This is a genomic window from Bradyrhizobium sp. 482_C4_N1_8, from assembly GCF_052075965.1.
GTDB classification, from domain to species: Bacteria; Pseudomonadota; Alphaproteobacteria; order Rhizobiales; family Xanthobacteraceae; genus Bradyrhizobium; species Bradyrhizobium barranii.
On record NZ_CP197231.1, the window covers coordinates 2710238 to 2934646 of the forward strand.

Annotated in this window: 221 protein-coding genes and 4 pseudogenes (1 of these 225 running past the window's edge); 145 read left to right on the forward strand and 80 right to left on the reverse strand. The window is 62.5% G+C overall.

Features of this window, described 5'->3' with window-relative positions:
* Positions 1-2367: the 3' portion of a TonB-dependent receptor gene (locus AB7Z56_RS12580; protein WP_354098258.1), read on the forward strand. The gene continues 96 nt to the left of window position 1, outside the view; only the last 2367 of its 2463 coding nucleotides appear in the window; its start codon lies beyond the left edge, outside the window; the stop codon is at positions 2365-2367.
* A gap of 48 nt (positions 2368-2415) precedes the next feature.
* On the opposite strand, the gene AB7Z56_RS12585 is transcribed toward AB7Z56_RS12580, so the two are convergent.
* Positions 2416-3003, reverse strand: coding sequence for a DUF4440 domain-containing protein (locus AB7Z56_RS12585; protein ID WP_245344288.1), 588 nt, complete (start codon positions 3001-3003; stop codon positions 2416-2418).
* Positions 3004-3082: 79 nt separating this feature from the next.
* Here AB7Z56_RS12585 and AB7Z56_RS12590 point away from each other — a divergent pair, with 79 nt between their 5' ends.
* Positions 3083-4045, forward strand: a complete 963-nt coding sequence (locus AB7Z56_RS12590; protein WP_085405688.1) for a LysR family transcriptional regulator — start codon at positions 3083-3085, stop codon at positions 4043-4045.
* 9 nt (positions 4046-4054) lie between these two features.
* On the opposite strand, the gene AB7Z56_RS12595 is transcribed toward AB7Z56_RS12590, so the two are convergent.
* Positions 4055-4618 (reverse strand): DinB family protein, encoded by a 564-nt coding sequence (locus tag AB7Z56_RS12595; protein WP_085405690.1) that lies wholly within the window; start codon positions 4616-4618, stop codon positions 4055-4057.
* Between the two features lie 358 nt (positions 4619-4976).
* Between AB7Z56_RS12595 and AB7Z56_RS12600 the strand changes: the two genes are divergently transcribed.
* The 5 genes from AB7Z56_RS12600 to AB7Z56_RS12620 all read left to right on the forward strand — a co-directional run bounded on the left by AB7Z56_RS12600 (position 4977) and on the right by AB7Z56_RS12620 (position 9493).
* Positions 4977-5384 carry a hypothetical protein gene (locus tag AB7Z56_RS12600; protein ID WP_085405692.1) on the forward strand — a complete coding sequence of 136 codons (408 nt, stop codon included), beginning with the start codon at positions 4977-4979 and terminating at the stop codon, positions 5382-5384.
* 149 nt (positions 5385-5533) lie between these two features.
* Positions 5534-5746 (forward strand): hypothetical protein, encoded by a 213-nt coding sequence (locus tag AB7Z56_RS12605; RefSeq protein WP_135215167.1) that lies wholly within the window; start codon positions 5534-5536, stop codon positions 5744-5746.
* A gap of 113 nt (positions 5747-5859) precedes the next feature.
* On the forward strand, positions 5860-7323 hold the full coding sequence (locus tag AB7Z56_RS12610) for a GH1 family beta-glucosidase (RefSeq protein WP_085405695.1): 1464 nt from the start codon (positions 5860-5862) through the stop codon (positions 7321-7323).
* Between the two features lie 278 nt (positions 7324-7601).
* Positions 7602-8834, forward strand: a complete 1233-nt coding sequence (locus AB7Z56_RS12615; protein WP_085405697.1) for an acetyl-CoA C-acetyltransferase — start codon at positions 7602-7604, stop codon at positions 8832-8834.
* Between the two features lie 356 nt (positions 8835-9190).
* Positions 9191-9493, forward strand: a complete 303-nt coding sequence (locus AB7Z56_RS12620) for an HU family DNA-binding protein (protein ID WP_014493658.1) — start codon at positions 9191-9193, stop codon at positions 9491-9493.
* A gap of 72 nt (positions 9494-9565) precedes the next feature.
* Here the strand turns inward: AB7Z56_RS12620 and AB7Z56_RS12625 are convergent, their stop codons facing one another.
* From AB7Z56_RS12625 to AB7Z56_RS12640, 4 genes are all read right to left on the reverse strand, one after another.
* Complete coding sequence (locus AB7Z56_RS12625; RefSeq protein WP_187387991.1) at positions 9566-9721, reverse strand: hypothetical protein; 156 nt, start codon at positions 9719-9721, stop codon at positions 9566-9568.
* Between the two features lie 5 nt (positions 9722-9726).
* Complete coding sequence (gene lon / locus AB7Z56_RS12630) at positions 9727-12120, reverse strand: endopeptidase La (protein ID WP_441256263.1); 2394 nt, start codon at positions 12118-12120, stop codon at positions 9727-9729.
* An 8-nt stretch (positions 12121-12128) separates the two neighbouring features.
* A complete protein-coding gene (locus AB7Z56_RS12635; RefSeq protein WP_014493661.1) occupies positions 12129-12512 on the reverse strand; it encodes an Hsp20/alpha crystallin family protein in 384 nt (127 codons plus the stop codon).
* 187 nt (positions 12513-12699) lie between these two features.
* Positions 12700-13269 (reverse strand): YciE/YciF ferroxidase family protein, encoded by a 570-nt coding sequence (locus AB7Z56_RS12640; RefSeq protein ID WP_063982009.1) that lies wholly within the window; start codon positions 13267-13269, stop codon positions 12700-12702.
* A 145-nt stretch (positions 13270-13414) separates the two neighbouring features.
* Here AB7Z56_RS12640 and AB7Z56_RS12645 point away from each other — a divergent pair, with 145 nt between their 5' ends.
* From AB7Z56_RS12645 to AB7Z56_RS12660, 4 genes are all read left to right on the forward strand, one after another.
* Positions 13415-14041 (forward strand): MarC family protein, encoded by a 627-nt coding sequence (locus tag AB7Z56_RS12645; RefSeq protein WP_085405701.1) that lies wholly within the window; start codon positions 13415-13417, stop codon positions 14039-14041.
* Positions 14042-14211: 170 nt separating this feature from the next.
* Positions 14212-14865, forward strand: coding sequence for an L-fuculose-phosphate aldolase (locus AB7Z56_RS12650; RefSeq protein ID WP_354123860.1), 654 nt, complete (start codon positions 14212-14214; stop codon positions 14863-14865).
* A gap of 13 nt (positions 14866-14878) precedes the next feature.
* Positions 14879-16666 (forward strand): chloride channel protein, encoded by a 1788-nt coding sequence (locus AB7Z56_RS12655; RefSeq protein ID WP_354123861.1) that lies wholly within the window; start codon positions 14879-14881, stop codon positions 16664-16666.
* A gap of 186 nt (positions 16667-16852) precedes the next feature.
* The gene (locus AB7Z56_RS12660) at positions 16853-17707 is read left to right on the forward strand and encodes a hypothetical protein (protein ID WP_354123862.1); all 855 of its coding nucleotides are present in this window, start codon (positions 16853-16855) and stop codon (positions 17705-17707) included.
* Positions 17708-18152: 445 nt separating this feature from the next.
* Here AB7Z56_RS12660 and AB7Z56_RS12665 read toward each other — a convergent pair whose 3' ends face one another.
* On the reverse strand, positions 18153-18410 hold the full coding sequence (locus AB7Z56_RS12665) for a DUF2798 domain-containing protein (protein ID WP_354123863.1): 258 nt from the start codon (positions 18408-18410) through the stop codon (positions 18153-18155).
* 50 nt (positions 18411-18460) lie between these two features.
* Between AB7Z56_RS12665 and AB7Z56_RS12670 the strand changes: the two genes are divergently transcribed.
* From AB7Z56_RS12670 to AB7Z56_RS12685, 4 genes are all read left to right on the forward strand, one after another.
* On the forward strand, positions 18461-18673 hold the full coding sequence (locus AB7Z56_RS12670; RefSeq protein WP_354123864.1) for a hypothetical protein: 213 nt from the start codon (positions 18461-18463) through the stop codon (positions 18671-18673).
* Positions 18674-18700: 27 nt separating this feature from the next.
* Positions 18701-19096, forward strand: a complete 396-nt coding sequence (locus AB7Z56_RS12675; protein ID WP_354123865.1) for a hypothetical protein — start codon at positions 18701-18703, stop codon at positions 19094-19096.
* 272 nt (positions 19097-19368) lie between these two features.
* A complete protein-coding gene (locus tag AB7Z56_RS12680; RefSeq protein WP_354123866.1) occupies positions 19369-21294 on the forward strand; it encodes an AI-2E family transporter in 1926 nt (641 codons plus the stop codon).
* 435 nt (positions 21295-21729) lie between these two features.
* Positions 21730-22230: a hypothetical protein gene (locus AB7Z56_RS12685; RefSeq protein WP_071911727.1), complete on the forward strand. Its 501-nt coding sequence runs from the start codon at positions 21730-21732 to the stop codon at positions 22228-22230.
* A 546-nt stretch (positions 22231-22776) separates the two neighbouring features.
* Here the strand turns inward: AB7Z56_RS12685 and AB7Z56_RS12690 are convergent.
* The gene (locus AB7Z56_RS12690; protein ID WP_071911729.1) at positions 22777-22992 is read right to left on the reverse strand and encodes a hypothetical protein; all 216 of its coding nucleotides are present in this window, start codon (positions 22990-22992) and stop codon (positions 22777-22779) included.
* A gap of 253 nt (positions 22993-23245) precedes the next feature.
* Between AB7Z56_RS12690 and AB7Z56_RS12695 the strand changes: the two genes are divergently transcribed.
* The 4 genes from AB7Z56_RS12695 (at position 23246) to uraD (ending at position 25865) form a co-directional block, all read left to right on the forward strand.
* Positions 23246-23533: a hypothetical protein gene (locus AB7Z56_RS12695; protein WP_354123868.1), complete on the forward strand. Its 288-nt coding sequence runs from the start codon at positions 23246-23248 to the stop codon at positions 23531-23533.
* An 89-nt stretch (positions 23534-23622) separates the two neighbouring features.
* The gene (locus AB7Z56_RS12700; protein ID WP_014493672.1) at positions 23623-24036 is read left to right on the forward strand and encodes a DUF3830 family protein; all 414 of its coding nucleotides are present in this window, start codon (positions 23623-23625) and stop codon (positions 24034-24036) included.
* On the forward strand, positions 24037-24972 hold the full coding sequence (puuE, locus tag AB7Z56_RS12705; protein WP_354123869.1) for an allantoinase PuuE: 936 nt from the start codon (positions 24037-24039) through the stop codon (positions 24970-24972).
* 5 nt (positions 24973-24977) lie between these two features.
* Positions 24978-25865: a 2-oxo-4-hydroxy-4-carboxy-5-ureidoimidazoline decarboxylase gene (gene uraD, locus AB7Z56_RS12710; protein ID WP_354123870.1), complete on the forward strand. Its 888-nt coding sequence runs from the start codon at positions 24978-24980 to the stop codon at positions 25863-25865.
* On the opposite strand, the gene AB7Z56_RS12715 is transcribed toward uraD, so the two are convergent.
* Positions 25862-28588: a molybdopterin-dependent oxidoreductase gene (locus AB7Z56_RS12715; RefSeq protein WP_354123871.1), complete on the reverse strand. Its 2727-nt coding sequence runs from the start codon at positions 28586-28588 to the stop codon at positions 25862-25864. The two genes, uraD and AB7Z56_RS12715, sit on opposite strands and share 4 nt — an antisense overlap.
* Positions 28585-29412 (reverse strand): FAD binding domain-containing protein, encoded by an 828-nt coding sequence (locus tag AB7Z56_RS12720; protein ID WP_135215157.1) that lies wholly within the window; start codon positions 29410-29412, stop codon positions 28585-28587. Before AB7Z56_RS12720 ends, AB7Z56_RS12715 begins: the two co-directional genes overlap by 4 nt.
* Positions 29413-29563: 151 nt before the next feature.
* Here AB7Z56_RS12720 and AB7Z56_RS12725 point away from each other — a divergent pair, with 151 nt between their 5' ends.
* Positions 29564-30913, forward strand: a complete 1350-nt coding sequence (locus tag AB7Z56_RS12725) for an 8-oxoguanine deaminase (protein WP_135215156.1) — start codon at positions 29564-29566, stop codon at positions 30911-30913.
* 108 nt (positions 30914-31021) lie between these two features.
* Here the strand turns inward: AB7Z56_RS12725 and AB7Z56_RS12730 are convergent, their stop codons facing one another.
* The 4 genes from AB7Z56_RS12730 to AB7Z56_RS12745 form a co-directional block, all read right to left on the reverse strand.
* Complete coding sequence (locus AB7Z56_RS12730; protein ID WP_166343135.1) at positions 31022-32098, reverse strand: BMP family ABC transporter substrate-binding protein; 1077 nt, start codon at positions 32096-32098, stop codon at positions 31022-31024.
* 78 nt (positions 32099-32176) lie between these two features.
* Complete coding sequence (locus tag AB7Z56_RS12735; protein WP_441256264.1) at positions 32177-33094, reverse strand: ABC transporter permease; 918 nt, start codon at positions 33092-33094, stop codon at positions 32177-32179.
* A complete protein-coding gene (locus AB7Z56_RS12740) occupies positions 33081-34172 on the reverse strand; it encodes an ABC transporter permease (protein WP_063982023.1) in 1092 nt (363 codons plus the stop codon). Before AB7Z56_RS12740 ends, AB7Z56_RS12735 begins: the two co-directional genes overlap by 14 nt.
* Complete coding sequence (locus AB7Z56_RS12745) at positions 34156-35727, reverse strand: ABC transporter ATP-binding protein (protein ID WP_441256265.1); 1572 nt, start codon at positions 35725-35727, stop codon at positions 34156-34158. Before AB7Z56_RS12745 ends, AB7Z56_RS12740 begins: the two co-directional genes overlap by 17 nt.
* A 574-nt stretch (positions 35728-36301) precedes the next feature.
* On the opposite strand from AB7Z56_RS12745, the gene AB7Z56_RS12750 reads away from it, so the two are divergent.
* Complete coding sequence (locus tag AB7Z56_RS12750; RefSeq protein ID WP_354218936.1) at positions 36302-37411, forward strand: hypothetical protein; 1110 nt, start codon at positions 36302-36304, stop codon at positions 37409-37411.
* A gap of 178 nt (positions 37412-37589) precedes the next feature.
* On the opposite strand, the gene AB7Z56_RS12755 is transcribed toward AB7Z56_RS12750, so the two are convergent.
* The 6 genes from AB7Z56_RS12755 to AB7Z56_RS12780 are packed head-to-tail and all read right to left on the reverse strand — an operon-like array spanning position 37590 to position 43462.
* Complete coding sequence (locus AB7Z56_RS12755; RefSeq protein WP_441256266.1) at positions 37590-38075, reverse strand: nucleoside deaminase; 486 nt, start codon at positions 38073-38075, stop codon at positions 37590-37592.
* Positions 38076-38088: 13 nt separating this feature from the next.
* Positions 38089-39621 carry an ABC transporter ATP-binding protein gene (locus AB7Z56_RS12760; RefSeq protein WP_441256267.1) on the reverse strand — a complete coding sequence of 511 codons (1533 nt, stop codon included), beginning with the start codon at positions 39619-39621 and terminating at the stop codon, positions 38089-38091.
* Positions 39618-40301: a biuret amidohydrolase gene (gene biuH, locus AB7Z56_RS12765; RefSeq protein ID WP_063982027.1), complete on the reverse strand. Its 684-nt coding sequence runs from the start codon at positions 40299-40301 to the stop codon at positions 39618-39620. The genes AB7Z56_RS12760 and biuH overlap by 4 nt, the downstream gene beginning before the upstream one ends.
* Before the next feature lie 11 nt (positions 40302-40312).
* The gene (locus tag AB7Z56_RS12770; protein WP_038957599.1) at positions 40313-41239 is read right to left on the reverse strand and encodes an ABC transporter permease; all 927 of its coding nucleotides are present in this window, start codon (positions 41237-41239) and stop codon (positions 40313-40315) included.
* 1 nt (position 41240) lies between these two features.
* Positions 41241-42353: an ABC transporter permease gene (locus tag AB7Z56_RS12775; protein ID WP_063982028.1), complete on the reverse strand. Its 1113-nt coding sequence runs from the start codon at positions 42351-42353 to the stop codon at positions 41241-41243.
* Positions 42350-43462 carry a BMP family ABC transporter substrate-binding protein gene (locus tag AB7Z56_RS12780; protein ID WP_063982029.1) on the reverse strand — a complete coding sequence of 371 codons (1113 nt, stop codon included), beginning with the start codon at positions 43460-43462 and terminating at the stop codon, positions 42350-42352. The genes AB7Z56_RS12775 and AB7Z56_RS12780 overlap by 4 nt, the downstream gene beginning before the upstream one ends.
* Before the next feature lie 399 nt (positions 43463-43861).
* Here AB7Z56_RS12780 and AB7Z56_RS12785 point away from each other — a divergent pair, with 399 nt between their 5' ends.
* Together AB7Z56_RS12785 and AB7Z56_RS12790 are read left to right on the forward strand one after the other, a co-directional pair.
* Complete coding sequence (locus AB7Z56_RS12785) at positions 43862-45136, forward strand: allantoate amidohydrolase (RefSeq protein WP_063982030.1); 1275 nt, start codon at positions 43862-43864, stop codon at positions 45134-45136.
* Between the two features lie 101 nt (positions 45137-45237).
* On the forward strand, positions 45238-46611 hold the full coding sequence (locus AB7Z56_RS12790; RefSeq protein ID WP_063982031.1) for a hypothetical protein: 1374 nt from the start codon (positions 45238-45240) through the stop codon (positions 46609-46611).
* Between the two features lie 8 nt (positions 46612-46619).
* Here AB7Z56_RS12790 and AB7Z56_RS12795 read toward each other — a convergent pair whose 3' ends face one another.
* A complete protein-coding gene (locus AB7Z56_RS12795; protein ID WP_063982032.1) occupies positions 46620-47939 on the reverse strand; it encodes a dicarboxylate/amino acid:cation symporter in 1320 nt (439 codons plus the stop codon).
* Between the two features lie 181 nt (positions 47940-48120).
* Between AB7Z56_RS12795 and map the strand changes: the two genes are divergently transcribed.
* A complete protein-coding gene (gene map / locus AB7Z56_RS12800) occupies positions 48121-48873 on the forward strand; it encodes a type I methionyl aminopeptidase (RefSeq protein ID WP_063982033.1) in 753 nt (250 codons plus the stop codon).
* Positions 48874-48961: 88 nt separating this feature from the next.
* Here the strand turns inward: map and AB7Z56_RS12805 are convergent, their stop codons facing one another.
* The gene (locus AB7Z56_RS12805) at positions 48962-49183 is read right to left on the reverse strand and encodes a hypothetical protein (RefSeq protein WP_063982034.1); all 222 of its coding nucleotides are present in this window, start codon (positions 49181-49183) and stop codon (positions 48962-48964) included.
* 365 nt (positions 49184-49548) lie between these two features.
* Here AB7Z56_RS12805 and AB7Z56_RS12810 point away from each other — a divergent pair, with 365 nt between their 5' ends.
* The gene (locus AB7Z56_RS12810; protein ID WP_028152900.1) at positions 49549-49731 is read left to right on the forward strand and encodes a hypothetical protein; all 183 of its coding nucleotides are present in this window, start codon (positions 49549-49551) and stop codon (positions 49729-49731) included.
* A gap of 25 nt (positions 49732-49756) precedes the next feature.
* On the opposite strand, the gene AB7Z56_RS12815 is transcribed toward AB7Z56_RS12810, so the two are convergent.
* The 3 genes from AB7Z56_RS12815 to AB7Z56_RS12825 form a co-directional block, all read right to left on the reverse strand.
* Positions 49757-51136: a vWA domain-containing protein gene (locus tag AB7Z56_RS12815; protein ID WP_063986213.1), complete on the reverse strand. Its 1380-nt coding sequence runs from the start codon at positions 51134-51136 to the stop codon at positions 49757-49759.
* 5 nt (positions 51137-51141) lie between these two features.
* On the reverse strand, positions 51142-52089 hold the full coding sequence (locus AB7Z56_RS12820; RefSeq protein WP_063982035.1) for an AAA family ATPase: 948 nt from the start codon (positions 52087-52089) through the stop codon (positions 51142-51144).
* A gap of 146 nt (positions 52090-52235) precedes the next feature.
* Positions 52236-52433: a hypothetical protein gene (locus tag AB7Z56_RS12825; RefSeq protein WP_028152902.1), complete on the reverse strand. Its 198-nt coding sequence runs from the start codon at positions 52431-52433 to the stop codon at positions 52236-52238.
* Between the two features lie 227 nt (positions 52434-52660).
* Here AB7Z56_RS12825 and AB7Z56_RS12830 point away from each other — a divergent pair, with 227 nt between their 5' ends.
* Entirely contained in the window at positions 52661-53635 is a 975-nt protein-coding gene (locus AB7Z56_RS12830) for a quinone oxidoreductase family protein (RefSeq protein ID WP_063982036.1), read from the forward strand.
* A 44-nt stretch (positions 53636-53679) separates the two neighbouring features.
* On the opposite strand, the gene AB7Z56_RS12835 is transcribed toward AB7Z56_RS12830, so the two are convergent.
* Together AB7Z56_RS12835 and AB7Z56_RS12840 are read right to left on the reverse strand one after the other, a co-directional pair.
* On the reverse strand, positions 53680-53955 hold the full coding sequence (locus tag AB7Z56_RS12835) for a hypothetical protein (protein ID WP_063982037.1): 276 nt from the start codon (positions 53953-53955) through the stop codon (positions 53680-53682).
* 99 nt (positions 53956-54054) lie between these two features.
* Positions 54055-54663 (reverse strand): S24 family peptidase, encoded by a 609-nt coding sequence (locus AB7Z56_RS12840; RefSeq protein WP_028152904.1) that lies wholly within the window; start codon positions 54661-54663, stop codon positions 54055-54057.
* A 166-nt stretch (positions 54664-54829) separates the two neighbouring features.
* Here AB7Z56_RS12840 and AB7Z56_RS12845 point away from each other — a divergent pair, with 166 nt between their 5' ends.
* The gene (locus AB7Z56_RS12845) at positions 54830-55360 is read left to right on the forward strand and encodes a GcrA family cell cycle regulator (RefSeq protein WP_084795042.1); all 531 of its coding nucleotides are present in this window, start codon (positions 54830-54832) and stop codon (positions 55358-55360) included.
* Between the two features lie 38 nt (positions 55361-55398).
* Positions 55399-55971, forward strand: a complete 573-nt coding sequence (locus AB7Z56_RS12850; protein ID WP_063982039.1) for a hypothetical protein — start codon at positions 55399-55401, stop codon at positions 55969-55971.
* Between the two features lie 50 nt (positions 55972-56021).
* Here the strand turns inward: AB7Z56_RS12850 and AB7Z56_RS12855 are convergent, their stop codons facing one another.
* The gene (locus AB7Z56_RS12855; RefSeq protein ID WP_063982040.1) at positions 56022-56378 is read right to left on the reverse strand and encodes a hypothetical protein; all 357 of its coding nucleotides are present in this window, start codon (positions 56376-56378) and stop codon (positions 56022-56024) included.
* Between the two features lie 679 nt (positions 56379-57057).
* On the opposite strand from AB7Z56_RS12855, the gene AB7Z56_RS12860 reads away from it, so the two are divergent.
* Positions 57058-57243, forward strand: a complete 186-nt coding sequence (locus tag AB7Z56_RS12860; RefSeq protein WP_063982041.1) for a hypothetical protein — start codon at positions 57058-57060, stop codon at positions 57241-57243.
* Between the two features lie 134 nt (positions 57244-57377).
* Entirely contained in the window at positions 57378-57719 is a 342-nt protein-coding gene (locus tag AB7Z56_RS12865; RefSeq protein WP_014493705.1) for a phasin, read from the forward strand.
* A gap of 50 nt (positions 57720-57769) precedes the next feature.
* On the opposite strand, the gene AB7Z56_RS12870 is transcribed toward AB7Z56_RS12865, so the two are convergent.
* The 3 genes from AB7Z56_RS12870 to AB7Z56_RS12880 all read right to left on the reverse strand — a co-directional run bounded on the left by AB7Z56_RS12870 (position 57770) and on the right by AB7Z56_RS12880 (position 60800).
* Complete coding sequence (locus tag AB7Z56_RS12870) at positions 57770-57946, reverse strand: hypothetical protein (protein ID WP_187387992.1); 177 nt, start codon at positions 57944-57946, stop codon at positions 57770-57772.
* Positions 57947-58024: 78 nt separating this feature from the next.
* Positions 58025-58855 (reverse strand): alpha/beta hydrolase, encoded by an 831-nt coding sequence (locus tag AB7Z56_RS12875; RefSeq protein WP_063982042.1) that lies wholly within the window; start codon positions 58853-58855, stop codon positions 58025-58027.
* A gap of 148 nt (positions 58856-59003) precedes the next feature.
* Positions 59004-60800 (reverse strand): ShlB/FhaC/HecB family hemolysin secretion/activation protein, encoded by a 1797-nt coding sequence (locus tag AB7Z56_RS12880; protein ID WP_231142709.1) that lies wholly within the window; start codon positions 60798-60800, stop codon positions 59004-59006.
* Positions 60801-60931: 131 nt separating this feature from the next.
* Between AB7Z56_RS12880 and AB7Z56_RS12885 the strand changes: the two genes are divergently transcribed.
* Positions 60932-62179: a FecR family protein gene (locus AB7Z56_RS12885; RefSeq protein WP_063982044.1), complete on the forward strand. Its 1248-nt coding sequence runs from the start codon at positions 60932-60934 to the stop codon at positions 62177-62179.
* A 61-nt stretch (positions 62180-62240) separates the two neighbouring features.
* Complete coding sequence (locus tag AB7Z56_RS12890) at positions 62241-64985, forward strand: EAL domain-containing protein (RefSeq protein WP_063982045.1); 2745 nt, start codon at positions 62241-62243, stop codon at positions 64983-64985.
* Here the strand turns inward: AB7Z56_RS12890 and AB7Z56_RS12895 are convergent.
* Complete coding sequence (locus AB7Z56_RS12895) at positions 64972-65265, reverse strand: hypothetical protein (protein ID WP_063982046.1); 294 nt, start codon at positions 65263-65265, stop codon at positions 64972-64974. The genes AB7Z56_RS12890 and AB7Z56_RS12895 overlap by 14 nt on opposite strands.
* Positions 65266-65542: 277 nt before the next feature.
* Between AB7Z56_RS12895 and rocF the strand changes: the two genes are divergently transcribed.
* The 4 genes from rocF (at position 65543) to AB7Z56_RS12915 (ending at position 68879) form a co-directional block, all read left to right on the forward strand.
* Positions 65543-66520 (forward strand): arginase, encoded by a 978-nt coding sequence (rocF, locus tag AB7Z56_RS12900; RefSeq protein ID WP_063982047.1) that lies wholly within the window; start codon positions 65543-65545, stop codon positions 66518-66520.
* A gap of 160 nt (positions 66521-66680) precedes the next feature.
* Positions 66681-67952 (forward strand): sulfite dehydrogenase, encoded by a 1272-nt coding sequence (gene soxC / locus AB7Z56_RS12905; RefSeq protein WP_063982048.1) that lies wholly within the window; start codon positions 66681-66683, stop codon positions 67950-67952.
* Positions 67939-68481, forward strand: a complete 543-nt coding sequence (locus AB7Z56_RS12910; protein WP_063982049.1) for a c-type cytochrome — start codon at positions 67939-67941, stop codon at positions 68479-68481. The genes soxC and AB7Z56_RS12910 overlap by 14 nt, the downstream gene beginning before the upstream one ends.
* A gap of 113 nt (positions 68482-68594) precedes the next feature.
* The gene (locus AB7Z56_RS12915; RefSeq protein WP_063982050.1) at positions 68595-68879 is read left to right on the forward strand and encodes a hypothetical protein; all 285 of its coding nucleotides are present in this window, start codon (positions 68595-68597) and stop codon (positions 68877-68879) included.
* Between the two features lie 116 nt (positions 68880-68995).
* On the opposite strand, the gene AB7Z56_RS12920 is transcribed toward AB7Z56_RS12915, so the two are convergent.
* Positions 68996-70363: an NRAMP family divalent metal transporter gene (locus tag AB7Z56_RS12920; RefSeq protein ID WP_231142703.1), complete on the reverse strand. Its 1368-nt coding sequence runs from the start codon at positions 70361-70363 to the stop codon at positions 68996-68998.
* A 694-nt stretch (positions 70364-71057) separates the two neighbouring features.
* Between AB7Z56_RS12920 and AB7Z56_RS12925 the strand changes: the two genes are divergently transcribed.
* Complete coding sequence (locus AB7Z56_RS12925; protein ID WP_064502491.1) at positions 71058-71231, forward strand: DUF3606 domain-containing protein; 174 nt, start codon at positions 71058-71060, stop codon at positions 71229-71231.
* 34 nt (positions 71232-71265) lie between these two features.
* On the opposite strand, the gene AB7Z56_RS12930 is transcribed toward AB7Z56_RS12925, so the two are convergent.
* Complete coding sequence (locus AB7Z56_RS12930; RefSeq protein WP_014493715.1) at positions 71266-71451, reverse strand: hypothetical protein; 186 nt, start codon at positions 71449-71451, stop codon at positions 71266-71268.
* 972 nt (positions 71452-72423) lie between these two features.
* Here AB7Z56_RS12930 and AB7Z56_RS12935 point away from each other — a divergent pair.
* Both AB7Z56_RS12935 and AB7Z56_RS12940 read left to right on the forward strand, forming a co-directional pair.
* On the forward strand, positions 72424-72738 hold the full coding sequence (locus AB7Z56_RS12935; RefSeq protein WP_231142700.1) for a hypothetical protein: 315 nt from the start codon (positions 72424-72426) through the stop codon (positions 72736-72738).
* A 673-nt stretch (positions 72739-73411) separates the two neighbouring features.
* Positions 73412-73660: a hypothetical protein gene (locus tag AB7Z56_RS12940; RefSeq protein ID WP_014493719.1), complete on the forward strand. Its 249-nt coding sequence runs from the start codon at positions 73412-73414 to the stop codon at positions 73658-73660.
* A 38-nt stretch (positions 73661-73698) separates the two neighbouring features.
* Here AB7Z56_RS12940 and AB7Z56_RS12945 read toward each other — a convergent pair whose 3' ends face one another.
* The 3 genes from AB7Z56_RS12945 to AB7Z56_RS12955 form a co-directional block, all read right to left on the reverse strand.
* The gene (locus AB7Z56_RS12945; protein WP_028153017.1) at positions 73699-73896 is read right to left on the reverse strand and encodes a hypothetical protein; all 198 of its coding nucleotides are present in this window, start codon (positions 73894-73896) and stop codon (positions 73699-73701) included.
* Positions 73893-74093 (reverse strand): hypothetical protein, encoded by a 201-nt coding sequence (locus AB7Z56_RS12950; RefSeq protein ID WP_063982055.1) that lies wholly within the window; start codon positions 74091-74093, stop codon positions 73893-73895. The genes AB7Z56_RS12945 and AB7Z56_RS12950 overlap by 4 nt, the downstream gene beginning before the upstream one ends.
* A gap of 213 nt (positions 74094-74306) precedes the next feature.
* Positions 74307-74993, reverse strand: coding sequence for an SOS response-associated peptidase (locus AB7Z56_RS12955; protein ID WP_354077023.1), 687 nt, complete (start codon positions 74991-74993; stop codon positions 74307-74309).
* A 389-nt stretch (positions 74994-75382) separates the two neighbouring features.
* Between AB7Z56_RS12955 and AB7Z56_RS12960 the strand changes: the two genes are divergently transcribed.
* From AB7Z56_RS12960 to AB7Z56_RS12975, 4 genes are all read left to right on the forward strand, one after another.
* Positions 75383-75790 (forward strand): hypothetical protein, encoded by a 408-nt coding sequence (locus AB7Z56_RS12960; protein WP_085405751.1) that lies wholly within the window; start codon positions 75383-75385, stop codon positions 75788-75790.
* Between the two features lie 491 nt (positions 75791-76281).
* Entirely contained in the window at positions 76282-76800 is a 519-nt protein-coding gene (locus AB7Z56_RS12965; protein WP_063982057.1) for a Cache 3/Cache 2 fusion domain-containing protein, read from the forward strand.
* Positions 76801-77128: 328 nt separating this feature from the next.
* Entirely contained in the window at positions 77129-77482 is a 354-nt protein-coding gene (locus tag AB7Z56_RS12970; protein WP_063982058.1) for a hypothetical protein, read from the forward strand.
* Positions 77483-78038: 556 nt separating this feature from the next.
* A complete protein-coding gene (locus AB7Z56_RS12975) occupies positions 78039-78278 on the forward strand; it encodes a hypothetical protein (RefSeq protein WP_187387993.1) in 240 nt (79 codons plus the stop codon).
* Positions 78279-78283: 5 nt separating this feature from the next.
* Here AB7Z56_RS12975 and AB7Z56_RS12980 read toward each other — a convergent pair.
* A pseudogene (locus AB7Z56_RS12980) lies at positions 78284-78397 on the reverse strand (hypothetical protein); the annotation flags it as partial.
* Between the two features lie 385 nt (positions 78398-78782).
* Between AB7Z56_RS12980 and AB7Z56_RS12985 the strand changes: the two are divergent.
* The 9 genes from AB7Z56_RS12985 to AB7Z56_RS13025 all read left to right on the forward strand — a co-directional run bounded on the left by AB7Z56_RS12985 (position 78783) and on the right by AB7Z56_RS13025 (position 90063).
* Positions 78783-80933 carry an acyltransferase family protein gene (locus AB7Z56_RS12985; RefSeq protein WP_084795043.1) on the forward strand — a complete coding sequence of 717 codons (2151 nt, stop codon included), beginning with the start codon at positions 78783-78785 and terminating at the stop codon, positions 80931-80933.
* Positions 80934-81293: 360 nt separating this feature from the next.
* Positions 81294-81746, forward strand: coding sequence for an IS66-like element accessory protein TnpA (tnpA, locus tag AB7Z56_RS12990; protein ID WP_144030647.1), 453 nt, complete (start codon positions 81294-81296; stop codon positions 81744-81746).
* Entirely contained in the window at positions 81743-82099 is a 357-nt protein-coding gene (gene tnpB / locus AB7Z56_RS12995; RefSeq protein ID WP_007606730.1) for an IS66 family insertion sequence element accessory protein TnpB, read from the forward strand. Before tnpA (AB7Z56_RS12990) ends, tnpB (AB7Z56_RS12995) begins: the two co-directional genes overlap by 4 nt.
* Before the next feature lie 69 nt (positions 82100-82168).
* On the forward strand, positions 82169-83698 hold the full coding sequence (gene tnpC, locus AB7Z56_RS13000; RefSeq protein ID WP_283018506.1) for an IS66 family transposase: 1530 nt from the start codon (positions 82169-82171) through the stop codon (positions 83696-83698).
* A 109-nt stretch (positions 83699-83807) separates the two neighbouring features.
* A complete protein-coding gene (locus AB7Z56_RS13005; RefSeq protein ID WP_063982062.1) occupies positions 83808-84197 on the forward strand; it encodes a tyrosine-type recombinase/integrase in 390 nt (129 codons plus the stop codon).
* Between the two features lie 355 nt (positions 84198-84552).
* Positions 84553-86415 carry an acyltransferase family protein gene (locus AB7Z56_RS13010; protein ID WP_441256268.1) on the forward strand — a complete coding sequence of 621 codons (1863 nt, stop codon included), beginning with the start codon at positions 84553-84555 and terminating at the stop codon, positions 86413-86415.
* 319 nt (positions 86416-86734) lie between these two features.
* Positions 86735-86926, forward strand: coding sequence for a hypothetical protein (locus AB7Z56_RS13015; RefSeq protein ID WP_063982064.1), 192 nt, complete (start codon positions 86735-86737; stop codon positions 86924-86926).
* Between the two features lie 58 nt (positions 86927-86984).
* On the forward strand, positions 86985-87251 hold the full coding sequence (locus AB7Z56_RS13020) for a hypothetical protein (protein WP_354102597.1): 267 nt from the start codon (positions 86985-86987) through the stop codon (positions 87249-87251).
* Between the two features lie 1453 nt (positions 87252-88704).
* A complete protein-coding gene (locus AB7Z56_RS13025; protein ID WP_354100732.1) occupies positions 88705-90063 on the forward strand; it encodes a hypothetical protein in 1359 nt (452 codons plus the stop codon).
* Positions 90064-90496: 433 nt separating this feature from the next.
* Here the strand turns inward: AB7Z56_RS13025 and AB7Z56_RS13030 are convergent, their stop codons facing one another.
* Entirely contained in the window at positions 90497-91099 is a 603-nt protein-coding gene (locus AB7Z56_RS13030) for a helix-turn-helix domain-containing transcriptional regulator (protein WP_063982066.1), read from the reverse strand.
* A 111-nt stretch (positions 91100-91210) separates the two neighbouring features.
* Between AB7Z56_RS13030 and AB7Z56_RS13035 the strand changes: the two genes are divergently transcribed.
* Positions 91211-91993 (forward strand): outer membrane protein, encoded by a 783-nt coding sequence (locus AB7Z56_RS13035; protein ID WP_063982067.1) that lies wholly within the window; start codon positions 91211-91213, stop codon positions 91991-91993.
* 399 nt (positions 91994-92392) lie between these two features.
* On the opposite strand, the gene AB7Z56_RS13040 is transcribed toward AB7Z56_RS13035, so the two are convergent.
* From AB7Z56_RS13040 to AB7Z56_RS13065, 6 genes and pseudogenes are all read right to left on the reverse strand, one after another.
* Complete coding sequence (locus AB7Z56_RS13040; RefSeq protein ID WP_354142353.1) at positions 92393-92542, reverse strand: transposase domain-containing protein; 150 nt, start codon at positions 92540-92542, stop codon at positions 92393-92395.
* Positions 92534-93780, reverse strand: a pseudogene (tnpC, locus tag AB7Z56_RS13045) (IS66 family transposase); the annotation flags it as partial. The pseudogene tnpC (AB7Z56_RS13045) and the gene AB7Z56_RS13040, both read right to left, overlap by 9 nt.
* A gap of 212 nt (positions 93781-93992) precedes the next feature.
* Positions 93993-94349, reverse strand: a complete 357-nt coding sequence (gene tnpB / locus AB7Z56_RS13050) for an IS66 family insertion sequence element accessory protein TnpB (protein WP_063980520.1) — start codon at positions 94347-94349, stop codon at positions 93993-93995.
* On the reverse strand, positions 94346-94777 hold the full coding sequence (gene tnpA / locus AB7Z56_RS13055; protein ID WP_231145760.1) for an IS66-like element accessory protein TnpA: 432 nt from the start codon (positions 94775-94777) through the stop codon (positions 94346-94348). Before tnpA (AB7Z56_RS13055) ends, tnpB (AB7Z56_RS13050) begins: the two co-directional genes overlap by 4 nt.
* 141 nt (positions 94778-94918) lie before the next feature.
* Positions 94919-96448 (reverse strand): FAD-dependent monooxygenase, encoded by a 1530-nt coding sequence (locus AB7Z56_RS13060; protein WP_063982069.1) that lies wholly within the window; start codon positions 96446-96448, stop codon positions 94919-94921.
* A gap of 229 nt (positions 96449-96677) precedes the next feature.
* Positions 96678-97022, reverse strand: a complete 345-nt coding sequence (locus AB7Z56_RS13065) for a response regulator (RefSeq protein WP_063982070.1) — start codon at positions 97020-97022, stop codon at positions 96678-96680.
* A gap of 533 nt (positions 97023-97555) precedes the next feature.
* Here AB7Z56_RS13065 and AB7Z56_RS13070 point away from each other — a divergent pair.
* The 4 genes from AB7Z56_RS13070 to AB7Z56_RS13085 all read left to right on the forward strand — a co-directional run bounded on the left by AB7Z56_RS13070 (position 97556) and on the right by AB7Z56_RS13085 (position 101830).
* Positions 97556-97897 (forward strand): hypothetical protein, encoded by a 342-nt coding sequence (locus AB7Z56_RS13070; RefSeq protein WP_063986218.1) that lies wholly within the window; start codon positions 97556-97558, stop codon positions 97895-97897.
* A gap of 673 nt (positions 97898-98570) precedes the next feature.
* The gene (locus tag AB7Z56_RS13075) at positions 98571-99845 is read left to right on the forward strand and encodes a CaiB/BaiF CoA transferase family protein (protein ID WP_063982071.1); all 1275 of its coding nucleotides are present in this window, start codon (positions 98571-98573) and stop codon (positions 99843-99845) included.
* Positions 99846-100027: 182 nt separating this feature from the next.
* Positions 100028-101257 (forward strand): acyl-CoA dehydrogenase family protein, encoded by a 1230-nt coding sequence (locus AB7Z56_RS13080; RefSeq protein ID WP_354132206.1) that lies wholly within the window; start codon positions 100028-100030, stop codon positions 101255-101257.
* A gap of 9 nt (positions 101258-101266) precedes the next feature.
* Positions 101267-101830 (forward strand): flavin reductase family protein, encoded by a 564-nt coding sequence (locus tag AB7Z56_RS13085; RefSeq protein WP_014493742.1) that lies wholly within the window; start codon positions 101267-101269, stop codon positions 101828-101830.
* Between the two features lie 24 nt (positions 101831-101854).
* On the opposite strand, the gene AB7Z56_RS13090 is transcribed toward AB7Z56_RS13085, so the two are convergent.
* Positions 101855-102763: an NAD(P)-dependent oxidoreductase gene (locus AB7Z56_RS13090; RefSeq protein ID WP_354132207.1), complete on the reverse strand. Its 909-nt coding sequence runs from the start codon at positions 102761-102763 to the stop codon at positions 101855-101857.
* A gap of 166 nt (positions 102764-102929) precedes the next feature.
* Between AB7Z56_RS13090 and AB7Z56_RS13095 the strand changes: the two genes are divergently transcribed.
* The 6 genes from AB7Z56_RS13095 (at position 102930) to AB7Z56_RS13120 (ending at position 109287) form a co-directional block, all read left to right on the forward strand.
* Positions 102930-103913: an ABC transporter substrate-binding protein gene (locus AB7Z56_RS13095; protein WP_038958560.1), complete on the forward strand. Its 984-nt coding sequence runs from the start codon at positions 102930-102932 to the stop codon at positions 103911-103913.
* Between the two features lie 76 nt (positions 103914-103989).
* Positions 103990-105684, forward strand: a complete 1695-nt coding sequence (gene ilvD / locus AB7Z56_RS13100; protein WP_166100142.1) for a dihydroxy-acid dehydratase — start codon at positions 103990-103992, stop codon at positions 105682-105684.
* Positions 105685-105808: 124 nt separating this feature from the next.
* Complete coding sequence (locus AB7Z56_RS13105; protein ID WP_063982076.1) at positions 105809-106654, forward strand: ABC transporter ATP-binding protein; 846 nt, start codon at positions 105809-105811, stop codon at positions 106652-106654.
* The gene (locus AB7Z56_RS13110) at positions 106651-107436 is read left to right on the forward strand and encodes an ABC transporter permease (RefSeq protein ID WP_071911826.1); all 786 of its coding nucleotides are present in this window, start codon (positions 106651-106653) and stop codon (positions 107434-107436) included. Before AB7Z56_RS13105 ends, AB7Z56_RS13110 begins: the two co-directional genes overlap by 4 nt.
* Complete coding sequence (locus AB7Z56_RS13115) at positions 107433-108200, forward strand: ABC transporter permease (RefSeq protein ID WP_063982078.1); 768 nt, start codon at positions 107433-107435, stop codon at positions 108198-108200. Before AB7Z56_RS13110 ends, AB7Z56_RS13115 begins: the two co-directional genes overlap by 4 nt.
* A gap of 40 nt (positions 108201-108240) precedes the next feature.
* Entirely contained in the window at positions 108241-109287 is a 1047-nt protein-coding gene (locus AB7Z56_RS13120) for a peptidase M29 (protein WP_166100127.1), read from the forward strand.
* On the opposite strand, the gene AB7Z56_RS13125 is transcribed toward AB7Z56_RS13120, so the two are convergent.
* From AB7Z56_RS13125 to AB7Z56_RS13145, 5 genes are read right to left on the reverse strand one after another with little or no spacing between them, the layout of a single operon-like run.
* Entirely contained in the window at positions 109284-110276 is a 993-nt protein-coding gene (locus AB7Z56_RS13125; protein ID WP_071911830.1) for a 3-hydroxybutyryl-CoA dehydrogenase, read from the reverse strand. The genes AB7Z56_RS13120 and AB7Z56_RS13125 overlap by 4 nt on opposite strands.
* Before the next feature lie 3 nt (positions 110277-110279).
* On the reverse strand, positions 110280-111368 hold the full coding sequence (locus AB7Z56_RS13130) for an NAD/NADP-dependent octopine/nopaline dehydrogenase family protein (protein ID WP_354130628.1): 1089 nt from the start codon (positions 111366-111368) through the stop codon (positions 110280-110282).
* On the reverse strand, positions 111365-112891 hold the full coding sequence (locus AB7Z56_RS13135; protein ID WP_354132208.1) for a class I adenylate-forming enzyme family protein: 1527 nt from the start codon (positions 112889-112891) through the stop codon (positions 111365-111367). The genes AB7Z56_RS13130 and AB7Z56_RS13135 overlap by 4 nt, the downstream gene beginning before the upstream one ends.
* Positions 112892-112893: 2 nt before the next feature.
* The gene (locus AB7Z56_RS13140) at positions 112894-114183 is read right to left on the reverse strand and encodes an acyl-CoA dehydrogenase family protein (protein ID WP_354130626.1); all 1290 of its coding nucleotides are present in this window, start codon (positions 114181-114183) and stop codon (positions 112894-112896) included.
* A gap of 12 nt (positions 114184-114195) precedes the next feature.
* Positions 114196-115011: an alpha/beta fold hydrolase gene (locus AB7Z56_RS13145; protein WP_441256269.1), complete on the reverse strand. Its 816-nt coding sequence runs from the start codon at positions 115009-115011 to the stop codon at positions 114196-114198.
* A gap of 192 nt (positions 115012-115203) precedes the next feature.
* Here AB7Z56_RS13145 and AB7Z56_RS13150 point away from each other — a divergent pair, with 192 nt between their 5' ends.
* The 3 genes from AB7Z56_RS13150 (at position 115204) to AB7Z56_RS13160 (ending at position 118324) form a co-directional block, all read left to right on the forward strand.
* A complete protein-coding gene (locus AB7Z56_RS13150; RefSeq protein ID WP_354130624.1) occupies positions 115204-115965 on the forward strand; it encodes an SDR family NAD(P)-dependent oxidoreductase in 762 nt (253 codons plus the stop codon).
* Between the two features lie 31 nt (positions 115966-115996).
* Positions 115997-116833, forward strand: coding sequence for an enoyl-CoA hydratase family protein (locus AB7Z56_RS13155; protein ID WP_028156623.1), 837 nt, complete (start codon positions 115997-115999; stop codon positions 116831-116833).
* Between the two features lie 240 nt (positions 116834-117073).
* Positions 117074-118324, forward strand: coding sequence for a flavin-dependent oxidoreductase (locus AB7Z56_RS13160; protein WP_028156622.1), 1251 nt, complete (start codon positions 117074-117076; stop codon positions 118322-118324).
* 9 nt (positions 118325-118333) lie between these two features.
* On the opposite strand, the gene AB7Z56_RS13165 is transcribed toward AB7Z56_RS13160, so the two are convergent.
* Positions 118334-118789 (reverse strand): cupin domain-containing protein, encoded by a 456-nt coding sequence (locus AB7Z56_RS13165; protein WP_007601580.1) that lies wholly within the window; start codon positions 118787-118789, stop codon positions 118334-118336.
* Between the two features lie 27 nt (positions 118790-118816).
* Positions 118817-119992: an ABC transporter substrate-binding protein gene (locus AB7Z56_RS13170; RefSeq protein ID WP_354100405.1), complete on the reverse strand. Its 1176-nt coding sequence runs from the start codon at positions 119990-119992 to the stop codon at positions 118817-118819.
* Positions 119993-120250: 258 nt separating this feature from the next.
* Here AB7Z56_RS13170 and AB7Z56_RS13175 point away from each other — a divergent pair, with 258 nt between their 5' ends.
* The 3 genes from AB7Z56_RS13175 (at position 120251) to AB7Z56_RS13185 (ending at position 123083) form a co-directional block, all read left to right on the forward strand.
* Positions 120251-120760, forward strand: coding sequence for a MarR family winged helix-turn-helix transcriptional regulator (locus tag AB7Z56_RS13175; protein WP_231142628.1), 510 nt, complete (start codon positions 120251-120253; stop codon positions 120758-120760).
* Between the two features lie 151 nt (positions 120761-120911).
* Positions 120912-122603 carry a benzoate-CoA ligase family protein gene (locus tag AB7Z56_RS13180; protein WP_354130623.1) on the forward strand — a complete coding sequence of 564 codons (1692 nt, stop codon included), beginning with the start codon at positions 120912-120914 and terminating at the stop codon, positions 122601-122603.
* 21 nt (positions 122604-122624) lie between these two features.
* Positions 122625-123083: a RidA family protein gene (locus tag AB7Z56_RS13185; protein WP_441256270.1), complete on the forward strand. Its 459-nt coding sequence runs from the start codon at positions 122625-122627 to the stop codon at positions 123081-123083.
* An 18-nt stretch (positions 123084-123101) separates the two neighbouring features.
* Here the strand turns inward: AB7Z56_RS13185 and AB7Z56_RS13190 are convergent, their stop codons facing one another.
* From AB7Z56_RS13190 to AB7Z56_RS13200, 3 genes are all read right to left on the reverse strand, one after another.
* Positions 123102-123830, reverse strand: a complete 729-nt coding sequence (locus AB7Z56_RS13190; protein ID WP_354130621.1) for a CBS domain-containing protein — start codon at positions 123828-123830, stop codon at positions 123102-123104.
* Positions 123831-123922: 92 nt separating this feature from the next.
* Positions 123923-124897: a CHAD domain-containing protein gene (locus AB7Z56_RS13195; protein WP_071911849.1), complete on the reverse strand. Its 975-nt coding sequence runs from the start codon at positions 124895-124897 to the stop codon at positions 123923-123925.
* Positions 124898-124922: 25 nt separating this feature from the next.
* Positions 124923-126446 (reverse strand): bifunctional aminoglycoside phosphotransferase/ATP-binding protein, encoded by a 1524-nt coding sequence (locus AB7Z56_RS13200; protein ID WP_354130620.1) that lies wholly within the window; start codon positions 126444-126446, stop codon positions 124923-124925.
* Between the two features lie 183 nt (positions 126447-126629).
* Between AB7Z56_RS13200 and AB7Z56_RS13205 the strand changes: the two genes are divergently transcribed.
* Complete coding sequence (locus AB7Z56_RS13205) at positions 126630-127469, forward strand: universal stress protein (protein ID WP_354130619.1); 840 nt, start codon at positions 126630-126632, stop codon at positions 127467-127469.
* A 69-nt stretch (positions 127470-127538) separates the two neighbouring features.
* Entirely contained in the window at positions 127539-130232 is a 2694-nt protein-coding gene (locus AB7Z56_RS13210) for a bifunctional acetate--CoA ligase family protein/GNAT family N-acetyltransferase (protein ID WP_354130618.1), read from the forward strand.
* A gap of 9 nt (positions 130233-130241) precedes the next feature.
* On the opposite strand, the gene AB7Z56_RS13215 is transcribed toward AB7Z56_RS13210, so the two are convergent.
* Positions 130242-130724: a phage holin family protein gene (locus AB7Z56_RS13215; RefSeq protein ID WP_354130617.1), complete on the reverse strand. Its 483-nt coding sequence runs from the start codon at positions 130722-130724 to the stop codon at positions 130242-130244.
* Complete coding sequence (locus AB7Z56_RS13220) at positions 130725-131000, reverse strand: hypothetical protein (protein ID WP_208087837.1); 276 nt, start codon at positions 130998-131000, stop codon at positions 130725-130727.
* 176 nt (positions 131001-131176) lie between these two features.
* On the opposite strand from AB7Z56_RS13220, the gene AB7Z56_RS13225 reads away from it, so the two are divergent.
* From AB7Z56_RS13225 to AB7Z56_RS13250, 6 genes are all read left to right on the forward strand, one after another.
* The gene (locus tag AB7Z56_RS13225; RefSeq protein WP_354130616.1) at positions 131177-132313 is read left to right on the forward strand and encodes an ABC transporter permease; all 1137 of its coding nucleotides are present in this window, start codon (positions 131177-131179) and stop codon (positions 132311-132313) included.
* A 2-nt stretch (positions 132314-132315) separates the two neighbouring features.
* Complete coding sequence (locus AB7Z56_RS13230; protein WP_354130615.1) at positions 132316-133083, forward strand: ABC transporter ATP-binding protein; 768 nt, start codon at positions 132316-132318, stop codon at positions 133081-133083.
* Between the two features lie 3 nt (positions 133084-133086).
* Positions 133087-134190, forward strand: a complete 1104-nt coding sequence (locus AB7Z56_RS13235; RefSeq protein WP_354130614.1) for an ABC-type transport auxiliary lipoprotein family protein — start codon at positions 133087-133089, stop codon at positions 134188-134190.
* 127 nt (positions 134191-134317) lie between these two features.
* A complete protein-coding gene (locus tag AB7Z56_RS13240; RefSeq protein ID WP_441256271.1) occupies positions 134318-135031 on the forward strand; it encodes a helix-turn-helix domain-containing protein in 714 nt (237 codons plus the stop codon).
* A gap of 83 nt (positions 135032-135114) precedes the next feature.
* A complete protein-coding gene (locus tag AB7Z56_RS13245) occupies positions 135115-135240 on the forward strand; it encodes a hypothetical protein (protein ID WP_256461316.1) in 126 nt (41 codons plus the stop codon).
* A 282-nt stretch (positions 135241-135522) separates the two neighbouring features.
* Entirely contained in the window at positions 135523-136251 is a 729-nt protein-coding gene (locus tag AB7Z56_RS13250) for a Crp/Fnr family transcriptional regulator (RefSeq protein WP_259256673.1), read from the forward strand.
* A gap of 4 nt (positions 136252-136255) precedes the next feature.
* Here AB7Z56_RS13250 and AB7Z56_RS13255 read toward each other — a convergent pair whose 3' ends face one another.
* Positions 136256-137038 carry a cyclase family protein gene (locus AB7Z56_RS13255; RefSeq protein WP_259256674.1) on the reverse strand — a complete coding sequence of 261 codons (783 nt, stop codon included), beginning with the start codon at positions 137036-137038 and terminating at the stop codon, positions 136256-136258.
* A 428-nt stretch (positions 137039-137466) separates the two neighbouring features.
* On the opposite strand from AB7Z56_RS13255, the gene AB7Z56_RS13260 reads away from it, so the two are divergent.
* The 5 genes from AB7Z56_RS13260 (at position 137467) to AB7Z56_RS13280 (ending at position 141342) form a co-directional block, all read left to right on the forward strand.
* A complete protein-coding gene (locus AB7Z56_RS13260; protein ID WP_155795055.1) occupies positions 137467-137625 on the forward strand; it encodes a hypothetical protein in 159 nt (52 codons plus the stop codon).
* A gap of 22 nt (positions 137626-137647) precedes the next feature.
* Complete coding sequence (locus AB7Z56_RS13265) at positions 137648-138619, forward strand: TRAP transporter substrate-binding protein (protein ID WP_071911867.1); 972 nt, start codon at positions 137648-137650, stop codon at positions 138617-138619.
* 62 nt (positions 138620-138681) lie between these two features.
* Positions 138682-139230 (forward strand): TRAP transporter small permease, encoded by a 549-nt coding sequence (locus tag AB7Z56_RS13270; protein WP_354130613.1) that lies wholly within the window; start codon positions 138682-138684, stop codon positions 139228-139230.
* Entirely contained in the window at positions 139221-140513 is a 1293-nt protein-coding gene (locus AB7Z56_RS13275; RefSeq protein WP_028149682.1) for a TRAP transporter large permease, read from the forward strand. Before AB7Z56_RS13270 ends, AB7Z56_RS13275 begins: the two co-directional genes overlap by 10 nt.
* A gap of 22 nt (positions 140514-140535) precedes the next feature.
* A complete protein-coding gene (locus AB7Z56_RS13280; protein ID WP_247303232.1) occupies positions 140536-141342 on the forward strand; it encodes an SDR family NAD(P)-dependent oxidoreductase in 807 nt (268 codons plus the stop codon).
* Positions 141343-141357: 15 nt separating this feature from the next.
* Here the strand turns inward: AB7Z56_RS13280 and AB7Z56_RS13285 are convergent, their stop codons facing one another.
* Genes AB7Z56_RS13285 through AB7Z56_RS13300 form a run of 4 tightly spaced genes read right to left on the reverse strand, consistent with a single transcriptional unit; the run spans position 141358 to position 145639 of the window.
* A complete protein-coding gene (locus tag AB7Z56_RS13285; protein ID WP_354132212.1) occupies positions 141358-142056 on the reverse strand; it encodes a molybdate ABC transporter substrate-binding protein in 699 nt (232 codons plus the stop codon).
* The gene (locus AB7Z56_RS13290) at positions 142053-144185 is read right to left on the reverse strand and encodes a xanthine dehydrogenase family protein molybdopterin-binding subunit (RefSeq protein ID WP_354132213.1); all 2133 of its coding nucleotides are present in this window, start codon (positions 144183-144185) and stop codon (positions 142053-142055) included. The genes AB7Z56_RS13285 and AB7Z56_RS13290 overlap by 4 nt, the downstream gene beginning before the upstream one ends.
* Positions 144182-144652: a (2Fe-2S)-binding protein gene (locus tag AB7Z56_RS13295; protein ID WP_354132214.1), complete on the reverse strand. Its 471-nt coding sequence runs from the start codon at positions 144650-144652 to the stop codon at positions 144182-144184. The genes AB7Z56_RS13290 and AB7Z56_RS13295 overlap by 4 nt, the downstream gene beginning before the upstream one ends.
* A 15-nt stretch (positions 144653-144667) precedes the next feature.
* Positions 144668-145639 (reverse strand): Bug family tripartite tricarboxylate transporter substrate binding protein, encoded by a 972-nt coding sequence (locus tag AB7Z56_RS13300; protein WP_354142137.1) that lies wholly within the window; start codon positions 145637-145639, stop codon positions 144668-144670.
* A 232-nt stretch (positions 145640-145871) separates the two neighbouring features.
* Here AB7Z56_RS13300 and AB7Z56_RS13305 point away from each other — a divergent pair, with 232 nt between their 5' ends.
* Together AB7Z56_RS13305 and AB7Z56_RS13310 are read left to right on the forward strand one after the other, a co-directional pair.
* Positions 145872-147962: a molybdopterin oxidoreductase family protein gene (locus AB7Z56_RS13305; protein ID WP_354142138.1), complete on the forward strand. Its 2091-nt coding sequence runs from the start codon at positions 145872-145874 to the stop codon at positions 147960-147962.
* Positions 147963-148091: 129 nt separating this feature from the next.
* Positions 148092-148874: an enoyl-CoA hydratase/isomerase family protein gene (locus AB7Z56_RS13310; protein ID WP_354142139.1), complete on the forward strand. Its 783-nt coding sequence runs from the start codon at positions 148092-148094 to the stop codon at positions 148872-148874.
* A 53-nt stretch (positions 148875-148927) separates the two neighbouring features.
* Here AB7Z56_RS13310 and AB7Z56_RS13315 read toward each other — a convergent pair whose 3' ends face one another.
* Positions 148928-150151 carry a hypothetical protein gene (locus AB7Z56_RS13315; RefSeq protein WP_441256272.1) on the reverse strand — a complete coding sequence of 408 codons (1224 nt, stop codon included), beginning with the start codon at positions 150149-150151 and terminating at the stop codon, positions 148928-148930.
* A gap of 1244 nt (positions 150152-151395) precedes the next feature.
* Between AB7Z56_RS13315 and AB7Z56_RS13320 the strand changes: the two genes are divergently transcribed.
* The 9 genes from AB7Z56_RS13320 (at position 151396) to AB7Z56_RS13360 (ending at position 159956) form a co-directional block, all read left to right on the forward strand.
* Positions 151396-151578, forward strand: a complete 183-nt coding sequence (locus AB7Z56_RS13320) for a hypothetical protein (protein WP_354142141.1) — start codon at positions 151396-151398, stop codon at positions 151576-151578.
* A 141-nt stretch (positions 151579-151719) separates the two neighbouring features.
* Positions 151720-152763: an IS110 family transposase gene (locus AB7Z56_RS13325; protein ID WP_007594558.1), complete on the forward strand. Its 1044-nt coding sequence runs from the start codon at positions 151720-151722 to the stop codon at positions 152761-152763.
* 779 nt (positions 152764-153542) lie between these two features.
* Complete coding sequence (locus AB7Z56_RS13330) at positions 153543-154493, forward strand: ArdC family protein (protein WP_441256826.1); 951 nt, start codon at positions 153543-153545, stop codon at positions 154491-154493.
* Between the two features lie 126 nt (positions 154494-154619).
* The gene (locus AB7Z56_RS13335) at positions 154620-155411 is read left to right on the forward strand and encodes a ParB/Srx family N-terminal domain-containing protein (protein WP_441256273.1); all 792 of its coding nucleotides are present in this window, start codon (positions 154620-154622) and stop codon (positions 155409-155411) included.
* Position 155412: 1 nt separating this feature from the next.
* On the forward strand, positions 155413-156489 hold the full coding sequence (locus AB7Z56_RS13340; protein ID WP_441256274.1) for a DUF7146 domain-containing protein: 1077 nt from the start codon (positions 155413-155415) through the stop codon (positions 156487-156489).
* Positions 156490-156787: 298 nt separating this feature from the next.
* The gene (locus AB7Z56_RS13345) at positions 156788-157726 is read left to right on the forward strand and encodes a DUF2493 domain-containing protein (protein WP_441256275.1); all 939 of its coding nucleotides are present in this window, start codon (positions 156788-156790) and stop codon (positions 157724-157726) included.
* Positions 157727-157935: 209 nt separating this feature from the next.
* Positions 157936-158388 (forward strand): ester cyclase, encoded by a 453-nt coding sequence (locus AB7Z56_RS13350; protein WP_441256276.1) that lies wholly within the window; start codon positions 157936-157938, stop codon positions 158386-158388.
* 243 nt (positions 158389-158631) lie between these two features.
* The gene (locus AB7Z56_RS13355; protein WP_441256277.1) at positions 158632-158910 is read left to right on the forward strand and encodes a hypothetical protein; all 279 of its coding nucleotides are present in this window, start codon (positions 158632-158634) and stop codon (positions 158908-158910) included.
* A gap of 722 nt (positions 158911-159632) precedes the next feature.
* Positions 159633-159956: a DUF736 domain-containing protein gene (locus AB7Z56_RS13360; protein ID WP_354130602.1), complete on the forward strand. Its 324-nt coding sequence runs from the start codon at positions 159633-159635 to the stop codon at positions 159954-159956.
* A 293-nt stretch (positions 159957-160249) separates the two neighbouring features.
* On the opposite strand, the gene AB7Z56_RS13365 is transcribed toward AB7Z56_RS13360, so the two are convergent.
* Positions 160250-160495, reverse strand: coding sequence for a helix-turn-helix domain-containing protein (locus tag AB7Z56_RS13365; protein ID WP_441256278.1), 246 nt, complete (start codon positions 160493-160495; stop codon positions 160250-160252).
* Between the two features lie 168 nt (positions 160496-160663).
* On the opposite strand from AB7Z56_RS13365, the gene AB7Z56_RS13370 reads away from it, so the two are divergent.
* From AB7Z56_RS13370 to AB7Z56_RS13390, 5 genes and pseudogenes are all read left to right on the forward strand, one after another.
* Positions 160664-160930 carry a DUF2285 domain-containing protein gene (locus AB7Z56_RS13370; RefSeq protein WP_441256279.1) on the forward strand — a complete coding sequence of 89 codons (267 nt, stop codon included), beginning with the start codon at positions 160664-160666 and terminating at the stop codon, positions 160928-160930.
* A 171-nt stretch (positions 160931-161101) separates the two neighbouring features.
* Positions 161102-161296: a transcriptional regulator domain-containing protein gene (locus AB7Z56_RS13375; RefSeq protein WP_441256280.1), complete on the forward strand. Its 195-nt coding sequence runs from the start codon at positions 161102-161104 to the stop codon at positions 161294-161296.
* Positions 161297-161435: 139 nt separating this feature from the next.
* Positions 161436-161876 carry a DUF2285 domain-containing protein gene (locus AB7Z56_RS13380; protein WP_441256281.1) on the forward strand — a complete coding sequence of 147 codons (441 nt, stop codon included), beginning with the start codon at positions 161436-161438 and terminating at the stop codon, positions 161874-161876.
* A gap of 133 nt (positions 161877-162009) precedes the next feature.
* The gene (locus AB7Z56_RS13385) at positions 162010-162291 is read left to right on the forward strand and encodes a helix-turn-helix transcriptional regulator (RefSeq protein ID WP_018272755.1); all 282 of its coding nucleotides are present in this window, start codon (positions 162010-162012) and stop codon (positions 162289-162291) included.
* Between the two features lie 22 nt (positions 162292-162313).
* Positions 162314-163194 (forward strand): annotated as a pseudogene (locus AB7Z56_RS13390) (replication initiator protein A).
* Between the two features lie 587 nt (positions 163195-163781).
* On the opposite strand, the gene AB7Z56_RS13395 reads toward AB7Z56_RS13390, so the two are convergent.
* Positions 163782-164831, reverse strand: coding sequence for an IS110 family transposase (locus tag AB7Z56_RS13395; protein WP_441256282.1), 1050 nt, complete (start codon positions 164829-164831; stop codon positions 163782-163784).
* 281 nt (positions 164832-165112) lie between these two features.
* Here AB7Z56_RS13395 and AB7Z56_RS13400 point away from each other — a divergent pair, with 281 nt between their 5' ends.
* From AB7Z56_RS13400 to AB7Z56_RS13490, 19 genes are all read left to right on the forward strand, one after another.
* Positions 165113-165577, forward strand: a complete 465-nt coding sequence (locus tag AB7Z56_RS13400) for a DUF2840 domain-containing protein (protein WP_441256283.1) — start codon at positions 165113-165115, stop codon at positions 165575-165577.
* Complete coding sequence (locus AB7Z56_RS13405; RefSeq protein WP_441256284.1) at positions 165574-166086, forward strand: S26 family signal peptidase; 513 nt, start codon at positions 165574-165576, stop codon at positions 166084-166086. Before AB7Z56_RS13400 ends, AB7Z56_RS13405 begins: the two co-directional genes overlap by 4 nt.
* Positions 166083-166982 (forward strand): lytic transglycosylase domain-containing protein, encoded by a 900-nt coding sequence (locus tag AB7Z56_RS13410; protein WP_441256285.1) that lies wholly within the window; start codon positions 166083-166085, stop codon positions 166980-166982. The genes AB7Z56_RS13405 and AB7Z56_RS13410 overlap by 4 nt, the downstream gene beginning before the upstream one ends.
* Positions 166983-167181: 199 nt before the next feature.
* Positions 167182-168246: an IS110 family transposase gene (locus AB7Z56_RS13415; protein WP_441256286.1), complete on the forward strand. Its 1065-nt coding sequence runs from the start codon at positions 167182-167184 to the stop codon at positions 168244-168246.
* Positions 168247-168794: 548 nt separating this feature from the next.
* Positions 168795-170558, forward strand: coding sequence for a relaxase/mobilization nuclease domain-containing protein (locus tag AB7Z56_RS13420; RefSeq protein ID WP_441256287.1), 1764 nt, complete (start codon positions 168795-168797; stop codon positions 170556-170558).
* Positions 170559-170595: 37 nt separating this feature from the next.
* Entirely contained in the window at positions 170596-172584 is a 1989-nt protein-coding gene (locus AB7Z56_RS13425) for a conjugal transfer protein TraG (RefSeq protein WP_441256288.1), read from the forward strand.
* 6 nt (positions 172585-172590) lie between these two features.
* Positions 172591-173019 carry a CopG family transcriptional regulator gene (locus AB7Z56_RS13430; protein ID WP_441256289.1) on the forward strand — a complete coding sequence of 143 codons (429 nt, stop codon included), beginning with the start codon at positions 172591-172593 and terminating at the stop codon, positions 173017-173019.
* 131 nt (positions 173020-173150) lie between these two features.
* Complete coding sequence (locus AB7Z56_RS13435; protein ID WP_441256290.1) at positions 173151-174485, forward strand: MFS transporter; 1335 nt, start codon at positions 173151-173153, stop codon at positions 174483-174485.
* A gap of 219 nt (positions 174486-174704) precedes the next feature.
* Positions 174705-175619 (forward strand): P-type conjugative transfer ATPase TrbB, encoded by a 915-nt coding sequence (trbB, locus tag AB7Z56_RS13440; protein ID WP_441256291.1) that lies wholly within the window; start codon positions 174705-174707, stop codon positions 175617-175619.
* Position 175620: 1 nt separating this feature from the next.
* Positions 175621-175947 (forward strand): TrbC/VirB2 family protein, encoded by a 327-nt coding sequence (locus AB7Z56_RS13445; RefSeq protein ID WP_441256292.1) that lies wholly within the window; start codon positions 175621-175623, stop codon positions 175945-175947.
* Entirely contained in the window at positions 175947-176210 is a 264-nt protein-coding gene (locus tag AB7Z56_RS13450) for a VirB3 family type IV secretion system protein (protein ID WP_079587685.1), read from the forward strand. The genes AB7Z56_RS13445 and AB7Z56_RS13450 overlap by 1 nt, the downstream gene beginning before the upstream one ends.
* Before the next feature lie 10 nt (positions 176211-176220).
* Complete coding sequence (gene trbE / locus AB7Z56_RS13455) at positions 176221-178662, forward strand: conjugal transfer protein TrbE (protein ID WP_441256293.1); 2442 nt, start codon at positions 176221-176223, stop codon at positions 178660-178662.
* Complete coding sequence (gene trbJ / locus AB7Z56_RS13460) at positions 178659-179387, forward strand: P-type conjugative transfer protein TrbJ (RefSeq protein WP_441256294.1); 729 nt, start codon at positions 178659-178661, stop codon at positions 179385-179387. Before trbE ends, trbJ begins: the two co-directional genes overlap by 4 nt.
* Positions 179387-179758, forward strand: a complete 372-nt coding sequence (gene trbK-alt / locus AB7Z56_RS13465) for a putative entry exclusion protein TrbK-alt (RefSeq protein WP_441256295.1) — start codon at positions 179387-179389, stop codon at positions 179756-179758. The genes trbJ and trbK-alt overlap by 1 nt, the downstream gene beginning before the upstream one ends.
* Entirely contained in the window at positions 179755-180984 is a 1230-nt protein-coding gene (gene trbL / locus AB7Z56_RS13470; protein ID WP_441256296.1) for a P-type conjugative transfer protein TrbL, read from the forward strand. The genes trbK-alt and trbL overlap by 4 nt, the downstream gene beginning before the upstream one ends.
* A 99-nt stretch (positions 180985-181083) precedes the next feature.
* Positions 181084-181767 carry a conjugal transfer protein TrbF gene (gene trbF, locus AB7Z56_RS13475; protein WP_441256297.1) on the forward strand — a complete coding sequence of 228 codons (684 nt, stop codon included), beginning with the start codon at positions 181084-181086 and terminating at the stop codon, positions 181765-181767.
* Positions 181764-182789, forward strand: a complete 1026-nt coding sequence (gene trbG / locus AB7Z56_RS13480) for a P-type conjugative transfer protein TrbG (protein WP_441256298.1) — start codon at positions 181764-181766, stop codon at positions 182787-182789. Before trbF ends, trbG begins: the two co-directional genes overlap by 4 nt.
* A complete protein-coding gene (locus AB7Z56_RS13485) occupies positions 182786-184000 on the forward strand; it encodes a TrbI/VirB10 family protein (RefSeq protein ID WP_441256299.1) in 1215 nt (404 codons plus the stop codon). Before trbG ends, AB7Z56_RS13485 begins: the two co-directional genes overlap by 4 nt.
* Positions 184001-184004: 4 nt before the next feature.
* Positions 184005-184250 (forward strand): DUF2274 domain-containing protein, encoded by a 246-nt coding sequence (locus AB7Z56_RS13490; protein ID WP_441256300.1) that lies wholly within the window; start codon positions 184005-184007, stop codon positions 184248-184250.
* Here the strand turns inward: AB7Z56_RS13490 and AB7Z56_RS13495 are convergent.
* From AB7Z56_RS13495 to AB7Z56_RS13510, 4 genes are all read right to left on the reverse strand, one after another.
* A complete protein-coding gene (locus tag AB7Z56_RS13495) occupies positions 184217-185176 on the reverse strand; it encodes a LysR family transcriptional regulator (RefSeq protein ID WP_441256301.1) in 960 nt (319 codons plus the stop codon). The genes AB7Z56_RS13490 and AB7Z56_RS13495 overlap by 34 nt on opposite strands.
* Before the next feature lie 83 nt (positions 185177-185259).
* Entirely contained in the window at positions 185260-185892 is a 633-nt protein-coding gene (locus tag AB7Z56_RS13500; RefSeq protein ID WP_441256302.1) for an acyl-homoserine-lactone synthase, read from the reverse strand.
* 85 nt (positions 185893-185977) lie between these two features.
* Entirely contained in the window at positions 185978-186706 is a 729-nt protein-coding gene (locus tag AB7Z56_RS13505; RefSeq protein WP_441256303.1) for a LuxR family transcriptional regulator, read from the reverse strand.
* 292 nt (positions 186707-186998) lie between these two features.
* Positions 186999-187598: a TetR/AcrR family transcriptional regulator gene (locus tag AB7Z56_RS13510; protein ID WP_441256304.1), complete on the reverse strand. Its 600-nt coding sequence runs from the start codon at positions 187596-187598 to the stop codon at positions 186999-187001.
* 327 nt (positions 187599-187925) lie between these two features.
* Here AB7Z56_RS13510 and AB7Z56_RS13515 point away from each other — a divergent pair, with 327 nt between their 5' ends.
* The 9 genes from AB7Z56_RS13515 to AB7Z56_RS13555 all read left to right on the forward strand — a co-directional run bounded on the left by AB7Z56_RS13515 (position 187926) and on the right by AB7Z56_RS13555 (position 197274).
* Positions 187926-189128 (forward strand): LLM class flavin-dependent oxidoreductase, encoded by a 1203-nt coding sequence (locus tag AB7Z56_RS13515; RefSeq protein WP_441256305.1) that lies wholly within the window; start codon positions 187926-187928, stop codon positions 189126-189128.
* Between the two features lie 28 nt (positions 189129-189156).
* Positions 189157-189951, forward strand: a complete 795-nt coding sequence (locus AB7Z56_RS13520) for an enoyl-CoA hydratase/isomerase family protein (RefSeq protein ID WP_441256306.1) — start codon at positions 189157-189159, stop codon at positions 189949-189951.
* 155 nt (positions 189952-190106) lie between these two features.
* Entirely contained in the window at positions 190107-190943 is an 837-nt protein-coding gene (locus AB7Z56_RS13525; protein WP_441256307.1) for an enoyl-CoA hydratase/isomerase family protein, read from the forward strand.
* 25 nt (positions 190944-190968) lie between these two features.
* A complete protein-coding gene (locus tag AB7Z56_RS13530; protein ID WP_441256308.1) occupies positions 190969-192867 on the forward strand; it encodes an AMP-dependent synthetase/ligase in 1899 nt (632 codons plus the stop codon).
* A 14-nt stretch (positions 192868-192881) separates the two neighbouring features.
* Positions 192882-193655, forward strand: a complete 774-nt coding sequence (locus AB7Z56_RS13535; RefSeq protein ID WP_441256309.1) for a creatininase family protein — start codon at positions 192882-192884, stop codon at positions 193653-193655.
* A 4-nt stretch (positions 193656-193659) separates the two neighbouring features.
* Entirely contained in the window at positions 193660-194157 is a 498-nt protein-coding gene (locus AB7Z56_RS13540; RefSeq protein WP_441256310.1) for a flavin reductase family protein, read from the forward strand.
* A gap of 136 nt (positions 194158-194293) precedes the next feature.
* Positions 194294-195520: an ABC transporter substrate-binding protein gene (locus tag AB7Z56_RS13545; protein WP_441256311.1), complete on the forward strand. Its 1227-nt coding sequence runs from the start codon at positions 194294-194296 to the stop codon at positions 195518-195520.
* Positions 195521-195994: 474 nt separating this feature from the next.
* Positions 195995-196573, forward strand: coding sequence for an NADPH-dependent FMN reductase (locus tag AB7Z56_RS13550; RefSeq protein WP_441256312.1), 579 nt, complete (start codon positions 195995-195997; stop codon positions 196571-196573).
* Between the two features lie 284 nt (positions 196574-196857).
* Positions 196858-197274 (forward strand): hypothetical protein, encoded by a 417-nt coding sequence (locus tag AB7Z56_RS13555; protein WP_441256313.1) that lies wholly within the window; start codon positions 196858-196860, stop codon positions 197272-197274.
* Between the two features lie 114 nt (positions 197275-197388).
* Here the strand turns inward: AB7Z56_RS13555 and AB7Z56_RS13560 are convergent, their stop codons facing one another.
* Positions 197389-197595, reverse strand: coding sequence for a helix-turn-helix domain-containing protein (locus AB7Z56_RS13560; protein ID WP_441256827.1), 207 nt, complete (start codon positions 197593-197595; stop codon positions 197389-197391).
* Between the two features lie 673 nt (positions 197596-198268).
* On the opposite strand from AB7Z56_RS13560, the gene AB7Z56_RS13565 reads away from it, so the two are divergent.
* Positions 198269-198532, forward strand: coding sequence for a hypothetical protein (locus AB7Z56_RS13565; protein WP_441256314.1), 264 nt, complete (start codon positions 198269-198271; stop codon positions 198530-198532).
* 109 nt (positions 198533-198641) lie between these two features.
* Here AB7Z56_RS13565 and AB7Z56_RS13570 read toward each other — a convergent pair.
* Positions 198642-199381, reverse strand: a protein-coding gene (locus AB7Z56_RS13570; protein WP_441256315.1) for an IS5 family transposase whose coding sequence is annotated in 2 segments (ribosomal slippage) — positions 198642-198754 and positions 198754-199381 — 741 coding nt in all. Because the reading frame shifts where the segments join, the coding sequence is not laid out codon by codon here.
* 78 nt (positions 199382-199459) lie between these two features.
* The gene (locus AB7Z56_RS13575) at positions 199460-200626 is read right to left on the reverse strand and encodes an FAD-dependent oxidoreductase (RefSeq protein ID WP_441256316.1); all 1167 of its coding nucleotides are present in this window, start codon (positions 200624-200626) and stop codon (positions 199460-199462) included.
* Between the two features lie 73 nt (positions 200627-200699).
* On the opposite strand from AB7Z56_RS13575, the gene AB7Z56_RS13580 reads away from it, so the two are divergent.
* A complete protein-coding gene (locus AB7Z56_RS13580; RefSeq protein ID WP_441256317.1) occupies positions 200700-201188 on the forward strand; it encodes a MarR family winged helix-turn-helix transcriptional regulator in 489 nt (162 codons plus the stop codon).
* A gap of 50 nt (positions 201189-201238) precedes the next feature.
* Here the strand turns inward: AB7Z56_RS13580 and AB7Z56_RS13585 are convergent, their stop codons facing one another.
* The 4 genes from AB7Z56_RS13585 to AB7Z56_RS13600 are packed head-to-tail and all read right to left on the reverse strand — an operon-like array spanning position 201239 to position 203849.
* The gene (locus tag AB7Z56_RS13585) at positions 201239-201559 is read right to left on the reverse strand and encodes an integrase core domain-containing protein (protein ID WP_144030515.1); all 321 of its coding nucleotides are present in this window, start codon (positions 201557-201559) and stop codon (positions 201239-201241) included.
* A 13-nt stretch (positions 201560-201572) separates the two neighbouring features.
* On the reverse strand, positions 201573-202946 hold the full coding sequence (locus tag AB7Z56_RS13590) for an IS30 family transposase (protein WP_210168703.1): 1374 nt from the start codon (positions 202944-202946) through the stop codon (positions 201573-201575).
* Positions 202861-203550 carry an IS3 family transposase gene (locus AB7Z56_RS13595; protein ID WP_231145767.1) on the reverse strand — a complete coding sequence of 230 codons (690 nt, stop codon included), beginning with the start codon at positions 203548-203550 and terminating at the stop codon, positions 202861-202863. Before AB7Z56_RS13595 ends, AB7Z56_RS13590 begins: the two co-directional genes overlap by 86 nt.
* Positions 203499-203849, reverse strand: a complete 351-nt coding sequence (locus tag AB7Z56_RS13600) for a transposase (RefSeq protein ID WP_063981905.1) — start codon at positions 203847-203849, stop codon at positions 203499-203501. The genes AB7Z56_RS13595 and AB7Z56_RS13600 overlap by 52 nt, the downstream gene beginning before the upstream one ends.
* A gap of 312 nt (positions 203850-204161) precedes the next feature.
* Between AB7Z56_RS13600 and AB7Z56_RS13605 the strand changes: the two genes are divergently transcribed.
* The 5 genes from AB7Z56_RS13605 to AB7Z56_RS13625 all read left to right on the forward strand — a co-directional run bounded on the left by AB7Z56_RS13605 (position 204162) and on the right by AB7Z56_RS13625 (position 209497).
* The gene (locus AB7Z56_RS13605; RefSeq protein WP_441256318.1) at positions 204162-204857 is read left to right on the forward strand and encodes a GntR family transcriptional regulator; all 696 of its coding nucleotides are present in this window, start codon (positions 204162-204164) and stop codon (positions 204855-204857) included.
* 82 nt (positions 204858-204939) lie between these two features.
* Entirely contained in the window at positions 204940-205926 is a 987-nt protein-coding gene (gene trxB, locus AB7Z56_RS13610; protein ID WP_441256319.1) for a thioredoxin-disulfide reductase, read from the forward strand.
* Between the two features lie 116 nt (positions 205927-206042).
* The gene (locus tag AB7Z56_RS13615; protein WP_441256320.1) at positions 206043-207254 is read left to right on the forward strand and encodes a cation:dicarboxylate symporter family transporter; all 1212 of its coding nucleotides are present in this window, start codon (positions 206043-206045) and stop codon (positions 207252-207254) included.
* Between the two features lie 246 nt (positions 207255-207500).
* Positions 207501-208946, forward strand: a complete 1446-nt coding sequence (locus tag AB7Z56_RS13620; protein WP_441256321.1) for a thioredoxin family protein — start codon at positions 207501-207503, stop codon at positions 208944-208946.
* On the forward strand, positions 208943-209497 hold the full coding sequence (locus tag AB7Z56_RS13625) for a UGSC family (seleno)protein (RefSeq protein ID WP_441256322.1): 555 nt from the start codon (positions 208943-208945) through the stop codon (positions 209495-209497). The genes AB7Z56_RS13620 and AB7Z56_RS13625 overlap by 4 nt, the downstream gene beginning before the upstream one ends.
* Positions 209498-209960: 463 nt before the next feature.
* Here AB7Z56_RS13625 and AB7Z56_RS13630 read toward each other — a convergent pair whose 3' ends face one another.
* Complete coding sequence (locus tag AB7Z56_RS13630; protein WP_441256323.1) at positions 209961-210584, reverse strand: Lrp/AsnC family transcriptional regulator; 624 nt, start codon at positions 210582-210584, stop codon at positions 209961-209963.
* Between the two features lie 527 nt (positions 210585-211111).
* On the opposite strand from AB7Z56_RS13630, the gene AB7Z56_RS13635 reads away from it, so the two are divergent.
* From AB7Z56_RS13635 to AB7Z56_RS13690, 12 genes are all read left to right on the forward strand, one after another.
* Positions 211112-211462 (forward strand): VOC family protein, encoded by a 351-nt coding sequence (locus AB7Z56_RS13635; protein WP_441256324.1) that lies wholly within the window; start codon positions 211112-211114, stop codon positions 211460-211462.
* Between the two features lie 75 nt (positions 211463-211537).
* Positions 211538-212044, forward strand: a complete 507-nt coding sequence (locus tag AB7Z56_RS13640) for a flavin reductase family protein (protein ID WP_441256325.1) — start codon at positions 211538-211540, stop codon at positions 212042-212044.
* Between the two features lie 9 nt (positions 212045-212053).
* Entirely contained in the window at positions 212054-212923 is an 870-nt protein-coding gene (locus AB7Z56_RS13645) for a branched-chain amino acid ABC transporter permease (protein WP_441256326.1), read from the forward strand.
* Positions 212907-213938, forward strand: a complete 1032-nt coding sequence (locus tag AB7Z56_RS13650) for a branched-chain amino acid ABC transporter permease (protein WP_441256327.1) — start codon at positions 212907-212909, stop codon at positions 213936-213938. The genes AB7Z56_RS13645 and AB7Z56_RS13650 overlap by 17 nt, the downstream gene beginning before the upstream one ends.
* Positions 213935-214660, forward strand: coding sequence for an ABC transporter ATP-binding protein (locus AB7Z56_RS13655; protein ID WP_441256328.1), 726 nt, complete (start codon positions 213935-213937; stop codon positions 214658-214660). The genes AB7Z56_RS13650 and AB7Z56_RS13655 overlap by 4 nt, the downstream gene beginning before the upstream one ends.
* Positions 214653-215372 (forward strand): ABC transporter ATP-binding protein, encoded by a 720-nt coding sequence (locus tag AB7Z56_RS13660; protein WP_441256329.1) that lies wholly within the window; start codon positions 214653-214655, stop codon positions 215370-215372. The genes AB7Z56_RS13655 and AB7Z56_RS13660 overlap by 8 nt, the downstream gene beginning before the upstream one ends.
* Positions 215373-215389: 17 nt before the next feature.
* Positions 215390-216157 carry an enoyl-CoA hydratase/isomerase family protein gene (locus tag AB7Z56_RS13665; protein WP_441256330.1) on the forward strand — a complete coding sequence of 256 codons (768 nt, stop codon included), beginning with the start codon at positions 215390-215392 and terminating at the stop codon, positions 216155-216157.
* A complete protein-coding gene (locus tag AB7Z56_RS13670) occupies positions 216158-216925 on the forward strand; it encodes a creatininase family protein (RefSeq protein ID WP_441256331.1) in 768 nt (255 codons plus the stop codon).
* A gap of 192 nt (positions 216926-217117) precedes the next feature.
* On the forward strand, positions 217118-218248 hold the full coding sequence (locus AB7Z56_RS13675; protein ID WP_441256332.1) for an LLM class flavin-dependent oxidoreductase: 1131 nt from the start codon (positions 217118-217120) through the stop codon (positions 218246-218248).
* Between the two features lie 27 nt (positions 218249-218275).
* Positions 218276-219055 carry an enoyl-CoA hydratase/isomerase family protein gene (locus AB7Z56_RS13680; RefSeq protein WP_441256333.1) on the forward strand — a complete coding sequence of 260 codons (780 nt, stop codon included), beginning with the start codon at positions 218276-218278 and terminating at the stop codon, positions 219053-219055.
* A gap of 1 nt (position 219056) precedes the next feature.
* Complete coding sequence (locus AB7Z56_RS13685; protein ID WP_441256334.1) at positions 219057-220928, forward strand: AMP-dependent synthetase/ligase; 1872 nt, start codon at positions 219057-219059, stop codon at positions 220926-220928.
* Positions 220929-221028: 100 nt separating this feature from the next.
* Positions 221029-222261: an ABC transporter substrate-binding protein gene (locus AB7Z56_RS13690; protein ID WP_354142143.1), complete on the forward strand. Its 1233-nt coding sequence runs from the start codon at positions 221029-221031 to the stop codon at positions 222259-222261.
* Positions 222262-222311: 50 nt separating this feature from the next.
* Here AB7Z56_RS13690 and AB7Z56_RS13695 read toward each other — a convergent pair whose 3' ends face one another.
* Both AB7Z56_RS13695 and AB7Z56_RS13700 read right to left on the reverse strand, forming a co-directional pair.
* Complete coding sequence (locus AB7Z56_RS13695; protein WP_354142144.1) at positions 222312-223175, reverse strand: AraC family transcriptional regulator; 864 nt, start codon at positions 223173-223175, stop codon at positions 222312-222314.
* Between the two features lie 456 nt (positions 223176-223631).
* Positions 223632-223760, reverse strand: a pseudogene (locus tag AB7Z56_RS13700) (transposase); the annotation flags it as partial.
* Between the last annotated feature and the right edge of the window lie 649 nt (positions 223761-224409).

Below are 224409 nucleotides of genomic sequence, written 5' to 3' on the forward strand. Positions count from 1 at the left end.
GCGCAGGATGAGGAAACCAACGTCCAGAATCTGCCGGCGGTCGAGATCACGGCACCACCGCCGTCGGCCGTGAGGCGCAGTGCGCCAACGCGGCCGGTCGCACGGGTAGGGGCGCCGGCGTCCGCCGCTCCGAAGACACGCCTTTACGTCTACCCGACCTCACCGGGCACCGGCCGAGGTCTCGATGTCGACAAGGTGCCGTCCGCGATCAATGCGGTTGATGCCAGCCAGATCAGGCGTACCGCCTCGCCGGATATCGCCATTGCCCTGCAGCAGTACGTGCCTGGTCTCAGCATCAATGAAGTGACCGGCAATCCATTCCAGCCCGATGTGCAGTTTCGCGGCTTCGTCGCTTCACCTCTGGCCGGCACGCCGCAGGGCCTCGCCGTCTACCAGAACGGCGTACGCATCAACGAGGCGTTTTCCGACACTGTTAATTGGGATCTGATCCCGACGGCCGCGATCCGATCGGCGCTGGTCGTGACTAACAATCCGGCATACGGCCTCAATGCCCTCGGCGGTGCCATCGATCTGCAGATGAAGAACGGCTTCAACTATCAAGGGGCCGAGATCGATATCATGGGCGGCTCATTCGGCCGCATCCAGGGCTCCGCACAATGGGGCAAGCAGGTCGACAATAATTGGTCGGTCTACGGAGCGCTCGAAGGCGTTCACGACAATGGTTTCCGCAATTTCTCGCAATCGGATGTCCGGCGCTTCTATGGCGACGTCGGGTATCGTTTCGAAGGCAACGAGTTTCACCTCAATGGCGGCGTCGCCAACAATTCCCTGGCGGGACCCAGCACTGTTCCGGCCGAATTGCTCCAGCAATATTGGGGGGCGACCTACACAACGCCGCAAACCATCTCCAACAAGGTCGGCTATCTCAACCTGACCGGCAAGGTGGAGGCGACGCCGACCTGGACCTTTGAGGGCACGGCGCATCTGCGGAGCTTCAAACAGAGCACCGTGGACGGAAACCCGACCGACGCCCAGGCATGTGCCGATCCAACGCTCCTGTGCTTTGGCAATGATACGGTCCCGGCTTTTGGCCTGAATGGCGTTCAGCTCGCCAATACCTTTGCGCCAGACGCCATCCTCAGCGAGATCGATCGCACCAGCACGAAATCGACCACCTTTGGCGTATCCGGTCAGGCAACCAACACCGACCAGCTGTTCGGTCATGAGAACCGCTTCGTAGTTGGCGCGAGCTATGATGTCAGCAGCACGCGCTTCACCGGCAGCGCTGAATTAGGAACCATAGGCACGAACTATGTCGTCACGGGCAGCGGCATATTCCTGGGTCCCTCCGGTGACCCGACATCGGTTGGTCCCGTGTCGCTTCGCACCGTCAACCAATATCACGGGCTCTATGCGCTTGACACGTTCAACGTGGACGATCGCTTTGCGGTGACGGCAGGCGGGCGATTCAATGCGGCCCGTGTCACGCTGATGGACCAGCTCGGCACCGCACTCAATGGCGATCATACCTATGATCGGTTCAATCCGATCATCGGCGGCACCTACAAGATCACCTCTGAAGTGACTGCCTATGCGGGCTATTCCGAAGCCAACCGGGTACCCACGCCACTCGAGCTCGGCTGCGCCGATCCGGCGAGGCCATGCATCATCGGGCAGTTCCTGATCGCTGACCCCTCACTGCAGCAAGTCGTATCCAAGACCTTCGAAGCGGGCTTCCGCGGCACCAAGGAATTGAACATCGGCTCGCTCGGCTGGAAAATCGGTGCCTACCGTGCCACCAACTACGACGACATCCTCGCCACCCCAATTCCGGGCCTGACTGGCTTCGGCTTTTTCCAGAACGTCGGCCGGACGCGCAGGCAGGGTATCGAAGCCGAGGTGAGCCTGAAGTCGAATGTGCTTCAGTTCCAGGCGAGCTATGCGTTCCTGGACGCGCGCTTCCTCGACGCGCTGACGCTTGGCTCAGAGAGCCCGTTCGCCGACGCCGGCAACATCCAGGTCTTGCCGGGCAATCACATTCCGCGCCTCCCTAGCCACCTTATTAAGGCAAGCATCGAATATGCGGTTACCGATGTCTGGAAGGTCGGGGGTGACGCGCTCTTTGTCTCAAGCCAGTATTTCGTCGGCGACGAGTCCAACCAGTTTCCGAAGCTGCCGTCCTACGCCGTGTTCAATCTCCACACCTCTTACCAGATCACAAAGAACCTGCAGATTTACGGTCGCGTCGCCAACATCTTCGACAACCGCTACTCGACCCTTGGCACCTTCTTCGATAGGGAGGCCTTGCCCAACTTCACCAATGGCGGTGCGGAATTCACCGACCCGCGCTCGCTGAGCCCGGCAAGGCCCCGTGCGTTCTATGCGGGCATGCGGATGACGTTCTGAGTTCGACACGCAAGGCCGGCCGCCTCCGGAGGGCGAAAGACATCGCCTTTACTCCGCCCAGCCTCGGGCGAGGATCGCCGCTTGCTGCAAGGAAATGCGCCGGACCAGCGGATCTGCATGGCGGTGTACCAGCTGCCAATCCGTGCTGTCCTTGCGATAGATCTCCGTGACGCGCAGCGACCAGTCCTGGGCAGGCAGGCCGCCGACCTCCGCGCGCTGGCGTTCGATCATGACGAGCGCAACGAGCCCGTTCGAGGCATAGGTCTGCAAGACCTCCAGTCCGGTTTCCCCGCTCCTGAAATATTGCGCCAGGTCAGCCAGCCGTTTTGGGCTGTTGTCGAATCCGAAGCTGGCAGGGCCACCGAAGGGCTGCATCAGCGTGAAATCCGGGGCAATCCGGACCAGCTGCGACCAGCGGCCCATGTCGCCACGCATGAAAGCGGCATTCTTCTCGCCGGCGAGCTTGATGAGACCGGCTGTCGCGTCGTCCCCGGCGGCTGCATTGGCTGGAAGCTGACCGGAAGCAGGAATTGCCGCCGCTGCCATCATCATCGAGCGCCTCGACATCCTGTGCGGCGAGTCCCGGTTGTCCGGCGAGCCATGGCCCTTGCTCACCCCTTTCGCCTTTCTGATCATTTCGAAGCTCCTGATTGCACGATCTACGCATTCCATGAGGCCTTGATCTCGATGAATCCAGCGATATGATTTCAGCAATATGCTGAACCAAATTGATCTATCCAGGGTCGAACTAAATCTCCTTGTGCTCTTCCGCGTGGTCCTGGAAGAACGCCATGTCGCGCGCGCGGCCGCGCGACTGAACCTGACGCCGTCCGCTGTCAGCCACGCGCTTGGCCGGCTGCGCCTTGTTTTGAACGACCCGCTGTTCCTGCGAACGCCGAAGGGCGTCGTTCCAACGGAGCGGGCCCTGGAGCTTGACCACCCGATCGCCGAAATCATCGCGCGCGTCGAACAACTGGTTGGCTCGGCTAGACCATTCGACCCTGCAAAAAGCCATCGCCGCTTTACGATCGGCGCACCCGATGCTGTTCTCGCCTCGACAACGGGGCAGCTACTCGGTTCGATCGCGAGCAGGGCGCCCCACATCGACATCGGATTGATCCATGTGATGCCCGCGCCCCGCGGCGGCGCGATCGGCGAACCCTGGCACGAGTGCCTCGAGATGCTCGAAAGACGAGAGCTGGACATCGCGATGCTGCCGCTGCCGGCGGTATCGCCGCGTTTCGAGGCGCGCAGGCTCTACGACGAGGAATTCGTGCTGGCCATGCGCAAGGGACACGCCTTCGCCAGAGCTCCGACACCCGCGGCTTTCTCGCAATCGCAGCATCTGCTGGTGTCTCTCAGCGGTGAGCCACGCGGCTTCGTCGATGAGATGTTGGCAAAGCGCGGTCTCAAGCGCCGCATTGCCTTGACTGTCCCGAACTTTATGATGGCGCTGGTCCAGCTTGCAGGGTCCGAACTGATCGCTGCATTGCCGCGGCGTCTGATGCAGCAGCACGCCGGGCATTTCGGATTGATGTTCGTCGAGCTGCCTTTCGCCCGTAAGCCGGATACGATCTGCGCCATCGCGACCAAGGCTGCGATGAAGGACGCCGGCGTTGCATGGCTGATGGAAGTTGTCTTCGCCTCGGTCGGAGCAGGTCGGAACCGCAATCGGTAGCGCGCGCGCTCAGTTGGGTGGCCCCCAAACGGTTTCGTCCGTCCAGCCCAGATCGGCAAACTCGGATGCCCTCAACGGCGCTTCGGCAGTTGAAAAGAACTCGTCGAGCTGCGGCGGCTTGACGCGCGTTCCCGATAACATCGTATGCGCCTGCCCACGGTGGTGAATTTGATGCTGAATGAGATGCATCAGCAGCCGGTCGCGTCGCTCTATCTGGACACTGGGATCTCGATTGATCCGCACGTCTTCGTTCAACGAGGCGGGTGTCAGGGCATCGCAGACGCCGATGAAGCGGCGGTCCATCGATGCTTGAGCTTCCGAGAGCCCTGCAAGAGCTGGAAATGGGATCGGATCCTCCCAGGCCTTCGGCCCAAGCCATCCGCCCTCGAGTGCATCGACGTAAAAGAGGTCAACGACATAAATATGGTTCAACGTCCGCTGTAGGCTCGGGAAGAAGCCCGTCCGCTCGACCTCAAATTCGCCTTGGCTCAGCTCGGCGCACGCGCGGAGCAACCGGTGGTTCGCCCAGGCATTATTGTAGGCGAAGGCGCGATAGCTTTGAACGATCGACATTGCAAACCCCGTACACCGACCTGCTTGGCGCCGCGTTCCTTTACCGATCAGAAACCATAGCAAATGATCTGAAAATTGTAACGAAACGACTTGGCTGTTTCCGGGTAGGTTTGCCGGAGGGCCCGTCCGATGACAGAGCACCAGTTGCGAGAGCGGGAATTCCAGATCGCGCGTTACAGGCTTCTGGAGCGCGAAGTCACCGATCCGCTTGCCGCGTGCCTGCTTCACAGCATCATCGAGGATCTGGAAGCCGAGTTGCGAAGGGACAGACCGGATTCGCACGGGCCGCGCGATTAACCGTTTCTTAGCGCTGATCATGCGGATTATTCGCGAGGGAATGTCAAGGGAGACTGCTCCCATGCTGAAGGACGGCACCTACGCGGCGTGGTACAAGACGCCACTGGACCAGGGTACCGGGATCGTCCATGTCGCAGACGGACAAATCTGGGGCTGCGACAGCCTGATGACCTATCACGGCTCCTGCAAGGTCGATGGAGATCGCTTCACCGCCACCGTGTCGACGAAGCGTCACACCGACGGACGTGCAACGGTCTTCGGCATCGACGACGAGCTCACGCTGGACATCGAGGGAAACTGCCCCGGCAAGGTCGCGACCTACACGGCGAAGGCAGCGCAGATGCCGGGAATGATCCTCCAGGGTACGCTCATTCTCACGGAACAGCAGCCGCCCGCGCGTGAGCGAACCGAGCAGGTAGCCGCGTTCAATCCCGACAAGCTTCCGAAATTGCCCAAGCGCTCGCGCTGATCGAGCGAGCCGGGTCGCTCGGCGTGCTCGGTTCAATACAGCATCATGTCGGACAAGGCTTCGCGTTGCCAGCTTGCCAGGCTGGCGCGACGGCCGCAGCAGGACTCGCAATCACTCGGGACCGCGTTTGTGAACGGACGTATGCGTTCTTGCCATCGATGGTGGAGCGTCGGATCGTTCTATCGATGGTTTCGGACGATCGCTCCTGCATTCGCAGCGCGAAGCTGAAGATCATACCGCCCAACGGCAAGGACCGCGACTTCGTGGTGGATGGTCTGGGCTCGCGAGCCGTGATCAATTCGCTGTTGGCGTGCTTCGACGCGGCTCAGGGCGTGAAGGGCAAAAAGCAGGGCAGGGGGTAAATCCGGGCGTTCTTCTGCATTTTTGCATCCGAAAGTCCCGGAACTCCCGCTTTTCAAGCAGCTTCCGACACGCCATTGTGCCGCCGCAACAATCGTCTCAAGGGGCAGTATCAATGTCGGACAAGGTCTCGCGTCGCCAGTTTGCCAAGCTGGCGGGATTGTCCGCAGCCGGAATCGCAAATCCGCTGGAGGCCGCCGAGGTTAAGCCGGCGCCGGCGCCGCGGGGCGTGGACGGCTTTCCGGCGGGCTTTGTCTGGGGCACGGCGACCTCGTCCTATCAGGTCGAGGGTGCGGTCGACGTCGACGGGCGGGGGGCTTCGATCTGGGACAAGTTCGTGCGCATCCCCGGCAAGATCGAGGACGGCACCACTGGCGATCGCGCCGTTGAGCATTATCACCGCTACAAGGAAGACATCGCGCTCATCAAGGAGCTCGGCTGCAAAGCCTACCGCTTCTCGGTGGCATGGCCGCGGGTGTTTCCGGACGGCGACGGCAAGCCGAACCCGAAGGGGCTCGACTTCTACAATCGTCTCGTCGACGAGCTCCTCAAGAACGGCATAGAGCCGTGGCTGACGCTTTATCACTGGGACCTGCCGCAATCGCTCCAGGATCGCTTCGGCGGCTGGCGCTCGACCGAGACGTGCAAGATCTTTGGCGACTATGCGGGCTATGTCGCCGAGCGCCTGACCGATCGCGTCAAGAACGTGTTCACGCTGAACGAGAGCGGACGTTTCGTCCAGTTCGGCTATGGCCTCGGCATCGACGCGCCCGGCGTGACGCTGCCGCAAGCGGAGGTCAACCAGGTCAGGCATAACAGCGCGCTCGCGCACGGGCTCGGGGTGCAGGCGGTGCGGGCGCACGGCCGCCGCGGCACCAGGGTCGGGCCGGCCGAGAATATCGACGTCTGCGTTCCCGCAATCGACACGCCCGAGCATGTCCGTGCGGCCGAGATCGCGCTGCGCGAGATGAACGCCGGCTATCTCAACGTCATCATGACGGGCCGGTATACCGACGCCTTCCTGAAATACGCGGGCGCCGATGCGCCGAAATACACCGACGCCGAGCTGAAGATCATCTCCTCGCCGGTCGACTTCCTCGGCCTCAACATCTACGCGCCACAGAACTATGTGGTGCCCTCCGACCATGGCGCGGGCTTCATGCCGCTGCCGATCCCGAAATCGTTCCCGCATATGAACTCGAACTGGCTCCGCGTCGCGCCGGAGACGATCTACTGGGTGCCGAAGCTGGCCGCAAAGATCTGGAAGACGGATGCGATCTACATCAGCGAGAACGGCACCTCCGGCGACGACGTGGTGACGCCCGACGGCAAGATCTACGACACCGACCGCATCATGTACCTGCGCAACTATCTCGCGCAGCTCCAGCGCGCCACCGCCGAGGGCGTGCCGGTGCGCGGCTACTTCCTCTGGAGCCTGCTGGACAACTTTGAATGGGTGTTCGGGCTCAACAAGCGTTTCGGGCTCTATCACGTCAATTTCGACACGCAGGTGCGCACGCCAAAGCTCAGCGCGACCTTCTACCGCAACGTGATCGCGAAGAACGCGGCGGGGGCATAGCTTTCTCTCCCTCTCCCGGATTTTCCGCCGCGCGTAAAATCCGACCTCTTCCCGCAGGCGGGGCGAGGTGACGCAAGATCGCGCGGCCACGGCCGTTTAGCCTGACAGGCCAATCGCTTCACCGGTATCACCGCGCCCCATGCGGAACCCGCGCTTCTACTGTGCATGGGGTTGTTTTTCAGTTTTTTGCAAGGAGGCCGCGCGGCACCGCACGTTGACTCCACTCTTCCCCTTATTCAGAAACGACATCAACACCCATAAACAAGAGGACAACGCCAATGGCTGACGCGCTGATCATCGATGCCTGCCGGACCCCGCGGGGCGTCGGCAAGGCCGGCAAGGGAGCACTCTCGGGCATTCATCCGCAGCAGCTCGGCGCGACCGTGCTGCGCGCGCTCGCCGATCGCACCGGCATCGACACCGCCGACGTCGACGACATCGTCTGGGGCTGCAGCGCGCAGGTCGCGACCCAAAGCGGCGACCTCGGCCGCATGTCGGCGCTCGATGCCGGCTACGACGTGCGCGCCAGCGCGGTGACGCTGGACCGCTTCTGCGGAAGCGGCATCACCAGCGTCAACATGGCGGCGGCCTCGATCATGTCGGGCACCGAAGACCTCGTCATCGCCGGCGGCTGCGAGATGATGTCGATGGAAGGACGCCGCGGCGGCGGTCCGATGATGATGGACTCCGGCAATCTGCGCCTGCGTGCGCGGCATCCGCAGTCGCATCAGGGCGTCTGCGCCGACGCGATCGCGACGCTGGAAGGCATCACGCGGCAGGACGTCGACGCGCTCGGTCTCGAAAGCCAGAAGCGCGCAGCGCAGGCGATTGCCGGCGGCCACTTCAAGAAGAGCCTCGTGCCTGTTCATCGCGAGGACGGCAGCCTCGCGCTCGATCATGAAGAGTATCCGCGGCCGCAGACCACGATGGAAGGGCTGAGCGCATTGAAGCCCGCATTCCCCGCGATCGCCGACTATGCGCTCGACGACAAGGGCACGACCTATCGCGGCCTCATCCTGCAGAAATACCCGGACCTGAACATCGACTTCATGCATCACGCCGGCAATTCCTCCGGCGTCGTCGACGGTGCCGCCGCGATATTGCTCGCATCGCCCGCTTATGCCAGCGCGCACGGCCTGAAGCCGCGCGCTCGCGTCGTCGCGATGGCCAATATGGGGGACTCGCCGACCCTGATGCTGAACGCGCCGGTGCCGGCCACGCGCAAGGTGCTGGCGAAGGCGGGGCTCTCCATCGACGACATCGACCTGTTTGAAATCAACGAGGCCTTTGCGGTGGTGGCGGAAAAGTACATCCGCGACCTCAAGCTCGACCGCGCCAAGGTCAACGTCAATGGCGGCTCGATCGCACTCGGCCATCCCATCGGCGCCACCGGCTCGATCCTGATCGGCACCGTGCTCGACGAGCTCGAACGGCGCGACCTGAAGCGCGGTCTCGTCACCATGTGCGCCGCCGGCGGCATGGCTCCGGCCGTCATCATCGAGCGTATCTAGCGCGAGCGAAGCTCGTCGCGCCCCCGTAAGAACAGGGTGAGAGAGTAGCCGAGACGCCGCAACACGACGATCTAGCCTTATTTTTCAGGGTGAATCGCGACCGGCCTTTCACAAAGAGGCCGGTCGTCGCTTGTCGAAAGCAGCGAATCAGCTTTAGCAAGGCGGCGTGCGGGCCTTTGAAACAAGGCAAAAACCGCTGCCGGAGGCTCCTTCCGCTCTGGAAGCCGCTGAAAAGCAGGGTTTTTTGCCTCAGAGGGCCAAAAAAGCCCGTAAAATCGCGACAAAACTGTGCAGAAGGCTCTGGGCCTTCAACGGTTGGTCTAATATGCAACCGGCAACGAATCAGAGGAGACACGATGCCAACCCAAATGTCCAAATCGCAGCTGATCGAAAAGATTGCGACCGCCACCGAGCTTTCCAAGCGCGACGTCAAGAGCGTCATGGAGACGCTGACCGACGTCGGCCACAAGGAGCTCAAGAAGAACGGCCTGTTCCTGGTGCCGGGCTTCGCCAAGTTCGTGGTCATCAAGAAGCCCGCGACCAAGGCGCGCAAGGGTACCAACCCGTTCACGGGTGAAGAGATGATGTTCAAGGCCAAGCCGGCCCGGAAGATCGTCCGCGCCCGCCCGGTCAAGGCCGCCAAGGACGCGGTGGGCTAACAACGCAAAGGCCCCCTCGGCTAGGAGGGGGCCTTTTGTTTGGGGCTGCCGCGAGGGCTTGAGACGGAGGGCTCAACCCTTGCGGCGCTTCACCCGCACCGGAACGGGCTGAAGCCGCGGCCCTGGTGCCGCCAGCGCATCGCGAACCCGGTCGATTGCACGGTCGAGCAACTGACGCAGCCGCTGCGTCTTCCGCGATCGCCTCGCTTTTTCCAGCAGTTTCTTCATCGCCTTCACTCCGCCGCTTCGACCTTGGCATCAGCCGGCTCGAGCGCTACGGCGATGGCCTCGTCGACGCGCTCCAGCCAGATGAATTCGAGGTTCTCCCGCGCGCTCTTCGGGATGTCGTCGTAGTCCCGCTTGTTGCGCGCCGGCAGCATCACCCGCTTCAATCCGGCGGCGGCCGCAGCCACCACCTTCTCCTTGATGCCGCCGACAGGCAGCACCAGGCCGCGCAGCGAGATCTCGCCGGTCATCGCGGTGTCGCTGCGCACCGTGCGATTGGTGAGCAGGGACGTCAACGCCGTGAACATCGCAACGCCCGCGCTCGGTCCGTCCTTCGGGGTTGCGCCCGCCGGCACGTGGACGTGGATGTCGCTCTTCTCGAACACCGACGGATCGATGCCGAGCTGCGTGGCCTTGCTCTTCACCAGCGTCATCGCGGCCTGCACGCTCTCGCGCATGACGTCGCCGAGCTGGCCGGTCAGGATCATGCCGCCCCGGCCGGGCACGCGCGAAGCCTCGATGAACAGGATGTCACCGCCGACCGGCGTCCAGGCGAGCCCGGTGGCGACGCCCGGAATGCTGGTCCGCTGCGCGATCTCGCCCTCGAAGCGCGGCTGGCCGAGCACGGTGGCGATGTCCTTGGGGCTCACCACGACCTTGGCAGCCGTGCCCTCGGCGATTTGCACCGCGGCATGGCGGAACACCTTGCCGATCTCGCGCTCGAGATTGCGCACGCCGGCCTCGCGGGTGTAGCCCTTGACGACCAGCTTCAACGCCTCCGGCTCGATCTCGGCCTGCTCGGCCGTCAGGCCGTTGGCCTCGAGCTGACGCCGCACCAGATAGCGGCGCGCGATCTCCAGCTTCTCCTCCTCGGTGTAACCGGCGAGGCTGATCAGCTCCATGCGATCCAGCAGCGGACCCGGAATCTGGTCCAGCATGTTGGCGGTCGCGATGAACACCACGCGCGACAGGTCGAACGGCACGGCCAGATAGTTGTCCCGGAACGTCCCGTTCTGCTCGGGGTCGAGCACCTCCAGCATGGCGGCCGAGGGATCGCCCTGCACGCCACGGCCCATCTTGTCGATCTCGTCCAGCATCATGACGCAGTTCCGCGTGCCGGCCTTCTTGATGCCCTGGATGATGTTGCCGGGCAGTGCGCCGATATAGGTGCGCCGGTGGCCGCGGATCTCGGCCTCGTCATGCACGCCGCCGAGGCTGACGCGCACGAAGGGGCGATCCATCGCGCGTGCGATGGACTGGCCGAGCGAGGTCTTGCCGACGCCGGGCGGACCGACGAAGCACAGGATCGGCGCCTTGCCATGCGGAGCGAGCTTGCGCACCGCCAGATATTCGATGATCCGGCCCTTGATCTTCTCCAGGCCGAAATGATCGGCATCCAGGATGCGACGCGCTTCCGTGATGTCGATCGGCTTCTCCGCGGGCAGCGCCCAGGGCAGTTCGATCAGCCAGTCCAGATAGGTGCGGACCATGCCGGACTCACCGGCAGCCTCGGGCATGCGCTCGTAGCGCCGCAGCTCCTTCTTGGCGTGCGCCTCCGCTTCCGGCGGCATGTTGGCCTTGGCGATGGCAGCCGTCAGCTCGGCGACCTCGGCCGCCTTGCCGTCGCCTTCGCCGAGCTGGCGCTGGATGGTCGCCATCTGCTCGCGCAGGATCGCCTCGCGCTGCCGCTCGTCGAAGGAGGCCTTTGTCTTCTGGCCGATCTCGTTGGAGATGCGCAGCACCTCCAGCCGTTCGGCCAGGTGCTTCGACACCTTCTCGACGCGCAAGGCGAGGTCGATGGTCTCCAGCACCTCCTGCTTGTCCTGCGGCTTGATGTCCATGAACGAGGTCGCCAGGTCGGCCAGCGCGCCGGGCGCAGTCGTGCTCTGGAACATCGCGACCAGCTCGGGCGGCGCCTGCGGCAGCAGCTCGATCGCCTCGATGGCCTGGCGCTGCAGGTTCAGCGCGCGCGCCTCGATCTCGGGCGAGCTCGTGCTCGGCTCGGGGATCTGCTGGAAGCGCGCGGCCAGGAACGGTGTCCCGGGCAGGAAGTCGAGGATGCGCGCGCGCTGCACGCCCTGGCAGACGATGTGATGGGTGCCGTCGGGCGCGGTGATGTAGCGCACGATGTTGGCGATGGTCGCGACCCGGTAGAGATCGTCCGGCCCGGGCTCCTCGATCTCGGGGCTGCGCTGCAGGACGATGCCGACCGGCCGCTGCTCGCGCAGCGCCTGCTGTGCGGCGGCGATGGACTTCGCCCGGCCGATCGCGATCGGCGCGATGGCGCCGGGGAACAGCACCATCTCGCGCACCGGGATGACGATCAGCGCGTCTTCGGGAATCTTCACGTCGGGATTATTCTGGGAATTGGTTTGTGCGGTATTCATCTGTTCGGTGGCCATGATCGACCTCAGGATTTAGCGAGGCGCAGCGCGACGCAGCCGTCCATCACGAAGCGGCTGATGGCGTAGCGGCCGACGGGAAGCGCGATGCGCCGCTCGAAGCGGCCCTGCGGCAGCTCGAGCCGGTGGATGCGGGCGTTGCGAAGCTCCGGCGGCAGCGTGCGCTGGCCGGAGATGACGAGCACGCCGTCGAGGATCACCGTCTCGACATTGTCAGGGTTGACGCCGGGAAGCGCGACCAGGATCAAAAGCTCATGCTCGGTCTCGAGCACGTCGATCGGCGGCTCCCAGCAGGCTTCCTGGCGGCCGAACTGCTGCCGCAGCCGTTCGGCGCGGGTCAGCGAGTCCAGGGCTTCGGACAGCATCCAGTCGAGGGGATTTTTGGGTTGCATGGCAAAACTCGGGGAAGGCGCTGCGGTTGGAAAACGAGCATATGGGGACGGTTCCCCAAAATTCCAGCATCGCGCGTTTGGAGCATGCCTGGCCTCTCCAACCGGAAGAGGCCCTTGTCGTCGCACGCTTCGACGCCGCGGGGATATTCCGCGGCATCGAAGGCAACAGTAGGGCGCGTCGCGCCGATCAGGCCGCGGCGCGGTACTCCTCTTCCGCTTCGAGGTTGATGACCGAGGTCGCGAGCTCGGTCAGCGTGTGATCGGTCGCCTCTTCCTCGTCCAGCGTCTCCTGGAGCAGCCTTGCCGCGTCCGGCATGCCGAGCTCCTCGGCCCAGGTGCGCAGCGTGCCGTAGCGGGAGATCTCGTAGTGCTCGACGGCCTGAGCGGCCGCGAGCAGGCCGGCGTCGAGGGCAGGGGCGTTCTTGAAATCCTTCATGATCTCGGCGCCCTCGTCGGTGATGCCGTTGATCGCTTCGCAGGGCTTTCCGCGGGCCGGCTTGCCCAGCATCTTGAAGATCTGGTCGAGCCGTTTGACCTGGCCTTGCGTCTCGCGCAGATGCTTGTTGAAGGCGGCGGCAAGGTCCTTGGAATGCGCCGCCTTGGCCATCTTCGGCAGCGTCTTGATGATCTTGTTCTCGGCGTAATAGATGTCCTTCAGCGTCTCCAGGAACAGGTCGCTCAACATCTTCGGTGCCTGACGCGGACGGCGCGCCGCGGTCTTTTTCGCGTTCGCACGTTTCTTCGCTCGTTTAGCCATAAATCCTCCTCTTGAGGCGACACGGGAAGGGCGATGCCTTCCTCAATCCTCGCGCGACCAAGACTCTGCGAGGGCAAATGTTCCTCGCGAAGGCCTCCTCCAGCGGTTATGGATTGCGGCTGCACCTCGCGTGAGACCTACCCGCATGCTCGACTTCGCCCTGTCCGCCTTCGTGACGCTGCTGCTGGTGGTCGATCCCGTCGGCCTTGCGCCGGCCTTCCTGGCCGCGACCGGAGGCATGCCCGACAAGGTCAAGCGCACGATCGCGCTGCGCGCGCCGCTGATCGCGGCCTCGATCCTGGTGGTGATCTCGCTGGCCGGAAACTGGCTGTTGCGCCAACTCGGGATCGGCATCCCCGCCTTCCAGATCGCCGGTGGACTGCTGCTGTTCGGCGTGTCCTACCAGATGATCTTCGGCGACCGTCCGCATCGCGAGGCGCGCGAGGCCGACAAGGCGACCTCGGAGCACGCCTCCGACGTCGCGGTGTTTCCCTTGGCCATCCCGATGATGGCCGGTCCCGGCGCGATCGCGACCACGCTGCTGCTGACGGGCAATGCCGGCTACGGGGCCAAGCTCGCGATCATCATCGCGGTCGTCGTCTCCGTCTGCCTGCTCTGCGTGCTGTGCTTCGTCTCCGCGAGCCTGATCGCGCGCACCCTCGGGCGCACCGGAAATGCCGTGCTCTCACGCGTGCTTGGCATGCTGCTCGCGGCCTATTCGGTGCAGTTCGTGATCAACGGAATTGCGGCCGTCCGGGCGAGCTTTTCGTAAACCTGCGACAATCTGCTAATATACTGATTTTACAACTGGTTTCTTGATGTAACGGTACAGCCGGCAAGGCAGCGGCCAATCCCGGCCGCTTTCTCTTGCGCTGCCACATTGCTTTGACGTACTCCCGGTCTAACAAACGCCCATCGCCAAAAAGTCGAGATGAAATCGGGATGTCGATGACAGCGGACGAGCTCGCAAAGCGACAGGCCATAATCGACGCGTGCCGCCGCATGAACGCGCTCGGCATCAACCAGGGCACCTCGGGCAATATCAGCGTCCGGCATGTGGACGGGCTCCTGGTCACGCCGACCAGCGTGCCCTATGACGCCATGACGCCCGACCAGATCGTGTTCATGGCGATGGACGGCTCGCATGCCCCCAGTCAGAAGCCCTCCAGCGAGTGGCGCTTCCACCGCGACATCCTGAAATCGCGGCCCGACGTCAACGCCGTCGTCCACGCTCATCCGACCTATTGCACCATCCTGGCGATCATGGGCATGGAGATTCCGCCCGTGCACTACATGATCGCGGCCGCCGGCGGTGACAGTATCCGTTGCGCACCCTATGCCACCTTCGGAACGGCGGAGCTGTCCGAGCACGCGCTGCGGGCGCTGGAGGGCCGGCTCGCCTGTCTGCTCGACCATCACGGCATGATCGCGGTCGGCAAGACGCTGGACAAGGCGATGTGGCTCGCCGTCGAGGTCGAGACGCTGGCGCGGCAGTATCACGGCTGCCTCCAGATCGGAAAACCGCCGCTGCTGTCGAGTGCCGAGATCGAACGGGTCCGCCAGCGCATGGCCGGTTACGGCATGTCGGAAGGGTAGGGCGGGCAAAAAGGTGTTCGCGCGGATCAGACACATCGCCGATCGCAAGGGATCGAACCGCGTTATGGTTCGCCTGCGCGCGCTCTTGCGCAGCAACGAGTTCTACCTGATCCCGCTGGCGCTCGTGATCGGCACGCTTACCGGTGCCATCGTGACGCTGATGGCCGAGATCGCGCAGATTGCCCATATGGTGATCTACGGCATTCCCGTCGATGTTCGCCTTTCCGCCCACGCCCGGGTCAGCCCTTGGGCGGCCCTGATCGCGCCCGCGCTCGGCGGACTGGCGCTCGGTATCATGGAGTGGTGGCGGCGGCGGCTGAAGATCTCCAACGCGGTCGACCCGATCGAGGCGAACGCGCTGCGCGGCGGCAATCTGTCGATGCGCGACAGCATGGTGGTGTCGAGCCAGACGCTGATCTCGAACGGCTGCGGCGCCTCGGTCGGCCTCGAGGCCGGCTACACCCAGATCGGCTCGGGCATCGCCTCACTGCTCGGCAAGTTCTTCAATCTGCGCCGCAACGATTTGCGTCTGATCGTCGGTTGCGGCGCTGCCGCTGCGATCGCAGCGGCGTTTGGCGCGCCGATCACCGGCGCCTTCTATGCCTGCGAGCTGATCGTCGGCGTCTATTCGGTCGGCAGTGCCGCGCCGATCCTGGCGGCCTCGCTTGCTGGCGCGCTGACCGCGCAATGGCTCGGCGGCGCGCCGTACTCTATCGAAATACCGAAGGTCAGCGCGGTCGGCGTCGAGCAATATCTGGCATTGATCGGGCTTGCGCTCATTACCAGCGGCGTCGGCATCGCCGTGATGCGGTCGTCTTCGATGTTCGAGCGCCTGTTTGTCTGGCTGCCGGTCTGGCTGCGCCCGGTGATCGGCGGCCTTATCGTCGGCAGCTTTGCCATCGTCACGCCGCAGGTGCTCGCGGCCGGCCACGGCGCCATGGTGCTCGATCTCTTTCACGACATGACGATCGGCCTGATCGCGCTGATCATCGCCCTGAAGGTGACGGCCTGCCTGATCTCGCTCGCCTCGGGTTTCCGTGGCGGTCTGTTCTTTGCCTCGTTGTTCGTCGGCAGCCTGATCGGAAAGTTCTTCGCTGCGGTTCTTTTGCTCATCAGCCCGGAATTCGTGATCGACCCGCTGGTCGCGATGCTGACGGGTATGGCGACGCTCGGCGTCGCCATCGTTGGCGGCCCCTTGACCATGTCGTTCCTCGTGCTGGAAATGACCCGCAATGTCGACGTTACCGCCGTGGTGCTGGCCGGCTGCATCGTCACCTCGATCTGCGTCCGCTTCATGTTCGGTCATTCCTTCTCGACATGGCGCCTGCATCTGCGCGGCGAGACCATCCGCAGCGCCAACGACGTCGGCTGGCTGCGCAACCTCACGGTCGAGCGGCTGATGCGCTCCGACGTCGGCAAGGTGCCATCGACCACGACGATCGCCGCCGTGCGCGGTGAATTCGCGCTGGGCTCGCGGCCCGGCATCGTCATCGTCAACAATGCCGACGAATACGTCGGCCTCGTCCTGCTGCCCGACCTGTTCTCCAGCGATCTCGACAGCATCGCCGACGACATCCAGGTGATCGAGCTCGCCCGCCTGACCGAGATCGTGCTGATCCCGGAAATGAACGTGAAGTCGGCGATGGCCGTGTTCGACGAGGCGGAAGCCGAGATGCTGGCGGTGGTCGATTCCACCGACAGCCGCAAGGTGGTCGGCTTCCTCACCGAGACGTTTGCCCGCCGCCGCTATGTCGAGGAGATCGACAAGGCCACGCGCGGCGTGCTCGGGGCGCTGTCGTAAGGGTCTGCGGCCTCGGGGTCGAGAGAGGTATTGGGGGAGGGGGAGGGGACCATGGCACCCGGGGTCGTCCGGCCTCCGAATTTCCTTGAAGGCGTCTTGCTTTGGACAAAGCGCGTCAGCGATGATCAGGGCAAGCAAATGCGACGGACGCCTTCGGGCGACATTGGGCCGGGAAGGGGAGCGCCAATGAACTCCGTGACGACACCGATCGAGCCGCGTTATGCGCCGTCCGCGCGCATGGACGAAGAGCTCACGCATACCTTCGAGAAAATCAAGAGCGTGGATGAAGAGATCGCGCGCGCCAGCGAGCAGCTTGCCCGGCTGGAGCGCGATGCCGTGCGCAGTCGCCCGCGGCGTGGCGGGACGGCGCTGCGCGGCTTCGTCGGTCTGGGGCTGGCTGCGGGGATTGGCATCGCTGCCTTGGTCTCGCAATCATCCCACGGTGATACGGTCAGGCAGATGATCGCCGGTTGGGCGCCGCTGCACGCTGCGACGTCGTCGCAGTTGCAAGCAGAGCCGGCGCGCGAAGCTGAGACGAGCCCGGCTGCTCAATTGGCCGAGGCATCGCCGCAACCGGCAGCCGCCGCCGAAACCATACCAGAGGTAGTCGCGCCAACCGGCAGCACGCTCCCGCCGGAGTTGACCGAATTGCTGCAGAAGCTGGCGAGCGATCTCGTAAACGTGCAGCAAGGCATCGATCGGCTCAAGGCGAGCCAGGCGCAATTGAAAGCGAACCAGGAGCAAATGTCGGTCGACAATCTCAGGCTTGCCGATGAGTTGAAGGCAGGCCAGGAACAAATGGCGCGGCTCGTCGCCAAGATGCCCGGAGACAAGGCGTCTGAAAACAAGACGCCGGATAACAAGATGCCCGAGATCAAAACGACCGACCGGTCGAACGCGGGGCGGAAGACGAGCACAGCACCCGTGCCTGCGCCACGTCCGGCTGCGGCCCAGACGCGCAAGCCGGCGCCAGCAACGTCGTCACCGCATGCCGCGGTGCGACGGCCGGCTCCGGTCCAGCTGCAATCAGCGCGACAATAGTCGCGATCGATATGGGCCCGTAGTCGCGGCCGCATTCACGACAACGATCACCCCGCATCGGTGGTGCCGACGCCGTCGAGAACTACCACCGGCATCGCGCCGAGTAAGGCGGCCGTCATGCTGCTTTCGAATTCGCCGAGCCGCACCAGCGCGACGCGGACTATGCCGCTGATCGTATGGCGCCCATCGCCATCAGCGCGATGATCGAACCCTGCGAGGCCGAGAGAGTAGGCGCTGCCGGTTAGTGCATAGATCTGCCAGCCAATCGCCGAGGTGGGCGACTTGATAGGAGCATTCCGACAGGGTTCGCGACGCGATGTAGGGCAGCAGCCGACGGCGTCGCGACAAGGCAACGGGTAGAGATGACTGAGTGGAAGCTCGATCCAAGGTGTCGAGCAATCATGGAAGCGGGACGGCGTGCTTCGTGCGCCGCCGTCCGCGCCGGCTATCGGCCTGGTTGAGTTGGGGAAGCAACGACGCACGCCACGATCCGTCGGACCAGTGGCAGCACCATCAGCAGCGTCGGAAAGGCGACGAGCCATGACAGCGCCCAGGCGCCCGGCCAGGTCGCGAGGAACGCCGGCGTTGCGCCGAGGCTCCGGAGCGTCGAAATAACCGACACCACGGCCGTCATGAGGATGGACAGCACGAATGGCATTACGATCGGCGCATAGCGCGCCGGCAGTTTGCGAACCGCAATCATCTGATTTCTCTTGAGGAAAAGGACGCGTCAGTCACGTTGAACCTGCGAAAATGGCATCGATCCCGACGGCGTCGGTTGATGCGTTGGTTCACGTGAAACGCTTACGGCGACCGAAAAACGGCGCGGCTGTTCATTATCCGCTCAGGTTGAGTGTCGCAAGCTCGATCGTGTCGTTCGGTTTACAATCGTTCGAAGCGTGGCAGATTGCCGCGATCATGAAACTTTTCAGTGGTTTGCACGTTCTGGATCGTTTCATATTTTGACTTTGAACGAGAGCAAAGGACGCTGAGATGAGCGATAGGCCCGTAAATTCAAGCTTCGGCCGCAACACCGCACTGGCTGCGTTTGCGAGTCTGGCTCTGGCGACAGCTTCCGTCTCGCCCTCGTCTGCGGCGCCGGCCGGTTCGCCGACCGTCAGCGCGAACTCTGCGACGTCTAGCAGATCCGTTGCGACCGATTTCAGCGCCGCCCGCCGCCACCGCTACTATCGCCGGGGTCCAAATGCGGCAGGGCTTGCCTTCATGGGCGTGGCGGCAGGTCTGATCGGAGGTGCCATCGCAGAGAGCCGGCGCCAGGAGTACTACGAGAATCGCTATTATGACGGCCCGGGTCCTTACTATGGCGGTCAGGGATATTATGGCGGCGGTCCCTATTACGGTCCGCGTGGCTACTATCAGCCTTATTAGGCACATGTTCTCGCCGTAGCCCGGATTGCACGGAGCGTGTCATCCTGCGGCGCTTCGCGCCGACCCGTTGGCTCCGTCCGGGCTACGCGTCTCTGTGTTGCCCGACGGGCAAAACACCCGGCGGGCTGTCAACCCGCGCGCTATGAGACGAGCTAGCGACATTGAACGGCATGCTCGGGCTGTCGGAACAAGTTAGTTCGGTGTAGGATGGTGTCGCGAAGGAGAATTCACCCACGTATGGGATGAATGAGCCGCGCCATGGAAGACGCGCCATGGAAGAGAAATCTCCTCAAATGAGATTGGCACAGCCGCGGGGGACTGTGCTGACGAATATGGCCGTCGCAGCGTTGATAATTGCTGCGCTCTATTTCGGTCGTGAAATTTTTGTTCCCTTCGCGTTAGCAGTTCTCCTGAGTTTCGTTATGGCGCCCTTCGTGATGCGCTTACGTTCCTGGCGAATTCCGCGCACGATTTCTGTGCTGGTGGTCGTCTTCATCGGATTCTCGATCATATTTAGTCTAGGCGGTCTTATGGTTTCGCAGGCGACCCGGCTCGCCACCAAGCTGCCAGGCTATCAACAAACATTGAGTGACAAGATCGAAAGCCTGCGCGGCTTAATGGGCGGCGGCTCTGGAACATTGGAGCAGGCGTCGACAGTTCTGAAAGAATTGAAGACAGAGTTGCAGAATCGAGATGGGGCCGGTCGACCTGCTGACGGCGAACTCACCAGACAGCCCTCAGACAAGCCGATACCCATACCCGTTGAGGTAAGGCAACCCGATCCTGGTGCTCTGTCGACGTTTGGCGCAATCATCCAGCCACTGATTTCACCTTTAACGACGACAGGGATCGTCGTGATCTTTGTTGTCTTTGTCCTGCTGCAACGGGAAGATCTGAGGAATCGGCTTGTCCGACTGGCCGGATCCGCGGATATTCAACGCACGACTGCGGCCCTGGACGACGCCGGTAAGCGTCTGAGCAAGCTCTTTCTTACCCAGATCGCGTTCAATGGCGTGTTCGGTCTTGCAATAGGCTTAGGTCTTGAATTCATCGGTGTCCCCTCGGCTCCGCTATGGGGGCTGATCGCGATGATTATGCGATTTGTACCGTATATCGGTGCATTGATATCTGCGGTATTCCCTCTCATTCTCGCGGCGGCGGTGGGCACGGGCTGGCAGATGCTGATACTTACGGCGGCATTGTTCGTCGTGCTTGAGTTGCTCGCAGGACAGGTCCTCGAACCCTTGATTTTTGGGCATAGCTCGGGTCTTTCCCCGATTGCAATTATCCTGTCAGCGTCATTCTGGACGTGGCTTTGGGGGCCGGTCGGACTGGTGTTGGCCACGCCCTTAACAATTTGTCTCGTCGTCCTTGGGCGGCATGTCGATCGCCTCAAATTTCTTGACGTTATGCTTGGCGACCGACCACCGCTGACGCCGCCGCAACTGGCTTATCAACGAATGCTGGCGGGAGATCCCATTGAAGCGGTGGAACAGGCACATGAATACCTGAATGACTCGTCGCTTGAGAATTATTATGACGACATCCTCTTGAAAGGCCTGAGACTCGCGGAGGCCGACCGTCAATTGGGTCACCTCGATCAGGACCGATTAAATCGGGTAGTTTCAACGGTGGAAGAATTGGTCGCTGAGCTGGGGGCACACCATGACGTGGAAGCAACAGGACCCGGTTCCCCGGATCTAAGCTCAAGCCCCGGAGCTGCCATTACATTCGAGCGAGCAGGCTCCGAGCACGCTTTGATTCCGGAGCCGCCGACCTCGTCTATTTCGGTCGTTTGCATCCCTGGTGCCGGGCGACTCGATGAGCCGACGGCGCTTGTGCTGGCGCAGCTTCTGCGGTACCGCGGGATTCAGGCAATTGCGGAAAAGGCTGATGCTTCATCAATGTCGAAATTGCTTTCGCTCGAATTGGCGAACACCGCGCTTGTATGTGTCTGCTATCTGAGTCAGCCGTCCACCGCCAAGATTCAGCACGTCGTTCGAGGGCTCAGTAAAAGGATTGGCGCAACCCGTATCCTGTTCGCTTTGCTGGGAACGGGAGCCGCAGAAACGGTGGGAAACGCTTCCAACGCGTTGGTAGCAAGCGGGTCGTTCGGTGCAGCCTTGGAAGCAGTCGTTCACGTGACCTCCGCGCAACCTGATGCGTCGGATCAGGCGAAGGCAGCTGCTCCGGCGTAAAAACGAATCTTTTGCTCCTCTGGATTGCCGGGCGTCGCAGAGCGACCATCCGCATCGGTCACCGGGTCCTGTGGAGAGAAAAAGGATGGGCGGGGACCGCGCGACGGTGACCCTTGCGAATATTTGCCATCGCGCACCGCACATTTGGCCGGACCCAAAAGCTTCAGCAGGGACAATAGCGATCATTGCGACACGCGTGGAATGTCCACTCACGCCTCACAAGCAAAACATTCAGTTTGCACGGCCGCGATGACCCTTTGACCTAGGTCAATACTCTCAACGTGGGTTTACCTTGGAAGTAGCAACTATCGGAGCGGCTGCACTCTTCGCCTGTATCTTGTGCGTAACGCCGATATCGCTCGTATGTCGTGCAAGGGAAACGTGTCGTTGTCTGTGGCAAGCAGCCTGAGCTAATCACGCAAGGAGGAGCTGTACATGGGTATCCTTGACGAGTTAATGGGCGGTGGGCAACGCCAGAAAGAGTATCGGGATTTCGTTGATCGATACGAACAAGGAAATCCGTCGGAGGGTTATTCCGATCAAGAGGTTCTCAAACGGTATGGTGATGTGTCACACGCCGTGCCGTCTGACCAGTACGCGCAGGCAGCGATAGAAGCGTTGGGCAAGCTTTCGCCGGAAGAACGGGCGGCGTTCGTGAAGATGCTGCAGGAGCGAGCCGCCGCGCGCGGCGTGGCGCTACCGGGACAAGTGGCCCCCGAACCGAAGGAACTGGGCGAGGTGCTCACCGATCTGCATGGGAGGCCCGGTCAGCTCCGGGATATCCTCGCCAGTGGCGATGCCCAGCCTCACGAGCAAGCCCAACCGTCGAACCCGATCATCGACATACTTGCGTCCCCGCAGGCAAAGGCCGTGCTCGCGGGGATCGCGGCCATGGTGGTCAAGCGTGTCATGCAGGGTTCATCCCGAACCGCGTAGCGCATGCGAGGCCCGCAGCCAAAGTCCGGTTGGGGTCATTCGGTTGACCTACCGGCAAGTCCGGGCAAGGTTCGCTATGCCGCCAAAAAAGCGGAAGCGAGTTATCCTGTCGCGACGCAACAGGAATGAACACGATGACCGAGAGCGACGGCCCGCCCATCGCCAAAGGTTCTGCGACTGTCAGCGCGTCGGCCATTGGTGTGTCTGCAGCACTCGCTGTCATCGCCCGGCTTGACCGGGCGATCTAGCATTCCAGAGACGGCTGTGATTGAGCCGAGAGGCCGCGGCGTACTGGATTCCCCGCCTGTGCGGGGAATGACAATGGCACTTGGAGGACGCCGCCGCTGCCTCATACTCCGTCTCGTGCCCCGGACGCAGCGCAGCGTTCTTGCGGTGTGCTGCAGAGCCGGGGCCGATGTCTCCGCATTCTACTCTCCGCATTCTACCGTGTCGCTTTCTGGGTCCCGGCTCTGCGCAGAAACGCTTGCGCGTTGCAGCGCGTCCGGGACACGAGAGACGTCGCAGCAACCGCGTTCTACGCCCGCATCATCGTCCCGCCGGTGCCGACAGCGCGCCGTTGGCGTAGCGCTGCCAGTCGGGTGTGGTCGACTGCGACGGCCAGAACGCGTTGGAGTCGCGGACCGACTGGGTGATCGGGGCGGGTTGTGCCTTGCTTCTGTGGTGGCGGTCGCTCGCGGCGGCGGTCTGGATGGTGGCGGCGGCGATCAGGGTGACGCCGAGAATGGCAAAGGTCTTTCGCATGGTTGTTTCTCCCGTGACGGCGATTCAGGCTGTGAGAAAAAGGTCTCCTGTGTTCGAGGTCGTGGCTGACATGGCGATGTGCCCTACCGAATATCAGCCGGGCCGGTTTCACGATCCGAAGCGCGGCCATCACGTTGGGGCGAGCAGATTTTCTAGCCCCGGCCAAATATTCGGCAATCGCGCCCGCAGCTCCGGTGGACTTGCCCCTGGCAATCCGGTTCAATGAGGCGAATTGAGTTCTCAGGCGACAACGATGTCGAAATATCTGCTGGTCCTTCTCCTGATCGCCTCGCCGGCGGCCGCGCAGGTTAAGCTCGCGCCAAAGACCTCGGCAGCGCATCCAGACCCCTGCGCCCCGATCGGGCGGACAGCGGACGGCAAGCTGGTTTACTCCATGAAATGCGAGAATCTGCCGGCGCCGCCTCCACCTCCGCCACAGGCGGAACTGAAGGAGGCGCCACCTTCGGCCGCGCCCGCCGCCGACCCCGAGCCGGGGGTGCGGCGGAGTGGTATTTTCGGCTGGTCCTACGACCGCAGATGACCGGCCGCGCCACTTGCGCGAAGCCCGATGGAATGCTCTTTGCTTGAAAATTCCCCGTGGGCCTTTGGCCCCCGATCCAGAGAGATGAGATGAGCAAACTCGTTATCCGCGCCGGCGACTTCACCTTCGATGCCCGCTTCGAGGAGCAACTGGCGCCCAAGACCGTCGCTGCGTTCCGCAAGGCGCTGCCGTTCGAAAGCCACATCATCCATGTGCGCTGGAGCGGCGAGGGCGTGTGGATGCCGCTCGGCGATCTCGATTTCGGCGTCGGCTACGAGAACCACACCAGCTATCCCGCACCGGGTCAGATCATCCTCTATCCCGGCGGTATCAGCGAAACCGAGATCCTGCTCGCCTATGGCGGCGTACACTTCGCCAGCAAAATGGGCCAGCTCGCCGGCAACCATTTCATCACGCTGACCTCGGGCCTCGAGAATCTTGCGACCCTCGGCAAGAGCGTGCTCTGGAAGGGTGCCCTGCCGATCCGCTTCGAGGAAGTCTGAGTGACGGATACAAGCTACCTGCGCGATCTCCGCGGTTACGGCCGCAACCCGCCGCATCCGCGATGGCCTGACAACGCGCGGGTCGCGGTGCAGTTCGTCGTCAATTTCGAGGAAGGCGGCGAGAACAACATCTTGCACGGCGATCGCGCCTCGGAAGCGTTTCTGTCCGACGTCCTCGGCGCGCAGCCCTGGCCGGGCCAGCGCCACGCCAATATCGAGTCGATGTTCGAATATGGCTCGCGCGCCGGCTTCTGGCGGCTGTGGCGGATGTTCAACGAGCGGAAGTGGCCGACCACCGTGTTCGGCGTTGCCACCGCGCTGAAGCGGAATCCGGAGATTGTCGCGGCGATGAAGGAGTCAGGCTGGGACATCGCAAGCCACAGCCTGAAATGGATCGAGCACAAGGACATGACCGAGGCGCAGGAGCGTGCCGAGATCGCCGAGTCCATTCGCGTCCACACCGAGGCGACGGGCTCGCGGCCGCTCGGCTGGTACACCGGGCGCTCCTCGATCAACACCAACCGCCTCCTGATGGAGGAGGGCGGCTTCCTCTATCTCTGCGACTCCTATGCCGACGATCTGCCCTATTGGGTCAAGGGCGCGAACGGTGAGCAGCTCATCATTCCCTATACGCTTGACGCCAACGACATGCGCTTCATCAACCCGCAGGGGTTTGCCGAAGGCGAGCAGTTTTTCACCTATCTGAAGGACGCCTTCGACGTGCTCTATGCCGAGGGCGAGACCGCGCCGAAGATGATGTCGGTGGGGCTGCACTGCCGTCTTGCCGGCCGGCCCGGCCGCGCCGCGGGACTGATCCGCTTCCTCGACTATATCGGCAAGCACGATCGCGTCTGGGTGCCGACGCGGCTCCAGATCGCGCAGCACTGGCACGACAAGCATGCCGATCTTGCCGCCGACGCTTTCGAGATCGGGTGAGGACGATGGCGCAAATCTCGCTCGCCGATCTCAATGCTGCTGATAAGGCCAACTTTGTCGCGGCCCTCGCCAACGTCGTCGAATATTCACCGTGGATTGCCGAGCAGCTCGCCGGAAAGCGGCCGTTCGCCGGTATCAATGAGCTGCACGCCGCGCTGATGGCAGCGATCCAGAGCGCCGAGCCCGACGTGCAGCTCGCGCTGATCCGGGCGCATCCCGATCTCGCCAACAAGACCCAGCGTGCAGCGGGGCTCACTGCAGAATCGACAGACGAGCAGAACAGCGCCGGCCTCGACCGTCTCTCAGATGCAGAATACGCCGCGTTCGAGCGCGTCAACAATGCGTACCGCGACAAATTCGGCTTCCCCTATATCGTCTGCGTGCGCCGTCACACCAGGGATTCGGTGCTGCGGGACTTTGAGACGCGGCTGCGCAACATCGCCAAGACCGAGACGCGGCGCGCGATCGAGGAGATCGGCCGTATCTCCGCGCTGCGGCTCGATCAGCTCGTCGTCGCCGACGACAAGCTAAAAGTGCATGGCCGGCTTTCCACGCATGTGCTCGACAATCACGCCGGAAAGCCCGCAGCCGGCATCCCGGTGGAGCTCGTCGAGCTCGCGAGCCTCGGTGAGAGCCGCGTGATCGCGCGCGCAATCACCAATGCCGATGGCCGCACCGACCAGCCGCTGATCGGCGGCCGTCCGCTGCCGATCGGCCGCTACGAGCTCAAATTCAGCGTTGCCAAATATTACGCCGAGCGCAACGTGCCGTTGTCAGACCCGCCGTTCCTCGATGAGATCCCGCTGCGCTTTGCGATCAGCGAGCCGGAAAGCCACTACCACGTGCCGCTGCTGGTCACGCCGTGGAGCTACTCGACCTATCGCGGCAGTTAATTCCCAAACTTCTCGTGCAGCGCCGGAAACATTCGGTCCGGCTTGAACGGCGGCGCGGTGAAGCGGATGCCGGTGGCATCCGCGATCGCGTTGCCGAGCGCGGCTGTGACCGGATTGTACGGGCTCTCGCTCATCGATTTGGCGCCCAGCGGCCCGATCGTGTCGGACGTCTCGGCGAAGAAGACCTCCGTGCCCGGAACGTCCGCGAAGGAGGGCAGGTGGTAGTCGCGGAATTTCGGGTTGGTGACGCGACCGGTCGCGTCGATCACCATCTCCTCGTAGAGCGCCGCCCCGATTGCCTGCGCGACGCCGCCCTCGACCTGGCCGCGGCACTGCATGGGATTGGCGACGACGCCGGCGTCCGCCGCCTGCACGCTCCGGAGAATCTTGATCTCGCCGGTGCCCTTGTTCACGGCGACGCGAAAGCCCTGGACGTTGAAGCCGACCGAGCGCGGCGTCCCCTCGGAATTGCCGCGGGCCGCGAACGGCTGCCCGCGTTCGCGCGCAAGCTTCGCGAGTTCTGCAAACGACATCCGCCGGACGCCGCTGACGACGGCTTCGTCGTCGAGCGTGCAGCTCGCGGCGTCGCACAGCCAGGCGCTGGCGGCCACCGCTCTCAGCTCGGTCGCAAGCTGCATAGCGGCTGCATGCGTTGCCTTGCCGGCAACGAAGGTGCCTGCACTGCCATAGGCGCCGGTGTCGTGACCGCCATGGGCGGTATCGGACTGGCGCAGGCAGATGCGGTCGACGGTGGTTGCGAGCGTCGTCGCCGCGATCTGCCGGTGCACGGTGCTGGTGCCGTTGCCGAACTCGGCGGTGCCGACGGTGAGGTCGAAGCCGCCGTCGTCGTTGAGCGCGATCATCGCATCCGCGAGATGGCCGGCCGGCGGCACCGTGTCGATCATGGTCAGTGCCACGCCGTCGCCGATCAGCCACTCCGGCGTCAGGTCCGGCTGCGGGCCATCGGCCTGCATGGCGCGTTCGACGAGGTCGAGGCACTGGTCGAGCCCGTAGGAGCCATAGAGCACGTCGTGAAATTCGGACGGCGGCGGTGACAGCATGGGATCGCCTGGTTTGACGACGTTGCGCCGGCGCATGTCGTAGGGGCTGATGCCGAGCTGCCGTGCCAATTCGTCGATCGCGGCTTCGATCGCGATCTGCGTTTGAGGCAGGCCGTAGCCGCGAAACGCGCCCGACGGCACCGTGTTGGTGTAGACGGCGAAGCCGTCGACCTTCTTGTTCGGACAGTTGTAGACGGCGATGGACTCGGACAGCGAGTGGAACATCACGGGGCCGGCATGATTGCCGTAGGCGCCGGTGTTGGAGAGCACCTCCAGCTGGAGCGCGGTGAGCCGGCCGTCGGCATCGGCACCGGCCTTGATGTGGACCCGCATCGGATGCCGCGTCGAGGTCGCGATGAACTGCTCCTCGCGGGTCAGCTCCAGCTTGACCGGTCGTCCGGTCTTGAGCGTCGCGAGCGCCAGAATGTCCTCGACGAACATCTCCTGCTTGCCGCCAAAGCCGCCGCCGACGCGTTCGCAGAACACGCGGACCTTGTCCATGGGGAGCCCAAAGATGTCCGACAGCGCGCGGCGGGTCAGGAACGGCACCTGCGTCGAGGTGCGGACATTGAGCACGCCGGAAGCGTCGAGCCAGGCGAGGCCGCCATGGGTCTCCAGTGCCGCATGCTGCACGCGGTGGCTGTGGAAGGTGGCCTCATAGGTGACGGCGGACGTGGCGAGTGCCGCCGCCACGTCGCCGTATTCGCCGTGCGTCTCCGCCGCGAGGTTACGCTGGGGATCGGCGATGCGGTTCGCGGTAGTGCGGTCAGGATGAATGACAGGTGCACCCGGTACCATCGCCTGCTCCGGGTCGATCAGCGCAGGCAGGATTTCGTAATCGACCTTCAGCCGCCGGCACGCCTCCTCGGCGGCGGCCTCGCTCTCGGCGACGACGGCGGCGACCTTCTGGCCGATGAAGCGGACGACGTCATCGAGGATGCGGGTATCCTCCGGATCCATCCAGTCCTTCTCATGCCGCGCGGTCGAGATCAGCACCGACGGCGCATCCTCATGCGTCAAGACCGCGTGCACGCCGGGCACGCGTAGCGCGTCCGACTTGTCGATCGCGACGATTTTCGCGTGGGCGTGCGGCGAACGCTGCAGCTTGATGTGCAGCAGGCCGTCGATCTGGGTGTCGAAGGTGTAGCGCGCCTTGCCGCGCACGACGTCGGGGCCTGCCGGGGCCGGAAGGCTGCGGCCGAAGGCAGCGCCGGCCTCGACGCTCTCCTCGACATTGGTCTTGCCGAGCAGTGCGTCCTCGATCGAGCGATAACCGGTGCAGCGGCAGATATTGCCCTTCAGCGCCGATCCGAGGTCGGTGCGCTGCGCCTGGTTCAGCGAGGCGCAGGTCAGGATCATGCCGGCGGTGCAGAAGCCGCATTGGAAGCCCTGCGCATCGAGGAAGGCCTGCTGCATCGGATGCGCGCCGTGGTCGCCAGCGAGGCCTTCGATCGTGGTGACGGCGCGCCCTTCGGCGCGGAACGCCGGGATCAGGCAGCTATGCACCGGCTCGCCGTCGAGCAGCACGGTGCAGGCGCCGCAATCGCCGGCATCGCAGCCCTTCTTCACGCCGAAATGGCCGAGCTCGCGCAGGAACGTGCGCAGGCACTGGCCGGCGCGCGGCTCTTGCGGGAACGTCTTGCCGTTGACCTCGAAACTCATGACGACGTCGTCCCCACGAGTTCGCCGCGAATCTCCTCGGCGAGCCGTAGCGTCATATGCTTGCGCCAGATCAGCTTGCCGTGGATGTCAGTGTGGTACAGATCATCCGGGATCTGCTGCGCGATCGCGTCGCGAAGCGCGCCCGCGTCCGGAGCCTTCTGAAAGGACAGCTGGATCGGTCGCACGGTCGATGCGGTCACCGACAGCGTCAGCGTGCCATCGCTATCCAGGCTGCCGATCAGAAGCGCCGCAGAGCGGCCGACCGGCGCCAGCGAGATCTGGCGAAAGGCCGTGCGGCGCTTCAGCGCGGCAACCGGGATATCGATCTGCCGGATCAGGTCGCCTGGCGTCAGGCGGTTGCGCTGGTTGCCGGTGACGAAGTCGACGACGGGTATCTTCTCTTCACCGCCGTTGGCCTTCCAGATGATGCAGACGCCGTCCAGCGCTGATGTGAGCGAGATCATCGGTCCCGCCGGCAGCGACATGCAGAGATTGCCGCCGACGGTCGCGGTCTTCCAGATCTTGAATGACGCAAGGAACGCCCGGCAGCACTGGCCGATCAGCGGGGCTGCGAGCCAGTCGGGCGGGCAGGCGAAACCGTCGAGCTGCGTGATGGTGCAGGTGGCGGAGATGGTGAGATGGGTGTCGGTGATCGTGAGCGCCGGCCATTTCAGGTCAGTGAGATCGATCAGCCGCTTCAGGTGGACCTGGGGCTCCGAGAACAGCCAGGTGCCGCCAGCGAGCCAAGCATCACCTTCCCCCCAGGCGGGCAGCTGCGCGCGCGTTTGCGGATGGGCCACCGTCGTGATGGTATTCAAATCCATGGCTGCGCCAAAGCTTCCGCCCGGTGAATCGTACAGATGAGTCTTGCAAGACCGGAGCCAAGTCGCAACAAGCAAGTCGTAGCATGAAGGTGATCGGGCCCACGGCCGCCTTGCCGGCCTTGTCATCAGCGGATGTGAGGAGACCACGATCATGAGCGATGCAAAGCCGATCTGGATCAGGGATCCCCTTGCCATCCTCGCTGATGGTGCCGAGCGCGGGATCGTGGTGAGTGATGGCCGGATTGTCGAGCTCGTGCCGGCCGGTGGCAGGCCTGCGACGGCGGATGTCGCGGTGTTCGACGCGGGCGAGCATGTCGTCCTGCCGGGCCTGATCAACACACATCATCATTTCTACCAGACGCTGACGCGGGCGCTGCCGGCGGCGATGGACCGCGAGCTGTTTCCCTGGCTCCAGGCGCTCTATCCGGTGTGGGCGAGGATGACGCCTGAAGCACTCGAGCTCGGCGTCACCGTGGCGATGTCCGAGCTCCTGCTCTCGGGCTGCACCACCACAACGGATCACCACTATGTGTTCCCGGCGGGGCTCGAGGAGTCCGTCGACATCGAGGTCGCAGTCGCAAATCGGCTCGGTGTCCGGGTGCTACTCACGCGCGGCTCGATGAACCTGTCGCAGCGCGACGGCGGCCTGCCGCCTGACGGCGTCGTACAGGACGAGGACACGATCCTCGCCGACAGCGCGCGGGTGGTTGCAAAGCATCACCAGCGCGGCGCGGATGCGATGGTGCAGATCGCGCTGGCGCCATGTTCACCTTTCTCGGTGACGACGTCCCTGATGCGCGCCACCGCCGATCTCGCCAACAAGCTCGACGTCCGCCTGCACACCCATCTCGCCGAGACCGAGGACGAGACCAAATTCTGCCAGCAGATGTATGGCTGCCGTCCGCTCGACTATCTCGAGCAATGCGGATGGCTCAATGCGCGGACCTGGCTCGCCCACGGCATCTTCTTCAATGCGGAGGAGATGAAGCGGCTCGGCAAGGCGAAGACGACCATCAGCCATTGCGCGTGCAGCAATCAGATTTTGGCGTCGGGCTGCTGCCCGGTGTGCGAGATGGAGGAGGCCGGTGTCGGCATCGGCATCGGCGTCGACGGTTCGGCGTCGAATGACGGATCGAACCTGATGCAGGAGGTGCGGGCGGCGTTCCTGCTGCAGCGGGCGCGCTACGGAGTGGCCAAGGTCAGCCACAAGGATGCGCTGCGCTGGGCGACCAAGGGCTCGGCGGCCTGCGTCGGCCGGCCGGAACTGGGTGAGATCGCCGTCGGCAAGGCTGCCGATCTCGCCCTGTTCAAGCTCGACGAGCTGCGCTTCTCCGGTCACGGCGATCCGCTGGCCGCGCTGGTGCTGTGCGGGGCGCATCGGGCCGACCGGGTGATGGTGGCGGGACAATGGGCCGTGATCGACGGCGCGATCCCGGGACTGGATGTTCCCGATCTCATTCGCCGCCACAGTTCCGCGGCGCGGGCGATGCAGGCGGGATAATCCGGGCAAAAAGAAAGAGGGGGCGACCACAAGTGCCGGGTGCTTCTGGCCACCCCCTCCGAACCTCCTCCGGGAGGAGCAGGTGATCTAGGCAATGCAAGAAGCGTGCTACTTGCCCGGAAGCTTGTCGTCGATGCCCTTGACGTAGAAATTCATGCCGAGGATCTGGCCGTCATCGAGGTGATCGCCACCTTTGCACTCGACCGGCTTGCCGTCCTGCCCAATGACCGGGCACTTGAACGGATGCAGCTTGCCCGCTGTGATCGCGGCCTGGGCATCCTCGGCCATCTTCTTCACGTCGTCAGGCATGTTGGTGTAGGGCGCCATCGCGAACATGTGGCTGTCGAGGCCTCCCCAGCTGTCCTCGGACTTCCAGGTGCCGGCGAGCTCGGCCTTGACGCGTTCGATGTAATAAGGGCCCCAGGTGTCCAGGATCGAGGTGAGCTGGGTCTTCGGCCCGAACTTGATCATCTCGGAATCCTGGCCGAAAGCGAGCTTGCCGCGTTCGCTGGCAATCTGCATCGCCGCGGGCGAATCCGTGTGCTGCATGATCACGTCGGCGCCCTGGTCGATCAGCGCCTTGGCGGCGTCGGCCTCCTTGCCCGGGTCGAACCATGTGTTGGCCCAGATGATCTTGACCTTGATGTTCGGATTGATGGTCTGCGCCGCGAGGATCGTCGCGTTGATGCCGGAGACGACCTCCGGAATCGGGAACGAGCCGATATAGCCGAGCACGCCGGACTTCGACATCTTGGCCGCGATCAGGCCCTGGATGTAGCGGCCCTGCCACCATTTGGCCGAGTAGGTCGACATGTTCGGGTTGCGCTTGTAGCCGGTGGCGTGCTCGAAATGCACGTTCGGATATTTCTTGGCGACTTTCAGCGTCGGGTCCATGTAGCCGAACGAGGTCGTGAAGATCAGCTTGTTGCCGGCGCGGACGAGCTGCTCGATGGAGCGCTCGGCGTCGGGACCTTCGGGCACGTTCTCGAGATAGGTGGTCTCGATCTTGTCCCCCAGCTCCTTCACCAGGGCCTGGCGCGCGAGGTCGTGCTGGTATGTCCAGCCCAAGTCTCCGATCGGACCCAGATAGATGAAGCCGACTTTCAGCTTGTCGGCGGCGGAGGCTGCGCTGACGCTTCCGGCAAGCAAAAGCCCGGCAGCCAGCGCAAGAAGTGATTTCCTCATCATCAATCTCCAAACATCAGGGGACAGCCACGATCCGCAACGTGCGCGCCCCATCGCGCCCGCCGCGGAAATGAAACGCTAGCGGTCCGGCACGAACACGGTGCCGAGCGCGGCCGGCGCGGTCGAGCCGCCGGTGCGCGCGCGTGAGAGCAGGACCAGGACGATGACGGTTGCGAGGTAAGGCAGCGCCGACATGAACTGCGAGGGAATGCCGACGCCCCACCCCTGAGCGTGGAGTTGCAGGGTCGTCACCGCGCCGAACAGGTAGGCGCCGACCACGAGCCGGCCCGGCCGCCAGGACGAAAACACGACCAGCGCCAGCGCGATCCAGCCGCGCCCCGCGGTCATGCCGGGAATGAAGAACGGCGTGTAGGCGAGCGGCAGATAGGCACCGGCAAGGCCTGCGCAGGCGCCGCCGAACATCACGGCGAAGGTGCGGATGCGCAGCACAGGGTAACCGAGCGCATGCGCGGAGACATGGTTGTCGCCGCAGGCGCGCAAGATCAACCCCGCCCGCGTGCGGTACAGGAACCACCAGACGCCGACGACGAGCGCGATGGAGAAATAGACGAAGGCGTCCTCGCCGAACAGCACCCGGCCAATCAGCGGCATGTCCGTGAGGCCGGGAATATAGAGGTGCATCGCGGGCGTGATGCGCTCGCCGACGAAGCCGGCGCCGATCAGGCCGGACAGGCCGACGCCGAGGATGGTCAGCGCGAGACCTGTTGCAACCTGGTTGACGGCGAGCCCGAGCGTCATCAGCGCGAACACCAGCGACATCAGCGTGCCCGCGCCGATGCCGAACAGCGCGCCGATGAAGATCGATCCGGTGAGCCACGCACCCGCAAAGCCGCAAGCCGCGCCGACGATCATCATGCCCTCGACGCCAAGATTGAGCACGCCCGAGCGCTCGGTCACGAGCTCGCCGGTCGCCGCGATCAGCAGCGGCGTCGAGGCGGCGAGCACCGCGAGGATGATGGCTTCAACCAGTTCCACGGGCCACCTGTCGGTTCGGGAAGACCAGCTTGAAGCGATAGAGAATGAGCGAATCGCAGGCGAGGACGTAGAACAGCAGGATGCCCTGGAAGACCTTGGTGACGTCCAACGGGATCTTCATCGCGATCTGCGCCTGCTCGCCGCCGATAAAGGTCAATGCGAGAAAAAGGCCTGCAATTAATATTCCAAGCGGGTTCAGCCGGCCGAGGAAGGCGACGATGATCGCGGTGAAGCCGTAGCCTGGCGAGATGCCGGGCTGGAGATGCCCGACCGGACCCGCGACCTCGATGATGCCGGCAAGTCCGGCGAGCGCGCCCGACACAGCGAAAGTCAGGATGACCAACTGGTTGGCGTTGAAGCCGCCGAACCGTGCGGCGCGCGGCGCCGCGCCGACCACGCGAATCTCAAAGCCCTTGATGGTGCGGCCGAGCAGGATCGCGGCGGCCGCGACGACGAGCAGGGCAATGATCGAGCCGAGATGCAGCCGGCCGCCTTCGATCAGCAGCGGCACCGTTGCCACCGGATCAAATTCCGCTGTGGTCGGGAAGTTGAAGCCGTGCGGATCGCGCCAGGGCCCGCGCACGAGATAGTCGAGGAAGAGGTCGGCGACATAGACCAGCATCAGGCTGGTCAGGATTTCGCTGGCGCCGAACTTCACCTTGCAGATCGCCGGGATCAGCGCATAGAGCGCACCTGCGGCGGCGGCGAGCACGAGCATCGCCGGCAGCACCCAGGCCCCGGCATCGGTGCCCTGCGTCTTCACCGCGATCCAGCTTCCGGCCACCGCGCCGATCAGGAATTGCCCTTCGGCGCCGATGTTCCACGCGTTGGCGAGATAGCAGAGCGACAACCCGATCGCGATCATCACCAGAGGCGTCGCCTTCACCGCGATCTCCTGCAGTGAATAGCCGTCGGTCAACGGCGCGATGAAATAGGCTTGCAGCGCCAGAAGCGGATTCTTGCCGAGGATCGCGAACAGGACGGTCATGGTCGCGATCGTGAGGCCGATCGCGATGAGCGGCGAGACCAGCGCGATCGTGTTGGAACGCTCGACGCGCTTCTCAAGCACCAACTGCATGCGCGGCCTCCTTCGGCTCCAGGCTGCTGCCCCCCATCAACAGGCCGAGTTTTTCGCGCGTGGCTTCGCTCGTGGCAAGCGGCGCCGAGAGCCGGCCGTGGAACATCACGGCGATGCGGTCGGCGATCTCCGCGAGCTCGTCGAGATCCTGGCTGGTGATGAGCACGGCGGCGCCTGCGGTTGCGAGATCAAGCAGCGCCTGGCGGATCACGGCGGCGGCACCGGCATCGACGCCCCAGGTCGGCTGGCTCACCACCAGCACCGCGGGGTTGCGCAGGATCTCGCGGCCGACGATGAACTTTTGCAAATTGCCGCCGGACAGGCTCGCAGCTTCCGGATCCCGTTTGGCCTTGCGAACGTCGAACGTTTCGGTCGCGCGGTCCACGGTCTTCAGTGTCGCCGCGGTGTCGATGAAGCCGTGATGGACCATGCCGCTGGCGGCGTGCCCGGTCAGCAGCGCGTTCTCCGACAGCTTCATGCGCGGCGCGGTGCCGTGGCCGAGCCGTTCCTCCGGGACGAACGCCGCGCCCAGCTTGCGGCGCCGGGTGATCGAGAGGTGGCCGGCGGCGATGCCCTCGATCACCACCGTGCCAGGGTCCTTCGACAGGCGCTCGCCGGAGAGCGCGGCGAACAACTCGTCCTGGCCATTGCCGGCGACGCCGGCGATGCCGAGGATCTCGCCGCCCTTCAGCTCGAACGAGATGTGCTCGAGCCGCACGCCATGCGCCTCGCTCGGCGCGAGTGAAAGGTCGTTGACGACGAGCCGCGGCACGGTGGTCTTGCGGCCTACCGGTGCTCTCACTTCCCTGATCTCGCCGCCGACCATCATCCGCGCGAGCGAGGCCGCGGTCTCGAGCCGGGGATTGCAGGTCTCGACCTTCTTGCCGCCGCGCAGGATCGTGGCGGTGTCGCAGAGCCGCTTCACCTCCTCCAGCTTGTGGCTGATGTAGAGGATGGCGCGGCCTTCGGCCTTGAGGCGTTCCAGCACGATGAAGAGCTGGTCGGCCTCCTGCGGCGTCAGCACCGCGGTGGGCTCGTCCAGGATCAGGAATTTCGGATCCTGCATCAGCGCGCGGACGATCTCGATGCGCTGGCGCTCGCCGACCGAGAGTTGCCAGACCTCGCGCCGGGGATCGAGCGGAAGGCCGTAGGTCTTCGAGACCTGCTCCAGCCGCGCCGACATGTCCTTGAAGGATTCCCTGCCGTCGAGGCCGAGCGCGACGTTCTCGGCAACCGTGAGATTGTCGAACAGCGAGAAATGCTGGAACACCATGCCGATGCCGCGGCTGCGCGCTTCCGACGGACCCGACAGCACGATTCGTTCGCCCTGCCAGCGAATCTCGCCGGCGCTGGGCTGGATCAGCCCGTAGATCGCCTTGACCAGCGTCGACTTGCCGGCGCCGTTCTCGCCGAGCAGAGCGTGGATTTCCTTGGGCCAGATACCAATGTCGATGGAATCGTTGGCGAGGAAATCACCATAGCGCTTGGTGAGCCCGATCGTCTGAAGCAGAGGGGGCTCGCCGGAATGCAGGTCGTTGGACGTCAGATCTAACATTCGCTGATGCGCTGGCACGGGGTGAAGTGCCTCAATTGTGGGCTAGTTTGAACCGTCGCGTAAGATGTGAAAAAGCGTCATCCCTTGCTCAACGCTTCGGCAGGCGGTCTGTGTCGCGAGTCGCGGCCCTTGTCAGTCGATGATCGTCTCCAGCCGACATCAGGGAGAGCCATTGCGGCGGCCTCCTGCGAGAGACGCCTGTTGCAAATTTGTGACGGCTCAAACCAAATCGGAACCCGCTGTGCAGGCCTGACGTGAAGTTGAGCAAAGTCGCGCCGGCACGCGTATGCAATTCCCGACCAGGCCAACGGTCGCTATCGTCAATTGTGTCTGCATTCTTGCGCCGCCACAAAAGACAAATGAAATCAAACGGGAATGTTCGGCATCGCGTCACCGCACGCACGCAACAGCGAAACGGAAAAAATCCTCGAATTCCCGGGTTGAAAGGCCGCCTCCTGCCGAAACAAGCGGCATGCCTTGAAAGAAGTTGAGGCTTCTCACTCCGGGAGATCGGCGCAAGTGTCGCACCCAAGGGGCGTTCATTTTTACGTGTCCAAACTTGGGGGTATTCAGGATGTCGTTTGGTTTCAAGGCAATCGCAGCCGCGGCGCTGTCGATTGCTACACTCGCTACCAGTGGCCTGGCTCAGGCAGCGGACCTGCCGGTCAAGGCTGCCAAGAAAGCGTCGGACGTCCCGTTCTTCCTGGTGATCGACAACCGCGTCACGTTCTCCTGGATGCCCAAGGGCACTGACCCCGGCATGTGGAGCGTCAATCCGAACGGCAGCATCAACGGTACGACCGCCAAGCAGGTCTATTCGTTCACGCACTTCGACCTCTGGGCCTACGGCACCAACTTCTTCACCATCTCGATGTTCAAGTCGGGCCATAACGACCCTGCTTCGCCCTGTATCGCACCTGGTCTGTCTTCCTCCTTCGGTGCAGCCGACTGCGCCGGCGCGACCGAGATCTACGGCCTGTTCCGCTCGACCTTCGGCTGGAACCAGCTCTTCAACACCAAGGCCTTCACCACGGGGCCGCTGCAGAACATCTCGTTTGAAGTCGGTATGGATGGCAATTCCGAGAACACCTTCTTGGCGCCCGCGAAGCGGGACGTCGTTGCCGGTCTCCAGTTCGCCTTCGATCTTCCTTACAAGGGCTACATCAACGTCGCGCCCTTGATGTACTGGGAGTTCTCCAACCACAACGCCTTCACTCAGTGCGGCAGCGGTTTTGCTGGCCCCCTCCCGGGTGTGAGCTGTAATTCCGATGGCAATGTCAGCTACAACCCGACCTGGGCCGTCGAAATCAACTACTACATGGACCTCGGCTTCCTGCCGCCGGGCATGCAGTTCTGGTCCATCAGCGGCCGCGCCGGCTGGTATGGAGCGAAGGGCGACTCGAACGGCCTTCCCGCGCTCTCCGGCCCTGGCCGGTTCTCTACTGCTTCCAAGGTCGAGTTGAACAGCGAACCGATCCGTCTGACCTTCGACGCTTCGAAGGCCGCCTGGGGTGACAAGTACTCGCACTTCGTCGATCTCTGGGTCGCCTACCGCTACTGGCAGAACAAGTTCGGCCTCGACCACAACGCCATGCCCGGCGTCTGCACGGTTGCCGCGACCGGCCAGAGCACCAACAGCTGCACCGAGTCCACGGTGTACGGTGGCGTCACTGTGAAGTTCTGATCGACTGAATGTCTCCAGGTTTGAATAACGCCGCGCAGGAATGCGCGGCGTTATTAGCGTTTCCGAGCGTCGGGTGGGCAAAGGCGCAATGCGCCGTGCCCACCATTTTCCCAGATAGTTAGTTATCGGTGGGCACGCTTCGCTTTGCCCACCCTACAAAGTCGAGTTGTTGAGCTCGCTACTTGGTCCACACGCCGTCGTGCAGCGCCTCGGCCTCGTCCTCAAGCAGCGGCCCGACGACTTCCGTCGATCGCTGGCCGCTGGCAAAGACCTCGCGGCACGGCAAATCGAGCGTGGGGTTCTCCGGATGGTTGCCGGTGATGCCGCGCAGGCGGTGCTCGCTGAGGCCGTAGACCACACGGCCGATGCCGGCCCAGTAGATCGCGCCGGCGCACATCGCGCAGGGTTCTGCGGAGGAATAGAGCGTGGCCTTCGCCAGCACCTCGCGGTCGAACCTACGGCAGGCCTGCGTGGCCGCGAGGCGCTCGGCATGCGCAGTGCCGTCGTGGTCGGGCATGTAGCCGTTCTCGGTCTCGATCAGCACCTTGCCATCGGCATCGACGACGACGCAGCCGAACGGATGGTTGCCATGGGTGAGCGAGCGGCGGGCGACCGTAAAGGACAGGCGGAGGAAGTGCTCGTCGCGCTCGGATCCGCCGCTCATCGCTCGTCCCTGGTCAATGCCCCGCCATATGCCGGCCGACCACGGTGAGATCGGCTTCGCTGGTTCGTGCTTCATACACGAATTCGCCGTGGAACATCACCACCAGCCGATCGGAGAGTTCGAGCAATTCGTCGAGATCCTCGCTGACGAGCAGCACGGCGGCGCCACGGTTGCGGGCGGCCATGATCTCGGCGTGGATCTGCGCCACCGCCGCGAAGTCGAGGCCGAAGCAGGGATTGGCCGCGATCAGCACCTCGACGTTGCCGCCAAGCTCGCGCGCCAGCACGGCACGCTGCACGTTGCCGCCCGACAGCGCCGCGATCGGCGTATCGGGCGTGCGGGTCTTGATCTTGTACTGGACGATCTTCTTCTTCGCATCGTCCCGGAAGGCGCCGCGGTTGAGCCACCAGCCGAGGCTTGCGAAGGGCGCGCGGTCGAATTCACGGAAGGCGATGTTGTCGGCGACGCTCATGCCGCCGACGCAGGCGTTCTTGAGCGGCTCCTCGGGCAGCAGCGACATCTTGTGGCGGCGCATCTCCTCGCGGCTGGCGTGATAGGAATCGCCCGCGACGCGAATTTCACCACCCTCCGCCTCGCGCTGGCCGGCCAACACCTCGACCAACTGGCGCTGGCCATTGCCGGAGACGCCGGCAATGCCCACGATCTCACCGGCGCGGACCGTGAGTGAGACGTCGTGCACGGCGATGGCGCCCGCGTCGTCGAGCGCGCGGACTTGTGCCAATTCCAGCCGGGCCTGGCCGGCTTCGCCGGTGCGCGGCGGCTGCACGGTCAGCTCCTCGGCGCCGATCATGGTTCGTGCCATCGCATCCGGTGTGAGTTCGGAAACCTTGCCGGCACCTGCGAGCTTGCCGCGGCGCAGGATGGTGACGTCGTCGGCGAAGGCCATGACCTCGCGGAATTTGTGCGTGATCATCAGGATGGTCAGTTCGCCCTTGACGACCATGTCGCGGAGCATGCCGAGCACTTCGTCGGCCTCCGCCGGCGTCAGCACCGAGGTCGGCTCGTCCAGGATCAGGAAGCGGCGCTTCAGATAGAGCTGCTTGAGGATCTCGCATTTCTGCCGCTCCCCGGCGGAGATGTCGGAGACCTTGGCGCCGAGCGGTACCTTGAACGGCATCCGCGCCAGAAAAGCCTCGAGCTCCTTCATCTCCTTTGGCCAGTTCACCACGGCCGGCACATCGTCGCGGGCCAGCACGAGATTTTCCGCGACCGTCATGGCCGGCACCAGGGTAAAATGCTGGTAGACCATGCCGAGGCCGAGCGCGTGGGCGTCCTTTGGATTCGCGATCGCCTGCTCGCGGCCGCCGACGAGGATGTCGCCTTCGGTCGCGTGGTAATAGCCCATGATGCATTTGACGAGCGTCGACTTGCCGGCGCCGTTCTCGCCGAGCAGCGCGTGGAACGAGCCCGGCCGCACCTTCAGCTCGACATTGTCGAGCGCGAGGAAGTCGCCGAAGCGCATGGTCATGGCGATGGCGTCGACGCCGAAGGCGCCTGCTGGCGGCGGTGTTTCGCCGATGATCACGAAATAGCTCCGATGAAGGCGTCCGACGTCGAGACCGCGCCGAACACGCCGCCCTGCATCTTGATCATCTTCAGGGCATGGTCGTGATTGCTCTTGTCGGTGGCGCCGCAGCAATCGTGCAGCAGGACGCATTCGAAGCCGCGATCGTTGGCCTCGCGCATCGTGGTGTGGACGCAGACGTCGGTCGTGATGCCCGTGAGCACGATGTTCTCGATGCCACGCACGCGCAGGATCAGCTCCAGGTCGGTGGCGCAGAACGAGCCCTTGCCGGGCTTGTCGATGATCGGCTCGCCCGGCAGCGGCGCCAGCTCCTCGATGATGTCCCAGCCCGGCTCGCCGCGAACGAGGATACGCCCGCAAGGGCCGGGATCGCCGATGCCGGCGCCGATCTGGCGCGAGCGCCAGCGCTTGTTGGCGGGAAGGTCGGAGAGATCGGGGCGGTGGCCTTCGCGCGTATGGATGATGTGGAAGCCTTGCGCGCGCATCGCTGCGAGCAACTTCTTGATCGGCTCGATCGGCGCCCGCGTCAGCGAGAGGTCGTAGCCCATCTTGTCGACATAGCCGCCGATGCCGCAGAAATCGGTCTGCATGTCGATGATGATGAGCGCGGTGTTTTCGGGACGGAGATCGCCATTGTAAGGCCAGGCGTAGGGCTCGGACTTGAGATAGCGCTCGGGCATGATTTCGCTCTCTAGCGGGTGATCGACAATTCGGCCGGGGCTCCGGTCAGCGTGCGTTTCGGCGAGCAGGTGATGATCATGATCGCCAGCGTCAGGATGTAGGGGGCGGCGTTGAAGAGGTGGTAGCCGGAGGTGACGCCGACCGATTGCAGTGCAGGGCCCAGGGCCGCGGCACCGCCGAAGGCGAGCGAGGCCCACAGGCAGAGCAGGGGATCCCAGCGCGCGAAGATCACGAGGGCCACGGCGGTGATGCCCTGGCCGGAGGACAGGCCCTCGTTCCAGCTTCCGGGATAGAACAGCGACAGGAACGAGCCGCCGATGCCGGCAAGGAAGCCGCCGACCATGGTCGCGCGCAGGCGGATCAGCAACACGGAATGGCCCATCGCGCGCGCTGCGTCGGAGCTCTCGCCGGCGGTGCGGATCAAAAGGCCCCAGCGCGTGGTGCGGAAGGCCCAATAGAGGATCGGCGCGAGCGCGACGCCGATCAGGAACAGGACGTTGACGCGCAGCGCGGCGCGAACCTGCGGGACGTCGCTCCACCAGCCAAAATCGATCGCGGGCAGGCGCGGCGCGGTGGGCTCGATCAGCGGCTTGCCGAGATAGAAGGCAAGGCCGGTGCCGAACAGCATCAGCGCGATGCCGACCGCGATATCGTTGACGCGCGGCAGCGAGCAGATGCCGGCGTGCAATGCGCCCAGCAGTGCACCTGTGATGCCGGCGGCGAGCACGCCAAGCCAGGGCGATCCCGTGAGATACGAGATTCCGTAGGCGCTCATCGCGCCCATCACCAGCGTGCCCTCAAGGCCGAGATTGATGCGGCCGGAGCGTTCGGTGATGCATTCGCCGAGGCTCACGAACAGGAACGGCGTGGAGACGCGGATGGCGCCGCCGAGCACGGCGAGGGGGACAGTCCAGAGCCCGATCGATCCGTCTGCCATCTCAGGATTTTCCCTTCAAGAATCCAATGCGGCCGTAAAGTGCATCGCTGGCCAGCACGAAGACGAAGATGATGCCCTGAAGCACCAGAACGGATGCGTCGGGCAGTCCGAGGCGGCGCTGCAAAAGGCCGCCGCTGGCGCTGATGCCGCCGAGCAGGATCGCGACGGGAATGATCGCGAGCGGATTCTGCCGGGCGAGGAAGGCGACAAGAATGCCGGTGAAGCCGTAGCCCGCCGCAAGGTTGGCGTTGGTGCGTCCCTGCACCGCGGCGACCTCGACCATGCCGGCGAGGCCCGCGGCGCCGCCGGCGAGGAAGCAGATGGTCAGGATCAGCTTGCTGACGCCGAGACCGACGATCTTTGCGGCGCGGATGTTGCCGCCGGCGACGCGCGCGGCGAAGCCGAACACGGTGTGATAGATCAGGACGTAGGCGGCGATCGCGGCGATCAGGCCGAAGACGAGGCCCCAATGCACGTCGGTGCCGGGAATGCTGCCGATCATGTTGGCGGCGCCGATCTCGCGCGTCGACGGCTTGTTGAGGCTGGCGGGATCGCGCATCAGCCCCTCAACAAGATGATTGAGGATCGCGAGCGCGATGTAGACGAGCAGCAGGCTCGAGATGGTCTCGTTGACGCCGCGATACTGGCGCAAGCCGCCCGACAGAATGATCCACAGACCGCCGCCGATCACGCCGCCGACGACCATGGCAATTTGGACGACGAGCGGCGGCATGCCCTGAAGCGCCAGCGCGGCGCTGGTCGCCGACAGCGCGCCGATCAGGAGCGCGCCTTCGCCGCCGATGATGACCATGCCGAGCTGTGCCGGCAGTGCGGTGCAGAGCGCGGTGAGGATCAGCGGCGCGGCACGCGTCAACGTATTCTGCCAGGAGAACCAGGTGCCGAAGGCGCCGTAGTACATATAAAAATAGAGATCGAGCGGGTTCTTGCCGAACATCGCGACGAAGATGCCGAAGATCACGAGCGCGCCGGCCAGCGCCGCGCCCGGGATCAGGATGTATTCGATTGTCGCGCCGTGGCGCTGGAGAAAGCCGGGATCGGCGGCCGGGGCAATTGTCCCGGCCGCTTCAGTAGAATCCGCGGCTTCCGTTGTCACGAAGTCGCTCCGATCACGCCTTCGACCAGGTAGTCCATCTTCTCAAGTTCGGGATCCTTCTGGCCGCGATCGGTGCCGGCTGCGATCACCGTCTTGCCCTTGTTGTCGACCAAGCCGCCCTTGAAGATGGCGTAGCCCTCCGCCGACAGGAATTTGGCCTTGACCTCGTCGGCGTGCTTGCGCGCTTCGGCGGAGACTGCCTCACCGTAGGGCGAGGTCTTGACGATCTCTTCCTTGAGGCCGCCGCGATAGAAGTTCGGGATGCTTTCGCCGGCGGCGATCATCTTCACGAACTTCGGATAGAGCGCTTCCCAATTCCACTCGGCACCGGTGAGATACGCCTTCGGCGCCAGCGGCGACTGGTTGGTGTGATAGCCGCAGACGAAGGCGCCGCGGCGTGCGGCGTTCTCGACCATGGTCTTCGGACCGTCGACATGGCAGGTGAGCACGTCGACGCTCTGATCGATCAGGCTGTTGGTGGCTTCGGCCTCCTTGACCGGCATCGACCAATCGCCAGTGAAAATAACCTGCGTGGTGGCCTTGGGATTGGCGAGCCTGGCGCCGAGCGCGAAGGCGTTGATGTTACGCAGCACCTGCGGGATCGGCTTGGCGGCAACGAAGCCGAGCTTGCCGCTCTTGGAGGTGTAGCCGGCAACGATGCCCGAAATGTACTGGGCCTCGTCGATATAGCCAAAATAGCTGCCGGCGTTCTTTGGATCCTTGTCGCTCCACAGGCCGCCGCAGTGCTCGAAGCGCAGCTTCGGGAACTTGGTGGCCATCTTGATCATGTGCGGGTTGTAGTAGCCGAACGAGGTCGGGAAGAGCAGGGTGGCGCCGTCGAGGTTGATCATGGACTCGATCGTCTTCTCGACCGCGTCGGTCTCCGGCACCTTCTCTTCCTCGACGACCTTCAGCCCCGGAATTTTCTTCAGGGCCGCCGCGCCCTGCGCATGCGCCTGGTTGTAGCCGTAGTCATCGCGCGAGCCGACATAGATGAAGCCGATGGTCGTTTCGGCCGCCAAGGCCGGACGGACGCCCGCTGCCGCACCGAGGGTCAGGGCCGCGCCGCCCTGCAACAAATGACGTCGTGAAATCTTGCCGAAATCCATTGCTCGCTCCCCTTGGCGGATGTCCCGCCTTAATCTCGCGACCGCGCCGGTCTGGCGGAGCCTGGGATAAGATGTCGCAAGCTTCGTGCCAGAGGCCACGGAGTGGTCAATTGATCTGAAGTCATTGAAAAGTATCGTGTTTGTAAATTTTCAGAATTCTGTCGAGTAAGCCAGCAGATTAACTTTTGAGCAAAATATAGAAGTTGTATGCAATGGAGTTGAGCAGCCAGGCGCAGCTCGCGTGTGTGCGTGACGGGAGCTACGGTCCGCCGGCAACCCGCATTCATGCTACCCACGCGCGGATCGGGACCGCGTTCGTGATTTTTTGCTGGCACCGAACTTGTATCGATCGCCGCCAGGACCGCCGCCGCGGTCCCAAGAGATGGGAAGCTCGCCGAGATGGTTGCTGGTAACGCCGTTCAGAATGCATCGCTCGGCGAGGAGATCGTGCGACGGATCGACGAGCTCGCCGCGATCTCGGAAGACGGCGACAAGCTCACCCGCATCTACCTCACCAACGAGCTGCGCAAGGCCGCTGACCTCATCCTGGGCTGGATGCGCGAAGCCGGCATGAGCGCGCATCTCGATGCGATCGGGAATGTCTGCGGACGCTACGAAGGCGAGCAGCCAGGGGCGCCCTGCCTGATGCTCGGCTCGCACTACGACACGGTGCGCGATGCCGGCAAATGGGACGGTCCGCTGGGGGTGATCACGGCGATCGCCTGCGTCGCCGATCTCAATCGCCGCGGCAAGCGCCTGCCGTTCGCGATCGAGGTGATCGGCTTTGCCGATGAAGAGGGGGTACGTTTCGCCTCGACGCTGCTCGGAAGCCGGGCGGTGGCCGGCACCTTCGACGAGAGCGTCCTGAACACGCGCGACCGCGACGGCGTGTCGATGCGCGATGCGCTCGTCGCGTTCGGCCTCGATCCCGATCACATCGGCGCGGCCGCGCGGGCCCGGCGCGAGCTGCTCGCCTATCTCGAATTGCACATCGAGCAGGGCCCGGTGCTGGAAGCCCAGAACCTGCCCGTCGGTGTCGTCACTGCGATTGCGGGCGCGACACGGCTCGCTGCGCGGCTGACCGGAATGGCCGGCCATGCCGGCACCGTGCCGATGGCGCTGCGCCGTGATGCACTCGCCGGCGCGGCCGAATGCATCGGCGCGATCGAGCAGTTTTGCCGCACCGACGCGGACGGGTTGGTCGGCACCGTCGGCTATATCCAGGCGAGGCCCGGGGCGACCAATGTCATCCCGGGCGAAGTGTCCTTCACCATCGACATGCGGGCACCGACCGACATGCATCGCAAGCGCGCGGTCGCCGATATCGTCCGCCAGATCGAGGCGATTGCAAAACGCCGGCAATTGGCGCTACAGCTCGACGTCACTCACGAGAACCGCACCGCGCCTTGCGCACCCTGGCTGAAGGATCAGATCGCGCAGGCGATCGCTGCCGAAGGCGCGTCGGTGTTCGAGCTGCCGAGCGGAGCAGGGCACGACGGCATGGCGATGATCGATATCGCCGATGTCGGCATGATCTTCGTCCGCTGTCGCGGCGGCATCAGCCACCACCCGGACGAGCACGTCGAGCTCGCCGATGCCAACGCGGGCGCGCGCGTGCTGCTGCGGGTGATCGAGAATTTCAGGCCGCAGGAGGGCCGTGCCGGCGCGAAGTGATTGCCTGAAGCCCGCAAGTCACGGGGTAGAGATACGAATCAGTCATGTTTAAAATGGTGGCCGCCATCACGGGGTCACGAGACATCAGCCGATTGACGCATATGAACAGCGACATCTCTTTTCCATCACATCGTGAGAACCGGTTCTACCAGGGGATGGCTGCGACCTTTGTCGCCAACGCGCTTCAGGCGGTCAATTTTCTCGGTGATCGCTTCCTGAGACAATCGCATCATGCGTTGTCGGACATAGAGGACCTCTACCGGCACTCGATGGACAGTGCCTTTTCGGTGACCGAGGCCTTCCTCGTCACGGGAGCGCCGCACGCCTCCGCCTATTACCCGCGCGACTTCGCCTGGTTTTACCCCGACGTTCTCGATCCCGAAACCATCATGGATGCGCAGGACGCAGTCCGTCGGGCGCGCCTGCTCGAAAAGAGCGTTCGTCTGCTGCTGCAGGCGGTTCGCGCCGACGTGGTCACGACGACGATCGTTCCTGCGGGGCGCGGGCGGTACCTCGGCGTGAATTATTTCTCGCGGCCCTCGGACACGCTGCTCGGCATTCTCGCCGGTCTCCAGCAGATGATTGGTGCCGACGAGAGAGCGTCATCCTATCTGGCGATGTCGCAATGCGCACATGCCGGCCGCCTGCTGCTGGCCGAATATGGCGTCGACCTGAAGCGCGCGATCCTTCAGCTCGCGAGTGAGCTTGAGCCATTCGACGCTGACGGCACCAGATATTTGCTGTGCGATGCCGGCGGGCCTCGCTCCGCGGCAACGGATACGCGGGCCGAGCGCAGGCGCTTCGTCACCAACGCCTGCGTTTACACGACGTTCGTGTGGGGCGTGCAGCTCGGGATCGTCGACGAGAACGAACTGAAGCGGCTGCTCGGTCGCGACCTTGCGCAGTACAAGCGAGATCTGCTCCGTTTGTTCGGCAAGGACGGCCATATCAAGCATTCGCTTGACGGCCCGGCGGGGGCACCGGTGTCCTTGGTGGCCCTGGATTTCGTCAGCGTGCATCGCGGCTTCTGGGACATGAACGATGCCAGCGAGCGGGCGCTGTTTGCGGCTACGACGGATCTGATCATCGCCGAGCCGCGCTTTCGCATCCCCAGCACGTTCCACTTCCTGGTGTCCGCGGATAATCCACGGAACAAGATGATCCACAAGATCGCGGCGCCGGCCTATCAGGGGCGTTCGTCGTGGCCGACGTTCAATGTCGAATTCGCGGATCGGATGCTGGATTTTGATGAAGCCTCAGGGAGCGATACCTACCGGACCTGCGCGCAAGGAATATTGAAGGACATTCGGACCGCGACCGAGGTCCATGGCGGCTATCAGGAGCTGATCTCGGAGCAGGGCCTGAAGTATCGCACCTGGGCGTATAAGGGCGCCGTGGCGCACTCCTGGTTTCCGCGCTTCCTGTCGGTCTGGAGGAGGGCGTATGGAACGCCACTCCTCCAGTGGAATGATTGATCCGCGGCCTATCCCGCGGTCACGTCCACCAGTTCGCCGCCCTCCAGCACCTTGGCCGCCTTGGCGCGGTCGAGATCGCCTTCCCAGGCGGCCACCACCACCGTCGCCACGCAATTGCCGACGAGGTTGCCGACCGCGCGGGCCATGCCGATGAACCAATCGACCGACAGCACCAGCACGAGGCCGATGGCGGGAATGCTCGGCACCGCGTTGAGCGTCGCGGCCAGGATCACGATCGCCGAGCCCGGCACGCCGTGCGCGCCCTTCGACGTGATCAGCGAGACGCCGAGCACCAGCAGAAGGTCGCCGAAGGACAGCGGCGTGTTGGTCGCCTGCGCGATGAAGACGACGGCGAGCGTCAGGTAGATCGAGAAAGCGTCGAGGTTGAAGGAATAGCCGGTCGGGATGACGAGGCCGACGACGGAATCCTTCACGCCCATCCGCTCCAGTTTCTTCATGATCTGCGGCAGCACGGCATCGGAGGATGCGGTCGCGAGCACGATGGTCAGCTCTTCGCGCAGGTAAGCGAGGAATTTGAGGATGTTGATTCCGGCGAGCGCCATCACGCCGCCGAGCACGCCCAGCACGAAGATGCCGACCGAGACGTAGAACAGCATCACCAGCGAGACGAGCTGCTTCAGCGAGCCGACGCCGTATTTGCCGACGGTATAGGCGACCGCGCCGAGCACGCCGAGCGGCGCGACCCGCACGATCAGCCCCATGACCCGAAACAGCACGGTGGAGGCCGCGTCGATGATCGATGTGACCAGCGCGCCCTTCTCGCCGCCGACGAGCGCAAGGCCGACACCGAACAGGACCGCGAAGAACAGCACCTGGAGCACGTCGTTGCGCGACAGCGCATCGAACGAGGTGCTGGGGATCACGTTCATCAGGAAGGCGCCGATGCCGCCGCCGGACAGCTTGTGGGCGTTGTCGGCATAGGTGTTGAGCGCCTTGGCGTCGAGCGTCGAGGGATCGATGTTCATGCCGTGGCCGGGACCGAAGAGATAGGCGAGCAGCAGACCGACCACGAGGGCGACCGTCGTCATCACCTCGAAATAGACCAGCGCCTTGACGCCGACCCGGCCGACCTTCTTGAGGTCGCCGGCACCGGCAATGCCGTGCACGACGACGCAGAACACGATCGGGGCCACGATCATCGAGATCAGCTTCAGGAAGGCGTCGCTGAGGATCTTGAGCCCGATGGCGAAGTCCGGAACGGCCATCCCCAGGATGACGCCAAGCACCAGCGCGGCGAGGACCTGGACGAACAGCGAGGTGTAGAGCGGCTTCGGCTCGGCGGTAGGTGCCGCGGTGATGGTCGACATGGTGGACTCCCCCGGTTTGACGCGTCTTGGACGTCAAAAAGGAGCAACAACCGTGCCAGATTGTCGCGGCCTGGTCTTGGAAGTGATCCAGGGCGCGCATAATCCGGGATTCTTGCGCGCGCTCTTCCGTTTGCAAGTCGGCATCGCAACAGCTATGTCCCGGCTTTCGCAAGAGCCTGATATGACAATCTCGAATGAGAACGATCTGATCTGCCTGAAAGAGGTCGGGCGTATCGTCGCCAATGCCCTTGAGGCGATGGGGAAGGCCCTCGAGCCCGGCATGACCACCGCGGAACTCGACCGGATCGGACGAGCGCTCCTTGAGGCCGCCGGAGCGCGTTCGGCGCCGGAACTGGCCTATGCCTTTCCTGGCGCAACCTGCATCAGCGTGAACGAAGAGATCGCTCATGGCATCCCGGGTGCCCGGCGGATCGAGCGTGGCGACCTCGTCAACATCGACGTCTCGGCCGAGAAGAGCGGCTTCTTTGCCGATACGGGAGCCTCGTTCGCCGTTCCGCCCGTGACCCGTTCGATCGAGCGTCTTTGCAGGGATGGTCGGCGGGCGATGTGGACGGGCTTGCGGCAGGTCGGCGCCGGCAAACCGATTGCCGGCATCGGTCAAGCCATCGGGACGTTTGCGCGGAAAAACGGCTACATGCTCGTCAAGAACCTAGCCAGTCACGGTGTCGGCTTGTCGCTCCACGAGGAGCCGACGGAGATCGCGACATGGCCCGATCGCTCCGAGCGACGCATCATGAGCGATGGGCTGGTGTTCACCGTCGAGCCGTTCCTGTCGCTTGGCGCGGAGTGGGCCGAGAACGGTGATGACGATCCATGGACGCTCTACAGCAGCCCGGAGGCGCCTACCGTTCAGTACGAGCACACGGTTGTCGCAACCCGCAATGGGCCTTTGATCGTTACGCTGGCGGATTGAGGTCGTCCCTGCGACGCGCTGTCGGCGGGAACGCAAGAGATTATTTTTCAGGCGATCACGGCAGAGCCGTTGCGGGCGGACAGTCTCGTCACGCCACGAGATCCAGTAGCCGGCACGATCCGCGCACCAGCACCTTGCGTCCGGTTGGCGTCATCGAAGGTACGCCGTCACTGACAACAACGAGACCGAGCTTGACGAGACCTTCGACGAGATAGGCCTTCGAGAGGCGACCATTCGACACGGGGTTGCGAAGCGCTTTCAGCGCTTCCCATTGGTCCGGCGAAAGATCGAAGTCGATGTCGTTGCTCATGTTGCCTCAAGCGATAGTCCAAGTTCGTGCGCCCCTGTTAGCGGCGCCGCATGAACACCATGCGACGACAATGAGTCGGGAATTCGGTAAGCTGTTTAGAACCTCTCTTCACGAATTGCCGCACTTCATTGCGCCACAACAGTTAAGATCGTTCGCGCACGAAAATCGTCCCGGTCTCCGATCACTAATTGATGATGTGCGCTTGATCGTGCGGCGAGAGTTACCGCAGTGCACGGGAAGCATCACTGTCCCATTGCGCGTCGCGATATGCACAGAAATCGTGAAGCGAGGGCGATTGGACTCTGACTGGACTCTGCTACGTTGATTCGCAGGGGATTGGCTTCACACGACAGGAGTGTGAGTGCATGAACAGGCTGATGGCAATTCGCAGTCAGGAATTCCTCTGCCGAGAGCGGGCGGCGCTGGATTCGGAGCGACGGGCGTTCTGGCTCGCGCAGGCCCAGGAATGGGAGCAGCGCGCGCTCGACGAAATAGCGCATCACTTTCGGGAGTGCAACCTCGTCCAGGCCGAGCTGACTGCCGCCTGACGCCAGCGGCGGACGTGATTGCCGTCTACTGATAAGTCGCCACGATGTCGGACACGGCGCGCTCGAGCTGCTGTGCGGTGGCGCATTGGCGCACGACAGTGCAGAAGGTCGCGTAGCGCGGCATCTCGGAATCACCGAAGCCCCAGGCGAGCCGTCCTTCGGGATTGAGCCAGACCACGCGCTTCGAGCGTTCGGAGATGCGGCGCAGGATGTCGGCGCGCGGGTCGAGATTGTTGCTGCGGGCGTCACCGAGCACGATCACCGTGGTCTGCGGCGTCAGCGTGCTCATAAACTCCTTCTCGAAATCGACGAGAGAGGAGCCGTAGTCGGATGAGCCGAAGCCGACCTTGGACATGATCTCGGCCATCGCCTCTTCGGGCGACTTCTTCTCCAGGATCTCGCTGACCTCGATCAGATGCGAGGAGAAGGCGAAGGAGTGGACGTCGTCGACCACCTCGTGCAGCGAGTGGATCAGGAGCAGGAAGAAATCGGAGACCTGCGCGACCGAGCCTGAGACGTCGCAGATTGCGACGATCTTGGGCCGGTCGCGGTGCTTGCGCTTCCACGCGGTGAGGAAGGGCACGCCGCCCCAGGCCGCGTTGCGGCGCAGTGTGCGGCGGACGTCGAGATGGCCGCGGCGCTGGCGCTTGCGCGGCTTCGAGTAGCGCTCGCGCAGGCGCCGCGCGATCTGGCGGATGAGCGCGCGCATCTCCGCGACTTGGCGCCGCTCGATGCGGGCGAGAGGCGCGTTGCGCAGGATCTCGTTGCGGAGGTTTTCGGCCTCTTCGCGGGCATAAAGCGCAAGGCCTTGCGAGACCGTGTCACGGACTGCTTCGCGCAACGCGTCCAGCGCGCCGCGCAGACGCTCGGCCAGCGACGGATTGGTCGCGGTGAGCGCGTCGAGATCGTCGCGCAGGCGCTGAAGGCCCATGGCGTCGAGGATGCGGCTGGAAAAGATCCCGCGCTGAGTCGAATAGCGGATGTCGGACAGCGAAGCCACACCGGAAGCGCTGGCGATCGCCGCTGCGATCGCGTTGCGATCCTGCGACAGCAGCATCTGCGCAAGCGGGCCCAATGCTTCGGAAGCCTGGCCTTCGCCTGCTTCACTGGCCGAGCTGGGTGAGGGGGTCTGATCCGCGTCCTGCGATGCGTCGTCGTTGTCGTCGGCCTCGGGTTGATCTTGCCGCGGCTCTGGTTGGCTGAAGAAGAGATCAAAGCAGTCGCCGAGGGCGAGCTTCTCGTCCTGCGACTTGGCGAGCGTCAGGAGCAGCGCATCGCGCAGGATGGCCCGGTCGGAAAAGCCGACCTGCTTGACCGCGCGCATCGCATCGATGCTTTCGGCGGGCGAGACATGCACGCCGGCACCGCGCGCCGCTCGAAAGAAACGATGGAGATTCTCGCGCATCGGCGTCAACCGAAGACGTTGGACCGTGCCGCCTTGGCAATGAAGGTCGTAACTTGCGGCGTTGCTGCCTCGATGTCGGCCTCGTACTTCAGGAGCACATTGAGCGTGTCCTTGACGATATCGGTGTCTAGCTCCGTGGCCTGAAGTAGAACCAGGACGCGCGCCCAGTCGATGGTCTCACTGACCGACGGCAGCTTTTTCAGGTCGAGCGAGCGGATCTCGTGGATGAAGCCGACCATCTGCCGGCGCAGCGCCTGCGAGATGCCGGAGACGCGGCTCTCGACGATGCGTTCTTCGAGCCGCTGCTCGGGGAAGCCGATATGCAGATGCAGGCAGCGCCGCTTCAGGGCGTCGCCGAGGTCACGCTCGCTGTTCGAGGTGAGGATCACCGTCGGCGGCGTGATCGCCGCGACCGTGCCGAGCTCCGGGATCGTGACCTGGAAATCGGAGAGGATTTCCAGCAGCAGCGATTCGAATTCAGCGTCGGACTTGTCGATCTCGTCGATCAGCAGCACGCAGCCGCCAGGCTGCTCCAGCGCCTGGAGCAGTGGTCGGGGCTCGACGAACTCCTTGGAGAAGAACACATCGCCGAAATCATGGAGCTGCTCGAGCGCGGCATGCAGCGTCTGCGCGCCGCCGAGGACTTCGCCGAGCTTGTCCTTGAGGATCTGGGTATAGAGAAGCTGTTTTGCGTATTTCCACTCGTAGAGCGCCTTGGCCTCGTCGAGGCCCTCGTAGCATTGCAGGCGGATCATCTTCATGCCGCGCCAGGCGGCAATGGCCTTGGCAAGCTCGGTCTTGCCGACGCCCGCGGGGCCTTCGACCAGAATCGGCTTCTCGATCTGCTGCGACAAATAGACTGCGGTCGCGATCTGCCGGCTCGCGATATAGCCTTGCGCGGCGAGGCCGCTCTCCACTGCCTCGATCGAGGTCGAGGCCTTCTGTTCAGCCACGAAAGGGCGCTCCCAAAGGTCTTGCTTGAGGCTTGTTCTGCCTGCGTTCCCGGCAAAGAACAAGCCTCGTTTGGGACGGCCTGACCCGCGCAGAACGTCGCTTTTTCCGTTCAGCGCAAATACTTAAGCGATGGCTGATGGTGCGGTCAGTGCCGCAGCTCCGGCTTGCGGATGGTCTGCCGGACTTCCGCGCCGCAGTCCGCGCATTCATAGACGAAGTCGATCCTGGCAAGGCCCCAATGCGGTTCGACCTCGCGGACGTACATCGGCAGGAACCCCATGCAGGCGGGACAAATTACAGGCGCGATTTCGATGTCCTGATGATGCTGTACATAAGCTGGCATCTCGGCTCTCCTTCGCAGGCGACCACCAAACCCCGCGAAAAGGCTACTGCCGGAACGCGCCGGTGCCGTCATCAACTCTTTCGAACAGAGGCGGAACGGCAGGCGTTTGTCGTTCGCTGTGACATTCTTGTTACGTCTCTGTACTGTAACGGGCCGACCGAATTCCTATTTCACAGGCCGATCCGTTTTCCACGGACCTTCACTGCAACAATAAGGGAGCAACGCCCATGACGCATGCCATTCGCTTTCACAAGACCGGCGGTCCTGAAGTCCTGGTCTGGGAGGAAGTCAGTGTCGGCAAGCCCGGGCCGGGCGAGGCGCGCATCCGCCACACGGCGGTCGGCCTCAACTTCGTCGACATCTACAATCGCTCCGGGGTGTATCCGGTACAATTGCCGAGCGGTCTCGGCAGCGAGGGTGCCGGCGTCGTCGAGGAAGTCGGGGCCGGTGTCACCGATTTGAAGACCGGTGATCGCGTTGCCTACGGCGCCTCACCGCTCGGAGCCTATGCCGAGGCGCGGCTGATCCCGGCCGACCGGCTGTTGAAGCTGCCCGACGGTGTCGATGACAAGACCGCGGCGGCCATGATGCTGAAGGGGCTCACCACCCAATACCTGATCCGGCAGACCTATCGCGTGAAGGCCGGCGACACCATCCTGCTCCACGCCGCAGCCGGCGGCGTTGGTCTCATCTTGAGCCAGTGGGCAAAACATCTCGGCGCGACAGTGATCGGCACCGTCAGCAGCGACGAGAAGGCAAAGCTCGCCAAGGCACATGGCTGCGATCATGTGATCATCTATACGCGCGAGGATTTCGTGAAGCGCGTGGACGAGATCACGGGCGGCAAGAAGGTGCCGGTGGTCTATGATTCCGTCGGCAAGGATACGTTCCTGAAGTCGCTGGATTGTCTTGCGCCGCTCGGTGTTGCCGCGCTGTTCGGTGCGTCCTCCGGCGCTGTCGAGCCGCTCAATCTCGGCCTGCTCGCGCAGAAGGGCTCGCTCTACGTCACCCGTCCGACGCTGTTCACCTACGCTGCCAAGCGCGAGGCCCTGGTCGCCATGGCGAACGAGCTGTTCGACGTCGTGAAGTCCGGCGCAGTCAAGATCGAGGTGCACCAGACCTACCCGCTGAAGGATGCCGCCAAAGCGCATGCCGATCTCGCTGCGCGCAAGACCACGGGATCGACCGTTCTCACGGTGTGATATCCGGCCGGGCAGTGACGTGACGCAGGCCGCTTGGGCCTGCGTCACGTCTTCTCGTGCTTGCGCAGGTCGCGGGCGTGATCGAGGCGGATGGCCTGGAGGTCGACTTCTTCAGGCGGAACCTGGGGGAGGGCGGCCTCGGTCAGGATCGCCTCGGTCACGTCCTCGACCGCATTCTCCGCGATTTCGTGGATGAACGAGATGTTTCGATATTCACCCGAAACGACGCGGGAGATGACCTCGCGCCTTGTGATTTCGGGATCGACGACCGCCTCGCGTCCGCGCCGCCCATAGTCGATCATCACGACGAAATACTGCATGAAACGATCCTGCCGCGCCCCGTAGCCGGGAGTGCGGCAGAGTATTTCCGAAAAGCAGAATTAAGTCAAGGAAGATTTCCAAAAATCGGAAATCGGCGCCTATTTGCTCTTCTTGCGAGGGCGTGCCGACTTGGCGCGCAGCCGCTCGAGTTGGCCCTTGGGCATGGACAAGCAGATCTCGCCGACCCACTCGAGCTTGACGCCGACGATCGGCTTGGCGTTGAAGCTGTTGAGATTGACGACGGAGGGAGTTTTTCCGCGTTCAATGGTCTTCAAATAGCGTTCACCGGTCTTGAGCCGGACCACGGCCTCTTCGCCGTAGAAGCTCGACAGCGGATGACGCTGGTCCTTGTAGACGACGATCACGTCGCCGCTCTCGTATTTGGGCAGCATCGAATCGCCAACGATCTCGAAGGCGACGGTCTCTTCCATGATCGGGAACGGCAGCGCGATATCGCCGAGGCCTTCCGGGGGAACCTGTTCATAATCGGGCTCGATCACAGCGCCGGCCCCGACGCGGCCCATGATCGGCGCGAGATTGAGCTCAAGATATTCCATGATCGGAATGATTTCGGACGCCTTCACCAGGCGCTCGCCGCCCAGGATCTCCGACACCGCGCCGGGCCGCACGCCCATGGCCGCCGCCAGGCCGCCCTTGCTCTTGCCCGTCTTCTCCAGGCCCCGCTCGATCATTGCAACGTCCAACATGGTGATTCCCTCGATTGCCCATCGTCCCGCCTCTTGTAATCCGAAATTCGGAATTGATGCAATTATGAATATCAGAATTGTCGCTTGACAGTTGCTTCGGAATACCGGAATGTAGGATCCGCCTCGCGATCGAACGATCGGAGGAGGCGCATCACAGGACAGCAGCATGGAACCGGGTCATTGGCCGTCGGAGCACTCCGACGCGCTTCGCGACTATTTTCTCAAGGGAATGTCTTATGCGGAGATCGGAAGACAGATAAACGGAAGGTTTGGAACGGCTTACACACGCAACGCGGTGGCCGGCCGCGCCAAGCGGCTTGGACTCGCGACGCCGGCGCGGATGACGAGTCCATCGATCGTGCCGTCCTTGCCGTCAGGAGCCTGTCTCATCGGGCCGCCCCGTGCGGCGGTGCCGAACCTGAACTTGCCACCGAAATCCGCAATGAAACCCGCGCGGGTCAAGTTGCGCTGTGTCGGCGTCCAGCCCCGCCTAGTCGCGCTAGGCGAACTCGGGCGCGACGACTGCCGCTATCCCTATGGTGGCGACAAGGACGGGGAGGGGATCGCCTTCTGTGGCCATCCGCGCCAACCGGGCTCCAGCTATTGCACGCCGCATGCCTGCCTGACGCGAAGGTCTGAGGCTGCGTCCGCTCGCGCCGCCGGTCCCGTCGTCCTGAGGCTGATCTCTGCCGCCTGACGGGACCGCTATTCATTCAATTTGCGAGGAGTATCCGAGTGGCAGGTGCACGACGTAACAAGTCCTACAGATTGACTGGAATCTACGATCGGCGCTCGCGCGAGGTGCCGTTCAATGCCGAGGTGGCGGAGGTCGAGGTCGACAATCCGCTGGCGCTCGATGCCGGCGAGAAGATCGTCGCCGTCCGCTCGATCCGCGGCGATCCGCTCGGCCGGTTGCACGCGCATCACCAGATCGACGAGGCGCAATATCGCGGCGGGCGCGCCTTCCAGAACGACTGGGAGAGGGCGGAGCGCGGGCCCCAGGCGGTGGACCCGACGCGCGAATATGTCGATGGCACGCGCTCGCGCGAGCCCGTCACCGAGGACCAGCGCCAGGCCGTGCTGCGCCTCAACCGGGTCGAGCGCGAACTCGGTACCGATGGCGCCGCGCTGGTGCACGACGTCCTGGTGCTGGGGCTGACCATGGATCAGATCGGGGAGCGGCGCGCTGTTCGTACCCAGCGCTGGAACGACTATTTCGCGCGGCGCTTTCGCGAATGCCTGGACCGGCTGGCGCTGATCTACGGCTTTGCGACGGAAGGCCGGGCTCGGCGCGCCAAGCAGCGTTGAGAGTAGTGGTGCGCCTGCGGGTCTCGCCGCAGGCGCGCCCGGGTCGCTTGTTACGGATGCGGCACGATCTGGTAAGGCGTCGTGTAGGGCTCGACACGGAGAGACGCGTTGGCCAAGAGCCCGATCTTCGCGGTCGGCGCCTGTTGCAATTCACCGTTCGGGCCGCGATGCACGTTGTACTGCCAGACCGTGAGATCGCCCTTCTGCGCCAGCGCGTGCGCAACCGCGCTCGCATCATTGCCGCCGAGCGCCTGGAGCTCCTCCGCCGACAATCCGACGACGATTTCGTCCTTGATGGTGACGATCTTGAACAGATTCATCCTTGTCTCCTGCGCCCATGCGCCTTGTATCGAGAAAGTGAGAAGCGCGACGGCGCCGCCCTTGATGAGATCGCAGCGGGAAAGCATGCTGTCGTCCTTTGGTGCTGAGGCGCGCCCGAATCGAGAAGTCCGTCAGCCATGGCGCCCGTGGTCTGCGTGGCCGCTTCGCAACCGCTTGGTCGTTCCACCTTGAACGACGGTTCATTGGCGGAGATATCTTCGGACCGATGAACCCGGTACGGGGAACCGCGTCCAAGCCGAGCAGCTCAAGGGGGGCTTCACTGGCGGACGGATCAAGACGCTGCAGGCCGGCTGCGCGGCTCGACGTTCATTTCGCCGACGATACAACCGCCGAGGTCGGGCTCAACAATTACGTGTATACGCTGAAGAAACTTCAATCTGGCCTCGTTCACACCGGAAACACGGCGAAACGCCGCACCGATTGACAGCGACCGAGGCCGTGTGCGTGAGTGATGCCGCTTCTTGACGCAGGTGGGTGACGACGGTCCATATTCCTGTTATCCGGAATTGCCGTGCTGCGATGCGGACGAAGCATCGCTACGGCGACGGTTGGGCTTGCCGGAAGGGTTGTTTCTTGACATAATTGCAACCTGTTCGGTTGAGCCAGTATATGGTTCAGCGTGTTAACCCACCGGGTGCCCCGGCCGAGATCTCAGGGTCACCATGGCGTCCGGTCATGGTGTTCGATTCTCGAGCGAGACCTCGACGTCTGATCACGAGGGCCGATGCTTGTCATAGGTGCGAGATGAAAAACCTCAATTTCGCGGCTGAACTGCACCTCAAGCTCGGCGCGCCTGCAAGCAGCACCGTTGAAAGTCTGCGCCTGCTTCGCGCGTTCCTGAAGCTCGGGCCTCGACAGCGTTTCGAGGTCATCAAGCTGGTCGAAGACCTCGGCACCGAAGAAACCCTTCCCGAGCACCCCCTGTCCTGACCCCGGCCGTACGCCTCGTCCCCCGTTTTCCGGCCGGAGCCGGACCCCCGGGCGACGTTTGTCCGCCAGGCTGCCGCTGGAATGCGATCCGGCAAGTGTGGTATTCAGTTGGGAAAAAGGGGAGGAGTATGACCATGATCGAACCGAAGCTCGAAGTCCCGGCCGAACTGCGCGACCTGGCCGAAAAGACGATCGATCAGGCGGAACAGGCATTCGGCATGTTTTTCGAAGCTGCCACCAAATCGATGACGTCGGTTCCCGGAGCGGGTACCGAGGTGTCCAAGCAGGCGCTCGCGTTCACTGAGCAGAACATGAAGTCGGCGTTCGAGCACGCGCGCAAGCTCGTGCATGCCACCGACCTTCAGGAAGCGATGCGAATCCAGTCCGACTTCCTGCGGAGCCAGTTCACCAGCGCCGGCGACCACATGCGCCAGATGACCGGCAGTTTCATGCAGCCCGGCAAGGGAAAGTCCTGAGTTCCGGTGTGCGCCGCGTGACCGCAAATTGATTTTGCGTGACGCCGCGCTCAGCCGCAGCACGATCCCGGAAATTGCGAGAGATCGATGCGGGCGATGATCGACCGCAGCAGCTTGCGGGTCGCACGATAGAGATGCCGCGCGAATGCCGGTGTCCTCGCAGCCGGCAGGCCAAGGCCTGCCGTCTCGAGACGTTTCGCATCAAGGCTTTCGATGGAGTGCGACACGTGCCCCTCCGGGATGGTGAGGCCCTTCCTATCGTCGCCACCCTGGAGCTGCCTTGATCTGCCGCAAAGGGGACCCGGCTAGTAGTCGCCGGGGTTCATGATCATCGGGCTTCTGGTGTCAGCCGGCGCGAGCGAGCTGCTGGCGCTGTCACGCAGGAAGCGGTCGAGTGTCGCCTGGATCTTCTCCTTGACCGCATCGGGACCGCGATCGCTCATCTCGGTGTGCTGAGCACCGGTATGGACGATGTCGATGCCGCGCGCTTTGGCCTCTTCAGGCGTCGGCAGCACGCCCGGGTCGGTCTGGAAATGCGGATCCTTGGAGCGGAACGACAGGATCTTCAGGTTGTCGCTGAGCACGAAGGGCACCCGCAGATTGTCGAGCGTGATCACCTTCGACACGATCTCCGGGTGCTGATGGGCGACATACATCGAGACGTCGCCACCGTTGGAATGGCCGACGAGGGTGATGTGGTCGTAGTCGGTGTTTTCCTGCCGTCGCTTCAGTTCGGCCAGGGCGAAAAGGATGTTGGCCTCGCAGCGGATATAGACCTCGCGCCGCCCGACATATTGCTGACCGACATGGGTCATCAACGGCGGATCGCTCGGCAGGTCCTGCTGGATGCTGGCAACGAGATAACCGCGCGCCGCGAGCACGTTGGCGAGGAAGGAATACTCGGTCGCCTTGACGGTGTTGCCGTTGCTGATGATGGCGAGCGGGAGCTTCCAGAGCCCGAGATTGGCCTTGGTCTCGTAGTCGCGCCGCACCGCGATCTCGACCGAGATCGGCCGTTGGCGCGAGGCATCGAACAGGGTCAAAATCTCATGTCGGATCGCGAACCGGCTGACCACGAAATACTGGCCGACGCCGAGCACGCAGAGAAAGGCCAGGATTGCAAACACCCTCTTCATGGTTCCGTCCCAATCACTTTCGACTGAAAATGGTCATTGCAAGCCCCCGGATCGAGCGATCGTGAGCAGGTTACGGGATTAAATTTAGGCAAGTCTGTGAGCAAGGCCGCAAAAGGGCCGCATGCCGGGTGTGCTCAAAGCGCGGCAGCTAGAGGCAGCCGCCCCTGCCGCGTTCGGGGCAGAGCCGGAATGCGCTCGAGAGGGTGAACAGGAAGCGTGGGCTGCGGCGCTCGTTGTCTGGCGCCCGGTAGCTCAAGGGGACGGCTACGCCGAGATCGGCTTGAAGATCATCCGGCAGAAAGAACCGCACGCCGGCTCCGGCCGATGTCAGCGACAGGCCGTCGCTCAGGCGGTAACCGTCGTTCCAGACTGCGCCGGCGTCGCCAAAGGCGTAGAGCTGATAGCCGGTCCAGTAGCGGAAATTGAGCTTCTGGTCGAAGCGCAGCTCGAGCGAGCCGGCAAGACCGTTGTCGCCGCTGATCTCGGCCGCGCCATAGCCCCGGCCGAAAGCCGCGCCGCCGAGATAGAACTGCTGCGAAATGAACAGCGGCCGCGATGCCGTCTGGCTGGCCGCGGACAGCTTGAGCGACCAGGCGTCGTTGAGGGTCTGGTAGCGCGTGAACCAGAGGTTCAGCACCGAGAAGTTCGACGCGGCGCCGTCGCGCGACAGCAGATCGTCGTCGAAATGCGAGGCACCGAAGATGTCGAGACCTTGGCGGTAGGTCAGCGTCGCGAAATTGGTGCCGCCGAAGCGATCCTGGAGCCGGTAATCGGCGGTCAGGCTCGCGGTCCTGATGTGGTCGTTGTACCAGGGGCCGTAAAGATCGTGCTCGGACACGTTGCTGAAGGTGCCGGCCAAGGTCAGCGTCAACGCCGATGATTGCGACATGAAGGGCACGGTGCTTGCCCGCAGCTCGAACGCCTCTGTCGTGGTGATGTCGCTGTCGAGGCGGCGGGCGTCACCCGGCCGGACCGCGCTGTACAGGACGGAAGCGCCGAGGCGCACGCCGTCGACGCCGGCGGGCGCGTCATAGGATAATCGCGCAAAGCCAAGCTCACGCGGGTCGTTGGCAATGGTCGACAGGTTGACCGCCAGCGTATCGCCGGGCGTGAGGTAGGAGTTGAAAGCGCCGGTCGCGTAGGTCTGCCACGGGCCGACCGACGATGAGCCCAAATTATCCACGCCGAACGACGAGAAGACGTGCCAGGTTTTCAAATGGACGATGAGGCGAAAGCGGCCGGTGGCACCGCCGATCTCCTCGAGCGCGGTGTCGGTGATCCGGATGCCCGGCCCGCTGTTGATGAGGAAGAGCTGACGTTCGAGCGTTGCCAGGCGCGACGGCTGCTCGGCGAGAACCGGCCCCAGCATCGGCCTCACGCCAAACTGCTCGGCGCCGTCGCCTTTCAGCTCGGCCTGCACGATGGCGCCTTCAATCACCTGGATCCGGATGCGACCGTCGGCGATGTCCTGCGGCGGCACGATCGCCCGGCTCAGATGAAAGCCGTCTGCGCGGTAGAGATCGCTGATCGCGCCGGCGATCGTGGCGAGGTCGGCTTGCGAGACCTTCTTGCCGAGATAGGACTGATAGGCTGCGGCGATGCGATCGCGGGGAATGGCTTGGGCGCCGCCGACATCGATCCCGCGCAACACGAATTGTGGTTTCGCATCCCCGCCTGTGTTGGGCCGGCCGACCGCCGGCAGCGTGACCGGAGGACGGCTCAGCGATTCCTGCTCGGTTTGGTTTTCAAAGTATTTCTCGGGCTGCCGCGGATCGAAGCCGGGCTGGTTCGCCTGTTGAGCGAACGCCTGCGAAATTCCCGTGAAAATCGGTGCCGCCAGCACCAGTGCAACGAGGAGATGCCGCTTCTCAACGCGCGCAGCGAGCTGCTCACCGTAGTTTAACGGAGCAGTGCACAAGAGCCGGTAAGAGTTCGTTAGCTGCATGATTTTTCTTAGTTTTTTATGGTCAATGATTGGTTAATGCAGCCATTGGACTTGCCGGTTCCCGCTAATTCTCTCTTGAGTGATTTCGGATACGCCTCAGGCCTGGCTGTAATGCGGGACTGAGGATCGTGATGCTGGGCAGAGTTGGAATGCGGTGCGCCTTCGTGGCCGCGCTGATCCTGGGTACGGCCTCGTTCGCATCTGCCGCGGATGATGGCGTCTGGTCAATCAGCAAGTCCTCGGGTGAGGTCTGGCTTGCCGCCAACGGCGCGCAGCCTGTGTCATTGACCCAAGAAGGGACGCTGAGGGCCGGTGATACCATTCGCACCGGACGCAACGGACGCGTGCTGCTCGTCCGCGGCGAGGAATCGATTTTGATCTCCCCGAAGTCGGTGGTCGGTTTGCCGGCCGAGAAGAAGGAAGGGCTCTCGACCACTATCATCCAGCAGGCGGGTTCGATCCTGCTCGAGGTCGAGAAGCGCAACGTCAAGCATTTCGAGGTCGAGACGCCGTATCTCGCCGCCGTGGTCAAGGGAACGCAATTCAGCGTCACCGTGAATGCTGGCAGCACCAAGGTCGGCGTGCTCCGCGGCCAGGTTGAAGTCTCCGACTTCAAGTCCGGACAGATCGCACAGGTCATGCCGGGACAGGCCGCCACCTCCTTTGAGCACGGCAAGCCCGGCCTCAGCCTGAGTGGTGCCGGGACCTTCAATCCGATCGAGCACGGCAAGCCGCGCGCCTCGACGATCGAGCGTGTCCCGGTGCCGAAATCGGGCCTGTCGGCACCGCGCAATGCGGCGAGCGGCCATGCGATCCATGCGCTCGGTCCGATCGACAAGGGGACCAAGGCGGCCGGCGCGCCGGCGCAATCGCATCAAGCGGCCGGCGGTCAGGCGCCCAAAGGCGGCGTCGTGCGCATCTCCAGTTCGCTCGGCGAGGTCAAGCTGAACGTCCACAAGGTCACGAACGGGCTCGCCCACGGCGCCGTGACAACGGGGCACGTGCGCAACGCGAACGCCAGCACCGGGACCGAGACGGTGTGGAGCGATACGAAGGCGAGCAAGACGACCACGGCCGCCAACAGCTCCAACGTGACGGCGGTTACGGTGAGCAGCAGTGCACCCGCGGCCAGTGCCACGTCGACGTCGTCAAATACGACGACGACTGTTGCGACCACCTCTGGTTCGACCAGCGATGTGTCCGGCGGAAGCTCTGGGAGCGGAAGCAACGGGACTGGTACAACCAGCAACGGAAGCGGTGGCACCGGCAATAATGGCGACAACGGCAACGGGAATAGCGGAAACGGGAATAACGGCAACAACGGTAACGGCAATCATGGCCACCACTATGGTTGGTATTGGGGCAGAGGCCATCGCTAGGACCGTGTCGTCGGCATAGGGGAGCGCCTGGCGGCAGGGACCGCCGGTGCAGGGGAGCAAAGTGAAACGCCATCGGCCGCATATTCTCGTCATGATCGCGCTTGCGGTCGTGCTGTCCACGGGGTGGCACGGCGCGCTTCGCAACGCGCTCACCGATCTGCGCTTCGCCTGGCAATCGCGTACGGCCAGCGGCAATGTCGTCGTGGTGGCCATCGACGCCCCCTCGATCGACCAGATCGGGATATGGCCCTGGCCGCGCCGGCTCCACGCGGAACTGTTGCACAGGCTCGAGGCGGCGGGGGCACAGGACGTCGCCTTCGACGTCGATTTCAGCACACCATCGGATCCGGCCTCAGACGAGGCCCTCGTCACGGCGCTTCGGGAGGTCGGCGGTTCGACGATCCTGCCCTCCTTCAAGCAGCCGACGCCGAATGGTGGCGCGGTTCACATCAATCGTCCACTGAAGCCGTTCAGCAACCAGTCGTGGCCGGCCGTCGTCAATGTTGCGATCGAATCCGACGGGCTCGTGCGCCGCTATCCGGTCGGAGAGAAGCTTGGCGATGCCGTGATGCCGTCGATGGCCGTCGTGCTGGCCGGGCAGGACGCCAATCGGCGGCCACCCTTCCTGATCGATTTCGGCATTCGTGCGGCCTCCATCCCAAGTGTCTCCTATTATGACGTGCTGCGCGGCGATACCGCGACCTTGGACAAGCTGAGAGACAAGAAGATCATCGTCGGTGCTACCGCGCTCGAACTGGGCGACCGGTTCAGTGTTCCAAACGGTAAGAGCGTCTCTGGGCCCGTCCTCCAGGCGCTCGCGGCGGAATCGATCCTCCAGAACCGGATGCTGCGCTGGACGTCCGATGCCGGCATGATCATTGGCTTGGGCCTGATCTGCCTGGCGATGATGTATTCGTGGCGCCGTTCCGCACCGGGCGTCCGTGTCACCATCCTCGTCGCCGCAGGAGCGGGCGTGGAACTTGCCGCTGCGCTCGTGCAGGCAAGCTGGCCGCTCATCATCGACACGTCGCTGTTTCACATTGCGATCATTGCCTATCTGACGGCGATTGCACTCGACGAGATCGATTTCCGTAGTCTCCTGGGACGTATTGCCGAGAGCCGCTTTCATCGTATCGCGATGTCGCTCGGCGACGGTTTGATCTGCACCGACGAGGATCATCGGATCACGGTGTGGAATCCGGGCGCCAGTGCGATCTTCGGTTACATGCCGACCGAGATGATCGGGCGTCCGTTCGAAACGCTCTGTGCGGAGCCCACCGGCGGTGGCGCAAAGGCTTTTGCCATGCGCGATGCTGCGCGCCAGGCGCTGTTGGTGCCCGGCGGTGCCGTCGTCGTCGAGTTCCAGGGGCGGCGGAAGAACGGCGAGACGTTCCCGGTCGAAGCGAGCTTTTCGGGCTGGCAGGGCACGGACGGCTTCCAGTACGGAGCGATCCTGCGCGACATCTCGGTCCGCAAGCGCGAAGCCGAACGCGTCAGGTATCTCGCCGAACATGACGCGTTGACCGGTCTTGCCAACCGCAACATGCTGCATGCGAGCCTCGCCAATCTGATCGCCGCGGCGGAGCGGCGATCGTCCGACGTCGCGCTGCTCGTGCTCGGCCTCGATGGCTTCCAGCAGATCAACGACATGCTTGGACATTCGGCCGGCGACCTCGTGCTGCGGGCCGTCGCGGAGCGCCTCCGGACCAAGGTCGATGGCAAGGCGGTCGTCGCCCGGCTCAGCGGCGACGAGTTCGCCATCGCGCTTGATTGCACGGAGGCTGGCGAGCCGATTGTGGAGTTTGCCGAGCGGATCGCGCGCGCGTTCGAAGTGCCGCTCGCAACGGGCGCGCGCCAACATCGCGTCAGGATCAGCATTGGCGTCGCCGTTTATCCGGAAGGTGGGCACAACGCCGATGATCTTCTCGGCAATGGTCATCTGGCGCTGAGCAAGGCAAAGATGACGCGGCGCGGCAGCCACGTGATCTTCGAGAGCGCGATCAGGCAGGAGCTGGAGAACCGGCTGACATTGGAGAGCGAACTGGCGCTTGCCGCGGATCGCGGAGAGTTCGAACTGTTCTACCAGCCACAGGTTCGGCTGGTCGACGGCAGCCTGCTCGGGGCTGAAGCGCTCATCCGCTGGCGGCATCCCGCGCGCGGCTATGTCTCGCCCGGGGAATTCATGCCGGTGGTCAACACCTCGTCCCTGTCCGAGCGGATCGCGAACTGGGTGATGGAGACCGCCTGCCGGCAGGCGCGAGCCTGGGAATTGTCCGGAAACAGCGTGCGCGTCGCGATCAACCTCTCGCCGTCGCAGCTCGACTCCGGCGACCTCGCGCATTCCGTTGCGGCGCTGCTCGCGAAGACGGGGCTCACGCCCTCGCTGCTCGAGCTCGAAGTCACGGAGGATATCCTGCTGCATGACGAAAGCCGCGTGCTCGACATGTTCGAGCGGATCCAGCAGCTCGGCGTCCGCGTCCTGTTCGACGATTTCGGCACGGGCTACGCGAGCCTGAGCTATCTGAAGAAGTTTCCGCTCGACGGGCTCAAGATCGACCGGTCGTTCGTGCTTGACCTGCTCGCCGATTCCGACGACGCCGCGATCGTCGGCTCGACCATTGGTCTCAGCAAGCAACTCGGGCTCACTGTGGTGGCGGAAGGCATCGAGAACCGTGCCACGGCCGACTTCCTGGTCAGCATGGGATGCGAGGAAGGGCAGGGATATTTCTTCGGCCGCCCGATGCCTGCCGAGGCGTTCGAGAGGCAATTCCTGCCGGCTGAACTCGAAGCCGTCAGCGCGGCCTGAACCGCTTCAACTCCGATCGGTAGCGCCGGCGTGCAACTGCCACGCCAAAGAGGAAGGCGACGAACAGACTGGCCAGGGGCGCTTCGCGCGTGATTGCCGCGACCGTCGCGAGCGGCCGGCCGGGCTTTCGAGCTTCGTCGATGACATGCGTCAAGCGGTCGACAGCGGCGCGCAAGCCTCCCGCGACCTCTCCGATCGTGTGGGAGACGTCGGCCGCCGCGTCGATGGCGCGCTCGGCCATGCCGGGCTGGGACGGGGGCTGCGGAATCTCGGTGCTCAAAGTCGTAAACTCCGCTTCTGATGAGGTGAATGAGGCCGGCACCTTTGGCTATCCGCGCGAGCGCTCGTTTTGAACAGCGGGTCCGAAGACCTTTGGCTATCCGCGACAGGCGCCGTAATGTACGGCGGGTGCCGGCCTTGCAGGGAAAATGCGGCGCGCGGGATTTTGTTCCGGGACGGCTTCTCGCGCGGCGTCTTTTCAGCGGGAAATACCCGTGAAACGACGGGTCCGAATCTCTGTTAGGCTGTCACGACCTTGTGGATGTCAGGAGGCTGCCGTGACCGATCGGACCATGCCGGATCGAGCCCGGCGCATCGCCTTGCTAGGCGCGCCCATCGACATGGGAGCTTCGCAGCGTGGCACCTTGATGGGCCCCGCAGCGCTGCGCACCGCCGGCCTTGCGGCACTGCTCGAAAGCCTTGATTTCGAAGTCGTCGATTACGGTGATCTCTCCGTGGCGGAGGTCGGGGACCTCGCTGACAGGCCGCCCGAGAAAGCCAATCACTATCGCGAAATCCAGCGCTGGACGCGGGTGCTGAGTCGCAGAGGCCATGAGATCGCGCAGACCGGCGCGTTGCCGATCTTCCTCGGCGGCGATCACACATTGTCGATGGGATCGGTAAATGCCATGGCGCGCCATTGGCAGGAGCGCGGACGCGCGCTGTTCGTGCTCTGGCTCGACGCCCATGCCGATTACAACACGCCCGAGACGACGATCACCGCCAACATGCACGGCATGTCGGCGGCGTTCTTGTGTGGCGAGCCCGGCCTCGACGGATTGCTCGGCGATGATCCGCGCGCCTCGATTGATCCCGACAGGCTGGACCTGTTCGGCGCGCGTTCGATCGACAAGCTCGAAAGGGAATTGATGCGCACACGCCGGATCAGGGTGGTCGACATGCGCCAGATCGACGAGTTTGGCGTCGCTGTGCTGATCCGGCGCGTCATCGAGCGCGTCAAGGCGTGCGATGGCGTGCTCCATGTCAGCTTCGATGTCGATTTCCTCGATCCGTGTGTGGCGCCGGGAGTCGGCACCACAGTGCCGGGCGGAGCGACCTATCGCGAGGCGCATCTGATCATGGAGCTGCTTCATGATTCCGGCGTGGTCGGATCGGTCGACATCGTCGAGCTCAACCCGTTCCTGGACGAGCGCGGTCGCACCGCGCGCACTGCGGTCGAGCTGATCGGCAGCCTGTTCGGACAGCAGATCACCGACCGCCCGACGCCGAGTAACGCGATCGCTCCGGGCGAGTGAAACTGAGAGCTGTCTTGCATCGCGAAGAACGGAATGACTGTTGCGGCTGGCTGATCTAGACCAGTCCTGGTCGAAATCGCCTGTTTTTGAAATAGGTGCGGATTGCAAACGCCCTTCGCGGAGGGTTTGATGCGGGTCGCGCTTCAGCCGAGGATCCGCAATGAGCAGCACGATCGACGCCGCGGGAAAATCCGCGAGAACAACACGCCGTCGCTTCCTGCAAGGCGGCACCGCGGTGGCGGGCGGCGCCGTTCTGGGCGCTGGTGCGTCGGCCGCGGCGGAGACGGACAACCTTCCGCCCAACATTCCCGAATGGATGAAGGCGCCGGGCGAGCCGATGGGAGCCCAGCCCTATGGCGCGCCGTCACCGTTCGAGAAGGGCGTCGTCAAGAACATCTCGAAGACTCTCAAGCAGTACATATCGGCCTCCAGCCGGACGCCATTGCAGGAGCTCGACGGCATCATCACGCCGAATGGACTGTTCTACGAGCGGCATCATGGCGGTGTTCCGACCATCGACCCGGCGCAGCATCGGTTGATGATGCACGGCCTCGTCGAGCGGCCTCTGATCTTCACGATGGACGATCTCAGGCGCTTCCCGTCGGAGTCGCGCATCCACTTCCTCGAATGCTCCGGCAATCCCGGTTACACCAAGCCCTATGGCAAGACGGCATCGGACCTCGTGGGTCTGGTGAGTTGCGCCGAATGGACCGGCGTGAGCCTGAAGCTCGTGCTCCAGGAGGCCGGATTGAAACCGGACGCCAAATGGGTCGTCGCCGAAGGCGCTGACGCCGCCGCGCTGACGCGCAGCATTCCGATCGAGAAATGCCTCGAGGACGCCCTTCTGGTCTACAGCCAGAACGGCGAGCGGTTGCGTCCGCAGCAGGGCTATCCCTTGCGGCTGTTTCTGCCGGGCTTCGAAGGCAATATGAGCGTGAAGTGGCTGCGCCGCCTGCACGTGACCGCGGAGCCCATTTATTCGCGCGAAGAGACCTCGAAATACACCGATCTCTTGTCCGACGGCACGGCGCGCGAGTTTTCCTTCTATATGGAAACGAAGTCGATCATTACGCGCCCCTCGGGCGGTCATCGCCTGAGCGCGCCCGGCTTCCACGAGATCACCGGCATCGCGTGGAGCGGACATGGCAAGATCAAGCGTGTCGAGGTTTCGGTCGATGACGGCAAGAGCTGGCAGGACGCGCGATTGCAGGAGCCGGTGTTGACGCGCGCCCTCACGCGCTTCCGCCTGCCTTGGCAATGGGACGGCAAGCCAGCCGTGATCCAGAGCCGTGCCGTCGACGAGACCGGCTATGTGCAGCCGACGCTGGCCGAACTGCTCGCGGTGCGCGGCGAGAACTATTTCTACCACAACAACGCGATCTGGCCCTGGCGCATCGCGGCCGACGGCGAGGTGACCAATGCGCTGGCGTGAGACCTGCGGCGTTGCCGTCGCAATCGCGCTGGGTGCCTTCGCGAGCGGAGCGCAGGCGCAAAGCCCTTATGGCATCGGTCGCCCTGCGACGGCTGCGGAGATCGCGGGCTGGAATATCGATGTCGGACGTGACGGCCGCAATCTACCGCAGGGAGGCGGTTCGGTCAGCCATGGGCGCGAGGTGTTCGCCCAGCAATGTGCTTCGTGCCATGGCGATAAAGGCGAGGGTGGCTTGGGTGACCGGCTCGCCGGTGGGCAGGGCACGATCGCAACGGCCAAGCCGATCCGCACCGTCGGCAGCTATTGGCCTTATGCGCCGACCCTGTTCGATTATATCCGCCGCGCCATGCCGCAGAACGCGCCGCAGTCGCTGAGCGACGAGGACGTCTATGCGGTGTCCGCCTATATCCTGAACCTGAACGGGCTGGTGGGAGCCGATGCGACACTCAATGCCAAATCGCTTTCGGCTGTCAAAATGCCGAACCGCGACAGCTTTGTCGGCGACGCGCGCCCGGACGTGAAAAAGTGATCGCATCGGGACGATCGGTTCCGCGCAGTGGCTCAGAACTTGCTTAAGCGAAGGGCGGAACTCGCAGGATGCGTTTGAGTTAACCCGCGAGAGGAAACAGCACGGGTCCTTCGATGACAACACATCGCTTCGTAAACTCCATGTCCTCGGCGCTTCGCCATCCCGGCGTGATCGCGCTGATCGTGGCCGGCTTGACGATTGCTGCGATGGTGATCGTCGATCACGGGCCGTGGAACCGCGCCAAGACTCAGCCGGCTCATGTTGCGATGTATGCGACGACGGGCGAGGCCGCACATGCCGCCGGCGCCAAGGTGCTTCCCACCGCACCGAAGTCGCTGGTCGAGCCGGAGCGGCCGGGGCCGAAGACATCTCCGACCGTCAATCCCGTGACGCCGTAATACGGTTCATCAGCGTGCCGGCCGTGCTCGCGGCCTTCATCGTCGTCGTCGCGTCGCAGATCTTGGCGCCGCAGATCTTGGCGTCGCAGGTCTCGGCGTCGCTGTCGCCGGTCTGGTCAGCCGATCGCGGACGAGCCGAGCAGAGCGAGGACGGCCAGCGCCATGATCGCGGTGCCGAGCCAGCCCAGCGCGACCAGCCGTGAGCGGGCCTTGAAGCGGCCCATGATCGCACGGCTCGAGACGATCAGCATCATCATGGCCATGACCGGCACGGCAACGATGCCGTTGAGCACCGCGCTCCATACCAGCATGTGAATCGAGTCGATGCCGGTGAAGCCGAGACCGAAGCCGATGATGGTTGCGGCCGCGATGATGGCGTAGAAGCCGATCGCCTTTTCCGGCTTCGCCTCCAGCGTGGCGTGCCAGCCGAAAGTCTCAGCAACGGCGTAAGCCGCCGAGCCCGCGAGTACCGGGATCGCCAGAAGGCCGGTGCCGATAATGCCGAGCGCGAACAGCGCGAAGGTGAAATCGCCGGCGAGCGGACGCAGCGCTTCGGCCGCTTCCGTCGCCGAGTTGATCCTGGTGATGCCATTGCCGTTCAGCACGGCCGCCGTGGTCAGGATGATGAAGAAGGCGATGCTGTTGGAGAGCAGCATGCCGACGATGGTGTCGGCCTTGATGCGCGCGATTTCAGGGGCGCCCCCGGTTGGAAGGTCGCGCAGCGGCTTGTCGCGCTTGCCCTGGTTCATCTCCTCGACTTCTTGCGAGGCCTGCCAGAAGAAGAGATAGGGGCTGATGGTGGTGCCGAGCACGGCGACGACCATCAGGAAATAGTCGGCGCTGATCGTCGCCTTCGGCCATACCGCGGCGAGCAACGCGGTGCTCCACGGGATCTCCACGGTGAAGGCGGTGGCGACATAGGCGAACAGCGTCAGCGTCAGGAATTTCAGCACCGGCGAATAGCGGCGATAGGGCACGAACACCTGGAGCAGGGTCGAACCCGCCGCGAAGATCAGGGCGTGCTCGTGATTGAGCCCGCCGATGACCAGCGAGAGCGCCTCCGCCATCGCGGCGATGTCGGCGGCGATGTTGAAGGTGTTGGCGATGACGAGCAGCGAGACGAGCCCCAGCACGATCCAGCGCGGCGCGAGCTGCAGGACGTTGGCGGCGAGCCCTTTGCCGGTGACCCGGCCGATCCGAGCGCTGACGAGCTGAATCGCGATCATGAACGGCAGGGTGAGAAAAACCGTCCAGAGCAGCCCGTAGCCGAATTGCGCACCCGCCTGCGAATAGGTGGCGATGCCCGACGGATCGTCGTCGGCTGCGCCGGTGATGAGCCCGGGCCCCAGCCGTTGCAGCAGTCCCGTCCCGGGCTTCGCCGATCCTTCGGCGCTGTCGTGCTTGGCGGCGTGCTGCTTCGATCGGTTTGACAGGGGCTGACCTTCCGGCTTCCGGAATTGCGAAGTGTGCTTTAAGCGCGTCATGGCCGCAAAGTTCCTGCGTCGGCCGGCGCCGCGCCGTCTGCTGACGCCGATGCTTCTTCTTTGCTTTGACACGTCGGGCAAAACACTTGTAAAGTAGTACCATCACAGAGATCGTCGAGCCCGCACCGTCACCGGTTGCGGGCTCTTCGTTTGCCCACGTTCAAAACGGTCGCCAGCCTCTTGCGCCAGAGCATGTCGCCGACGGTCGGCCGATCCCTGGACACGGAAGCCGTCGGCGATCAGGCAGCACTTGCTCGGCTGTCCGCCGTCGCGCGGCACGGTCTGGTTCTCATGACAGTGGCGCCCACTGATCAGTGGGGTTAACATCGCTCCGATTCGCGCTCTCCGAAAAACCTGGAACCAATGGTGGATGAGCGTGTTGCGGTGCCGCTTGACGGGCCGTTCCAACCCGCCCCGGCAGCAAAGTCACGGTGCGGTCCTGCCTTGCCCAAGGCGGGGCCGCGCGCCGTACGAGCAAAGAATTTGCAACGACAAGAGGGGGCACATTTGGCCGCCGACCTGGTTTTCAGAATTGCAATTGTCGGGCTGTTTCTCTTTTCAGCGGTGCTCGCTTCGATGCTGTGGCTGAACGTATGAGCCTCGACGCGTAAGCCTCGACGTATGAGTCTCGTCCTGCCGTTTGGAACGGCCGGTCCATGGTGGCGTTTTGCTCTTCCATGAGGGAGGATACGCGATGGACCATCTGACGAAGCGCGGGCAACCGGATCGCAGCAAGATCAACATGCACGAGGCCTTCGAGGTCAAGTACTGGACGCACGCGCTCGGCGTATCGAAGGAGGAGCTGCAAAAGGCTGTCGACAAGGTCGGCAATTCGGCCGCGGCCGTCCGCAAGGAATTGGCGATGTAACGCGTCCAACGCATGCGCGCCGAGGCGCGTGCTGCTACTTGATGCTGACGAACATGCCCCAGGCGGCGGCCAGCGCGCCGCCGGTGAAGACGACCACCGGGTTGTCGCAGAACGTGCTGCCATAGCTGCACACGTTCGCACCGAACTGGCCGAGCTCGTGATGGCTCGCGGAGTAGAACAGTCCCGACAGCACCAGCAATGCGGCGGCGACGTAATACATCGACGGAATCTCCAGCCTGCCCATGCACCCTCGCAAGGGACATGTCCCAGCATGGCGCGAGGAGATTTCATTCCGCCGAATCCGCTTCACCGCATTTGGCTAAAGTTTGACCCGTTGGGCCAACGATGCCGGGACGCTGTTGGCCGGACCTTTGGGGGTGGAAGATCTCCCACATCGGGGGCTGTTCTAATTAGGACAGCCGATCTGGCAGATTAGGACACAAATGAAAACGCCGCCCGCTTGAAATGAAGCGCAGGCGGCGGCGTTCCAGCCCCGAGAGGGATCAGCAAAATCCCGGATATTGATCAGTCCAAATGGATGACGAGAAGGTTCAACGGCACAACGCGACCAAGCTCAAATGGATGCTTAGCGGCGCTGCGTCGAACTGGGCACTGAAATCCCCCGCCCCAATAGATACGGGTAGGAGACGAGATCGTTTCACACCCGCAGAGGCGGATTAGGACACCATGGGATAGGACTTCATGCTGCCGTTTCCGGACGATTACATGCCGCCAGAAACAGGAGAGGCCGCCAACTGAGGTGGCCTCACTTCGGCGGCTGTAGCCCGGGCGATCTCAGCCACTCGTTCATGTGCGACCCGGTCTCGGCTTGGCAGGCCTTACGGATTGCATGCTCCCGATCAAAACCTGGGGGGAGTAGTTGAGCCTGCGCACGAAGCCGCTTGGCTTCTTCGACAAGGCGTTCCTCAAGGGAGCGGGTTTGCGTCACTCTCCGGCGCTCCGGCATGTCGCGCTCCTTGAGCCATTTGATCGACTCTCGTAACGGCTCGTCCGGTTTCAGTTCCAAAATTGAAACTAGGCCACGTCGGAAACAGGCCAGCGGACACGGCTCGGCGACAGCCTATTCTTGTGCATGGCCTCTCCGGCAGCAATCAGTCATCCGAGTGAAGATCGTATTGACTCATTGTTCATGATTTGTTCTTATTGTCCGGTCGTCAGGTGGAGATGGGCCGTGGACAACCGCATCAATGAAATCCGCAACATTATCAGAGCGTTACGCATCAGCATGCGAGAGGCCGAGGCCATCATGCACGAGCAGATCAATCGCGACGAGGACTGCACCTTCGTGGCGGAAGAGATCATGAAGATGCGCGTCGTGATGAGCGGCCTGGTTCAGGAGCGGACACGGCTCGGCGACAGCGAGCCTATTCTCGTGCGCAGCCTCTTCGTTCCGCGCCGGCCGCCGGCAACGCCGCGGACTGGTCTTGCCAAGCGCCGCCTCGTACCGCACGGAGTTGAGCAGCAACGGGGCCACGCACGCCCGTGATCATGGATGGACAATCTCAGGCGGTTTCCGGCGCCGTGGGTCATGATCGCGGAAGAGGAGTGCTTCCGAGTCAAGGACGCGAACGGCTTCACGATCTGCTGCGTTCTTCATCGCGATGATCTGCACTCGTGGGGCTATCAGTATGCCCACCAATATCTATCGCGCGACGAGGCGCGACGGATCGCAACGGCAATCGCGCGATTGCCGGAGCTGTTGAAGCGTCCTCAGTATTGAGCTGTTCGCTTTGCCAGGTCCCCTTTGGAACTTCTTGCTCCAAACTGGAATTGGTCTTGTGGTCGGCCCACCGCCGATGGCCGGCCTGGAATGGCGGCTCCGGCGCCCCCCAGCCCCCCGTCCCGCGCCGGGGCCGTTTTCAGGAGTTAGGTGGGACAAAAACACCGGCGGCACCGCCGCCAGACGTTCAGCAGCCACCTGTAGATCGTTGTCTGAAGATCGATTTCGGTCTCGACGAAACACGCCTGAAACATTGCTGAAACCCGATTGTCCTGAACGCCGCGCCCGTTGGCCCCGACCAACGGAGCGAGAAGGAGACAAGTCATGATCCAGGTCGGTTCGAAGGAAGAAGTCGCGTTTCTGCTGGCACTGTTCGGCACGCACACCCAGCCGGTCAAGCGGCCGAAGCCGAAATCGCAGCAACGCTGAAGGCGGAGCCATGCCCGGTTTGGCCGATTGCCAGAGCCTCTTGCGTCTCTTGATCGCAAGGGGCGATCCGAGGGCCATTCCGCTCGCCAAAGGCGCCATCGATCAATATTTGAACACCGCGCCGGCCAGCCTCCGCGGGCGCGGCCTGCGCGTGCTCCAGCGCGACGCGCTCGACCAGCACGGTGCCGCGGTCGGGGTGCAGCGCTCCTTCGCGGAGACGGTGGACGCCTATATCGAGCGCAAGCTTGCGGAGGAGTGACACCTTCCAGTGCGGCGGTTCAGGCGCGTGGCTGCCGGTCAGGCTGCGATGGGCGGCGTGGCTTGCGCCAGCAACAGGCCGATCTTCCGGTCGAGCTGCCAGACCTCGACGTTGCCCCGGCGCGTGAACTGTTGTGCGACGCGAAGCGCGGATGCATCGGAGTCAGCCTCGAACGCTTCGGCGGAGCGAAACACGCCGTTCTCGCCGACCAGATAGGCGCGGTATTGCCGGCTCATGTCGGCGCCCTCAGGCCCGGCGAATGCAGCCAGGACTCGATCTGCATGGCCGTCTCGTCCTGTCGCGCCCGGCGCAGCAGGATCTCACGGCGCCGTCCCGGCGCAAGCGACTGGGCCTCCTCGCGAAGGCGAGCGGCCTCGTCAGCGAGCCGCTCCTTGAGAGTTTTGGACTGTTTGTAACGACGTCGCTTCAGCATGGCATTGCTCCCTCGTTCGAGTGGGGCGGGAGCGCAACTGGCGTTCTCATCACCGACCGATGCCAAGTGCCGCTGCGGTGATATTTCAACTCTACGCCTCGGGCCGAGGAGAGTCAGTATCATTTGTTAAGTGGATCGAAGAATCTCTCGGGCGTCATCGCAGCTCGGTTTGAGCAGTTTATTCCTATCGCGTGCAGGTAGTTCCTAAGTTCACTATTGAACGGAAGTGGCGTCGGCGATTGAAGGTCTATCCTCCTTGTCTGCGCCCCGCGCCACGATTTTAAGCGCTTGATCTGACAAAGGCCGTTGCAGCGCCTTAGCCTCGTCCCATGGCGCCCGCAGCCAAGCATCTCGTTCTTCGGCCGTCGTCAGGATCACCGGCATTGCCTTTGGATGAATGGGCTCGACAACGGCATTCGGCGCCGTCGTGAGAAAGCCATGGACCTGATGAGGTCCAGGCACGGGCTTTGACTTCGTACCGCGATCGCCCTTGAAAGTTGTCCAGATACCGGCGAACGCGAACAGCGGCCGCGTCTCGTCCATCGCAAACCACACGACGTCCTTCTTCTTTGTTTCCGGATTCGGCTCAGGGGCATACTCAGCAAAACTGTTGACGGGCACGAGACAGCGATGCTCCGGCTTGAGCCATGCGCGCCAGTGCGGCGACGAGGTGTTGCGGATGTTGGTGACGGGCGGGCCGGGCTTGCTCGGTGGTGGCGGCATGCCCCAACGCATCATCACAATCTCCCGTTCGCCCCCACCTGCGTCGCGAATGACCGGTGCCGGGTAATCCGGAAATACGCCCGGCATTGGTGGCAAGTTACCCTCGTAGCGACGGACCACGCGGAAGAGCCCGGCGATGGCGGCCTGATTGGTGGTGATCGAATACAGATTGCACATGGAGACGATTATTCCTTACCGCTCGCCAGGCCAAAGGTAGTTTCGAGTGAGGGGGGTCGCTAGTTGTAATGATGCTTGTATTCGCATCAATGGGCAAACAGACGTCAGGTTGGCCTGTGCATTAAGGGCCAATTCCGGACATTGCTTAGGGGCCACAGTGTCTTCGTGTGACGCCACCTGTTTCCCGGATGCGTCAAGTGACGTAGAATGCCACTGCCCCTTGAAGCGGGACGTGCCGAAATCACCGTCCGGGCAAACGAGCAGCACTTGTGCCGTCGGCAAGCACGCTCTCTTAGAAGCCGTTCTTTTTTCGGTTTCGTACCACCGTTCACCACGAACTTTGCGCGCTGCTTATGCGGCGGCTCGTTCGGTAACGTCGGGAGAAAGCGATGAGCAAGATCGATCGAAGGTCCGCACTGGGAATCGCGTTGGCTGCAGTTTCGGCTGCCATGGTCAAGCCAGCCGCCGCTCAAGCCACAAGCTACAAGGATACGACGCCTTGGCCAGGTGTCGTGGTGCGTGAATATGAAGGCGAAACACCATCCTTGATCCCAGGTTTTAAGACCGTCTCAATGCGCGATATCATTATGCAGCCGGGGTCAAAGACCATGGGGCCCCCGATGATGAATGCCATGATCTGCCATATCACCGAAGGGGAGCTTCGGCTTGAGCAGGAGGGAAAGACCTTTACGGGCAAGAAGAATTTTGTCTGGACCTGCAACAAGGAAACAAAAGAACAGGCGTTCAACGATGGGAATGTGGTCGCGATTATGCGGATCACCGACCTAAAGGCTTAACGCTCGTTTCTTCGCAAGAGATCGATTGTGGGTGCGGATGGTGCATGCGACAACGCGCCATCCGCGTGCAGGACCGCCTCGGTCAATCGCATCGATCAGCGACCGTGTCGCCTATGTCCGGTCTGCCCAACAGAGCGCATTTCTGTGATTGCTCGAGTGCCGCCGGGCTCGTCAGTTTCGGGTACCCCGACTACAAATCTAATGCAGGACCTTGAAGCAGAGTGAACCGTGTACCAACGCGCGGGCCGCGACCGCGCTTTGCGGCAAGGCAGAAGTGATGTAACTTCTCTTGCGAGCTGCCATGAGGACGTGCCGACAGTCCTGTATTCGCCAATTATCTTAGCGGCAGCGCTGATGCCGTCGGCGGGCAAATTCTTAGACCTGTAATCTCTGGTCTGTTCAATCGCAGTCAAAACCGAGGCGCGAATGTCGTGCACACCGCGTGATGTGCGCGTGAAGGAAAATGCCGTATTTCACATCAGGAGCTTACAATGGATCGGAAAACCTTTCTGGTCGGCATTATGGCCGCCGCATGCCTTGTTGCACTAACGCCGGGCACCGGGCACGCCCAAGCGGATCCGAGAGTAACGAAATCGATGGAAACCTTAAAAGCTATGACGGCGAAATTAGGAGCCCCCAAGCTCGAAGGAAGGGAAGCTGTTGGGGGTAAAGACGCACCCGCTCTGCATTTCGGCACGACTAAGATCAATAACAACTTTGACATCGTCGACGCGGTTGGAAGCGAGGACGGCAAAGGGATGACGGCCACGCTGTTTGCAAAAGACGGAGGCGAATACGTCCGAGTGTCCACAAGTGTGCCAAAACCCGATGGAAGCGGCCGAGCAGTTGGCACCGTCCTGGCCGGGCCAGCGCTTGAAGCGATCAAGGCGGGGAAGAGCTATTACGGCGAGGTGCCTATACTGGGTACGCCCTACATAACCGGATACGAACCGATCAAGGACAGTACGGGCGCCGAAATCGGCACCTATTACGTCGGCTACAAGAAGTAGTTGAGAGCCATGAGAAATCGTCTGGCAACACTGGACGCGCGGCCGTAGCTGTCGAGGTCCGAGTTGGGTCAAAACCGGCAATACTCTGGTTGGCAGAGAATTTCTGCTCAAATCCCAAAAACCGACGTCGCCGATTTGCCGGTTGGAATGACGGCGCCGGCGCGACCCGCACCCGGAGCCGCTTTGGCGTCTTTGACACGTCGGGCAACACACTGGCATAATACTATCATTGAGACGATTTCGTTCGTACCCGCGCCGGAGATTCATCCGCCGCGGGTTTTTTTATTCTCGAACCAGGACCGGACCTGATTGCAACGGGGTTTTTCAGATGACCGAATTGGTGAACAAGCGTTCTGAAGTGGCGTTGGTGAGGGAGGCGGCTCGCAGAACTTTGAAGCAGCGAACGATGACTGAGATCAAATCCTTTGCGCGGACGCACACGGTACACGCCGTGAATACTCTCGTGAAGATCATGCTCGACAAGAATGCTCCAGCGCATGCACGTGTCTCGGCCGCCAATGCCATTCTCGATCGCGGATGGGGCAAGCCGTTGCAGCCCATCGCGAATGAAGACGGTAAGCCCTTGAGTTCATTCATCGCATCGAGCGGGTCATTGTACATCCCGGCGACGGTCAAACGTTCGACGCCCATGTTGAGGAATCCGTGCTCCGCGAACCGCTAAGCGTTCTTGGAAGCATCGGCGCGACGGGCGATTTCGACGTCTCTCACGAAGAGCTTTGGCTGCGTTCGCAGGAGAATACATGAGCACTGACCGACAGAAGCCGCGCCAACCGCGGATTGAGCCAGATCCCCCAGCTCAAGGCATTGCGGAATTGACCGGTTGGCCGCGCTGGATGGCCGACGCGCTTACATACAGACCACAGAGCCCGGCTCTAGACGTCGGCTCGCCGGGTGAAACGGCTGCATTGGAGGGCAACGCGACCGGTTCGGTGGGCTTGGCGTCTCTCTAGTGCAAGTCTCAAAAGTCCCTGAAAACACTGACGATCACTACAATATGTTAGGGGGCGTACCCCCCAAAGGTCAAGTCGAGGCAAGCCGAATTGATGTGACCGTTGTGACAGTGCTGTGACCACAATTTGCCGACGCACGCGCGGCATGGGGGAAACTTGCAAGCGTCAACCTATCTGATGCCCCCGCAAAAATAATCCGTCATTTTTCGCAAGTTTAAGTTGGCGCACATCCCAGCGTGTACTTGTCGGACACAGGAGAGCTCGTGCATGAACCCGAATCTTACTCCTGTTACTTCATACGTGATCGACAACGTGCACCACGCGCACGACGAAGTATGCGAGAGGACGGACCTCGTCGAGCGCGAAGGCGAAACAGATCAGTTCCCAGTTGGTGCGCCTGAAGACATCGCGTTCGATCCACCCAGGATGAACGTGCGAAATGTTGAGGCAGCCCTATCGGTCATGAAAGTCGATCCGGCCAAGGTAAAATGCGTAGCGTCCCAATAAAGCCAATGGCCTGCGTGATACGTTGGGCACGTTTGGTCGCAGAGATAATCGACCGGTTTGAGCAAGTCGACCCTTCCGGGATACTTAGACTGAACGTGAAAGCGCCTGAGGCTGCTCATATGAAGGTGCTCACGCCATATGACCCTCGGGAAGGGATCAGTTTAGCTGCGGCAGCTAGAAGGGCAGGAAAATCTGAGACCACGATCCGGAATTGGTGTCCTCAACATGGACTTGGCCGGCGGGTCGGTGGTGGCGTTTGGGTCGTCAGTCAAGTTGCACTTGCCATGTTCCTAGACGGGGATGAGGCGGCGCTCGCGGCTTACCATGCGGGCGATCATTCGAACTTGCGAGTGGTGCGGTACGTTGATCGCTTCGGCGTCCCCCTGCCCAAACCCTCCAAATGTCCAGAATAGGTGATTTTCGACAGCGGAATAGAAACGCTTGGAAATAATTAGACACATATCGAAAAACATGCCACGACGCACCTAGGGTGGAACGAGCGGCATGATCCATACTGTGGTTGGAGTGCTTCGCAACGCTACTCAGTTGCGACAGCATTATTCCCGGATGCAAGGCGCCCGCAGACAAGCGGAGTTGCTCGACAGTTTTCCGCGAGACGCGCCAACAAAAACATTTGTCGAGTTTGGATCTTATCCAGGGCAGTTCAACCGCGCCGGACGCGCGCCGATCAACACAACTACGCTCGCCCAAAGCTATCGCCCCGATATCGACGGGTTGCGGGCGGTGGCTGTGCTTTTGGTGGTGATCTTCCATGCGTTCCCTAATGAAGCGTGGCTTCCTGGCGGCTTTGTTGGCGTTGACGTGTTTTTTGTCATCTCCGGATATCTCATCTCGAAAATCCTGTTCAGCGAAATCGAGCAGCACCGCTTCTCCTTGGCGGGCTTTTATGGGCGCCGCATCAGGCGCATCTTTCCTGCCCTCGCCGTATGCCTCACCGCCGTCTTGGTATATGGCTTCGTCGTATTGATGCCCTCGCAGCTTGCTCAACTCGGCAAGCAGGTATTTTTCGGGGCCAGCTTCCTGTCTAACATCGCGCTCTGGAGCGAGAGCGGGTACTTCGACGGTGCCGCTACTTCAAAGCCGCTACTGCATCTTTGGTCTTTGGGGATTGAAGAGCAGTTTTATATTCTCTGGCCACCGCTGCTTTGGGTTGCTTTCAAACTAAAGGCTACGATTGGGCGATTGACAGCTGGGTTGCTTGTGGCCTCCTTTGTGGTCAACTTGGCTCTCTCGCTCACTGACACATCGAGCGATTTCTACCTGCCGGTCTCCCGCTTCTGGGAACTACTGGCGGGTGCAGCACTGGCTTGGCGACCGGATATCAATCTCAAAGCAAGCCTCAGGCATGTAATTTCAATTACGGGCATTGCAGCCATTGCAATCTCTGCGGCTTCGTTCGCACCCGAGATGCGCTTTCCCGGATGGCTCGCTTTGCTACCTGTGGCGGGGTCGATCGCGGTCATCATGGCGGGACCAAATGCCATTGTTAACAAAACGATCCTTTCAAACCGCGCTGCGGTATCCATAGGCCTTATCAGCTATCCCCTATACCTTTGGCACTGGCCACTGATCGCCTTCTCCTATGTTATCCGAGGGAAGCCCCCAACCTCTCTTATGGCTTTCGGACTTGTGGTTGCGAGCTTGCTGCTAGCTTGGGCCACGTATCGTTTCATTGAGCAGCCCGTTCGTCTTAATTCAAATCGCTTTCGATACACTGCCATTGCGGCGGCATGCGTCGCCGTGCTTGGCGCTTCTGGCTTGATGGTATCGATCATAGGTGGTGTGCCTCAACGGTTTCAGGCCAGCCTTGATCTGGAGAAGATGAATGCTGCCACTCTCGATGAGACCTACGCGCCGACGAAGGGCATGAACGTTCTTGAATTTGATCGCCGCAGAAATTCCGTAGTGGCGCAGATCGGACAAGGCGACCGTAAAGTCGCGCTGGCAGGCAATAGCACAATGTTCCACTACGGCCCTCGTTTGCAGCAACTCGAAGACCAAGGGCAGTTGGCGGTCAGCGCTTATTTTGTGACAGGCCCAGCATGCCCGTTGGTGCCTGGCGTGACCGCACGCGATGAATTTGCAGACTGCGGCGTCGTCGTGAACAGATTGTCGGAACTGGTACGAAGAGAGAAAGTGCAAGCGGTCGTTATCAGTCCTCATTATTGGCCAAGGAAACATGCCTTCATCGAACGGGCTGGCACGTCTATCCCTCTGGAGGGAGGAGACGAAGGCAGGCGCGCTTTCTATGCCAATCTCGAAGATTTTGTTCGCGAATTGAAGCGAAACGCGACGGTTTACCTTGTGCTAGGCGCGCCGCAGTCCCCTACCGCTCTAAATCCCCAACGCATGGTCACTCGAAGTGTCACTGGGATTCGTGTCGATCCGAATGCCCAATCATCCGTGCGAATTACCGATTTGCGAGCGCCTTTTGCTCAGCATGACGCAGATCTACGCACCGTCGCGGAGCGCACGGGCGCGAAGTTGCTAGATGTCTTTCCTGACGTTTGCGGTAACGGTGAGATGTGTTCACCCTTTTTTGGAGCGCGCGAGCCGATATTTTCGGACGGCGTCCATTTGCGTCCTGTGTTTGTACGGGAGCATTTGCACTTCCTGGATTTTCTTTTGATGTAGTGCCTCTCTTTTTACCGCAATGTCCGAGTGTCGTCCCTTCTCGGAAGAAGGCAGATCCGAGACCGGCCCAGATGCGCGCCGGAAAGTTCGCGGCTTTCACCAAACTCGTAACACCAGCAGCGTTGGCATGGCCACGCATCATCCATCTCGCGTATTTACAACCTCATGCAGAGCGCATGAGGACAAGAAATGGACGACCCCACCAGGTTTGAACAATTGGTGAAATTTCGTGCGCCGACTGGTTTGTCGGAAGCGATTGACGGCGCGGCCAGACTGAAGTGGCGTAAGCGCTGTTTCGGTCCCACCTTCCATTGAAGGCGTCGAGCGAGGAATGATCGATCTCTGATTGGAGATCGGCTTGTGTCTAAGCTTGAACATATGCTTGAGCCCAGGACCTCGGTTCGTCTGGTCGAGGTCATCACGGAGAGCGGCCGACGCCGGCAGTTCTCGGCCGACGACAAGGCGCGGTTCGTCGAGGAGACGCTGGCCCCGGGAGCCGTGGTATCGGAGGTCGCGCGGCGGCACGGATTGTCGCCGCAACAGCTGTTTACGTGGCGCCGGCAAATGCGACAGCCGGTTGCGATCCCTGTGGCTCCCGAGCCGCAGACGTTCGTGCCCGCTGTCGTTACCCCATCGTCCACGCCGCCGGAGCGCTCACCGCGGCAGCGCCGACGCCTCCGGAAGGCGCTCGAGGGCGCCGAGAACAGCAGCATCATCGAGCTCGAGATCAACGGCGTCGCGGTCCGGGTCGGCCGCGGCGCGGATGCCGCGACGATTGCGGCCGTGATCCATGCGCTGAAGACCTGCACGTGATCGGTCCGACGGGCGCGGTGCGGGTGATGGTGGCGACCAGGCCGGTCGACTTCCGCAAGGGTGCCGAAGGGCTCGCGGCCCTGGTGCGTGAGAGCATCCAGGCCGATCCGTTCTCCGGCGCCGTGTATGTGTTCCGCGCCAAGCGCGCCGACCGGGTAAAGCTGATCTATTGGGACGGCACGGGTGTGTGCCTGTTCGCCAAGCGGCTTGAGACCGGTTCGTTCTGCTGGCCCAACGTGCAGGACGGCGTCATTCGCCTGACCGCGGCGCAGCTGTCAGCCTTGCTCGAAGGACTAGACTGGAAGCGCGTCCACGCCGCGCGCGAGACACCGTCGCCGATCCAAGCGAGTTGAACTGCGGCACAGTGAATCAGTATGCATGTCGCGCTCGCGGGATGCCGCGACGCATGGTGTAATCGCATCATGGCGACGACGGCCGACACGCTTCCGGACGATCCCGGCACGCTCAAGGCGATGCTGCTGGCCGAACGGGCGCGCGCCGCGCGGCTCGAGCAGATCATCAAGGAGTTGCAGCGTCATCGCTTCGGCCGCCGGGCCGAGACGCTGCCGGAGGACCAGTTGCTGCTCGGCCTGGAGGAGGTCGAGCAGGTCGAGGCGAGCAGTGATGCGGCGACCGATGCAGCCAATGCTGCCGAGCGATCGAGCCGAGCCGCACGGCGCCGCAGGAACAGAGGAGCGTTGCCGGCGCATCTGCCGCGGGTCGAGATGCTGGTCGACCTCGACGATCACGCCTGCCCGTGCTGTCAGCAGGCGCTGCACCGGATCGGCGAGGATGTGAGCGAACGACTGGATATCGTCCCGGCCCAGTTCCGGGTCCTAGTCGTAAGGCGGCCGAAGTATGCCTGCCGGGCCTGCGAGACCATGGTACAGGCACCGGCGCCAGCGCGGCTGATCGAGGGCGGGCTACCGACCGAAGCCACCGTGGCGCAGGTACTCGTCGCCAAATATGCCGACCATCTGCCGCTGTATCGGCAGGCTCAAATTTACGCCCGCCAGGGCCTCGAGCTGGATCGCTCGACCCTGGCCGATTGGGTCGGGCGGGCAGCCTTCCTGTTGCGGCCGGTGCATGAGCGACTGCTCGCGAGGCTGAAGCAGTCGCCAAAACTGTTTGCCGACGAGACCACCGCCCCGGTGCTCGATCCCGGACGCGGCCGCACCAAGACCGGCCAGCTCTGGGCCTATGCCCGCGACGACCGGCCCTGGGGCGGCACGGACCCGCCCGCCGTCGCCTATGTCTACGCTCCCGATCGCAAGGCCGAACGGCCGATCGTCCACCTCGCGGGTTTTGCCGGCATCCTCCAGGTCGACGGCTATGCCGGCTATCGGGTCCTGGCCGAGCGCGGTGACGTAGAACTGGCGTTCTGCTGGTCCCATGTGCGCCGGCGCTTCTACGAACTCGCCGCGGCCGGTCCCGCACCGATCGCCAGCGAGGCACTCGAACGTATCGCCGGGCTCTACGTCATCGAAGCCGAGATCCGCGGCCGCACCGCCGACGAGCGTCGCGCCGTCCGCCAAGAGAAGAGCCGGCCGATCGCCGACGAGTTCGAACCCTGGCTGCGCGCCAAGCTTGGTCTGATTAGCCAGAAGACCAAACTCGCGGAGGCCGTCCGATATGCGCTGTCGCGTTGGGACGGGCTGACGCGCTTCATTGCCGACGGCCGCGTCGAGATCGATTCCAACGTCGTCGAGCGCGCTATCCGCCCAATCGCGCTCAACCGCAAGAACGCCCTGTTCGCTGGCTCGGACGGCGGCGGCGAACACTGGGCCGTCATCGCCTCACTGATCGAAACCTGCAAGCTCATCGGCGTCGAACCCCACGCCTATCTCGCCGACGTCATCACCCGCATCGTCAACGACCACCCGAACAGCCAGATCGACGAACTGCTACCCTGGGCCTATCTCGCTACCCAAGAACGCTGGCGCGTGGCCTGAGAACATCGCTTACGAAGTGGCAGTCGAAATCCGAATACATTCGGCAGTCGGTAATCGTAAGACTGAAGGCGGACGGCATCGATCCGCGGCAGTTCGCTGGGGTGGCCTAATGGTGGCCCAAGGCGTAACCATAGCCATTGCTCGAGGATCTTCCACAAGCTGTCCGGTTGTCGCTCTGCGGGAATGGCTCGACGCGGCTGGCATTGAAGCCGGGCCAGTGTTCCGACCGGTCAACAAAGCCGGCACGGTGAGCGTGGGTAGGCTCACTGATCGATCGGTCGCCAACATCGTGAAGGTCTACGCTGGCGCCGCCGGCTTGGACGAAAAGCAATTCTCCGGGCACTCGCTGCGCCGCGGCTTCCTCACCTCGTCTGCTGCTGCGGGAAAGTCCATCTTCCGAATTCGAGACGTGAGCCGGCATAAGTCAATCGAGACGATGAGCGGCTACGTCCAAGAGGCGGAACTTTTTAAGGATCATGCTGGCGCCGGCCTGCTGTAGAGGTGTTCATGATTGTCGCGGTCTTATTGGCAACTAGCGTTGCTCAGATGCCTCCTGCCCCGCGGTTTAATCCGGAAATTTGCGCCAACGTCCAACGGACCGGACCAGGCTACATTGTCATGAAGGAAACGTGGGTGCTGCCCCGCCTGAAGTTGACTGCTGGTCAGCGCAGGCCGAGAGGACATGAACGTCGCGGGCCGCCTGCTGACCAATTTGATAGAAAAGACCTGCGCAGCACCTGCCAGTTAGTCGATTTCCGCCCCCGGAATAGTCCCGCTCGCGCAATGGTTGCCCTTGTGTGCTCGTTACGCTTTATTGCCCAATGTTTCTGGGGGCGCTGGCCGGGCGCTGGGACATGGGCAATCAAGCTATTTATAGACCGCACATTGACGGGCTCCGCGCCATCGCGGTTTCGCTGGTCGTCTTGTTCCACGCCTATCCGTCCACCTTCCCAGGCGGGTTCATTGGCGTTGACATCTTTTTCGTCATCTCCGGCTACTTGATCACGGGCATTGTTGCTCGGGACGTTGGCGCGGGCCGCTTCGATCTGGCTGGCTTCTACGCAAGGCGAGCTCGCCGAATATTCCCGGCGCTTCTGGTTGTGCTGGCCGCCGCATTGGCCCTCGGCTACAGGTTGATGCTTCCAGACGCCTATCGGCAACTTGGCATCGACACGGCGGCGAGCGCGGCGTTCTCTGCCAATATCGCGCTCATGATGCAGTCCGGCTACTTCGACGTGGAATCGGCGAAGAAGCCACTTCTGCATTTATGGTCGCTCGGCATCGAAGAGCAGTTTTATCTTTTCTGGCCATTGGTTTTAATTGTATTTGCCCGCAAAGGCCTAAGCCTGTTCCGGGCGTCGCTGTTCCTCGGCTTGGCTTCATTCGCGCTAAATTTGGCGCTGATCGGCAATCACCCCATTGCGGCTTTCTATCTGCCGGTCACCCGAGCCTTTGAGCTTTTCGCGGGCGCAGCGCTTGCTTTGGGCTGTCGCGAGGCCTCGGAAGGGCGATGGCAGGACATTCGAGCACTGGCAGGCGCACTGTTGATCGGCTGCACGGTGGTTCTATTCGATAGCGCCACTCCATTTCCTGGCTGGCGGGCTGCGCTGCCCGTTATCGGAACGCTGCTTGTGCTTTCGTCTCCCGGCGCGTGGGGGTGCCGAGTCATTCTTGCCAGCCGACCGATGGTGTGGGGTGGTTTGATCAGTTATCCGCATTACCTCTGGCACTGGCCGCTGCTTGTCTACTTCGCGATGATCAAAACCGCCTCACTGACCGAAATCGAGCGTGGCCTAGTCATCAGCCTCAGCTTGCTGCTGGCATGGGTGACCTATCGGTTCATTGAATTTCCAATCCGGTTCGGCCGCAGCCAACCACTCAAGACCTGCGGCCTAGTCGCGGGGATGATGGCAATCGCGGCCGCCGGCATAATTGTGGTTCGATCGGATGGCTTTGACGGGCGGTTGCCTCCGCAGGTCCGAGCGATAGCTTCCATCCGCACGGATGGCTCTGGCTGGCGAGTCGGCGAATGCCTTCTCGATCTGAGTCAAAAAACAGATTACGCCGAAACGTGCGTCGATCACGGCAAGCGCCCGATGGTTTTCCTATGGGGCGATTCGACGGCCGGTGCGCTTCTGCCTGGACTGCGCCGAGCCCAAGAAACGCGCGAATTTGGCATTGCGCAATTCACTGCCAGCTCTTGCATGCCCGATCTGGACGGCCCTGCGAATTGCCGTGAAAACAATGCACGAGTGCTCGAAATCGCGGTGAAGATGGACCCGGAGGTTGTGCTGCTGCATGCCTACTGGGGTCTAAACTTGGATGGCGTGGCCGGCATTGTCGCGGCCCTGAAACAGCGCACTCACGCCCGTATAGTGGTCCTCGGTCCCGTGCCGGTGTGGCGGCGCGGCCTACCGCAGGAGGTCATTTTGCATTACTTGCAACATCAGGAATTGATCCCCGAAAGATCCAATATAGGAGTTTCCCTGAATTGGCAGGATGCCCCCATGCGGGCGAAGCTGGAACAGCTTGGAGCTGAGTTCATCTCGGCACGGGATGCACTCTGCGACCATCGGGGGTGTTTGACGAGAATTGGACCAACGGCGGCCGATCTCACCTCAAGCGATACAGTTCACCTCACTGACCGCGCATCTATTCTTCTAATGGCGACGGTGATCGATAAGGTGCTTTGGGGTCCACGAGCGCTAGCCTATTGACCTATAGCTTGGGCTCGACCGCTTCAGCCCTGCGAAATCCGGCGGCTGGCTCCTTGTCCGACTCCCTCGTAATCTTGGGCCATGACCAAGGCAGAGAACAGAGCGGCGGCGAGGGATGGGCCTATCGGTGGCATGGGCTATCGCCACTTAAAAACGGCCCCGGCATGGCTTTTGAGGTGTGAAGGCCGGGGCCGTTGGAGTTACCTTGGCGGTAATGGGGTCGCCACGGTGATCACGAGCATAGGAAAAACCGGCAATCAGTTCTGTCCACTTGTGCCCAAAGCGGTATAGTTCCTCATCGGGAACGGAACCGATCGCAATGAAGGACATGCAGGCTCAGTTAGAAAAGCTCCGCACGGATGCTGCCGAGTGCGCCTTGATCCGCGATCTTGCTACTGAACCCAAGAAGCGAGAACTGTTCACAAGGCTGGCCGAGCATCTGACAGTTCTGGCCGACGAGGTTGAACACGCCATTGCTGTTGCGGGACCTGAGCTGAAGCGGAAGGAATGACCGAACGAGGCTGGGTCGGCGTTTCGAGGATCCGGTCAAGATTGGCGAACGCACTCTGGTGACGCTCCTCGACGCCGGCGAGTACATCGCCGCGCTACCGAAGAAGGAGCACGCCGCACCGGAGTGGCAAGCGGCGATGGAAGCCTTGATCCTGGTGGCGGAAGGTGGCGGCCCGACGATGTTCGCTCGGATCGGCATCATGCGGGCATTGAACCGGCACCACGTCCCGAGCTTAACCCGAAGGGAAAGGAGCCCCATTGGGGCCGGCGCAAGCTCAAGAGGGATCAGTAGAGAGGCCGCCGACCGACGCGGCCTTACTTTTTGAATAGCAGAATGAACACTACGACGACTGGTATGGCCCCGGCCGCGCAGATGAAAAACCGAAAACCCCATTCCTCACGCATCACCCAACATAGCTGGGACTCTTTTCCTTGGCATGTGCAGCATTGTGCCAATTCGGCGCGAGACAGTGTCGAAAACCGGCAAGTAGGCCAACTGAGGCGGCCTTAATGTCGGCGCCACCGCAGACCAGAGGCCCCGGCCTCAATAGCTCGGCGATCTAGGTAGTTTGCCGCCAAGACGCAGACCACCACCATCAAATTCGAAACGAACGCCCAAAAGATCATTCTCTCCGCCTCCCGTTAGTGTCAGCCCCCCGCCGACGTGACGCCGGCGGGGATTCTTGCAGTGAATCGTTTTGGCTTATTCCGGATCAAACGAGAGTCAGCTCAACGGCTTAGACCGCGATTCCACTGACGAAGAGCCCGCCAGCGTGAGCCGGCGGGCCCTCTATACACATGCGGGCCCGCGGTAATTGCATCACCGTCTCCGCCGATCAATCTTACTGTGGCTAATGAAGAACAAAGCGGCCAGCACGCCAATTGCGGCGGGTATAACAAGGCTGAGACAGTCCATGACGCACCGCCTTTCAGCAAAGGAATCGTCAACCACCGAGAGCAAGCAAAACCGGCCAGAGGCTTGCAAGGAGCCAGAGCATCAGACCAAAACAGGCCCCAATGCCCATCAACGTAATGACGGCCTGAGGATTTCTGAAGATCATCGCGTGCCAACTTAACACCGATCGGAAATCTCCGTACAGAGCCGAATGGGTAGAAAGCTGTGAGAACAAGCCTGCTTCAGTTAGCGGCCCGCCAGTGTCAGCTGACGGGCCCGCATTGTTGTCGATAACTAACGAATCTAGACCGGCTGGTTCACGACCAGAGGCTCTCCGAGACAATCTCGACGCGCGTCATAGTACCGTCGAGATACGCAGGCGCATCGAGCGGCCGCGGTGAACGAATGTCGCCATAGGCTTTCATTGGATTCTCTCTCTTATACTTTGCGACAATCTCCCGTCCCAGCGCGTTAAAGGGGTGATTTTTGAGCGACCCGCTGAGGTCGTGCCTGGCAGCGATATCCCGCTTTACATACCCGAAGACGGTGACTTCGAGTGGCTGTCCAGCTTCGCACCACGTAACCTCCAACAGGACACTCGCAACGATATTGTTGCCGACCTGTGGGTCGAGCTTCGGTGAGATGCGTGATGTCGTGAAGTGAGCCGATCGAAGTCGCGCGTACAAGAGACGCAGCGGCCTCCTGCAAGTCGAGCAAGGCTTGCCGCTGAACCTCTATTTTGCGGGCTAATCTCTGCTCTCGCGCGACAGCTTGCCGATACGACCAGAGGGTGCTCGCTTCCGACGCAGGATCTAAACTCCCGTGTTCAATTGAAGGACTTGCAGTTCGCGCGCCGGTTGAGTAGCGTCCGGCGGGGCTGAGAAATGCATAGTCACACGCGCTTTTTGTGCGTGGGCATCCTTGCGATGCTCGCGTCGTATTTTTTGCTTTGGCCGGTCTGGCGGGCTCAATTCCCGATCGAGATTTGGTTCACCGAGTCGTGGAACGCGTTCCATCAGGATATCGCGGCCGCTGGGCTGCCTCTCTATCCAGGCAGCGATCAGCTCGTCGTTAACAACTACCCTCCGCTTTCCTTCTTAGTCATCGGCGAGCTCGGCAAGCTGTTCGGTGACAATCTCTATGTCGGACGGGTGCTCTCGTTCGTTGGGCTGCTAGCGCTGGCCGTGGAGATCACGCTGGCCGTAAGGATCTTGGCCGGGTCGTTCTCTGCCGGCGTCGTCGGCGGGATGTGGTTCGTCGCTCTGATGGCGCACAATGCCGCCCTCTATGTTGGAGCGAACGACCCGCAGATTGCGGGGCAGGCGATCATGGGCGCTGCCCTGGTGTGGTTCCTCGCCCGAGAAAAGGCTGGCCGATCAGCGCTTCCGCCGCTGTTGCTGATGGTTCTGGCAGGCTTCTGGAAACACAACATCATCGCGATCCCGGCGGCGGCCGTTCTGTGGCTATGCCTGCGCGACTGGCGCTCTGCTGCACGGCCCGTGCTGATCAGTGGCGGGGCGGCAGCGGCGGGGCTCGCCCTCTGCGGCGCTGTCTTCGGACCTCAGTTCTTCGCCAATCTGCTCACTGCTCGCGCCTATTCGGTGGGGCATCTGGTGAGCCAGTTGGGGCATCTGCAATGGCTGGCACTCGCGGCGATCCTGTGGGGGTCGTGGGCGTGGTTCGACCGGGCCAGCTACGCCGCGCGCTTTACGGCGCTGCATTCCGCTGTTGCGCTGGCCTCCTGCCTCACGCAATGGCTCGGCGATGGCGTCTTCGGGAATGCTGAGTTCGACCTTACGATCGCGCTCGCGATCGGTCTCGGCGCGACCTTGGCGCGGATCGCCGCTTCGCCAATAGCCGCGGCGATCGGCCTGAACCGATCGCGAGTGATGGTGGTTGTCGCGTTGGCGCTGCGGTTGGTCTTGTCCGGTCGACAGGAAAGCGCCCAAGTACTGCTTGATCCGCAATTCCGCGCCCGCTACGCGACCGCCGCCGCCGCCATGACCGCGGCGGCGGTGAGCGTCTCGAAGATCCCCGGGGCGGTCTACTGCATGAAGAACAACCTCATCTGCCGGGCAGCCGGCAAAAGCTTCGTGGTCGACGACTTCAAGACGGATCAGCTTTTGGCGACGGGGAAGGCAACCGAAGCCGATCTCTCGGCCATGTTCCAGAACCGCGGAATTACGGTGGTCGAAGGCGCGTCGCTGACTTACGCAGCAGCGCCTCTCTGGCAAACTCCTTAGCCTTCGCCATGGCTTGTTCGCTCGTGAGCTGCTCGGGCCGCAGCCGCGAAACTTCTGGGTTACGCAATGACGAATCAGCGAGCGGGCTCAACGTCCCGGGGAGCTAGCGCAGGGCAGGGATTCCGAAATGCACGGGCTGACGCTTTCCACCCATTCGGAAAGTACCACCTATTTGGAAAGAGGGGGGAGCGAAGTCGATCTCAAGGGCTTCGCTTTCGAGGCTGGCGAGGTGTCGAAGGGTTATACAAGCCGCCCAGTCTGGCTCGACATTGCTAAGCTCGCGGATCATTACCGTGAGGTACTCGCCCGCCGCCGCACTGGTCGCAGGACGCGGTCCTGCACATCATGCGAGGCCAGCGGGTTTTCTGGCTTGAAAGAGTTTCCCGTACGAGGCCGCATATAGGTGCCGGGACGGGGCTCAACTTGAGAAACTCTAAGGCCGCTCGACCAGGGTCTTTCGCGGTCGACCAAGCTTCGGACGGGGTGGCCTGGCCTTGGGCTCAGTCGACGGCACGACCTCCAGCCTGACCCGGAAAGTCTCAAAGAGACTTAGGACCCGGCTTAGCTGCGGATCGACGGTTCCTCCGAACGTCTTGTAAACCGTCGTCCGCATAATGCCGAGTTCGCGCGCGAGCGAGGTGACGTTCTGCGATTTGACGACGGTGCTCAGCTCCCGGATGGTGTCAGTCGGATCGTCGAAAGCGAAGGCTTGACTGAGCCGTGTAGCGATCGCGCTCGGGCTGGCGATCCCGGACGCAGGCGTAACCCGGGCCTTTACGTTCAGCGCTTCGAGCAGCCTAAGAACCCGGCTGAGCTGCGGGTCGATTCGACCGCCAAACGTCCTATAGAGGGTGTCGCGTCGAAGGCCCGCGTCCCGTGCCAGGATCTGTACGTTATGAGCTCGCGTGACGAGGCTGAGCGCCGTCTTAGCCTTCAGTATCTCGTTTTCTTCAAAGTTATCAGATAGATAGATGGCGATAGCCGCTGGATTGTCGCGGACTAAATTGGCTATGTCTTCTTCGTTGCCAGCCAGCATTTCCAGAGCGTTTGTCCGTCACTGTGGCCTTCCAGCTACAGCATTATCGGCCAATACGTCTAGATTACCTCACAGACATCGACGACGCTTCCACTTGGGGTAATTTCGACAATGAAAAAGACTTTGCTCGCTCTCGCCGCGGTTGTGGCGATGACCGGTTCGGCCTCGGCCGCTGACCTGGCTGCCCGCCCTTACGTGAACGCTCCGATGCCGGCGCCGGTCGCCAACTGGACCGGCTTCTACATTTTTGGCGGTGGCGGTGGCGGCCTCTCGAATGCTGACCAGAGCGTTGTGGATACGGTTTCCGGTACGCCGCTGACGATCACCCAGCGTCAGGGCGGCTCGGGCTGGTTCGGCACCGTGGGCGCCGGTTACGACTGGCAGTTCAGCGGCACCTGGGTCGCTGGCGTGTTCGCTGACGGTCAGTTCGGCAGCATCCGCGCCACCATCCAGGATCCGCTCAATCAGATCACGGGCTCCCAGAAGCTCGAGACGTCGTGGGCCGCTGGTGTGCGCCTCGGCTGGCTGGCCGCCCCGAACGTTCTTACCTACGTCAACGGCGGTTACTCGGGCGCCCACTTCGGCCAGACCAACTTCACGGACCTCGCCGGCGTTCCCGTCGGTGCCCACCTCAACAGCTACAACCGCAACGGTTGGTTCATCGGTGGCGGCGTCGAGAACAGCCTGAACTTCTTCGGCATCAGCTCGCCCGGCTGGTTCATGAAGACCGAATATCGTTCGGCCTTCTACAACGCCAAGACCCAGGACGAGCTGTTCGACGCTGGCAATGTTCCGGTCGGCAACAGCATCCGCGCCAACAGCTGGAATCAGACGATCTCGACCTCGCTGGTCTACCGCTTCAACTGGACCGGTCCGGTTGTCGCGAAGTACTGATCTGAACTCAACTTCAGACGTCAAAGCCCCGGCATCGCCGGGGCTTTTTCGTTTGTCCTGAACGCTCGTGCAACACGAAGTGCGATGGGATCCAGGCAAACGCCTAGCGCTGGAATATGCAAAATGACCTGCACGATCACATTGAATGCCGAATTACGCTCGCCCGGACCTCCGCGGCGGGCTTTGTCGTTTCGGCCGGTAATGACGTCGGGGTGCTTTCGGCCTCGGCTACGTTGCCGGCGGCTGTGGCTAAGCGTTCTTGGAAGCTTCGGCGCGACGGGCGATTTCGACGAAGAGCTTTGGCTGCGTTCGCAGCAGAATACATGAGCACCAACTGGTAGAAGCCGCATCAACCACGGGTTCCAAAAACTTGATGTAGATCAAGCGTAAGCGTCGTTATCAGGCCACGGCTTTGAGGAACTGAGTGCGGTAGGCCCAAGGCAATAGCTGGTCGATGTCGCGGTTCGGATGACCACTGACGATCCTGGTCAGGACGTCGGTGAGATAGGCAAGCGGATCGACGTCGTTGAGCTTGCAGGTCTCGACCAGGGACGCGACGACCGCCCAGTGTTCGGCACCACCGTCGGATCCGGCAAACAGCGCGTTCTTGCGACTGAGCTTGATGCCGCGGATCGATCGTTCGACCGTATTGTTGTCGAGCTCGATGCGACCGTCATCGATGAAGCGCGTCAGCCCCTGCCAGCGCGAGAGAGCGTAGCGGATGGCGGCGGCGAGCTTGATCTTCTGGCTGATGAGAGCCAGCTTGGCGCGTAGCCAAGCCTCGAATGCATCGGCCAGCGGTCGGCTTTTCTGCTGACGCACGAGACGGCGCTCCTCCGGGCTGCGGCCGCGGATCTCCTTCTCGATCGCGTAGAATGCGGCAATGTGCTTCAGCGCCTCGCTTGCGATCGGCGCGGGGCCCGCCGTCGCGAGTTCGTAGAAGTTGCGCCGCATGTGCACCCAGCAGAAGACGAGCTCGACCTCGCCGCGCTCGGCAAGCTTTGGATAGGCGGTGTAGCCATCGACCTGCAGGACGCCCTTGTAGCCGGCAAGATGGCTGAACAACCGCTCGGCCTTGCGGTCGGGTGCATAGACATAGGCGATGCCGGCGGATCGAGGCCGCCCCAGGGCCTGTCGTCGGCGGCATAGGCCCAGAGCTGGCCGGTCTTGGTGCGCCCTCGACCGGGATCGAGCACCGGCACCGTCGTCTCGTCGGCGAACAGCTTGGACCTCGCTCGAAGCATCGTGAGAAGGCGCTCATGCAGCGAGCGCAGGTGGAAGGCGGCATGCTCAACCCAGTCCGCCAGCGTCGATCGATCGAGAGCGATGCCCTGGCGGGCATAGATCTGGGCCTGCCGGTAGAGCGGCAGATGATCGGCATATTTGGACACCAGAACCTGGGCGACCGTGGCCTCGGTCGGCAGGCCGCCCTCGATCAGCCGGGCCGGAGCCTCGGCCTGCACGACACCATCCTCGCAGGCACGACAGGCGTATTTGGGACGCCGGGTAACGACAACGCGGAACGGCGCCGGCACCATGTCCAGCCGCTCGCTCTTGTCTTCACCGATCCAATGCAGTTCGCCCTGGCAGCAGGGGCAGGTCTTGTCGTCGATGTCGACGACGACCTCGATCCGCGGCAGATGCGCCGGCAGTGCCCCGCGGTTGACGCGGCGCTTGCGCGCCCGTTCCGCCCGACCTTCCGGGGCGGTCTCGTCCTGACCGGCCTCGGCAGAGGCCGCGACCTGCTCGACGTCCTCGAGGCCCAGCAGCATCTGTTCCTCAGGAAGCGACTCCGCCCTCCGGCCAAAGCGATGACGCTGCAATTCCTTGATGATCTGGCGCAGCCGCTCGCTCTCGTGCCGCTCGGCAAGCAGCATCGCCTTCAGCGTCTCGGGATCATCAGGAAGGTTATCGCTCACGGGCAAATCAGAGCATATTCGCGCCCGCCTGACGACGTACTCGATGCCTCTGATTCACTTCGCCGCAGCGCGGCCCACAATTATCCGGCTTGCGTCGGGACGACCGTCTCCCGTGCCGCGTGGACACGCCGCCAATCGAGCCCTTCGAGCAGCGCCGACAATTCTGCCGCTGACAAACGCATCACGCCATCCTCGATCTTCGGCCAGCGGAAGACGCCTTCCTCGAGCCGCTTGGCGAACAGGCACAAACCCGTACCATCCCAGAAGATCAGCTTGATCCGGTCCGCGCGCTTGGCACGGAAGACATAAACAGCACCCGAGAACGGATCGGCCTTCATGTGCTCGCGTACCAACATAGCAAGCCCTTCCATTCCCTTGCGGAAGTCGACTGGCTTGGTTGCCACCATCACCCGGACAGTGCCGGACGGGCCGATCACCGGCTTGCCTTCAACGCATGGACGATGGCCGCAATCATCGCCACGTCCGCGCCTTGGCCGACCCGGATAGTGACGCCTTCGGCTTCGATCTCGATGCCCCCAACATCCGGCTTGGCCTTCCGTCGCGCTGTCTTGCGCTCACGGCCCGCAACCGCGACCGGCGCCATGGCGTCTACCACCGCAGGTACAAACTGCGGATCGTTAGCCATCGGCGCCGGCTCCCGGCGCGCTTGCCGGCGCCAAGTGAACACTTGTTGTGGGGTCAGCCCGTGTCGCCGGGCAATCTCGGAAACGACCGCGCCTGGTACCAGCGTCTCCTCGACAATCCGGGCCTTGTCGTCCTTGGAGAACCAACGACGTCGTCCCGTCTCCGTGATCACTTCCAGCCGGCGCGCCGTTACATCCGACTTAAGCGTATGGTCAAACATAGACACAAACCGATCCCTTCAAAGAGATCGTGAAACTCGCCTATCCCATCTGCCCCGAAAAGGTGGGAGCGGAACGACGCTTACGATCAAGCCTGCGGAATGCCGCGGGCTCTTTTTGTTTCTAGGTGAGGCGCTCATGCGCTACGCCGCGGCAGCCGATCCAAACCAGATGATCAGCGCGTCCTCAAGTCCTCGCTGGCTTTCATCTCCGACCCACGCCACGTGCCCGTCTGGCCGAACCAGCACCGCTTCGGGCGCGGCGACCTGCCCGATGGCGGGGAGCTCCCACGCGCCGTCGTGGCTGGCGTTGATGACTCTGATGCGATCAGCCCTGGATACTATGTCGAAGCCGCCGGACTTGCCGAAATTGATCAGCAGCGCCTGCGCTCCGTGCAGCAGCGTGAACAATCTCTGTGGATAGCCGTCGACGATCAGGTCGAGATCGGGCATCCGGCGCCCGAGCAGTTCGTGTCCCTCGCCGAGATCATAGCGGATATCGAGCCCGCTCATCATCGCGCCAAAACGTTTGCGCGGTTCCTCCATGGCGAGCAGGTCGGACACCACATCGCGCGCGGCCCTGAGGCCGGCCTCGCCGCGGCGGAGCATGGCGATTTGCGCCATCGTGTTACGCAAGACGCGCGCGGCTACAGGATGACGTTCGGCGTGGTAGGTGTCGAGCAGGCCGTCGGGCGCAATGCCCCTGACCACCTGCGCCAGCTTCCAGCCGAGATTGACCGCGTCCTGCACGCCGGTGTTGAGGCCTTGCCCGCCGACGGAGTGATGGATATGCGCGGCATCGCCGGCGAGCAGCACGCGCTCCCGGCGATAGGACACGGCCTGCCGCGCCGCATCGGTGAAGCGGGAGATCCAGGCGGGGTTTTGGACCCCGAAGTCGGTGCCGAATACTGCGACGAGCGCATCGCTGAGATCGCGCAGTCCGGGTTCGCCGGTGCGGTCGAGCGTCGCTTCCGTCACGACGACCAGCACGCGACCGCTCTCCGCTTTGCTGAGGCCATGAAAGCCGATGGCGTCGTGGCGGAGGCCCCATACCGGCTCGTCCCGCATCTCGACTTCGGCCATGAGATTGCTGAGCGTTGGATCGGAGCCGGCGAAATCGATGCCGGCCCGCTTGCGCACCAGGCTGCGACCGCCGTCGCAGCCGACGAGATAGTTTGCGCGCAATGTCTTGCCGCCGGAGAGCGCAACGTCGATGCCGGTCGCGTCCTGAACGAAGCCCGTCACCTCGGAGTTTCGATAGATCGGCACCGCGAGCTCCTCGACCCAGTCGGCCATGATGCGCTCGATGTGGCTCTGCCGCAGCGCGAGGCCATAAGCGTGCCGGGTGGGGAGATCGCCGATGTCGAGCCTGGTCCAGGCGAAGCCTGCGAGCTGGGTGACTTGCCCCTCGCGCAGGAAGCGCTCCGCGACGCCGCGCTGATCGAGGATCTCGATGGTACGCGCGTGCAATCCGCCGGCCCGCGTACCGACGAGCTCCTGATCCGGGCGCCGCTCGACCACGGCGACGTCGACCTCGGCGAGCGCCAGCTCGGCGGCCAGCATCAAACCGGTCGGGCCGCCGCCGGCGATCACCACGGCATGGTGACTCGCGCGGCTGGCGCCGGCCCGCTCGGAACGGCCGCGCGGCCGGGACGACGGAAGCAATACAGGCATGTGGACCCCCTGCTTTGGATGTTCATTGGGTCGGGGGTTCTACGGCAGGGCGGGGGGCTTGAAGCAAGTCTCTTGCGCACCACATATCAAAGTGGGAGGGAGGGCTCCTTCTTCCGCGTTCGCCGCGTTGACACGTCGGGCAAAACACCGGCAGAATGGCATCATCGACATGAGTTTGGTTCGACCCGCGCGGGAGCCCCCGCCGCGGGTTTTCTTTTGGGCTCTGCGTTCAGCAAACGCCGGTGGTTCGCCGCATGGTGTCGGCGAGCTCCTCGAACGAAAACGGCTTCCGGATCATTGGCAGGCCTCCGCGCCGCGGCTCGCGCCCCGATAATTGCAGGATTTTCAATCCCGGGCGTAGCCGCTTCGCCAGTTCGGCCAGTTCGTGACCATCCATGCCCGGCATATTGATGTCCGTGATAAGGATGGAGATGTTCTCGTTCTGCCCGAGCTGATCGAGCGCATCCGGGCCGCTTTCGGCGCTTGTCACCTCGCAGCCGAGATCTTCCAACATGCCCACGATGACGTCGAGGACGCCGGGATCGTCGTCAACAACCAGTACAGTGTGGCTCATCGCATGCACGTTCCTTTGACTAAAGGAATGAACGCGACGCTCTTCGGGTTAGTTCCGGCACGGTGTGGTCGAACGAGGGATGTTTGACATGTCGAAACACTGGCCAATGACATCATCGAGACGAGTTTGGTCACCCGCGCTGGAAGCACCCGCCGCGGGTTTTTCGTCTCGATTTTGAGATCGGACGGTGGCCGCGCATCCGGCCACGCACTCGCTAGACCACGTTCAAGGAACGCCGACCGGCGCGGCGCCGGGTCCGTTGCTCGCGCCGCTGCGGTCTCGGGGCTCACGGACATAGGGTTCGCGCCCGAAACGATCGCGCTTGGTCACGCGATCTGCCACTTTTTTCTTTTTCGTGGAGAGACGATGACCGCCTAACTGATATCGCTCGCACTCGCGGGCTTGGTTGCAATCGTGTTGTGGGAGACGTTTTCTTGAGCGATGAGATCGAAAGGGAGTTCGCGAGCGAGCCGGCCCGCCCGCCCGCGCGACGGAAGACGTCTAAGGCGCGGATGCTGACCGAGACTGATTGTATCCTTCTACTTCGCCAAGCGTGGTTTCGAGAACGTTGCAAGGATCATCAACCAGATGATGAAATCAGGGCGATCGTGGCTGAGACACTGGCCGAGCAACACAGGGTGCAACAGGAGAGCATCGATGCCTTCGTACTGAAGGCCGTCGCATCGGTGCTAACTTCCTTCGGAATCGAACATGACGACCGGAAGGAGCTAAGGGCTGATCTCCAACACGTGCGGAGGTGGCGAAAGAGCGTGGAGCAGGCGCAGAGCTACACCTTCAAGGCCGTTATCACGGTGATCGCGACCGGACTGATGGGGGCCGTTTTGCTAGGCGTTAGGGTCGTGCTGGGCAAGTGAGCTCCCACGGTGCCGACATCGCTGCACTTGCACGCACGCTATTTCCCGCAAACGGGCCGTACAAAATTCGCATCGTTGATGCATCCGATGACGACCTCGTCGAGACGTTGGCTGATCTGCATCGGTCGACGTTCTTCGACACGGCGGCCATGCCGCAATTCGAGTTGGGAGCGTGGTGGCTTGCCTAACATGGCGATGAGGCGGTCGCATTTGCCGGCGTCATACCGTCGACGCACATTCGAAACGGCGCTACTTCTCGAGGGTCGGCGTGCTGCGACGGCATTGGGAGCGGGGACTTCAGGGGGCTGCGTATCGAAAGGGATGTCATTGTCTTGAATACGACGGACAACTTCATCCAGGCGGGCTATCGGCTCTTCGAGCCAGAGGTGCCCGAGGCCTCGGCGCACACGCTCTATTGGCGGAAGTGGCTTCGCTGAGCAGGGTTTCCCGTAATGCGGAACGTACTTTTCTCGGCGTAGGATGGCCAATGCGAGACACAGTGTGGCTCGCACTCCCAAGATGTTCGGGGGCCCGGCGGCTTGATGGCTGACGGGCCCTTTTTGCGTATTGAAGCGATGCGGGTGAAGCACTTGCGAAGTTGGTGGTGCCGGGCTTTAAGTTTGCTCTTGCAGGAAATTCGGCAACCATAAGCCGATGTAAGGGAGCGCCGTCGATGCCCACCAAGCCTCAATTACCGGAACGTTCGTCGCGGGCGACGGGCGCGCCTACCGCGCTCGACGGTCTGTTGGTCGTCGATTTTACGCGGGTCGTGGCGGGGCCGGCCTGCACGCAGACGCTTGCCGATTTCGGTGCACGCGTCATCAAGATCGAGAATCCGGATGGTGGCGACGATACGCGGGCCTACGAACACGCCGAAATCGGCGGAGAAAGCGCCGCCTATCTGAGCCTGAACCGCAACAAGCGCGGCATCGCGCTCGACCTGACCATGCCGCAGGCTCGCGAGATCGCACTGGACCTGATCCGGAAGGCGGATGTAGTCGTGGAGAATTTTTCGAGCGGGGTCATGAAGAAGTTCGGCCTCGACTACGAGGCGGTCGCGCCGCTCAACCCGCGGCTGGTCTATTGCTCGATCTCGGCTTACGGACGCTCAGGACCATTTGCCGCGCGGCCCGGCTTCGATCCCATCACGCAGGCGGAAAGCGGCTTCATGTCCCTCAATGGGTTCGCCGATGGGCCTGCGGTTCGTACCGGCCCGCCGATCGTGGACATGGCGACGGGGATGTCCGCCTGCAACGCCATCCTGCTGGCGCTGTTGGCGCGCGATCGGCTCGGCCGTGGGCAGCATGTCGAGGTCGCCCTGTTCGACGTCGCCATGGGCATGACCGGCTTCTACGGCATGGCCTATCTGATCAACGGCGAAAACCCTGGCCGGTTCGGCAATTCGCCGAACGGGTCCCCCACTGTTGGTGTCTATGAAGCTTCCGATGGGCCGCTTTACATGGCCTGCGCCAACGACCGGCTCTATCGCCGGCTGGTGGTCGAGGTGCTGAACCGGCCCGATTTGATCACTGATCCGCAGTTCGCGTCGCGCAAAGCGCGCTCTGAGAACAAGGAGCTCCTGCGGGCAGCCATCGCAGAGGTCTTTGCGAGCGATACCCTCGAGAACTGGATAGCGAAGATGAAGCTGGCCAATATCCCGGTCGGCTATCTCCGAACGGTCGAGGAGGGGTTCAATGCGCCCGAGGCCCGCGAGCGCCATCGCCTGAACAGGATTCCGCACCGTACTGCAGAGTGGGTCCCCAATATCGAACCTCCGATCAATATGAGCCTGACGGGAGCGATTGATCCCGTCGCTGCGCCCCTGTTAGGCGAGCATACCGAAGACGTCCTGCGTGATACGCTCGGTTACGACGAGCGCCGGATTTCGGAGTTCACTCAGAAGGGCGTCTTTGGATCAGACAAGCCATCGACCTCAGGCCAAGCCTGAGCGGTCAGGTCCGCGGAGCCAGGCACCGCAAAGTTCGCGGAAAGCTGCTTTGAGAAGACGGTGTACGTGACATCGCATTCCTGCGGACAGCCGGGATGCAGGGCGACCACGCAACGTTAACCCTGCCCAGCTTGATTTGGCGAAGTTCCCGCCGCATAACTATGTGAAAGCGAGGGACACGAATGGCGCCTGGTCAAGGGCCGAGCATGGGCCAGCCGACGGGGCAGGAAGCCGGCGAACGCGCCTATGCGGCAATGATCGCGAGGACCCGGGCGCTCGTGCCGCGGCTGCGAGAGCGGGCTGCCCGCACGGAGGAGCTGCGGCATCTTCCGACGGAAACCGAGAAGGATCTCCACGACGCTGGCCTGTTCCGCATGCTGCAGCCGAAGCGCATCGGCGGTGCCGAGCTTGACTATGTCGCCCTTGTCGACTGCGCCGAACTGCTGGGAATGGCGGATGCGTCAGTGGCGTGGAATCTCGCTAACCTGGCGAGCCATCACTGGATGCTCGGCATGTTCGAGCAGAAGGCGCAGGATGTGGTCTGGGGCCGTGATCCCGACGCGCTGATTGCGTCCTCGTTCATTTTTCCAGCCGGTCGCGCCACGAGGGTCGAGGGCGGTTACAGGTTGCACGGGAGCTGGCCGTTCTCCTCGGGCGTTGCCTCCTGCGAATGGAACATGCTTGCAAGCGTTGTCTATTCCGACGACGAAGCAGACGGGATCGAGTACCGAATCTTCCTGCTGCCGAAAGTCGACTACAAGGTGCTCGACACCTGGAATGTCACGGGACTGCGCGGTACCGGCTCCTGCGATGTCGAAGTCAGGGACGTTTTCGTGGCCGACTATATGACGGTAGCGGTTGGCGATCTTGCCGGTGGCCCGACGCCGGGAAGCACGGTCAATCCCAATCCGCTGTATGCGCTACCTGTGTTCTCGCTATTTCCTTACGTCCTCTCCGGCGTCGCGCTGGGGAACGCTCAAGTATGCCTCGACGATTATGCGGAGGTCGCACGTCATCGCATTTCAACCTACAACCGCGCCAAGCTCAGCGACTTTCAAAGCACTCAGATCAAGATCGCGGAGGCTTCGGCCAAGATCGACGCTGCGCGCCTGATCATGCGTTCGGCCTGCGTCAATGCAATGGAAGATGCAAGGCGCGGCCGTATTCCTGATATGGCGATCAAGACCAGATATCGTCGCGATGGCGCATTTTCGGTGAATCTATGCACCGACGCGGTCTCGATGCTGTTTGCGGCGAGCGGAGCGCGCGGTCTGTTCACGACGGGCGTGTTGCAGCGGCAGTTCCGCGATGCGCACGCGATCAACTCGCATCTTGCGTTCAACTTCGATGCGGCCGGAACCAATTACGGACGGGTGGCTCTGGGCCTGCCGTCCGAGAATCTCACGCTGTGAGGCCGGCCGATGAATGATCTGCCGAAGCAGCCGGCCATTTCCGATCCAGCCAATGAACTCGCCAGCGACAGTTCGCCGATCGATCCTCGCGATTTTCGCAACGCGCTTGGCACATACGGAACGGGCGTAACGATCATCACGGCCATGGCCGCTGATGGAAAGCCCTATGGCATCACCTGCAATTCGTTCGCGTCAGTCTCCCTAAATCCCCCTCTGGTCCTCTGGAGCCTCGGATTCTATTCCTCAAGCCTCCCCGTGTTTCAGAACGCCAGCCATTTCGCCGTTCACATACTCGGCACGTCGCAGCAAACGCTTGCGAACAAATTTGCAAAATCGTCCGAAGACAAGTTCGCCGGGGTCGACTGGACCCCGGGCCTCGGGAACGCGCCGGTCCTTGCCGAGAGTGTCGCCAACTTTCAATGCCGATCGGTCAATCGCTATTATGGCGGTGACCACGTGATCTTTCTCGGCGCGGTCGAGGCCTATGCCTACAGTGCCAAGGAGCCCCTGCTGTTTGCGCGCGGGGGGTATGGCCGGTTCCTGGCTGATGATGAACGCAAGAAGTCGCCATAAGGCGATTCAAGGACGCTCGTCGGCTCAGCGGTCTGTGGCCGAGAGTTTGTAGATTTCCAAAGCGTCCGCGTCGGCGCCGCGTGCAGCCTTGGCCAGCCTGAATATCTGTCCCGCGAGGGTCGCCATCGGCACCGGCGTTGACGTCGCCCGGGCGACATCGGCGACCGTGTCGAGATCCTTGAGCATTGTCGCGATATGGCCAAGCGGCGGCGAGTGGATGCCCTGGACCATGCGCGGCACGAAGAGCTGAAGCGGGATGGAATCCGCAAAGCCGCCGGCGAGCGCCTCGGGCAGCCGGCCTGCGTCAATCCCTGCATTCGAGGCAAGGCGCGTGGCTTCCGCCAGAACGGCCATCGCGCATCCGACGATCACCTGGTTGCAGAGTTTTGTGGTTTGGCCAGCCCCGATCGGGCCCATGTGGGTGAACCTGCGTGCCATGTGCAGCACGTAGGGCCGTGCCCGCTCGATGTCAGCAGCTTCTCCGCCGGCCATGATGGCGAGCGTGCCTTCCTCTGCGCCCTTGGTGCCGCCGGACACCGGCGCATCTATCCAGCCTGCGCCATTCGCGTCTTTCAGCCGCGCTGCAAGATCGCGCGCGGCGTCGGGATGGATTGACGAGAAGTCAACGACGAGCTTGCCTGCGCCGGAAGCCGCTGCAAGACCGTCGGGGCCGAAAATCACGTCTTCGACGGCGGCGGCATCGGTTACGCACATAAAGACGATATCCGCGTTCGCCAACATGTCGCGGGACGTGGCTGCGCGCCTGGCGCCGGCCGCGACGAGCGGAGCGACCTTGCCCTCCGAACGATTCCAGACAGCGACTTGATGGCCGGCTTTGAGCAGGCGCCGGGTCATCGGCGTTCCCATCAGTCCAAGGCCGAGATAGCCGAGCCTCTCGACGCCCTGCGGGTTTGTCTTGCTCGCATCAGCCATAGGTTGCCTCCTTCTGTCGCAACGCAAACGCCGCCTTACCATACATTGCAGGTCGGACAGCGAAACCGTCCGGCTCGCATGGCTTGCCTGATTGTTTGAACCATGAAACATTTGAGTGGTCGGGTTGGGCGGCGCCGGTCGGCGCCGGAGCAGCGGAGTGGGCACGATGCGAACCGTTTCGAAGTGGATCCTGGCTTTGGGAGCGGCCGCGGCTGCGAGCGCGGGGGCAGGCCCGTCATGGGCACAGCAGACCATTCGCGTCGGCTGGACCATCCCGGCCGAGGAATCCAAGTACTGGATGATGCGCAGGCCGGCCGAGTTTCCCAATATCGGCAAGGCCTACAACATCGAATGGACCCAATTTCAGGGCACCGCGCCGATGACGCAGGCATTGGCGGCCGGCGCGCTGGATTGCGCGACGCAAGCGCCGCTCTCGCTGGCCAACGGTGTGGTCGGCGGCAATCTCAAGGCCTACATCGTGGCGCAGCACGTCTTCGAGAAGCCCGGCGGTTTTTCGGTCTATTGGGCGGTAATGGATGACTCGCCGATCAAGACGATCGCCGATCTCAAGGGCAAGACGGTCGGCATTTCCGTGATCGGCGGCGGCACGCAAGGCCCCTTCAACCTGTTGCTCAAGCAGAATGGCGTCGATCCGGCCAAGGACATCAAGCTGGTTGAGGTCGGCTTTGCCGTCTCCGAAGATGCGCTGCGCCAGGGCCGTGTCGACGCGGTCAACATGAACCAGCCCTTTGCCGCACGTGCGGAGGCGAAGGGTGGCACAAGAAAGCTGTTCTCATTGTCGCAGGCGATGCCGAACATCGTGCACATCCTGGAAGCCTGCCGCGCTGATTTCGTCGACAAGAACCCCGACTTGGTGAAGGCCTACGTGCGTGACATTACCTCAGGTATGAAGAAAGCGCTGGCCAACCGCGAAGAGACGCTAAAGGTCGTGAATGAGGTTCTGAAGGCGCCTATTCCGGTCCTCGAGACCTATCTGCTCAAGGACAACGATTTCGGCCGCGATCCGGGTGCGGCGCCGAACTTCCCCGCGATCCAGAAGATGCTGGACATCTACGCGGAGACCGGAATGCTGCCGAAGCTGGATGCCATGCAGTTCAAGCACGCGACGATCGTCGCGCCGCTGGAATAGGCGACGGGCGAATTGTCCGAACGAGGGGGCGCGGCGTCCCGGATCATCCCGGACGTTGCATGAAGAAGATGCGCGCATGAAGAAGTTGCGATCACGGGTCACGACTGACGGCCTCGACCGGGCTCCGCACCGCGCTTTCATGCGCGCAATGGGGCTCGACGACGCCGCGATCGCCAAGCCGATGGTGGGCGTCGTCAGCATGAAGGGCGAGCAGACGCCCTGCAATATGACCCACGACTTCCAGGTGGCCGCGGCCAAGACGGGAATCGAGGAGGCGGGCGGCACGCCGCGCGAATTCTCCACCGTGTCGGTCTCCGACGGCATCAGCATGAATCACGAGGGAATGAAGTTTTCTCTCTTTTCACGCGAGCTGATTGCCGATTCGATCGAAGCCGTCGTTCATGGTCTCGCCTATGACGCGCTGATCGGGTACGGCGGATGCGACAAGACGCTTCCCGGCGTGATGATGGGCATGGTTCGTTGCAACGTACCGTCCATTTTCATCTATGGCGGCAGCTCGTTGCCGGGCCGGGTGGACGGGCGGACTCTCACGGTGCTCGACTCCTATGAAGCTGTCGGCAGCTTCATGACCGGAGAGATCGACGGCGCCACGCTCGAACGGATCGAGCGCGCCTGCCTGCCGACCATTGGCGCGTGCGCTGGCCAATTTACCGCGAACACGATGGGGATGGTGTCGGAGGCGATGGGGCTGACCATTCCCAACGTCTCGATGGTGCCCGGTGTCTATGCCGAACGTGCACAGATCTCGCGCCGCGCCGGGCGGCTTGTGATGGAGATGCTGGAACGTGGTGGCCCGCTGCCGCGCGACCTCGTGACTCGCAAATCCCTCGAGAACGGTGCGGCGATTGTTGCCGCCACGGGCGGCTCGACCAACGCTGCGCTGCATCTGCCGGCGATCGCGAATGAGGCCGGGATCGCATTCACGATCGATGACGTCGGCAAGGTCTTTGCCAGGACGCCGCTGATTGGAAACTTGCGGCCGGGCGGCAAGTACACTGCGAAGGATGTCTACGACATCGGCGGCGCGGCCGTCGTGATCCGCGAGTTGATCCAGAGCGGGCACATCGATGGGAGTTGCTTGTCCGTCACCGGGCGCACGCTCGCCGAAGAATATGGCGCGGCCAATGCTCCCGATGGTGAAGTCGTTTACGCGTCTCGTGCGCCGATCATGCCTGATGGTGGCGTGGCGGTTCTGAAGGGCAATCTCTGTCCAGACGGTGCGGTGATCAAGGTCGCAGGTTTGAAGAGTCAGCACTTCGAGGGCGTTGCGCGCGTCTTCGAAGATGAGGAGGCATGTGTCAAAGCGGTCCGTGACCGCGCCTACACGGCGGGCGAGGTGCTGGTGATCCGCAATGAAGGGCCAGTCGGCGGCCCGGGCATGCGCGAGATGCTTGGCGTTACCGCGCTGATCTACGGCCAGGGTATGGGCGAGAAGGTGGCCCTGATCACCGATGGGCGGTTCTCCGGCGCTACTCGCGGCATGTGCATCGGCTACGTGTCCCCCGAAGCGTTCGTCGGCGGTCCGTTGGCGCTTGTTCGCGACGGCGACAGGATCCGGATCGATGCCGCAAACCGGCGGATGGATATGCTGGTCGACGACCAGGAACTCACGGCGCGCCGACGCGATTGGAAGCCGAGGCCGCCCCGTCACCGTGCAGGTGCGCTCGCAAAGTATGCGCGGCTGGTCGGACAGGCGCCGGGCGGGGCCGTCACACATGAGGGCCCTGCAGAATGGCCTTGGTTCGAATGACGCGCCGCTTCCGTGCGAGAATGACCGCCTGTCTGGCAAGTTTCTTGCTAAGCTCGATCAGCTGATGGAGGACATCAGCGGATCGGTTGCGTGACGTTCGCGCGTGAGTCAAGCGAGAGACGGAATGAGGGTAGTGCCTTCGAGATCGAGCGAATGGGTGAATCCGGTGACGTCACAAAGGCCGGCTTCTGCGATCATCGAGATCGACCGCGTCTCCCAGGTTTTTCAGACCTCGGCGCGTAAGGATCATTTGGCGCTATCGGACATCTCGCTGACGATCGGGGAAGGAGCCTTCGTCTCCATCCTTGGTCCGTCCGGCTGCGGCAAGTCGACACTTCTTTATATCGTCGGCGGCTTCGTCAACCCGACCAGCGGCGTGGCGAGGATGAAGGGACAGACGATCACGGGGCCGGGTCCGGATCGCGGACCAGTGTTTCAAGAGTTCGCTCTGTTTCCCTGGAAGACCGTGTTGGGCAATGTGATGTATGGCCCGCGCCAGCAAGGTGTGCCTGCCACCGAGGCCGGAGCACAGAGCCGGGCCTTGATCGAGATGGTCGGCCTCAAAGGCTATGAGAACTTTTATCCCAAGGAGCTCTCGGGTGGCATGAAGCAGCGCGTCGCGCTGGCCCGGACATTGGCTTACCACCCTGAAGTTCTGCTGATGGACGAGCCGTTCGGCGCGCTCGACGCGCACACCCGTACACGCCTCCAGAATGATCTCCTGAACATCTGGGAGCGTGACCGCAAGACGGTGCTGTTCGTGACCCATTCGGTCGACGAGGCCGTCTTCCTGTCGGACAAGGTCGTGATGATGTCGAAATCTCCCGGCCGCATTCGGCAGGTGATCGACATCAATCTACCCCGGCCGCGTCGCCGCAACGAGCTGTTGCTCGATCCGCGCTACCAGAAATACGTCGTCGACATCGAGCGCATGTTCGACGAGGTCGACGAGACTGGATCGCCGTCATGACATCGCTGGCTGCAGCCTCCAGACGCGCCGCCCCGGTGTTCGCTTGTATCGGGCTGCTGGCAGTGTGGCAGGTCGCGTCGCTCGCGCTGAAGAACGACAGCTTTCCGACGGCGATCGAGGCGATCCGCGCGATCCCGGACATCCTTGGCGACAAGGAGTCGCTGATCAATATCCTGGCCTCGCTTCGCCGCATGGCGATCGGGTTCAGTGTAGCCGTGCTCGTTTCGATCCCGTTGGGTCTGTTGATGGGGCGTAGCCGCGCCGTCGCGGCCTTCTTCAACCCGCTTCTGATGGTGATCTATCCGGTGCCGAAAGCGGCGCTGATGCCGATCATCATGCTTTGGCTGGGCGTCGGCGACATCACGAAGACGCTGGTGATCTTCCTCGGCGTCAGCCTTCCCGTGATCTATCACAGCTTTGAGGGCGCCCAGGCCGTCGAAGAGAAGATGCTGTGGTCGGGCGCCGCGATGGGACTTTCGCCGCTGCAACGGCTGGTGCGGATCGTGCTGCCCGCGGCGCTGCCGGAGATCCTGACCGGATGTCGCACAGGTCTCGTGCTGGCGTTGATCACGATGATCACCAGCGAGATGATCGCCCGCCAGTCCGGCGCCGGCAACATTCTGTTCAATGCACTGGACATGGGCCAATACGACACCGTCTTCGCGATGATCATCATCGTGGGGGCGATGGGAATTTGCCTCGATGCGATTTTCGAGCGGGTCCGCGCACGGCTGGTGCGCTGGTCCGAGCCTCAGTTCGACATGCCGCTGAGCTTCTCATGACATCGCGTCTTCCCTCAGCAAACGTCGTTCTCGGGCTCGCGCCGATTGTGCTGGTGATCGCGGTTTGGCAAGGCCTCGTATCGTTCGGCTTTGCGCCTGCGGTCTTGCTGCCGCCCCCGGGATACGTCTTCAGCAGGTTGCTCCAGCAACTCGTGACGTGGACGTTTCAGCAGGAGATCGCGGCGACCCTGATTCGGCTGTTTGCCGGCTTTGCCATTGCGGTCGTGCTCGGTGTAAGTATCGGCATCGCCGCGGCCGCCAATCCAGCGATCAATGCCGTGGTTCGGCCAATCGTGCGCGTATTGGCGCCGTTGCCTAAAGTCGCACTCTATCCGGCGCTGCTGCTTCTGCTCGGCTTCGGTCACGGATCGAAGATTACGCTGGTGGCTGCGGATGCGCTTTTTCCCATTTTGCTGTCCACCTATTACGGCGCGTCAGCCGTCGAGCAGAAGCTGATCTGGTCGGCGATGGCAGCGGGAACGCCGCGCTATGAAATCTTGTTCAAGGTGGTCTTACCGGCAGCGATGCCGTCGATCCTGACTGGCTGCCGGATCGGCCTTGTCATTTCCTGCATCGTGGTGTTTCTGGCCGAGATGATCACGTCGACGGACGGGTTGGGGCATGTGCTGGTGACGGCGGCCCGAACCTTTCAGGCCGTCGATATGTTCGTACCGCTGATCACGATTTCGCTGCTGGGGTTGATCCTGAACGGCTTGCTGGGCGCCCTGCGATCGTATCTCTTGCGGGGCTTCCCCGAAGCGTGATCTGACTGAACAGAAGAAACCAGAAGACCGGGAGTGAACCATGCTGGCGGATCGCATCGAGGCAAAATGGATCGACGCGTTTTGCGAGATCTTTGAGCGCTGCGCCGTCAAGGCCGGCGATACCGCGGCGATCCTCTCGGAAACCCAATCGCGTGCGCTGAACGTTCATTTGGCGGAGCTCGCCCTGCTGCGGATGGGCGCGCGGCCGTTTCATGTGGTGATGCCGACGCCGCGTAACCGGAATATCGTGCCGGTTCGCTCGACCGGCGCAAGCGAGGCAATCCAGCGGCTTGGTCCGGTCATCACCGCACTCCAGCAGGCCGGCTTTGTGGTGGATTGCACCATCGAGGGTCTGATGCACGCGGTGGAGACGCCGGATATCCTCAAGGCCGGTGCGCGGATATTGGTGATCTCCAACGAACACCCGGAAGCGCTGGAGCGGATGGTGCCGGATCCCGCACTCGAGAAACGCGTTCGCGCGGCGGCGAAGTTGTTGCGTGGGACGAAGCGGATGCGCGTGACATCGAAAGCCGGCACGGCGCTCGACGTTGACATGGTCGGTGCGTCCACGGTCGGCGTGTGGGGCTGGACCGACAAGCCGGGCACGTTGGCGCACTGGCCCGGTGGCATTGTGGTTAGCTTTCCCAAGAGCGGAACGATCAACGGGACGTTGGTGATGGCGCCCGGTGACATCAATTTGACCTTCAAGCGCTACCTGGCGTCCCCGGTGAAAATGACGCTGAAGGACGATTACGTCGTCGAGCTGGAGGGCGAGGGCACGGATGCGGCGATGATGCGTGCCTATCTCGCAGCGTGGGGCGATCGCGAGGCCTATGCGGTCTCGCATGTCGGCTTCGGCATGAACCCGGGGGCCCGCTACGAAGCCCTCTCGATGTATGACCAGCGCGACACCAACGGCACTGAAATTCGTGCCGTCTCCGGCAATTTCCTGTTCTCGACCGGCGCGAACGAATTTGCCGGCCGCTACACGGCGGGCCACTTTGATTTGCCGATGATGGGAACGACGATCGAACTCGACGGCGTCGCGGTCGTTCGTGAAGGCGTGCTGCAGGACGTCTTCGGCTAGCTGCGGTCGAGGACCGGTGGGCGCGCCAGGCCGAAATGCCGGAGCAGGTCGACCATGGCCTGAAGCCGCTTCACGCGATAGGCATCGACGTCCATGCCTGAATAATCGAGGAAGCCGGCACCCGTTCGCAAGCCGATCCGGCCTTCTTGCATATTGCGGGAAATGACGTCCGGCGCGCGATAGCGGTCGCTTCCGAGCGCGCCTTCGAGGTACCGGCTGGCGTAGTACAAGATGTCGCCGCCGCCCCAGTCGATGAACTCGAGCAGTCCGAGCACGGCATAGCGGAAGCCAAAGCCGTAACGGATCGCTTTGTCGATCTCCTCGGCGCTGGCGACGCCTTCCTCGACCATGCGTGCGGCCTCGTTCATCGCCAGCGCCTGGATGCGCGGGACGATGAAGCCGGGCGTCGCCGCGCAGACCACGGGGACCTTTCCGATGGCTTCGAGCAGCGCTTTGACCTCATCGATGATGGCGGGATCGGTGGCTTTGCCGGGCGAAATCTCGACCAGCGGGATCAGATAGGCCGGATTGAGCCAGTGCACATTGAGGAAGCGCCGAGGGTTCACGATCGCCCCAGCGAGATCGTCGACGAGGATGGTCGACGTGGTCGAAGCGATGATCGTATCCGGGCCGACTTGTTTTGAAGCCGCCCCCAGCACCTCGCGCTTGAGCTCGACGACCTCAGGAACGCCCTCGAAAACCATTCCGGCGCCGGACAGCGCTACGCCGCTTCGGCTGGCTGGCACCACCGAGACCCGTGCGATAAGCGGATCGACATCTGCCTCGTTCAGCAGTCCCAGCTTCGACAGGCTGGCAAAGGTCTTCCTGACTTCGTCGAGCGCGTCCGCCTCCAGCTTGGCGAAATCTTCCGCGGAACGGCCCTTGATGTCGATCATCGTGACCATATGCCCTGCGTAGGCGAACGCGACGGCGATGCCGCGCCCCATGCGGCCGGCCCCGAGGCAGGCAATGTTGGCGCGGCTGGTCATCGGTCAAAATCCCCTGCGAAGAAGCGCCTGGAGCTCGGCTTTGCCGAGATTGCCAAGCCCCAGCGTCTCGAGCGTTCGGCCGCGCTGCGCAAAATCCTCGCCGCAAATCGCACCGCCGATGGCCAGAAAGGCCTTGGCCAACGGTGTGGGCGTGCCCGCCAGGGCGGCGGCGGAGACCAGCAGCGACAGCCCAAGCCGCAGATCCTCACGCATATAGCGGTGCTCGGTCAGCACGATCCGCTCGCGCCAGTCGCCGGAATCGGTCAGCCGGTCGTGCGAGCCACGGCCATACATCCAGATCTCGCCCTCTTTGGCGTAGTGGTGGGCCAGCGGAAAATGCGGTGCGCCATAGCCAAGCGCTTCGCGCACCGCGATTCGTTCTGCGTCGAGCGCGTCGGTCACCCGGCGGATCGCGGCCTGCGTTCCTTCCTTGTGGATGTCCCATCGTTCGAAATGCTCGATCGGGCCCGCGTTCATCACGATCAGCGGCGGGTGAATGATGGGCCCAGCATTCATCAGCGCGCCGGAGAGCGCATCGCCGCACGGCTCGATCGCATCAGGGAAAGCGCGTCCGATCACTTCGAGTGCATGCGCGGCCCGATCGAGCGGAAACACGCCGACCGGCAGACGCTTGGCGCGTATGGTGATCGCGACCTCGAACGGCCCGTGCTTGCGGGTCAGCCAAGGCAGTGTTCCGGTCTCGGCAAAGCTTGCCTTGGCGTGGTTTCCGGCACCCCGCGCGGCTTGGGCGAAGATCATCGAGCCGAATGTGGCGGGCGGCAGGAACACGACCTGGCCGTCCCGCAAATGCGGAGCGAGCAAACGAGCAATGTCCGGCTGCGCGAAGGCGGGGGCGGGGCACAGAATCAGCTCGGTGCCATCAATTGCTTCGGCGATATCGGTCGTCACCAGCGCGAGCTTCACATCGTGCCGGCCATTATGATCCTTGACCAGGATCTGCGAGCCGGCGGCACGATGCGCCGCCACCTGATCGGCGTCGCGGCGCCAGAGCCGGACCTCATGCCCCGACAGCGCAAAATCGCCCGCGGCTGCGAAAGAGCCGTTTCCCCCACCCAGAACTGCAATCCTCAAGATGCTTCTCCTTGCGCGCGCGACTTCGCATCAAGCTGCTTCAGCAGGAAATGCTGGACCTTGCCCAGTGCCGTGCGCGGCAGGTCGTCGACGAAGACGATGTCGCGCGGAACCTTGTAACGGGCGAGCTGCGTCTGAAGATGCGCTCTCAGCTCGTCCACTTCGAGCCGGGAGCCGGACCGCCCGATGACATAGGCGATCGGCACCTCGTCCCAGCGCGGGTCCGGCCGGCCGATCACGGCGCATTCGCTGACATTGGGATGTTCGAGCAGGACGCGCTCGACCTCGGCCGGATAGACGTTCTCGCCGCCGGAAATGATCACATTCTTCTTGCGGTCGCGGACCCAGAAATACCCGTCGGCATCGCACAGGCCGATATCGCCGGTGCGATACCAACCGTCGTGCAGCGCATCGTGCGTGGCATCCGCATTGCCCCAATATTCGAAAAACACGTTGGGCCCGCGCACGGCGATTTCGCCCGGCGTACCCGCAGGGACCTCATTGCCGGCCTGATCGATCACCTTCGCTTCGCAGCACAGGCCGGCAAGTCCAGTCGATCCCGCGCGCGAAAGATCGCCGCCAAGCCGGGTGTAGACTGCGATGGGGCAAGTTTCCGTCGATCCATAAACCTGAAGCACCGGAACATCGCGCGCCACGAAGCGATCGATCAGGTGCGGTGGCACGATGGTCGAGCCGGTCGAGACGGCTTTGAGCGACGAGAGATCGGTCGTTGTCCAGGCGGGATGCTCGCTCACGGCCTGGAGGATTGCAGGCACCATCACTGTCAGGGTCGGTCGTTCCCGTTCAATGGCCGCGAGCGCAGTATCTGGCGTGAAGCGGGCGTGGATTGTGACGGTCGCACCAAGCTGCAGCGCCGGCGTGGTCTGGATGTTGAGGCCGCCGACATGGAAGAATGGCAGCACCGTCAGCACGCGATCATCCGACGTCATGTTGTGCATGTGCTGGCTCATGACGCCATTCCAGAACAAGGCTTCTTGCCGCAGAACAGCGCCCTTCGGCCGTCCCGTCGTTCCAGACGTGTAGACGACGAGCAGCGGGCAGGAGAGATCAGTGTGCGGATTGCGGCCGCTGCCTTCGCTGCGAGCCAGCAGGTCTTCGAATGTCACGCCCCGCGACGGCGCGAAATCGAGGCCGATGACGGCCGTCCCCGGCGCAAGCTCCGGGAGAACTCCGGCAAATGCCTGCTCGAGTACCAGGACCTTTGCGCCCGCATCGGTGAGAATGAAGCGCTGCTCGGCAACCGCCAGCCGCCAGTTCAGCGGCACCAGCATCGCACCAAGTCGCGCGCATGCGTAGAGCAGAACCAGATAGTCCGGCCGGTTCAGGCTCAGGATTGCGACGCGGTCGCCTCGGCCGACGCCGAGCTCCTGCTTCAACGCCGTGGCGGTCCGTTCGATGCGCGCGGCGAGTGCGGCGTAGCTCAGCCGCTCACCCTCGAAGGCGATCGCCGTCTTGTCTGGCGCGAACGCCGCGTTGCGATCGATCAGACTACAGAGGTCCACGGTCAGTCGTCCGTTTCACCGGCCTCGTACAGCGCCTCGCGCCCGATCCGGTCGAGGCAGAGCTCGGCGGTCCAGGGCAGCATCAGCGAGCCGCAGCGGCTGTCGCGATAGATGCGCTCCAGCGGCAGCGAGCGGAGCATGGCCTGACCGCCGCAGGTGCGGATCGCGAGCGCGGCGAGCTCATTGGCGCCCTCCATCACCGAATATTGCGCGGCATAGGCGCGCAGCACCTGCTCCTTGCTTGGATTGGCGTGGGCCTCGGTGATCGCCTGGAACCAGATCGCCTTGATCTGCTCGAGCTTGATCTGCATCTGCGCGACCGCGATTTGCTTGGTCGGGTACATCCGGCGCTTGACCGGCGGCATGCCCGGTACCTCGCCGCGAAGATAGCGCACGGTGAAATCATAGGCGGCTTGCGCCAGGCCCATATAGGTCGGCGACAGCGTCAGGAACATGTGAGGCCAGCGCATCGCCGCCTGGAAATAGACGCCGCGCGGCATCAGCGCGGAATCCTCAGGGACGAACACATCCTTGAACAGCAGCGTGCGAGAGACTGTGCCGCGCATGCCGAGCGGATCCCAGTCGCCGACTACCGAGACACCGTCCGATTTCGCGGAGATCGCGAGGTAAAGGGTGTTGCGGCGCGAGGCTTTTTCGCCCTCCTCCATCTCGGTGCAGAGCACGCCGTAGTAGTCGGCATGACCGGACAGCGATGCAAAGATCTTCTTGCCGTTGACGATCCAACCGCCCTTTACGGGCTTTGCTTCCGTGCCGAACGCGACGCCGCCGGCCGCGGCCGCTCCGCCCTCGGAAAAGGGCTGCGAGTAGATCGCGCCATCCTCGACGATACGCTTGTAATGAACCGCGCGCCGCCGCTCGTGCTCGGCGCGGGTCTCCGCGTCCATGTCGAGATCGTCGGCGAGCGGACCTGACCACAGGGTCGAGCAGACGTGCATGTTCCAGGTGAGGGCGGTCGCGCCGCAATAGCGGCCGATTTCGGCTGCCGCCAGTGCGTAGGTTTGATAGTTCGCGCCGAGCCCGCCATGCTTCTTGGGAACCGCGATGCCGAGCAGGCCGACGCGATGCAGGTCGCGATAATTCTCTGTCGGGAAGATCGCCTCGCGATCGTAAGTCGCCGCGCGACCAGCGAACACGCTCTGGCCGATCTCGCGGGCGCGCGCGATGATGCCGGCCTGCTCGTCGCTCAGGCGGAATGCGACGGGATCGAAGATCGGCGTATCCAGCGCGACCTTGTCGGTCGCGCCGATGTTCTTTCTGACTTGCATGGTCATTGCGCAGCCACCCTACGTTTTGGTCGCGACGGAATTCAGGAACCGGCCGAGGGCTTCGTCGAACGCGTCAGGGCGTTCAAGGTTAGCGAGATGGCCGACACCAGCCAGCTCGACATATTCGGCAGAGGAAATGAATGTTGCTGTCTTTGCCATCATGGGGGCAGGCGCGTTGTTGTCCTTGGCGCCGGACAGCAACAGCGTCGGGACGGAAATGTCCTTGAGTGTGCTGCGCTGATCGAAGCCCATCAAAGCCAGCATCATGGCGCGATAGCTCGCCTCGGGCACGCTTGCCATGCACTCGCGCGCAAGCTCCATTCCCTTCGGATCAGGATCGTCGCCGACAAGCTCCTTCACCAGGGAGGGAGCCAGCGACTTCATGGTCTCGCCGCGATCGAGCGGCCCAAGCCGCGCCGCGATGAACGACTTCTGCCAATCGCCATCGGCCTTGCCGAAGGCCGGGCTGGTCTGCGCGAGGACGACCGCGCGGGCCAGTTTCGGAGATTGCGCCAGCCATTTCTGGACGATCATGCCACCGATCGAATGGCCGACCAGAATTGGCTTGGTTGCACCAAGCTGCTCAATGAATTGCAGGAGCGCATCGGCAAGGGCCGCGATGCTGACGCTGGCGAGCGGAGCCGATCCGCCGTAGCCCGGCATGTCCCATGCAATTGCGCGGAACTGGGTGCTGAATCTCGCGATCTGCTGCCGCCAGGCCCGTGCCGCGCCGCCAATGCCATGCAGGAAGATCAGGGGTGTCGCGTCCGGATCGCCCGCGGCTTCATAGGCGAAGCGGCCGTCTTTTGTTATCATTGGCGCAGGCTGCGACACGCGACATCCTTTTGCTCGGCCGGTCGATGCTAACAGGCCTGTAGGGGATGGGAAGCGATAATTTTATACTTAAAGCAATTTTCGGGCCGGTCTCTCGCGCGAAGGCGTTCGCGGCGCTACGGCAGCTTCGTTGCAAAAACTTGAAGGTTAAAATATATCGAGGAACGATCAGCAGAGCCAAGGAGCCAGCGCATGTCCGGATTGCCGCACTCGTCGCACGCGCTCGTGACCGGTGGCGGTCGCGGCATCGGCCGCGCCATCGCAGCCTCTCTTGTCGGGGCAGGCGCAACCGTGACGGTGCTCGGCCGGAACGCCGCTGTTCTAGAAGAGGCGGTCAGCGCAGGTGCCGCGCATTTTGCTGCGATCGCCGACGTCTCGAACGAATTATCACTGAAAGCCGCTATCGCTGAAGCGAGCGCGCGAAAGCCGATCGACATCCTGATCGCCAACGCGGGAAGTGCAGAATCCGCGCCGTTCGCGAAATCGGACGCTGCCCTGTTTGCGCGCATGATGGACGTCAATTTCATGGGCGTTGTCCATGCCATCCAGGGCGTTCTGCCGGGCATGAAGGATCGTCCCTATGGCCGCATCGTCGCGATTGCCTCGACGGCGGGGCTCAAGGGCTACGCCTATGTCAGCGCGTATACGGCGGCGAAGCACGCCGTCGTCGGTCTCGTGCGCTCTCTTGCCCTCGAGACGGCCGGAAGCAATGTGACTGTGAATGCGGTGTGTCCGGGCTTCACCGACACCGATCTGGTCGCCGGCAGCATCGAGAACATCATGAAGAAGACCGGCAGGAGCCGCGAGCAGGCGATCGCCGAGCTCGCGAAGCACAATCCGCAGGGGCGGCTGATCACGCCTCAAGAGGTGGCTGACGCAGTGCTTTGGTTGTGCGGCGAAGGCGCTGGTGCGATCACCGGGCAGGCGATTGCAGTCGCAGGCGGCGAAATCTAGTAGCGCGGAACAAACATAGTTAGGAGATCGCATGAGCAGACCAGCTAATCCTGTGACCGTGCCGCTCGCGGATTATTCGCCGCAGCACTTCCTGCTGGCGGTGGTCGACGGCGTTGCCACGGTGACGCTCAACCGTCCCGAGCGGAAGAATCCACTGACCTTCGAGAGCTATCGGGAACTGACGGATTTCTTCCGCGCCTGCGCTTTCGATGATGCAGTCAAGGCCATCATCGTCACCGGCGCCGGCGGTAACTTCTCGTCCGGCGGCGATGTGTTCGAGATCATCGGCCCGCTCGTGAAGATGGACACCAAGGGGCTGACCGCTTTCACGCGGATGACCGGCGACCTCGTCAAAGCGATGCGGGCCTGCCCTCAGCCCATTGTGGCCGCGGTCGAAGGCATCTGCGCCGGCGCCGGCGCGATCATCGCGATGGCATCGGATATGCGGCTCGCGGCGAGCGGCGCGAAGGTCGCGTTCCTCTTCAACAAGGTCGGACTTGGCGGCTGCGACATGGGCGCCTGTGCGATCCTGCCGCGGATCATCGGACAGTCCCGCGCCTCCGAGCTGCTCTACACCGGCCGGTTCATGACGGCGGAGGAGGGCGAGCGCTGGGGCTTCTTCAGCCGCATCGTCACGCCCGAGCAGGTGCTGCCCCAGGCGCAGTTGCTGGCCAAGCAGGTCGCGGAAGGCCCGACCTTCGGAAACACCATGACCAAGCGGATGCTGGCGATGGAGTGGGCGATGTCGATTGAAGAGGCGATCGAAGCGGAAGCCGTTGCCCAGGCGCTGTGCATGACCACGGCGGATTTCGAGCGCGCCTTTGAAGCGTTCGCCAACAAGGTCAAGCCGGTCTTCAGGGGCGACTGAGCCCCGGACTTCCTGCGGAAGGCCAGCAATGGGGATTTGCGCCGCAGTACTTGCCCGGAAAAGATCAGATTTTCCGCAACAACGTGCGCGACCGGCGGATCTCGAGGAGCTGAGAATTAAGGCTAAGCCCAAGACCCGGGCCGAGCTCAAGGCGGAGGCGACAAAGCCGCTTGCGGCGGAGTGACCGCCCGTGCGACTTTAGCCCCATTGCCTGGCGTATTTTCGAGTGGAGTAAGGGCGATGAAGGCGATTATCGTCGGTGGCGGTATCGGTGGTCTCACCACGGCATTGATGCTGCGCTCGCGCGGCATCGGATGCGAGATTTTCGAGCAGGCCGACACCATCCGCGAGCTCGGCGTCGGCATCAACACGCTGCCGCATGCGATGCGGGAGCTTGCCGGCCTCGGTCTCCTCCAGCAGCTCGACGACGTCGCGATCCGGACCGACCAGCTCTATTACCTCAATCGCCACGGCCAGGAGGTCTGGCGCGAAGCCCGCGGCATCGACGCCGGCCATGACGTGCCGCAATTCTCGATTCACCGTGGCCGCCTTCAGGGCGTCATCCATCGTGCCGTCGAGGAGCGGCTCGGGCCGGAGGCAATTCACACCGGCTGCCGCCTCGGCGCCTTCACGCAGGACGAGGGCGGCGTCACCGCTTATTTCTTCGACCGCTCGGGCGCGCACATCCATACTGCGCGCGGTGATATCCTGATCGGCGCTGACGGCATCCATTCACGCGTTCGCGACACGCTGTTCCCGAACGAGGGACCGCCGTGCTGGAACGGCCTGATGCTATGGCGCGGTGCGCGCGATTGGCCGCTGTTCCTCACCGGCAAGTCGATGATCGTGGCCGGCGGCCTCAACGCCAAGGTGGTGATCTACCCGATCGCAGAGGGATCGAGCCCGGCGAGCCGTCTCACCAACTGGGCGGTGCTGGTGAAGGTCGGCGAGGGCAATGCCCCGCCGCCCCGGAAGGAAGACTGGTCGCGGCCCGGCCGGCGCGAGGAGTTGATGCCGCATGTCGCGCGCTTCTCGGTGCCCTATATCGACGTCAAGAGCCTGATCTCGGCAACGCCCGAGTTCTACGAATATCCGACCTGCGACCGCGATCCCTTGCCTTACTGGTCGTCCGGGCGCGTTACGCTGCTCGGCGATGCCGCGCATCCCATGTATCCGGTCGGCTCCAACGGCGCATCTCAGGCGATCCTCGACGCGCGCTGCCTTGCCGATGCGCTGGTGCGCGCCGAGCATCCGCGCCAGGCTTTGCTTGAATATGAGAAGAAGCGTCTGCCGATGACCGCTGACATCGTCCGCTCCAACCGGCGCGGCGGCCCCGAGGGCGTCATCGACGCCGTCGAGCAGCTTGCACCCGATGGCTTCGACAACGTCGACAACGTGCTGAGCTATTCCCAGCGCGAGGCGATCGTCCGCGGCTACGCCACCAAGGCCGGCTTCGCCGCAGTGCCGGGTCTGGCGGCGGTGCGCGCTTAAGACTCGCTGCTAGCCGCCGGGCGGCGGCGGCAGGAAGTGGATGTTGAACTCGGCGGCCATCGCCACCACGTCCTCCGGCTTCTGTTCCTTCATGTTGTGAAGGCCCCAGAACAGGTCGAACAGCTTGCGGGTCGGCGACACCCAGAACAGCACCTTTGCCGTCTGCTCCGACTTGTTGAAGATGCCGTGCGGCACGCCCATACCGAGGCGGATCAGATCGCCCGCGGTCGCCTGCGACTCCGAATTGCCGAGCATGAAGTCGAGCTTGCCCTCGAGCATGTAGAGATACTCATCCTGGTCGGGATGGATGTGCGGCGGCACGAATGTGCCCGGCGGCAATGTCGCGTGCCAGGAGAAGCTGTGCTCGGTATTGCTCTTCGGCACATAGGTCTGGCCGAGGATGTTCCAGGAAATGCCCTGGATCCCTTCATTGGCCCGTGTGATGCCGGTGATTTCGCTCTTCATTGCAGTCCTCCCGTAATGCGGTGCGGCTTAGTTTGCCGCCTTGCAGTCCTTGGCATAGCGGTCGCCATAGTTCTCGAAGACCTTCTGAACGATCTCGGTCTGGAACTTGCCGTCCGCACGCTTGGCGACCTTGGTCAGATAGAAATCCTGGATCGGATAGCCGTTGGTGTTGAACTTGAAGGCGCCGCGCAGAGAGGTGAAGTCGGCCTTCTTCAGCGCAGCCCCAACCGCATCCTTGTTCGAGAGATCGCCTTTCACGGCCTTGACCGCGCTGTCGATCAGCATCGCGGCGTCATACGCCTGGAAAGCGTAGGTGCCGGGCACGACGTTGTAGGCGGCTTCATAGGCCGCGACGAACTTCTTGTTCTGGGGATTGTCGAGATTGGGCGCCCAGTTCGCGCCGCCAAACATGCCGACGGCCGCATCCTGCTGTGCCGGTAAGGTCGATTCATCCACCGTGAAAGCCGAGAGCACCGGAATGCTGTCGGCAAGGCCAGCCTGCCGGTATTGCTTGACGAGATTGACGCCGAGGCCGCCTGGCATGAACGTGAACAGCGCATCGGGCTTCTGCGACGAGATCTTGGAAAGTTCCGGCTGGAAGTCCAGCGTGTTCAGCGGCATGTAGGATTCTTCGACGATCTCGCCCTTGTAGTCGAGCTTGAAGCCCGCCACCGAATCCTTGCCGGCCTGATAGTTCGGCACCATCAGATACATGCGCTTGTAGCCGCGATCCTGCGCCACCTTGCCGAGGATCTCGTGGACCTGGTCGTTCTGATACGACGTCACATAGAAGAACGGGTTGCAGTCCTTGCCGGCGAAAGTCGATGGCCCGGCGTTGGGGCTGATCAGGAACGTCTTGGACTCCGTAATGGGGCGGTGGATCGCCTGGAGGATGTTGGAGAAGATCGGGCCGACCACGAAGTCGACCTTGTCGCGCTCCAGAAGGCCCTTGACCTTCGTGACCGCTGCGTCGGGCTTCAACTCGTCATCGGCGACGATCACCTCGACATCTCGGCCGCCCATCTTGCCGCCGAGATCCTTCACGGCGAGTGCAAAGCCGTCGCGGACCTGCTGGCCAAGCGCGGCGGCGGGGCCCGACAGGGTCACGACCACGCCCAGCTTGATCTTCTCCTGGGCGAAGGAAGGGCTCACCGCGGTGCCGAGCAGCAGGGCGGCGGCGGCCAAGGTCGTTTGCGTCTTCATGATGTGTCCCCCGTGACGATCGGGCTTGCGCAGCAAGCCGCGTACTCCAATTCAAGCTTATGCCGATGATGGCGGCCGCGGCAAGCAAGCTCAAGGCGTGGCCATCCTGCGGGCAGTGCGCATGCAAGTGGCGCGCCAATTATTTGAAGCCTAAAGAAATTCGAGTGTGGTCGATTGTTGCAGCTTTAGGCTTGCGGCCCGGGCCGATTTATTTGAAGCTCAAAACGTTGGGGAATCCGTGCTGGCGCCAGGCCGGCCATGAGTGACTGCATCGAGATGCTCGATTCCGAGACCAAGGCCGTCGAGACGCCGGAGGACCACGCCGAAGAGCTTCGGCTGTGGCTGCGTTTGCTCACCTGCACCACCCTGATCGAAGGCGAAGTCCGTGGCCGCCTGCGACAGCGCTTCGACGTCACGCTGCCCCGGTTTGACCTGATGGCGCAGCTCGACAAGGCGCCCGATGGCATGACGCTGTCCGACGTCTCCAAGCGCATGATGGTGTCTAACGGCAACGTCACCGGCCTCGTCGAACGGCTGGTGGAATCGGGCCATCTCGACCGGCGCACCTCGGAGACGGACCGCCGCGTCCAGGTGATCCGCCTCACAAAGCTGGGTCGCGCCGAGTTTCGCAGGATGGCTGCGGAGCACGAGACCTGGATCGCCGATCTGTTCGCCGACCTGACCCCGAAGGACGTCCGCGAATTGATGCGGCTCCTGGCCAAGACAAAGGCGTCGGCGCAGAAATCGGCCGCTCGCCGCCGGCCGTAGTCCGCCAGCGGGGCACCCCGCCAGTCCCACCACCTTGCCGCAGGAAAATGCATGGGATGCCCAAAATCCGCTATTGCGCCGAATTGTTTTAAGCCTAAAATGTTTCCCATATGATGCTGCCGGGTGCTTTCCATGCTGAAAGGAACGTGCGATGGCCAACGCCGCTAAGGCTCAAGAGTCGGGCTCGTATGACGGCAACGCCGCGACAGCCCACGTCGATACATTCGCACGGCAGCATCTGCCGCCGCGAGAGTTCTGGCCCGAATTCATCTTCACGCGGCCGGAGCTGCACTACCCGCCGCGATTGAACTGCGTCAGCTATTTTCTCGACCGCTGGGTCGAGCAGGGCCACGGCGACGCGCCGTGCGTGATCAGTCCGGCCGTCAGCTACACCTATCGCGAGCTGCAAGCGCTCGTGAACCGCATCGCCAACGTGCTGGTTCGCAAGCTTGGTCTCGTAACCGGCGGACGCGTGCTGCTGCGCTCCGCCAACAATCCGATGATGGTTGCGACCTATCTCGCGGTGATCAAGGCTGGCGGCATCGTCGTGGCGACCATGCCTCTGCTGCGCGCCAAGGAACTATCTTATCCGATCCAGAAGGCGGAGATTACGCTCGCGCTCTGCGATGGAAAACTCTCGGAGGAGATGGAGAAGGCGAAAGCGGCGGCGCCCGGTCTCAAGCACGTGGTCTATTGGGGCAACGGCGCGTCGGACTCGCTCGAGGCGCTGATTGCTGATGCGAGCCCGGAGTTCAAGGCGGTCGATAGCGCCGCCGATGACATCTGCCTGATTGCCTTCACGTCGGGCACGACGGGCGATCCCAAGGGCACCATGCATTTCCATCGGGATATGCTGGCCGTCTGCGACGGTTATGCGCACAACATCTTGAGGGCGGAGCAGAAGGATCGCTTCGTCGGTTCAGCGCCGCTCGCCTTTACCTTCGGCTTCGGCGGCGTGCTGTTTCCGATGCATATCGGCGCTTCCTTCGTCGTGCTGGAGAAGACGACGCCGGACGACATGCTGACGGCGATCGAGCAATACAAGACCTCGGTCTGCTTCACCGCGCCGACCGCCTATCGCGCCATGATCGGCAAGCTCGCGGGTCGCGACATTTCTTCGCTGCGAAAGTGCGTCTCTGCGGGCGAGACCCTCCCCAAGCCGACATTCGATGCCTGGCTCAAGGCCACCGGCATCAAGCTGATGGACGGCATCGGTTCGACCGAGCTGCTGCACATCTTCATCAGCGCGACCGTGGACGAGATCCGTCCCGGCGCAACCGGCAAACCCGTGCCGGGTTACGAAGCAAAAATCGTCGATGACGACGGCAATGACCTGCCGCCGGGCACGATGGGGCGGCTCGCGGTGCGCGGCCCGACCGGCTGCCGCTATCTCGCCGACGAGCGGCAGCGCAAATACGTCCAGAACGGCTGGAACATCACCGGCGATACCTATCTGATGGATAGCGACGGCTACTTCTGGTACCAGTCGCGCTCCGACGACATGATCGTGTCAGCCGGGTACAACATCGCGGGCACGGATGTGGAGGCGGCGCTGCTGACGCATCCATCCGTAGCCGAGTGCGGCGTCGTCGGTGCGCCGGACGAGGCGCGTGGCATGATCGTGAAGGCTTATGTCATCGCCGCCCCCGGTGTGACGCCGGACGCTCAGCTCGCAGCGGAGTTGCAGGAGCATGTCAAACGTGAGATTGCGCCTTACAAATATCCGCGCGCGATCGAGTTCGTGGCGCAACTGCCGAAGACCGAGACCGGCAAGTTGAAGCGATTTGCCCTGCGGCAGTTGGCGCAGGCTGCAGCGACGTCCTCTGGCGTTGCGGCGGAATAAGAGAAGGATGAAGAATTGTCCGTGACGACGCCGAAAGGCCCGCACCTCGCGGTGCTGCCGACAGCAGCCGAGGGCGAAACCGGCTCCAGGGCGCAGGTGCTCCAACCGTCCGGCTGGCCGCTACCGAAAGGCTATGCCAACGGCATGGCCGCCGAGGGACGCATCGTCGTCACCGGCGGCGTGATCGGCTGGGACGTCGAGGAGCGTCTCGCGGAGGGCTTTGTCGCGCAGGTGCGCCAAGCCCTGAGCAACATCGCCGAGATACTGGCGGAGGCGGGTGCGCGGCCCGAGCACCTCGTGCGCCTGACCTGGTACGTCGTCGACATGGACGAATACCTGGCGAACCTGAGGGAGCTCGGCAAGAGCTACCGTGCCACCTTCGGTGCGCACTATCCTGCGATGGCGCTGGTGCAGGTCGTCCGCCTCGTCGAGAGGGCGGCGCGCGTCGAGATCGAAGCCACCGCTGTCATTCCCCGCTAAGTCGCCTTCGGTTCGCGCCTAACTGGCCCTGGCGAGATCGTCGTCCTCGGGCGAATTCATATAGACGCCCGATACAGTGTCGACCCAGCACAGATGGTCGTGCACCTTCTTGACGCCCTCGACGTTCTCCGCCGCGACGACGGCGGCCTGACGCGCGCGTTCCTCGGTGATGACGCCGCTGAGATGAACGATGCCGTCCCGGACGATGACGTTCAGTCCGAACGGGCACCAGTCGTTTTTCTCCATGGTGTCGATGATACGGCCGCGAATGTGATCGTCGTCGGCCGTCGGATCCGGTACCTCGCGGGCGAGCCCCGCCACCGCCTGCAATAAATTCGCGCGCGAGACGATGCCGACGACTTTGTCGCCGCGCACCACCGGCAGCCGCTTTACGTTGTTCCGTTCCATGAGATCAACGATTTCCGCGAGCGCCGTATCCTCGGTGATGGTCACGACCGAGGCGGTCATCACCTCCGAGACCTTGCGGCCATGTTCGTGGACGAAATCGCTGGCGGATGCGCCGGGGCCGAGGATGAACCGCAGCCAGCGGCCTCGCTTGCGACCGGTGCCGATTTCGCTGCGGCGGACGAAATCCCCCTCGGAGACCACGCCGACCAGCTTGCCGGCATCGTCGACCACGGTGAGGCCGCTGACGTGCCGCTTCAGCATGATGTTTGCCGCCTCGACGATGCTGGTGTGGGGGGCAACCGAGATGACCGAGCGGGTCATGATCTGGTGGGCGCGCATGGGAAAGCTCCGCAAGTTCACACGAATATCGATGTGTGGAGCTTAGGGCACCGGCAGGAAGCTGATTTGACCCAAGTCAAGCTGGTCCGCACCTAATCCTCGGGCTCTGCATTCGGGGCGAGGTCGGAGGAGCGGAACGGCTTGGCCTTGTCCAGTTTCCGGTAAGCGTTCGAGGCGGTCCGCAACAGCTTCTTTTGGCGCTTCCGGTTGAGGAAGCGAATGCCCGCCTCGGGGACGGCCTCGTTCAGCGACGCTGCCAGGGTTTGGCCTCGTGCATCGTCGTTCAATTGCCCGAGGGACTTCTGCGCCTTGCGCAATTGCTTGAGGATCGACTTCTGTTTGGTCAGCGATTCGTCTGCAAACAAATCCTCTAGCGATTCGATCGAATAGGTCAGCCGTTTGTTGAGGAGCCGCAGCTTGTGCCGTTTTTCGACGTCGAGCTTGCGGAGTTTCCGCGCCTTCCTGAGCAGCGTCGTTTCCCATTCCGTAAGCTGCGCCGTCGCGTGGTCGGCAAGCGGGCAACGGCGCAATCGGATGGCCTCCTTGCTGCGCCGGGTCGACCAAGGACCGCTCTCGATCCAGGCCGAGGTCTGCTCGACAAGACGGCGATACCGCGCCGATTGCAGCGCGCGCGCCAGCAGGCGGTGGCTCTCGGCGCGCTTCTCGTCCCAATGCTGGAGCTCGGCGATCACATCAAGCTCGCCTCCGCTCTCGGCGATAACCCGCTCGATCGCCACGTCGAGGTCGCGCACCATGCCGAGCTGGCTGTTCAGCCATTTCAGTTCGGCCCAGACATTCGGCCGCAGGGCATCGTCGACCATGGGCGAGAAGAAGCGGATGGCGGTGCGCAGATGCGTCAGTGCGATCCGGATCTGATGCAGCGCCTCGGGATCGCCGTGGCAGGTGCCATCGTGCTGGGCGAGGACGGCATCGAGGTGACGGCGGGCGATGATCCGGAACGCGGTGTCGCAGGCCATGCCAGGGCTGAGGCGGCCGGGCAGAACATTGCGCCGCGCCGCAGGCTTGGCGCGAGCGGTCGCCATCGAACTCGTGGTGGGTCGCGCCATCCTAGCCCGCGCCAATCAGATTGCCCTATTTGCCCTCAGCGATTACGTCCCGGCAATTCTGGAGCGTCTGCGCTTGTGTCCTGGATGCATCGATGGTCGCCCAACCGACATGGCCGATATTATAGTGCTCTTGCTGCGCGGCAACCTCTTGCGTGGCGTCGGACGCGTCGCCCCGGCGGCCGCCGATTCGCGCCTGGCGGGTGGCGAGGTCGGCGACGAGGAATAGTCCATTGAGCGGTACGCCGCACTCGTGGGCCAGGGCGGCCATCTCGTCTCGCTCGGACTCGCGCGCAAAGACGGCGTCGACGATTGCCGAATGGCCTTGCGCCAGAACCTGCCGGGCGCGCTGCATCAGCACCTCGTAGACCTGCGCCGTCACGTCAGGCCGGTACGTGGACGGCGGTAGCCGTTCGGTGTGTCCCACCTGAAACAGCTGCTTGCGAATGACGTCGCTGCGCAGCACGACGGCGCCCGGCTGTGGTGCCACGGCGGGCGCCAGCGCGCGCGCGAGCACGGATTTGCCGGTACCCGACAGTCCGCCAACCGCGATCAGGCGAGGGGCGGGGGGATGAATCAAAGCCCGGGCGAGCTCGAAATAGCGGCGCGCCTCGTCGAGAGTGCCGGGGCCGTCGGCATCAGGCCGTCTCAGCCGCGCCAGCGCCACCTGCGCACGGATCGCCGCGCGAATGGACATGAACAGTGGCAGCGCAGCCAGGGCGTCGAGCGTTTCGCCGGGCGCCGTCATCAGATAATGGTTCAGGACGGCATTGGCCGTGGCCGACTGGTCATGGCGCAGCAGGTCCATCAGCGTGAACGCAAGATCGTAGAGCACGTCCACGGTCGCCATCTGCGCGTCGAATTCGATCGCGTCGAACAGGACAGGCTGCCGATCGATCAACGCGATATTGGCAAGATGCAAGTCGCCGTGACAGCGGCGCACGAAACCGTGGCGCGCGCGTTCTTCCAGTGTAGCGCGGACGCGCAGGAATGCCTGATGTGAGGCTTCGCAGAGTTGCTCGATCTGGGCGGCTTCGAAATGATCGCCATTGCGCAGCCCGGTGCTGTTGCCATCGATCAGCGCAGGAATGGAGGCAATCCATGCGGTGCCGTCCGCGACCGGCGCTCTCGCATGCGATGCTGCGATCGCATCCGCGATGGCCGGGGCGAGCTCTGCATCCAGCGGGCCGGTTTTGGCCACACGGTCCAGCGTCCGGTTTTCGTCGAAGCGGGACATGTCGACCGCATACTCGACCGGCCGGCCGCCACCGTCGATCTCGATCGATCCATCCGGCTCCTCCGTGATCGCCACGACGCGGTGATAGATTTGCGGCGCGAGCGGCCGGTTGATCCTGATCTCCTCTTCGCAGGCCGCCTCGCGCTTTTCGAGCGTCGAATAGTCGAGGAATGGAAACTTGACAGCCCGCTTGATCTTCAGGGCGCGCGTTCCGTCGAGAAACACCGACGCTGCGTGGGTGTTGATCCGCTTTACGCCAGGACGCGCGTTTAGAGCTTCGAAGACCCGTTCCTGGATTGCAGAATCGTCTGTCATCTCAGCAGGCATTTCCAGATGCGTCAGCGGTGAGGCAGCAGGCTAATCCTTAGAGGCGGATCGGGGCCAGTCCTTGACATCGGTCAAAGCCTGTCGTCGGCTGGCTGCGCGGTGTTCCCGCCTTGAGGAGGATCAAGCTTCCCGGCGAAAGGTGGCTTATCCTAACCGGTAAGGAGAATCCCGATGCCCATCAAGGATGTCTTTCTGCCGCTTGTCGGCCAACCGCGCGGACCGGCCCTCGCCGCGATCGCGACATGCGTGGCTGTCACCGCCGACCTCGGCGCCAGGATCACCGCGCTCGCGCTCGAGGAAGATGTTTTCGTGCGGCCGAAGGTCATCATCCCTGGCGATCTGGATTCCGCGGAGGCGAGCGGTTCGCGTGAGGTAAGCGACGTGCAGCAACTCCTCAACGCCTTCACCAATGCAGCCTCCCGCGCCAACATTCGCGCCCAAAGCCGATCGGGCAAGGTGCCCGCGGACCAGATCGCGTCGATCCTGGCCGAGCATGCGCGCTTCAGCGATCTGACGCTGGTCCCCGTGAGGCCGCATGACAGTCAGACGGAGCGCATCATCGAAACGCTCCTGTTCGAATCCGGCCGGCCGCTGCTGCTCTGCCCGGAACAGCATGTGGACGAGCTGCGACCGGAGTTCGAGAACGTCATGATCGCCTGGGATCACTCCGCCCGCGCCGCGCGGGCCGTCGGCGACGCGCTGCCCATTCTTCAGGCTGCTTCATCCGTCCGGGTGGTCACGGTGGCGGACGACAAGACCGATGCCATCGTGCAATCCGGAACCGCGCTCGTCGATCATCTGAGGGAACACGGGGTCTACGCCTCGTTCGAAACGACGAAGGGCGGCGGCAGCTCGATCGGCAAGGTGCTCGGAAGCTGGGCTAATTCCCATGCCGTGGATGCGATCGTGATGGGCGCCTACCATCATTCACGCCTGAACGAGATCGTTTGGGGTGGTGTGACAAAGACTGTCATTGGCCAGCCGCCGTGCTGGGTTATGATCTCGCACTAGGCGCATCGCCAGTTTATCGGCCTAATTGTCAATCATCGGAACCGCCACCGACCGGGCGCATTTGCTTTCATGTCAACCTATCGCTTGAAGAATCTGCTGTCGCCGCGTTCGGTTGCGCTCGTCGGCGCGAGCGCCCGCCCGGTCTCGGTCGGACGCGCCGTTCTCGAGAACATTCACAAAGCCGAGTTCAAGGGTCGGTTCGGCCTCGTCAATCCGCGCCATGCCGAGATCGGCGGCATCGCTGCGGTGGGCAGTCTGGACAGGCTGGACTTCGTGCCCGAGCTCGTGGTCATCACCGCGCCGGCGCGGGAGGTTCCCGGCATCATTGACCAGGCCGGACGTCGCGGCTCGGCCGGCGCGCTGATCGTCTCGGCGGGCCTCGGTCACGGACCGGGATCCCTGCACGAGGCCGCGATCGCTGCTGCACGCAAATACGGCATGCGGCTGATTGGGCCGAACTGCCTCGGCATCATGATGCCGGGCGTCAGCCTCAATGCAAGCTTTGCCGCGCACATGCCGGGGGCGGGCAACCTCGCGCTGATCTCGCAATCCGGCGCGATCGCGGCCGGAATGGTGGATTGGGCTGCGCAGCGCGGCGTTGGGTTCTCCGGCATTGTCACGATCGGCGATCAGATCGATGTCGATATTGCCGACCTGCTCGATCATTTCGCGATGGATCCCAAGACCCGCGCGATCCTGCTTTACATCGAAGCCATCAAGGACGCGCGCAAGTTCATGTCGGCGGCACGGGCCGCGGCGCGCGTCAAGCCGGTCGTCGTGGTGAAGTCCGGCCGCATGGCGCAGGGTGCCAAAGCGGCGGCAACCCATACCGGCGCGCTCGCCGGCGCCGACGCCGTCTATGACGCCGCGTTCCGCCGTGCGGGCGTCCTGCGGGTCTCCGATCTGCGCGAGCTGTTCGATTGCGCCGAGACGCTCGGTCGCGTTGAACCGCCGGCGGGAAAGCGTCTCGCCATCCTCACCAATGGCGGCGGCATCGGCGTCTTGGCCGTGGATCGGTTGGTGGACCTTGGTGGAATCCCGGCGCCCATCTCGGCTGAGACGCGCAAGAGCCTCGATGCAGTGCTGCCACCGACCTGGTCGGGTGCAAATCCCGTCGACATCGTCGGTGATGCCGATGCATCGCGCTACGCGGCCGCACTGGAGGTGCTGCTCGCAGATCCTGATAATGATGCCGTCCTCGTCCTCAACGTGCAGACCGCGATCGCCCCGGCGGCCGACATCGCCGCGACCGTGACGGAGCTCGTCCGCAAATATCGCGAGAAGCAGCGTCGATGGGCGAAGCCGGTGCTGGCGGCTTGGGTTGGAGCCGATCAGAACATCGTTCAGGCGCTCTCCGGCGCGGGCATTCCGAATTATCCGACCGAAGATGACGCGGTGCGCGGCTTCATGCATCTCGTGAGGCATCGCGAGGTCGTAGAGGAGCTGAGCCAGGTTCCTCCCGCGATGCCCGACACGTTCGTGCCTGACGCCCGAGCTGCCAGGCAGATCGTCGCCGCTGCGATCGCGGACGGCCGCAAATGGCTCGAGCCCATCGAGATCAAGCACCTGCTCGGAGCCTATGACATCGCGATGGTACCGACCCGTGCTGCGACCGATGTCGAGCAAGTCGTCGCCTGCGCCAGCGAGATGTTCGCGCAGGGCGTCACAGTCGTGCTGAAGATCATGTCGCGCGACATCGTCCACAAGTCGGACGTCGGCGGCGTCGTCCTCAATCTGACCACGCCGGAGGCCGTGCGCGCGGCTGCCACCGACATTCTCGCGCGGGCGAGGAAGCTCCGTCCCGAAGCCCGCATCGAGGGCGTCATCGTGCAGGCGATGGTCGTCAAGGCGAAGGCGCGCGAGCTGATCCTAGGTCTTGCCGACGATCCCACCTTTGGCACCGTTGTCGTCTTCGGCCGGGGCGGGACGGCGGTCGAGATCATCAACGACAAGGCACTGGCGCTTCCGCCGCTCGATCTGCAACTCGCCCGCGACCTGATCGGCCGCACGCGCGTATCACGGCTGCTGAAGGCCTATCGCGACGTACCCGCGGTCGAGCCGGACGCCGTCGCGATGGTGTTGGTCAAGCTCGCCCAGATGGCCGCCGACATTCCCGAGATCCGGGAATTCGACATCAACCCACTGCTTGCGGACGAGACCGGCGTGACCGCGGTCGACGCCCGCGTCGCGGTGGGGCCGCCGCAGCGCAAATTTGCCGGCTCCGGCCCGGCCAACTTCGCCGTCCGGGCCTATCCGTCGCAGTGGGAGCGCCGGCTGGCGCTCAAGGATGACTGGCGCATCTTCGTACGGCCCTTGCGTCCGGAGGACGAGCCGACCATCCACGAATTCCTGCGTCACGTCACGGCGCACGACCTCCGCCTGCGCTTCTTCGCGCCGATGAAGGAGTTCACCCACGAGTTCATCGCGCGCCTGACCCAGCTCGATTATGCCCGCGCAATGGCCTTCATCGCATTCGACGAAGCGACCGGCGAGATGGTCGGCGTGGTCCGGCTCCATTCGGACTCGGTCTATGAGAGCGGCGAATATGCGATCCTGCTGCGGTCGGACCTCAAGGGTAGGGGGCTCGGATGGGCGTTGATGCAGTTGATCATCGACTATGCGAGGTCGGAGGGGCTGAAGACCATCTCGGGCGATGTTCTCAGGGAGAACACCACAATGCTTGAGATGTGCCGCCAGCTCGGCTTCGACGTGAAGCCGGATTCGACCGAGCCCGACCTCTGTGACGTCAGGCTCAAGCTCTGAGCGTTCCGATCACGAGTGCGCTTCGCGCGATGCGGCGGATTCCGTGGCCGTTTTCCGCAGACTCTTGACGATGATCGCGATCAGCGGCACCAGCACCGGCACAATTGTGCTGAGCGGATGATGGACCGCGCCTGACACCTGGGCCTGGAGCGCCCGCGCCTCGAGCTGCAAGGCTTCGATGGATGCGCCGTGAATTTCATTGGCGAGCTCGATGTCGCGGCCGGATGGAGGACGGCCGGCAACGACGAAGAGAACCGCCGCGATGGCGAAATTGACGGCGCCGAGGATGGCAGCCGCCGCAATTGCGCTCCAGATCTGGACCAGCGCGAAATAGGCCGACAGCTCCAGCATCAGGAGCCCGAATGTCGCGATCAGGGCCGCGAAGGCCCGCAGGCCGAGGCCGATCAACAGATGGCGCAGCTTGATGTCCGCGATGATCCTGTCCGCGCGCCACAGCACGCGCAGATGTTTGACGACATTCTCGGTATTCACTTAATGTCTCCTCAGCATGACGCCGACGACGACGCCGAGTGCGAAAGCGGAGGCGAGCGATGTGACCGGGCGTTCCACAATGAGGCGCTGAAGCTGCTCCTGCTCGTCGCTGACGGTTTCTCCGAGCTCGGCAAGCGCGGCCTTGATCTGATCGGCCAGAGCCTCGGCCCGGTCTTTCGAGCTGTCGAACATCTCTTCGCCTGCGGTGCTCAGCAGACGCGTGACGTCAACCTTCAACGCTCGCAGTTCTTCGCTCATCCTGTCGCTGTTGAACATGGATTTGAGAACTCCCTTGAATGGAAGCGACCCTAAGGCCCGGCGGCGCGGCCGCGCTTGATTTGCGTCAAGGGACGGCGCGTGGCCCTGGTGTTGAGACAGGTCAACCCGGCCGCCACATGCTGGCCTAGAAGTGGCGGCTGAATGGGGGCCAATTGTCCCGATGAGGTGGAAGCGTGAACTCCGAACCGCTGTTGCTGGCAACGCCGTCCGGCGATGCGCTGAAATTGCGCCCGGAAGGGCCGTGGACGGCAGCCAACGTCTCGGCGCTCGAAACGCTGTCCCGATCGGTCGGAGCGGATGTCGATCGATCCAGCGCCGTGACGCTGGACATGTCCGGCGTCAGTGCGCTCGACACGCTCGGCGCCTGGGTGTTGGAGAAGCTGTCGCGACGGGCCGCATCATCCGGCAGATCGGCCGAATTCGTCGGCGTTGCCGATCATTTCAGCGGCCTGATGGATGAGGTGCGTCAGGTCAACCGCCACCCCCCGGCGGTTGCGGCCGCGCCAAACCCGATTCTGCTCAGGCTCGGCGATCTCGGCAAATCTACGGTTGGCGCGCGCGAAGACGTCACGATCTTTCTTCAAATGCTGGGTGCATTGTTCATCGCCGTGATCGGCGTGCTGCGCCGGCCACGCTCGCTGCGGCTGACATCGCTTGTCTATCAGCTCTACCGGATCGGCTGGCAGGCCATTCCGATTGTCGTTCTCATTACCTTCCTGATCGGTGCCATCATCGCCCAGCAGGGGTTCTTTCATTTCCGCAGATTCGGTGCGGAGTCCTACACTGTCGACATGGTCGGCATCCTGGTGCTGCGCGAGCTGGGTGTGCTGATCGTCGCCATCATGGTCGCAGGACGTTCGGGGAGCGCGTACACCGCCGAGCTCGGCTCGATGAAGATGCGCGAGGAGATCGATGCGCTCTCGACCATGGGCCTCGATCCCGTCCATGTCCTGATACTGCCGCGAGTAGCAGCCCTCGTCATCGCGCTGCCGATCCTCGCGTTCATTGGGGCGGTTGCGGCGCTCTATGGTGGAGGGCTGGTCGCGCAGTTCTACGGCGGCATGGCGCCGGCGATCTACATCGCGCGGCTGCATGAGGCCATCTCCGTCACCCATTTCGAGGTCGGCATCCTGAAGGCGCCCTTCATGGCTCTGGTGATCGGGATCGTCGCCTGCAGCGAAGGATTGCGCGTGAAGGGCAGCGCTGAATCGCTCGGGCGGCAGACGACCACGTCGGTGGTGAAGTCGATCTTCCTGGTGATCGTGCTCGACGGCCTGTTCGCGATCTTCTTCGCTTCGATCGGAATGTAACAATGGACGAATCGCAAGAGGTATTGGCGATCCGCGTTCGCGACCTCGTGGTCGGCTTCGGTCGCCAGACTGTGCTCGACCATCTGTCGCTCGACGTCCGCCGAGGCGAAATCCTCGGGCTCGTCGGTGCGTCCGGCGGCGGCAAGTCGGTCTTGATGCGCACCATCATTGGCCTGATCCCGCGCCAGGGCGGGAGCATCGAAGTCATGGGACGGCCGATCGGTGGCCGCAAGGACGGCGCGGCCAAGACGTGGGGCATCCTGTTTCAGCAGGGTGCGCTGTTCTCCTCGCTGACAGTTCGTCAAAACGTGCAGTTTCCGCTCCGCGAAAATCTCGTGCTGTCGCAGGAGCTGATGGACGAGATCGCCATCGCCAAGCTCGAGATGGTCGGGTTGCGAGCGCAGGACGCCGACAAATATCCGTCCGAGCTCTCGGGCGGCATGACCAAACGCGTGGCGCTGGCCCGCGCACTCGCGCTCGATCCGCCGATCCTGTTCCTGGACGAGCCGACCTCCGGTCTCGACCCGATTGCCGCCGGCGATTTTGACGCGCTGATCGGGACGCTGCAGAAGACCCTCGGCCTCACCGTGTTCATGGTCACCCATGATCTTGCGAGCCTCACCACGGTCTGCGACCGCGTCGCCGCGCTCGCCGACGGCAAGATCGTGGCGATCGGTCCGATGCGCGATTTGCTGCAATCCGAGCATCCCTGGGTGCGCGCCTATTTCCACGGCAAGCGCTCGCAGATGCTGCAACACGAGATGAGATGAGACATGGAAACCCGGGCTCCCTACGTGCTGATCGGCAGCTTCGTGCTGGCCGCTATCCTTGCGGTGTTCGGCTTCGTCTATTGGCTGAACAACACGGGCGGCATCGGGCCGCGCGCGAACTATCATGTGCAATTCCAGGGTCCGGTGCCGGGTCTGCTGGTCGGTGCCGGTGTGCTGTTCAACGGCATCCGGGTCGGCGAGGTGACGCAGATCGGCCTCGCGCCGGATAATCCGCGCTTCGTCAATGCGACGATCTCGGTTGCCTCGACGACACCCGTGCGTACCGACACCAAGGTCGGGCTGGATTTCCAGGGGCTGACCGGCGTGCCGGTGGTGACGCTGGAGGGCGGCATGATCGTTGCCAAGGCCGGCGAGCCCGTGACCCTGGTCGCCGATGCCGGTGCAGGCCAGAGCATGACGCAGGCTGCGCGCGATGCGCTGCGACGGGTCGACACCGTGCTGGAGGACAATTCCGGTCCGCTGAAGGACACTATCGCGAACCTCAAGATATTCTCCGACGGGCTCGCGCGCAACACCGGCAAGATCGACGGTATTCTGGCAGGCCTGGAAAAGATGACCGGCGGCGGGACGCCGGCGCAGAAGATCACCTATGACCTGCGCACGCCGCAGAATCTTGGGCCGGCCGGCAAGACGCTTTCGGCGTCACTGGCGATTCCCGAGCCGACCGCGGTCGCGATGCTCCAGACCCAGCGCATGTTGTTTGCACCCAGCGGGGATAATCCGGGCTTTGCCGAATTCCTCTGGGCCGACAGCATTCCGAAGCTGGTGCAGGCGCGGCTGATCGACAGTTTTGAGAATTACGACATCGCCCACGCGCCCTTACGCACGAGCGATCTCGGCCAGGCGGACTACCAGCTTCTGATCGACATCAGGCGCTTCCGGATCGCCACGGAAGGCGAGGCTCGGGTCGAGATTGGACTGTCGGCACGCATCGTCGACAAGAACGGCAAGGTGGTGGCGTCGCGCCTCGTCGAGACCAGCGAGAAGCTTGACAAGGTCGAGCCGGCCGCAGCGGTCGCAGCGTTCGACACAGCTTTCGCCCGCATTGCAAAGGAGCTGATCGGCTGGACGGTGCAGGCGGTCTAGCAACAGCACAAGACGGCCATGCCCGCCAAAATTGATCTGGGTCAATCGGCTTTGGCGCAGTGCAGTAAAATGCAGCCCGCGCGGTGGGCTCGGCCTGATGCGGGGCAGCCGGTGCTTGGAGCGGTAGATGAAGGCTTCCGTGGTGACGATCGAGCCGAACGGGCATTTTTGTAGCGATTGTGCGGTCCGCGACTTCGCGGTGTGCTCGTCGCTGGACCCGGCCGAGCTCAGGGAATTCGAGCATCTGGGGCGCCGCGTCCTCTTTGACGGGGGCGAGACCGTCTTTTCCGAGGAGGACAGCACGACCTCGTTCTACAATCTCCTCGACGGCGTCATGCGGCTCTACAAGCTGTTGCCCGACGGCCGGCGACAGATCGTGGGATTTGCGTTACCAGGCGATTTCCTGGGGATGAATATTTCCGGCCGTCACAATTTTTCGGGGGATGCGATCGGTGGCGTCACCGTGTGCCAGTTCGCGAAGGCGCCTTTCGGCCGCTTCGTCGAGAGCCGGCCGCATCTCCTCAGGCGGATCAACGAGCTGGCGATTCGCGAGTTGAGCCAGGCGCGCGACCACATGGTCCTGCTCGGCCGCCGATCGGCGGACGAGAAAGTCGCGACGTTTCTGCTCGCCTGGCGCGAGCGGCTATTCTCGCTGAAGGGGGCGTCGGACACTGTTCAGCTGCCGATGAGTCGTCAGGACATTGCCGATTATCTCGGCCTGACCATCGAAACCGTCAGTCGCACCTTCACCAAGCTGGAGCGACATGGGGTGATCGAGATCGTTCATGGCGGCATCAGCCTGCTCGATCCGGCGAAGGTCGAGGCCTTGGCTGCGGCCTGATCCGGCGCTCGCCAATTTTGATCCCAATCAATGACGGCGGTCGTGCGCCGCCAATAATGCCCAAAATAACAGGGGAGGGCATCATGCCGACTGACGCACTGCTGGTGACGATCGCTGTCGTGGTCGTTTTTGTCACATTCGCCGGGGCCTTGGCATGGGCAGACCGGCAAACCAGCGCAGGTCGGCCCGATTCGGACGCCAAGCACTGACGGTCCCGAGATCACAATCGCGTTTTACCGTGCTTGCCGCGGAGGCTTCCACGGCCAGCTCGCGGCCGTTCGGCAGCGCCTCAACGCAATGGTGCGCGCGATAGCTGCAACTCTGCATCGACCGGGACACATTGGCTCATCCCCCGGATGCCGCCTTGGCGCCCGACCGCGGCATTTTCGCCGTATTTGGCTCAAACCGTGCATATGCTTTCCGGTTGAAAAGCCTGCTAACGTTGACTACGCAGGAACTCCAGTGCCTCGCAGTCTTAGGAGCCGAGCGGCGTGCCTCAGGACAAGACCGGCGACCCCCGACAAGCGGCGGGTAACAAATTATCGGTCCTGCGCAAGCACCCGATCTTCGCGGATCTGGAGCCAGATGCGCTCGATCAACTCTGCCGCTACGCCAAGCACACCACGGTGAAGCGCGGTGCGACCATCGCCGCCAAGGGCGATCCCGGCAACAACCTGTTCGCGGTGATCACGGGAACAGTGAAGATTTCCTCTTCTTCGCCGGATGGAAGGAACGCTATTCTGAATCTGATCGGTCCTGGAGAAATCTTTGGCGAGATCGCGGTTCTCGACGGCGCGCCGCGCTCGGCCGACGCGACTGCCAACACCAATTGCGAACTCTACATCATCGACCGTCGCGACTTCCTGCCATTCGTGAAGAGCCAGCCGGCGCTGGCGATGAAGTTCATCGAGCTGCTTTGCGCGCGCCTGCGCTGGACCAGCCAGCAGGTCGAGCAGGTGATCCTGCAAAATCTGCCGGGCCGGCTTGCGAGCGCGCTGCTCGGTCTCACCGAAGAGCGCAAGTTCGACTCCGGCAGCGGCACGCTCGCCATCACGCAGCAGGAGATCAGCGAGATGGTGGGGATGACGCGCGAGAGCATCAACAAGCAATTGCGCGCCTGGGCCGGCCGCAACTGGGTTCGTCTCGAGCACGGCGCCATCGTCGTGCTGGATACCGATGCGCTGCACGACCTCGCCGAGAGCGGCCTCAACGGCGAGTGAGGCCTCAGACCTGATTGTCGACGATGGCGACCGCTCGGGTCCACCCTGCGGACGCTCGCTCGATCTTCACCGGGAAGCATGAGACCGTGAATCCGGTCGACGGCAGCTTGTCGAGATTGTGCAGCTTCTCGAGATGGCAATAGCCGATGTGTCGTCCCGCCTTGTGACCTTCCCAGATCAGGCCGGCATCTTTTGTTTCGGCATATTTCTTCGCGGTGTAGACGAACGGCGCGTCCCAGCTCCAGCCGTCGGTGCCGGTCAGCCGCACGCCGCGTTCGAGCAGGTACATGGTGGCCTCATAGCCCATGCCGCAGCCGGAGTTGACGTAATCGGCCTGGCCGAATTTGGCGCCGGCGCTGGTATTGACGACCACGATCTCCAGCGGCGACAGCGTGTGCCCGATCCGTTTCAGCTCCTTCTCGACATCGTCGGCAGTCACCACGTACCCATTGGCCAGGTGGCGGAAGTCGAGCTTCACGCCGGGCTGCAGGCACCATTCGAGCGGCACCTCGTCGATCGTCCATGACCGCTCGCCGCGATTCATGGTCGGGTGGAAGTGCCAGGGCGCGTCGAGATGCGTGCCGTTGTGGGTGGACAGCGAGACCTGCTCGACCGCCCAGCCCTGGCCATCCGGCAAATCCTCCGCCTTGAGGCCGTCGAAGAACTGCAGCATGCGGGGCAAGCCCTGCTGGTGATCAATATATTGGATCGTCGGGTGATTGCCCGGCGGATCGGCCGTCACGTCGTTTCCGAGCGGCACGGAAATATCGATCAGCTTCCGCGGCATGGGCATTTCCTCGCGATGTTCCGTTTCGGCGCATCTTGGGCGGGCTCTCCCTGTGGCGTCAAGTAACGCCCCAGTGCAGGCGATTTCGGAAAAACGGGGCATTCGCCGATCGCGCCCTCGAAGTGATGCATGATCGATCGATGCAACTCCAGCATTGATCGATGCCGGATTTGGCTTGGACTCAGAATGCCGCCCGCCCTAGGGACGACGTTGGCGACATCGCGCTGACCAGCGCGCATCGCACAAGGATGGGGCGACCGTCACGTCTGCACCTCCAAGCCGCAACCAATAGCGGTCGATTCTAAAACCAGAGGAACGTCCATGGATATGACGAGCATCGTCACCTCGCGTCCGGCATTGGCCGACGGCGAGGCGGGATTAAAGGGAAGCCGGCACCTGCCGCGCCAGTCCCCGCCGGAGAGGGCGCGATGAAGCTCGCACCTTTCCTCGCCGTGATCATTCACCAGTCAAATCCGCTCGACTCCGCCGCGCAATCCTACCAAGGTGGTGCGTTTGCAACGCTTGACTTTACACCTGAAGTGGAGCGACCCAAGGCGGCCTGCAGCATCGGCCCGACAACGACATAATTAACTCAGGAGGAAGCCCCAGATGAAGACACTCACCGGCATCATCGCAGCCGCCGTACTGGCGGTCTCAGCGCCGCTGGCGACCGCACGCGATTTCCGCTCGGCCGACATCCACCCCGCCGATTATCCGACCGTCGAAGCCGTCAAGTTCATGGGCAAGCAGCTCGCAGCCGCGAGCGGCGGCAAGCTCGGTGTGAAGGTGTTTCCCAACGGAGCCCTGGGCTCGGAGAAGGACACCATCGAGCAGCTGAAGATCGGCGCGCTCGACATGATGCGGATCAACGCATCGCCGCTGAACAACTTCGTGCCCGAGACCATCGCGTTGTGCCTGCCCTTCGTGTTCCGGGACACGCAGCACATGCGCACGGTTCTCGATGGTCCGATCGGCGACGAAATCCTGGCGTCCATGGCGCCCGCGGGCCTGATCGGCCTTGCCTATTACGACAGCGGCGCCCGGTCCATTTACACCGTCAAGGCGCCGGTCAAATCGCTCGCCGACCTCAAGGGCCTGAAGATCCGCGTCCAGCAGTCCGACCTCTGGGTCGGCATGATCCAGAGCCTCGGCGCCAACCCGACACCGATGCCGTATGGCGAGGTCTATACCGCGCTCAAGACCGGCCTCGTGGACGCCGCCGAGAACAACTGGCCGTCCTACGAATCCTCGCGTCACTTCGAGGCCGCCAAGTTCTACAACGTCACCGAGCACTCGCTCGCGCCGGAAGTTCTCGTGATGTCCAAGACGGTCTGGGACACGTTGAGCAAGGAGGATCAGGCGATGGTCCGCAAGGCGGCCAAGGAATCGGTGCCCGTCATGCGCAAGCTCTGGGACGAGCGTGAGCAGGCCTCCCGCAAGACCGTCGAGGCGGCCGGCGTGCAGGTCGTAACGATCGCCAACAAGGCGGAATTCGTCGATGCGATGAAGCCGGTGTACGACAAGTTCGCCGGCGACGAGAAGCTGAAGGGCCTGGTCAAGCGTATCCAGGACACGAAGTAGGGCCACAGCGTCGGGTCCGGCGTCGCCGCGAGGCGGCGCCGGACCCCCGCAAGGAGACGCCGATGACAGACCCACATGTCGCAAGCCACGAGCAGGAGGTAACCGGCCGACCGTCGACCGGCTTGCTGTCGCGGATCAATGCCGTCGTTGCCCGCCTCGGCATGTATCTGTCCGTGACCGGCCTGCTCATCATCGTCACCATCGTGTTCTACCAGGTGTTCGGACGTTACGTGCTCAATTCCAGCCCGACCTGGACGGAGAACCTTGCGCTGGTCCTGATCCTGTATGTCACGCTGATCGGCGCCGCCGTCGGCGTTCGCGACGCTGGACACATCGGCATGGACAGTTTGCTGGTGATGCTTCCGGATCATCTGCGAGAGAAGATCGAGCTCGTGATCCACGTTCTGGTGGCCGTGTTCGGCATTGCGATGGCCTACAACGGCTGGATCCTCGGAGCGTCGGTCGGAACCGTGAAGATCCCCAATCTCGGGCTCCCCGAGGTCATCCGCTACGTCCCGCTGATCGCCTCCGGCGTCCTGATCGTCTCCTTTTCAATCGAGCACATCATTGCGCTCCTGCGCGGCGAAGAGGTCGTCCCCTCATGGAACTGATCATTCTGGGCGCGACCTTCTTCGGCTTCCTGATCCTCGGCGTACCCGTCGCCTTCGCGATCGGTCTCTCCGCGATCTGCACCATCCTCTACGAAGGCCTGCCGGTCGCAGTCATCTTCCAGCAGATGATGTCGGGGATGAACATCTTCTCCTTCCTCGCCATTCCGTTCTTCGTCTTCAGCGGTGAGCTGATGCTGCATGGCGGGGTCGCCGACAAGATCGTGCAGCTCGCCAAAAATCTCGTTGGGCACATCCGCGGCGGGCTCGGCATGTCGAACGTGGTCGCCTGCACGCTGTTCGGCGGCGTCTCCGGCTCGCCCGTGGCCGACGTGTCGGCGATGGGCGCGGTGATGATCCCGATGATGAAAAAGGAAGGGTTCGATACCGACTACGCCGTCAACGTCACCACCCATGCCTCCCTGGTGGGGGCGCTCATGCCGACCAGCCACAACATGATCATCTATGCGCTCGCCGCGGGCGGCAAGGTCTCGATCGGCGCGCTGATCGCCGCCGGACTTCTGCCGGCGATCGTGCTGATGGTGTGCATGCTGGTCGCCGCCTACGCGGTCGCGGTGAAGCGCGGCTATCCGGCCGGCAAGTTCCCGGGCTGGGCCGAGGTTTTCCGCTCGTTCGCGGCCGCGCTGCCCGGTCTGCTGATCGTCGGCATCATCCTGGCGGGCATCCTGTCCGGCGTCTTCACGGCGACCGAATCCGCAGCCGTCGCGGTCACCTACACGATCCTGCTGACCTTCTTCATCTACCGCACCATGACCCTGCCGAACTTCCTGCGGGCTGCCGCCAAGGCCGTGAAGACGACAGGCGTGGTGCTGCTGCTGATCGGCGTCTCCACCATGTTCCAGTATTTGATGGGACTCTACGAGGTGGCCGACTTCGCCGGCGACTTGATGAGCAAGGTGTCCTCGCAGCCCTGGGTCATCTTCCTGCTCATCAACGTCATCCTGTTCGTGCTCGGCACGTTCATGGACATGGCGGCGACCATCCTGATCTGCACCCCGATCTTCCTGCCGATCGCGATGAAGGCGGGCATGGATCCCGTGCAATTCGGCATGCTGATGCTGATCAACTGCGCGCTGGGGCTGAACACCCCGCCGGTCGGAACGACGCAGTTCGTCGGCTGCGCCATCGGCGGCATCTCGGTGGGCGCGGTGATGCGCACCATTCTGCCGTTCTATGCTGCCCTGATCGCAGCTCTGATGTTCGTGACCTACGTCCCCGCGTTCTCGCTGTGGCTGCCCCGCCTGCTGATGGGCTACAAGGGATAGCAGCAACAGGGAGAATCCGTTCGTGACTGACTATCGCAAGCTCTTCGATCTCACCGGCAAGACCGCCGTGGTGCTCGGCGCCGCCTCGGGCATCGGCAAATCGTCGGCCGAGGCGCTGGCCGGGCTCGGCGCCCGCGTCGTTTGCGCAGATCGTGCGCTTGACGCCGCCGAGGCGACGGCAGCCGGAATTCGCGACAAGGGCGGCTGGGCGGAAGCAGCTAGCTGCGACGCCGCGAGTGCTGCGGACGTCAATGCGCTCGCCAAGATCGTCATGCAGAAATTCTCGCGGCTCGACATCGCCGTGACGACGCCCGGGCTCAACATCCGCAAGACCATCCTCGACTACACCGAGGAGGATCTCGACCGCGTCCTCAACCTCAACATCAAGGGCACCGTCTGGTTCTTCCAGGCCTTCGGCCGCATCATGGTCGAGCAGAAGGGCGGCAGCATCATCGCCTGCTCCTCGGTGCGCGCGGTGACCATCGAGCCCGGTCTTGGCGTCTATGGCTCGACCAAGGCGGCGATCGGCCTGCTGGTGAAGGGTTTTGCTTCAGAGGTCGGCCACGCCGGCGTCCGCGTCAACGCGATCGCGCCGAGCATTGCGGAGACCGCGCTGACCGGCCCGTTCAAGCAGCGGCCCGATATCTACAATCTCTATGCCGGCCATACCGTGTTCAACCGCTGGAGCAGCGCCGACGAGGTCGCGACGGCGGTCGCCTATCTTGCTTCTGATGCCGCGAGCTATGTCAGCGGCAGCACGCTGTTCGTCGACGGCGGCTGGACCGCGGTCGATGGGCCGCCGACCGGTCTCACCCAGCTACACAAATAAGGCGGCCATCCGTATCTAGCCGGCAAAGCCGACGCGCTGGCGCAGCTCCTTCCGGTCTGCGCCGGTCAGCAGTGCGATCAGCGCGGCCGCTTCTGTCGGATGTGCGGCCCGCGCGGCCACGCCGGCCGTGTACATCGTCACGAGCTCGCAGCCCGGCGGCAGCGATCCTGACAGCGCGATGCCGTCGGTTGCGATGATCTCGGTCGCCTGGGTACATCCGATCGGCCGAGTTGCGGTGGACGCAGCAAGCTCGCGCATCGCGGTCGCGCCGTTCGGAAAGATCTTGAGACGCGATGCGACCTCATAGGCGATGCCGAGTTGATCCAGCACCTTTGCGACATGCTGTCCCGCGGTCGAGGCTTTGGTGTCCGGAACGTAGATGGCATCCGCGGATCGCAGCACCTCGCGGAGATCGGCCTCAGTCTTCACCGTGACTTTCGGATCGCGGTTATGGACCGCCAGCGCGGTCTCGACCCGGCCGATATCTGCGATCGAGGAGGGGACGACGAGCTTCTCCGCGGCGAGCTCCGCAAGGAGGGCCTGCGTCAGGATCACGAGATCGGCCGGCGTTCCCGCGCGCAGCTTGTCGGCCATGAGACCAACCGCGCCGAACTCACCGTCGATACTGAGGCCGGTCTGCGTCTTGAAGGGCTCGCTGAGGCCGCGCACCAGGCCTTGCGCCGCGCCGCCGCTCAAAATGGTCACTGTCGTCACGATGCAAGCTCCATGGCTGCGATGATCCTGTCGCGCGTGATCGGTAGGTCGCGCACGCGCGCGCCGAGGCAATCGTAGACCGCATTGGCGATCGCCGCCGTCACGGGACCGTGCGCGGCCTCGCCGGCGCCGACCGGCTCGATCTCCGGCCGCTGGATGATTTCGACATCCACCGCCGGCACCTCGCTGAAGGTCAGGATCGGATAGTCGGTCCAGGACGTTGATGTAATGTGCGTGCGATCGAAGCGCACGCGCTCCTTCAGCACCCAGCTCGTGGCCTGGATCGCACCGCCCTCGATCTGGTTGATGACGCCGTCCGGATTGATGGCCTCGCCGACGTCGACCGCAAGCGTCAACCGCCTGACGCGGATGTCGTCGGTGCCTTCGATCTCCGCGATGGCGGCGCAATAGGCGCCCGTGTTCTTGTAGCGGGCGAAGCCGACGCCGTGGCCGATGCCAGACTGTTTTTGCGGTTTCCACTGCGCGCGGCGTGCCGCGGCGCGAATGACGTCGCTGGCGCGCTCGTCGCGGAGATGACGCAGGCGAAACGCGATCGGGTCCTCGCCGCGCAGGACCGCGATCTCGTCGAGTATGGATTCGATCGCGAATACATTGCCTTGCCCGCCCAGGGTCCGCAGCGCCGACGTGCGCACCGGCATCGTCAGCAGCCGGTGGCTCGTGATGGTCCAGGCCGGAAGGTCGTAGAGTGGAACGGAGTTGCGGTCGCCGCCCCCGCCATTGGCGGCCGGTGGATTCGTCGAGATCATGCGCGGGTAGGGGTTCGCGATCTCGGTCGCCGCAAGCAGCGCCGGCTGCGCCGCGCGTCCCGGGCGCGCGGCGTGGCCGTTGCTCCAGATCGCATGGCGCCAGCCGACGATCTCGCTGTCCGCATCGAGGTCGGCCTCGATCTCGATGGCCATCGCTGCGCCGAACGGCGCATGAGACATCTCGTCATGGCGCAACCACTGCACCCGCACCGGGCGGCCGCCGGCGGCTTTCGCCAGCAACACGGCATCGAGCGCGACGTCGTCGGCCGCATTGTGTCCGTAGCAGCCGGCCCCCTCCATATGCTCGACGACGATGTTCTCGGCCGGCAGTTCGAGCACGATCGCAAGATCGGCGCGCAGCAGAAAGACGCCCTGGCTGTGGGTCCAGACATGGATACGATCGCCGTCCCATCGCGCCATGGCGCAGGACGGCGCGATCGAGGCATGTGCGATGTAGGGACGGGTGTATTGCCGGCGAAGGGTGCGCGCAGCTCTCTTCGTCGTTGCCGCTGCCCTGGCGTCGATGACGGTGGTTTCGACCGGCTGGCTCTTCAGAAAGCCCGCGAGATCGTCTTCGTCGGGCAACGGCTCGCCGGCCGACCAGGTTGCGCTCTTGCGCAAGGCTTTCAGTGCGGCTTCCGCCGAAGCCTCGCTATCGGCAACCACGCCGGCAAAGCCGCCGTCGCGGACGATCGCGACGAGGCCGGGAACGACGCGCGCCGCCGTCTCGTCGAGCGCGATCAGCCTGGGACCCGAGATGTCAGGCCGCAGCACGCGGCCGTGCACCAGGTCCGGCAATGCACAATCGTGAATGAAGCGCGGTCGCGCAAACACCTTGTCGGGAATGTCGACCCGCTGGACCGAATGTCCGGCGACACCGCGTGTGGCAGCGGGCTTCGCGACGGCGCCCGCGGTGGCGTCGCGGTCGAGCAAGACGTCGCCAGCCAGCTCCCAATAGCTGGTCCTGACGTTGCCGGGACCCGAGATCGTGCCGTCATCGACATCGAGCAGCGCCGCATCGACGCCGAGACGCTCCGATGCGGCTGCGAGGAAGCGCTGGCGCACCTCGGCGCAGACGTGTCGCAGCGCGCGGCCGGACTGCTGGACCGAAAGACTGCCCGAGGTGACGCCCTCGTTCGGGCTGGTCGCCGTCGAGGCGCGGATCAGCTCGATCCTGCCGATATCGACGTCAAGCTCGTCTGCGGCGATCTGCGCCAGCGCCGTGACGATGCCCTGGCCGATCTCGACCTTGCCGGGTGAGATTGCGACACCGCCTTCGCCGCTGAACCGCACCCAGGACGACAGCTTTGGATTGGCCGCGAGGCTAACCGGCAGTTTCGGGACAGGGGACGGCAGACTCATGACGTCGCCGTCTCCGCTGCCGCGCGCAGCACGGCGCGGACCATGCGATTGTGCGATCCGCAGCGGCACAGATTGCGATCGAGCGCGGCTCTGACCTCAGTCTCCGTCGGCGACGGATTGCGCTTCAGCAGCGCCGCCGCGCTGATGAGGATCCCCGAGACGCAGTAGCCGCATTGCATCGCCTGCTCGGAGACGAAGGCGCGTTGCAGCGGATGCGGCTCCTCGGCCGTGCCGAGGCCCTCCACCGTGAGGACGTCCTTGTCCGCCACCGACCACATCGGCATGTCGCAGGAGGCCATCGCGCGGTCGCCGACCATGACGTAACAGGCCCCGCACTCACCGGCCCCGCAGCCGAAATGCGGACCGGTGACGCCGAGCCGGCCGCGCAGCACATCGAGCAGCGTCTGGTCGAGATCGGCCTCCACGGCCATCGCCGCGCCGTTGAGCTGAAATTGAATGGTCGGCATGATCGCTCCGCGACCTCAGGACTTGTCGAACTTCTTGACGACATCGGCCCATTTCTCGATATCGCCGCGAAGGAATTTTTCGAATTCCTCCGGCGTCATGGACATGGGTACGGCACCCTGCTCGGTCCAGAGCTTTACGATGTCCGGTCGCTTCACCATTGCGTTTACGGCGGCATTGAGCCTGTCGATGACGGGCTTCGGCGTGCCGGCCGGGGCCATCAGGCCAAGCCAGATCGTGGCCTCATAGCCTGCGACGCCGGCTTCGCCCGCGGTCGGCACGTTCGGCAGCACGGCCGAGCGCTCCTTGCCGGTGGTCGCGAGCGCGCGGACCTGGTTCTCGGCGATATTCGGCGCCATCGCCGGCACGGCGTCGATCATCATCTGCACCTGTCCACCGATCACGCCGCTGCGCGCCTCGCCGCTGTTGCGGTAGGGCACGTGGACGACGTCGATGCCGGCCATGGCTTTGAACAGCTCGCCGGCCATGTGATAGGGCGTGCCCTGGCCGGAGGAGGCGTAGTTCAGCTTGCCCGGCTGCGATTTGGCGAGCGCGATGAACTCCTGCAGCGTCTTCGCCGGAACTTGCGGGTTCACCACGATGACGAGGTCGGAGTAGTTCACCGGCGCGATCGGCGCGAGGTCGCGCATCAGCTCGTATTTGCGCTTGTCCGGCGTCAATAGCGATTCATTCGCGGTCTGGGTGTTGGACATCATCAGCAGCGTGTAGCCGTCGGCCGGCGACTTCGCCGCTTCGACCGTGCCGATGACGCCGCCCGCGCCGGTGCGGTTCTCGACCACGAAGGGCTGGCCAAATCTCTCCTGGAGCACGTTGCCGATCAGCCGGGCCGCGACGTCCGCCGGCCCACCGGCGCCAAAGGGGACCACGATCCGGACGGCGTGGGTCGGGTAATCCTGTGCGAATGAGGGGGCCGCGGCGAATGCACCGAGCAGACCGGCGAGCGCCAGCATCAATCTTCGGGCCGTCATGCCCACCTCCCTGTTGTCGTTCTTGTTGCCTGGCAATGTAGCGGCAGGAGATACGGACTGTCGACGGCTCACAAAGCCGATCGCGCCGGGAATATTGGGCCGTTTTCGGTGTGGCCGCACCGCTCTTCGCGTCGCGGCAGGAACCGGCAGGGCACGTGATCTGAGCAAATCGCATGGGCATTGCCGGATAAATGCCCTCGGCTGGCTGCTATTTTGATGTTACGAACTGGACATGAACCAGCACGCCAAGATCGAAATCCGCCATTCGACCTGTCCGCATGACTGCCCCTCGGCCTGCGCGCTCGACATCGAGGTGGTCGAAGGCCGAAGCATTGGCCGCGTCCGAGGTTCGAAAAAGCAGACCTACACGGCTGGCGTCGTCTGCGCCAAGGTCGCCCGTTACGCCGAGCGCATCCATCACCCCGAGCGGCTGATGTATCCGATGCGCCGTACCGGGCCGAAGGGCTCCGGGCAGTTCGCGCGGATCTCCTGGGACGAGGCGCTGGACGAGATCGCAGATCGCTTCAACCAGGCCGAGCGCGAGTACGGCGCGGAATCGATCTGGCCTTATTACTACGCCGGCACGATGGGGCTGGTGATGCGCGACGGCCTCAATCGCCTCACGCATGTGAAGAAATATTCGCGCTTCTATCAGACCATCTGTGCCAATGTCGGGCGCATCGGGTTCGCGATCGGCACCGGCAAGATTGCCGGCGTCGATCCGCGCGAGATGGCGCTCTCCGATCTCGTCGTGATCTGGGGCACCAACCCGGTCAACACGCAGGTCAACGTGATGACGCATGCCGCGCGTGCGCGGAAGGAGCGCGGCGCCAAGATTGCCGCCGTCGACATCTACGACAACGAGACCATGAAGCAGGCTGACATCAAGATCATCCTGCGGCCCGGCACCGATGGCGCCTTCGCGTGCGGCGTGATGCATGCCCTGTTCCGCGATGGCTACGCCGACCGCGCCTATATGGACAAGTACACGGACTGCCCCGATGAGCTCGAGGCGCATCTGAAGACGCGGACGCCGGAGTGGGCGTCCGCGATCTCAGGCGTGCCGGTATCCGAGATCGAGGCCTTTGCGAAACTGGTCGGCGAGACCAAACGGACCTTCTTCCGGCTCGGCTACGGCTTCACCCGCTCGCGCAACGGCGCTACGCAGATGCATGCGGCGCTCTGCGTTCCCGCGGTGACCGGCGCCTGGCAGTATGAAGGCGGTGGCGCCTTTTTCAACAATTACGCGCTGTGGCACTTCAATGAATCCCTCATCGAGGGCCACGACGCGATCGACAAGGCCACGCGCGCGCTCGACCAGTCGCAGATCGGCCGCATCCTCACCGGCGATGCCGAGGCCTTGCTCGGAAAGGGGCCGATCAAGGCGATGCTGATCCAGAACACCAATCCGATGACGGTGGCACCGGAGCAGGCGCTGGTGCGTCAGGGGTTTGCGCGCGAGGATCTGTTCGTGGCGGTGCACGAGCAGTTCATGACCGAGACGGCCGAGATGGCCGACATCGTGCTGCCGGCGACCATGTTCATGGAGCATGACGATCTCTATTACGGCGGTGGCCACCAGCACATCTCGGTCGGGCCGAAGCTGATCGACCCGCCCGGCGAATGCCGCTCCAACCATCAGGTCATGCAGGCGCTGGCGCCGCGGCTTGGCGCGAAGCATCCGGGCTTCGAAATGACGCCGCGCGAATTGATCGACGCGACGCTGAAGCTCAGCAACCGCGGCGACATCGCTGGTCTCGAAGCCGACATCTGGCGCGATTTGCAACCGGACTTCCGGACCTCGCATTATCTCGACGGCTTTGCCCATGCCGACAAGAAATTCCATTTCAAGGCCGATTGGGCGCATCCGCCGTTCGGCCAGACGATGGGCGATTTCGACAAGATGCCGTCGCTGCCGGATCATTGGGCAGTGATCGAGCATACCGATCAAGCCCATCCGTTCCGGCTCGCGACCAGTCCCTCGCGCAGCTTCCTCAACACCACCTTCAACGAGACGCCGTCCTCGCAGGCGCGCGAGGGCAAGGCGAGCGTGATGATCCACCCCCTGGATGCGGCTGCGCTCGATATCGCCGACGGCGACGCCGTGACGCTCGGCAATACCCGCGGCGAGACCACGCTGCTCGCAACGCTGTTCGACGGCGTGCGGCGCGGCGTGCTGATCGCGGAATCCGTTCACCCGAACAAGAATCATATCGGCGGCCGCGGCATCAACGTGCTGACTGGAGCCGATACGATCGCGCCGATCGGGGGAGCTGCATTCCACGACAACAAGGTCTGGATCAGGAAAACGGTCTCGGCCTGAGCGCACGCTTCGCTCGCCCGCCAATTTGTGTCGAGGCGCTAAAGCAAGACCTCGTCGCAGATTGCCCTTGCGCCTGCCGCCCGAGCTGCCGCAAATGGCTGCAAACGGGAGCAAGGAAGCGAGGGTACCATGACCGACACCACAGCAATCATCACCGAAAAGCGTGGGCAGGCGTTCTGGATCACCATCAACCGGCCGGAGAAACGCAACGCGCTGAACGGCGAGGTCATCGCCGGCATCACCAAAGGGTATCGCGACGCGCATGACGACAAGGACGTCCGCGTCATCGTGCTGACGGGGGCAGGCGACAAGGCGTTCTGCGCCGGTGCCGACTTGCAGAATTCCGGCGCGGCGTTCGCGATGGATCATTCCAAGCCGAATGTCGACTATGCCGATCTGCTGCGGTTGTCACAGAACGCCACCAAGCCGGCGATTGCGCGGGTCGGTGGCGTCTGCATGGCCGGCGGCATGGGCCTGTTGTGCATGACCGACATGGCGATTGCGGCCGATCACGTCATCTTCGGCCTGCCGGAGGTGAAGGTCGGCGTATTCCCGATGCAGGTGCTGAGCCTGTTGCAGAGCATCGCGCCGCCGCGACTCGTCAACGAATGGGCGCTCACCGGCGAGCCGTTTGACGCGAAAGCGGCGCAAGGAGCCGGCCTGCTCAACTACGTCGTATCCACAGCCGAGCTCGACTCCAAGGTCGACTGGCTGATCGGCCGCATCATCGACAAGTCCCCGACCGCGATCCGCCGCGGCAAATACGCCATGCGCGCCATCGCCTCGATGTCGTTCGACGAGAGCATCGCCTACACCGAAAGCCAGATCGCGCTGCTCGCAATGACCGAGGACGCGAAGGAAGGCCTGAAGGCCTTCGGTGAGAAGAGGAAGCCGTCGTGGACGGGAAAATAGGCGATGCATTCATTAGATTACATTCGTCAGATTCTACGTCGTGCGATACACCTTCATCCCGAGGGACGATTGGCGTTTAGTCGAACAAGGAGTGATCTTGTCCGCTCCTCGCGGCGCTTCTTTGTGGCCTTGATCAATTGCTTACCGGTGCGCTTAGCGTAGGTTGGCAGTTGGCGGCTTGATCTATGACGGCCAGCGGCGCGCAACTCTGCATCCGTGAGGTCGCTGTCGGCGCCTTCGGTGAATCCTCCGTGTCGGAAGGAAGTAAAGGAAAGTTCCTGACGAAGGCCAGCCTCTGCGATTATCTTCTTTACGATGCTGCGTAGATAGCGCAGGTCCTTGCGTGGGGTAATCCATGGAAGCGGGGTTGCCGACCGACGATGCGCATGGTCACGTCGGAACACGAGGCCCGAGATCGAGGTCTTTTTAATCTCGTCGAGCTCGTCCATAAGTTCAGGAAAGAGAGGGGCGCCCTTTTCGTCTGACAGCGGCCACCAGGCTTCCTCTCCATTTTTTGGATGTACGATTTTGACGCTATTTGGCCGCTCGCTAGGGCGATAGTGCGAAATGTCGAGGGCGCCGAACACGTGCTGCTCTCGTTGCAACCACTCCCACGACAACAAGGCAGCAGTTCCGATCGAGCGATAGTCGAGCCTTATTGCGGCAGCTCTGAACGCGACGAGTTCATCCCAGGTTGCGGTCGGTGTGGGCCGTATCGGCCGTCCGGGCGCACGTGATCTTAATCCCATCCGTGAAAATGGATTGCTCGCCGGTACCATCTTTTCTTGGGCGCGCTGGCCAACGAACCACGCGCGCCGGCAGGACGCCATGGCCAGATTTGCATAACGACGACGCTCGCGGACGATCACATCTCCATTGCTGCTTACTTTTGTTACCACTAGCAGCTTCCCATACACTGCGTCGACGAAGGCTTTCGTGAAAGCGGACAGTTGCTTCGACCCAGCGCGACTTCCATCTTTCAATTCGTGGTTGGCGAAAAGTGCGAGGCTTTTCCTGTACTGACGCTGAGTGTTGCTGTCGATTTCGTCCCACTTCTGGTGAGCTTGGAAGATGCCGACTAGCCAATCGAACGTGCCGGGTTCGGGAGAGGCGGGCATCAGGTCACTTAAACCTCGTGAGCGCCAGCTGTCGAACGCGGGCAAGAGGACCTTCTCAACACGCTCGACGGCGTTGGCGTAATCGCTTCCTAACGCTTCAGGGCCTAAATCGCAGCCCTGTCGACGAGCCCAGGTTGGCGGTTCAAAATAATAAGCCATCCGATTGTTCGCCAATAGTTTTCGTCGACAATATCGAGGAAGCGCTGGTGCCGTATCAAATGACATCATACGAGGCATAAGAGGTCCTCCGGTTCTCTAAGATCTCCTGTTACGATAGGCGTTGCGAACTGATCCATGGCCGCCTTCGACCAAACTGGCTGCCGTAGCCGTCCTGTTCCGCGACAGCTGAGGGGTGGCGGTGCGTCTCCTCGACCGATTGCGCGCGCGAGTTCGCTTGTGTCCCCGAAGTCCAGGTAGGCGGCGGCCATGTCCGCTCTCATCATCGCGGGCCAGAGTCCAGCGGGTGGGTAGCGGGCAGGCAGCGCGGGGCGCGGTGAAAATGGGCGGTCTGATCTCACTGTTGGGTGCCCGTTTGGTGCAACAAGAGCTGAATTTGCAGAAGAACGACGTCCGATCTGGAAGATCTAGGTTGCTCTCGGCTTGTGGTCGGTGGAGCGGGAGTTGGGGTGGGTCCTAAAGGGACTTTTACGGTGAAAGAGTTTTCCTCTCTACTGCGCAGTGCGGCTTGACGGCGATAGGCCAAAATAGCGTGCAAAAAGGAGACCTTTGGCGTGCAGTTCTCGAGGAGAACCAATTTTGATCGGCGAAATCCCCAAAAGGCGGCAATAGTTATTGTTTCGGTTGCGGTCGTCGGGGGACCGCTAGCAGGCAGTCAGCTGCTTTGGATGCATGATCAATGGCCTATCCGACAGATTCGATCGTGAACTTGCATTAAGGGTCTTGGACAGGATTCCAGTGTCGGAATTTGGATGTGCGCCCTGCACCAGGCCGGCCATTATCGACGCAGATCCAATTCGAGCACGTGCTCAGCCGGCCTCATGCGACGGTGGGGCTCGGCCGTTAATCAGCAAATGCGGTGGTCAAGGTTCATACAAACTCAAGAAAGAAAAACTCCGGTCGGTGGTGCGGACCTCGGCGAATGGCTTGTGCTTCACGGACTTGCGCTGGATTGGCCTCAAATGCTCGAAAGGCAGATATGGTGCAGACTTCAGCACAGTGCCGAGCGCGCCGGTCGAGGAAGCTGGAAGGGCAGCTTAGTCGAGCCGTGGTTTACCGCGCCTCGTCCGCGCGAACGGCAAGCCAGCCGCCTGCTCGGATGATGCAGAGTCCCGTCCGTAATCGGCTATCACCGCGCGTTGGATTTTGCAGGTGACGCTGGCCTGCTCTGGGCGACTCGCGCTAACCAATCGTCATCGATTGCCTAACTGCATGATAGGGACGACATGGTTGCAGCCACCCGTGAACTGCCATCTTCAGGTTACGCCCTCGAGGTGGATGGCCGACTGAAAGCCGAATCCGCAACCCGCGACGGCGCCAGGACAGGTGGAGAAGAGTTGAAGAAGCATTTCTCGATGCTTCAGATCAGGATCTATGACGCGCAGACGAATGCGCGCCAGGGGGTTTAGATCCTCCGATTGGCGGATTTTTTCGCTTGCGCGCGTGCGGCTTACGCTGCACCGGGCTCTCGTGTTGGGGTGGACGGCCCCCTTCCGCCGGTCTGCGTGGCAGGATGGGGTCGTCGATGACCTCAAACGAAGGAGCCGCCCGTGGAAACGATTGTTCGTATCGGTTTGGACACGTCAAAGAGCGTATTTCAGTTGCATGGCGTTGACGGGATGGAGCAGCCGGTCTTGCGACGCAAGTTGAGACGCGGCCAGGTTCTGGCGTTCTTCGGCCGTCTGCCGCCTACGCTTGTCGCGATGGAGGCTTGCGGAGCGTCGCACTATTGGGCGAGGGAGCTGCGTTCGCTGGGGCATGAGGTGGCGATGATCCCGCCGCAATATGTCAAACCGTACGTGCAACGTGGGAAATCCGATGCGGCGGACGCCGAGGCGATTTGCGAAGCCGCGAGTCGACCGAAATTGCAGAAGAACTTCGTGCCAATCAAAAGTCCCGAGCAGCAGGGCGCACAGATGCTGACTCGTGTACGCAACCAGTTCATTGGCAGGCGCACCCAGCTCGCCAATTCGATCCGCGGCTACGCCGCAGAGTTCGGCTTTACCGCGCCCAAGGGGCTTTCAAGGCTTCCGCAATTGCTGATCGATATTAGGGCTGATGCGACAGTCCCGGACTTGGCGATGGAGTTGATAGAGGCGTTGGCTGCAGAAATGGCGCGCGTCGATGATCAAATCGTTACGCTCGACAAGAAGCTCATGCAACTCCATCGGAGCAGCGAGATGAGCCGAAGACTTGCGACCATTCCAGGAATTGGTCCGATCGGCGCGACGCTGCTGTCAATCAAGGTCGTGGATGCGCGCGGATTCAAGTCGGCAAGAAACTTTGCCGCGTGGCTTGGCCTGACGCCAAAGAATCACTCGACGGCCGGCAAGAATCGGCTCGGGGTCATCACCCGCGCCGGCGACGGCATGTTGCGAACCGTTTTGGTAGCTGGCGCGACGGCAGTGATCGCGGATATGCGACGACGCGGGAGTCGCCCTTGGTCCTGGCTGAAAGACATGATCGCTCGCAAGCCGCCAAAGCTGGTGGCGATAGCGTTAGCAAACAAGCTGGCGCGGATTGCTTGGAAACTGATGGTCAGCGGCGAACGGTACCGGCCTGCGAGCGCCGTACCGATGCCAACGCCGACATAGACTTGAACGACAAAAAGAGCTTGGCGTCAGACGGGCAGATCTGACGCTGGGGCCGGAACTTGCAGGAAAGGAAGAGGTGGTACGTTCGGCGCGAGCCGGTCATGTGAGACACTCCGCTCGGTTTACCGGCAGCAAATGCCGCTCTCGTGTTTGGAGCTCACTGTCCGCGAAGCCCATCTTGGCCAGTGGTCGCAAGACCCGATAATAGGCCGGACATATGAGCGCAAGCGATCCGAGCATGCTGCCCGAGCCAATCCTTGCAAGTCGGGGGCCGTCCACATATGAATCGAGCCGCTTCGCGTCTCGGCCATCCGGCTTCGATCCCTCGCGCAAACGCCGCGGAGCTCCTCGCCGGGGGCACTCGGGAAAGGGGCTCGCCTTCGGCGATCGCTATCACTGCCCCTGTCCCGGGTGCCGCTGTTAACCGGTCTCGTCGCTGCACTCGGTCCCGCGTGCCGCCTTCGGCGTCGCTATGCTCACGCTCCTGCGGGTGCCATTTTCCGTTGCGGCGATGCGCAATTGGCGCACGCCTGATCGGGGCCTTCGGCCCCAGGCACTCAAAGCCAAGTCCTACGAAGAAATGGGACGGAAGGCGGGCCGCCTCGCAGATTTTGCATTCTCGTTGTGTGCGCGCGGCGAGGAGCCAAACCGGGCTCTCCTAAGTCACACGCCGACGTATCCTCGCGAAAAAGGCTGAGAGTAAGAGTACCGGCCGGGTGCTGCCGTGACGGGTTTCAGGCTGCGAGAGAGGCTCGCGTCGCCCGTTGCGGAGAACCGCGATGTCTGGACATACCACCCGAGTTCGTGCCGGCAATGACCGCGCCAGCCTTTACACCGAAATCACCGACAAGATCATCGCCGAGCTGGAGGCCGGCCGTGTCCCGTGGGTGCAGCCCTGGGGAACGGCGGCAATCAAGGCACCGCTCGCCATGCCGCGCAACGCGTCGACGCAGCGCAAATATTCCGGGATCAACGTGCTGATCCTGTGGGGAGCCGTCATCGAGCACGGCTTTGCCGGACAGAGCTGGCTTACTTTCCGCCAGGCACTCAGAGTTGGTGGCCATGTCAGGAAGGGCGAACGCGGAACAACCGTCGTCTATGCCGATCGCTTCATCCCGGACGACGAACGTCGGCGAGCCGCGGAGGCCGGTGAAGAGCCGGGTGCCATCGCGTTTCTCAAGCGCTTTACGGTCTTCAACACTGATCAGTGCGATGGCTTGCCCGAGGAATTTTCTGCTTGGGTGGTTCCGCCGCCGCCAGATCAGATTGAGCCCCGAGCCGAGGCGTTGATCGCGGCGATAGGTGCGGATTTCCGCATCGGCGGTGCGCGCGCCTATTACAACACGACGGGCGATTTCGTGCAGGTACCGCCGCCGGCTGCTTATTTCGAGCCGATCAATTGGCACCGAACCGCTTTCCATGAGCTCGGTCATTGGACCGGCCAGGCATCCCGCCTCAACCGCGACCACTCCGGTTCGTTCGGCTCAAAATCATACGCGCGCGAAGAGCTGGTCGCCGAAATGGCGGGTGCGTTCGTTTGTGCCACGCTCGGTATCGTGCCGACCGTGCGCCACGCCGACTATATCGGTTCCTGGCTGGAGGTGTTGCGCGAGGATAACCGCGCTGTCGTCCGGGCGGCAAGCGCGGCATCGAAGGCCGCAGAATTCCTGCATGCGTTTTTGTCGCCCGCGATCGATTCCGTCGTCGAGGGCAACGAGGAGGCGGCGTGATGCATCCGAATGCCCTTTCAGCCTTCAATTGGCGCTGCGCGTCAGAGAGTGAGAGGCGCGCCGGCTTGTCTGTGACGGGTAGGAGGTCGATAGAGTCTTTCGGCCGCTCGTCGTGGAGAAGCCGACATGGCAAGCGTTCAGAAGATCAAACTCAGTTCCTCCCGCGATATTCCCTTCAACAAGCTGGTGCTCAGCCAGGCCAACGTCCGCCGCGTGAAAGCCGGCATCTCGATCGAGCAACTGACAGAAAGCATCGCTCAGCGTACGCTGCTCCAGAGCCTAAGCGTCCGTGCGGTCGTCGATGCCGATGGCCAGGAGACCGGCATGTTCGAGGTGCCTGCGGGCGGACGTCGCTACCGCGCGCTCGAACTGCTGGTCAAGCAGAAGCGCATGGCGAAGACGCAGCCTGTGCCGTGCCTTATTATTTGGGAAGCCGAAGTCGCCGAAGTTCCGGAATTCACCGATAGCGAGATCCACATCGTCGCTGGTTTGCTGTTGCCGATCTGGAAGCGTCTGCCGAACGAGTCGACGCGGGTCTATCGTCTGCAGACCGACGCCGGCGAGCGCATCATCGGCCGGAAGGTCTCGCCTGCGTGGGTCGCCTGTGCGTTGGATGCCGGGACGTCGAGTCTTTCGCCGGACGCTGCTTTCACCGCAATGATCGATGGCAAGACCATTCTCGATCTTGCCGATGGACTTCAGCTCAGGCGCGTTCGCGTGATGGGCGCAAACCGCATCGAATTGACCGGCTTCTCTGAGCCGATGCGGGATCGGCTGCGCGCCTACGGCCTGTTCGGCGAGATCATTTCGTGGAAACTGCGTTTCTTTGTCCCAATCGATGCGACCGGTCCTGCGATCCTGGCTAAGGTTCTGGAGTGCTTTCCGATTGCCCGCATCGCCGATCGCGCGGCGGCGTGACATGCCGCGAAGCGCGGCAGAGCTGGCGCATCGCCTCGCGCGCGAGGCCGAGGCTGTGTGCCGTCACTATCTCTCCAACGGGCGTCGCGTCGGCAATTACTGGCAGGTCGGCGACGTCAGGAACACGGCGGGCCGATCGATGTTCGTCCGCCTGAAAGGCGGGGATATCGGTGGTCGCCCGGCCGGCAAATGGACCGACGCGGCGACTGGCGAGTACGGTGACCTGCTCGACGTGATCCGCGCAAGTTGCGGTCTTGTCGATTTTCACGACGTCGCCAATGAAGCCCGGCGCTTTCTGAGCTTGCCGCGATCCGAGCCGGAATCCGACCGTCGATCGGGCCTGCCACCGGCGCCGATCGGCTCACCGAAATCGGCGCGGCGTCTGTTCGGCATGTCGCAACCGATTGCCGGCACGGTTGTGGAGACTTACCTGCGGGGACGCGGCATCAGTAACCTACACGGCATCGACAGCCTGCGATCCCATCCGCGCTGCTACTATCGTACCGAGGCAGACGCCCCGACCGAAATATGGCCTGCGATGGTCGCGGCTGTGACCGATCTGACGGGCCACATCACCGGCGCGCATCGCACCTGGCTCGATCCGTCAGGGCGCGACAAGGCGCCGGTCGATACGCCACGCCGCGCGATGGGCCACCTTCTCGGGCACGCGGTCCGTTTCGGTCCGGCTGACGACGTGATGGCGGCGGGCGAGGGCATCGAGACCATACTGTCGCTCCGCTGCGTTATGCCCGGCATGGCGATGGTCGCAGCGCTCTCGGCCGCGCATCTCGCAGCCGTCCTGTTTCCAGCAACGCTGCGCCGACTCTATGTCGTCCGTGACGACGATCAGGCGGGGGACGGCGCGGTGGCCGGCCTGTTCGACCGTGCGCAGTCGGCTGGGATCGAGGCAATGGTGCTGTCGCCGAAGCGTGGGGACTTCAACGAGGATCTGCGGACCCTCGACATCGACGCACTGCGTGCAGCGTTGCGTGTCCAGATTGCACCTGAAGATGTAACCCGATTTCTGGGCCCGAGGGTTTGGACGGGAATAGGGGTCAAAGCTCGTGCCGCGCTCTGAGGGCGTGCCCTCAATCCTCGGGCTTCTCCTTGTTCGGAGAGGGCCGCGCTCACGGCCTTCTGAGAGGGCGACCCTGCGGCAAGCGGTCCGGCCACGCAATGGCGGGAGCCGGCTATTTTCCGCCGCGCCGCCAACGCGGCGCTTTACATCGCGAAGCAAAATAGCCGGCTCCCGCCATCCTCCGCTTCGCTGCGGCCGCTGTCGCTGCGCTCGGCGGTGCAGGTCCGGTCCGCCCGCCGCCTTTCGTCACCATGAAGGCCGCGATGAGCGCGACCGATCCGACCACAGGAAAGCCGCCATGACGATCGACCACGACGAGACCAACCACGAGCAGCCATACGCGACATCCCCAACCGATCACGTCCTTACCGAACTCCAGCTTCACGGCTATCGCCCTTTCCAGGACGAACCCGACCCGAGACCGCTACCCGAAGCGCGCATCGTCGCTGCCGCCGTCGCCGACATCTTCGACGCCCTCATTGCGAGCCTGAGCGAAACCCGCCTCGAACCCGACCTCGAGGATCTCTTGTGGTCGACCGTCAATCTCTTCCACCGCGCCAACGAGCGCGTCGAACGCGAACTCGACGACAACGAACAGGCCCAGAAGCGCAGCCAGCGCGATCAGGACGGCTCCGAAATCCGCTCGGTCGAGCTCGAACGTCTCACTGTCGAGGGCATGACGCTGATCGAGCGGCGAAATAGCATGGAATACTTCCGCGATCAGGCGGCCGACTACTTCGCACGCCACACCGGATTGCACTGGCATCCGCGAAGCGGCTCAATGGTGAACCACCGCGCCTTGACCTCGGCTATGATCGATAGTCGCGACTTTCTCGCCGCCAAACGCCGGGCCGAGACCGAAGTGCTCTTGCCCGCCGGGCCGAAGATTGCCTTCACCGGTGGCCTCGACTGCAACGATCACCGCCTGATATGGGACAAACTCGATCAGGTCCACGCTAAGCATCCAGACATGGTCCTGCTGCACGGTGGTTCACCAAAGGGCGCCGAACGCATCGCCGCCCGCTGGGCCGACCACCGCAAAGTTCCGCAAATCGCCTTCAAACCCGATTGGACCAAACACGCCAAGGCAGCACCGTTCAAGCGCAACGATCAGATGCTCGACGTGCTGCCGATCGGCGTTATCGTCTTCCCCGGTACCGGCATTCAGGAGAACCTGGCTGACAAGGCACGGAAGCTCGGTATCCCCGTCTGGAAGTTCGGCAACGGTGGCGCGTAAGCGCCACCGCTCCTACCTCGCATACAATGTGCGCATTCAACTCGCTTGCGCAGCTGTATCGATTGTTTTTTCCGGTCGTAAAGAGTTGCCCTTGCCGCCTTGCGAAGAGAACGGAAATCGGGTGTCAAACCGAACGTCGCTTGCTCCATGGTCCATCGCATCGATCGATCTGATCGTCAGTTGAAACGACGAAGCAAAAAGGAGATGACATGTCGAGGGAAGATGAAAACAAGGCCATCGTCGGCCGCTGGTTCACCAAGTTCTGGGGTGAGACGTGCGATCTCGCAATCGTCGACGAACTCGCCGCGCCGGATATGCTCCTTCAATACTCACTGCACGAGCCGCGTCGAGGACGGGATGACATTAAGGCTTTCATGACGGATTTCCGTAAGGCCTTTCCGGATCTCAATTTCTGGGGCGCCGCCGATCTAATTGCGGAGGGCGACTATGTGGTCGGCCGCTGGGACGGTGGAGGGACGCACACCGGCCCCGCGTTCGGCGATTTCCTGGCCGGCTCCTTGCCCGCGAACACCGGTCGAAAAATGCGATTCACGGGTACAACTGTTCTAAAGCTGAAAGACGGCAAGATCACCGAGGAAATCGGGCTCGACGATGGTGTCACGGCACTGCAACAGCTCGGGCTGATCAAGCTTGCCGCTTAGCTAACGACAATCGACAAGCCGGCCTTCGTGATTGCCGTCTCGAAGGCCGGCAACGGCGACACGTCAGCGCTCCGTTCAATCTCGGTCTCCATCGCAATAGCGAGCGGGCTGTCTCCTGCATTGCGTGCATGAAACTTGACCGTAAAGGATTCCAAACGCGGGCCGGATCGGTTATTCATGGGACCGCGCCGTGGTGGTGGTGGAAGGCGCGACACTTGCAACCTTTGTCACGGGACCATCACCATGCTTGTCATAGGCGTACTTCTCAATATCGTCGGGCTCGGCTGCTGGACACTATTCGCGCTCGCGATCCACGCTTTGCCGTTTTTCGTCGGCATGACCGTGGGGATCTATTCATATCAAGCCGAAGCTGGTCCGTTCGGTGCCATCGTTGTTGGCGTCGTTGCGGCCGGTTTCACATTCGTGGTCGGGCGGTACGCCGTCTCCGTCGTGCGCTCTCCGATCGTTCGCCTGGTCATTGGGTTTGCTATTCGCGGTTCCGGCGGCACAAGCCAGCTATAGTGTGACACTTGCCCTTGCGCACCTCGGTATTCCCTCGGAATGGTGGCGAGAGTCGGTCGCCGTGCTTGGCGCCATCGCGGTCGGGGGCATCGCTTTGGCGAATGTGTCGATGCAGACCGGCACCGCTCTCAGAGGGGGCGTTGCACTCAGCCCTATTCAGCCACCAAATGAGGCGACGACCGCGGGCGGGTGACCATGGACGTCTGTTATCTCTCGGGTGGCATGACGAGGTATCAGGGAGTCGCTGCTGATCGCGACAACGCGGTCCTCCCTCACGTTTCGATTGAGCGGGTTATCTCGTCGGCAGATTGCTCCCACGGTTGCCAGCAGGCACGTTGACTTCTGTCGGTTCCGGGGACAACGCGTCGCCTTTCTGCACGCCATGTTTCCTTTTCCTTCGCCGGGAATGCGGGGCTTCTTGTTTGAGCCGATCGTTCGCTGGCACGTCTCCAAGGTGCTGTTCAGCGCACGCGAGCGCCTTGCCTCTCATTGGCTTGATCTAGCCGAAGGCCGGCTTCGCCTCGATCGCCTGAACCGCAATGGCGGCGGTGAGACTTTCTTCCCCTGGGCTTCGCCCATTCCTCGCGAAGCAAGAAAGTCCCTCCGCCGCCATCCTCCGCTGCGCTGCGACCCAAGAGGGTGCGGCGTCGATCGCCTTCGGCTTTCAGATCGCCATCGAGGCCGCGGTGGTCGCGGGCTCGGAAACAGCAAGGAGAAGTGACATGGCTAACATCGGCTCTTTCAAGAAGTCCGGCCAGGAATTCCAGGGCGAGATCGTCACCCTGAGCCTCCAGACCAAGGGCGTCCGCATCGTCCCCGAGACTGACCGGACTAACGACAACGCTCCTAGCCACCGGGTCTACGTCGGTCGCGCCGAGATCGGGGCCGCTTGGTCGAAGCGCTCCAACGAGGGCCGCGATTATCTCTCGGTCAAGCTGGACGATCCGAGCTTCAACGCTCCGATCTACGCCAATCTCTTCGACGACGAAGACGCCGACACCTACACCCTGATCTGGTCCCGCAGCCGCAAGGCCAACGGCGACTGAAGCGAACCAGCGCCAGCACCCCGCTCAGACGAGCGGGGTGCTACTTTCTGCGCTCTTGATAAGCAGGCTCGAGCTGAAAAAGGAAGCGAGGCGCCTGATCGAGCTGTCACCTGAATCGTGAGCCTCAATCGAGCGGTCCCGCGGCTGCGGTCGGCTGCCATAGTGCGACGCCGTCGACCGGCAAGCAGGATCGGCGGCGGTGCGGCATGTGCGCGTCCCGCGCTGGTCACGCCTTCGCCTTGTCTCGCGAAGATCACGGTTTACGATTGTTCAACATGGATTTCCAAACCCGATCACTTCCGCTTGGCAGGCTTTGATCGATCGATTCGCGCCTCTTCATCTGGCAGGACGAGATCGACATGGCTGACACCCAACGTATCGGCTAGTTCAAATAGGGTTACGACAGTTGGATTGCGGCGGCCCCGCTCCAGGTCGCTGATATATTGTTGGGTGAAGCCGGACAGTTCGGCGAATTTCTCCTGCGTGAAGCGCCTCTGCTTCCGCAGTCTCGCGAAATTCCGGCCGACCAACTTGCGCATGTCCATCGGCGCAAGTTGCGTTTTCACATACTATGAGGTTTATCTCCTATAGTGTGTATTTTGAGATGCTCGCTGATCGGTCCGGTCGGAATGAGACTAAAATGAGACGTACGGACGATCTTGACCCTCTTCGGAGGTTAGAATCATTCGCTCTTTGCTGGAATGCTAATGACGAAACCGCAGCTTGACCCCGACGTCGCGGATGTCGCGCCGAATGACTCGACGCTGACGGCCTATGACGAGCAGCACGTCGTCACGTACATGCGCCTTCTACAGGCCGAGGGTGAGGGAGCCGACTGGCTGGAAGTAAGTCGGATCGTGCTGCATATCGATCCGGAGCGCGAACCGGATCGTGCGCGGAGCGCATACCAGAGTCATCTTGCACGCGCTAAGTGGTTGACCGAGCAGGGACGCCTATTGCGTAGCTCTGGGTAAAAATAGACGACAGTTGGCGTCTTGACCTTTGCCGAGCGAACAATTCTCTCCTGCTAATCGGTGGTCATTTTCGCGCACCACGTGGTGCCAAATTAGGGGCTTCCTACAACCACCTCGTTTATACCTATTGCGCCGCAATCCTTGTTAGCTACGTGCAATGGGGCGGAAGCAATGCCTGAATTCGACTGGCGGTCGCCGGATTCCTATAAGAGCCTACAAGACGCCGTAATCACCGACATCGCCTGGGAGTGTCTTCGCCGTAACGCGGACTACCGACGCGAATACCACGCGATGATCGCCAGTAGCCCGGATGGCGACGTGACGGCGGAATTCAGGAGGAGGTGGGGCATCTGCTTTCGCCCATGACCCGCAGAGATCCTTCAACGAACAGACCATCTTTTGGGCGCCCGAGGTTCTAGCGGCGGTCGTCCCGCTCGCGGTGGCCGCCTCGGCTGTCGATCGTAGCTCCGCGTCTCCGCCACTGCTCGACCTCACAGCCGGTCAGGTGCGCCGCGCCGTTGACGGCTGGCATGCCGTGCTGCGCATCGGCCCGCTGGAACACCGCGTCTGGTCGAGAGAACCACCGGTTCTCGGCGCCTCCTATGCAGCCGAATTGCCACTTGATGGCGATTTCGATGCGCGCGCATATGCAGCCCGTCGGCTGTGGCGCGCCATCAACGGACGCTCGTCAGGTCCTGCCTTTCATCAACTGTCCAAACAGCGGCGCGAACGCTTGAGCGTCGCGATCCGCGCGCTCGACGCGCACAGTGCGGGTGGCAGCTATCGCATCATCGCCGAAGCGCTGTTCGGCAAGAGGCACATTCCCGATCGCGCGTGGAAGACGCACGATCTGCGCAATCGAACGATCCGCTTGGTGCAGAACGGCCTCGCGCTGATGCGCGGCGGCTACCGCAAGCTTCTACGGCCCGAGCGCAGGGACGAATAGCCACTCCGCTCAGGGGTGCCGAAACTCGTCCCCTCAATATTCGGCATCCCCCTCCGACATCGCACTTCTCCATGATGACCGCACACACGCCAGCGCCGCCATGCGCGGTGCGCTGTCACATTGGAGTTCCCAAATGCCCGATCCGATGGCCGGCTTGCCACCGCGTTTCCTGCGCACGCCGGAAGCGGCGCGTTACCTGGGCCTTTCCGGTCGTACGCTGGAGAAGCACCGCACGTACGGCACCGGACCCACCTATCGGAAGATCGGCGGGCGTGTCGTCTACGCCCTGGACGATCTGAAAGCCTGGGCTGATCTCGGCGCCAAGACGTCAACGTCAGATCCCGGCAAAGGCACCGTGCTGCCTGCCAAGAAGCATCCGGTCCTGCGCCCGTACGCAGGCCAGGAACGTCGCTGATCGCCGCGCGAGTGCAACAATCATGCGCCGCAAACGCCATTCCGAGCGCGACCAGCTTGAGCTCTTTCGGGCGCTGCCCGGCGATCTCGCGCCTGCGATGCACAGGATCTGATGGCTTATCCGTTCTTCTCGCTCGCAAAAACGAAGCGGATTGTGCCGATCGATTTCCGCGCGGGCGCGATCGCCATTCGTGTCGAAACGGTGCCGGAGCACGGCATGGCAACCATCTGGGATGCAGACGTCTTGATCTGGGCTGCTTCCCAGATTGTCGAAGCCCGTGACGCCGGCTTGAAGACCTCGCGCTTGATGGCTGCAACGCCTTACGAGATTTTGACGTTTGTCGGCCGCGGTACCAGCGCGCGCGACTATGACCGGCTGAAGGCGGGTCTCGACAGACTTCAGGCAACGACCATGATGACGTCGATCCGCCAGCCGACAGAACGGCGACGACATCGCTTCTCCTGGATCAACGAATGGAAGGAGACAGCCGATGCAAATGGCCGTCCGTTAGGGCTCGAGCTGATCTTGCCGGATTGGTTTTATGCCGGCGTGATCGATGATGCGCTCGTGCTCACGATCGACCGCGCTTATTTCGATCTGACGGGCGGGCTTGAGCGCTGGCTTTATCGTCTGGTGCGCAAGCATGGCGGTCGGCAGCACGGCGGCTGGAGTTTTGATCTTGTGCGCCTCCACGCCAAGTCCGGCATCCTCTCGCCGCTCAAGCACTTCGCTTACGACGTACGTCAGATCGTCCAGCGCCAGACATTGCCCGGCTATCAGCTCGTGATCACGCGCGATCGGATCGGCACCGAGCGACTGAACTTCGCACCTGCGCCTGTTGATCCCTTAACGGCACGACTGCGCCGGCGCGGCCTCATTCCAAATTCGGAGGAAAACCTGTGAATCAGCTCGTGCTATCGAGGACCGCAGCCCTCGTGCTATCGGGGACCCAATCCTCGTGCTATCGGGGACCAGAATCGAGCTTAAGAGCTTGTTTCTCTATGCTTTCCGGCCGCTCTAACTTTACTAACATACTGACACTAACTTCTTGTTGTGAATCAGTACGTTGTGAACAAGTCGGCCGCGTGTGCAACGAGGATGCCTCATGCATCCACACTCTCACGCGCAAAGCTTCGCTGCAATACGATTGTTATCTCCAATCTACGCGCGCGAATGCGATCGCGCGCAAATCTTCGCGATCGTTGGCGTCGACATCATCGCCTGGTGCGCGTCACGTCCTTTTGCGGCCACTCGCTCGTCGAGGAGAACTCGCTAACATCCGTGGTTGGCACGATGGCCACCACAAGCCGGAATCTGAGGAAAGGGCGGTCAGGCTAACCAGCGCCGTGCTTGATGGCTTCAAACGTCGTCATGAAGCCGCCGGCAAGAAAAGTTGCGATCTCACCCAAATCCCCGTCTCCTCGGGAGACGCTGCTCCGCCGTGGCGGAAGGAAAAGGCGCGCGTGGAAGCGGCCGGGTCGCGGAGGCCGTTACGCCGCCGCAGCGACCCGGCCGCGCTTGCCGCCGGCGCCAAACCGGAAGGTGGTGCCATCGATCCAGATCTTGTGCAGCAGCACGGCGAGCGCGCGCGCCACCGCGGTCGCCGCGCGCTTCAGACCCTTCTTCCTGGCCAGTCGCAGGCCCCAGAGCCGCAGCTTGAAGTTCTTCGGGATCCGCGTCAGAATCGCGATCGCCGCCTCGTACAGCATCACCCGCGTCAGCTCATCGCCGCATTTGGAGATGCTGCCGATCCGGTCGGTCTGGCCGGATTGATAGCGCCGCGGCGTCAACCCGAAATGGGCGCCGACATTGGTCGACTTCTTGAATCGCGCCGGATCGTCAACGGTGGCGCGGAATGTCAGCGCCACGAGCGCGCCGACGCCGGGCACTGTCATCATCCGTCGCACCGCGCTGTCGCTGCGCGCCGCCGTCAGCGCCAGGCGGTGCAGTTTTGCCAACTGCAGCCGCATGGCGTTGCGGGCGTCCAGCAGCGGCACGACGATCGCTTCCAATTCCTTCTTCCCGGCCAGGAGATCGCGCACCCGCGCCTCAAAACGGCCGACCGAGATCTCGCCGACCTTGAGGCCGAATGGGCGCAACAGGCCGCGGATCATGTTCTCCATGTCCAGCACCTTGCCGAGCAAGGCCTTGCGCCCGACCAGCAGCGCCCGCAACGTCTGGGCGCTCTCCGACTTGACGTGAACCGCGCGGAACCAGCCGGTCCGCATCATCTGCGCAATGCCCTTGGCGTCGTTGCGGTCGGTCTTGTTCAGCATCGCGTTCAGCGCCGCCTTGGCGTGCCGGGTCTCGATGCAGATCACGGGGAGGCCCTTGTCGGACAGCGCCGTGAACAGCCAGGCGCTGTACGAGAACGCTTCCAGCCCGATGCGCTTCAGCTGGATACCCCATTCCGCCAGGAACAGCTCGATCGCGTCCGGATCGGTGTCGAGTTTCGCCTCCCGGACCACCTTGCCGTCGCCGTCCACCACGCAAATGTTGGTCACCTCGAGCGACACATCAAGCCCTGCATAGAAGTCCATCATGCGCCTCCACCACCGCCGACCGCCGGACCGCACCGCGCGTTCCGTTCGCGAATCGCTGTGCAGCATTTTCGCAGCCGCAGGGCCGGCGAGGGGGCACCGGTCAGTACCCCGGCTAACCAGGAATCCTTCGGATTTCTTCTAACGGGCCAGGCCGAAAGCAGCATTGAAGGCGACCGGCAACGGCGGGCCGCCAGTCCTATTTGCCTTCACAAGCCGCACACGCACTTCACCGAACCCCAAGCTCGTGGCTTCCTGTTCCAGCTTCAGGGAGCGGCGGCATGATCGATCTCACCGAAGTGGAAGTGTTGTGGCTCGAGAAGCGTATCGAAAACCGCATTCGGTTCGGTCGTGTCGTCAAGGAACGAAAGCTTGATCGTCACCGGCGTGTCCTGTCATTTGCGCCCGGCAGCATCTTTGCCTTCGTCCGTTGGACCTCCAATGACTTTGGCACGATCATTTCGCGGATCGACGTCTTGCGCGCGGTCGCACCGGGACAGCGCTGCTCAACTGTCCCTTATGTAACGCCCGGTGGAGAGATTTTGCTACGGCTCTCCGGCTGGCCGAAGGTCGAACGAGCGTTGCAGATGACCGATGCCGTTGAGGCGCTCGGCATCGATCCCGCCGACGTCGCACCTGATCATTGGCATCACGTTCATAACCGTCTGTCCGTTAACGAAAACCCGCGTCCCTACACGAAAGCGCGCCACCAGGCTTGGCTCCATCGTCAGAGGGTGATGCGATGACAGGCGGCCTGAAGACGTTGACCGCGACGTTTGGGGCCGCTGCTGCGCTCGTCGCGACAATCGCCCTGGAGCCGCTTCCGCTCTACATTTGGAATGCATCGGCGAGCGTGCCTATCGGTCTCTATCGCTTGCGACCGGCGAAGCGCTTCCATGTCACTGAGCTGGTCGCCGCTGAGCCGCCGGAGCCGCTCGCGACCTTCCTCGAACTGAACGGCTATCTGCCCATTGGCGTCCCCATGCTTAAGCGCGTGCTGGCACTGCCCGGGCAGAGTGTCTGCAGAATCGGCCTCACGATTTTGGTCGATGAAATTGCAGTCGGCGAGGCCCGGGATAGCGACAGACGCGGCCGGCCGCTGCCGAAATGGCAGGGCTGCCGCGTCGTCAGCGACGGCGAACTGTTCCTCATGAATTGGCAGTCGGATGACTCTCTTGATGGCCGATATTTTGGATTTCTTCCGGCGTCGGCGGTGATCGGCCGTGTGCTCCCGGTTTGGACGTGGGAGGAGTGATCGTGCGCATCCCACGTGCTCGTCTCGCCATTCCTCTGTTCGATCGATTGCAAGACCATTCCTCCGTCCCGGCCAATGGTTTCAGCGCTGGCGCGCGCAGCGCCGGTCCAGGGCGGCCGAAAAGCCGGCGCGAAGCAGCTTTACCCTGGACGGGCGCGAGCACGACGGCACGCTTGGCTCAGTCGGGCGTGTGTGTTCGGGTCGTCGTATCGCTGCTGCTCATTTTGATCGTGTCGCATAGTGCTGCTCTGGCCGAGAATGGATCAGCCACCCCTCCGTCGATTCGTCAGGCCGCTAACTCGTTTGCAGGCTTTGTTGACGACGCCTCACAACGTTTTGCGATTCCGGTGAGCTGGATTCGTTCAGTCCAAAGCATCGAAAGTGCCGGTGACGTGCACGCCAGATCGCCCAAAGGCGCAATGGGCCTGATGCAAATCATGCCGGGGACCTGGGCAGAACTTCGCGAGCGCTATAAGCTCGGTAGCGATCCCTACGACCCGCGCGACAACATTCTGGCCGGCACGGCATATCTGCGTGAACTGCTCGACCGCTATGGTTCGCCTGGCGTGTTTGCCGCGTACAATGCGGGACCATCTCGATACGAAGAGCATCTCGCGGGCGGCCCATTGCCAAACGAGACGCAAGCATATGTGGCCAAGCTTGCAACTCTGCTTGGCATTGAGTTGCCTCCGACGTGGATCACCGGCCGGCAGTTATCGGCAGGAGCGACGCTGTTCGTCATGCGATCCGATCTGATGAAAGCGCGCGATCGGTTGCCGGCGCTCATGCCATCGAGCGGCGCCACGACCGGAATCTCGGCGCCCGATGTTTCGTCAATGGTCCCCCGACCTATTGGCGTGTTCGTCCCTCGATCGAATTCGGAAGCATCGCAATGACCAGTTCTGCTGATTCGCAAGTCATGGCGTGCTTCAGCGAACAATTGGCGGAAGGGCGAGGGCAGCAGGAGAAAGCGACAGCAGGACGGCTCTTCAAATCGGGATTCGAGATACCGGTGCACGGGGATAACACGGTCGTGGCCGAATCCGGAGCCTGGTGCGACGACTTGGAACGTCGCTGCCACAAGGGAGAGCTCCGATGAAACTCTACGTTGGATTGGACGTCGGTCTTGAAGAAACGAGCCTTTGCATCGTCGATGGTGAGGGTCTCACGGTTCGCGAAGTGAAGGTGAGCACGGAGCCGGAGGCGATCCGCTCCGCTGTGGAGAACTACGCGGATCGCCTCGATAGGGTAGGAGTCGAGGCGTCATCGCTTGGCATCTGGCTCTATCGCGAATTGCAGCCAGTCGGGCTTCCGATCATTGTTGTCGAAGCGCGCCATATGCGTGTCTCGTTGTCGACTATGCGCAATAAGACTGACCGTAATGACGCCCGCGGCATTGCGCAGATGATGCGGCTGGGCTGGTACCGCGCGGTCCATGTCAAGAATATCGAGATGCAGAAAATGCGCTCGCTGCTGGCCAACAGGAAGCTTCTTAAGCGCAAGCTGATCGACCTTGAAAACCACATTCGTGGGACGCTCAGGGCTTACGGTCTGATGGTTGGAGCGGTCGGCCGCGGGGGATACGAAGCGCGGGTCCGCGAGCTGATCGAGCACAGCGATCCGGTATTTTCCATGATGATTGAGGCCATGCTGGACGTACGGCGAGCGATCTTTGAAGGCCACGAGCGATTGCATAAGGTGCTCCTGCAGGTCGTCCAGCATGATGCGATTTGTCGTCGGTTGATGACCGTACCCGGCGTCGGTCCCGTCGCGGCTCTTTCGTTCAAGGTAGGTGTTGATGATCCGTTACGTTTTGCGCGGTCCCGGACCGTTGGTGCGCATTTTGGTCTGACGCCGAGACGACACCAGTCCGGAACCTCCATCGACTACGAAGGCCGAATTACCAAACAGGGTGACGTCGCTGTTCGCGAGGCGCTCTGCGAAGCGGCCGCGAGTCTTTTGCTGCGGGTCAGGAAATGGTCGGCGTTGCGGGCGTGGGGCCTGCGGATCGCCAAACGGTCGAGCATGCTGTGCGCGATCGTCGCAGTCGCGCGCAAGCTCGCAAGCATTCTGCACCGGATGTGGGTCAGCGAGACCGATTTCCACGTTGGTTTTGGCGCCAAAGTCACGCAGCGGCTGCGGTTGAAATCTGCGCACTAGCCGCGGTGCAGGTGACGACGGATTAGCGCTGGGTTTACGCCCGGCATGTTGAGGAGGAGCGAAACTAGAGATCCGCGCGCGCGGTGAGCGTCCCCTGGCGGGGCCGCGAAAAGGGGAATGTCCGCTATCTCTTGCCTGCTGCCGCCCTTCGGGGACGAGAGCGCCGGACTGCTTGGACAGCCCTGTTTACGAACCTGATGAAGAGCATGCGACGGCCGATGTGCTGAACGCGAAGGAACGCATGGACCCCGCCTGGTGAATGCAAGTCGCGTACGCGGCTGCGGTGAAGTTGCGCGTTGTTGGTGCAGGGAGTCGGTAATGGCTGAAGTTCGAAGAGTCGAAGAAAAGCGTAGGAATGAGTTGACTTTGCCCGCCCGATTAGGAAGGCGAGATAAAAGGGGCTCGCCGGTCGAACCGCAAGCCATTGACATGGCTTGGGTTCTGGCGTGCCGGTCGGTCGGGGCGCGTGCCGCGCGTAAGATTTTCGCCAAAAGATTCAAGGATCTTTTTGGCACCGTAGGCGCCGTTGCGCTTTTCAAGGGCCGGCCATGACCGTAGGCGACAGCGATCTGCGTGTTCGGCCCGGGCGCATCCGCGGCACCCGCGCGCCGAAGCAAAAGAGCTTCATCAACCAGGTGCTCCGTGCCGCGAAGAAAGCCGGACACACCTCGGGTCAGGCTGCGGCTGGCAGGCGTTCTGCGGCCTACGGGCGCTCGACGTTTGGCCGCGGCCGGCTGGCCTTTAGTCGCAGCCGGTTGTTCAGCCCGACACGCCGCGTCGTTGTGAAGGCGCGTGTGGTCCGACACAAGGGACGTACCTTCCGCTCCGCACCACTGACCGCCCATCTTTCATATTTGAAGCGCGATGGCGTCACCCGGAGCGGCGAGAGGGCCGAGATGTTCGATGTCTGCAGCGACCGTGCTGACGGCACGGCTTTCGCAGAACGCTGCAAGGACGACCGCCATCATTTCCGGTTCATCGTCTCGCCCGAGGACGCCGGCGAGATGACAAACCTTAGGGCCTTCACCCGCGATGTGGCCAGGCAGATGGAAAGCGATCTCGGCACGCGGCTCGATTGGGTGGCCGTCGATCATTGGAACACGGACAATCCTCACGTCCATCTTCTCGTGCGAGGCGTCGATGAGAACGGGGCCGATCTCGTGATCTCGCGTGACTACATCAGCCGAGGCCTGCGCTCACGGGCCGAGGAACTGGTCGCGATCGAACTGGGTCCAAAACCGGAGCATGAGATTCGCAGTTCCCTGGAGAGGGAAGTCACGGCAGAGCGATGGACGCGGCTCGATCAGCAGATTCGGCTGGCGGCAGATGAAACCGGCTATATCGATCTTCGCCCAGAGAATCCCGGCAAGACCGGTTCCAAGATCCGTCGTCTGACGGTCGGCCGCCTCCAGCACCTGGAGAAGATGGGCCTTGCAGCATCCGTCGCGCCAGGGGAATGGATGGTCGGGCTCGAGGCCGAACGAGGCTTGCGCGACCTCGGCATGCGAGGCGACATCATCAAGACCATGCACCGCGCCTTTACCGAGCGTGGGGGAGCGCGCGCCGTCGCCGACTACGTCATCGAAGGTGGGCCGCCGACGTCCCAGATCATCGGACGGTTGGTCGATCGTGGATTGCATGACGAACTGACAGGCGAGGCCTACGCCCTGATCGACGGAACCGACGGATGCGCGCACCACGTGCGCTTCCGAGGAATTGAGGCCTTCGAACAGGCGCCGCCGGTCGGCGGCATCGTCGAAGTCCGGCGCTTCGGCCAAGCCGGCGATCCGCGCCCGACCGTGGTGCTCGCGATCCGCTCCGATCTCGATCTTGGTGCACAGATCGCCGCAAGAGGAGCGACTTGGCTCGACCACCGGCTGGTCGAACGCGAGCCCATGCCGCTCGCCATGGGCGGGTTCGGCCGCGAGACCCGGGACGCCCTGGAAGCCCGTACCGAGCACCTGATTAAGGAGGGTCTGGCACGGCGGCAAGGCCAACGCATCATCCTGCAGCGCGACCTCCTGAGCACGCTCCGCCGACGTGAACTGGATGAGGCAGGAGCACGAATCTCGGCCAGCATCGGGCTGCCTCATGTGAAGGCTGCCTCCGGTGAACATGTGGCGGGCACGTATCGCCAGCGGCTGACGCTCGCTTCGGGACGCTTCGCCATGATCGACAACGGTCTTGGCTTCCAGCTCGTGCCCTGGTCGCGCGAACTCGAAAAGAAACTCGGCAAACACGTCACCGGCCTCCTGAAGGATGGCGGCGGCATCGAATGGGGCTTTGGCCGCAAGCGCGACCTCGGCCTCTAGCCGTCTTGGCAATTCAGTTGCGAAAGGAAGGTTCGGGATGTCCGGAACCAAAATTCTCTGGGGGCAGGTGATCGTTGTCGGCCTGATCGTTTTGCTCGCCATCTGGGGAGCAACCGAGTGGACGGCTTGGCGGCTTGCCTACCAGCCGGAGCTCGGGAGGCCTTGGTTCGAACTGTTGGGCTTCAAGGTCTATTACCCGGCCGTCTTCTTCTGGTGGTGGTTCGTCTATGACGCCTATGCGCCACAAGTCTTTGTCGAGGGGGCGTTCATAGCGGCGTCGGGGACCTTCGTCTCGATTGCCGTGGCGATCGGCATGTCGGTCTGGCGGGCGCGTGAAGCCAAGAATGTCGCCACCTATGGGTCGGCGCGCTGGGCCGATGCGGAAGAGGTTCGAGCGGCCGGACTTCTCGGTCTGGATGGCGTTGTGCTGGGTAAGCTCGACCGTGACTACCTCCGCCATGACGGACCGGAACACGTGTTGTGCTTCGCACCCACCCGGTCGGGCAAAGGTGTGGGCCTCGTCGTTCCCTCGTTGCTGGCTTGGCCGGGCTCTGCCATCGTGCACGACATCAAGGGTGAGAACTGGCAACTGACAGCCGGCTTCCGATCGCGGCACGGCCGCGTCCTGTTGTTCGATCCGACCAACCCAAAATCCTCAGCCTACAATCCGCTCATCGAGGTCCGGCGCGGCGAGTGGGAGGTTCGCGACGTCCAGAACGTCGCCGACGTCCTGGTCGACCCCGAAGGCTCGCTCGACAAGCGGAACCATTGGGAGAAGACCAGCCACTCGCTCCTGGTCGGCGCCATCCTCCATGTCCTCTATGCCGAGGCGGACAAGTCTTTGGCCGGCGTCGCCGCCTTTTTGTCCGACCCCAAGCGGCCAATCGAAGCCACGTTGAAGGCGATGATGACCACGCCGCACCTTGGCGAGCAGGGCGCTCATCCCGTGGTCGCCTCGACCGCGCGCGAACTTCTCAACAAGTCGGAGAACGAACGTTCCGGCGTCCTGTCCACGGCGATGTCGTTCCTGGGGCTCTACCGCGATCCCGTGGTGGCACAGGTGACCTGCCGTTGCGACTGGCGGATCGCGGATTTGATCGCAGATCGCCGTCCGACGACGCTCTACCTCGTAGTGCCGCCCTCCGACATCTCGCGGACCAAGCCCCTAATCCGCCTGGTGCTGAATCAAATCGGCCGGCGCCTAACCGAGGACTTGCATGCCCGCGATCGCCGGCATCGTGTCCTGATGATGCTTGACGAGTTCCCGGCGCTGGGCCGGCTTGATTTCTTCGAGTCCGCGCTCGCCTTCATGGCTGGGTACGGCATCAAGAGTTTCCTGATCGCACAGTCGCTCAATCAAATCGAGAAGGCCTACGGGCCCAACAACGCCATCCTCGACAACTGCCACGTCCGCGTCAGCTTCGCGACCAATGACGAGCGGACCGCCAAGCGGGTATCCGACGCGCTGGGCACGGCGACGGAGATGCGGGCCATGAAGAACTATGCCGGGCACAGATTGAACCCATGGCTGGGACACCTCATGGTCTCGCGGCAGGAGACGGCGAGGCCCCTGCTGACCCCGGGCGAGGTCATGCAGCTTCCGCCGACGGACGAGGTCGTGATGGTGGCGGGCACGCCGCCGATCCGGGCGAAAAAGGTGCGCTATTACGAGGATAACCGGTTTATGGAACGGGTCTTGTCGCCGCCCGATCCCGCGGCTTCTGGTCGATCATTGCGAGCGGACGGGTGGTCAACGCTCGGAATCCTGAAGCCAGCGACCGATCCAACCGACAAAAGGGAGCATGCAGAGGAGGACACAGCGAACAGCGGCCTCCGTCGCGAGCCCGAACTTCCCGATCACGTCGCAATCGCCAAGGAGACGACCGAGCCGACGCCGGCAGAGGAATTTGCCGTCGTCCTTGACGACGACGAGGATGCCGTCCGCCAGACTCGGCTTCTCCGCCAGCAGATGCGCGGCGTCGCACGTCAGGTCGCCACGGATCCGAATGACGGCATGGAGCTGTGAGGCAATATGCGCGACCGGATGAACGTATATTTCCCGCCGGAGCTTCTGAAGCAGATATCTGATCTGGCCGATCGCAAGAAGCTGTCCCGCTCAGCGATCGTCGAAACGGCTGTTGCTTCGTTTCTTTCACCGGACGGATCGGACAGGCGGGAGGCGGCGTTTACCCGTCGCCTCGATCGGATGTCGCGCCAGATGCAAAGACTGGAGCGTGACGTTGGTTTGACAGCCGAGACCTTGGCCCTCTTCATCCGCTTCTGGCTGACGATCACGCCACCGTTGCCCAACGACGCACAGGCGGCCGCGCAAATAAAGGGTAGGGAACGCTTTGAAGGATTTGTCGAGGCGCTCGGGCGCCGTTTGCAAAAGGGGCAGAGCTTTCTGCACGAGATTCCAGAAGATATCCGCCGTCAGGAACCGGTGGGCGAAGCTGATTGAGTCTCTGGACACGCTATCGTGCCGGCCCCGCCTTTTTCTACGCCAGCCTACGACCACTGCAATTTAGCGAACCGACAAAAAGCTGGACACGCTATCGGCTCGAACGAGCTGAGCGAGCAAGAAGGGCCAGCATGCAAATCTCAATAGCATGGCGTCGAATTGCGTGCGTTTTTCTCCCTTTTTCCGCTGGATACTATCTTTCGTATCTGTTTCGCACGATCAACGCCCTGATCGCCGGTCATCTCTGCTCGGATACCGGGCTCGGGACCGCCGACCTCGGGTTGCTTACGTCAGTCTATTTCCTTGTTTTCGCGGCGGCTCAGATCCCCGTCGGTATATTGCTGGACCGCTTTGGTCCGCGTCGCGTACAGAGCGCTCTGCTTTTGGTCGCCACGGCGGGCGCCGGGTTATTCGCGGTCTCGACCGGCTTCCTGTCACTTTTGATCGCGCGCGCAATGATCGGGCTTGGGGTGGCGGCAGCGCTGACGTCCGGACTGAAGTCCATAGTTTTATGGTTTCCCAGGGAACGAGTAGCCTTGCTGAACGGCTACATGATTATGCTGGGGTCACTAGGGGCGGTGACCGCCACGGTTCCCGTCGAACACCTACTCACCTGGATGGACTGGCGGCAACTCTTCGAAATCCTGGCGGCCACGACCGGCGCCACGGCTATGCTCATCTATGTCGTAGTTCCTGAACGAGTCATTGTCCCATCGACAGAGCCAATCTCCGCTACCCTTAGCTCCGTTTTTGGCGATAAGCGTTTCTGGCGCATTGCGCCGTTGTCTGCGACTTGCGTTGGATCGGCCTGGTCTTTGCAAGGATTGTGGGCATCGCCGTGGCTGATGGACGTGGAGGGGTTTGACCGGGCGCGTCTTGTCAGACAGTTGTTTATGATGTCGCTCGTACTTAGCGGCGGTGCCTGGTTGTTCGGGACGGCGGTCCATTACATCAGACGAAGAGGAGGCGGGGCGGAGACAGTATTAGCGATAGTCGCTCTGTTGTTCATCGTGGCACAGATCGCCTTGATCTTGCGCGTGCCTTTGCCGTCCATTTTACCGTGGTCCGCTGTAGCGATTGTCGGAACGGCAACCGTGGTCAGTTTCGCGGTGATCGCTGATTACTATCCGCCAGAGCTTGCTGGTCGTGCCAACGGCGCCTTGAACGTTCTGCACTTCGGTTGGGCATTTCTGGTCCAATACGCGACGGGTCTGATCTTGGAGCAATGGCTTACGAACGATGGCCACAGGCCCGTCCAAGCCTATCAAGTCGCGTTCGGTCTCAACGTAGCACTGCAGATCGCGGCGTTGACTTGGTTCGCGCTACCTTGGCGCCGATCTTTCGCGTCATGGGTCAGTTCAACTCCTTTCTTCAGGCCGGCTGATGTTTCCGAAGCAGTCGAGTCAGTCGGTTTGTATGAGGGGGCGGTCGTACTATTGACCGCGGATGATGATGCGGAGTGGTGAGCACCCGCGAACTGATCCGATTGAGCGCGCCTCAAGTTTCTGTTCCAGTCTTTCCTTTTCTACGCCGATCTACGATCGCCGAAAGCACTCGTTGCCTTTGATCGTTTGGTGCCTTTTCTAATCATCCATCTGAGGACGCCCTTTGGGCGTTCTCATTCGGTGGGGACCGCGGTGACAATCCATTCCATTCAATCGGAAGCGAATTCGCGCGGTGCGCGAATGCTGCGTAGCGCACTTGGCGCGGCGATCGCGGGTTACCTCGAAGATGAAACAATCATCGAGGTGATGCTCAATCCCGATGGCCGGCTGTGGATCGACCGGTTGTCCAGTGGCCTGATTGACACCGGCGAAACGCTGTCGGCGGCGGACGGCGAACGCATCGTTCGCCTGGTGGCGCACCACGTGGGCGCGGAGGTGCATGCCGGCTCGCCACGCGTCTCGGCCGAATTGCCTGGGACCGGAGAGCGCTTCGAGGGTCTCTTGCCTCCGGTCGTTGCTGCACCTGCTTTCGCCATCCGCAAGCCCGCGGTCGCTGTGTTTACGCTCGACGACTACGTCGCCAAGGAGATCATGACCTCGGCGCAGGCCAAAATTCTGAAGAACGCGGTCGCCGCACGGAAGAACATCCTTGTCGCCGGTGGGACATCGACTGGCAAGACCACCTTGACGAATGCGCTTTTGGCCGAGGTGGCAAAGACCTCCGATCGGGTCGTTCTGATCGAAGATACACGCGAACTCCAGTGCAAAGCGCCTAACCTTGTGGCTTTGCGGACCAAAGATGGCGTGGCGACGCTGTCCGACCTTGTCCGCTCCTCGCTGCGATTGCGTCCGGATCGCATTCCCGTCGGCGAGGTTCGCGGCGCCGAAGCACTCGATTTGCTCAAAGCCTGGGGCACCGGCCACCCTGGCGGCATCGGGACCATTCATGCCGGCACCGCGCTCGGCGCACTGCGGCGGCTCGAGCAACTCATCCAGGAAGCCGTCATCACGGTTCCACGCGCGCTCATCGCCGAGACCATCAACCTCGTCGCCGTCCTTGCGGGCCGCGGTGCCGATCGCCGCCTCGCCGAACTCGCCCTCATCGCGGGGCTTGGTGCCGCCGGCGACTACAGCCTTTCATCAGCAGGAGACTGACATGCGCTTGGAATTTCGTTGTCTTCGAGATGCGCCGGCATTGGCGGCCTCCGGCACGGTTCTTTTGGTGTCGGCACCGGCGTGGGCGGCCGGCTCGAACATGCCGTGGGAGCAGCCGCTCAACCAGATCCTGCAGTCGGTGGAGGGACCGGTCGCCAAGATCATCGCTGTCATCATCATCGTCGTGACCGGGCTCACGCTCGCATTCGGAGACTCGTCAGGTGGCTTCCGCAGGTTGATCCAGATCGTGTTTGGTCTGTCGATCGCGTTTGCCGCCTCGAGCTTCTTCCTGTCCTTCTTCTCCTTCGGCGGCGGCGTGGTGATCTGATGGATGAACCGGTCGCAGGCTTTGTCGTGCCCGTTCACCGCGCACTTACTGAGCCAATCCTGATGGGCGGCGCGCCGCGGTCGGTCGCGATCGTCAACGGCACACTTGCCGCGGCCCTTGGACTTGGATTGCGGCTGTGGATCGCGGGGCTCGTGCTCTGGTTCATCGGTCACATGGCTGCCGTCTGGGCCGCCAAACGCGACCCCGCCTTCGTCGACGTGGTGCGCCGACATCTGCGCATTCCCGGTCATCTCAACGTCTGAGTTCTCGGTCATGATGAACCTTGCCGAATATCGTCATTCCAACGCGCGTCTCGCCGACTTCCTGCCCTGGGCAGCCCTCGTCGACGAGGGAATCATCCTGAACAAGGACGGCTCGTTCCAGCGGACAGCAAAGCTCCGGGGGCCTGACCTCGACAGCGCGGTGCCGGCCGAACTTGTCGGCGTCGCCGGTCGCCTGAATAACGCGCTGCGCCGTCTGGGATCTGGTTGGGCGGTCTTCGTTGAAGCGCAACGCCATTTTGCGGGTGCTTACCCGCCGAACACCTTTCCGGATGTCGCGTCTGCACTGGTCGACGCCGAGCGCAGAGCTCAATTCGAAGAGGCGGGCGCCCATTATGAGTCCAGCTACTTCTTGACCTTCCTCTATCTACCTCCCGAGGAGGGGGCGGCTAAGGCGGAGCGATTGCTCTATGAAGGTCGCGACCGCACCGTTGGAGCAGATGCCCGGGAGGTGCTGCGCGGGTTTATTGATCAAACCAACCGCGTGCTGCAACTCGTCGAAGGGTTCATGCCGGAATGCGGCTGGCTCGATGATCAGGACACGCTGACCTACCTGCACTCGACGATCTCGACCAAGCGTCATCGGGTTCGGGTGCCCGAAATTCCCATGTACATCGATGCGCTGTTGTCCGACCAGCCGTTGACCGGCGGGCTAGAGCCGATGCTGGGTTCAGCGAACGTGCGAGTCTTGACGATTGTCGGCTTCCCGGGCGCGACGACCCCGGGGATCCTGGACGACCTGAATCGCCTGGCATTCTCGTATCGTTGGTCGACGCGCGCAATCATGCTCGACAAGACCGACGCCACCAAGCTGCTGACCAAGATTCGGCGGCAGTGGTTCGCCAAGCGAAAGTCGATTGGCGCCATTCTCAAGGAGGTCATGACCAACGAGGCGTCGACGCTGCTCGATACCGACGCACACAACAAGGCGCTTGATGCCGACGCGGCGTTGCAGGAATTGGGGTCGGATCAGATCGGACAAACCTTTGTTACAGCGACCATCACTGTCTGGGACCGCGATCCCAATGCTGCCGATGAAAAGCTGAGGCTGGTCGAGAAGGTCATCCAGGGCCGCGATTTCACCTGCATGATCGAGACGGTGAACGCCGTCGAAGCCTGGCTCGGCAGTCTGCCCGGGCACGTCTACGCCAACGTGCGGCAGCCGCCGGTATCGACCCTCAACCTCGCTCATATGATTCCGATGTCGGCCGTGTGGGCCGGAGAGGCGAGGGATCTGCACTTCAAGGGTCCGCCGCTTCTGTTCGGCAAGACCGAGGGATCAACGCCGTTCCGATTCTCGCTCCACGTCGGCGACGTCGGTCATACCCTTGTGGTGGGGCCGACAGGCGCTGGCAAGTCAGTGTTGCTCGCGCTGATGGCGCTACAGTTCAGGCGTTATCCGAACTCACAGGTCTTCGCGTTTGACTTCGGTGGTTCGATTCGGGCGGCCGCCCTCGCCATGGGCGGTGATTGGCATGATCTCGGCGGCGCATTGTCCGACGGAGATGAACAACCCGTCGCCCTGCAGCCGTTGGCCTGGATTGATGATCCTTCCGAGCGCGGATGGGCGACGGAATGGATCGGCGCGATCCTGGCACGGGAAAAGGTCGAGATCACCCCGGAGGTCAAGGATCATCTCTGGTCGGCGCTGACATCTCTCGCCTCGGCGCCGAGGGAGGAGCGCACCCTGACGGGCCTGTCAGTCCTGCTCCAATCGAACTCCCTGAAACGCGCCTTGCAACCATATTGCCTCGGCGGTCCGTCCGGGCGCATGCTCGATGCCGAATTCGAGCGCCTTGGCGAGGCCTCGGTCCAAGCGTTTGAGACCGAAGGCTTGATCGGAACGAGTGCTGCGCCGGCCGTGCTGGCGTACCTCTTCCATCGTATTGGGGACCGACTCGACGGCCGGCCGACACTCCTGATTGTCGATGAAGGTTGGCTTGCCCTCGATGACGAGGATTTTGCGGGGCAACTCCGGGAATGGCTGAAGACGCTTCGGAAAAAGAATGCCTCCGTCATCTTCGCTACCCAGTCGCTCTCGGACATCGATGGCTCCGCGATCGCACCAGCGATCATCGAAAGCTGTCCAACGCGCCTGTTGCTGCCAAACGAACGGGCGATCGAACCGCAGATCACTGCCATCTATCGCCGCTTCGGCCTCAATGACCGCCAGATCGAGCTTCTGAGCCGGGCAACGCCAAAGCGCGACTACTACTGCCAGTCTCGGCGCGGCAACCGGATGTTCGAACTTGGGCTAGGCGAGGTTGCGCTCGCATTCACCGCAGCCTCTTCCAAGACAGACCAGGCCGCCATCACGCAGCTCATCGCCGAACATGGACCAGACGGCTTCGTGCCTGCCTGGCTCGAGCAACGTGGCGTCGCGTGGGCGAGCGATCTGATCCCCAATCTCGTCAATCTGGAGAAATCGCTATGAGGCGTCTTGGCCTATTGGCGGCTACTGGCACTATCGCGGTGGTGCTTAGCGTCGCGGTGCCCGCGCGGGCGCTGATCGTCTTTGATCCCAACAACTACGTTCAGAACGTCCTGACAGCTGCGCGGGAACTGCAGCAGATAAACAACCAGATTACCTCGTTACAGAACGAGGCGCAGGTGCTGATCAATCAGGCTAGGAATCTAGCAAACCTGCCGTACTCTTCGTTGCAGCAACTGCAATCGTCGATCCAGCGTACCCAGCAATTGCTGGCCCAGGCCCAGCGTATCGCCTATGACGTCCAGCAGATAGATCGCGCGTTTTCGACGAGCTATGCGCCGGCCACGGGTAGCCAATCGAATCAGTTGCTAGTCGCCAACGCTCAATCGCGATGGCAAAATTCCTATGCCGCAACGCAAGACGCGCTGCGCGTTCAGGCGGGCATTGTTGGCAACCTCGACACCAACCGCATCCAGACTTCCGCGCTCGTAACGTCTAGCCAAGGCGCAAGCGGCGCTCTGCAGGCAACGCAAGCTGGCAATCAGATTCTCGCGCTGAACGCGCAGCAGCTTGCCGACCTCACCGCTGTCGTGACGGCACAGGGCAGGGTGCAGAGCCTCGAAGCGGCTCAGCGCGCCTCGGCCCAGGATCAGGGACGAGAGCAGTTCAGGCGGTTCCTGACGCCAGGACAGGGCTATCAATCCTCCAATGTGCAGATGTTCCACTGATGACCGACGTAAGGGCATTCAAGGCGTTGTCGCTGCTTACGACAATAGGTGTGTTGGTCGTCACTGCCTGCACGATTCAGCTTCGTGGCGGAGACGGTCCTCCTCCGCCGCCGAAGGTGGAGCAGACGACAAATGCAACCAGCTCTGACCTTGCACGCTGCCGCAGTGTCACTGCGCAGGAAGCCTCGGGTTATCAGCACTGCAAGCAAGTGTGGGCCGAAAACCGGCGACGCTTCTTGGCCAGGAAATCCGGTGCCGCGGTTCCTGGCCAAGAAGAACCCGCCGCGGTGTTGGGGCCCGCCCCAAAGGATCAGAGCCGGATCCCGCAAGGATATCCGCAACCGGCGACGCCCGAGGCGAGCAAGCCATGACGGGTACGGGGATCATCGACCAATTCCTGGAAACGTTCACGCGTTACATCGACAACGGCTTCGGGCTGCTCGGTAGCGACGTTGGGTATCTCGCAGCGACCCTCGCCGCGATCGACATCACGCTTGCTGCGTTGTTCTGGAGTTGGGGGCCGGACGAAGACATCATCGCGCGCCTCGTCAAGAAGACGCTCTTCGTAAGCGTCTTTGCCTATCTCATCGGCAATTGGAATAATCTGGCACGCATCGTTTTCGAGAGCTTTGCGGGTCTTGGGTTGAAAGCATCTGGCGCAGGCCTCTCCGCGTCGGACTTCCTGCGGCCAGGAAAGATCGCTCAAGTCGGGCTGGACGCCGGCCGACCGCTGCTCGATTCGATTTCCAACTTGATGGGCTACATCAGTTTCTTCGAGAATTTCGTTCAGATCGTCGTTCTCCTGTTCGCCTGGGTCGTTGTGCTGCTCGCCTTCTTTATTCTGGCGATCCAGCTCTTTGTCACCCTGATCGAGTTCAAGCTCACCACGCTTGCCGGCTTCGTGCTCATTCCCTTCGGCTTGTTTGGCAAGACTGCGTTCGCGGCAGAGCGGGTCTTGGGCAACGTCATATCCTCAGGGATCAAGGTGCTGGTCCTGGCCGTCATCGTCGGCATCGGTTCGACCCTGTTCTCGCAGTTCACCGCAGGCTTCGGCGGCGCCCAGCCGACCATTGAAGACGCGATGACCCTGGTGCTTGCGGCGCTCTCCTTGCTGGGCCTGGGCATCTTCGGTCCCGGAATCGCCAACGGCCTGGTGTCGGGCGGACCGCAACTCGGCGCCGGTGCGGCGATTGGAACAGGCCTTGCTGCCGGCGGCATTGTTGCGGCGGGCGCAGGTCTTGCCGCCGGCGGTGCCGGTCTCGCTGGCGGCGCGATTGCGGGTGCCGCGCGTAGCGGCGGCGCCGCCATGAGCGCAACATCAGCCGCCTACCGGAGCGGCGGCTTTGCCGGCGTCGCGGAGGCCGGCGCTTCCGCTGCCATGAGCCCCTTGCGTCGTGCAGCGGCTACGCTCGGCGCAGGTGGGGAAGCCGGCGCGCAGGCCGCGAGCACCTCGGCTGAAGGTCAGCCCGATTGGGCGCGGCGCATGAAGCATGCCGAGACTATTCGGCACGGTGCATCGGCAGCCGGCCACGCGGTCCGCTCCGCCGATCACGGTGGCAGCGGCTCTTCCGTCGATTTGTCTGAAGGAGAGCGCTGACACTTAGCCACTGCACCTTCGCCAGCCGCTGCGCGGGCGCATGAAACGCGGACACCGCACGATTCGAAACCGATCACTTGATCTCAGGGGCAACTATCGATGTTCAAACGACCATCAGTGCACTACGGGCGTATGCCCGAACCGGTTACGCCGTATCAGAAAGCAGCGCAGGTTTGGGATGAACGCATTGGATCCGCCCGCTTACAAGCCAAGAATTGGCGCTTAATGGCGTTCGGCTGCCTGACGCTATCGGCCGGTCTCGCAGGTAGCCTTGTCTGGCAATCGAGCCAAGGCTCAATCACGCCCTGGGTCGTTGAAGTCGATCATCTCGGCCAAGCCCAAAGAGTTGCGCCGGCCAACATCGACTATCAACCTACTGACGCTCAGATCGCCTACCATCTGGCGCGCTTCATCGAGGACGTCAGAGGCCTGCCGGCCGACGGTATCGTTCTGCGCCAAAACTGGCTCCGGGCCTATGATTTTACGACGGATCGTGGGGCGGCTGCGCTGAACGACTATGCGCGCAACGATGACCCCTTTGCGAAGCTGGGCAAGGCTCAAATCTCCGTAGACGTCTCGAGCGTCATTCGCGCGTCTTCGGAGAGCTTTCGCGTCGCGTGGACCCAGCGCGTCTACGACAACGGCTCGTTGAGTTCGACTGAGCGCTGGACTGCAATTCTCTCGATCGTGATCGAGACACCCCGCGATGCCGAACGCCTGCGCAAAAACCCCCTTGGCGTCTATGTCCGCGCCATCAACTGGTCAAAGGAGTTGGGTCAGTGACCAAGACGCCGCATGACGTTCATTCGAACCGGCCCATCCCGCACAATTCGGCACTGCCGGAATTCGTGGCCGCGAAGCGAGCAATTCTGTTGGCTCTCCTGGTCGGTTCCTCGGCGCTCGGTGGGTGCGCGACCTACATTCCGCCGGAGATCAGCTATGACGCGGACGTGCCTCCGTTGCCGGCGGCTCCTGCGCATTTCGACGACAGATTGCGACCGCTTCACATTCCACCGCTCTGGAAGCCGGCGCTCGGCGGCAAGTCGGCCGGGAAGGAAGAGCCAGAACCCGTGAGCCGGGTTGAGACGGCAAACAGCGCCGCCCGGGTCGAACCGCGCAAGCGGGGGTATTTCAACGCGGCGCAAATCTACGCCTACAGTCCTGGCGCTCTCTATCAGATTTACGCCGCGCCCGGGCAGATCACGGATATCGCGCTCGAGGAAGGGGAACAGTTGACGGGATCGGGGCCCATCGCGGCCGGAGATACCGTACGTTGGGTCGTGGGCGATACCGAGAGCGGGAACGGCGACACGCGACGCGTCCACATCCTGGTCAAGCCGACCCGCGCGTCAATCGAGACCAACCTGGTCGTCAATACCGATCGGCGCACCTATCTGATCGAGCTCCGTTCCCGCGAGCGGCCATACATGCCGTCTGTTGCCTGGTACTATCCAGAAACTGCACGGGAACGATCGCGTTCGGTCGCTCTGAAGCCCGTTCTTCCGGAGCCGGCGCAGCGCATCTCCCGCTATGCCATCGAAGGGGACAGTCCACCCTGGCGGCCGCTCGCCGCATATGACGATGGCCGCAAGGTCTACGTCGAATTCCCGCAAGGCATGGTGCAGGGTGAGATGCCTCCACTTTTCGTCATCGGCCCGGACGGCAAGACCGAACTCGTCAACTACCGCGCCTACGGCAACGTGCTGATCGTGGATCGGCTCTTTGCGGCCGCCGAACTCCGGCTCGGCGGTGAGCACCAGCAGAAGGTCAGGATTGTCAGGACCGACGGGAGGCCGTCGTCATGAACACCCCGAACGGAAACGATCACGAGAAAGCAGTTTCGCCGGAGACACAGGGGGAGGAGACCAAAAGCTTCCGCTTGAGGGCAGAACATCCGCGTGTGACACGATTGTCCCGGAAAGTCCTGGCCGGAGGAAGCGCCGTTGCATTGCTCGTCATAGGTGCAACCGTATTGTGGTCGCTGCAGAACAATCGTTCCCGAAACTCGACGGCCGACGAGCTTTACAGTACGGATCATCACAATGTTGCCGACGGCATTACGACACTGCCGAAGGATTATGCTGGCGTTCCGCGCCAGCCAATTCCGCAACTCGGTCCGCCGCTCCCAGGGGACCTTGGTCGACCGATCCTTGCCGCTCAAGGCCAGCCGCCGACGAGCGGCGCTGATCCGGACCAGCAGCGCCGGAATCAGGAGACCGAGGCAGCCCACACCAGTCATCTGTTCGCTTCGACCAACGGACGAGAAGTGCGTCCGCCTGCTGCTGCGGCGGCTGTTGGCAGCGAGCGCGTCGTGTCGGCGAGCGCAACGAGCGCTGGCGACGATGGATCTGCGCAGAATGGTCAGGACCGGAAGCTTGCTTTCGTTAATGCTTCCGTGGATCGTCGCACAGTCAGCCCTGACCGCATCACCAAGCCTTCTTCTCCGTATATCGTGCAGGCCGGGACCGTGATTCCGGGAGCGCTGATCACCGGGATCCGATCGGACCTGCCAGGGCAAATTACGGCGCAGGTAACCGAGAATATCTTTGACACGCCGACCGGCCGCTTTCTCCTCGTGCCTCAGGGAGCGCGTCTGATTGGCATGTACGATAGTCAGGTCACCTTCGGTCAGTCTCGCGTCCTGCTGGTCTGGACGCGGCTCATCATGCCGAATGGACGTTCTATCGTTCTCGAGCGGCAGCCTGGCGCTGACACCGCAGGGTATGCGGGCCTTGAAGACCAAATCGACAATCACTGGGGCGAGCTATTCAAGGCCGCCGCGTTATCGACGTTCTTGGCTGTCGGGACGGAACTGGGCGCAGGCTCCGACACTAACAGCAACGACAGTGCGATTATCCAGGCGTTGCGGCACGGCGCCTCGGACTCACTGAACCAGACCGGACAGCAGGTGGTTCGGCGCAGTCTCAACATACAGCCCACTCTCACCGTGCGACCTGGCTTTCCGGTTCGCGTTCTCGTAAATCGTGACCTCATACTTGTGCCATACGGAGGATGATGGCATGCCCAAGCTTAAAATAGCAGCACTGCCCGACGACAAGCCGGTCAAGGTCGCCGCTGAACTTCCGGCATCAGTGCATCGGGATCTCGTCGCATATGCAGAGGCCTTGGCAAGCGAAAGTGGGCAGCGCATCGATCCGGTGAAGTTAATCGCACCGATGCTGGCGCGCTTTATGGCCACGGACCGAGGATTTGCAAAGGCCAGACGAGCTGGTCATTCCCCGAGAGCCGGCGGAGGTGAGGGATAGCGCTCTGCCAACAGATCGAGGAAACGGTTTAGAGCCGGATTTTCATTGTGGTCGCGCCAATGCGCAAAGAAGTCCACCCGGCTAGGTCCCGTTCCGTCGTGCAACTCCCGGTACACAAGCCCAGCGAAACTTGCGCCGATATCCGATTCCATCACCAGACTGAGCCCCATGCCCATACTCGTCAGATTTTTGATAATGCCGCGGCTCACGTCATGGCGCTCTACTGCGGGCCGGTCGTCAGGTGACACGAGCTTCGAAATCAGGAGATCCTCGAGCTCTTGTCCAGGATCAATCTTGCTTAGAAGTATCTTTTCGTTACGCAAATCTGCCCAATGGATGGTCTCGCGCGCCGCTAGGCAGTGATCCTGAGGCAACGAGATCAAGATGCGCTCGTTCCACAGCAGTAGTGATTTGACGTCCATTGAAGCCAGACGTCCAGGGCTAACGACGACGTCGACAGTCCCGTTACGCAGCGCGGTCATCAGATGAAAGCGAGAGCGTTCCATCGTTGCCAATTCGATCTGCGGGAGCCGCTTCTTGAATTCACCTATCGTCGCTCGCAAATTGCCGGTAGACACGGACGTGTAGAAGCCAATAACAAGATGGCCAGTATCGCCGCGACCACCAGACCTCCCGGTTTCAACGAGTATGTCGACCTGTTCCAGGATCAGTCGGGCAATTCGCAAAACCGCTTGGCCAGCGATAGTGGGCTTGATTCCTCCGCTGGAGCGCTCGAATAGTGAAGTTCCAACCAGATATTCAAGCTGACCGATGGATCGGCTAAGGACAGTGTGCTTGATCGAAAGGACATCAGCGGCTCGTCGAAAGCTCCCGTAGTCGCTGGCAACCACAGCGAATCGAAGCTGTTGCAGGTCAATCGCGCTCGCTGTGTTCCGCCGATCGTGTCGGATCCCGGTTTCTGTCATTTTCGAAGCTCGGTAACAAACCACAAGACAGGAAGTCCCCAATCCAGGCGAGGACTCTATCTCGTTCATTGGCAGGGATCGTTCTAGGCGGCAGCAAAGATTACCGGCGTCCAGAGAGTCGGTGTCGAAAGACCTCCGGCCTTACGGAGATTCCGGAGAACTTCGCTCGAAATCGCAAGGTAACCCGCCAAGGCCACGGTGTTGCCGATTGTGGCCGGATTGCCAATGCGTCGCAGCGGCCAACCGACCCGTCGAAGGATTCTCTCCATTCGGAGATCTGTGACAGTAACGATATCAGTGAGTTGTCGTGAGAGCCCGAACTCGACCATTCCGGCAAACAGCTCGTATGCGGCGCGAGTTATGCCGTGATTTCCTTTGGGGGCGTCGGATGCAATGTCGATAGCGAACCTGCTGCTTTCCCATACTAGCGGAGTTGACGGCGCGGGTTGACCTTCAAGAAGCGCGGGAAAGGTGTCGCGAAGCATGGTCGGGCCAAGCGTGGGGAGCAGGCGTACGGAACCTTGCACTTGGCCGTTTTCATCTACCTGGATTAGATAGTCAGGATGCAGCGCGTCGAATTGGTCGATCTCCATGTCGCCGCTGGTCTCAACTTCCCATGCCATGCGCAGTTTGAAGACACGATGCCGCAACCGATGCATCTCAACGAGGGTGTCGGAAAGCTCTCCGTACGAAGGTGGTGTGATCAACTGGATCATAATCCCTCCAGAAGTGTTGAATAGCCTTCGTTGAAGCGCGATTATCGCCTCAAATCATCACCTGTAGTTGTAGGGGGAGGGCACCCTAATTTTGCTGTTTTCTATTTGCAGCCGCCAAGTGTGTTATCGCCTGCGCGATTGTGCGAACGCCGAGCTTTTCCTTCGCATTCTCCAAGTAATACGCAACTGTGTTGCGCGAAATACCGAGAATGCAGCCGATTTCCCAAGAGCTCTTTCCTCGAGCCGCCCACTCCAAACATTCTACTTCGCGGCGCGATAGCCGAATTCCGTCGAGACCACGTTCGTTTCCGAGCTTGCGACGAACGTGAGCATGAAAATACATCGCCATGAGTTGAAGAACACGCGTGTACGAATCAATGCATTTCTCGAATTGTGGCCGGCTCTCGTCAGTAGCGAAAGTCAATGCGGAGATTGGCCCATGCCCATCGTGAATCGGCACCGTGAAGCCGAACCGGATTCCGCATTGCGCGGCTTCATCGAATAGTCGCCGCTGCTCTTTTGAACTGGTTTGTGATCGAAAATCGATTCCCCATCGAAAGGGCTCCGGGCTCTGAAGGGCTTCTCGAATGACGGGATCAATGACTTGGTATTTCTTGTCTAGATAATGGGTCGTCCATCGCGTTGGATATGTTGAGATGAGTCGGGGCTTCCTGTCTTCTTCGCTCTGGAGAGCGAGATAAGCGAAACACGATAGGTCCAAAGCCGATGCTGTTTCCGCCAGCGCGTTGGAGAAGCCTTCGGCATCTTCGGCGCTGACTATTGCATCAATGAATTGTTGGAAGACCCGATGCATATGCTTTCCCTTAGAACGGTATGCGCGGAAGCCTTGTAGGCGACTCACCGCTGCGCCGTCGCGGTGCTGCGCTTGGGGACGCCTGACCCGCCGGACCTAAGGGTAAGTCTGCTAACTCAAGCACCACACGCCTCCGTAGCTAGGGCCGAAGGAAATTAGGCAAAACCTGGCCCGCGCGGGACGCGCCAATCACAGTGCGATCTCTCATGTGCAGCCATGGCTAATGCGTGGGATTCTGCGGCCGCGAGGACCGTCTGAGCGATAGGGTTTGCGCCGGCAGGACAGGTGTAGATCAGAGGTCGCCGCGGCCGAGCAGCGCGTGCAGCGCGGCCTGGCGCATAGTGGAGAAGATCGACTCCTCGTCGAGGCCCTTCCTAAGCGTCGCAGCCGTGTTGAGCATGGAGAACACGGCCTGGGTCAGCAGTCGTGCCTCGGGTTCGGACAGGTCGGGCCGCAGAGGGATTATCACGGAAATCCACTCTTCGGCGTACAACGCCATCTCGCGCCGGATCCGCCTGTGGTCGTGTTCAGGAAGAGCGTGCTCGTTCTTGGTGAAGATCAGAGTGCTTGGTGGTCCTTTAAGGATCAACCGGATGTGCGACTCGACCATCGCTATCATGGCGGCCTTTGGATCCTTCGTCGTCTCCGCGATCCGTTTTGCAACCTCGTGCACGATCTGCGTCGGTTCCTCCAGAACCGCGATCAGGACTGCCTGCTTGTTCTGGAAGTGGCGATACAATCCAGGACCAGTGATGCCGGCGCGCGCTGCGATCATTTCAACTGTGACCGCGTCGTATGAGTGCTGCAGGAAGAGCTCAGCAGCGACCGCGATCAACTGCTCCCGCCGCCCGCTGCTGTATGCCCGCTTGATCGGTATGGGCTGAATATTCATTGAGGCGCACCGTACCACGTGGCGGCCGCGAAGCACCGTGTCATCCCGCGCGCCAGCATCTGCCCCGGGCTCAATGAACGGATCATGTGAACGTCTCATTTCATCCTCATGTGAATATAGATTCACTTTTCTGGACCGCCGCCAGATCGCTGGGCGAGGGGGCTGAATATTTTTCATTGCACGATTATCAGACGTTATACCAGCTATAAAGCCGGCATCGCAAAGAACGGTTCTAGATGGTCGGCGCTGAAAGGTTGTTGACAGGGTGAGGTGGCCGGCCATAAAGTTAGTATAGATTAACATTGAGGTGCGGAGGAGGCACAACGCATGCGGTTCATCTTCTTCAGCGAGGGGGAGACCCAGCCGGGACACACCCACGCGCACCGCTATCGCGAGCTCATCGACGAAGTGATTCTGGCGGAGAAAGTCGGATTCGACGCGTTCGGGTGCTCCGAACAGCATTTCGCGATCGGCACGGCCTCGACGTCGGCTCCCGAGGTGATCTACCCGTACATGATGGCGCTAACCAGCAGGATCCAGTTCATCCACCTGATCACGCCGCTTCCCAAGAAGATCAATCACGCGCTGCGCGTCGCGGAGCGGCTGGCGACCGAGGATATCCTGTCGAACGGTCGCGTCGGGCTCGCCGTCGGCCGCGGCAACACCACCCTCGCGCTGCGCGCCTTCGAGGTCGACCCCGAGGAGACCAAGGCGCAGCAGATGGAGGGCATCGAGGTCATCCGCCGGGCCCTATCGAACGACATCTTCTCTTTCGTCGGCGAGCACTACAAGATTCCGCCGCGCAGCCTGACGCCCAAGCACGTGACGCTGCCCTATCCGCCAATCATGATGGCGACCTCGAGCCCGCAATCGATCACCGCCGCGGCGCACATGGGCATCGGCGCCATGATGGGCGGCGGCTATAGCGGGTTCACCTCTGTGCAGAGGTCGGCCGAACTCTATGACAAGGAGCTGGCGAGCGCCGAGCACGTATACCCCGTGCAGGCGCAGAAGGTGGCGGTGATATCCGGCGGAATGCATTGCGCCGATACAAACGAGGAGGCGGAACGCTGGGCGGCCACGCTGGCTCATAGCGTCGCCTTGTCCATCGACGCCTATGAGCGGCTCTCGAAGCTGTCCGCCGACTATGGATCGCTCGGCAAGATCAAGAACATCGACTTCAAGAACGAGCGCTATTTGTTCGACGAGTCCGGGAGCTTCATCGTCGGCGACGTCGATACCTGCGCCAAGCAGGTCCAGCGGTTCGTCGACATGGGCATCGACGCGCTTGCTCTCCGGATCGACGGCATGCCGCACAAGGAGCTGATGAAGTCGATCGAGCTGTTCGGCAAGTACGTCATCCCGAGGTTCAAGAACCCCCGGTCGGTCGTGCGCACGTCCGACGCGGTCCTTGCAGACATCCGCGCCGCCCGCCCTGCCCACTATGCCGAGCGCGAGGCCTTCGAGAACGCCAAGGCGGCCGCCGAGACGGTCGCCAGCGCAGTCCGTCATCCTGCGGCCTCTGCCTGATGCCTGTTTGAAGAACTGGAGACATAAGATGAAAGACAAGAAATACGAAGGCTTGCTCGTAGAGATACGTCCGAGCGGTGTGGCCGTCATAACCATGAACCGGCCTGAAATCCTCAACGCCATCAATTGGCCTATGCATACCGCGTTGGAGGAGGTGTTCGTAGACCTCGATAACGCCCCCGCGGTGAAGGCCATTGTGCTCACTGGCGCTGGTCGGGGCTTCTGCTCAGGGGGTGATCAGAACGCGCTTGATACCGGCGGGCATCCGATATCGCCCACGCGCTCGGGTCGACATCTGATCAGGAACCTCCTCGAAGTCGAGTCCCCCGTCATCGCGGCCGTGAACGGCGTGGCGGTCGGGCTGGGCGCCACGCTCGCCCTGTTTTGCGACGTCATCTTTGCCCAGCCGAGTGCCCGTTTCGCCGATACGCATGTTACGGCCGGCGTCGTCGCCGGAGATGGGGGCGCTGTAATCTGGCCGCTTCTCCTGGGGCCGGCACGGGCCAAACACTTCTTGATGACCGGCGACTTCATTTCGGCGGAAGACGCGGCGGCTGCGGGGATGATCAACAAGGTCGTGCCGGAAGGTACTGTTCTCGATCATGCGATCGGATACGCCGAACTGCTCGCGAGTGGCCCACGCAACGCAATCGTCTGGACAAAATACAGCGTCAACAAGCTGATCAAGGACCAGGTGCATCTCAATCTGGATACCGCGATGGCGCTCGAGGCGCTGACCTTCAAGAGTCCCGATCGCAAAGAAGCCGTCGCGGCCTTTCGAGAGAAACGCAAGCGCTTCGCGGAAGCCAAGAAGCCGGCGTGAGCCCGGTGCGACGAAGCGGTGCCAGACTTCGATGCATGATGATGGCCCGCGACATTGGCAGGCGTTCCGCGCGAAGCAGTCGCCGCGCCCTCCCTCGACGAAGAGCGAGGGCGGCTCCGCCACCCACCGCAGCAATCAGACACGAGAGACATCCGATGACGGCTCTATCGGCGCGGCACGAAAGCGATGTGGCTGCCGGGCTGCGGACGGCCGACCACGAGGGCGTCGTGGTCGCGACGCTCGACAGGCCTCCGGCGAACGCCCTGAACCGCGCGCTGTTGCTCGCCATGACGGCGCTGTTCCAAGATCGTGGAGACCCGACGCCGATCGTGATCACCGGTGCAGGGGGGCGGTTCTTCTGCGCGGGCGGTGACATCAAGGAAGCTGACGGAGGCGCCGCCGACCCGGTCGAAGCCCGGATGCGGGGTTTCCATAACCTTCTTGTCGCGATGGAGCGATACCCGGCTCCGGTCATTGCCGCCGTCAATGGCGATTGTGTCGGCGGCGGCGTGGAGTACGCGCTGTTCGCGGATGTGGTGCTCGCGGCGCCTCACGCCCGGTTCGGATTCCCCGAGATCAGACACGGCCTTCTGCCCGCGGATAAGGGAATCCAGCGCCTCATCCGCCTGATCGGAACACGACCCGCACGTGACTTGCTGCTGAACGGTGAACTCGTCGGCGCCGAGCAGGCGGCACGGTGGGGCCTCGTCGACGTGATTGTCGAGCCTGGTCGCCTGATGGCGGAGGCGCTTGACCGGGCCCGAGAGGCCGGCCGCCGAGCGCCTGTGCTTTATGCGGCGCTCAAGCAGGCCGTGAACGATTACGACGACGCTGTCGATCAGCGCCAGGCCGAACTGACGCTCGCCAAGGCTGCGTCCTGGTTCAACGACCCTGTGGCCCGAGGCCTCCGTCAAGGATGGAGACAGGCGCGGGCGTCGTCGCAGCCTTCAGACGAGAGGGCGTCAGCCCCAAACTCACACTCAGGCCGGTAGGCCTGCACGAATCGGAGCGATGACCATGGCCACAAATCCCGTCCCCGCAGCCACTGTCCGCGTACGGCAGGCGCCGGTACTGAGCGGCGTCACCGACACCGGCGTTGCCAACTTCCAAGCCGTCGAGCGAACCTTCGCCCAGATGGTGCAGGAACGAGCCGAGGTTGAACCTGATGAGGTCGCGTTTTGCCAATGGGACGGGACGCGCGCGATCCCGACCACGTGGGCGCAATACGCATCGAGCGTACGGGAGGTTGCGCTCGGGCTGGCAGCCCTCGGTGTAGCGCCCGGCGACAGGGTCGCCATCATGGCGCCGGGTCGGGGCGAGTGGGTGATTGCAGCGCTTGGCATTCTCTCGGCCGGAGCGATTCCGGTCGGTGTCTACCCCATGAGTTCGGCTGCGGAAGTGAGGCAACTGGTTGGACACAGCGAAGCCGTTGCCATGGTTGTTGGTGACGACAATGACGTGGCAAAGGTCGTCTACGTTGCCACGGAGCTTCCCGCCCTGCGAGCCGTGATCAGCTTCGATGGCTCCCCGTCAGGACTTCCAGGAACGATTGTCGGCAAGACATGGGCCGCACTGCGCGAGACCGGCCGAGCCCACGATGCGGCCAACCCGGCGCTTTTGGACGAGCGCCTCGCCGGGGGGCACATCGACCAGCCAGCAGCTTTGTTCTACACGTCCGGCTCCACCGGAGCCCCCAAAGGGGTCATTCATACCCACCGCACCCTGCAATACTCTGTCCTTGGCTCCGCCGTCCTCAACCCGGAGCTGACCACAACCCGCCGAGACTCGCTGAGCTTCCTGGGCCTCTCCCATGTTTCTCCGGCCATGTCCGGTGTGTACGTGCCGATCATGACCCGGGCGGTGGTGACCTTCTGTCGCCTGGACCAGCTTTCGGAGGTCCTCCGCGGCGTACGTCCGACCGGGATCGTCTGGCCGCCGCGGCTGCATGAGAAGCTGCTCAGCGTGGCGCTGGCCGGGATCAAGGGGGCGCCGGCATCTTTCCAGAAATCTTACGAGGACGCGATGGCGGTGGCCCGCGAGGTCGCCGCCGCGCGCCGCCGCGGCGAATGCGTGCCTGCCGAGTTGCAAACGCGCTACGACCAAATCCAGGAACAGGTATTTCTGCCCCTACGCGCAAAGTTAGGCGTGGACCGGGTCAGCATCGCCTGGACTGCGTCGGGAGCGATGACCCCCGAGGTGCATGCCTTGTGGCAGCTGTGGGGCGTGGACTTACGCGAGATGTACGGCACGACGGAGACCTGCGGCTGGGTCCTCGCGCAGTGGGATCGTGCCTTTCCACCCCCTGGGACCGTGGGCAAGGCGATGCCCGACCCGCGATTTGGGATCAAGGTCAGCGAGGGCGAGCTGCTGGTGAAGGGGCCTCTGCTGTTCCGCGGCTACTGGAACGACGCGGAGGCGACCGCGGACGTGATGGACGGGGAATGGTACCGCACCGGCGACCTCGTTGAAATCGACGCATCCGGCGAGGTCAAGCTCATCGGACGAGCCAAGGACATCATCGTCACCAGCGGCGGCAAGACCATCAATCCGCAGCCTACTGAAGTGCGCCTCAAGGCCAGCTCTCTCATCGAGGAGGCCGTGGTCGTCGGCGACGGCCGCAAATACCTCACCGTCATTATCTGGCCGACTGAGAACGGCAGCAAGCTCGACAGGGACGCGCTGCACGAAGGCTTGCGAAAGCAGATTGAGGATCTCAACGCCGAGCTTGCGCGTCCCCTTCAGCTCAAGGACTTCCGTATCGCGCCACGTGCGCTCTCGCCTGAAGCGGGAGAGCTTACTCCCAAGGGCACGATCCGTCGGGCTGCGGTACTCATCTCGTTCAGCGCACTCGTGGACGAGATGTACGACTCAGCGGAACACAACGAGTTCGCTGACCAAGCGCGGCTCCAAGGTTGAAGGAGCGAGAAGTGATGCGTTCCGAGCAACCGCGTGAGCTGCGGATCGAACACCTGACTAGCTCTGAGATTGCTGAGGCGATCGCCGCCGGCGCCCGCACAGCGATCCTTCCTCTGGGCGCGATAGAGCAGCACGGACCTCATCTTCCGCTGTCAATGGACAGCGATCATGCCGACGCGCTAGCGCTGCGCATAGCCCGCAAGCTTGGAGCTGCGCTGGTCCTGCCAACGGTCAGGGTTGGGTACTCGCCCCACCACCTCGGCTTCTGTGGCTCGCTTTCGGTGCGTCCCTCTACGCTGGAGGCGATCTGTCTGGACTATTGCAGCAGCCTGGCTGCGCACGGGTTCGATCGCGTGGTCCTCTTCTCCGGGCACATCGGCAATTACCCGATCATGCGCGACTTCGAACCGCGGCTGGCCACTGCGCTCGCTCCGGCGCTTCAGGTCATCGTCTACAGAGACAATGCCGCGATCCTCGACGCGTGGCGGAAGTCCGCGGAGTCGGTCGCCGGTCTGGGAGGCCACGTTGGTGGACACGCAGACGTGGCGGAGACCTCGGTGATGCTCGTCCTGCACCCCGAGAGGGTTCGGACCGACCAGGCGGCGGCGGGGTACCGGGGCACGGTCGACGAGGAGTTCCTGCGTCGGGCATTCGTCGAGGGCATCGACTCGGTCTCACCCAACGGGGTCCTCGGCGACCCCACCGGGAGTTCGAAAGTGATCGGCCACGCTGCATTGGACGCCGTCACCGATCTCGTCGTCGCGTACGCCACTATGCACGGAGCGTGATCGCATGCAATCCATGAGCGAGCAGATGGACAGCAGGACGCTGCGCGAGGCCTTCGGCGCGTTCCCGACGGGCGTCGTGGCCGTGGCTGCGCAGGTCGACGGGAGGCTGGTCGGTCTCGCGGCCTCCTCGTTTACCTCGGTCTCTCTGGACCCCCCGCTGGCGTCATTTTCCGTCGCGAAAGGTTCGACCACGTGGCCCAAGCTGCGCCGGGCCAAGCGCCTAGGAATCACCGTGCTCGCCGAGGACCACGGCGCTTTGTGCCGCCAACTCGCGGGTCCGGCCCAGGACCGGTTCAACGACGTTGCCTTCGAGATCACCGACAGCGGTGCGGTGATGCTCGTCGAGGGGATCGCCCAGTATGACTGCACTGTCCGCGAGGAGCTGGATGCGGGCGATCACGTCATCGTGCTGCTGAAACTCCACGCCGTCGTCGTTCATAGCCGCAGGCAGCCTCTCATCTTTCACCGCAGCGGGTTCGGAAGGATCGCCTCGCTTGCATAGCGAGAGCACATATGACGGCCCCTTGTCTCGCGCTCGCCCGCGAAGCCGTCGGCGCAGCTTGAGGGAAGCGCCCGGCGCACTGTGAAGCTCTGCTTGACACCCCGTTCAATCAAACAAGTTGCGAAGGAAATTACGAATGAGGAAGCGAATCTTGCATCTGGCCGCGGTAATGGCGTTGATCCTCGTGCTGCCGATCTCTGCGGCCAATGCTCAGAAGAAATACGACCCAGGCGCCAGCGACACCGAGATCAAGATCGGCCAGACCATGCCGTTTTCGGGACCAGCGTCGGCCTATGCCTCGATTGGAAAGACCGAAGCCGCCTACTTCAAAATGATCAACGAACAGGGCGGCATTAACGGCCGCAAGATCAACTTGATCCAGTATGACGACGCCTACTCACCGCCGAAGGCGGTGGAGCAGGTGCGCAAACTCATCGAGAGCGACGAGGTGCTCCTGACCTTCCAGATTGTCGGTACGCCTTCGAACGCTGCCGTGCAGAAATATCTCAATTCCAGGAAAGTGCCGCAGCTGTTCGCGGCCGCAAGCGCCTCGAGGTTCACCGATCCGAACAACTTTCCCTGGACCATGGGCTACGATCTAAACAACTTCGTCGAAGGGCGCATCTACGGCCAATACATCCTGAGGGAACATCCGAGCGCGAAGATCGGCGTGCTTTATCAGAATGACGATTTTGGCAAGGACTATCTGAACGGCGTCAAGGCAGGGCTTGGCGACAAGGCCGCCACGATGATGGTCGCGGAGACGTCCTACGAAGTGTCCGATCCGACCGTCGATTCCCATGTTCTCAGAATCAAGGATGCGGGCGCCGACCTGCTTTTCATTGCCGCCACGCCGAAGCAAGCGGCGCAGGCGATCAGGAAGACCGCCGAAATGGGCTGGCATCCGGTGCGGATCGTCGACATGAAAGCCACCTCCGTCGGAAGCGTCCTGAAACCATCCGGGCTTGAAAATGCGAAGGGTCTCATCAGCACCAACTATGGCAAGGAGCCGCTCGATCCGCAATGGAAGGACGATCCGAGCGTAAAGCGCTACCTTGCCTTCATGGAGAAGTATTATCCAGATGGAGACAAGAGCTCTAACTTCAATACCTATGGCTATGGTGCGGCACAGCTTCTGGTCCACGTGCTACAGCAGTGCGGCGCCGATCTGACGCGCGAGAACGTCATGAAGCAGGCGGCATCGCTCAAGGATGTCACAGGCGACCTCGCGCTGCCTGGGATCAAGATCAACACCTCGCCGACTGACTACCGTCTCCACAAACGGCTACAGATGATGCGCTTCAACGGCGAGCGCTGGGATCTGTTCGGCCCGATCCTTGAGGATGCCGGTCCGGCGGGTTAGTCGCTGAACTCTGATCCGATCGACGGCCTGTCGGCCGCAGACGTTATCTTCCGCTCCTCCCCTGGCCCGGCGGACTATCGCCGGGCCCTTTTTCTTAAGCGGATGGGCGCATACGATAGCTGCCGTCAAGCCTCTTGTCTCTCACCGGCGGATAACCTTCTTCAGTATCTCCGCAAGCATTCGGAACTCTTGCTGGCTTAACGGGGAATACGTCTCACTGGAAATCTCTCCGACGGTCTCGATCCCGGCATCGGCTATTCGCCGACCTTTCTCGGTCAGGTCGATTTTCCGTCGGCTATGCCATGAAGTACGGTTCCAGAAGCCAAGTCGATCGGGCGACCGACCTTAGCTCGCGCCCGGTATCCAGGAAACGGTTCAGCCGGCTGTGGCAAGCTGGGATGCTGACGATGCTCGTAAAGGCGTAGCGCGCATTCGGCTCGATGAATCGGACTTAGAAACAAAAGGAGATGTAGCTTGCAATCACCTGTTCTCGTTATCGTGGGAAGCGTAAGGCCTCGACGCATTGCGCCGCAGGTTGCGGCTTGGATCGCCACGCTCGGGCGGGACGCGACGTCCTTATCATTCGAAGTGGTCGACCTATCGGACTGGCCGCTGCCGATGGATGACGAATCCGCAATGCCGAACACGGGTCAGTATGAGCACGAGCGTACACGTGCATGGAGCCACAAGGTCGCCGCCGCGCCAGCCTTTGTGTTCGTGACGCCCCAATATAATGGCGGCTATCCAGCGCCGCTCAAGAATGCGATCGACCACCTTTATAAGGAGTGGGCTGGAAAGCCGGCGATGATCGTCTGCTACGGCGGCCATGGCGGTGGCAAATGCGCCGAACAACTCGTGCAGGTCTGCCAATACGTCAAAATGAAGCCGGTCGCCGTTCGGCCGGCGCTCATGCTACCCCACGAACTCATCGTAGCCAATGCGGGCCAGATCGATCCGGCCGCCACATTTGCCGGCCAACTCGCCGAGGTCGAACAAGCGTTCGCGCAATTGAAAGACGCCTTGGCGGACGATCTGGTCGCTACTGAGGCATAGGGAACGCGTGAATCGCCCGGTCATGAGCTGGACGCACACAGAAGCCGCTAGGGCCAAGCGATGGATGCTGATCGTCGCCTCTGCGAAGCATGCACCCAAATAGCCGGTGACTGGCAGCTCCGCAGATCAACTTGGATAGGATTCGACGCAGCGCCACCTAACTGGCTTTAAAGGCGTATCATATGGTTTCGACCCCGCAGTAAGGCCAGCTCGATTATCCGATCGATGAATTCTCGAGAGAAGAGTTGCTCACGAATGCCCTTTAGTTCCCAACAGAAGCGTCATTGCACAGCGCGCTTTCCGACGCCCTGCGATCCTTCTTCAAAGATCAGCATAATGAACTCATCTGCACCGCTAACCGGCACAGCGAGCCAAGCGTAGCGCTAATGGGCACGCCGCGTTTACTCGGCAATGGCACGGTCGATTTCGAGATCCGCGAATCCGTGTCCACCAGCTTCGACAACATCCGCGAAAATGCTGCGATCGTCTTCATGGCCTATCTCCCTGGGCCAAGGGCGCGCGATTATTATGGAGCCCGGCTCTACGCCAAGGTCCGCGAGATCTGGACTAGCACCGGAAAAGTACGACACGACCCGCCAGGCAATCTTGAAAAGCATGGCGCCGAAAAAGCTGCAGGCGACCGTCAACTGCGTCGTTATGAAAGTCCGCCCGATCGTCGACCGCGGCCAGCGGTGGAATGACGCGCCTTCCGAGACAGTATAAATCGTCTCTCGACTTGCGGCACTGCAAGACAATGGCTTGGACGCTTCCGCCCGCTGGAAAATGGTTTGGCAAGCGACGGGCGCGCGGAGGCGTCACCGCTGCCGGGCTGGGGCGTGGAGAAAATAGCGCGCCGGCGTTGTCCCGAATGTGCGCCGGAACAGCGCGATGAACGCACTCACCGTTTCATAGCCGAGATCGAGAGCGATAGTGGTCACCGGAATTTCGTCGGCGAGCATTTCCAGCGCTCGCATCAGACGTACGCGCTGCCGCCACTCGGTGAAGCTGAACCCGGTTTCGATCGGAAATCATCGCGTCAGCGTCCGCACTGGCGTCCCGGCAAGGAGGGCCCACTCGTCTAGGCGTCGCTTATCGGCAGGATTGTCTGCCAGCGCGCGGGCAACCCGAAGGAGTCGTGGATCGGTTGGCATGGGCAAACCGAATTGCTCGCGCGGCAGCGAGCGGATTTCGTCACGAATTACCTCGGTGAGATGAGTTCTGGCCAAGCCTTGGTCGCTATCCAACCAAGTTGCCGCGCGGGCCACGCATTCGCGCAGTAAGCTCGACATTTGCATCGTTCTGGGTGCCGCCGGTAAGTCCGCACAGCAGTCCTCAGCGACATAAACGCTCCACCCGACGAAAGGTCCATGGGAGCACAGCGCATGAGAATGATGCGGCGGTATCCATACGCAATGAATCGCCGGTACAATCCAATGGCCCGAGTCCATGCCGACGGTCATGAGCCCATGCGTTGCCCCGAGAAGTTGTCCGCGCGCATGTTGATGCGCGGGAGTAACCCGCGGTTCGCCACCGTTTGCCAAGACGGCGACCAGCGGAGGGTTCGCGTCCGTATCGGCGCGGCTAGGTTCAATCAGTGGCTTCGACATGGCCTCAACTGCGTATTATATGGCCTAGATCGCGCAGCAACGCCAGCGTCACATGCTATTCTCGGGTTGTAATCGAAGGAGAAATACGGTGCGTGCAAAAGAAATGATGCCGGACGACGTCAACCAGGCTGTGATCAATGGAGTTAACGTTCGCAAAGGTTCTGTGGGTGCGTTTCTCGCCAATGCCCGGATGCTGGCTGCGCCCAAAACTAGCGTTGAGGATCGGGAAACGGCAGAGCGCGATGTGATCGAGGCGCTTCCGGCTTTGCAGGCCTTGGGGCTGTTCGATGTACTCGATATACGCGACGCACACCTTCGCGCCTTTGTCGAAGCGCACTCCGAGCCGCGCTAAGGAGCTAAAAGCGAGCTGTTTGGGTTTTGGACGCCACCAAGGAGGGGAGCGCCCTCCACCTCGCGATAGTGTCGCCGTCGCACAGTCGAGCGCTAGGGCTCAGACTCGTTCAGAGCCAGAAAGTGACGACTGTCGCGAGTGCGACGGCTGAGAGGAAGTTGGCGGCGAGCTTGTCGTAGCGGGTATGGATGCGGCGGAAATCCTTGAGGCGGCAGAAGGCATCTCGATGAGGTGACGGCTGCGGTATCGCTGCTTATCGTAGCGGATGGCGCGCTTGCGGTTGCGGCGGCCGGGTATGATGGGCGTAGCTCTCGCCTCGCGATCAAAGCGGCGCGAACGGTCGGAGTCGTAGCCCTTATCGCCGAGCAGGTAGCGCATACGCCCCGCACGTTTGAGAAGTGCGGGCGCGACCTTCATGTCGCTGACATTGCCGGGCGTCAGCATCAGCACATAGGGGCAGCCGATGACGACGGTGAGCGCGTCGTCCAACCGCCGCGCGAGCGGCCGATTGGCTGAGCGGCACGCCCCCTTTGCCCCGAACGCAGCCCGCTGCGCCTTGACGTAGGTGTTGTCGATGGCGGTGCTTCTCGTCACCGCGCCGGCATCGACCAGCGCGTCCAACAACTTGAGCCAGAACCCCTGGCGCGACCAGCGGTTGAACCGGTTGCAGACTGTCGTCGACGGCCCGTAGTCGGCCGGGCAGTCGCACCAGCGGCAGCCGACCTTCAGTACGTGCAGAATGCCGGAGATCACACGGCGATCATCGACACGCCGGGCGCCGGCTTGATTCTTCGGCAGACGCGGCTCGATCGTCGCCCACGCCTCGTCCGACAGCCAGAACAGCGCCACGCCTCGCCTCCCGCAATCCACGCTGCATGTGAATCAGGAAAGCCACTGCAGCTTCAACCCTCTGATTGCGTTTAAGCCTTAGCGTGCTGGTTGCGCCGCCTCCCTGGCGCCATGGCTGAAAGCTTCGAAACGGCGGAGGACGCGTTCAAGGGCATGCTCCGCAACAAACCCGCGAATACCTTCCAGCCCGATCGTAGCCGCGGGTTCCGCCCGCCGCATCATCCGACGCTCGACATCTTCTATCCTGCTGTCAGAGATTCCGTGCCGGGCAAGCGCCAGTCCCAGTTCGGCCGCATCCTGCAACGCGAGATTCACGCCCTCGCCACCAAACGGCGCCATGACATGCGCGGCATCCCCGATCAGCGTCACGCCATGTTGGTGTGGCCACGTGAATCCGGCGGGCAACCCCACGATCGGACGTTGAATGGGCAACTCATCGAACGCCTCGACAAACCGGAGCAGCGATGGCGCCCAGCCTTGCAAGAGGTTTCTCATATCGCAGCGGGCCGTCTCGACGGAGCCGAGGTTCACGGGGCCAGGCAACAGGTCTTTTTCCGGTACGGGTAGCATAAGGTAGATGTGGATTTCGCCACGGCTACTGCGCTGGGCCATCAAGCCACGATGATGTCCGATCGCACTGATCTTCCCGCGTGGCAGCATCGCAGCAAGGTCAGGGTGCCGCTCGTCGACCGAGGTGATGCGGATATCATAGGCGACAACGCCTGAATAAGCGGGCTTCACTGCCGTCAGCAGCGGCCGGACCCTCGACCATGCACCATCGGCGCCGACGACGAGATCGAAAGTGCCGAGCAGGCCCGCTTCGCCCATCACATCGAAACGCTCCGTCGCTTTCTTACTGATCTCGACGATCTTCACGCCCCAGCGCACGACGTCTGTTTCCAAGCTGTCGAGCAGGATTTGACGCAACTGGCTGCGATCGATCTCCGGCCTGGTGCCTGAGCCGAAGTCGGGCTCCTCAAAGCGCTTTCTACCATGCTCATCGTAGATGGCGCCGCCCTGATGGTCATATCGGGCAAGTTCGCGGAAGCGGTCATGGAGGCCGGCCACCTTCAGCGCCCATTGACCCGATGGCTCGTGAATATCGAGCGAGCCGCCCTGTTGACGCTCGAACGTACGCGCTTCGCGTTCGAACACTGTGGCAGCCACGCCATGATGCTGAAGGACACGAGCGAGCATCAGTCCGCCCGGCCCGCCGCCGATAATGGCGATTCCTCCCTTTTGCATGTTCGGCCTCTTAGGTTAGAAACATAGGCCTCTATATATCAATATCGGGCCCTATGCAATGAGGAGCGAACCAGTGAAGCAGGACAGCTGGAATCCCAGTGAATCGCCGACGATGCTGGCCACACGCTGCGCGCATCTTCTCGCACGGCAAAACGACAGCAGGTTCAGAGCGCTTGGGATAAGCGTCAATCAGCTACCTGTGCTCGTGCAGCTCAGGGACGGCAGTAGTCGGACGCAGGGCGAACTGACTCGCTTTGCCGGTATCGAACAGCCCAGCATGGCGGAGTTGTTGCGACGAATGGAACGCGACGGGCTGGTGGTGCGAGAGCCTAACCCGACCGACCGGCGGAGCAGCCTCATAAAGCTCGCCGATCATGTCTTCGATCAGATCGGCGCCGCCCGCGCCGCCCTGACTGAGACCAGCAACATAGCGCTCGAAGGCTTCTCGACCGAGGAGACTGAACTGCTGGTAGGGCTGCTACGGCGCATAATAGCGAACCTCGGCGACGACGATCGATGGTTCGTCGACGCCGCGAAGCGATCCTGGCCGCAGCCGACATGATGACCACGAGATGTTGCTGCTTTGGAGTGGGCCCCTCGGAGCAGACGGGGTCAGGCTGCTGGTTTGACCGTTCGCCGGGTGTGTTGATCCTCGAATTGCACAGGACTGAGATAACCGAGTGCCGAGTGAAGCCGTCGACGGTTGTAAACCTCCTCAAGGAAGCGCGGAAGGTTTTCGGCAACGTCGATGAAGGTTTCGAATGCCATCGGATAAACGGCTTCGACCTTGAGTGTCTTCATGAAGCTCTCCGCCGTGGCGTTGTCGTATGGGTTGCCGCGCCGGCCCATGGAGCCGATCAAGCCGTGGGCGGCAAGATGATCGCGATAGGCAGCCGCAGCGTATTGGGCGGATTCAAACGGTCGTCGCAACACCAGTTGTTTTCACTCATAACAGCAATTCGTCAAGCGCCTCCGCCGGCGTTTTCCAGCCTAGTGTCTTTCTCGGACGGGCATTGAGGGCCGCTGCCACAGCGGATATCTCGTCGGCGCTATGGATGCTGAGGTCTGTGCCTTTCGGGAAGTACTGTCGCAGCAACCCGTTGGTGTTCTCGTTAGTACCGCGCTGCCAAGGGCTTTGCGGGTCGCAGAAGTAGACCTGGATACCCGCATCGATCTTGAGACGATCGTGCTGAGCCATTTCGGCTCCCTGATCCCAGGTCAGCGAGCGACGCAGTTCTTCGGGCAAGGTGATGACGGTGCGCGTGATCGCGTCGCGCACGGCCTCGGCCCCGTGTCCCGCGAGCGCAGGTCCGTTCTTCGCGCGCGGAGCTTCGCCGTGCCCCGCCAACCGGGGAAGGTGCAATAGCATCGTGAAGCGCGTCGTGCGCTCGACCAGCGTGCCGATTGCCGAGCTGCCAAGACCGAGGATGAGGTCTCCCTCCCAATGTCCCGGCACTGCTCGATCGGCAGCTTCAGCAGGGCGCTCACTGATCATGATCTCCGGCGAGACAAACCCCTTGCCTCGCCTGCGTACGCGCGCCCTGGGCATCCGTAATACACGCCCGGTTCGCAAGCAGGCCGTCAGCTCGCGGCGCAGCGCCCCACGGCCCTGAACGAAGAGAGCTTGATAGATAGCTTCATGGCTGATGCGCATCGTCTTGTCGTCCGGGAAGTCGATCGGCAAGCGTCGGGCAATCTGCTCGGGACTCCAGGCTTTGGCCCATCGCCGATCCTTGCGTGGGCCATGCCGGCGGCCCTTCCACAGAACGGCGGGACCAGGAACGAGCGCGCCGCTCGGGGCTACGACGCCGCCAGCAAGTCTCTCCTCCACATAAGTGCGCAAGGTTGCATTGAGCGCAAGCTTGGTCGGCTTGGGTCGGCGGGCGGATCGATTCGCATGCCATTGGGCAGTTGTTGCCCGATACTCCAACCCGCCGCCGCGGGTAGCCGCGTTGCGTCGCAGTTCACGGGATATTGTCGAAGCAGCCCGCCCCAGGCGACGTCCAATCTCTTGCCTGGAATGGCCCTGCACCTTGAGGAGTGCGATCTCCTCGCGCTCTACCAATGAGAGGTACCGCCCGGAGAGTACCTTTGCCGAAGATCTGAACATCGCTGGTGGCATGCCGCCCGCCTTTCGGAATAATCTGCTTCCGACAGGTTGTGACAATCCGGCTTCCAGCGCAGCATCCTCGCTGCTTAGCCCCGCGGCAATCGCCAGCCAAAATCTATTCTGTTCATCGCGTCCTGCAACAGACGGCCGTCCTGGCGATGGCAATGGGGCTCGTCCTGACCGCGCCGATCGGCGCCTTACAACGTTCATCGCAACCTCCAACCTCCGAGTGTTGCGACGACCGTTTGAATCCGCCTTGTGATCCACGATCGGAATGATGCACGCAGCCGGGAGGTGGTTTGCGGCCTTCGATCGCGGCGGCCAGGGCCGCGAGCGTCAGCCGGGCGTCGATCGAGCGGCTGATGGCGTATCCGACCACTCGCCGTGACCAGGCATCCAAGATGACGGCGACATAGACAAAGCCGCCGGCGATGGCGACATATGTGATATCGGCCACCCAGAGTTGGTCGGTACCGGTGGGAGTGATGTCGGTGGCGAGATTCGGGAAGGTCGGCTGACCGTGATCGCTGTCTGTTGTCACCATGAAGCGGCGACGTAATCTCGGCTGAAGGTCATGCTCACGCATCAGGCGGCGGATCTTCTTGTGATTAACGATCAGGCCCTGCTGGCGAAGCGCAGCCTGGACGCGACGCCAGCCATAGTGCTCGAACTCGTCGCAGATAGTGGCGATCGCCTCAACGATCGCAGTATCATCGGCCGCCTTCTCAGAGCGGTCATAGTAAGTCGAGCGCGCAATCCCCATCAGCCGACATCCTTCCGTGACGGAGAGGCCGCGGGGCCGGTGATCGCGGATGTAGGCTCGCTTCTCCTCCGCGGTCGTGCATGCAGAGCCCCCTTTAGAAACTCGAGCTCCAGGGCCTGTTTCCCGACCAGCCTCTCGAGGGCGGCAATTCGCGCCTCATAATCCTGGAGAAGATCGGCCGCCGCCAAATCTTCATCGAGAGCGCCTGCCTGAAACTTCTCGACCCAGATCCGGATCAGATTGCGGGAGATGTCATGCCGCTTCGCGAGCCCGTGCAGCGTCTCGCCGCTCAGATACTCTTGCGACACCTGCCGTTTGAACTCGACGCTGTGGGTTCGGTGCTTTGCCATGGGCCTTCATCCTCTGAAAGCCCGGCCGTCCGGTCAATTACTGAAAGCCAACCTGTCCCCCCTGGAGGGCCCACTCCACTTATCGGGCCAACATCGCCCTTATCTGACAGCCGGTACAATGGCATGCCCCGTCCCATAATCCAGGACGTTATCAGGAAAGCTGCTTCGCCTCAGACCGGTGATAGAGGGCCCGAGACAGGTTAGCGAACGCAACCATCGAGCTACCCCCACTTTAGCCGGACGGCTTGCTGCAATGAGCCGGGCACCTGCTCATTTATTGCCCGCGATCAAGGAGTCTGGTATTCCAGTTGCATGGATCAATATGTAGACCTTGCTGCCCAGGCCGAGAAAACGATCCGCGAGGGCATCATTCGAGGCGAATTCGAATTCGGCGAGAAATTGTCGGATCGCGCGCTCGCTGCTTCCCTGGGGATCAGCAGAACGCCCGTGCGCGAGGCTCTCGCCAGTCTCGCCCGGGACGGGCTAGTTGTGATTCGTCCTCAGAGCGGCACTTTCGTCATGGTCCTGGATGAAGCGTCGGTCCGGATGTTGTGCGAGATGCGTACCGTCCTGGAGCTGGGTGCTCTCCGTCTTCTGGCGGATCACCCCGAAAAGCTAGCGGCCGCCGTGTCCAAGCAGATCGCCGCGGGCTCGCTCGCAGTCGAAGCACAGGACGTCGAGACCGCCGAACGGATGGATTCCGAATTCCATCAGGCTCTGGTTCACGCCGCGGAAAACCCGCTGTTGACGGACGCCTACCGGGTCATCACTCACAAACTCAATGCGATCCGCTACCGGCTTCCGGCCGATCTCGAACGGATGAGTCGGGCAGTCGAACAGCATCGACGGATCGTGGACTTGACCGTCACGGGCCGCATCGAAGAGGCAAACGTAGAACTCGTCTCGCATCTGAAGATCGTCCAGGGGCTTGCTTTGCAGATCGTCGGCAGCGAACTGACTGAAGCCACTGCGGGTCGACGCCCGAAGAGAGCCCTCCGAAACAAATAGCGCTCTCTTTAATACTGGAATTCCAGTTGACGATATATGCCGCTTTGTCCATAGCTGGAATTCCAGTTAGGGAGAAGATGGTATGGCTGATATTAAGACGCAGGTACTCATCATTGGCGCAGGCCCAGCCGGCTACAGCGCGGCTGTTTACGCGGCGCGGGCCAATTTGAAGCCGATTCTGGTCACGGGAATGCAGCCTGGTGGTCAGCTCACAACCACCACCGACGTCGAAAACTTCCCTGGGTTTGCTCGGGCGGTCCAAGGCCCCGACCTGATGGAGCAGATGCGGCAGCAGGCCGAGCACGTCGGCACGAGCATCGTCTTTGACACGATCATGTCGGTCGATCTCTCGCAGCATCCCATCGTTGCCCAGGGCGACTCCGGCGACACCTACCTGGGAGACGCGCTGATCATCGCCACCGGTGCCCAGGCGAAATGGCTCGGCAGTCCCGGCGAAGCAGATTATTCGGGATACGGCATCTCGGCTTGCGCGGTTTGCGATGGCTTCTTTTACCGCGGGAAGGAGGTCGTCGTCATCGGCGGCGGCAACACCGCGGTCGAAGAAGCTCTTTACCTCACGAACCATGCGTCCAAAGTCACGCTGATACATAGGCGGGACAAGCTCCGCGCGGAGCAGATCCTGCAGGATCGCTTCTTCGCCCGCCCGAAAATCGAAGTTGTCTGGAACGCTGAAGTCCTGGCGTTTCTCGGCGAGAGCGAGCCTTCGCGTCGTCTAACGGGACTACGGTTGCTGGACCGTATCACGCGAGTGGAGACGTCCGTCTCCGCCGAAGGCGCATTCGTCGCCATCGGCCACGACCCGGCCACCGCACTCTTCCGAGGCCAGCTCGACATGACGGATGCCGGTTACATCAAGATCGCGCCGTGGTCGACGGCGACCTCACGAAAGAATGTTTGGTCGGCCGGTGACGTGAGCGACGACCGCTACAAGCAGGCTGTGGTCGCCGCCGGGATGGGGTGCATGGCTGCACTAGAGGCGGAAAAGTACCTGGCGGAGCGGGCGGCGCCGAAGCCGTCGGCCGAGGAGGCGAGGGAGTCCGCAGAATAGGCCCAAAAGCCAATTGCTCAATCTGGAATTCCAGATTGCCAGTTTTTCGGTCGCGCGCCATAATTGGAATTCCAGTTGTGCTGCGATATGGCGGATGGTCCTGGGAGGTTTTTCCAATGTCGTCGTTGCTTCGTAAATTTTCGAGCAATCTTACAGCGCAGGTCGTGTTGGCCCTTTTGCTGGGTGCGATGGTTGGTGCGCTTTGGCCGAGCGTCGGCACCTCGATGCAGACGTTAAGCGACGTCTTCATCAAACTCATCAAGATGGTCATCCCGCCGATCGCCTTCCTGACAATCGTCATCGGCGTTGCCGAGGTCCGCGACTTGCGCCGCTTGGGTCGCGTCGGGGGGCAGGCGCTGATCTATTTCGAGGTCGTCTCTACGATCGCCCTGATCGTAGGTCTAATCGTCATGAATATGTTGAAGCCGGGCGCTGGCTTCGACAGGGCCGCCGTCAGCGGCCACGCCGTCGATATCTCGAAATATAAGGCAGCGCCGGTCGGATCGTACTTCTTCGATTTCCTGTCTGGCATCGTGCCCGACAACGCGGTCGCGGCCTTCGCGAAGGGTGACCTGCTCCAGATCGTCTTCTTTGGCGTTCTGTTCGGCTGCGCCGCCGTGCTGATCGGTGAACGCGCGAGGCCGTTCGTTTTGCTGGCTCAGTCGGCGAACGACATCCTGTTCAAGATCGTAGGGATGATCATGCGCCTTGCACCGGTCGGTGCGTTTGGCGCGATGGCATTTACCGTTGGTCGCCACGGCATCGGCTCGATCCTCGTGCTGGGCCACATGCTCCTCGCTGTCTACGTGACGTGCATCATCTTCCTCTTCGTGGTGCTTGGCGCGATCGCTCGATTGAATGGCTTCAGCTTCACGCGTTTTCTGCGCTTCATGAGCGACGAGGCGTTGATCGTGCTCGGCACGTGCTCGTCCGAAAGCGTGTTGCCCCGCCTGATGGACAAGCTCGAGCGCTTGGGATGCTCGCGTTCCAGCGTAGGCCTCATCTTGCCAGTCGGCTACTCCTTCAACGCGGACGGCACCGCGATCTATCTCTCGATGGCGGCGCTCTTCATCGCGCAGGCCTACGGAATCGAGATGTCGTTGGCCCAACAGTGCGGCCTTCTGCTGCTGTTGCTCATTACCTCGAAGGGATCCGGCTCGGTCGCAGGATCCGGATTCGTTGTGCTGGCCGCGACGCTGTCCGCCACGCACGTTCTGCCGGTCGAAGGCCTGGCCCTGCTGATCGGCATCGATCGTTTCATGTCGGAAGCGCGCTCGGTAACCAAATTATCGGAAACGGTGTCGCGACGGTTGTCGTCTCGAAGATGAGCGGGGAATTCGATCCCGTCCAGGCGGACGCGACCTACGCGGAGCGCTTCGGAACCGGCGTGAAATTCAACCTGAGACCCGTGACTGCATCAGCAGACCGTTCCCGGGTCCCCACGGCCGGGATCATGTCGCCCGAGCCGCAACCGGACTGAACTAAACATTCGATCTGGCGAATAACCGAAAGCGCCGATGCCGCCTCGCCGAATGGCGATGGAGGAGGGGGTGCAGCAACATGGAGGCAGTGCCTTGAATATCAACGTCAAACACCTGGACGGCGTCCTGATCTTCGCCAAACGCGAATGCGAGACCTGTCAGATGGTGGAGCAGGTGATCGGTCAGATCGCCGACAAGATACCGACCGTTGTCTACACTCAAGACGATCCCTCCTTTCCGTCAACCGTGTCGGCGCTTGACGACTCTGCGCTCGAATCGTCTTTTGCGTTCGACGTGGAGGCCGTGCCTACAATCGTCCGCATGCGGCATGGCAAGGAGGTCGCCCGCACCTTCGGCTGGAGCCGCGCGGATTGGGAGAAACTCACGGGTCTTGAGGGATTGGGCGAAGGATTGCCCGAGATGCGGCCGGGCTGTGGTTCGAAGTCACGCGAGCCGGGCGTCTACGATGTCTTGCGTGCGAAGTACGGCAAGCTCGATTTCAAAACGCGGCAGATCAGGCTCGGAGAATGGGATGACGAGATCGAAGCCTGCTTCGATCGTGGATGGAGCGATGGCCTTCCTGTTGTTCCTCCGACGGATGTGCGCATTCTCCGCATGCTGGAGGGCACCTCGCGCAAGCCCGACGAGATCATCGGCGCCGTGCCTCCGAACCTGTCGCCGATCACCGTTGAGAAGGTCGCAGTGAATGCCGTGATGGCGGGCTGCCGTCCCGAGTACATGCCAGTGGTTCTGACGGCGCTGGAGGCGGCGCTGGACCCGCTGTTCACGATGCACGGCCTGCTCTGCACGACGTGCTTCTCAAGCCCGATCATCGTCGTGAACGGACCGGTCGCGCGGGAAATCGGCATGAACTCCGGCATCAACTGCCTCGGCCAAGGTAATCGCGCCAATGCGACCATCGGCCGGGCGCTTCAACTGATCATCCGCAACGTGGGCGGCGGCCGTCCCGGCGAACTCGACCGCGCCGTCCTCGGCGGTCCAGGCAAGTACACGTTCTGCTTTGCGGAGGACGAATCGGATCCCTCGTGGATGCCTCTGTCGGTCGCGCGTGGGATCGAGCCCGGGAAGAACGCCGTAACGCTCTTCCAGGGCGATGGCATACAAGGGTTCATCGACCAGCGGTCGAGGACTCCCGAGCAACTCACGAAATCGCTAGCCATGTCCTTGCTGGCCGTCGGGCACCACAAGTTGTGCGAATTCACGAACGCCTTGTTGGTCCTCGTTCCGGAGCACTATGCCATCTTCCGCGAAGCCGGGTGGGATCGCGGGCGCATCACCGAAGAACTTCACAGGGCGATGGTGCGTCCCGGCAAGGACGTCATACAGGGCGCCCATGGCGTCGGCGAAGGGGTCGACACGCGCCGGGCGGACGAGATGGTTAACAAGTTCTGGCCGGAAGGTCTGCTGATCGTGCAGGCGGGCGGACAGGCAGGCTTGTTCTCGGCGATTTGCGCTGGTTGGACTGGCGGCCGGTTTCGCAATGAATCCAAACCAGTGACAATGGAGATCACAACATGAAATACGGCATCAGCTTTCGTGACCCCACCGCGGAGACTGCATCGGAGTTGCGCGAACGGGCGGCGCCACTCGACTCGGTCGTCGGTAAGACCATCGCGCTCATGGACATCGGAAAAATGCGCGGCGACGAGTTCATCGACCGTCTCGAACAGCTCTGCACAGAGCGCGGTATCGAGACGCGTAGGTACAAGAAGCCCACCAACACGCGGGTAGCCCCTCGCGAGATGATCAAGGATATCGCGGACAATTGCGATGCCGTCATCATCGCGCTGTCCGACTGCGGATCCTGCACGTCGTGCTCTACGCACGACCTGAACGATCTCGACAAGAAGGGACTCGCCGGTGTCAGCGTACTGACTACCGAGTTTCAACAAGCTTTCGAGTCTCAAAAGGGAGCGATCGGGCTCGACGCTGCAGCAGTTTACGTACCTCATCCTCTGCAGAACAAAACGACAGCCGAACTCCATCAGTGGGCGAATGCAGCGGTGGACAAGATTCTCCAGGCCATCGCGCTCGATAGCTCGTCTGTGACCGCTTTGGAAACTGTCTGAACAGGGGCGGCCCGCAAGAGATAATAATCAGCGGCCGTCGCCGCTTAACCGGCGGTTCCCGGTTGCAAATTTGCGCACAGACCAAACTCAATTTTCCGCCCGTAGCCGAATTGGTGGATCGTTGATTTGGGAAGGTCGAAAATGCTTTATCCTTCAATAGGGATTGACTGACATTCTCTCCGCCAGATGCACGATTTCGTGCGCCAAACTACGATTTCGCGCAATCCGCAGCGATCCGCAAAAATGGCTAGGCGGCCCCCGTGGGATAAGGTCAGGCCGCTATCGGGCCCCTAAAGCGACAAGATGTAGATCGCGAAATCGGACCATAGAGAAGCTGCAGCGACGAGACATGATTGCTCGCATCGATGCTCGGGTTTCGTGACAGAGCGTCTCGATCGCCTTGTCGGTGCGGTGCCTGCGAGCGGCGCCAGTTGCCGCGCCGAGGCTGGGAGTTGCCCGATCGCTAGAAGCTGGCCGCATTGTGGTCGAGCGCGCGCGAAGTCTCGATGCTCATGCCGTCAATTCGCGTCTGAAGGGCGGCGTCGTAGTGTGACTTGGCCGGTCTCTCGATGCGCCTGGAGGCCGGACTGCGCGTCTTGATCTGAACGGGCTGATTGGAGTCGATAGGAAGTATCGTCTTGTGAGAAATCCGCTTCAAGGCCAGGTTTGACCGAATGCTGGTAACGCCCGGTATGCGCGAGAGCTTGTTCACGATGAGGTCTTCAAGCGCCTCGATGTCGGACACCATCACACGCAGAAGATAATCGCTATCGCCCGTCATCAGGTAACACTCCATCACCTGGTTCAGGCGATCGATTGAGCGCGTGAAGTTCTCGAGTGATAGCTGGACCTGCTTTTCAAGCTTGACCTGGATGAACGCAGTAACGCTGATCCCGACGACTGCCGGATCCAGCACGGCAATTCGCCGGTCGATCACGCCGAGTTTCTCAAGCGTGCGAACGCGGGCGAGGCAGGGTGAAGGTGAGAGATTGACGCGCGAAGCAAGCTCGACGTTGGTCAAGTCGGCGTTCTGTTGCAGTTCATTCAGAATCTTGATGTCTATCCTGTCCAGAGCCGTCGTTGTCATTCGATTTCTCCCTGGCCAACTGTGGCTTCGTCGAGGCCCGGTCCCGCGCGTTATCTCGCGTGGTGACATCTCAATGACAGCGATGCTAACCGCAGTCGCGACCGTGGGAATTTCGACAAAATGACGACTTGTATCGAAAAACGGTCAATCTGCCTGGGGCTGACACGCGCCGAAACAGAGGTCGCCCGATAGATCGTGGCGAGCGAGACGTCCGTATCGCGATGCGGGTCGTTAAGGATTGCGCAACGCGAGATCTCTCTACGATCGCGATCCTGTGTTGAGAACGGCCGATTCCTTCGCAAAGCCGGCGAGAGGGTCCAGCAAAGATGGATCGCCTCCGCTCGCCGCGCAGGCCCGGTGAGGAATGACGCCAAGGCCTACATACCGCGGCACGATATGCTGCGCGATGAGGTGGTGCCCCACCAGTTTGAGCATTAATGCCGGCCGAACGGCGCGATTGTCGCGGGGACAATCGAGCTCGCGGAAAATCGCAGATCGACGCCCTGTTCGGAATCGGGAGTGAGAAAGTGAAACTCAAGCACGTCTATCTTACTGCCGCCGACCCCGAAGCATTGGCCAAGTTCTACGAAGCGCTCGGATTGACGATCCGGTTCGCGGATCGTGGCAAATGGATTCAGTTCGTCGGAGAAAAGGCCGCGCTCTGTGTCGCGAGCCCGGCCGAATCCGTTTCTGAACCGTCCCGGAATGCTGTCCTCGTATTCGAGGTGGACCACTTGGAGACGGTTCTGGAGCGTGCGCGGGCGCAGGGGGCTGAGGCGCTCGGCGAAATTCGGGACATGGGCGAGCACGGTCGCGTGGCCCATTGCGCGGACCCGGAACGCAATACGATTCAGCTCTTTCAAGCCGCGACTAAATAGGGCGGCAAGCCCGCTCTCGACTGCTTGGTCCAACGTATCGGGGAATCCATCACCATGAACGTCCGAGTGCCGCCCATGCCTACCCAGGAAATCCCGGTGTTCAGCAGCACGGAATTCCGCAGCGCGATGCGCAACGTCCCCGGCGCCGTGTCCATCGTGACGACCGGGACGCAACCGGGCAGGCACGGTTTGACGCTGACGGCCGGCTGCTCGGTATCGACCGATCCATCGAGCGTGCTCGTCTGCGTCAACAAGGCGGCGGACGCCCACGATACGATCAAGCAGAGTGGATCGTTCTGCTGGAATATCCTCGCGGCGGATCACGCCGCGCTGGCGCAGAAATTCGCAGGCCAGGACGGCAGCAAGGGGGATATCCGCTTCGGTGACGGTTTGTGGCGCGGACTCGCAACGGGGGCACCGAGCCTCGTCGAGGCGATCTGCAGCTTTGATTGCCGGGTGTCCGATTCGTACGACGCCGGCAGTCATACCATCTTCATCGGCAAGGTGGTCGCGCAGGCGATGAACGCCGATCGCGACCCTCTTGTCTATGTGAAGGGCGAATTCACCGTGCCGAAGCGCTAGCGGCCAGCCATGCTGTCACTCTGGCTCAATGTTATCGCGAGCGGCGTGCTGATCGGCCTCGTCTACGGGCTCGTGGCGCTGGGCCTGACGATCATTTTCGGCGTCATGCGCGTCGTCAACTTCGCGCACGGTGAGATGGTCGTGTTCGGCGTCTACATCGGCTATTGGGCCGTCCGCCTCTGGGACGTTCCGATCATCGTCGCGGCGGCGATCGCGGCGGTCGTGATGTTCGTCTTCGGCTATTTGCTGGAGACGCTGGTCGTCAAACGGTTTGTCAACCGGCCGCATCACTATCAATTCATCGTCTTTATCGGCCTGTCGCTCCTTTTCACCGGCGCCCTGCTCGTGGCGTTCGGACCGGATCCGCGCCCCACGGCATCCCAGCTGTCGTTTCACACCGTATCGCTCGGCGTTGTGACGCTGGATCTGGCGCGGCTTCAGGCGGCGGCAACCGCTGGCCTGCTCATTGTCCTCTTGGGAGCGTATCTGAAATTCTCAGCGTTTGGCCGCTCCTTGCGCGCGGCCGCGGACAATCGGCTGGGCGGTCTCGTCGTCGGGCTGAACATTCCCCGGGTCTATGCGGTGACGTTCGGTATCGGCGCGGCCTGTGCGGGCGTCGCCGGCGCATTGATATCCCCCCTGTTCGATGCCCAGCCCTATCTCGCCGTCGACTTTACCCTGCTGGCCTTCGTGACTGTGATCGTCGGGGGTCTCGGCAGCTTCGGTGGAGCGCTGCTGGGCGGCCTCGTCATCGGCGTGGCCGAGGCCATTGCGGCCTTGATGTTCACGCCGTCGATGAAGACCGCGCTTCCTTACGCGCTCGTGATCATCATTCTGGTTTTCCTTCCGAGAGGCTTCTTCGGTGCAAAAGAGATTTGAGGGCGCGATCGACATCAAGCGGTGGCTCGCCGGAGCACTGGTCTTCGCGATCCTTGCTTTGGTCGGCGCGCTGGCAAATCCGTACCTCATCTCGCTGCTGACGATCGTGCTGCTGTTCACGTTTCTCGGCCAATCCTGGAACTTGATGCTCGGGATTGGTGGGCAACTGTCGATCGGCCATGCGCTCTTTGTCGGCCTGGGGGCCTATTCAGTGGGCGTGCTGGAGGTGAAGTACGGCATTTCTCCGTGGATCGGCCTGCTGCTTGGAATGTGCATTGCCGGGTCCGTCGGCGCGGTGCTGGCGTGGCTGAGCTTCCGGTTCGAGGTGCGTGGAATCTATTTCGCACTGCTGACGATCGCTGCCGCGGAGTTCGCCAGGATCTTGTTCAGCGGCTGGGCATTCGTCGGCGCCATGCAGGGCCTGTTCTTTCCTGCGCCGACGAACGCGATCGATATCGCGATGCTGCGCGGCGACGCCCGCTTCTACTACTTCGTCGCGCTTGCACTGGCGGCGCTCGGGATCGCCGGAACGGAACTGATCTCGCGATCGTATCTCGGATATGTCTGGCGCGCGATGCGGGACGACGAGCAGGCGGCGCGCGCGCTCGGCGTTCGCACGTTCCGGCACAAGATCCTGGTGATCACGATATCGGCGGCGACGGCGGCCGCCGGTGGTGGAGTTCTGGCGCTGGTGCAGGGATCGATATTTCCGGACTCGATCATGGGCATGGGCCTCTCCGTGGACGTCCTGATCGGGCCCGTGGTCGGCGGGCTGGGCATGACGTTCGGTCCGCTGGTCGGGGCGCTCACAGCCATTCCGCTGAACCATTTGATGGGCGCCCTCGGCGACCATCTCCGGATCCCCGGGCTGAACAACATCACCTACGGCGTCGTTCTGATTTCGGTGATCTGGTTCCTGCCCGACGGCATCTGGCCGGCGATCGTCCGGCTGTGCAAGACGATCCAGCTGCCGTCCCGGGTGTGGCTGCCGCAACCGCGGAAGGCCGAAGAATGACCGTCCTGCTCGAGGTCAAGAACCTGTCCCGATCGTTTGGGGGATTGGTCGCGGTGAACAATGTCAGCTTCGCGTTGAAGGCCGGACAGATCACCGCGCTGATCGGGCCGAACGGCGCGGGAAAGACCACATGCTTCAATCTCGTCGCAGGCGCGCTGCGGCCCACAAGCGGTCAAGTGGTCTTCGAAGGACGCCCGATCGAGAATACGCCGCCGGAGGCCGTCTGCAGGATGGGGATCGGAAGGACATTCCAGATCGTGCGGCCGATGCGCGACATGTCGGTGCTCGAGAACGCCATGGTCGGCGCCTTCAGCTGGACTACGAACGTCAACGAAGCCCGATCGACGGCCTACGAGTCGCTCGACAGCGTCGGATTGGCCGGCAAGGCCGATGCGCGGACGGACCAGCTCACCCTGCCGGATCGGAAGATGCTGGAAACGGCCAAGGCGCTATCGACACGACCCAAACTGCTGCTGCTGGACGAGGTGATGGCAGGCCTCCGGCCCACCGAAGCCGCTGGCGTCGTTCGCGTGCTGCAGAGGCTTGCCGAAACTGGCCTCACGATCCTTCTCGTCGAGCACGTCATGCGGATCGTGATGGAGGTCGCCTCGCGTGTCGTCGTGCTTCATCACGGCGCCAAGATCGCCGAAGGACGCCCTGGCGAGGTGGTCGCGGACCCGCGGGTTCTTAAGAGCTATCTGGGGACGGACTTCCATGCCTGACGAGGCGCTATTATCGATCGACGGGCTTTGTGTTGCCTACGACGGATCGAACGCCCTGAACGGCGTCTCCTTACGGATCCACAAGGGCGAGTTGATCTGCGTCGTCGGTGCGAACGGTGCCGGAAAGACCTCGCTCATCAGATCGATCGCGGGCATCGTTCCATCTTCGGGTGGCGTAGTGAAGATGAACGGCGTCGATATCACCGGGATGCCGCCGTGGGAGATCTGCGAACGTGGGATCGCGCAGGTCGCCGAAGGCCGGCAGATTTTTGGAAGCCTCTCGGTCGAGGACAACCTGCTGCTAGGCGGATCGCTCAAACGCGCCAGGGCCAGTCAGTCCGAAACACTCGCATTCGTCTACCAGTTGTTCGAGCGGCTTCGCGAGCGCAGGCGGCAATTGGCCGGGACCTTGTCCGGCGGCGAGCAGCAGATGCTGGCGATTGGGCGCGCGATCATGGCGAAGCCCGAAATCGTCATGTTCGATGAGCCGTCGATCGGACTGTCGCCCGCCCTGACGGAGGTGATGTTCGGCGTCGTGAAGTCGTTGCACGCGCAGGGCATCACGGTGCTGCTGGTCGAGCAGAACGTCGCGAAATCGCTCGCCTTGAGCAATCGCGGCTACGTGCTGGAAAACGGCTCGATTGTGCTGCACGGATCGAACGACGAATTGCTGAGCAATTCAGAGGTTCAGCGGGCCTATCTTGGAATGTAGCTGGCTGGTGCAATACCATGGAGCATGATGACGCCCTTATCATCGAACGCGATGGCGACATCGTCACGATGACGATGAACAGGCCGCCAGCAAATGCGTTGAATAACGCGCTGGTCAGCCGCCTGCTGGATGCCATTCGCGCCCTGTCCGCGGAGGCGTCACCGCCAGGCATCGTTCTGACCGGCGCAGGTGATCGCTTCTTCAGCGCGGGTGGCGACATCAAGGAAGTGGCGGGCATCGAGATATCGAGGCCGCGCATGCGGACTTTCCACGCGCTGCTGTGCGAGATGGAGCGATATTCCGCTCCGCTCGTGTGTGGCGTTCGCGGGTACGCGGTCGGCGGCGCGCTGGAATTTCTCCTGTTTGCCGATTACGCCGTCGCCAATCGCGAATGCATGATCGGGTTTCCGGAAATCAATCACGGCCTCTTGCCGGCCGCCAAGGGAATGCGGCACGCGGTCCGGAAACTGGGACTTCGGGAAGCCCAGGTACTGCTTTATCGGGGCGAGTTGGTCGGCGCACAGAAAGCGCTGTTGATCGGAGCGATCAACGAGATCGCTGCCACCACGCATGTAATTAGTCGTTCCGTGGAGATCTGCCGGAATCTGCGTGCGAAGGAACAAAAGCTGTTTGCCGCGATCAAGCGCTCGTTGAACTTGACGGGACCGATGGATGACGCTTCGCTGGAGGCGATGACGATTGACGATCTCGGCGCCTATCTGTCCGAGGACAGTTCGGCAGATGCGCGCGCCCGATTTCTCTCGAAGAACTCAACGAAGGCATGAATGACATCCCTCGCGCCGCCTGACCACCTCCACCTTGAGCTCATGAGCTTCGAGGACGTATCGGATGCTGTGGCGAGCGGGAGCTCGACGGTCCTGATACCATGCGGCGCTGTCGAGCAGCATGGGCCGCATCTTCCGCTATGCATGGATGCCGATCACGCGGACGCGCTAGCCGTCAACGTGGCGCGGCGGCTTGGCAGGGCGCTGATAGCGCCAATGATCAGGGTCGGCTGTTCGGCCCACCATCTTGTCTTTCCTGGCACCATCTCGCTTCGGCCTGAAACCTTCGAAGCGATCTGCCTGGATTACTGCACGAGCCTCGCGCGGCATGGCTTCAAGCGGATCCTGCTGTTCTCCGGGCATATCGGAAATTTTCCCGTCTTGCGCGACATGCTTCCGCGGTTGAGGCGCGCGGTTCCGCAGGACGTCGAGATCGATGCATTCTGTGACTCCATTGCCTGGATCGACAGGTGGCGACATGCCGTCAAGGACACTGGAGGCGACCCGAACGCGGTCGGAGGGCATGCCGATATCGCGGAGACGTCGCTCATGATGTTGCTTCGCCCGGATAGCGTGCGGCTCCATCGGTTCGAAGTGGGGCACCTCGGTGCGCTCTCCGAAGCGCAGCTTCAGTCGATGTGGAAGAACGGGATCAAGTCGGTCACTGACAACGGCATCATTGGCGACCCGCATGGTTCGACGGCCGAAATCGGCGCGTGGTGTCTCGACGCGATCGCGGATCTGCTGGCCACTTCGTTCCGCAAGTGAGGCGACGCGGCTTCCGTGCCGCCGGGAGGGCGATGCTGCGATCGCAGGCCTTGGTCAGAGGCTCGAATGTGATCCGCCTGCCGACAGCATAAAATTCGGAAAGTTACGCAGCCGCGGCCAGCATTCGGGCGAAAATGTTGCTGCGCCTGTGAAACGCTGTGCCATCTCGAATTTCCCTAGAGGACCTCAAAGATGGCACTTAAGTTCGGCTTCTGGTCGGAGCAGGAAACCCAGGTCGGGCAGAGCTACGCTCGCCGGCTTCATGAACTGGTCGACGAGGTGCGCCTCGCGGAAAAGATGGGGTTCGACTGCGTCGCGCTGTCCGAGCAGCACGTCGCGCTCGGCGGCATTTCGAGCTCCGCGCCCGAAGTGGTCTACGGCTACCTTGCCGCGGTCACATCGCGCGTGAAGCTGCGGTCCGCGGTGACCCTGATGCCGCAGAAGATCAATCACGCCTTGCGATCGGCGGAACGGCTGGCCGTTACCGATATTCTGTCGCACGGCCGCATGGAGTTCTATGCCGGCCGCGCCAACACGACCATCGCCATGCGGGCCTTCAACGTCGACCCGAATGAAACGCTCCCCCAAATGGAAGAAGGGCTCGCGCTGCTCAAGAAATCGATGCGCGAGGATATCTTCACTTTCAAAGGCAAGTACTACCAGATTCCGCCGCGAATGCTGGTTCCGAAGCCGCTTCAAAAGCCCCATCCGGTGATCGGCATCGCCGCCACAAGCGAACGTAGCCATAGCTGGGCAGGCTCCGAAGGCTTCGCCGTGCTGAGCAGCAACATCTACCAAGGGTGGGACTATCAAGCCAAGCTGATCAACACTTACCGCAAAGCCTGGAAGCGTGATGAGCGCGGTCCGCTCGATCGCTCTCGCATCGGCCTTCCGCTCTTCCTTGGCATTGGTTCCACGGATCAGAAGGCGAAGGACGACTACGCTGAGCCTCTGATGCACTACGCCCGGATAGCGACCGACGCTTATCCCCGTTTGGCGAAGCTCTCCGATGACTATGCGTATATGAGCGAGAGCCAGCCGGCGGCGGAACGCGCCGGAAAGGATTGGGATTACCTGCTCAACGAATCGGCGACCACCGTTTGCGGGAGCCCGGACACCGTCATCCGTCAGCTCGAGAAATTCGAGGCATTGGGCATCGATGAAGTTTTGCTTCACCTCGATTCGGTGAACCACGAGAAGATCATGGAGGCGATCGAAATGTGCGGTCGCTACGTGATCCCGCACTTCAACGACAAAAACAACGTTGTGCGACCAACCGAGGAAATCCTCGACAAGATCCGCGCTATGCGGCCGCAGAAGTGAGTTCAGGGAAACACAGGACAGAGACCGATGTCACAGCATAGCTACAAGTATCTGATAGTTGAGAAGCGCTCGAGCGGCGTCGCCGCCGTTACGATGAACCGGCCGGAAATCCTCAATGCCATCAACTGGGACATGCACGAGGAGCTTGAACGGGTTTTCGTCGAGCTGGATCACGACAAGGAGGTCCGCGCGATCGTGCTGACCGGCGCGGGACGCGGCTTCTGTTCCGGCGGCGACCAGAAGTCGCTCGACAAGGGCCCGCTGCCGTCGCCGACGAGGAGTGGACGTCATTTGGTCCGCAATATGCTCGAGGTCGAGGTGCCGATCGTCGCTGCCGTCAATGGCGCGGCCGTCGGGCTCGGAGCGACGCTTGCCTTGTTCTGCGACGTCATCTTCGCGAGCCCCGCAGCGCGATTTGCCGATACGCATGTGACGGCGGGCGTGGTTGCGGGCGACGGCGGCGCGGTGATCTGGCCGCTCTTGATGGGGCCGGTCCGTGCGAAGCACTACCTCATGACGGGAGAGTTCATCTCCGCCGACAAGGCTGCCGCCATGGGCATGATCAACGACGTCATTTCGGATCGGGACGTCAAGGACGCCGCGATCGAATACGCCGAGATGCTGGCGAGCGGCCCGCGGGAATCGATCATCTGGACCAAGTACAGCGTCAACAAGATCATCAAGCAGTACTCGCATCTGGTGCTCGATACTTCGGGTGCACTGGAGATGCTCACCTTCGCACTGCCCGAGCGCCGCGAGGCTGTCGCTGCTTTCGCCGAGAAGCGGAAGCGCTTCGCGGAGCGGTGAGATGGACGTCGAATCCATCAGGTCGGGAGCCCAACTCGCCGACGTGACCATTCCGCAGCTTCTGAGTGCGCGAAGGGCTGAGCGGCCCGAAGCGGTCGCCTACAAGCAAAAGCGTCACGGCAAATGGATCGCCGTGACGTGGAGGCAGTATTCGGATCAGGTGGCCAAGCTGGCAGCCGCCCTGCAGCAGGCCGGGTTCGAGCGCGGTGATCGTGCAGCCATCATGGGGGATGTGTCCCAGGAATGGCTTCTCGCGGACATGGCGACGATCTGCGCTGGTGGCGTCATGGTCGGCGTGTACTTCACGTCGTCGGCGGAGGAAGTCGGCTATTACCTGAGAGATTCCGGCGCCTCCTTCATCTTTGTCGGCAGTGAGCTTCAACTCGGCATCGTCCTGGCGTCCGGCCAGGCCGAACAGTTGCGGAAGATCATCGTGCTCGATCCGGATTGGAATGGGGGCGATGCGGCGGCGAACGCCGTTTCACTCAAGGACTTTTGCGGCACGACCTCGGTCGATGCCGATGGACTTCTTCGCAAGCAGGCTGCGCAAGCGAAGGCCAGCGATCTGGTGAGCATCGGTTACACGTCAGGCACCACCGGCTTTCCGAAGGGCGCGATGCTGACACATCTGTCGCTGCTTGCCGGTGCGCACAGCGTGACGACGTTCAGCCCGCGGATGCGTTCCGACACGCATCGCGTCGTCGTGCATCTGCCGATGTCGCATACGGTCGCGCGCGCGCAGGCAACAACCTTGCCTTTGCTCGCGCGGATGGTGCCGCATTTCGGAGAGACCAGCATGGAGTTCGCCCAGACGATCAAGGACGTGAAGCCGACATATTTCACGGCGCCGCCCCGCTTCTATCAGCGTTTTGCCACACAGATCCTCAGCAAGGTCCATTCCGGATCCGCGAAGCAGAAGCAGGACTATCAATTTGCGATGACGATCGCCCGCAAGGCGCTCGACGACCGTCAGGCCGGCGGCACGCCGGATCCCCTGATATCGGCCCTGTTCGCCGTGTGCCAGGACCAGATCTTCCGTCCTCTACTTGCAGAAGTCGGGTTCGAAAAACTCGCGGTCACCTATACATCGTCGGCTGCGATGCCTTCCGAACTCATGTCGCTCTGGCAGCTATGGGGGCTACAGTTGAAGGAATGTTACGGCCAGACGGAGCTAGTGGGAGCCAATCTGGTCCAGATGGCGGAATGGCCGGAAGCCGGCACGGTTGGCGTGCCCGTGCATGATGCGGCCTGGGAGACCACGGTTCTCGAGGACGGAGAGATGATTGTCCGCGGACCGGGGCTCTTCGTCGGGTACTGGAAAAAGCCGGAGGAAACCAAGTCGGCCCTGCGCGATGGCTGGCTTTACACCGGAGACATCGTGGAGATCGACCGGACGGGCCTCTTCAAGTTGGTCGATCGGAAGAAAGAGATCATCAACACGTCCAACGGGAAATCTATCAGCCCGACGCAGATCGAGAATGAAATCCGGCACAGTCCGTTCATCTCCGAAGCCGCGGTCATCGGGGAAGGAAAGAAGTATCTCACGGCGTTGATCGAAGTTGACGCTGTTGCGACGATGGAGTGGGCGAGATCGCGGGACCTTCAGATCGCGCAGTACGCGGATCTGGCAAATTCCGAAATCGTCGTCCGGATGATCGAGGGAGAGATCGGCAAGGCCAACAGCAAATTGGCCAGAGCCGAACAGATCAAGGCCTTCCGGATCCTGCCGGAAGAACTGTCTCCGGAGAACGGCGTGATGACGCCGACAAGGAAGAAGCGCCGGAGGCAAATTATCGAAAGATATCGGTCGTTGATCGATACGCTTTACGACGAGAGTGAAGACGAACTGGTCATGGCCGAGATGAAAACGTGATTTGAACGGGCGCGTCTGCTGCAAGATACGCGCCGCCAGTGATCGAGCTTTTTGATTTGATCGCCGTAATATTCATGCAGCCGACTGAGGAGAATGTCACATGAAGAATCGCAACGAAAGTGGCCTGACGCGTCGTGCATTGCTGGGCAGTGGCGTCGGTGCCGCCGCCGGGCTCGTATCGTGGCCGGCAAAGGCAAACGCTCCCGGCAAGGTACGGGTCGGCGCGATCAATCCGAGCAGCGGGGTGCTAGCGTTTCCTGGCCAGGCCAGTGTGCGCGGCATCGATGCCGGCGCGAAGTTCGCCAAGGGGAAATTCGGAATAGACATGGAAATCATCCATGCCGATACGCAGAGCAGGCCGGAGAACGGGCGAATTGCCGCCGAGAGCCTGATCCGGCAAGGCTGCACGGTGCTCATCGGGGCCTGGGACTCCGGCGCAACGATATCCGCGCTGCAGGCCGCGGAAGCCGCGAAGGTCCCGATGGTGGTGCATATCGCGACCGCGACCCAGGTGACTTCGCAGGGATTCACCCAGGTCTTTCGGTACTGCCCCACGTCGCTGACGATCGTCAGGAAGTCCCTGGCCGAATTGAAGTCGCTGTTGTCGCCGCTCAAGGATGTGCCGACGAGCGCGGCGATCATGCATCTCAACAACACTATGGGGCAATCGACTGCAGCCAGCATCCGTCAGGCCTGGAAGGAGGTCGATGTCCCTCTGAAGATTGCGCAGTACATCCCATACGACGAGAAGGCCAGGGATCTCTCGGTTGAGGTGGCGAAGGCGAAAGCCTCCGGCGCCGACGCGCTGATATCGGTGACGCGTGTCAACGACGCCATCATGATCATCCGGGAATGCGTCAAGCAAGGGTGGAATCCCAAATTGATCTTCTCGCCGAATTCGAATGGCGTGCAAGACAAGGCATATTACGACGCATTGGGCAAATACGGTGACGGCGCGGTACTGTCGACGTTGTGGTACAACCCGAAGGCGCCGGACGCGCCGGCAATCCTCAAGCGGTTTGCAGCCGACTATCCAAATGACTGGCTCGATGCAAATTCAGGGGCTGGTTTCGAAGCCGTGCAGATCGTTGCGGATGCCGTCAGCCGCGCGGGCTCTTCCGAATCCGGGGCGATCCATGCCGCGCTCAAGGCGACCGATATGACGCCGATCCTGATGTCCAGTGGCAGGATCAAGTTCGATGCCAGCGGCCAGAACATGGGAGGTGATGTGACGATGCTGCAGGGACAAAACGGAATGCCTCGCGTGGTAGCGCCGCAAGCCGCGGCCGAAGCAACCTTTCAGTACCCGCTGACGCCGTTCAACTCGAGGTGAGGACCTGAGTTGCGGCTCAAGAAGACAAAGCCGCATGCGGGGCGGAGGGCCTATTCCAGCGACTCGCGACCAACGAAGCTGGACCGCTCGGCGAGGAAGCGACGAGGGCTCTTGCCCATCGTCTTCTTGAACATGGTGATGAAGGCGCTGGCCGTTTCATAGCCCAGATCGAGCGAGACCGTCTGGACGGAAGATCCGGCCGAGAGGCGCTGCAGCGCGACAAGGATGTGGAGGCGCTGTCGCCAGCGTCCGAATGTCATTCCGGTTTCCTTCGATACCAGGCGGGCGAATGTGCGCTCGCTCATGGCGTATCGAGCAGCCAACTCGTCGACCGTGCGCCGATCGGCAGGATCATTGAGAAGCGATGCGGCAAGATGCTGAAGTCGACTATCGGTGGAGATCGGCAGGTACATCTGCTCGGTCGTCATCTGCACCAGTTCGTCGAGCAGGACGCGCCCGAGACGGCTTGTTGGTCCCTCCATCGGATACAAGGGTGGAAATACCGACAATCGATGGATCAACTCGCGGACCAGCGACGATATCGTGAACGTGCAGCATGTGGTTGGAAGCGCACTCGCCTGCGGATCGATGAAGACGACGTAGACCTTTCCGGCGTCCGACATGCAGTTGCTGTGCAGGACTCCGGCGGGTATCCATACAGCACCCTGTGGCGGAACGATCCATAGTCCTCCCGGAGCGCGGCACATGACCGATCCGTGAGAGGCCACTACCAACTGCCCCTTCTTGTGCGAATGAAGCGGCAGTTCATCGTTCCCCTGACCTGTCTCGATGGACATGGAGATAATCGGTCGATCGAACTGGTCTGGATCGATCGGATCGTAATTGATCCGAATGTCCGGCAAGCTCATTCGGGCAAAGCCGTCGTCCGTTTCAACAGCGGGTGACTTGTGCATTGGATTCGCTCGCGGAAACCGCAGTTCCAATCTGTTGGGCGGCGATAACGCCGACGGAGGGTTCCTTCAAAGGATAGCTCTTTGACAGGTGATCGTCACGGGAAAGTAGGGCGAAGAAGAAGATGCCGCGGCAGAGGACTGAATGTGGGCCGCCCGTCGCGGAGGCGAGGCGATTGGCCCGCGACGGTTGCGGTCGCCGCTCGGCGTCCTGCGTGCGGGGCGTGGATAGCCTTTGTCGAGCAAGTGCGCGCGTTATTGCAAGGCCCGTAGCGAGCGCTGATGCGTGGGAATCTGGCCACGGTGTTCGGCATCAGCAACTATAGAACGACCTCAATCAGGCGAGGACCGCGATTGCTCATCGCGCTGCCGAACTGGCTTGCGAATTCTTCGACTGATGTTGCGCGCGTTGTCACCGCGCCGGCCGTCGACCAGCGCGTCCAACAACTTGAGCTAGAAGCCCCGGCGCGACCAGCGGTCTGTCGTCGACGGTCCGTAGTCGGCCGCCAGTCGCACCCAGCGGCAGCCGACCTTCAGCACGTGCAGAATGCCGGAGATCACACGGCGATCATCGACACGCCTGGCGCCGGGTTGGATGGCACTTGGCCGCTCTGTTTTTTCAATAGCGACATCCATATCGTCCGACATGCACAGATGTGACGATTGCCCACCAAAGCAGGTGGCTTTCCAGCCTAATCAACATTCGGTTGGGCAGATTAATTCTTCGACTACGCAATTTTTCGGCCGTAGTTCAAATGGTGAGTGTCGGCTGCGAGGCACCGAAAATGCCTTATTCTTCAATGAAGGTTGACTGACACTCTCTCCGCCGCGCTGCCTCTCTACTGTATCCTGCTGTTCGCTGCGACAGCGAAACCGATGAATAGCGCGACAGCGGCTGTTGCGGCTAATTCCGTGATGTTTCTCCTAGTAGCCGGACAAAGCGTAGCTTTCGAACGTGGGGTCGGAGGACGGATTCCGCCATGAAGGACATGGCGCCAACGCTCAAGTCGGTTCTCGACGTCGGACGAAAAACCCTCGGTTAGATCGCAACCTGAACCGAATGTCGGTATCGGTGGTTGCGCCTCCCCGATTTGGACCTACTGCGAGCCGCATTGTTGGCTAAAGTTCCTGCCAAAGCAGCGGCTCTTGGCACGCTGACAGACGCTATTTCAGGAGTTAGGCTGCTCTTCGGTAAGAAAACAGCGTTCTTGCGATAGTGGGTATCGCAATGTAGCGC

Excerpts from the sequence above, each read along its gene's own strand:
- AB7Z56_RS12585 (WP_245344288.1), bottom strand. The coding sequence starts at position 3,003 with ATGATCAGAAAGGCGAAAGGGGTGAGCAAGGGCCATGGCTCGCCGGAC.
- AB7Z56_RS12590 (WP_085405688.1), top strand. The coding sequence starts at position 3,083 with ATGCTGAACCAAATTGATCTATCCAGGGTCGAACTAAATCTCCTTGTG.
- AB7Z56_RS12595 (WP_085405690.1), bottom strand. The coding sequence starts at position 4,618 with ATGTCGATCGTTCAAAGCTATCGCGCCTTCGCCTACAATAATGCCTGG.
- AB7Z56_RS12600 (WP_085405692.1), top strand. The coding sequence starts at position 4,977 with ATGCTGAAGGACGGCACCTACGCGGCGTGGTACAAGACGCCACTGGAC.
- AB7Z56_RS12610 (WP_085405695.1), top strand. The coding sequence starts at position 5,860 with ATGTCGGACAAGGTCTCGCGTCGCCAGTTTGCCAAGCTGGCGGGATTG.
- AB7Z56_RS12615 (WP_085405697.1), top strand. The coding sequence starts at position 7,602 with ATGGCTGACGCGCTGATCATCGATGCCTGCCGGACCCCGCGGGGCGTC.
- AB7Z56_RS12620 (WP_014493658.1), top strand. The coding sequence starts at position 9,191 with ATGCCAACCCAAATGTCCAAATCGCAGCTGATCGAAAAGATTGCGACC.
- AB7Z56_RS12625 (WP_187387991.1), bottom strand. The coding sequence starts at position 9,721 with ATGAAGAAACTGCTGGAAAAAGCGAGGCGATCGCGGAAGACGCAGCGG.
- lon (WP_441256263.1), bottom strand. The coding sequence starts at position 12,120 with ATGGCCACCGAACAGATGAATACCGCACAAACCAATTCCCAGAATAAT.
- AB7Z56_RS12635 (WP_014493661.1), bottom strand. The coding sequence starts at position 12,512 with ATGCAACCCAAAAATCCCCTCGACTGGATGCTGTCCGAAGCCCTGGAC.
- AB7Z56_RS12640 (WP_063982009.1), bottom strand. The coding sequence starts at position 13,269 with ATGGCTAAACGAGCGAAGAAACGTGCGAACGCGAAAAAGACCGCGGCG.
- AB7Z56_RS12645 (WP_085405701.1), top strand. The coding sequence starts at position 13,415 with ATGCTCGACTTCGCCCTGTCCGCCTTCGTGACGCTGCTGCTGGTGGTC.
- AB7Z56_RS12650 (WP_354123860.1), top strand. The coding sequence starts at position 14,212 with ATGTCGATGACAGCGGACGAGCTCGCAAAGCGACAGGCCATAATCGAC.
- AB7Z56_RS12660 (WP_354123862.1), top strand. The coding sequence starts at position 16,853 with ATGAACTCCGTGACGACACCGATCGAGCCGCGTTATGCGCCGTCCGCG.
- AB7Z56_RS12665 (WP_354123863.1), bottom strand. The coding sequence starts at position 18,410 with ATGATTGCGGTTCGCAAACTGCCGGCGCGCTATGCGCCGATCGTAATG.
- AB7Z56_RS12670 (WP_354123864.1), top strand. The coding sequence starts at position 18,461 with ATGGCATCGATCCCGACGGCGTCGGTTGATGCGTTGGTTCACGTGAAA.
- AB7Z56_RS12675 (WP_354123865.1), top strand. The coding sequence starts at position 18,701 with ATGAGCGATAGGCCCGTAAATTCAAGCTTCGGCCGCAACACCGCACTG.
- AB7Z56_RS12680 (WP_354123866.1), top strand. The coding sequence starts at position 19,369 with ATGGAAGAGAAATCTCCTCAAATGAGATTGGCACAGCCGCGGGGGACT.
- AB7Z56_RS12685 (WP_071911727.1), top strand. The coding sequence starts at position 21,730 with ATGGGTATCCTTGACGAGTTAATGGGCGGTGGGCAACGCCAGAAAGAG.
- AB7Z56_RS12690 (WP_071911729.1), bottom strand. The coding sequence starts at position 22,992 with ATGCGAAAGACCTTTGCCATTCTCGGCGTCACCCTGATCGCCGCCGCC.
- AB7Z56_RS12695 (WP_354123868.1), top strand. The coding sequence starts at position 23,246 with ATGTCGAAATATCTGCTGGTCCTTCTCCTGATCGCCTCGCCGGCGGCC.
- AB7Z56_RS12700 (WP_014493672.1), top strand. The coding sequence starts at position 23,623 with ATGAGCAAACTCGTTATCCGCGCCGGCGACTTCACCTTCGATGCCCGC.
- uraD (WP_354123870.1), top strand. The coding sequence starts at position 24,978 with ATGGCGCAAATCTCGCTCGCCGATCTCAATGCTGCTGATAAGGCCAAC.
- AB7Z56_RS12715 (WP_354123871.1), bottom strand. The coding sequence starts at position 28,588 with ATGAGTTTCGAGGTCAACGGCAAGACGTTCCCGCAAGAGCCGCGCGCC.
- AB7Z56_RS12720 (WP_135215157.1), bottom strand. The coding sequence starts at position 29,412 with ATGGATTTGAATACCATCACGACGGTGGCCCATCCGCAAACGCGCGCG.
- AB7Z56_RS12725 (WP_135215156.1), top strand. The coding sequence starts at position 29,564 with ATGAGCGATGCAAAGCCGATCTGGATCAGGGATCCCCTTGCCATCCTC.
- AB7Z56_RS12730 (WP_166343135.1), bottom strand. The coding sequence starts at position 32,098 with ATGAGGAAATCACTTCTTGCGCTGGCTGCCGGGCTTTTGCTTGCCGGA.
- AB7Z56_RS12740 (WP_063982023.1), bottom strand. The coding sequence starts at position 34,172 with ATGCAGTTGGTGCTTGAGAAGCGCGTCGAGCGTTCCAACACGATCGCG.
- AB7Z56_RS12745 (WP_441256265.1), bottom strand. The coding sequence starts at position 35,727 with ATGTTAGATCTGACGTCCAACGACCTGCATTCCGGCGAGCCCCCTCTG.
- AB7Z56_RS12750 (WP_354218936.1), top strand. The coding sequence starts at position 36,302 with ATGTCGTTTGGTTTCAAGGCAATCGCAGCCGCGGCGCTGTCGATTGCT.
- AB7Z56_RS12755 (WP_441256266.1), bottom strand. The coding sequence starts at position 38,075 with ATGAGCGGCGGATCCGAGCGCGACGAGCACTTCCTCCGCCTGTCCTTT.
- biuH (WP_063982027.1), bottom strand. The coding sequence starts at position 40,301 with ATGCCCGAGCGCTATCTCAAGTCCGAGCCCTACGCCTGGCCTTACAAT.
- AB7Z56_RS12770 (WP_038957599.1), bottom strand. The coding sequence starts at position 41,239 with ATGGCAGACGGATCGATCGGGCTCTGGACTGTCCCCCTCGCCGTGCTC.
- AB7Z56_RS12780 (WP_063982029.1), bottom strand. The coding sequence starts at position 43,462 with ATGGATTTCGGCAAGATTTCACGACGTCATTTGTTGCAGGGCGGCGCG.
- AB7Z56_RS12785 (WP_063982030.1), top strand. The coding sequence starts at position 43,862 with ATGGTTGCTGGTAACGCCGTTCAGAATGCATCGCTCGGCGAGGAGATC.
- AB7Z56_RS12790 (WP_063982031.1), top strand. The coding sequence starts at position 45,238 with ATGAACAGCGACATCTCTTTTCCATCACATCGTGAGAACCGGTTCTAC.
- AB7Z56_RS12795 (WP_063982032.1), bottom strand. The coding sequence starts at position 47,939 with ATGTCGACCATCACCGCGGCACCTACCGCCGAGCCGAAGCCGCTCTAC.
- map (WP_063982033.1), top strand. The coding sequence starts at position 48,121 with ATGACAATCTCGAATGAGAACGATCTGATCTGCCTGAAAGAGGTCGGG.
- AB7Z56_RS12805 (WP_063982034.1), bottom strand. The coding sequence starts at position 49,183 with ATGAGCAACGACATCGACTTCGATCTTTCGCCGGACCAATGGGAAGCG.
- AB7Z56_RS12810 (WP_028152900.1), top strand. The coding sequence starts at position 49,549 with ATGAACAGGCTGATGGCAATTCGCAGTCAGGAATTCCTCTGCCGAGAG.
- AB7Z56_RS12815 (WP_063986213.1), bottom strand. The coding sequence starts at position 51,136 with ATGCGCGAGAATCTCCATCGTTTCTTTCGAGCGGCGCGCGGTGCCGGC.
- AB7Z56_RS12825 (WP_028152902.1), bottom strand. The coding sequence starts at position 52,433 with ATGCCAGCTTATGTACAGCATCATCAGGACATCGAAATCGCGCCTGTA.
- AB7Z56_RS12830 (WP_063982036.1), top strand. The coding sequence starts at position 52,661 with ATGACGCATGCCATTCGCTTTCACAAGACCGGCGGTCCTGAAGTCCTG.
- AB7Z56_RS12835 (WP_063982037.1), bottom strand. The coding sequence starts at position 53,955 with ATGCAGTATTTCGTCGTGATGATCGACTATGGGCGGCGCGGACGCGAG.
- AB7Z56_RS12840 (WP_028152904.1), bottom strand. The coding sequence starts at position 54,663 with ATGTTGGACGTTGCAATGATCGAGCGGGGCCTGGAGAAGACGGGCAAG.
- AB7Z56_RS12845 (WP_084795042.1), top strand. The coding sequence starts at position 54,830 with ATGGAACCGGGTCATTGGCCGTCGGAGCACTCCGACGCGCTTCGCGAC.
- AB7Z56_RS12855 (WP_063982040.1), bottom strand. The coding sequence starts at position 56,378 with ATGCTTTCCCGCTGCGATCTCATCAAGGGCGGCGCCGTCGCGCTTCTC.
- AB7Z56_RS12860 (WP_063982041.1), top strand. The coding sequence starts at position 57,058 with ATGAAAAACCTCAATTTCGCGGCTGAACTGCACCTCAAGCTCGGCGCG.
- AB7Z56_RS12865 (WP_014493705.1), top strand. The coding sequence starts at position 57,378 with ATGATCGAACCGAAGCTCGAAGTCCCGGCCGAACTGCGCGACCTGGCC.
- AB7Z56_RS12875 (WP_063982042.1), bottom strand. The coding sequence starts at position 58,855 with ATGAAGAGGGTGTTTGCAATCCTGGCCTTTCTCTGCGTGCTCGGCGTC.
- AB7Z56_RS12880 (WP_231142709.1), bottom strand. The coding sequence starts at position 60,800 with ATGCAGCTAACGAACTCTTACCGGCTCTTGTGCACTGCTCCGTTAAAC.
- AB7Z56_RS12885 (WP_063982044.1), top strand. The coding sequence starts at position 60,932 with ATGCTGGGCAGAGTTGGAATGCGGTGCGCCTTCGTGGCCGCGCTGATC.
- soxC (WP_063982048.1), top strand. The coding sequence starts at position 66,681 with ATGAGCAGCACGATCGACGCCGCGGGAAAATCCGCGAGAACAACACGC.
- AB7Z56_RS12910 (WP_063982049.1), top strand. The coding sequence starts at position 67,939 with ATGCGCTGGCGTGAGACCTGCGGCGTTGCCGTCGCAATCGCGCTGGGT.
- AB7Z56_RS12915 (WP_063982050.1), top strand. The coding sequence starts at position 68,595 with ATGACAACACATCGCTTCGTAAACTCCATGTCCTCGGCGCTTCGCCAT.
- AB7Z56_RS12920 (WP_231142703.1), bottom strand. The coding sequence starts at position 70,363 with ATGACGCGCTTAAAGCACACTTCGCAATTCCGGAAGCCGGAAGGTCAG.
- AB7Z56_RS12925 (WP_064502491.1), top strand. The coding sequence starts at position 71,058 with ATGGACCATCTGACGAAGCGCGGGCAACCGGATCGCAGCAAGATCAAC.
- AB7Z56_RS12930 (WP_014493715.1), bottom strand. The coding sequence starts at position 71,451 with ATGTATTACGTCGCCGCCGCATTGCTGGTGCTGTCGGGACTGTTCTAC.
- AB7Z56_RS12940 (WP_014493719.1), top strand. The coding sequence starts at position 73,412 with ATGCCCGGTTTGGCCGATTGCCAGAGCCTCTTGCGTCTCTTGATCGCA.
- AB7Z56_RS12945 (WP_028153017.1), bottom strand. The coding sequence starts at position 73,896 with ATGAGCCGGCAATACCGCGCCTATCTGGTCGGCGAGAACGGCGTGTTT.
- AB7Z56_RS12950 (WP_063982055.1), bottom strand. The coding sequence starts at position 74,093 with ATGCTGAAGCGACGTCGTTACAAACAGTCCAAAACTCTCAAGGAGCGG.
- AB7Z56_RS12955 (WP_354077023.1), bottom strand. The coding sequence starts at position 74,993 with ATGTGCAATCTGTATTCGATCACCACCAATCAGGCCGCCATCGCCGGG.
- AB7Z56_RS12960 (WP_085405751.1), top strand. The coding sequence starts at position 75,383 with ATGAGCAAGATCGATCGAAGGTCCGCACTGGGAATCGCGTTGGCTGCA.
- AB7Z56_RS12965 (WP_063982057.1), top strand. The coding sequence starts at position 76,282 with ATGGATCGGAAAACCTTTCTGGTCGGCATTATGGCCGCCGCATGCCTT.
- AB7Z56_RS12970 (WP_063982058.1), top strand. The coding sequence starts at position 77,129 with ATGACCGAATTGGTGAACAAGCGTTCTGAAGTGGCGTTGGTGAGGGAG.
- AB7Z56_RS12975 (WP_187387993.1), top strand. The coding sequence starts at position 78,039 with ATGAACCCGAATCTTACTCCTGTTACTTCATACGTGATCGACAACGTG.
- AB7Z56_RS12985 (WP_084795043.1), top strand. The coding sequence starts at position 78,783 with ATGATCCATACTGTGGTTGGAGTGCTTCGCAACGCTACTCAGTTGCGA.
- tnpC (WP_283018506.1), top strand. The coding sequence starts at position 82,169 with ATGGCGACGACGGCCGACACGCTTCCGGACGATCCCGGCACGCTCAAG.
- AB7Z56_RS13005 (WP_063982062.1), top strand. The coding sequence starts at position 83,808 with ATGGTGGCCCAAGGCGTAACCATAGCCATTGCTCGAGGATCTTCCACA.
- AB7Z56_RS13010 (WP_441256268.1), top strand. The coding sequence starts at position 84,553 with ATGGGCAATCAAGCTATTTATAGACCGCACATTGACGGGCTCCGCGCC.
- AB7Z56_RS13015 (WP_063982064.1), top strand. The coding sequence starts at position 86,735 with ATGAAGGACATGCAGGCTCAGTTAGAAAAGCTCCGCACGGATGCTGCC.
- AB7Z56_RS13025 (WP_354100732.1), top strand. The coding sequence starts at position 88,705 with ATGCATAGTCACACGCGCTTTTTGTGCGTGGGCATCCTTGCGATGCTC.
- AB7Z56_RS13030 (WP_063982066.1), bottom strand. The coding sequence starts at position 91,099 with ATGCTGGCTGGCAACGAAGAAGACATAGCCAATTTAGTCCGCGACAAT.
- AB7Z56_RS13035 (WP_063982067.1), top strand. The coding sequence starts at position 91,211 with ATGAAAAAGACTTTGCTCGCTCTCGCCGCGGTTGTGGCGATGACCGGT.
- tnpA (WP_231145760.1), bottom strand. The coding sequence starts at position 94,777 with ATGTTTGACCATACGCTTAAGTCGGATGTAACGGCGCGCCGGCTGGAA.
- AB7Z56_RS13060 (WP_063982069.1), bottom strand. The coding sequence starts at position 96,448 with ATGCCTGTATTGCTTCCGTCGTCCCGGCCGCGCGGCCGTTCCGAGCGG.
- AB7Z56_RS13065 (WP_063982070.1), bottom strand. The coding sequence starts at position 97,022 with ATGAGCCACACTGTACTGGTTGTTGACGACGATCCCGGCGTCCTCGAC.
- AB7Z56_RS13075 (WP_063982071.1), top strand. The coding sequence starts at position 98,571 with ATGCCCACCAAGCCTCAATTACCGGAACGTTCGTCGCGGGCGACGGGC.
- AB7Z56_RS13080 (WP_354132206.1), top strand. The coding sequence starts at position 100,028 with ATGGCGCCTGGTCAAGGGCCGAGCATGGGCCAGCCGACGGGGCAGGAA.
- AB7Z56_RS13085 (WP_014493742.1), top strand. The coding sequence starts at position 101,267 with ATGAATGATCTGCCGAAGCAGCCGGCCATTTCCGATCCAGCCAATGAA.
- AB7Z56_RS13090 (WP_354132207.1), bottom strand. The coding sequence starts at position 102,763 with ATGGCTGATGCGAGCAAGACAAACCCGCAGGGCGTCGAGAGGCTCGGC.
- AB7Z56_RS13095 (WP_038958560.1), top strand. The coding sequence starts at position 102,930 with ATGCGAACCGTTTCGAAGTGGATCCTGGCTTTGGGAGCGGCCGCGGCT.
- ilvD (WP_166100142.1), top strand. The coding sequence starts at position 103,990 with ATGAAGAAGTTGCGATCACGGGTCACGACTGACGGCCTCGACCGGGCT.
- AB7Z56_RS13105 (WP_063982076.1), top strand. The coding sequence starts at position 105,809 with ATGAGGGTAGTGCCTTCGAGATCGAGCGAATGGGTGAATCCGGTGACG.
- AB7Z56_RS13110 (WP_071911826.1), top strand. The coding sequence starts at position 106,651 with ATGACATCGCTGGCTGCAGCCTCCAGACGCGCCGCCCCGGTGTTCGCT.
- AB7Z56_RS13115 (WP_063982078.1), top strand. The coding sequence starts at position 107,433 with ATGACATCGCGTCTTCCCTCAGCAAACGTCGTTCTCGGGCTCGCGCCG.
- AB7Z56_RS13120 (WP_166100127.1), top strand. The coding sequence starts at position 108,241 with ATGCTGGCGGATCGCATCGAGGCAAAATGGATCGACGCGTTTTGCGAG.
- AB7Z56_RS13125 (WP_071911830.1), bottom strand. The coding sequence starts at position 110,276 with ATGACCAGCCGCGCCAACATTGCCTGCCTCGGGGCCGGCCGCATGGGG.
- AB7Z56_RS13140 (WP_354130626.1), bottom strand. The coding sequence starts at position 114,183 with ATGACCATGCAAGTCAGAAAGAACATCGGCGCGACCGACAAGGTCGCG.
- AB7Z56_RS13150 (WP_354130624.1), top strand. The coding sequence starts at position 115,204 with ATGTCCGGATTGCCGCACTCGTCGCACGCGCTCGTGACCGGTGGCGGT.
- AB7Z56_RS13155 (WP_028156623.1), top strand. The coding sequence starts at position 115,997 with ATGAGCAGACCAGCTAATCCTGTGACCGTGCCGCTCGCGGATTATTCG.
- AB7Z56_RS13160 (WP_028156622.1), top strand. The coding sequence starts at position 117,074 with ATGAAGGCGATTATCGTCGGTGGCGGTATCGGTGGTCTCACCACGGCA.
- AB7Z56_RS13165 (WP_007601580.1), bottom strand. The coding sequence starts at position 118,789 with ATGAAGAGCGAAATCACCGGCATCACACGGGCCAATGAAGGGATCCAG.
- AB7Z56_RS13170 (WP_354100405.1), bottom strand. The coding sequence starts at position 119,992 with ATGAAGACGCAAACGACCTTGGCCGCCGCCGCCCTGCTGCTCGGCACC.
- AB7Z56_RS13175 (WP_231142628.1), top strand. The coding sequence starts at position 120,251 with ATGAGTGACTGCATCGAGATGCTCGATTCCGAGACCAAGGCCGTCGAG.
- AB7Z56_RS13180 (WP_354130623.1), top strand. The coding sequence starts at position 120,912 with ATGGCCAACGCCGCTAAGGCTCAAGAGTCGGGCTCGTATGACGGCAAC.
- AB7Z56_RS13190 (WP_354130621.1), bottom strand. The coding sequence starts at position 123,830 with ATGCGCGCCCACCAGATCATGACCCGCTCGGTCATCTCGGTTGCCCCC.
- AB7Z56_RS13195 (WP_071911849.1), bottom strand. The coding sequence starts at position 124,897 with ATGGCGCGACCCACCACGAGTTCGATGGCGACCGCTCGCGCCAAGCCT.
- AB7Z56_RS13200 (WP_354130620.1), bottom strand. The coding sequence starts at position 126,446 with ATGACAGACGATTCTGCAATCCAGGAACGGGTCTTCGAAGCTCTAAAC.
- AB7Z56_RS13205 (WP_354130619.1), top strand. The coding sequence starts at position 126,630 with ATGCCCATCAAGGATGTCTTTCTGCCGCTTGTCGGCCAACCGCGCGGA.
- AB7Z56_RS13210 (WP_354130618.1), top strand. The coding sequence starts at position 127,539 with ATGTCAACCTATCGCTTGAAGAATCTGCTGTCGCCGCGTTCGGTTGCG.
- AB7Z56_RS13220 (WP_208087837.1), bottom strand. The coding sequence starts at position 131,000 with ATGTTCAACAGCGACAGGATGAGCGAAGAACTGCGAGCGTTGAAGGTT.
- AB7Z56_RS13230 (WP_354130615.1), top strand. The coding sequence starts at position 132,316 with ATGGACGAATCGCAAGAGGTATTGGCGATCCGCGTTCGCGACCTCGTG.
- AB7Z56_RS13235 (WP_354130614.1), top strand. The coding sequence starts at position 133,087 with ATGGAAACCCGGGCTCCCTACGTGCTGATCGGCAGCTTCGTGCTGGCC.
- AB7Z56_RS13240 (WP_441256271.1), top strand. The coding sequence starts at position 134,318 with ATGAAGGCTTCCGTGGTGACGATCGAGCCGAACGGGCATTTTTGTAGC.
- AB7Z56_RS13245 (WP_256461316.1), top strand. The coding sequence starts at position 135,115 with ATGCCGACTGACGCACTGCTGGTGACGATCGCTGTCGTGGTCGTTTTT.
- AB7Z56_RS13255 (WP_259256674.1), bottom strand. The coding sequence starts at position 137,038 with ATGCCGCGGAAGCTGATCGATATTTCCGTGCCGCTCGGAAACGACGTG.
- AB7Z56_RS13260 (WP_155795055.1), top strand. The coding sequence starts at position 137,467 with ATGAAGCTCGCACCTTTCCTCGCCGTGATCATTCACCAGTCAAATCCG.
- AB7Z56_RS13265 (WP_071911867.1), top strand. The coding sequence starts at position 137,648 with ATGAAGACACTCACCGGCATCATCGCAGCCGCCGTACTGGCGGTCTCA.
- AB7Z56_RS13270 (WP_354130613.1), top strand. The coding sequence starts at position 138,682 with ATGACAGACCCACATGTCGCAAGCCACGAGCAGGAGGTAACCGGCCGA.
- AB7Z56_RS13275 (WP_028149682.1), top strand. The coding sequence starts at position 139,221 with ATGGAACTGATCATTCTGGGCGCGACCTTCTTCGGCTTCCTGATCCTC.
- AB7Z56_RS13290 (WP_354132213.1), bottom strand. The coding sequence starts at position 144,185 with ATGAGTCTGCCGTCCCCTGTCCCGAAACTGCCGGTTAGCCTCGCGGCC.
- AB7Z56_RS13295 (WP_354132214.1), bottom strand. The coding sequence starts at position 144,652 with ATGCCGACCATTCAATTTCAGCTCAACGGCGCGGCGATGGCCGTGGAG.
- AB7Z56_RS13300 (WP_354142137.1), bottom strand. The coding sequence starts at position 145,639 with ATGACGGCCCGAAGATTGATGCTGGCGCTCGCCGGTCTGCTCGGTGCA.
- AB7Z56_RS13305 (WP_354142138.1), top strand. The coding sequence starts at position 145,872 with ATGAACCAGCACGCCAAGATCGAAATCCGCCATTCGACCTGTCCGCAT.
- AB7Z56_RS13310 (WP_354142139.1), top strand. The coding sequence starts at position 148,092 with ATGACCGACACCACAGCAATCATCACCGAAAAGCGTGGGCAGGCGTTC.
- AB7Z56_RS13315 (WP_441256272.1), bottom strand. The coding sequence starts at position 150,151 with ATGGCTTATTATTTTGAACCGCCAACCTGGGCTCGTCGACAGGGCTGC.
- AB7Z56_RS13320 (WP_354142141.1), top strand. The coding sequence starts at position 151,396 with ATGGTTGCAGCCACCCGTGAACTGCCATCTTCAGGTTACGCCCTCGAG.
- AB7Z56_RS13330 (WP_441256826.1), top strand. The coding sequence starts at position 153,543 with ATGTCTGGACATACCACCCGAGTTCGTGCCGGCAATGACCGCGCCAGC.
- AB7Z56_RS13335 (WP_441256273.1), top strand. The coding sequence starts at position 154,620 with ATGGCAAGCGTTCAGAAGATCAAACTCAGTTCCTCCCGCGATATTCCC.
- AB7Z56_RS13340 (WP_441256274.1), top strand. The coding sequence starts at position 155,413 with ATGCCGCGAAGCGCGGCAGAGCTGGCGCATCGCCTCGCGCGCGAGGCC.
- AB7Z56_RS13345 (WP_441256275.1), top strand. The coding sequence starts at position 156,788 with ATGACGATCGACCACGACGAGACCAACCACGAGCAGCCATACGCGACA.
- AB7Z56_RS13350 (WP_441256276.1), top strand. The coding sequence starts at position 157,936 with ATGTCGAGGGAAGATGAAAACAAGGCCATCGTCGGCCGCTGGTTCACC.
- AB7Z56_RS13355 (WP_441256277.1), top strand. The coding sequence starts at position 158,632 with ATGCTTGTCATAGGCGTACTTCTCAATATCGTCGGGCTCGGCTGCTGG.
- AB7Z56_RS13360 (WP_354130602.1), top strand. The coding sequence starts at position 159,633 with ATGGCTAACATCGGCTCTTTCAAGAAGTCCGGCCAGGAATTCCAGGGC.
- AB7Z56_RS13365 (WP_441256278.1), bottom strand. The coding sequence starts at position 160,495 with ATGCGCAAGTTGGTCGGCCGGAATTTCGCGAGACTGCGGAAGCAGAGG.
- AB7Z56_RS13370 (WP_441256279.1), top strand. The coding sequence starts at position 160,664 with ATGACGAAACCGCAGCTTGACCCCGACGTCGCGGATGTCGCGCCGAAT.
- AB7Z56_RS13375 (WP_441256280.1), top strand. The coding sequence starts at position 161,102 with ATGCCTGAATTCGACTGGCGGTCGCCGGATTCCTATAAGAGCCTACAA.
- AB7Z56_RS13385 (WP_018272755.1), top strand. The coding sequence starts at position 162,010 with ATGCCCGATCCGATGGCCGGCTTGCCACCGCGTTTCCTGCGCACGCCG.
- AB7Z56_RS13395 (WP_441256282.1), bottom strand. The coding sequence starts at position 164,831 with ATGGACTTCTATGCAGGGCTTGATGTGTCGCTCGAGGTGACCAACATT.
- AB7Z56_RS13400 (WP_441256283.1), top strand. The coding sequence starts at position 165,113 with ATGATCGATCTCACCGAAGTGGAAGTGTTGTGGCTCGAGAAGCGTATC.
- AB7Z56_RS13405 (WP_441256284.1), top strand. The coding sequence starts at position 165,574 with ATGACAGGCGGCCTGAAGACGTTGACCGCGACGTTTGGGGCCGCTGCT.
- AB7Z56_RS13415 (WP_441256286.1), top strand. The coding sequence starts at position 167,182 with ATGAAACTCTACGTTGGATTGGACGTCGGTCTTGAAGAAACGAGCCTT.
- AB7Z56_RS13420 (WP_441256287.1), top strand. The coding sequence starts at position 168,795 with ATGACCGTAGGCGACAGCGATCTGCGTGTTCGGCCCGGGCGCATCCGC.
- AB7Z56_RS13425 (WP_441256288.1), top strand. The coding sequence starts at position 170,596 with ATGTCCGGAACCAAAATTCTCTGGGGGCAGGTGATCGTTGTCGGCCTG.
- AB7Z56_RS13430 (WP_441256289.1), top strand. The coding sequence starts at position 172,591 with ATGCGCGACCGGATGAACGTATATTTCCCGCCGGAGCTTCTGAAGCAG.
- AB7Z56_RS13435 (WP_441256290.1), top strand. The coding sequence starts at position 173,151 with ATGCAAATCTCAATAGCATGGCGTCGAATTGCGTGCGTTTTTCTCCCT.
- trbB (WP_441256291.1), top strand. The coding sequence starts at position 174,705 with ATGCTGCGTAGCGCACTTGGCGCGGCGATCGCGGGTTACCTCGAAGAT.
- AB7Z56_RS13445 (WP_441256292.1), top strand. The coding sequence starts at position 175,621 with ATGCGCTTGGAATTTCGTTGTCTTCGAGATGCGCCGGCATTGGCGGCC.
- AB7Z56_RS13450 (WP_079587685.1), top strand. The coding sequence starts at position 175,947 with ATGGATGAACCGGTCGCAGGCTTTGTCGTGCCCGTTCACCGCGCACTT.
- trbE (WP_441256293.1), top strand. The coding sequence starts at position 176,221 with ATGATGAACCTTGCCGAATATCGTCATTCCAACGCGCGTCTCGCCGAC.
- trbJ (WP_441256294.1), top strand. The coding sequence starts at position 178,659 with ATGAGGCGTCTTGGCCTATTGGCGGCTACTGGCACTATCGCGGTGGTG.
- trbK-alt (WP_441256295.1), top strand. The coding sequence starts at position 179,387 with ATGACCGACGTAAGGGCATTCAAGGCGTTGTCGCTGCTTACGACAATA.
- trbL (WP_441256296.1), top strand. The coding sequence starts at position 179,755 with ATGACGGGTACGGGGATCATCGACCAATTCCTGGAAACGTTCACGCGT.
- trbF (WP_441256297.1), top strand. The coding sequence starts at position 181,084 with ATGTTCAAACGACCATCAGTGCACTACGGGCGTATGCCCGAACCGGTT.
- AB7Z56_RS13485 (WP_441256299.1), top strand. The coding sequence starts at position 182,786 with ATGAACACCCCGAACGGAAACGATCACGAGAAAGCAGTTTCGCCGGAG.
- AB7Z56_RS13490 (WP_441256300.1), top strand. The coding sequence starts at position 184,005 with ATGCCCAAGCTTAAAATAGCAGCACTGCCCGACGACAAGCCGGTCAAG.
- AB7Z56_RS13495 (WP_441256301.1), bottom strand. The coding sequence starts at position 185,176 with ATGACAGAAACCGGGATCCGACACGATCGGCGGAACACAGCGAGCGCG.
- AB7Z56_RS13500 (WP_441256302.1), bottom strand. The coding sequence starts at position 185,892 with ATGATCCAGTTGATCACACCACCTTCGTACGGAGAGCTTTCCGACACC.
- AB7Z56_RS13505 (WP_441256303.1), bottom strand. The coding sequence starts at position 186,706 with ATGCATCGGGTCTTCCAACAATTCATTGATGCAATAGTCAGCGCCGAA.
- AB7Z56_RS13510 (WP_441256304.1), bottom strand. The coding sequence starts at position 187,598 with ATGAATATTCAGCCCATACCGATCAAGCGGGCATACAGCAGCGGGCGG.
- AB7Z56_RS13515 (WP_441256305.1), top strand. The coding sequence starts at position 187,926 with ATGCGGTTCATCTTCTTCAGCGAGGGGGAGACCCAGCCGGGACACACC.
- AB7Z56_RS13520 (WP_441256306.1), top strand. The coding sequence starts at position 189,157 with ATGAAAGACAAGAAATACGAAGGCTTGCTCGTAGAGATACGTCCGAGC.
- AB7Z56_RS13525 (WP_441256307.1), top strand. The coding sequence starts at position 190,107 with ATGACGGCTCTATCGGCGCGGCACGAAAGCGATGTGGCTGCCGGGCTG.
- AB7Z56_RS13530 (WP_441256308.1), top strand. The coding sequence starts at position 190,969 with ATGGCCACAAATCCCGTCCCCGCAGCCACTGTCCGCGTACGGCAGGCG.
- AB7Z56_RS13535 (WP_441256309.1), top strand. The coding sequence starts at position 192,882 with ATGCGTTCCGAGCAACCGCGTGAGCTGCGGATCGAACACCTGACTAGC.
- AB7Z56_RS13540 (WP_441256310.1), top strand. The coding sequence starts at position 193,660 with ATGCAATCCATGAGCGAGCAGATGGACAGCAGGACGCTGCGCGAGGCC.
- AB7Z56_RS13545 (WP_441256311.1), top strand. The coding sequence starts at position 194,294 with ATGAGGAAGCGAATCTTGCATCTGGCCGCGGTAATGGCGTTGATCCTC.
- AB7Z56_RS13575 (WP_441256316.1), bottom strand. The coding sequence starts at position 200,626 with ATGCAAAAGGGAGGAATCGCCATTATCGGCGGCGGGCCGGGCGGACTG.
- AB7Z56_RS13590 (WP_210168703.1), bottom strand. The coding sequence starts at position 202,946 with ATGAACGTTGTAAGGCGCCGATCGGCGCGGTCAGGACGAGCCCCATTG.
- AB7Z56_RS13600 (WP_063981905.1), bottom strand. The coding sequence starts at position 203,849 with ATGGCAAAGCACCGAACCCACAGCGTCGAGTTCAAACGGCAGGTGTCG.
- AB7Z56_RS13605 (WP_441256318.1), top strand. The coding sequence starts at position 204,162 with ATGGATCAATATGTAGACCTTGCTGCCCAGGCCGAGAAAACGATCCGC.
- trxB (WP_441256319.1), top strand. The coding sequence starts at position 204,940 with ATGGCTGATATTAAGACGCAGGTACTCATCATTGGCGCAGGCCCAGCC.
- AB7Z56_RS13615 (WP_441256320.1), top strand. The coding sequence starts at position 206,043 with ATGTCGTCGTTGCTTCGTAAATTTTCGAGCAATCTTACAGCGCAGGTC.
- AB7Z56_RS13625 (WP_441256322.1), top strand. The coding sequence starts at position 208,943 with ATGAAATACGGCATCAGCTTTCGTGACCCCACCGCGGAGACTGCATCG.
- AB7Z56_RS13630 (WP_441256323.1), bottom strand. The coding sequence starts at position 210,584 with ATGACAACGACGGCTCTGGACAGGATAGACATCAAGATTCTGAATGAA.
- AB7Z56_RS13640 (WP_441256325.1), top strand. The coding sequence starts at position 211,538 with ATGCCTACCCAGGAAATCCCGGTGTTCAGCAGCACGGAATTCCGCAGC.
- AB7Z56_RS13645 (WP_441256326.1), top strand. The coding sequence starts at position 212,054 with ATGCTGTCACTCTGGCTCAATGTTATCGCGAGCGGCGTGCTGATCGGC.
- AB7Z56_RS13655 (WP_441256328.1), top strand. The coding sequence starts at position 213,935 with ATGACCGTCCTGCTCGAGGTCAAGAACCTGTCCCGATCGTTTGGGGGA.
- AB7Z56_RS13660 (WP_441256329.1), top strand. The coding sequence starts at position 214,653 with ATGCCTGACGAGGCGCTATTATCGATCGACGGGCTTTGTGTTGCCTAC.
- AB7Z56_RS13665 (WP_441256330.1), top strand. The coding sequence starts at position 215,390 with ATGGAGCATGATGACGCCCTTATCATCGAACGCGATGGCGACATCGTC.
- AB7Z56_RS13670 (WP_441256331.1), top strand. The coding sequence starts at position 216,158 with ATGACATCCCTCGCGCCGCCTGACCACCTCCACCTTGAGCTCATGAGC.
- AB7Z56_RS13675 (WP_441256332.1), top strand. The coding sequence starts at position 217,118 with ATGGCACTTAAGTTCGGCTTCTGGTCGGAGCAGGAAACCCAGGTCGGG.
- AB7Z56_RS13680 (WP_441256333.1), top strand. The coding sequence starts at position 218,276 with ATGTCACAGCATAGCTACAAGTATCTGATAGTTGAGAAGCGCTCGAGC.
- AB7Z56_RS13685 (WP_441256334.1), top strand. The coding sequence starts at position 219,057 with ATGGACGTCGAATCCATCAGGTCGGGAGCCCAACTCGCCGACGTGACC.
- AB7Z56_RS13690 (WP_354142143.1), top strand. The coding sequence starts at position 221,029 with ATGAAGAATCGCAACGAAAGTGGCCTGACGCGTCGTGCATTGCTGGGC.
- AB7Z56_RS13695 (WP_354142144.1), bottom strand. The coding sequence starts at position 223,175 with ATGCACAAGTCACCCGCTGTTGAAACGGACGACGGCTTTGCCCGAATG.